Below are 230686 nucleotides of genomic sequence, written 5' to 3'. Positions count from 1 at the left end.
TTACGTTTACCAAGAAATGTTGGTAAAACATTAATGGTTATGAATGAATTAAATGTGCTTAGCGCGTTTATGAAGGAGTGGAAAGATTTAATAGGATTTTTTCAGCCTGGTGTTTATCATTGTTATACGGCAGATGAGCATACTTTAATTGCTCTAAATAACCTTGAAAAATTGTCGGGGCAAAATAATGTTCTCGGTAAATTGTTCGATCAGATCAAGGAGAAAGATGTACTTTTTCTCTCGGTTTTGTTTCATGATATTGCAAAACCAATTAGTATTTCAGGTCACGAAATTATTGGCGGTGAAATTGCGAATACCATAATGGAACGGCTTGGCTACGGTTTCGAAGAAATTGAAAAAGTTCAGTTTTTAGTTCACCACCATTTAACAATGGAACAGGTCGCATTTCGCAGAAATCTCAATGATCCTTCTACACTTAATAATTTTGCGTCAATATTTCCCGATTCTAATCACTTAGATCTTTTGTATCTGTTGACCTACTCCGATTTGTCGGCTGTTTCACAAGTAGTATGGACTCAATGGAAGAGCGAGTTATTAAATGAACTCTACCGCAAAACTAAATCGATGCTTGAAGACAGAATAACCGGGCAAGAATTATTATCATCCAATATTCAAGAAATAATCAGCGGTTCAGAAATTTATTCCGAGAATGTTTTTCGCGAGCATATCGAGTCAATTAATGATCTAGGTTATCTTCATCATTTTACACCGGAAGAGATTAACCAGCACATCGATGAGATCGAAAAAGGAACGCCAATCTCAGTATTATTTAAAGAAGATGGCGATTTTACCTCTGTAACAGTTATAACGCGGGATTCTGATGCATTGCTTTCAAAATTGTGCGGCGCTCTAGCAATTAATGATTTGAATATTCATGACGCTAAAATTTTTACACGCAAAGATGGAATAGTAATAGATAGTTTTAATGTAACCGATTTTAGAAGCGGTGGTAATGTTAGCAAAGAAAGATTTGGTAAAATAGAAAGGGATTTAGCATTGGCGGTAGCTAATGAACTGCAGATGATTAATGAGTTTAATAAAATAAAATCTAAATGGTGGCGGCTTGAAAACAAGCTGTTCAAACGTAAAGGTAAAATAAAAATTGTATTTGAGAAACATGAAAAATATACAATTATTGATGTGTACTCACCAGATAGACTCGGGCTTCTCTATCAAGTCACAAAAAAAATGCACGATGTAGGTTTAACAATCTATTTCGCGAAAATTAATACTAAAGCTGATGATGTAGTAGATTCTTTCTACACACTAGATAGAAACGGGAAAAAAATATCCCGAAATGATTTTCAGCTGATCACTCACGAATTAACTCAAACAATTGAAGAAATGTTATAGGTGACAAATTGAATTTTATGAACAAAACAAATCCAATAGGGTTTTTTGATTCCGGAATTGGCGGATTGACTGTTGTAAAATCTTTTTTAAGAACCATGCCGAATGAAAATTTGGTTTATTTTGGAGATACAGCCCGCGTTCCTTACGGTAGTAAATCCAATGATACTGTAATTGAATACTCACTTCAAGCTGCTAATTTTTTATTAAGAAAAAATATTAAACTGCTTGTTGTGGCGTGTAATACAGCTTCCTCTGTTGCTCTAACAGAATTGAGAAAATTTTTAACAATTCCAGTTATTGGCATGATTGAACCGGGGGCCAAATTAGCTCTTATGGAAACGAGGAATAAAAAGATTGGTGTTATTGGTACGAACGCAACAATCAACAACAAAGCATATTCGCATGAATTAAAAAAACTAAATCCAAAATTAAAAGTGTTTGAAAAAGCATGTCCGTTATTTGTACCGCTTGCTGAAGAAGGATGGACAGATCATAAAGCTACAGAACTTATTGCAAAGGAATATTTGTCTGAATTCAAAGAGAAAGATATCGACACACTGATCTTAGGGTGTACCCATTATCCAATACTATCGGATATAATTCAAAAGGTTGTTGGTAAAAAAGTAAATTTAGTTGATAGCGGAACTCCATCAGCCCGGTTAGTAGAAGATTATCTGAACGGGAGAGGAATAAGAAATCAATCAGTGCACCATGGTCAAAGTGAGTTTTATGTAAGTGATATGCCCACAAAATTCCGAGATATAGCGGAAAAGTTTTTAGGAAAAAAGATTTCCCAGCTTCATAAAGTGGAATTAGAAGAATTAACTAACGAGTAAAAGTAAAATCAGTTTCTATCCAAAAATAGAAATCAAGCTTTTACTCATCGTCACTATATGTTTAGCTCTTTATTCAATCTGTAATAATGAATACCGCAGATTGTTTTTGCATCAACAATTTCTCCGGAAAGGATTTTTGCATCAACTTCTTCGAGAGTCATTTCAAATATTTCCATTTCTTCTTCTCCCTCCTCTCTTGCGTGATTACCCGCAATTAAATCTTTCGCGAGATAAATATGAAGCACTTCATCGCAAAAACCAGGTGTGGTAAATATTTTCCCGAGCTTAATAACATTATTGGATGTATATCCGGTTTCCTCTGTCAACTCTCGAGAGGCGCATAAAAGCGGGTCTTCCCCTTTTTCCAATTTACCCGCCGGAAGTTCTATTAAAATTTGATTGTGTGGATATCGGTACTGAGATACAAGTATAATCTTTCCCTCTTTTGTTACCGGAACAACAACAGCTCCACCCGGGTGAAGAGCAACTTGCCTTATAGCTTTGTTACCGGTACCGTTATATTCAATTTCATCAACAATAACATCAAAAACTTTACCGTCGAAAATTTTATTTCTTGTTTTGACTTTAAAATTCATTACTGCCTCAATTATTTGTTTGAATGGATTATTTAAATCCAGTTAGATAAGTGATTTTTTATAGCAACGTCTTCTTTTATGGAGCCGTGATTCGAAGAAACGCCATTGAGCTTGAATTTTCGAATTCTCCTCAAGTTCACGGTTTGTTTCAACGCGGGTAATTTTATTTTTTATAAACACATGATTTATTTCGCAAATAATCATAGCGTTTACACCTTTATTCTGGTATTCCGGACGAACAGCAGTCAAATATAGATCAGCCGCCGGATTATTTTTCATAGCACGTAAAATATGTAGGAACCCTAGCGGGAATAATCGTCCTTTCGCTTTCTGTATTGCCCGCGATATAGAGGGCATCGTTATTCCAAAACCAACTAATTTCTTGTTTTTATCTAAGATGATTGGAACGAATCCCGGTTTTATAAAATCGAAGTATTGTTTTACATATACATCAATTTGCTTGTCCGTGAGTTCAACAAATCCAAACAAATCTTTATATGCCTCATTTATCAAATAAAAAATATCTCTGGCATAAGGAAGCATCTCTTTAGTTTTATTTACACGTAAATAGTGGAGATTGTATCTCTCGGCTACTGTCTTGGCTAATCTCGCAATTTTCTCGGGTACAGTATCATTTAGAGTAACAACATACTCTACCCAATCGGTATCTTTAATAAAATTATTCTTTTCAATATGATACTTATAGTAGGGATAATTATAAATAGAGCCAAATGTAGCTAATTCATCAAAGCCTTCGATGAGCATTCCTTCACCGTCAAAATCTGTAAAACCAAGTGGACCATGAATCTCATTCATGCCGCTTGCTATCCCCCATTCTTGAACTTTAGTTAATAATAATGCTGAGACTTCATTATCATCAATAAAATCGAACCAGCCAAAACGGACTAGTTTTTTTCCCCACTTCTCATTGTATTTATAATTTATTATGCCGGCGATTCTACCTACAATTTTATTCTCCCTATATGCAAGCCAGTATTTTGCATCGCAGAACTCAAAGGCGGGATTTTTTTTTCGCAAAAGAGTATGCAGCTCATCTAATATAAGCGGTGGTACCCAGTTTTCATTTTTACTATACAGCAAAAAAGGAAATTTTATAAAGCTCAATAATTCGGTCCTGGTTACAACTTCTTTTATAATAATATTCATAATTTCCTTTTGGGGTATGCTGAAGCAGCAACATAAACTGCTTTTGAGTAACAGAGAAAGAAAAATAATTAATCGTTACAACCTTGTTTGGTAACTTCCAGTTTGGTCATATCGAAGCCCTTGGAACTGGCATTATCAATCAGCTTTTGAAATAATTTATCATCCATCTTCGGGATTCGAGAAAGAATCCACAAATATTTTCTACTTGGTGTTCCCACCACAGCGTATTGGTAATTTTCTTCATCAAGATCAATAACCCAATAATCTCCTCTAAATGGCCAAAAAAATTGAACGCGCAATTTTGCATTGTTGCTTCCTTCCACTACAAATGCTTTTCCTTCAGCGTCATCAATTTCTCCCTCTTTCAAACACTTGTTAATAACTTTTAATGTGGTTGAATCTATTAACTGATATTCAGCTGATGTGCATTCACAACCGGTTTGCTGTTTGAATGGAAGGCGTGCTATTTCATACCATTTACCGAGATATCTGTTAACATCAACTTTATCCACAACATCCAATGGTGGATAATTTGTTGAAGAACATCCAACAGTTATTAAAATTACCATCAATAATAAATAATTAAGCCGACTCATATTTTTCCTCACTCAATTGGCTCTACATCTCTAACGTAAATCACAAACACTCACTTAATTATCATAATAAGGTGTAAGTTGATTTCCCATAAACTTAATTACGGCCGTAATAACACCGAGATCATCCAAATAACCAATCAATGGTGCAAGATCGGGTACAGCGTCAATTGGACTTATAAAATATACCAATGCCGCTATAACAATAGATTTACGGTACCAAGGTACATATCTATCTTTCATGAATCTAAATAAAGCCTTCGCATCTTTTGCAAACCGGATTTTACTTCCAACTTTTTCCAGTTTTGGCCATAATTTATCTTCAACAAATTTTGAACCTTCCTCAACTTTTTGTTCGGTTCCAAATTGATCTTCTAAATTTTCAAATTCGTAATTCATAATCACCCCATCTATTTTTTAAATTGATCAAACCAATCAAAAATGGTGTTCCACCATAATTTTGCGTTTTGAGGTTTTGTGACAAAATGAGTTTCATCTGGATAGTATAAAAATTTACTAGGTACATTCATTCGTTGTAAAGTGGTAAATAATTCAAATGCCTGCCCTTCTGGTACTCTAAAATCATATGCGCCATGAATAACCAAAGTTGGGGTTTTAAAATTCTTGGCATATCTATGGGGAGAAAATTTTTCATACAATTTTCTATTTTGCCAAGGAGTACCTTTATTCTCCCATTCAGGGAACCATAATTCTTCAGTAGCTCCATACATGCTTTCCAAATTAAAAACTGATGCATGTGCAACTAAAGCATTAAATTTGGTATTGTTGGCAAGAATCCAATTTACCATATAACCACCATATGACCCACCGGCGGCAAATGTATTTTTAGCATCAATAAACTTGTAGGATTTAATTGCATTATCGTAAGTGCTCATTAAATCAACATAAACTTTTCCACCCCAATCACCCGAAATTTCATCTGTGAATTTTTGTCCGAAACCGGTGCTGCCTCGTGGATTTGGAGCAACAACCACATATCCTTTTGATGCGAATAATTGCATATTCCAGCGGTAATGGAATTGATCTGACCAGTTACCCTGAGGACCGCCATGAATTAAAAAAATCATCGGGTATTTCTTAGCAGCATCAAAAAATGGAGGTTTAACTATTATAGATTGAACATTCACTCCCCCTGCACCTTTACTCCAGAAAGTATCGAACTCGCCAAACTGAAGCTGTGCTAATAACTCTGGATTTGTGTTTGTAATTTGGGTTAATCCAGTACCATCATTTTTAATTGAAAAGATTTCTGTGGGTAGAATGGATTGCTGACGTTTGAAGAATATTTTAGTACCATCAGCGTTAATTGTCAATTCTGAGTTATGTCCATCTTTAACGAGTAAAGTGTTCTCACCTGTAGCTAGGTTAAATTTATAAATTGAGTGGAATGATTCTCTATCAGCATCAAAGTAAATAAATTTTGCATCGGGGGACCATAATATTTGTCCTATCGAGATATCTAATTTATTGGTAACATTTTTCAGTTCACCCGTTTCACGATTATATATCATTAACGATTGTTTATCGGCCTCAAATCCTGCTCTAGCCATTGAACAAAAAGCTATATACTTACCGTCTGGCGAATAAACCGGTTGATTATCATTTCCCTTGCTAGTAGAAATTTGTTTGAAATTAGTTTTACCGTTTTTGTTGATGTCTGAAACTCTTAAAATGAAGATATCGTTGTTTGTGCTGGTCGCGAGCATCTTATCAGTATTCATTGTAAAAGCGATCTCTTCCCCATCAGGAGAAAGTGAATAATCATTAGCACTACCGAGAGCGATCGGAGGCACATCAAAATTACTAGTGAGTGTTACATCAAAATATTCTTTTGTTCCATAATTCATCCAATAAAGATGTGATCTTTTATCGCCGCGCCAATCATTCCAATGGCGGTACATTAATTCAGTAAAAATTTTAGCTTTAATTTTTGACTCTTCGGCTTCTTCATCACGCTTTTTATTACATTCTTGAGTTAAACAATCGGGATAAACAGAAGAAATAAATAATAATCCTCTTCCATCTTTAGCCCATGCTATTCCCGAAGCTCCCGTATATAAATCGGTAAGTTTTGATGCGTTATTCCCATTAGGATCAGCAATCCAAATTTGACCTCCGGTTTCATAGGTAATTTTCATTCCATTCGGAGAAAATTTTGGAGATGATTCATTGGCATCACTATTTTTTATTGGTTTTAGATTTTTTCCGTCAGAGTCAATCATCCAGATATCAGAATTACCCTTATTAGATTTCATATCGTAAGTGGAAACAGAAAAAACAATCTTTTTCCCATCGGGAGAAAGATCATATCCCCCAATTCTTTTCATCGACCACATATCTTCAACCGTCATCGCTCTTTTTGTCTGCGCGTTTATCTGCAGAGAGAATGATATAATTATTAAACTTAGAATAAACTTTTTCATTACTACCTCGAATGAATTAATAATTTTGATTCTAAATTATAAAAAGCATTGGGGAAATAAAATAGAATAAAACATGATAGCAGGTGATAATTACAATTTTTAAGACCGCAAACGGGATAATTATCGTAGAGCAAATGTTCTCTAAGCTTGAATTAAATTGAAGCCATCTAACCCAGCAGAGGCCGGTTTATCCATAAGCCAGATTAATTTTCCAATATTGGGATTAATGTATGATGCTGGATATTTTGAATAATCACCGGTTTTGGACAATATATCTGAAACAACTTTTTGTTTTGAAACGCCAGTGACAAGAAAAAGTATCGTCCTACTGTTATTAATCAATTTACCGGTTAGAGTAATTCTTTTTTGCATTGAAATAGGATGTTCGGCAACTTCACAAATTTCCTCTGATTTCAATATACTAATCTGCTCAGGAAAAATAGATGCGGTATGTCCATCCTCCCCTAATCCAAGAAACACTATATCAAATGAAAAAGAATCAACATTATAACTCACATTATCTTTTATAATATTAGAATATCTTTCAGCTTCGTAATAAGGTTCATTCTCCCCAAAAATTCGGAAGATATTTTCTCTCGGTACATTTACTTTCTTGAATAGAAAATCATTAGCAAGTTTATAATTACTCTGATCATCATCTGGGGGGACGCATCTCTCATCAACCCAAAAAAAGTTAATCTTTTCCCAATCGATTTTAGATGAAAAATTTTCAGATAAATAAACAAACATCGACAACGGAGTCGATCCGCCGGAAAGAGCAATATTCAATTTTGATTTGCACGATAACTCTGAGATCACGAGTTGACCAATATATTCTGACAGTTCATTGATACTTTCTTTTATTACTATTTCAGAGTTCACAATAAACTCCATCATCCGACAGATTTTTACATGGGTAACGCCAAGTCATATTTTCCCCATCAATCATATCATCGACATGCTCTGGTCCCCAACTACCTGCGGGATATCCAAAAAGCGGAATTGATTTGTCATTCTTCCATGAATTAATAATCGGTTGTAAAAACTTCCAAGCTGCCAGTACTTCATCAGTTCGTGAAAAAAGAGTTGAATCCCCTCTCATTGAATCATAGATCAACCGCTCATATGCCGATGGAATTCTATGTGTAGTTAAATCTGAGTAATGGAAATCCATATTCACCGAATGAACATCGAAACCTGCACCCGGAATTTTCATACCAAATTTTAATAATATACCTTCATCAGGTTGAATTCTAATGACCAACTGATTGCATGAATTTACAGATTTATCCTTGCTGAAAAGAAAATGGGGAGTTTGTTTAAAATGAATTACAATTTCCGAAACCCGGGTCGGGAGTCTCTTGCCTGTTCTAACATAAAAAGGAATTCCACCCCACCGCCAATTATCGATATAAAATTTAATCGCGGCAAAGGTTTCTGTTGTTGAATTACTAGCTACTCCCTTTTCCTCACGGTAACCCGATACACTTTCTCCTTTTATTTTTGAGGATATGTATTGACCTCGAATAGCGAAATGTTTCACCTCTTCCTCTTTTATTTCTCTAAATGACTGAAATACTTTAAGAATTTCATTTCTAATAGAAATTGGTTCAAGAGATGATGGTGGCTCCATCGCTACGAGTCCCACAACTTGAAGCAAATGATTCTGAACCATATCTCGAAGAGCGCCTGAGGAATCATAGTAACCGCCACGGTCTTCAACACCAATACTTTCGGCGGATGTAATTTCAATATGATGAATATAATTTCTATTCCAGAGTGGTTCAAAAATTCCATTTGAAAAGCGGGTAACCAATAAGTTTTGAACCGTTTCCTTTCCAAGATAGTGATCTATCCTAAAAATCTGTTCTTCCTCCCAACTTTGTTTTAAATCATTTTTGAGTTTGAGTGCTGATTCATAATCATAACCAAAAGGTTTTTCGATGATCAATCTTTTCCATCCATTTACATTTTTGTTGAGACCATATTGAGCAAGATTATTAGGGATAATCGAATAAAGATTTGGAGGTGTTGACAAGTAATAAATAATATTTCCACTAAGTTGTTTTTCTTTATCCAATTCTTGAATTCTTTTTTTAAGAATGCCAAAATCATCGGCATTTTCCGAATCAATAGGTTGATAGAATAGAAGTTCAAGGAAACTATCTATAAATGATAAATCATCAATCTCTTTAAAGTGGGTTAATGATACTCTCATTTTATCTCTAAATTCATGATCCGAAAAAGAACTTCTTGAAACCCCAAGCAGCGCAAATTTTTCTGGCAATAGTTTTTGAACATAGAGGGAGTAGAGAGCGGGCACAAGCTTTCGTCTTGTTAAATCGCCTGATGCACCGAAAATCATGAATAGATGGTTTTCTGGTTTTATCATTATAACACTAAATTTTTAATTTAACTGTATACAATTTATAAATGATTTCATTAGTAAAATAGTTCATCTCACTAATTATCAGGAACCATAATCGATTACATTGTGTTTCGAACGAAAAAAGAGGATAAAATGGTTAGTGAGTTAGTATCGATTGAAGAATTGGATAATATCAAAAAAGCGGCTACAGAAAATCCGGTACACGAAATTATAAGTAAACGATGGAGCCCAAGAGCATTTAACGGCCAATCAATTCCAGAGAAAGATTTACACACAATTTTTGAATCTGCCTCGTGGGCATTCAGTTCAATGAATTACCAGCCGTGGCGTTATGTGTATGCCCAAAAAAGTGATGAAAATAATTTTAATTTATTGCTTGATTGTCTTGTTCCATTTAACCAAGAGTGGGCTAAAAATGCATCGGTTATAATTTTAAGTCTGGCAAAAAAGAAATATGATGACGGTAAATTAAATTTTTATGCACTTCATGATGTTGGTGCGGCAAATGCTACTCTCGCTCTGCAAGCTCAATCAATGGGAATTTATTCCCACTTAATGGGCGGTTTCGATAAGAACAAAACCATACAAAATTTAAATATTGATAGTGAAGAATATGAACCTGTTGTTCTTATAGCCCTTGGATATGTCGATTCTCCCGAAAAATTAACTGAAAGTTTAGCAAAAAGAGAAATTGCACCAAGAAAGAGGAAAGCGGTTTCTGAAATTACTAGAGAGTTGTAATACGGGATTAATTTTTTAGAGAAAATAGATACCTAATTAAAATGCCGGATATATCCGGCATTTTACATAATTGTAATCATATCTAATAATTTATTTAATCATTCCCTATGAACAACCATAGCACTAGCTTGTTTTGCAGCAAGTAGCGTTATCTCTGAAACATTTACATGAGGTGGACGCGATGCGCAGTAAATTACTGAGTCAGCAATATCATCCCCTGTTAATGGTTCAATTCCCTTATAAACATTTTTAGCTTTTTCGGTATCACCACTAAATCTAATATTACTAAAATTAGTTTCCACCAAACCGGGATCAATAGTGCTGACTTTTATATTTTTATCAATCGTATCCATTCTAAGCGATCGTGTGATTGCATCAACAGCATGTTTTGTAGCACAATAAACGGCACCTTTAGGATATGCCTCATGTCCTGCAATTGATCCGATATTAATTATATGTCCTCCTCCATTCTCAATCATTAAAGGAAGAATTGCATGGGTAACATAGAGGAGCCCCTTAACATTAGTATTAATCATCTGCTCCCAATTTGATGGATCATCTTCATAAAACTTATTTAACCCTATCGCTAATCCAGCATTATTAATTAAAATATCGATCTTCCTCCATTCGGCTGGAAGTGCGTTAGTGGATGAAATTATTTCTTCATGATTTCGCACATCTAATTTATACCCATACACTTTGATTCCGAATTGCTTTTTTAAGTCCTCTGCAATTTCATTCACCAATTCTATTCTACGGGCGCTTATTATTAGATTTGCACCCTCCTTTGCAAAAGCATAAGCGCATGATTTTCCAATTCCTGAAGTAGCTCCGGTAATAAACACAGTTTTATTTTTCAAGCGTGACATAAATTCCTCAAATTTTTATGGCAAAAGTTAATCAGTAAATATGTAACGACAAACTTTTCATTGAAAAAGATATTAGACAAAGCATCCGGATTTTTATATTTTAAGTCATTAAAAAATTAACCCTCACCAAATTCGAATATACTTGGAAAGGATAGAAGAACTCGAGAAAAAAACAGAATCTAAAATTATCTGTTATCATTGCGGTGAAGAATGCATTGATAACTCCTTTCATATTAATGAAAAAATTTTCTGCTGCAACGGATGCAGAACTGTTTATGAAATTCTTGATGACAGTGGATTATGCAACTATTACAGCCTCGAAGAAACCCCCGGTAAAACTCAGAAACATCAACTCGTAAAAAATTATGATTATTTAGATGATCCAGAGCTAATAAATAGACTGATTGATTTTTCAGATGGGAAAACAGTGAGGGTAACATTAGATATTCCGCATATGCACTGCAGTTCATGCATCTGGATATTGGAAAATTTACATAAACTCAATCATGGGATTATTTCTTCAAAAGTTAATTTCTTACAAAAGAAAATATTTGTAATATTTTCTGTGAGGGATACATCATTAAAAGATATAATCCGGCTGCTCGACTCGATTGGTTATGAGCCGACATTAAACCTGGACGAAAGAAAAGAATCAACCTCAAAAAGTGAGTTAAAGAATCTTTACTACAAAATAGGTATTGCAGGTTTTTGTTTTGGCAATATTATGCTGCTAAGTTTTCCGGAGTATCTATCAATTAACTCTGAGGAACATGAACGGCTGAAAAGTATCTTCGCCTATCTAAATATTATTCTATCACTTCCGGTATTTTTTTACAGCGCTCAAGATTACTTTATTTCTTCATGGAAGGGATTGAAAAAAAAGATCATCAATATTGATGTGCCTCTAGCACTTGGTATTCTTGTCCTTTTTATTCGAAGCTTAGTTGAAATTATATTTTTTGGAGGTGCCGGCTATTTAGATTCACTAGCCGGATTAGTTTTTTTTCTGCTGATTGGAAAGGTCTTCCAAACCAAAACCTACGATACGCTAAATTTTGAGAGGGATTATAAATCATACTTCCCAATTTCAGTTACAATTAATACGGTTAACGGCGAGACCACTATTCCGATTGAGAAGCTCAAAGTTGGTCAACGAATAATTGTTAGGAATAATGAATTAATCCCGGCTGATTCCGTTTTGATCAAGGGGAGTGGAAATATTGATTACAGTTTTGTTACTGGTGAATCAACCCCCGATATAAAAAATAATGGGGATATTATATTTGCCGGAGGAAAACAAATTGGGGGCGTAATTGAATTAGAAACTATTAAAGAGGTATCTCAAAGTTATCTTACCCAATTGTGGAATAACAATTCATTAGATAAAGATCATAATTCTAAAATTGTTGGATTTGCAAATTCGATTAGTAAATATTTCACATTCGCGATTATTTCTATTGCAGTAATTGGCGGGATAATGTGGTATCCGGATTTACTTATGTCATTCAATGTATTTACGGCTGTTTTAATAGTTGCATGTCCATGCGCGTTTGCTCTCTCTACTCCATTTACCTTAGGCAATGCTATGAGGATTTTCGGTAAAAATAATTTTTACATAAAAAAAACAAATGTGCTCGAAGAACTTGCGGCAATTAACACAATTGTATTCGACAAAACAGGCACCATTACCGAGACAGGAAAATCTTTAACTTCTTTTATTGGAGATGAGTTAACCGAATTGGAAGAAGGAATTATTAAATCCACAGTGCGAAATTCTTCTCACCCGCTTAGTCTGGCTATCTATCATTCAATTCATCAAAATAAAAATTATGTTCCCGACTTATTTTTAGAGGAAGCCGGGAAAGGATTATCTGCAAAATTTGGTGAGAACTCAATTAAAATTGGCTCCTCTGATTTTGTAGGTATTTCAGATAAAATTGATAATCCCCATACACATGTTTTTGTTTCAATCAATAATCAAGTAAAGGGATTATTTCAGATCAACAATAAATATCGAGATGGATTGAAAGAAATTATTAATGAATTAAATACCAAATATCAGATTCATCTACTTTCGGGGGATAATTCAAATGAACTCGAAAAATTAAAAGGTATATTTAGTGATAATAACCAAATATATTTTAGGCAATCCCCATTTGACAAACTTAAGTTCATTAATAATCTCAGAAATAAAGGGAAAAAAGTATTAATGATTGGTGATGGGTTAAATGATGCCGGAGCTCTCAATGAGGCAGATGTTGGAATCTCTATTTCCGACAATACCAATAACTTTTCCCCGGCATGCGATGGAATACTCGACTCTAAAAATTTTAATAAACTTAGCCGATTTATTGAGTTCTCGAGAATCAGTAAAAAGATTATTATCGCAAGTTTTGTTTTTTCTACCATTTATAATTTAATTGGTTTATTTTTTGCTCTCAGCGGAGTGTTGACTCCCTTAATTGCGGCAGTGCTTATGCCGGTCAGTTCCATCTCAGTAGTAGTGTTCACAACAGTTTTAACAAACTATTTCGGATATAAAAAGGGTTTCATTAAATGAGTGTCGTTGTCATATTAATTGGAGCAAGTTTGCTGGTTGCCCTTGGTTTTTTGGCTGCCTATTTATGGGCTGTAAAAAGTGGACAGTATGATGACAAATATACTCCTTCGGTGAGAATTTTATTTGATGATTTGAATCCGGATGATAAAAATAAAGATGATAAATCGAATTAATTTTTTAATTTATTAAACAATAAACCAAACTATAGGAGCTGCCTGAATGCACCTTGAGAAATTTAGTTATGATAACCAAATTGTAAAGCAGTTTGCGATTGCCACAGTAGTATTTGGTATTGTAGGAATGCTAGTTGGACTGCTGATTGCGATTCAACTTTACATTCCAGCTTTGAATCTGGGAATTCCCTACACAACTTTTGGAAGAATCCGTCCTCTGCACACAAATGCCGTAATTTTTGCATTTGTTGGTAACATGATTTTTGCCGGCGTATACTATTCATTGCAGAGAGTATGCAAAGCTAGAATGTGGAATGACTTTTTAAGTCAATTTCATTTTTGGGGATGGCAGACAATTATAGTCCTTGCGGCTGTAACTCTTCCTTTAGGAATTACTACATCAAAAGAATATGCCGAGCTTGAATGGCCAATTGATTTGATGATAGCGGTAGTTTGGTTATCATTCGGTGCAAATATGTTTGGCACAATAATTAAACGACGTGAAAAACATATGTATGTTGCCATCTGGTTTTATATCGCAACTTTTGTCACAGTTACTGTCCTACATGTCGTTAATTCGATCGAGATACCTGTCTCTCTTATTAAAAGTTATCCAATTTATGCCGGTGTTCAGGACGCACTTGTGCAATGGTGGTATGGTCACAATGCGGTCGCGTTTTTTCTCACAACCCCCTATTTGGGAATGATGTATTATTTTCTCCCGAAAGCTGCAAACCGGCCAGTTTATTCCTACAGATTATCAATACTTCATTTTTGGTCATTAATATTTTTATATATCTGGGCAGGTCCCCATCATCTTCTATATTCAGCTCTGCCAGATTGGGCGCAATCTCTCGGAACAGTTTTCTCAATTATGTTAATTGCTCCTTCGTGGGGAGGAATGATAAACGGATTATTAACATTACGAGGAGCTTGGGATAGAGTCCGGGATAATCCCGTATTAAAATTTATGGTTGTTGGGGTTACGGCTTATGGAATGGCTACATTCGAAGGCCCCATGTTATCACTTAAAAGTGTAAATGCAATTTCTCATTTTACCGATTGGACTATTGCTCACGTACATGTTGGCGCCCTTGGATGGAATGGGATGATGTCATTCGGAATTTTGTATTGGCTAATTCCCAAAATGTGGGGGACTGAATTATATTCCAGAAAAATGGCAAATGTCCATTTTTGGTTAACAACTTTGGGTATCGTTTTTTATGCCGTTCCGATGTACTGGGCAGGAATAGCTCAGGCATTAATGTGGAAACAATTTACAGATTTAGGCGTGCTTCAATATCCCAATTTTCTCGAAACTACAATTCAAATAATTCCGATGTATATCATCCGCTCAATTGGTGGATTGATCTATTTTGCCGGATTATTCTTGCTTGTGTATAATTTAATGATGACCTCAAAAATGGGTAAGTTCATTAAAAATGAAGATGCCGAAGCCGCACCACTTCAATATGAAAAAGATTCATTAAAACCGGGAATGATTCATAGGTGGCTTGAGAAACGTCCCGTAAAATTTGCTATACTTTCTACTATTGCCATTTTGATTGGTGGATTAATAGAAATAATTCCTACTTATTTAGTAAAATCTAATATACCAACAATTTCAAGTGTAAAACCCTACTCCCCACTCGAATTGGAAGGACGTGATATTTATATTCGTGAGGGATGTGTTTCTTGTCATTCACAACTCGTTCGTCCATTCAGATCAGAAACCGAAAGGTATGGGGAATATTCCAAAGCGGGTGAATTTGTTTATGATCATCCATTTTTGTGGGGTTCAAAAAGAACCGGTCCCGATTTAATGCGTATTGGAGGCAAATATTCTAATATGTGGCACTATCTTCATATGGAAGACCCAACTACTATGTCCCCCGGTTCAATTATGCCAAAGTATCCTTGGTTAATTTCCAATAAGCTAAATACGAATGACACAGAGACAAAAATTAGTGTTATGAGAACTCTTGGTGTACCGTATGATGAAGGTTATGAAAAATATGCCTTAGCTGATTTAAATAAGCAAGCTGGCGAGATTGCAAATGATCTGATTAATAATGGTATTCCTGCTGATGCTGATACTGAAATAATTGCGTTAATTGCTTATTTGCAGAGAATGGGTACCGATATAAAGGGAAAAGTGACGGAAGGTAAATAATATGATCAGAGATAATTTAAGCAATATTGAAGGAGTTTCGGTTTTCCCGATTATTGCCCTAATTCTATTTGTACTAATCTTTACTTTAGCAATAATTTGGGTTTTTCGTTTGGATAAAAAATACATCAAGCAGATGGAGATAATACCGCTTGATTCAAATAATGAGATTCAAAATAATATCGAGATAAAAAATGAAATCAATTAATAAATTATTATTTGGTTCTTTCATGGTAATACTTACTGGGCTAAATCTCTTCTTTTTTTATTCGGGAGTGAGTGAAGGACACGATCTTGAAAAAATACTTAGAACAATGCTAATTGTTACATTAGTTTTGATAACTTTTATAATGTGGCTTGCTTTTATTTATTCTGAAAAAGAAGATAATAATGGTGAACTATTTACAGCACCTTTTAAAAAATTGCTGCAAAAAATATCTAATTCAGTCCCACTTGAAAAGGAACAGGAGATACTTTTACATCACGATTACGATGGAATAAAAGAACTTGATAATCGAATTCCACCCTGGTTTAATTTTCTATTTTATGGAACTATCGCATGGGGAATTATTTATATGATGGTTTTTCATGTCTTTGATAATGGTCAAGTTCAAGCTAATGAATACAACTCTGAAATGCAGCAAGCCGCTATTGAAAGACAAATATTATTAAAATCGGGGGCATTAATTAGTGAAGAAACTGTGGCAGTAATGACTGATGCGGCAACTTTATCCGAGGGAAAAGATATTTATGTAAAAAATTGTGTTTCGTGCCATGGTTCTGGGGGAGAAGGATTGGTGGGCCCAAATCTTACAGATGATTATTGGATACACGGCGGAGGAATTAAAAATATCTTTAAAGTAATAAAATTTGGCGTTCCCGCAAAAGGTATGATTAGCTGGCAAACACAATTAGACCCTAGTAAGATGCAGGCAGTATCAAATTATATATTAACATTGCATGGAACAAACCCTGCTAATGGTAAAGTACCGGAGGGTGAAAAGTGGGTTGAGCAAACTAACGCGCAAGTTGAGTAATATTTGAATGGATAATACACAAAAGAATGTTGATGAATCATTTCGGGATTCCCTTGCAACTGTAACAGCCGATGGAAAAAGGAAATGGATTTTTCCAAAAAGACCAAGTGGTTTTTTTTATAAAGCTCGAACTGTAGTTAGTGTGTTATTGTTGGTATTTCTTTTTGGTGCCCCATTTATCAAAATTGATGGACATCCTTTTATACTGCTTAATATTTTTGATAGAAACTTTATCATTTTCGGTATTCCATTCGGTCCGCACGATTTGCATCTGTTCGCTCTAACGATGATTGCTGTAATAGTTTCTATTTTCCTTTTTACTGTTATCTATGGGAGACTCTTCTGCGGGTGGGTTTGTCCACAAACAGTATTCATGGAAATGGTATTCCGAAAAATTGAGTATTGGATTGAGGGGGATTGGAAAAAACAAATCGCGTTAAAAAATGCACCATGGACTGGCGAGAAAATATTTAAAAAATCATTGAAGCAAATTTTCTTTTTTTCAATTTCATTTCTTATTGGTAATACATTTTTAGCTTATATAATCGGTGTAGATGAAGTATTTAGATACATTAAGGATACACCTACTCAGCATTTTTCAACTTTTATAGCTGTGTTGATATTCAGTGGAATTTTTTATTTCATATTCTCATACTTCCGGGAACAAGCATGCATAATATTGTGCCCGTACGGCAGACTCCAAGGAGTATTACTCGATCCAAACTCGATTGTAATACATTACGATTATAAAAGAGGCGAACCACGAGGTAAAATTAAAAAAGATGAAATTACTAATAATGGGGATTGTATCGACTGCCATTTATGCGTTGATGTCTGTCCTACTGGGATAGATATTAGAAACGGTACACAATTAGAATGTGTAAACTGCACCGCATGTATTGATGTTTGCGATTCTGTAATGGCGAAAGTTTATCGCCCCCAAAAACTAATAAAGTATGCCTCAAAAAATGAAATTGAGACAGGCAAAAGATCAATATTGACGGCTAGGGCAATCGGGTATTCGATTGTTTTGATTCTGCTTACCGCATTAATCTCTTATTTATTAGCAACCCGATCTGACGTGGAATTGACTATTCTACGCACTCCAGGAATGTTGTATCAAGAACAACCAGACAATAAAATCAGTAATTTTTATGATGTAAAAATCATCAATAAAACATTTAACTCTTTGCCGGTTTCTTTATCTTTGGAAAATATTGAAGGAGAAATTAGACTAATTGGTAGCGACGAGTTGGTTGCGGCTCCTCAAAAGTTGGCTGAGGCAAAGTTTTTAATAATTTTATCGAAAGACGATATTAAAGAATTGAGAACAAGAATTTTAGTTGCGGTGAAATCAAACGGAAGTATTATTGATGTGATCGAGACTTCATTTATCGGAAGGACAAATTGATATGAAACTTAACTGGGGCAAGGGTATAGCTTTAGTTTATACACTTTTCATGATTGGAGTTTTAATCATGGTCTATATTTTTATGAATCAGGATGTGAGTCTGGTAACCGACGATTACTATAGCAAGACTTTAACTTATCAGAAAGAGATAGACAAAATTAACAGAACAAATTTATTACCTGAAAACTTATTGATTAAACAAAATCAAGATTCAATTCTTTTCACATTCCCAAAAATGTTTGCATCTTCTTCAATATCGGGATTGATATTTTTCTACCGGCCATCAGACCAATCTAAAGATTTTGTATTAAAAATAAATCCGGATAGTAGAAATACTCATACAGTTCCTACTAAACAACTTTCAAATGGGTTATGGAAAATAAAGGTTGAGTGGAGTGCATCAGACACTTCATATTACAATGAAAAAGTTATAATGGTTAATTAATGGAAATTTGGACCGGTTTTGTAGTGGGGCTACTTGGCAGTTTACATTGCATTGGAATGTGCGGACCAATTGCTCTGGCCCTTCCCGCTTTTGGGGATTCAAAGATTAAAATTTGGGTGGGAAGAGCCTTGTATAATATTGGCAGAATTGTAACCTATACAATTATGGGAGCACTTTTTGGTTTATTCGGAAGCAGATTAATTTTATTCGGACTTCAACAAGATCTTTCAATTTTTTTAGGTGTAGCAATTATTATTTATTTGTTAACCCCAAGGAAAATAAAAGCCGGTTTCACAAACACTTTTATTTACCGGTACATTACCGATTTTATAAAACAGAACTACCGCTCACTAACATCAAAAAAATCAATTTATTCTTTATTTGTAATTGGACTTCTCAACGGGTTGCTTCCTTGTGGATTTGTATATGTTGGTATTGCGGGCGCGTTATCGATAGGGACATGGATCGATGGAGCAATTTATATGTTTTTGTTTGGAGCGGGTACTTTTCCTGTGATGTATTTAACCGCTACATTCGGTAAAATTATAAATACTAATTTCAGAACAAGGATTAATAAACTAATTCCGGCATTAACTGTTGTTATCGCATTATTATTTATCCTGCGAGGATTAAATCTAGGTATTCCTTTTATCTCACCAAAATTTAACCCTCCTGGAATTAACAGTGAGCAACAAATTCCAGACTGTTGCCATTAATCACAATAATAAAACAATTATACTTTATCACTTATTATTTTTTTAAGTTTAAATGTAAAATTTTGGATCGCAATGCATAAGTCAATTCTTCAACAAACAGAAGAATATGTAAGCTCAATTCTGATGACAAAAACCCCCTCATCAAGAACATATCATAATTTTGCTCACACTAAAAATGTATTGAATTCAGCAATCGAAATTGGAATTGGTGAAAACCTAAATCCCGAAGATATGGAGCTAATCCAAATTGCGGCTTGGTTTCATGATCTTGGATATATTGAACGAACTGAAGGGCATGAAGAAATAAGCGCTATGTTTGCCAGTCAATTCTTGAATGAAATTCATTTCCCTCATGATAAGACTGATATAATTATTGGATGTGTACTTGCAACTAAGGTACCTCAATCTCCCAAAACAAAATTAGAAATGATTATGTGCGATGCGGATTTAAATCATATCGGGAGAGAAGTATTTTTTGAACAGAATGACCTATACCGGTCGGAACTGGAAAATACGTTAAAAAGAAAGCTTACTGAAAGTGAATGGCTGGTGCAGACAATTGATTTTCTTAATCGCCATAGATTTTTTACCGATTATGCGTTAAAAAATTTTTCAATCAATAAAGAATCAGTAATTAAAAAGCTTCAATTACAACTCGATGCTCTCAACACTAAATAAAGTATATATTCGATGAAACATCTTTATCTCGTTCGGCATGCAAAATCTAGCTGGGATAATCCTTCTCACTCCGATTTTGAAAGGCCATTAAACAAAAGAGGATTACGAGATGCACCCTTTATGGCTAAGCTTTTAAATGACAAAATCGGTCGAATCGATCTTTTGGTTTCGAGTCCTGCATCCAGGGCTATTTCCACCGCTAAAGAGTTCGCTTCTTTTTTCAATTTTAAAGAAAGTGAGATTTTGAGGGATGAAAGAATATATGAGGCCAGTTTAACTGATTTATATTGTGTCGTAAAAGAATTAAGTGATAATTATAATTCAACAATCTTATTTGGTCATAACCCAACTATTTCAATGTTTGCGGATAATTTAACAAAAGAATTTAGGTGGAATATGCCTACATGCGGTATTGTTGGTATTGAATTATGGATCAATTCGTGGGCTGAGATTAGTAAAGATATTGGTAAAGTTTTGTTTTTTGAGTTTCCTAAAAAGTATTTTGATAAAGATTAACTTTTCTTATCCCCCATCTTATTTAACAATTCCTCAACTTTTTTATTAATCTCTTCATCCGGATTAGTCTTTTGTCCTCTTATTAAATCGATGATCATCATAATTACCTCAAATCTGTATATTAAATATGCGACCGCTGAAAGTATTATTATGATTCTGATTATAAGATAAGGGTTATCTAACATTACTTAACAAGTTTGGAAATGATTTTGAATTGATCTGTTCCGCATACATTCAACATCTCAAACAAGATTGATTCAGTCACAGAAATTTCGGCGCCCTGTTTTTCCATTCTACTTAATGCTATTATTTTGTTGTACTCTAAGCGGGATGAAACCGCGTCAGCGGCTACAAATACATTAAAATCGTTGGCGAGTAGATCAAGTACTGTCTGGATTACACAAACGTGGGTTTCAACTCCACACACAACAATGGTATTAATATTATTCTCTTTAAATTGATTAAATAACCCAACAGCACCGGAACAGCTAAAAGTCATTTTATCATAATAATTAGCATTTATTAATTCTTCTTTTAATTTCGGTTCAGTTGGACCTAATCCCTTTGGGTACTGTTCGGTATAATAAATTGGGAGATTCAATACTTTAAAACCTTTAACGAGTTTAAGAGAATTTTGTATAACAGCCTCTGCTTGATTAATAACCGGAAGAATTTTTTCTTGAATGTCGATAACTAGAAGTGCTGTATTCTCTTTCCCCAATATTTTATTATGTCTTTTCATACCTCTAAACTCTTAGTTCTCAGTTAGTAAATAGGATTCATACCATATTTTCCGCACGCATACATCATTAATAAAGAGGAGACATCAATACAAGCTCTTTTTTCCTCATCTATCGGGATAATTAAATCATACACATCAGCAATAAACTTCATGTTGCTTAAAATTTTCTTCAGCTCCGAATAGGTAGGTTCGCCATGCCAGCTCGAAATTCTTTTTATTAGATTATTTTCATTTCGCCTTAAAAATTCTGAAAATGTAATGATGTTCGAACTTAATTTTGTTCTCGGATTGCAGATAGTAGTTAAGTCATTTGTGTACTGATCCCACTTGCGAGCGAGGTCTTCATTTTTATCATACATAACATACTTTGCTTTTTCGGGAGTAAATTTGGCTCTGGTATGCGTTTTGAATTTTGGAATTATTGCATAGCCATCATAGCTTTTAATTCCGGTTTCTTTTTCCAGGTATCTCCACATCCTCAATAATTGCGAGGATGTTTGTACCTCAATAACTTTATCATGCTCGCTGTCGATAACAACAAATTTTCCTTTTTGATAGCTTACAACTGTATTCCAATGTTCCCAATTTTTAACACTTAGAATGCAAGGATGCCCCTTCTTCAATTCGTTGATAAGCATTCTTCTGGCATCGTCGGGATTACTGGATTGAAAATGTTTTAGTTTACAATTTGCTCTTCGTGCGGCGCGAGCTAATCCAATTTCATCTGTACCTGCCCACCAAGTGGATCCGGCAATTATTCCAATCTGATTTTCTTCTTTAAATATTCCAAGCATCACTAATGCATGCTTTAACGCAAAAGGTCCGCACTGATATTTGTTGGGTTGTGGATAGAAGCTCATTTTCTCTTATGCTGGTCTGCGCAAAAATAGTAAACTTTTTGAATTACCAAACTATTTTCTTTACTTTGTAAAAAAAAATATGAGAATTGATGAAAGTTGCTATAGTTTATAATGAATCTGCCCCGGAATTGTACACCCCATCATCAGGAAAAAAGGTTACTGATCTTGAGTTTGAACCCTATTTTGGACTGGACGGAGTGGATCCCATACTCGAATATGAGTACATGGCCGAATCGCTCCGGAAAATCGGTTATTCAGCATATACCTTGAATATAAAGGACAATGTTGATGTATTTCTCGAGGATCTGAAAAATAACAAGCCTGATGTAATATTTAATTTAGTAGAATTATATAAGGATATTCCCCGTCTCGAAGCGACATTTACCGATCTATTGGAGCTTCTGGAAATTCCATATACTGGTGCCACTCCCTCAGCCTTGAGTACAAGTCAAAATAAAACCTTAACTAAGAGAATAATTAGCGCAAGTGGAATTAGAACCCCAAAATTCAAATTTATTAGAAGTTTAGAAAAAAACTTTAGGATTGGTCTGAATTATCCCTTAATAGTAAAACCGGCATTTGAGGATGCGAGTGTTGGTATAGATAACAATTCAATAGTTGGTAATTCAAGAAAATTAAGAGAGAGAATTGAATACGTCTTTAGAATGTTTGAACAACCCGCTCTTGTGGAAGAATTTATTGTGGGGCGCGAATTAAATGTTGCGGTCTTTGGGGATAAAAGAAAACGTGTTCTCCCAATTAGTGAAATTGATTTTTCTTCAATGCCCAAACATCTCCACCCAATTGTTAGTTTTCAGGCCAAGTGGGATCCGCATCATGAAGCATATCATAAAACGCTGCCAATTTGCCCGGCACCACTTACAAATACCCAGCGATTGGAAGCTGAGAAAATGGCTATTGGCGCTGTAAATTTGGTTGGTACACGAGATTATACCCGCGTGGATATGAGACTCTCGAAGAAAGATAAAAAGTTATATGTGTTGGAAGTTAATCCAAATCCCGATCTACAAGAGGATGCCGGATTTATGAGATCCGCTAAATATGCCGGTTTTTCTTACAGAAAAACATTAAAGAGAATAGTTGACTTTGCTTATGCCCGCAGAAAAAAGAAGTAATTAACAATCAATTCCTTTTCTTGAAACTATCCCTTTCTGATAATAATGCTTTATCTCCTTCATATCGGTAACTAAATCGGCTTTAGCTATTATGGATGAAGGACAATATCTTCCTGTAATTACTAGTTCAACTTCTTTAGGTTTCTTATTGATAAACTGTAGTATTTCTTCTTCCTTTAATATTCCAAAGTAAATAGCAACACATGCTTCATCTAGAATAATCAAATCATATTCTCCACCCAACATTTTAATCTCAGCATTAATTAATGCATTTGCCGCTAATTCTATCTCTTCTCTTGGGGCTGGTTCTTTTCTAAAAACAAAGTCATCTTTTCCAACTTTATCCATTTCAATAAATTCATGAAGCGACTTAAGAATTTTCAATTCACTATAGTCATAATCCTTCATAAACTGAATTATGTATGACTTCAACCCGGCTCCTGCAGCACGCACGGCTAGCCCAATAGCTGCTGTGGATTTTCCTTTTCCATCTCCGGTATATACGTGTACAAATCCTTCTTTTAATTCCACTTACTTAGTAGTCCTACTTTGAAAAGATAATCTCCTTTCTTCAATTTTTTTATATACTAATTCTTTAAACTCTTGTGTGTATGAATGCCATGAAATAATTTCTTCAATTGTACGAAAACAGCTCACGCATAGATTCCTTTCACTATTTAAATGGCATGAGCCATCGCACGGAGAAAATCGAAACACTTTTGCTTCTTGCTGCATTCATATTCCTTTCCTCTTTGTTGTTATAATTTGCCGGTTTCTAATTCTTGAACCAGTCTTTTTGTTTTAAAAATGTGTTTCAACGATTCGACCAATCCCCATGAATCGGTAGATACTGTTCTGTTATTTTGCTTTAGAAAAATAAAATCGCCTGCCAGACTCTCTAAATTTCCATCATGAGCAATTCCAACGACCTCTCTATTAACATTAATTAAAGCGCTTCCGGAGTTACCTCCTACAATATCATTCGATGAGGCAAATCCAATTGGAACTGAAAGATCGAAACCTTCCGGAATTTTTTGCCACTGTGGATGCAGTCCCCACGGATAATTTTTCCGTCCAAAAGAATTCCATCTATCCCATAATCCAAAATATGTTGTTTTACTTGGGGCAACTGTTCCATTATATTCATAACCTTCAACTCGCCCCTCGGAAATTCTAAGAGTACTGGTAGCATCCGGAGGAATTTGATCTCCATATACCATATAAATTACTTCGCCAAGCAGTTGATTTAGTACTGTGATAGTATTTTCTGCCTCCATCATTTTGGGGCGAAGCACACTTAATTTCTCTTTTGAAACCGATAAAAATTTAATAAATGGATCATCGCTGTTTAGTATTTCATCCGGAGATAGTTTGAATAGTTCATTTAATTTTTCTTCAGAAGTTAATTGTGATTTAGTAATTAAATAATCAGCCGCGGCATTATCTATGTTGCCATTATACATCTGTTGAATAAAGGAATTATCGTCGCCTAAAATTGACCTTATATAATTTGCCTGAGCTCGAAGTAGTTTTTTCTGAAAATCCACATCAATCCCTTTAGGGAAAATACTTTGACGTGTAGAGTTAATCTTATCACTTTTATAATCGGGATCTCTATCACTCTCACTCAATTTCATTTGTGAAGCATACTTCATTACTTTTTCAGCAATTTCATAGTAGATCGATCTGCTTCTAGATTGAAGCGAGAATGCTGCCAGATCGTCAATTATTTTTCTCTGCTCGGCAACTGCATTTGCAATCCCCTCCCAAATATGTCCATACTTTTCCTTCATAGATTTATCTGAGAATACTTTTTCTTTTATTTGATTCTCAAAATCTCTTTTTTTGGTCATAATATATTCATCTCGTAATGCCATATATCTTCCGGCAATCGACTTTCTTCCATTTCCGATACTCATAACCATATTTAAAAGTTCCGAATAGCGCTCGGGATACTTTTGAAATAGCTCAAAATAAACATCATATAACCCGTTCATCATCGAGAGATTATATTTATAAGTTTTATCTCTGAAATATTCGAGCTGAGCGACAGATAATTGTCTTTGTGTACTTCCGGGTCTGCCTATTACAAAAACAAGCTCCCCTTCATCCGCGCCTTTTATACTGAACTTAAAATAGTTTTCGGTTTTTACCGGCTTATTATTTTCATAAGCTCTAAAAAACATAAAATCCAATTCATACCTTGGATAAGTAAAATTATCCCAATCCCAGCCTGTGGAAGCAATTTGAAAATCGGGCGCCATAACTAATCTTATATCATTATATCTCTTGTATCCATAAAGCGAAAACTTTCCACCATTATAAAGCTGAACTACCTTGCAGACAAGTTTTGTTTCATTTGAATACTTCGATTCAATTTCTCTTATTTTCAAATCTCTTTTTTCGACCTTTTCCTTGGTAGTTTTACCCAAATTCATGGCGTCTATAATTTCACTCGAAACATCTTGAATCATTATTAGTTGATCAAAATATATGTTTGGAATTTTGGGTTCTTTATCCAAACTTTCGGCATAATAACCATCTCTTAAATAATCCTTACCTTCTGGTGAAAGTGGTTGGAGAACTTGCCGACCGCAATGATGATTGGTGAGTATTAATCCATCCTCCGATACAAAGGAGGCTGAGCACCAATTTGCGAATTGAAGTGCCGATAATCTTACTTTATCAAGCCATTCTTGTGTTGGGCGAAAACCATACTCTTTTTCATAATAATCAATTGGAACGCTGTCGAAAGTCCACATTGTTCCAAATTCCTTTAAAGATGATTTCACTTTTGAAATATCTACAGGCTCATAGATTGATTGAGCATTAATCTGCAGACTTGTTAATGATAAAAATATTATTGAAATAAGGAGAGTATTTCGAGTTTTCATAGTTTTTCCTTATGGTATTTGGGAATGATTTCCGGGAATAAATATATAATTTCTAGATGAACTTTTCGAAATAAAAAAGGGCTGTTTCAAATTGTGATTATTCGAAACAACCCTCTAATTATAATACATTTAAATTATTTTTTTATTTTTCCATCTTTTAATTCTTTGGCTATTCTTTCTGCCTTGTAAACTTTATCAATAGAAGTAACCATTGCACGGGAATCTACGGCAACGCATCGGTTATTATGAGGCATATAAATAAAATTACCTACAATACTATCCATGTTACCGTCGAATGCTAAACCAACAACCTCCGCATTTTTATTGATGATTGCGCTGCCGGAGTTTCCGCCAACTATATCATTTGTAGAAATAAAATTGAATGGAGTGTTTAAATCTAAATCGGCTGGTTTAGATGCGAAATTATCATTCAGATTCCATGGGTATTGTTTATTGAATGAATACCATCTATCATACAATCCATAAAAAGTAGTAAACAGAGGCGCTTTAGTACCATTATAATCAAAGCTGGCGAGAGTTCCATCACTAACTCTCAACGTGAAATTTGCATCGGGTGGAATTGATGTTCCATAAACCTCAAAAATAGCTCTGCCGAGCATATCATCAAATTCCTGCTCGGTATTTGTGACCTCTTTAGATTGTTTTTGCAATTCTGGCAATTGTTCTTTTGCTTCTTTAACGAATAGTAAAACCGGATCTTTAGAGGATAAAATATTATCGGCACCAGATTCAGCTAATTTAATCACTGCTTCACGACTTCGAAAAACAGAATTTTTCAACATAAATTCTGCGGCTTCTTTTCCCTTTTTTCCACCAAATAAATTATTAACCTTATCGCCGCCAAGATTCATGGAAATTAGATCTGCCTGCACTGCAAGTTTTGTGTTTTCGAGTAAAGCATCAAATTTTTCAGGATAGATTGACTTTATAGTTTCAGATAATTTTTCTGCTTTATATTCTGGCAATCTTTCTTCCTCAGATTTTTTTAATTCTTCGGCAAGTGTGAAAAGTTTTTGAGCCATATTAAAGTATTGAGCGCTTAAACGGCCAAATGTATAAGCTGTAATTTTTGGACCATAAATTCTCATTTCCATTCTGGTTTTATCAATGTTCTCCCAAACTTTACCATACTTATCTTTTAGGTTAGGATTATTCCAAACAGCTTCCTGCAATTTTTTCTGAAAATCTTTTTTGCGCGCCATTAAATAGGGATCGGTTAATCCTTTATAAATGGTGGTAATTACTTTTTGGCTGTTGCCAATCTGTACTTTGATTTCTTCAAATTCTGCTGCGCGGGAAGGTTCTGTCTTTTTTAATTCCTCAAGCATATTGTAATAAGTATCTAGCATGTAAGCATTGTTTTTATAAGTTACATCTCTATAATATTCCAGTTGAGAAATGGTTTTTAAACGCTGGGTAGTACCTGGATTACCAACTGTAAATATGGGTTCACCTTCTTGAATTCCAGCAGTAGAAAATTGGAAAAAATTCTCTGATGAATTAACTGGTTGATCATTTTCATAAGCACGCAAGAATGCACAATCGAGATTATAACGAGGATATGTAAAATTATCGAAATCACCGCCGAAGTATGCAATCGGCATATCAGGTACAAACACTAGACGAATATCATTATATCTTTTATATCCATACAGAGAAAATTTTGCGCCGTTAAATAAAGATACAATTTGGCAGGTTAAACCGGTTTCATTTTTATAACTCTCGGTTAACTCTTTAATTTTATCTTCTTTATTTTTTGCTTTTTCTTCAGAAGTAGAGCCTGTAGCGGCAGCCAAAGCAACTTCAGCTGTAACATCCTTAATTAAAACAAGCTGGTCTGCATAATAATTAGGAATTTTTCTTTCATCGGTTAACTCCTTAGCAAAAAATCCATTCTTTACAATATCTTCACCTTCCTGGTTAAGTCTATCTAAAACACCTCTTACGCAATGATGATTTGTCATCATCAATCCATCGGCACTAACAAATGACGAGGTACAGCCAGGAAGTCGTAATGCTGAAAGTCTTACATCATCAAACCAGGATTGATCAGCTTTGAATCCATAAGTTTTTTCTAAATGTTCAATCGGGGGATAATCAAATGACCACATTTTACCCGTATCAAATTTTTCCGACTTTACATCTTCTAATTTTGGCTGGGCGGTTATTTGAAGGGATATGAATATAATTAGTAATAGATATGACAATTTTTTCATCTGTACGCCTTTTATATTGTTAATAGATCGTTTATCTAAAAATATATGAGTTTGGAATTATAACCAAAAATTATATCCGTTTCATTTCCTAATTGTTAAATCGGTTTTGTTAATTATGAGGCAACTAACAATCATATTATAGCATCAATTTTGGGTACAAAAAAGGGGTAATTACTTTTTCCTCTTTCATTTGAGGAGAACATTCATTGCATAAATCAACATAAAAAATTGTGGGAAATTCATTCTCTTCAGTTCCAATGAAATCAATGATGGATTGGCAATTTCGGCACTGGATGGTATGATGTGTTGACTGAGAAATAAAACAAGCTGGGCAGAGAAAACTTGCTGGATCGGAGGCTTCGAGGGCATTATAAATAAATATTTTTCCACACCCTTCAACAGAACATTTTGCTATTTTTTTTGAAACTGTAGAAATTTTAATATAGGCTCCAATTGACGCCCAAAATATAAATCTACCATCAAATTATTTCTATGTAAAAATTATTCCTATTGTATATTAAGCGGTAGAAGAAATAATCGGATTACCATAGAAATTTTTATCTTTGCAATGTAAATAATGGAGCAAAAATGGAAAAAATAGCATCCTTTAAAGCGTATGATATAAGAGGAAAAGTACCCTCGGAATTAAATGTTGAATTAGCATATAAAGTTGGAAGAGCTGTAGTTACATATCTTGGCAGCAAATCTATTGTAATTGGAAGAGATGTTAGGAAATCCTCCCCCGAATTATCTGAAGCACTTGCAAATGGTATAACAGATGCAGGCTGCGATGTTTATGATTTAGGGCTCTGTGGAACTGAAATGATCTATTTTGGGACTCCTTTTTTAAATGCCGACGGCGGGGTAATGATTACGGCCAGTCATAATCCTCCCGAATATAATGGCTTAAAATTCGTTAAGAAAGGTTCAGTTCCTTTCGGTTACGATTCGGGATTGGATGTTATAGAAAAAATGGTCGTTAGTAATGAATTGGGTGTTATTGCGCCACAAAAAGGCAAAGTAATCACAAAAGATATAATGAAGGATTTTATTGATAACCTTAAACAATTTTATGATGCTTCTAAGATAAAACCATATAAAGTAGTAGTGAATGCCGGGAATGGATGCATTGGCCCGGCTTTAGACGCAATTGAGAAATTTCTCCCGATAAAAATGATTAAACTATTCCATGAACCCGATTCTGACTTTCCGAATGGAGTTCCTAACCCGCTCCTTCCCGAAAATCGCCAGCCTACTATCGACGCAATTTTAAAAAACAATGCCGATTTGGGAGTAGCATGGGATGGAGATTACGACCGCTGTTTCTTCTTCGATGAAAAAGGAAATTTTATTGAAGGTTATTATATTGTTGGATTGCTCGCCAAATCTATTTTGAGAACAAACCCGGGTGCCAAAATTGTACACGATCCCCGTCTCACCTGGAATACACTTGAAGTAGTTCAAAAAGCAGGTGGAAACGCGATTGTTTCTAAAAGTGGTCATGCATTCATTAAACAAAAAATGAGAGAAGTAAATTCGGTATATGGTGGGGAAATGTCGGCTCATCATTATTTCAGAGATAATAATTACTCAGACAGCGGAATGATCCCATTTTTATTGACTCTGCAATTAATGTCGGAAGATGGCAAATCATTATCAGATTTAGTTGGCGAAATGGTTGCAACATTTCCCTGTTCAGGAGAGATAAATTCAACAATTAATAATCCAGCGGCTAAAATTGAAGAACTGAGAAAAATCTATTCCGATGGAGAGATAAATGAATTAGATGGTTTAAGTGTTGATTATTCAGATTGGAGATTTAATGTTAGAATGAGTAATACTGAACCGTTGATTAGGTTAAATGTTGAGTCTAAAAAAAATCAAGAATTACTTGAAATAAAAACAAAAGAACTATTGGAAATTATCAGGAAGTAAATTAAATTTGTTTTAGAAATTTTCACCGATCAAATATAATAATGGAACAAAAAACAATAGATGTTGACAAATTGCTGAAGAACAAACTCAAATCTGTGAGTGTAGGTTCTTTAGAAACAGCTATCAGCAAGGTTGTTAGTGATTTGGTTGGAGAAGATTACAAATGCACAATTGGTGAAATTAAGTATACTTTATTCAGCGGTGCAGATTTTCATATAAAGATTGAATTGACTTACAACCCAGAACAATAAATTTTATGGGAGAAGATTAAAGTCGGTGCTTAGGTGCCCCCCCAGCCTAGGTTTCGGCTCTTCTCCCACCTTTTAATTCCCCAAACATTTATTTAGTATCTCTACTACTTTTTCTATCTCCTCTTCATTATTATAAAAATGAGGAGAAAAACGAATTACATTCTCGCGTAGAGCACATTTAACATCCCATTGCTCTAATCCATTAAATATTTCATTTGCTTTATCGTGGTAGAATGAAACAATACCCGATTTTTGGGATGAATCATAATTTGATGAATATGAGGAGATGCCAATTCCTCTTAGCTTCGATTCAAAGAAATTAGTATTCCTTATTATTTTTGATTCTATGTTTTGAATGCCGGCAGAGATAAATAATTCTAATACCGCATCAAATATTGCTATACCGAGTGAGTTCTGTGTTCCATTCTGAAATCTATCAGCCCCACTTTTTAGGGACAAATCATAATCCAGTAAATTCCATGCGTTATTTACTGAAGTCCACCCAACATTCTTCTGATCAATTTTGGATTGTAATTCCTCTGTAATAAAAAAATAGGAAAGTCCTTGACTGCTCATCAGCCATTTTTGCGTACCCCCAGCTAAAAAATCTATTTTACATTTCTCAACATTAATGTCAACTACACCAGCCGATTGTATTGCGTCAACTGAGAAAATAATTCCCTTATCCATGCAATAGTTTCCAATGATTTCTAAATTAGCTCTGTAGCCAGTCAAAAATTGCACATGACTTATAGAAATCAATTTAGTTGATGGAGTCACCAACTTTTCAATTTCTTCAAGATTAACTTTTCCATTTGTGGATTTAGCAAATTTTATTTCCACACCCTGCTTTTGTAGGTTTAAGAATGGATAGACATTTGAGGGGAATTCTAAATCATTTAGAATAATCTCATCCCCCTTCCTCCATTTTATTCCGTTAGCAAGGACATTCAAAGCATTGGAAACATTGTCTATCCAGGCTATCCTTGATGGATTCGCTCCAAGCAAAATCGCGAGTTTATTTTTAGCCCTCTCGCTCCATTTTAATAAATTTTGATAGTTCTCTATTTTCTCACCACTCATCTGCCGGGAATATTCATTAATTCTATCAATCGCTTGAATACACCAGGGTCCAACCGCCGCATGATTAAAATATATCTGATTTGTTTTTAGATGCGGGAAATTTTCTCTAAACTTTTCTAAACTCATTTATATCGTCCAATTTTGATCTGAATCATTTTATTTTTTTAGATTTTATACGATAATAAATTAAGAAAATTTTGGATTATGATTATGAACGTACTAATTGAAATCGCTAAAGCTTTTTATGGAGTTATTATTCCTAAAAGAGTACAAAAATATTTCTGTAAAACAGTAACCAAATACCTTGACGCCCACTATTCAATTGAAACCGCCATTGGAATGGCTCTGAGAGAATTAAAAATTTATTAAAATTGATTTGAATAAAAAAAGTGCCGGTTTTTACCGGCACCTTCATGAATTATAATTTCCTACAATCGCAACTATTAAAACTATTTCTTCAAAATTTCCTCAATCTGATCCATAACACTATTCATTTTAGCCATTGCTAAATCAAACGCTTCGGATGAAAGTGGATCTATTCCCGCCTTTTTAATTAACTCTATTGGATATTCAGAACTGCCGCCATTTAGAATATTGTAAAATTTATCAACTGCGGGCTGTCCATCATCAATAATCTTTTTAGCCAGTGCTGTAGCATAAATTAAAGAAGTTGAGTATTGATAAACATAATAGGTATAATTTACAAAGTGAGGTATATATGCCCATTCATAAGCAATATATTCGGGGACATCACAGACTCCTAAATCATTACCATAATATTTTTTAGTAATATCGTAATATATTTTACTCATATCCTCACCGGTTAGTGGTTCTCCGGACTCTATTTTTTTGTGAACTTCCCATTCAAACTCAGCGAAGGAAGTCTGACGGAATATGGTAGTTCTCATTAAATCCAAGTATGAACCCAATAAAAATAATTTTTCATCATCCGATTTTACATTTTTAAGCATATGGTGATTTAGTAGATTTTCATTTATTGTAGATGCAATTTCCGCGACAAATATCGAGTAATTTGAATTGACAAATGGCTGATTCTTATTTGAGAAATAGCTATGCATTGTATGCCCCAATTCGTGAGCCAAAGTTGAAACCGATTCATAATCATCTGTCCAATTCATTAATATATATGGGTGATAATCGTATGCCGCACCTGAAGAATATGCCCCGCTTCTTTTTCCTTTGCTTGGATAGTAATCAATCCATCTATCAGTAAATGATTTTTGAAGTGTAGTAACATATTCTTTTCCGAGAGGCTCAAAAACTTTTAATAAAAGATTCTGCCCCTCTTCAACTGTAAATTTCATATCAACAGATTTAACAAGAGGAGTATACAAATCAAAATAGCTTAACTTTTCTACTCCAAGCATTTTCTCTTTTAATTTCAGAAATCTATGAAGAGTCGGAAGATTTTTATTTATTTGATTGATCAGATTCTCATAAACGGATACCGGAATATTATCTGAGTTCAGCGAACTTTGAAGTACTGAATTATAATTCCTGTTCTTTGCATAAAAATTATCGGCGTGAAGTTTTGCTACATAATTAGCGCCAATTGTATTTTGAAATTGTTTATAGTTTTCAAAAGTGGATTTCATCACCAATTCCCTATCAGCACGATTAGGCACCGTACGGTATTTAGTGTAAGCCGAAGATGTAAGTTCAACCTCTTCTCCTGTACTCAACTTTACTTTTGAATTTGGCTTTTCAGCATTATCAAAGATGCTATAAACTTCAGATGAAGCGGATGTAATTAAGCCTGCACTCGCGAGAATTTGCTCCTCTCGCTGGGTAAGAGTATGAGGTTTCATTCTTATAATTTCATTAATAAAAACCTTGAACTCGCCAAGCTCACTTTTACTCTTATAAAAAGAATCGAGCTTTTCCTCAGGTATCTTTTGAATTTCCGGATTCAGAAAAGAAAGCGCTTCACTAAACTTAGTTCCTAATGTACTTGCCTGCTGATTTAATGACTGATTGGCGCTTATTCTCAAATCCTCATCGGCTGTTCTAAAAGCATAATCAGATAGTTTATAAAACATTTTGTACGTATCGAAATATAACCGAAGCGCGCTAAATAACTCGTAGGCACTATTACTCAACCGCCCATTATAAGTCTTAAGAATTTCAATATTGGCTTCAATGTTGGATTTATCATTGTTCCATTCATCCAAAGATTTGTAGAGAATGGAATTATCCCATTTATATTTTTCCGGGATGTCGCCTCTATCTAAATTTTGCGAATAACTAAAAGTTGTCATTATAATTACCAGTGTTATTGAATAAAATAGTCTTATTAATTTCATAACAAAAAAATTCCTTAAAATGTTTATTTATCGAATATATTTCAAAAAAGAAGAGTCACATATTTTTGATAAAAATGTGACTCCCAATCATCATCAGAATTAACAATAGATTAAAATATTAATCTTCTTTTTTTGCTCTCATCGAATCCCAAATTGTATAAACACACAATAGCGAGAACATAATAAATGCAAGAATTTCTGCCATATTAGATTCAGCCCATTCAGCATTATACCAATCATATCCTCCCGATTTAATAATTACCGATACTACTCCCATTAATGCGCCACCGGCAATAAATCCCGATGCGATTAAAGTACCTCTCTCCTTACGGGCATTATTTAGTTTTTCATCTTTCGATCTTGTTGAAACATAATGTGAAATTAATCCGCCAACTAATAAAGGGGTATTTAACTCTTGCGGCAGATACATTCCCAGCGCGAAAGCCAAAGGTGAAACATTTACCATTAATAAAATCAATGATATAAAAGCGCCAGCTATGTAAAGGACCCAGGGTGCGGGTTGATTCGACATTAACGGTTGAATTACGGCGGCCATTGCATTTGCTTGTGGCGCCGGTAATCGTGAACCAGAAAATCCATATATTTCATTAAGAAGAGTGATAATCCAAACCACAGTTGCCGCCGATACAATTGTCCCAACAAATTTCCATGTCTCCTGTTTGTATGGTGAAGAACCAATCCAATAACCTACTTTTAGATCGGTTACAAAAGCTCCAGCTACGGACAATGCAGTACAAACCACTCCCCCTATTAATAATGCTGAAACCATTCCGGCCGGACCGGTTAAACCGACTGATACTAAAATTATGGAAGATAATATCAGGGTCATCAAAGTCATTCCAGAAACCGGATTATTGCCTGTAATTGCTATTGCGTTTGCGGCAACAGTAGTAAATAAGAATGAAATTATCATCACAACTAAAAGACCGACAAGCGCGTGCAGTATATTATCAACGACTCCGAATAAGAAAAAGATGAATGTTACTATGGCAACGGCTAGTAAGCCAAAAATAACAATCTTCATCGATAAATCTTTTTGTGTTCTGTCATCGGTATCTGATTTTTCCTTTTTACCCCCAATTTCATTAAATGCGAGCGATACTGCTGATTTAATAATTTTTGATGACCTTATAATCCCAATAAATCCAGCCATCGCAATTCCACCAATACCAATGTGACGAACATAATTTCTAAAAATTTGTTCCGCCGACATATCTTTTAAAAGCGTAGTGGCATTTCCAATCGGCACTAAAATAAACTCACCCAGATAGGCGAATAGCGGAACTAAAGCAAACCAGGATAAAAATGATCCGGCGGCAATAATAAGAGCATATTTTAATCCTATGATATAACCCAATCCCGTAACTGCGGCACCAACATTTAATCGGAACTCAAGTTTAAATTTATCTGCAAGATTACTCCCTACCTCTATTACCTTTGATGTAAATAACTCACTCCAAGTGCCAAATGTTGCTATTATGAAATCATAGATTCCACCAATTACTCCGCTGATTACAAGAACGAATGCTTGATTGCCCCCTTTTTCTCCGGCAACTAATATTTCAGTAGTAGCAGTACCTTCCGGGAATGGCAGTTTTCCATGCATGTCGGCAACAAAATATTTTCTAAACGGGATTAAAAATAAGATTCCAAGATATCCTCCCAACAGAGAAGCAATAAACATTTGCATAAAACTAACTTCTAGCCCAAGTATATACATTGCAGGTAATGTAAAAATTGCTCCCGCAACAACAGAACCCGAGGTTGAACCGATAGATTGAATAATCACGTTTTCGCCAAGACTAAATCTCTTTCTGAATTTAGCTAAACCTACTGCAATAATTGCAATTGGAATTGCAGCTTCAAATACCTGCCCAACTCTTAATCCCAAGTATGCGGCTGCGGCAGAAAAAATTACCGCCATTACTAATCCCCACATCACAGACCATAATGTAACTTCTGGATATATTTTATCTGGATTCATAATCGGGATATATTTCTCTCCCGGTTTTAATTCTGAATAAGCATTGTGCGGCAATCCGCTTTGGTTTGGCATTTCATGAGAGCTCATTCACTATCTCCTTTTGAGAATAATTTTCAAAATTATTTTTGTATCTGCTGCTCGGTTTGCTCTGACTTGCTGTAATCATGTTCGGAGCCAAGAACGCTATGAGGTATAAGATAAACAATGAACATTATTAAGGCGGCCACCAAAATCCATTTTATTGGCTTTGCCGATCTCTTCAACATAAACATTGCTATTAGCCAAGCAATCATTGCAATTAAAGTTTTATTATCAGTTAAATCATAACCAAAAGGGAACCCGGTCCAGAACGCGCCGAATGCATAATATTGCATTATGGGGCCTAGAATAAATCCTCCCACAAATAAAATTCCGATGGTCCAATATGTATAAAACTTTAACCTTGGGGTTTTACTGAAATACTCGAATGCCGCGCGGGAGGCAAATAACATTGATAAAAACATTGCTAGTACATGAGGGATTAATATCCAGGTCGGCACATCCCCCTTAAATCTTATAACTACATCATTCTGTTCGGGGATATTAATAATTTCTCCATTTTTTACAACTTGCACATAATACTCCAATTTCCCTGCCGGCGGCTGCTTGGGTAAAAAAGCCACTAATGTATCTTTACCGCTCATTTTTATTGAATTATACTCAGCATCAAATTTATATCTTCTCCAAAATAGATTAGCGGTTACAGATGTATCTTTTACAACAATTGATACTTTACAATCACTTGTAATACTATGACTTCTTTCGAATTTATAGGGGATTTCATTTTCATCAATTTGAAATTTACCACCCAGCGGATAAGTAGGACCAGTCATTCTTTGATACACAGCGGAAGATATAGTAATTAATAAGGCGAGAAGCCAGAAAAGAAAGCTTTTGGTTTTCGTCATAAATACCTATTTTTTTAAAAATTTTACGCAACATAGGAAATGTTGACCTTTTGAACAATTCCTTTTTATTAAAAGAGAATTGCGGCTACTATCAGATAAAAGTTTTTTATTTTGTACTTATAAAATTTGAGGAAAATATGATTAATAAAGAAAAATTCTTTTCAGATTCGCTAAAAGAAAGTGCCGAAGTTAAAATTTTAATAGAACAAAAATGTAAAGTTGAAACCATGCAGGCTGTAAAAATGCTTTATGACGCTTTCCGATCTTCAAACAAATTACTGCTCTGCGGCAATGGAGGTAGCGCCGCGGATTGTCAACATATTGCCACAGAATTTGTGATAAGATTAAGTCATCACCTACAAAGACCCGCATTGCCGGCGTTGGCATTAACTACAGACACCTCAAATTTAACGGCGGGAGGCAATGATATCGGCTGGGAAAATGTATTTGCCCGTAGCGTTGAAGCTTTCGGAAATAAAGGAGATGTGCTACTAGCAATTTCAACTAGCGGTAACTCCCCAAATGTAATAAAAGCAGTCGAAATGGCTCATAATAAGGGAATGAAAGTTATTGCACTTCTTGGCGGTACAGGGGGTAAACTTAAAGAATTAGCTGATTTAAATATCATTATTCCCTCAACCAACACTCAAAGAATCCAGGAAGGACACATAACTATCGCACACATTATTTGCGAATTAGTTGAAGTTGAGTTGTACGGTTAATTTTATAAATCTTTGATATATATAAAACATTGGCACATTTTCAAGTGGATATTTTCCAATCATTCTACTTGATTTGCACTTCCAAAAATTTCAGGAAATATAATGAACATCCCACTAGTTATTGCAAAAGAATTAAATATTCAGGAAAGACAAGTAAATTCAGTTATAAATTTATTTGAGGAGGGAGCAACAGTCCCATTTATTGCACGCTACCGAAAAGAGCATACCGGCGGTTTAGATGAAGATTTTCTTAGAATTATTGAGGAAAGATTACAATATCTCACAATCCTGCAAGCTAGAAAAGAAACAGTTCTAAAAAGTATTGAGGAACAGGGAAAACTTACGGATGAACTAAAAGAAAAAATTTTAGCCGCGGAAAAACTTCAGGAAGTTGAAGATTTATATCTTCCCTATAAACCAAAAAGAAAAACAAGAGGCACTATCGCTAAAGCAAAAGGACTTGAACCTTTGGCTCTATTCATTATTAATAACCCTAACTTTGATGGAATTTTTGAGGAGGTGCTTCAACAATATATTAATGAAGAATTAGGAGTTTTAACTATTGAAGAAGCGCTAGCGGGTGCTAAAGATATAATTGCTGAAATGATTAGTGAAAGTGCTGAAGTTAGGCAGTTAACTCGTGATTTCCTTTATTACGATGCAATTATTTCATCGGTTAAAGTCGAAACTAAAAAGGAAAAGGAGAAAGATAAAACCAAGAAAGATGTTTATGAAACATATCACAGTTTTTCAGCTCCGGTCAATAAAATTAAAGAGTATCAAACTCTTGCAATAAATAGAGGTGAACTCGAGGGATTCCTTAAAATTAGTTTCAGCTTCGATAAACAATTAGTCTTGCCTAAAATTTATGATGAATATTTTGCTTTCACCGAATCCTTTTTTGATGATATTTTGGAAGATGTAGTTGATGATTCATTTACAAGATTAGTCTTTCTTTCCATTGAACGAGAAATTAGGAATTTACTAACTGAGCAGGCAGATTTGCACGCCATCGAAATTTTTGCTGGGAATCTGCGACAACTATTACTTCAATCTCCAATTAGCAATAAAATAATTTTAGGAATTGATCCGGGATTTGTGTCTGGCTCAAAACTAGCTGTAATCGATTCTACAGGAAAATATGTCGAGGGAAAAACAATTTATCCTCATCCTCCCCAAAATAGAGTTGAAGAGGCCAAAAATGTATTATTGGAGTTAATAAATAAATACAATGTTAATTTAATTGCGATTGGCAACGGCACTGCAAGCAGAGAGACAGAGCTTTTAATTGCCGATCTAATTAAATCGAATAAGCTTAAATGCCATTATTTAATTGTTAGTGAAGCGGGCGCGTCTGTTTATTCCGCTAGCGAAGTTGCCAAATCTGAATTCCCCGATCTGGAGGCAAGCCAAAGAGGAAATATTTCAATTGCGCGAAGAGTATTAGACCCATTAGCTGAACTCGTTAAAATTGATCCCAAATCAATTGGTGTTGGTTTGTATCAACATGATGTTGATCAAAAGTTACTCAATAAAAAATTGGATGATGTGGTGGTTAGCTGCGTTAACTATGTTGGTGTTGATGTAAATACCGCTTCTGCTTCCCTTCTTACTTATGTCTCCGGCTTAAATAAACGAATCGCGAGCAATGTAATTCGTTATAGAGAAAAAATTGGAAAGTTCTCAAATCGAAAGCAACTTATGGAAGTAACCGGAATGGGAGAAAAAGCATTTGAGCAATGCGCGGGTTTTTTGAAAATAAGAGATGGTGAGAATCCTTTAGATAATACATTTATTCATCCCGAATCTTATGATGCTACAGAAAAGCTTTTAAAATTGTGCGACTTGAGCTCTTCCTATATAAACGAAAAAGGTAATCTTGTTGAATTATTTGTTAAAAGTAAAAGTGTAAATAAAGTAGCAAAGGAAATTGGTATTGGTGAACCAACGCTTGAGGATATTCTTGAAAACTTGAAAAAGCCGGGGCGTGATCCTCGTGAAGAGATGCCCAAGCCAATTTTACGAAGTGATGTATTAAAAATTGAAGATTTAACCGAGGGAATGAAATTAAAAGGGACAGTAAGAAATGTAGTTGATTTCGGCGCATTTGTTGACATTGGAGTTAAGCAGGATGGACTTTTGCACATTTCCCAAATCGCGAATAAATTTGTGAAAAATCCCATGGAGATATTGAAAGTCGGTGATATAATTGATGTTACAGTAATAAAGATTGATATCCCCAAACAGCGCATTTCATTAAGTTTGATTATGTAGCAGGGTCGACGTCCCGTCGACCGGATGTGCGATTGTACACCAGTAATATTTGAAAATGTTTTTTGGACGACGTCCCGTCGATCGTAATTACGATTATACACCAGCAATATTTGATAATGTTTTTTCGACGTCCCGTCGACCGGATGTGTGATTGTACAACCAACCATATTTGATGATGTTTAAATGCAGCAGGATCGAGGTTACCTCGACCCTGCTGCATTTATTGAATACGCATTGTTCCGTATATATTTTCTGACGTTATGTAATTCATTTTCATTGCGGATTATATTGTCATGAAATGACCTTTGCCATATTTTTTCCCCTTCACAATGAAATGCTTCGTTAATTTGTTTGGTCGATTGGTATTTGAAATATGCGATAATCTGGCTTAATGTAAAATGCTTGGTTTTTGGAATTTGATTTGTTTTTACATTGGGTTGTGTTTTATCAATCTGTTGTGTTTCATTAATTTTTTGTGTTGTAATAATTGGTTCTGTTTCAACAGTTGGTTGAGGGGATCTCAACCCTGCGGGACCGGTAATTATTATGATTGCATGAAAATGGTTTGGCATTATTATGAATTCATCTAATTCAACATTTGTAAAATGTTCTGTAATATTTATAAAACACTCTTTAACAATTTCTCCTTTCTTATTCAATATTACATTTCCACTTTCTATTTTGCCAAATATTTTTTGTTTATTCAAAACACATATTGTAACAAAATAAAAATTCTGGGATGAATAATCGAAACCTTTGAGACGCATTCTTTTGCGGACTTTCATATCTACCCCCAATTTGTAAATTGAACCTATGTAATTCTATAATATTTTTCAATCAATGTTGCGTAGGGCGAAGTCCCGTCAACCTCTACCCTACATTAAAGGAAAAATCCCTCATTTTTTTTATCTTTGCACACGTAATAATTTATTAGGGATATAAAAATGACAGCAAATTTCGATATGATACAAAAAGTCTATGCAGGACTTATAGATAAAATTAATGAAGCCCGTAAAGTTGTTGGACGACCATTAACCTATACTGAAAAAATTCTATACGCTCACCTTTGGGATCCGGCTAAAAAGGAATTAAGCAGAGGAAAAGATTTCGCCGATTTCGCTCCGGATAGAGTTGCAATGCAGGATGCAACCGCACAAATGGCAATGCTTCAATTTATGCATGCCGGGAGAAAAACTGCCGCCGTGCCGGCAACTGCCCACGCCGACCATTTAATTGTTGCTCAGAGCGGTTCTAAAGAAGATCTCGAAAAAGCAATTGAGGATAATAGAGAAGTTTATGATTTTCTCGAAAGTATTTGCCAGAAATATGGAGTAGGTTTTTGGAAACCGGGCGCCGGAATAATTCACCAGGTTATATTGGAAAATTATGCCTTCCCTGGTGGAATGATGATTGGATCTGATTCTCATACCCCAAACGCGGGTGGACTTGGAATGATTGCCATTGGAGTTGGCGGCGCTGATGTTGTTGATGTTATGGCGGGTATGCCCTGGGAATTAAAATGGCCTAAAGTCATTGGTGTTAAATTAACCGGGAAACTTTCCGGTTGGACTTCCCCAAAAGATGTTATTCTTAAAGTTGCTGGAATTCTTACAGTTAAAGGAGGCACTGGTGCTATTGTTGAATATTTTGGTGAGGGTACTAAATCAATTTCGTGTACAGGTAAAGCAACTATATGTAATATGGGAGCCGAAGTGGGAGCTACTACTTCTCTGTTTCCTTTCGATGAAAAGATGGCCGCATATCTTGAAAAGACCGATAGAGCCGATGTGGCTAAAATAGCTACTGAATTGGCCGGTGTGTTAAAAGCTGATGATGAAGTTTATGCTGATCCGCAAAAATATTATGATCAAATAATAGAAATAAATTTGAATGAGCTTGAACCACATTTGAATGGTCCATTCACCCCCGATTTAGCTCATCCAATTTCTAAAATGAAAGAAGCTGTAGTTGCTAATAATTATCCCGATAAAATCAGTGTAGCGCTAATTGGCAGTTGTACAAATTCAAGCTATGAAGATATTGACCGATCGGCTAATATCGCAAAGCAGGCATTATCAAAAGGATTAAAAGCAAAATCAGAATTTAAAATTACTCCCGGATCAGAGCAGGTTCGTGCAACTATCGAACGTGACGGACAACTTCAAACATTAACAGATTTTGGCGGACAAGTATTGGCTAACGCTTGCGGACCATGTATTGGTATGTGGAAAAGAATGGATATTAAAATTGGTGAAAGAAATACTATTGTAAATTCATTCAACAGAAATTTTGCGAAACGAAATGATAATAATCCCGAAACTCTTTCATTTGTCGCCAGTCCGGAAATTACCACTGCCCTGGCAATTGCGGGAAGTTTATCCTTTAATCCCGAGACTGACTATTTAACAAATGATAAAGGGGAAAAAGTAAAACTTGATTCACCATTTGGAGATGAGCTTCCTCTGCTTGGATTTGAAAAAGACACTAAAGGATTTTTGGCTCCATCGGAAGAGGGATATAAAACTGAAATAAAAATGCCGCCCGCAAGTGATAGATTGCAGTTTATGGAGCAATTTAAAGCATGGGATGGAAAAGATATTATTGACGCTCCCCTACTTTTAAAAGCGAAAGGAAAGTGCACAACAGATCATATTTCTCCTGCAGGCGCATGGTTAAAATTCCGTGGACATCTGGATAATATTTCGAAAAATATGTTCCTCGGGGCTATAAACGCGTTTACTTTAAATGCGGGGGAAGCTAAAAATTTATTTACCGCAGAATACAAGCAAGTGCATGAAGTTGCCCGTGAATATAAAGCGCAAAATATTGGATGGGTTGTTGTGGGTGATGAAAATTATGGAGAAGGTTCATCGCGTGAACACGCCGCAATGGAACCAAGATTCCTTGGCGGTAAAGCTATTATAACAAAATCATTCGCGCGTATTCATGAAACAAATTTAAAAAAACAGGGCATGCTTCCATTAACTTTTGCCAATCCTTCCGATTATGATAAAATATTGGAAGATGATAAATTTTCGATTCTGGGATTGAATGAGTTTGCCCCCGAGAAACCAATTAAAGCGATAATTAAACATAAAGATGGTTCTAGTGATGAAATACTGCTCAATCATTCATTTAACGCAGGACAAATTGAATGGTTCAAAGCAGGCGGCGCGTTAAATTTGATTGCGGCCAGTTAAAAAACTGTTAAAAAGGTTTTTCAATTATAATTGAGCAAGGGTACAAGGGTAGTTAAGAAAGTAATACCAACTGTAAAGGAAAAACAGTATAAGTTAATCTGCCATTTCGAAAAGAGCATAAGTCAATACCCACTGCGAAAAGAAATACTCAACTCACCAAGGAGGGCTGATAAAATATCCGCCTTTCTTCCCTAAACTCATACAAATCATATTTTCATTTTTTGTAGTGCACTCTCCTTTCCGTTGATTTTAAAGAGCTTATTTAAGATTTTAATTATGCAATTATCAATATTTTGATAGTCACATCAATTTTGAAAAATACTGGGGATCATAGATATGTTCAAATCTGCTTTAGCGTTACTAGTATTAATTCCTATCGTTATTCAATCTCAGTGGATTAAACAGTCAAATCATAATGCCGGAATTCATTTCATCGATAAAAATCACGGTTGGGCTAGTTCATCATCTGGAGAATTGTACAAAACAGTTAATGGTGGGATAAACTGGGAAAATATTGTGGTTCCCAAAGGATTATCAAATCTGCATTTCATTGATCAGAATTTTGGTTTCGCCACTTCTCATTACTATGAAGGACCTCCATACAATAGGTATGTTGCCCGAATCTTTAAATCTACAGATGGAGGGTATTCGTGGGTAAAAACGAGGGAAAGTTTATCCTACTCCGGCCAAGTAAAAAGTATAAAAATGATTGATAAAAATACAATTTGGGCATGTTACGATACTTTATTTAAAAGTACTAATGGCGGTTTGACATGGGAGAAAAAATTCTGGAATGACGGTGCTATTAAGGAAGTATATTTTTTAAATATGCAAAAAGGATTTCTTTTAACAAGAACTGGGAATTATTATACTACTTCGGATGGAGGTGAGAATTGGGAATCTCAAAATAGCACGAAGCTTTACTCAATAGATTTTATATCAGAAAAAATTGGTTTTGCTTATTATTATGGAACTACATTAAAAACTATTGATGGGGGAGCAACTTGGGAAAAATTATATTCAACTAACTATGGATGGAGTAAAAAAATCAGATTCTTCAACGAATCTGAAGGATTAATTCAAATAGAGAATTTCTTTTATAAAACTCGAAACGGAGGTAAAGATTGGGTGGAGTTAAAACCTCCTGCAGGAAGTAGCTATCTTGAAATATTTGAAGCTGTGGACATGAACAACATTTGGATTACAACTGCCAATGGAATTTATAAGAAAGATACAACAATCAATTTAAAAATAATATCACCTAACAGAGGCGAAACTCTTTATTCAAATTATCAATATGAGATCCGATGGGGTTATTTAAATTTGGAGGGGCATTATGCAAAATTAGAATACTCAACTGATCAAGGTAATACATGGAACTTAATTTCAGACTCTGTGAAAATTGAAACAGAAAAGTTTTTATGGCAAATTCCTAACATACCTAGCTCCGAAAAGTGTTTGATTAAAATTTCCGAACTCGCAAAGGGATATCAGGATATAAGTGATTCTCTTTTTTCTATTATACAGGATACAAGGAAAATTTCAATAACATCGCCAAAGGCGGGGGAGGTTTATAGGAATAATTTACCAATCAAAATTACCTGGGATTCCAATTATGAACCAGGAAGATTGTACTTAAAGTTTACCTATCCTGGGGCACTTACTTATATAGTAACTGACTCAAGTAGATTTATAGAAATGCTACCAGATGAATCCTTTGATGTAACCACTCAAGTAAATATCTGGGATCCCAAATCTCCTCATATTTATGCCTTTTCAGACGAATTCAGAATTAAATGGCCGCCTAGATTATATACATCAACTTCTCTTGCATATAGAATATTGGCCACTGGAAGTACTTTCCCAATAAAAATTCTATCTACAAATGTTGAAAAGATAAAAATGGATTATTCAATAGATGGAGGGACAAAATGGTTTTTAGTTGACAATCAAATTAAAGCTGATTCTAATAAGCAATTATATATCGACTTTAATTGGATAGTACCAAATACACCTTCAAAAAATTGTCGTATAAAACTATCAAGTGTTGATGATTCTACTGTCTCTTTTATTTCAGCTATTTTTGAAATTACAGGCAATGAAACAATCGGAAAGTTTCCTTTAGAAATTGGAAACAAGTGGTTTTACAAATATTGGTACTCTCAAAGCGAAACTGAACGATTAGAGGGAATTCAAGCTATATGGGAGGTAATTGACACAGTAAAATTAGATGATAATAAAAATTATGCGTTAGTTATAATTAGACGTCGGGCTGATCAAAATTCATTCTTGTTTTCTACTGTTGATACTTGCTACATAAGACAAGAAAATAGTAATGTTACAATTCGCAACCCTGATCCTAGTATATTTTCTCCCTCAATGAATTTTAATTTCAGCTTTTTTGATTTTACAAGTACAAATGGCCAAAAATCCTTTAGGATCGGTGACGATTACTCAGCACATACCGTAATGGATAGTATAGGATTTACAACATATAATTGGCGGCGATCAAGACATGGTTACGGAGGCTTTGCTAGTAACTTGTCAGGTTATATTTTTAATGGAAAGATTTATGGTGAAATTTTAACAAATTATATTGTTGGAGTTGAACAAGATATTGAATTGCCAACAAAATATTCTCTTTCCCAAAACTACCCCAATCCTTTTAATCCAACGACAACAATTAAATATTCCATTCCCATTGTAGAGACGCGCTATGGCGCGTCTCCAATTGTTTTGTTAAAAATTTACGATGTGCTGGGCAGAGAAATTGCCACACTTGTGAACGAAGAAAAAGCCCCGGGTAATTATGAAGTGGTTTTTAATGGAGCCAATTTGCCGAGCGGGATTTATTTTTACAAAATGAGTTGCGGTAATTTCTCAGAAACAAAAAAGCTGGTTTTGATGAAATGAATTAATTGTCATGCTTCGATCCGTTAGCTAACGGACTTAGCATGACGGGGTGGATTTAGTTTTACAAATTCCAAGTCAGGTTTTTAATATAAGGGTTAACAATGAAAACTATTCTTTATTCAGTATTACTACTGAGTGCAATTATTTCAAACTTGAATGCCCAAAACGATAGCATCGTGTTATGGACAAAGATAATATTTCCAACAACTTCTCCGTTGACTAAGGTTTTTTTCGACCCAAATGGCGGGCTCATTGCTTCCACAGAGTATGCTCACTATCGATCAACAAACGGAGGTAAGAACTGGGTGTTTATGAATAATGAATGGAAAGGTAGTTTTTTATTCATCACCCCAAATAACGAAATTATATCTTATGGTGAATCACATGGTTTCGATGGTAGGGATTTATTTTACTCAAAGGATTATGGGCACACGTGGAATTCCATGAATTATCATAAATCATATGGATCTGAAATAGAAAGTATTTTTTATAATCATAATAATAACGGTATCTACATAAATTGGTATAATTATTACTCCAATAATTATTGGACTAATTTAACTACCAACCTTGGATTAAGCTGGACAACATTAGAACGTTATGCCGGTGATATGTTATTAGTCTCAGATAACTTAATACTGAACGATAGATTTGAATTTTCATCAGATAATGCACTGACTTGGATTAAAAAAACTAATCCATTTGATAATTCGGAAATTTACATGCTTGATTGGGCTATTGATAGAAATAAAAATATTTACATAGCTGCTTCGACGGGTGTTTACAAGGCAAATTATGAGCTGTGGGATTGGAGTATTATCTGGCAGACTGATGGATTAACTAATATAGCCATAAGAAATGATCAAGTTTATGTAGGATTCTACGATAATGAAAAGTTTTCTAAACGTGGCGTTTATAAACTTGATAATGATTCAAACGAATGGATAAATGTGAATGAAGGTCTTGATGATTTCAAAATTGAAAAATTATTTTTTGACGCCTATGGTTATTTATATTTAAAAACACATACTCAACTATTCAGAAAAGGAGATATAAGTTCTCTCCTAATCCCAGAATCGTTTTCTCTTTCCCAAAACTATCCTAATCCGTTTAATCCAACGACAACAATTAAATATTCAATCCCCTTTGTAGAGACGCGCTATAGCGCGTCTCCAATTGTTTTGTTAAAAATTTACGATGTGCTAGGCAGCGAAATTGCAACACTTGTGAACGAAGAAAAAGCCCCGGGTAATTATGAAGTGGTTTTTAATGGAGCCAATTTGCCGAGCGGGATTTATTTTTACAAAATGAGTTGCGGTAATTTCTCAGAAACAAAAAAGCTGGTTTTGATGAAATGAATTAATTGTCATGCTTCGATCCGTTAGCTAACGGACTCAGCATGACGGAGTGGATTTACAGATTATTAGTGTCATGTTGAGTTTATCGAAACATGACACTTACTTCTAACCTCTTGCTTTTTACATCTCGCAGTTATTTTAATCCCAATTCTTTACACATACGGTAAAAATTAGAGGGTGCCAAGCCAAGTTTTTCCGCGGCATTGGAGTCCGAAGAGGAAATACTTCTCACATACTTAAAATATTTTACACGGAACACCTTCTCCATCTCTTTAAGCGGTAATACCTGTCCCATAAACGATTCCTCAAAATTTGTTTCATCCTTCATTACAACATGATTTCTCAAAATCATTGGATTACTGATATCTTTTGCGGTTATAATTCCGGAACAATTTAAAACTAATCTCTGCGCAACATTTCTTAATTCCCTAACATTTCCGGGCCATTTATAATGAAGAAGAATTTCTTTTGCCTCATCATCAACCTCCGGTATATTCATGCCCATATCTTGACTGAAGAAATCCAGGAAGTGGTTAAATAATAAAATAATATCATCTCCACGCTGGCGGAGCGGTACTAAATCCATAGGAACTACATTCAACCGATAGTACAAATCTTCACGGAACAATCCTTCACTAACATGATTCGCAAGATTTTTATTTGTCGCGGCAAGAATTCTAACATTAACATTAATTTTTTCCGTTCTACCTATTTTTTCAATTTCCCCTTCCTGAATAACGCGAAGTAGTTTAACCTGAGCGGCTAATGGTAGTTCAGCAACCTCATCAAGAAATAAAGTTCCATTATGCGCAACTTCAAACAATCCCGCCTTTTTTGTATTTGCCCCGGTGAAAGCTCCCTTTTCATAACCAAACAATTCGCTCTCAATTAATTCCCCGGGAATACTGCCGCAGTTGATCGGAACAAAATTTTCGTAACGGCGCTTACTTTTTAAATGAATATTCCAAGCGACTAATTCCTTTCCGGTGCCGGAGGGTCCATTAATTAAAATATTCACATCACTTTTAGCGTAGCGTTCAATACTCTCTTTTAATATTTCCATTGGCTTGGATTCACCAATGATCCTTTTCGATTCAAGAATATTTTCAATATTCTGTTTTAATTTTTTATCGGATCGGAGTTTAAGTTTTTCGAGCTTCTTTTTTTGATTGGCATTAAAAATAGAAAGTATAAAATCGGTCGGTTGATAGATATATTCCTCAATATTTCCCGGGTATTTTGTGCAGTACCAGAATGCCCCCGCTTTGAGAAGATTATTAGCGAAATTATAATCGGTTATGTTTATAGTCATTTTAGTAATTACAATAATCTGCAGGAAAGGGTCGGAATCTTTAATTTTTCCAATTAATTCTTCACCTCGCAACCCGCCCGAAATTTGATAATCTAAAATTACTACATCATACTTATCAGGATGTTTTTGCACCAGTTCCAGTGCGGCTCTGCCATTCGAAACTATATCTCCAATCTTTATTCTTTTATCGTAATAAGAGATAGTATTCTTCACTCTTCTTACATCAAAATCTTCATCTTCAACCAGCAGGATATTGATAAATTCATCTTTCAAAGTAATTCCTCAACGATTTTTTATTGTAATTGTAAATTTACAGCCTCCCTCTTCGGGATTTTCAGCATCCAAAATCCAGCCGCATCTTCCAACAGCCATCTGATATGCAATATAACAACCATATCCCGAATGAATACCATACTGCTTTGCGGTCGATTCACTTTCAAGAAATATTTTTTTGATTTTATTCTCATTAAATTCAAGCAATCCGGGACTAATACCCACGCCATTATCAGAAATAAATATATATGAAGTGTTTGAAGCCTTATCATATCTGGTTTGTATCTTAATATTCAACGAACTTTTCTGACCATGATCAATACTGTTTTGTATCAACGGCTCAAGAATTTCCCATATTACAAATTCATTAACATTTACGAATGGAAGCGACTCATCTAAATCCATCCGGAATTCAAACATTTCATTCTTGCTTGATATCCTGAGAAAAATATTATCAATCACAAATCCAATCACTTTGTTAATATCGGTACGGAACATAGGATTAATAATTGTATTAATTGCCTGATCGTACCATTTCATATCATAAATTATTCGTGATATAAAATTAGAATATGTAATAACCCTATTTTTAATCTCATCTAAATTATCACTCGTCATTTTCCTCACATCTTCCTTTATGAATCCCATAATTTTTTCTGCTTTGTGATGAGTATGATAAATTCTTTTGGTAAATAGTGATTCCTTTTCGAGCTGAATTTCCTTTTTTAAGTTTTCTTCATGTTCCGAATATAATTTCTTTTGGGCTTCATCTCTATCTTTAACAGCTTGAAGCGAAACTAAAAATATTCCCAATAAACCAAAGAACATAAGTGTAATATAAATGAGTGATATTTTATCAAAATTAGAACCAACTTCTTCGGTTAGAGATTTGAAGTCGGGTGTAATTCGCATGTACAATACACCCAGATACTCACCGTCTGGCACAAAAGGAACAAGAATATTGAAAGTTCTCTGATTCTCAAATTCACTTTGAATTACTTCATCGGATCTAATTATATCTTTAACAGAAGTAAATAATTGTATAATCTCGGAATTATTTTCTCCATTTGGATCGGCAGGATTAAGTTCATTCGCAAAATAATCGTACATCTCCTGCCCTGTTTTGATTATGTAGATTTTATTCTTTCTCATTAAGATAAGTCTGATATCCTCAACACTTTTTTGGAGAAGCTGTTGACGGAACAACACATTAAAAGAATTAATAATGTTGCGGCTGTCGAGCTGGTGGTTGGATCGATCCATAAATAAATTTTGAAAGAGAAGTTCCATACTGGTTGAGGTTAATATCGCCACACGCTCGGCACTATCTTTTTTATACCATTCTTGCGTTTCAAATAGGAAATCGGTAACAATTGATTTTTGCACAAGTGCCAGCACAATTTGAAATATGATAAGTATAGTGATGAATATGGCAATATGCTTAATCTCAAAACGGTAATCCGAAATCTTTTTTTTTATACGATGTGTTTTCACATTAATTCATTTTAAAAATTGGGACTCATTAATTGATCGAGCTGAATGTCGTCCGTGCATCTTTTCAATGCTACTTCTACACTCAATTCTTTACGCAAAGCTCTTGATAGATATGACGAAATTATTTTTGAATATCTAGTATAATCAACATGAAGAGGACGGTGAACTATATTAGGCATATATTTTTTCGCTTCCGCAAGATCGGGATATTTTTTAAGGTAAACAGAATCCTCAAAAAAAGTATTTACTACAGGCAGATAGCCGCTTTCTTTATAAAAGAGTTCTTGCGACTCATCTGAAAGAAGATACTTTAGAAAGTCAACAATATATTCTTTCTTATTAGAGAATTTGGAGATCATTACATGCCATCCACCTTGAACATAGGCGGCTTTTCCATTATCGTATCTGGGCAATGCTGTTTTTCTCAATTGTTTTTCTTTTGTCAAATCAACGGGAGAGTCTGTAAAATCTTTATCATAACTGGGCCAGCCCCTTAAAAAATATCCATCATTTTTAATAAAATATTGATATGATGGTACCTCAGTAAATTCCAAAACTTCTGCGGGAATAACATTGTGGGTATAAATTAAATCCACCATCATCTTAACTGCTTTTTTTGCTACCGGTGTGTTAAAGTTAAAACCATGCAATTCAAAATAACCAGGTTCAATACCGAGTAAAATTTCCACAAACGCGCAAATTAATCCTTCATAATCGGCAGCAGTAATTACGTAATAAGGAGATTGTGGATTGATAGTTTTTCTAAGTCTAATAAAATCTGACCAGGTAATTCCGTTGCTGAGTTTATTAATTATCTCAGTACCATTAGGGAGCGCCGAGACAAGATCATGCCGGTAATACATAATTCCGAAAACCATATCGAGCGGTACAGCAACAAGTTCACCTTCATTGTAACATGATTCTAATATTTCCGGGACAAAACGTTCTATTTCTTCCTGCGTAAAATATTTATCCAGCGGCTCGCACCATTTCGCGAACCGTTGCGCCCAAATAACATCTACGGCAAACAGATCAATACTATCCCCTCTTCCCCGCAATGATCTTGCTAATATTTCCTTTCTCTCGTTGGTGCTAAAATCAAAATTTGGGAAATCAATAGGAATTACTTTTACTTTACCTTCCATTTTTTTATTGTATGAGTCAATAATCACTTTATGAGCCGCAGTAACCCGGTCGGCAAAGTATATCTCCACAACTTCGGGTATAACTTCTTTTTGCCTTGAGAAGTAAAAAATTATATATACAATAATCAGAACCCCAAATAAAATTCCAACCCATCTTTGCTTAGTGTTTATCATATTTTAACTATTATGTGAATTAATAATTGTCTATCTCTGTGTCAAAAAATAAGAAAATTTTAAGCCGGATTTGTAAGAATTATTTGTCTTTCTCTTAATTTAGAAGTGCACCCAGAATTTAAATATCGCCTTTAATTATTGCATGAACAGATGATCAGCGACGATTCTCCCTCAATCATATTTTCATGAAATAGAGCATAAAAAAGCCTAAATTGAAAATGAATAAATTAAACAAGAAAATTAATTAACCACTCTATTCAAGGTATAAAATGAAAAGAAGAGACTTCATTAAAACGGGGGGATTAATTACTGCGGTAGGTCTTTCCGGGTTTTCATATGACAACCTTAAAAAAAAATCCTTCAAAAATGTTCGCAATAACAACTTCGCGAATTATAAAGGATTTAATTTAACAGAAAAAACCGGGGGCAATTTAAGAAAAAAGTTTAATGAACAAGATTTTGAGATAATGACGGAGCTGGGATTTAACTTCGCACGCATTCCAATGTCTTACTGGAATTGGTCAACAAAGGAGGATTGGTTTTCTATTGATGAAGAAGTTATTAAAGATATAGACGAAGTAATTGAATTTGGTAAGCAGTACAAGATTCATATCAATCTTAATTTTCATAGAATACCCGGTTATTGCATTAATGGAAGAAATTTGGAGCCATTTGATTTATTCGACGATACGCCGGATAATATGCAGAAAGCATTAAACGGGGCGGTTTACCATTGGAAGTATTTTGCGCGGCGCTATCAAGGAATCTCAAACGATATACTCACATTCGATTTAATAAATGAACCTCCGCCAATGAAAGATGAAACTCGTTATATCGAAATAATTAAAGCTCTCGTAGAAAATATTAGAGAGGAAGATCCCGAAAGATTGATTGTAGTTGATGGAAAAGATATTGGCAGAAATCCTGTTTTAGGAATTGCGGATATGGGATTAGTACAAAGTACCCGCGGCTACGATCCGATGAGTGTCAGTCATTTCACCGCAACATGGGTTCCGAAGCATGAATTTGAGACTTTTAATTTTCCTACCTGGCCATTAAAAGCAGATAATGGCAAATTGTGGGATAAAGAAGCATTGAGAGAAAAACTAATTAAATCGTGGCAACCGGTAGTTGAGCAGGGCATTCAAGTGCATGTTGGTGAATGGGGATGCTATAATAAAACACCTCATCATGTTGCGCTGCAATGGATGAGGGATTTATTATCACTTTGGAAAGAAGCTAATTGGGGATATTCTATGTGGAATTTAAAGGGTGATTTCGGAATTCTGAACAGCGGTCGCGCAGATGTTGCATATGAAGATTATAAAGGACATAAACTTGATAGACAGATGTTAGAATTATTACGGGAATTCCACTAGTAAAATTGAATAAGAGCGGTTGTTTTGTGTTTAATATGGAAGATAAAAACGTTAAGTTCAGATAAAGTTTATTAAGCACATAATTGAATGTTACAGATTAATGACAATTGTACCGATAGCGAATTAATTACCGCAATCTCCATTGATAACCGGGAGGCATACCGCATTTTATTCAAAAGATATTATAAACAATTGGTTCATTTTGCACTGCTTCATACAAATTCAATAGATATATCCCGCGATCTTGTTCAGGACGCGTTTTATAAAGTCTGGTTGGTTAGAACAAAATTGGATGCTGACAAATCCATAAAGGCATATCTATACAGAATTACTACCAATTCAATAATTAATTTTTATAGGAGCTGGAGTTTCAAAAATTTTTCAATTCATGAAACCCAATCAGATTATCTTCACGCAAAAGATGAACAGACAGAATTAAAGCTTGATATTAAAACAGCTATAAATAAACTCCCCGTTAAGCTAAAATCAGTAATTATCCTATCTAAATTTGAAGGATATAAGTACGACGAAATTGCCGGGATATGCCAAATCTCGGTTAAAGCGGTCGAAAAAAGAATATCTAAAGCTTTCTCCCTTCTAAAAAATTATTTGAAATAAATTTCCTCTTGCGGTAGGGTATTCCCCTTCTCACTTGTAATATATAATAGAAAATGAGAGAATAATGAACAATAACTACTTTGATATTTTGTGCTGCAAATACCTGAGCGAAAACATTTCGGATTCCGAAAAAGAGAATTTTGAGAAATTATTGGTGAAATCGGAAGAACTCCGCAAAAGATTTTACGAAAGTAAATTGGTATGGGAGTCACTTAATAAGCAGAATCCGAAACAAGATTTAAATTTAGATTTTGAATGGCAGAGGTTTACCGCCAATTATGAGCTTCATGCTCCGGTTAAAAATTACAATAGATTTATTGATAGAGTTACTTATTATTATAGCCACAAAGGGAGATTGATAAAACCAGCTTTAATTCTTGCCACATTAATTATTTTATTCTTCGCTACTCCTAATATTTTAAATGATAATTCAAACGAGGATAGTGTTGTTTCAAGCATACATGTAATTAACACCCAAACTAAAAATATTACTCTGCCCGATGGCTCTGAAGTAATACTTAATAGTGGAACAACATTAGAGTTTCCCAAATTATTTAATAGTAAAATAAGAGAAATATCACTTGATGGAGAAGCTTTCTTTAAAGTAAAAAAAGATACCAGACCGTTTATTATATCAACGTCAAATTCTAAAACTACAGTACTGGGTACAACTTTCAATGTTTGGGCACGTAAAAATAAAACCAGGGTTACGGTAATTGAGGGTAAAGTAAATGTTGGGCAAACTTTATCAAATGAATCGGTAATATTAGTTCAGAACCAGCAGACTGTTATAGAAAAATATTCCCCTCCTACAATGCCGCAAAATGTTGATGCCCTGAATCTATCTTCTTGGGTACATGGAAAACTTGTATTTAGCAGTACACCACTTCATGAGGTTGTTGATGAATTATACCGGCATTATGGTGTAAAAATAAGATTAGAGCAAGAACCTCTTAACTCACTAATCCTCACTGGTTCTTTTAATCAAAATAAAGTTAGTGATGTGGTCGAAATGATTTGTTTGACCTTTAATTTGAATTTTAAATTAAACGGAGATGAATTTATTATTAGTAACTGATAAGCGAATTGAATTTACTTAATATAAATTATCAACTAGCCTAGTGAGGTTAATATGAAACGCGCAAGTATAATAGCATTATTGATAATATTGACATGGGGATGTTCACGCATCGAATCTACAAGAGATCCTAACTACAGTCCTCCCAAGGTTAAAACACAACCGCGGCTAATGTATCCAAAGATTGCTCAAGAAAATTCCTACTCCGGAAAAACAAAATTAGTTATTTATGTTAACGACAAAGGAGTGGTTGACCGGGTTGTAACATTAAACAGCTCAGGGCACAAAATTCTTGACGAAGCGGCTCTTAATTATTGTAAACAGTTAACATTTAAGCCGGCAGAGTTAAACAACGAGCCGGTGAAATCAAGAGTTGAGTGGGAAGTAAAATTCAATATCTCTCAGCAAAATTTGGATCCACTCGGTTACTTGCAAAACATACAGAGTCTCTACAATAAACTATCAAGCAACAATAGCATTGATCGTCAAGATATTTTGAATCAGATTTTAGCAGAGCACAAGGAATTTATTCAGAATATGGGGGATGTAGTTAATTTTAATACTGTAGTAGGAAAAGTGATCTCTTCCGATTTAGCATCTCAATGGAAAAGTGATTGGGATTCATGGCCGGTCTCATTTTTATTGTATCATGATTTTATGAAACGTTACCCCGATTTTGACAGTATGGATATTGTAAAAGATTTATTTATAAAATCGCTTAAATTCGATTTGGCTTACATAGTTAATACTCCCTCAAATCAACTTTCTAAAAAATGGGAGAAGGATAGAATCCTCAATAAAATTAAGGCTTTTGTTACCATCAATTATCCGGAGATAAATATTAATGAATTACCGACGAGTAATTTAATTTCGACTAAAAGCGCAATATAGAATTACTTCGATGTTAAGAAGAATAATACATATTAACACCTTGTACTTTTGTTTTTCCATTACATTATTCTGCCAAACAAATTTAAAAAGCTTTAACGGAGAGGTAAGATTTGAAAAAACACCTCTCCGTGAAGCTTTAGAAGAGATAAGTAAGCTAAGCGGTATTCAAATAATTTTTGATGATAATCTCACAAAAGATAAAACTACAGAATCGGTAGTAAGTCCTTCCAGAATCCAACAGGCATTAAAAACTATACTTACTCCCCACTCATTAGATTTTAAAGAATTTAACAATTCTCAATTTGTTATTTATAAAAAGGATATTACTGCCCGGAAGTACCGATCGGCAATGAAAGAGAGAGGATATCATTCTGCAGATAGTAATTTTGCATTAGATAAACCAATTCTGCTTTCTAAAATTGATCCTATATATCCTAAGTATGCAATTGATAAAAAAATTGAGGGACAAGTAGTACTAAAAATGCTTGTCAATCGTGAAGGTACTGTACAGAAAAGTAAGATTGATTCATCATCAGGATATTCGATACTAGATTCTGCCGCTATTAATTATGCTCATCAATTAAAATTTTTACCCGCTCAATATAAAAACAAACCCAAAACTGTTTGGGTTGTTATGGTATTTAAATATTTTTTTCTTCCAAACTGATTTAGTTTTAATCTCCAAACTCTAATAAAATTTTCTTGTATAATCTGAACTATTTGCACTCATTGAATAAAAAAAAGGCAGAAGCATATTCTGCCTCTGCCTTTTAGTAATTCTAAAGATGAAATTACTTCAACAGCATCATCTTCTTTGTTTGAACAAAATCACCAGCAATAATTCTATAGATATAAACACCGCTTGCAAGTTTAGATGCATTGAATGTAATATCATATTTACCGGCGTTTTGTTTAGCGTCCATCAATGTCATTACTTCTCTTCCAAGTACGTCATAAATCTTCAATGATACTTGAGATTCTTTTGGAATAGAATATTTAATTGTAGTTGTTGGGTTGAAAGGATTAGGATAATTCTGATCTAATGCATATCCGGCAGGAATTTCTTCACCCTCAACACTTGTAACAACAGTTTCGAGTAATAGTGTTGCATAATCTACATTAATACCGGAAGCAACTAATTGAATTGAAGCTTTACCAGCAGGTAATTGGAAACTAGGTGATAATTTTGTTAATCCAGTTGAATCTGCTTTTCCTTCAAAATCAAGTGATGCAACAGCAGTAGTACCATTTACCTTAATTGAACCATTCTGTTTAGAACCGCCATTTTGGTAACCATATTGAATTCTGTAAGTACCTTGTTTCGCAACATCAAAATCAAGTGTCAAAGTACCATTGGTTCCCATCGCAACACTCTTGAGAGCACTTGGAGTCCATTTTGCTCCTTCAACAATAATTTTAACAAGATCACTGCTAGTTAAATCCGGAATTCTTAATTCCTTCACAACAGCACCGCCAAGTTTTAGATCAAACCCGGCAAAATTCTGCCATCCCCATGATGCCTCAACTCTAATTTTATTTTTACCAGCTGGAAGAGTTAATGCGCCAGCTTCAAGGATTTGTGATTGTTTAATCAAAGTCCAGGTCCAAGCGTCCTTAGGCATACTTTCCCATATGTTACCGCTGCCACCCCAAATATATTCTCCCCAACCCATAGGATCGTGGATGCTAACACCATTAACAATTATTCTTTGACCTCTTTGACCATTATTACGCATATGAGTCCAAACGTTCAACTCATATTCACCAGCTGTAGCTAAATTAAATTCCCATTCAAAGAATCCACCGCCATCCATTTGAACATATGAAAAACCGGAAACTGCTTTTACGGCTGCGCCAGCACCAACTACTCCAGTTTCAGCTTCTTTTGTTTCAACTATTGTATATTCAACTTTTGATCCAGCCATATCTTCAATCTTCTTGATATTGGCTGCTCTTGATGCTAGGTAATCCTGTTTCTTTGCTGGGAACCAGTTAAGATCGCCCAAAGGAAGACCGTCAGACCCGGCAGTTAATAATGAAGCATCTGTGTAAGAAAAATCTTCTGGTAGAGGCCAGCTAGGTAAGAGTGGATCTACTGGTGGTTGCCAGAAGTATGGAGTAGCAGGAGTGATGCCTCTGCGTAAATCATTAATATTTGCAATCATTTTATCAATAATATCGGATGTATAGGTTTTTATTGCTGGTTGAGCGGTTAACCATGTTGTATCTTTTATAACCATGGCGCTGTACTTATCAATAAAGTCTTCGCGAGCAACTTGATTAATAAAATATTGAGCGCGGATTGTGTCTCCATAATATGTTTTGAATTTTGGATCACGATAAGCGGCAGCGTTTGTGAACACAACACGTCTTCCCTCTTCTGGACCATATTTGGAAGGAAGTGTACCAATACTAAAGAATCCAGAAGTTTTAGCTCTCGGGTCACGAGATGGATTTCTTACTAAATCATAATCAGCGAATCCTTCGCCGTGGAAGAAAATATTAATCAATAAATTATTTGCGAAGTAAGCTTCTCTCCACCAAGCACCTGTATTAATTGTACGGCCAACGTTTACTAATGTATTATGATTAAACAATACATAACTTGCAGCTCCGCCTTCAATTTGTAGTGCAGTCATTCCCAGATTAAAAAATGTATTATTTTCGATTATAACAGAATCTTGATCTGCCCACATGGAAATTGCTCGGCCTTCCCATTGTTGTGTGCTTGGCTGGCCAATTAAATTTCTGAATTTACAGTTAGTAATTACAAAATCGTTATTCTTTCCGGTTACTGCAATCATTGCAAAGTTAGAACGTTCAAAAACGCATCCATCAAAATGAAAACGTGAATCGCTCGCATCAATTTGGAATGGTTGATAATAAGTTTGAACACCATTATTATCAGCGCCAACAATGTATAAATTTTTGAGAGTTATATGGCTTTTACCTGTAATCAAACGGCCATTTACAGAACCATCGGCTCTGGTAACCATTTGTAAAACTGCAGGATTTTCAACATCAGCCTTGCCCGGATTTTCACCAACAATTCTTAAATGGAAACCATCATTTTCAATGGTTTCTGTCATCCAGTAGAAGCCCCCTTTTTCAAGCTTATAAACGCGACCTGCTGGTCTATTTGCGTCATTTACAATAGCATCTCTTAACGCATCTGCTTTTACAGTACCATCAGGATTTTGCCACTTAACCAGTAACGTATCACTAGCTTGAGCTAATGACTGACTGGCTGGCCACACCATCAATACTGTAAATAGAGCCAACAGCATCAGTTTGTAATTAAACCTCATATGAATCCTCCTATTATTTGTTTGTTGTTTAGTAAGTGCTGATTTACTCACTAGTTTAATTTATAATTTAACACGTACTCCTAGATCCATTGTGAATCCATAGTACTCAATATATGTCGGGTTTGTTAATGCTGAACCTCTAAAATTCTTATCGGGTCGAGCATTTAGATTATTAAGATTAGCAAAAATTTGAATTCCGTAATCTAGTTTTTGTTGGAATGTTAAATCCCAACGAGCATAAGTTCCGGAAAATTGATCTAGTATCGGTTCACGATCGATATAGGTTGTTCTGTCTGTTTGATATAAGTATGAAACACGTGCTGAAAAATCTTTGTAGTCATATCCTAATGTTAAATTAAGAATATGAGTAGGTTGGTCAGGCATACGAGCAGTTCTAGAACTATCAATCAATAGATTTTCTCTGCGAGGAGGACGTGAGCCTGGAATTATGTTGCCCTGTTTATTATAAAACAATCTTTTTTCAATTTCAGATTTGATATTAGTATAGTTGATATTAAAAACAACTCCATTTAACGGCTCAGGCAGATACCAGAAGCTAGTTTGCCAATCCAATTCAAATCCTTTATATGTAGCTGTGCCAGGATTGTTATAATAAGCATCAACTTGCGGTGCGGCATTTTTTAACCAATTCTCAGGAATGTTTAACCCTTCAAATACTGGAATGCCTGATTGCTGAATATAACTCGACTGAAAAATTAAGTCTTGAATTTTCTTTTGAAATCCTGAAATAGTAAATAAACCAATATGGTTTTCGAATAAAGAAATTGCCGCATCAAGGTTAATCGATTTAGATGGCTTCAATGTAGAATTAGCCGCGCGAATATAATTTTGATATGAATTAATTCTTGTAATTGGCGCATACTGAACAAAATCGGGGCGGGTTAATGTCTCCGTTCTTGCAAGTCTAATCTTCATCCATTCAAGAGGGTTTGAGATAATGTGAAACATCGGTAAAAAATATTCATTATTTCTTTCAGTTTCTAAGTAAGTTAAATCGGCAGGTGGACCTTGCACATTATTTAAAGTAACTTCTCTGAATCGTTGTCCGTGATAAATAGATTTATCTTTTTCCCACCTAAAACCGGGAATCACAGTTAAATATTTTGTAAAATTAATCTCTGCCATTAAATATGCGGCTTGATATCTTTCAATACCATCATAATCATTTCCTAAAGAACCAATTGAATAATTTCTATTTTGACCGGTGGCGAAAAGAGCATCCATCAACTGATTCATTTTTTCTTGATCTAACGCAAATCCAAGAGGGTATTCGTTATTCAGGAAATTATCGCGTGTGTAATTGGAAAGTACACGACTCACTGGAAATACACCAGCTTTTCTGACGAGTAATGAATCATCTTTCCAATTCCATTCATCAGGATTATTTTGGGATAACCATTTAAGCATAGATGCTAACTGTGCATTTACTCCGCCGCTACTTCCATACTCTAAACCATTTCTTCCATCCTGCTCCTGATCATAATAACGATTCAGCCATCGAAGTTTTCCACCGGTCTTTATATGACCATTAATCTGATCATCTAATCTGAAAGGTAGTTGAACGTTCAATTGAAGAGTTGATTCATTTTCAGTAAGCTTTGTTTTATAAACATATATTTCAGCTAAACCTGTTGATAATGTATCGATAGTTTCAATTGTTGGAATAAATGTTGGTGGTGTTTCGGGAGTAATTGAGACAGCTTTATAAGAAGCATTTTCTTGTTTAAACTGCCATTGTCTGTTGTTTGGGCTATTATTTCGAGAAGCCGTTCTGGAAACACCGATATCAAATTTTATCCAGTTATAATCCTGCTCTAATCCAAAAGAACCGGTAAACATTGAAGTTGTACCGCCACCATCTTCCAAGAAATAATAATGCCTGTTTGCTACTAAATCACCTTGATTTACTCGAATCAAATAATCGGATTTAAGTCTATTAAAAAATGAGTTGAGAGTTACCTTACCGAAAGGAATTCTATAGTCAATGTAAGCACTGGCTCCTGTTCTAGCTCTATCAACTTTTTCTTCTCGAAGGTTAATTCCAGAAACTAAAATTTCGGTCTCTTTAGTTGTAACATTTGTAGATTGACGCCAATTTCCGGAAAATTTATCAGCACTTCTATCATAATCATCAACATTAATACTAGCAATAACTCCCAAATCACCATCAAAAAATCTGTTGCTGAAACTTCCCATAAAGTTATAATTACCATAGTGATTCTGAAGTTTATTGTATCCCCCCTGAAGTGAAAAGTTAAGAGCCATTTTTTCTGGAGCTTCTTTTAGTTTCAGATCTACTGTTCCACCGAGAGCATCGGCATCCATATCGGGAGTATTTGCTTTTTTAAGAGTAATACCATCTAGCATTGAGGAGGAGATTAGTGAGAGGTCAACACTTCTATCATCGCCACCGGTGGCTGGTAAACGCACACCATTAACAGTGATTGCATTATATTTTGGCGATAATCCGCGGATAGCAACTTTTGTAGCTTCACCTCCGTAACGTTGAATTGAAACACCGGGCAATCTTCCAATAGATTCAGCAGCATTCACATCTGGAAGTTCTTCGATTCTAGCCTTTGATACAATATTCGCGATTGTATTGGAAGTTAACTGCTGATTGATAGCAGAAAGCTGCCCTTCTGCCTGGGCTGTAATAACAACTGTTTCACCAGATAATGTTTTAGCTTCTAATGTTACATCGAGTTCAAGTGTTTTTCCAGCCTGTACATTTACATCAAGAGTAACTGTATTATAACCGATGTATGAAATCGTAAGGTTGTACTTTCCCTCAGGTACACTTCTAATAAAATACTTGCCATCAAAATCGGAAGCCGAACCTAAACTTGTACCCTGAAGCCAAACATTCGCTCCAAAAACCGGTTCACCTGCTTGCTTATCAAATATGCGTCCTCTAATACTTCCGGTTTGAGCATCAATGGATTGGAAAAAAACGAATAAAAGCATTATTGAAATGATAATTGTGCTCTTATTGTTAGAGATTGTAGATTTTAACATATTCCCTTCTCCCAGGAATTACTGAATTTGTTAGTTAGCTTAATTTCTGATTGCCCACTTTCTGAATTATTTTTGTATGAATTTCTGATTCTATAATGCTAATACTCTAATTCGAACTATCAATTTTTCAAAAATGATGCCACCTACTAACCCATTATTTCACCCGAAAACCAATTTTTTTTGAGTTCTAATAATGGCTCAATTATTATTTTAATAAACATTTATGTTAATAATAAAACCTTCTTTTGCCTCTATAAATCTCTCTGCTTTCACAAGTAATTATCTAAACCATTAGAGTTTTGTATTTACAGCTTAATTTTCACATTTAATCGTTTATAAAAAAAAATCCAAGATGAAAACAATTCTAAATTGGGTGTGTAGATAATATGTTGAGAATTAGTTCGTGGGGTACGCAACTCATTTTTAATAAACATAAAAAATCTTTCGATATTTTTTTGTTGCCAACTTTTACTTGAGTAAAAGCTTCGAAAATAATGGGGCGTAATTAAAACTAAACTTAATTTATCTTTTACACTCTCTGCTCTAAACAATTTGTCGAAAAAAAATAAAAGTACCAAGTGAAAAATTGGGTACAATTTATATCTAGATATCTGTTATGTGTGCTGGATTTTATTTCTCCAAATAACGGATACAATTAATTAGTGCCCTTGATGAGTGATAGTTTACCTTCCAGATAGTACCTTTTGCACCCTTAATATTTTCATCTTCAACATCAATTCCTCCCCAAAACGATCCCCTGTGCTCGTGATCAATAATATAGCTTTTAATGTAATCCCACTGCTTTACAAAAAGATCATAATAATGTTCTGATTTTTGGGAATTGAGTTGCGACATCATCAGAAAAGAATTTAGCCCCTCATACTGTGCCCACCATTCCTTCGATTTTTTAATTATTTCCGGTTCTGTTTTATTCATAAAATAATAACCCCGGTCAAAAATGCCCCCCCTCTTCTTATCAAACCCATATTTAATTGAATGATCTACAAGTTGATTCGCGATCCGAAGAGTTGAAGTATCATTTTTGATTCCTAATATATGGGAGGTTTCCAGCATTAGATATGCAATTTCAACATCATGCCCAAATGAAACATGATCAAGATCAAACTGGTAGGGTTTTATATCCCTGCCTAAATCTTTGAAAGAAATATGATTCATCTGCCGATTAAAGAATAAATTCATGTAGCCGGTTTTATTTACAACAACATCTCTGATTAAATAAAGAAGTGAGGTAAGTCTCTGCTTTAATAATTCATCATGCCATACTTTATAAAGTTCAGTAAAGGCCTCCAGAATATGAATCATTGAATTCTGGTCCTTTGGTGGTGTTCCTTGAAATCCATCTTTAAAAGGTTTTCCAACTTCAGATATAAATTGAAAATACCCACCAAATTCGGGATCATAACTGTATTGTTCGAACCATTCAAATGTTTTTACAGCAAGATTTAATGCTGAAGTATCGTGTGAAACTCGATAATAAGCCGCTAGTCCATATAGCGCAAAAGCGTTCCCGTAAGCTTTTTTAACTACTTGCCCATCAGTCTTTATTACATTGCCCTCTCTATCAACCAGATCATAAAAACCGGAGTATTTTTTATCCCACATTACATCCCTTAAAAATTCAAAACCGTGTTGGGCATATTCCAAATATTTTTTATCATTATAATATTCATACGCATTTGATAGGGACCAGATATGCCTTGCCTGCTGCACAATCATCTTATTTTGTCTGCCGCTCAATTCCCATTTATAATTAACATCGCTGAAATATCCTCCATATTCATTATCAATCACTAATGGATACCACAAATTAATATCGTCGTATAAAATAGTTTTTAACTCTGTAAGAATTGAATCCCTATCCTCAAGTAAGATTTTCGTGTGATTTTTATTTTCCGTTCTATTAGATGAAGAGACTGAAAACAAAATTAGTAGTACTAAAAAAGTTATTTTTTTCATGGCTATTTCACAGTTTTATCTAATGGTCGTTCTAACTGCTCATAAAGATTTTTTCTTCCAGCTTTATCTTTATTCAAAATTTGGCGGGCAAACTCCGCAACCTGGGGCGCAACATTTCTTGGGACAACAATAACACCATCGCCATCGGCTACTACAACATCACCGGGGCAAACTAAAACACCTCCAATTGTTACCGGTCTGTTAACCGATTCAATTTCATTTCTGCCAGGGCGTATTCCTCTCCCCTTTTTTCTTAAATATAATGGGATTTTTTGAAGCGCAATTTCATCTGTATCTCGTGATGAAGCATCTGTTACAACTCCAACTGCTCCTCTTTTAAACCAATCTAAAATATTATATGACCCGATAGAACCAATATCTTTATCTTCCACATCATCGATTATTACCGCAGTACCAGGTTTTATTAATTCAGCAAAAGCCTCATGAGAATAAGCATTATAGAAATTACCTTCCCACTCTTGAAACTTTTGACCGGGGGCAGGCCTATCCGGTTTTTGTGTTGGAACATAACGCACTGTGATCGCGATTCCTCTAAATTGATGACTCATCTCTTTAGTGTCCACCCAATCTGGATAAATATCAGTACTTACTAAACCGGTATTAGCTAAACCAACCATATCCATACCATCGGATACATCCGCGACCCGCAAACCCTCATAAAGCTTAAGCAGATCTGAATCTTCCTGTTCTGAATAAATCTTTGTAGTTATATAGTTATAGCCTTTTTGCAACTCCACTTTTGATACTTGGGCCGATACATAATTTCCTAAGAGAATAAAAGTCACAATAATCATTAAATAGTTTTTCATTTCATTCTCCAAATTTTTTCAAAATTACATTATAGAATAAATCAACATTCTCAACTTTCTTGCCAAGAAAACGAATAATATATCGCACAAATTATAAATAACTGCAAAACCGAATTTATCATATCAATAAAAACTTATTGTGATAATAAAGTCAGGAGCAAAATAGCAATTGGATTTGTATTTTATGATAAATTAAAATCATAATAATGTGAGCTAAGATGGATCAAGTTAATTGGGGAATTATTGGATGCGGGGATGTTACAGAAATTAAGAGTGGTCCGGCTTTTAATAAAGTGAACGGATCAAAACTGATTGCTGTGATGAGAAGGAATAAAACTCTTGCGCAGGATTATGCCAACCGTCATAATGTGCCCAAATGGTATGCTGATGCCAATGAATTAATTAATGATCCAGAGATAAATGCTATTTATATAGCAACTCCACCAGCTAATCATAAGGAATATACTATAATGGCTGCTGAGGCAGGTAAACCGGTTTATGTTGAAAAACCAATGGCTCTGAATGTTAATGAATGCGAGGAAATGATTTCAATCTGTAAAACTAGAGGAGTGAAACTTTTTGTTGCCTACTACAGGCGAGCACTCGATCGATTCTTAAAAATAAAGGAATTGATAGAAACCAATGTGATAGGAAATGTTCGGCTAGTAAGTATAAAATTTTATGATACTCTAAAAGAAAGTCCTAATAATCTACCTTGGCGTGTTGATCCAAAAATTGCGGGAGGCGGTCATTTTATTGATTTGGCTTCTCACATGCTCGACTTTCTAGATTTTCTTTTTGGTCCCATCACCACTGTAAAAGGAATTGCATCAAATCAGGCGGGATTATATGAGGCAGAGGATATTGTTTCGGGTACATTTAAATTTGAAAATGGCATTCATTGTTGCGGCAACTGGTGTTTTTCTGCTTTCGAAAGAGTTGACCGCACTGAAATAATTGGCGATAAAGGGAAAATAGTTTATTCAACTTTTGACGCTGAGCCAATAAAGTTAATTACAAAAAATGATATTCATGAATTTAAAATTGATTATCCTAAAAATATTCAACACTCATTAATCAAAATGGTAGTTGATGATATTCTTGGAATTGGACACTGCCCGAGTACTGGAGATACAGCTATTCGTACAACTTATGTAATGGAAGAAATGATAAGGAATTATTATAGCACAAAATAGATTTTTGAAGCTGGTTGACATATCAGAGTTAGATTTCAATAATAGCTTTAACAACGCCATCAACATAGTTTTCAACTATATCAAACGCGGTTTTAGTTTTCTCTAAAGTAAAATTGTGAGTAATCATAAAATCGATACTAAAGTTTTTATCGGCAATCATCTTTAAGGATTCTTCAACTTTTTCATTCTGCCGCCTCACATTTTGAATATTGATCTCTTTCCTCCTCAAAAGATGAGGATTAAAGCTTATCATTTCCATTTCTGGAATTCCTACTAAAATTAGTTTACCCCCCGGTTTCAATATTTGAATTGCTTGATCGAGAGCTTCCTGTTTACCGCAACAATCAAAAACCGCATCTATTCCTTCAGGTTCTAACTCCAGTATAGTTTTAAGCGTGCCTGGTAAATTTGGATTGCCCGAATATACTGCGCCTATTTCGCAAGCAAGACCGTTCCTGTAATCGAGTAAGTCAGTGGAATAGATTTTACTAATACCTTTATATTTTGCCGCCGCGATGACCGAAAGCCCAATGGGTCCGGTGCCAAGAACCGCAATGGTTTTATCAGTTCCCGAAATAAAATTTAAGGCATGCAGAGCTACAGAAAGTGGTTCTGAAAGTACTGCTTGATGATAAGTTATTGAATCGGGAATTTTATAACAGCACTTTTCTGGCAGAACCATGTATTCGGCAAGCGCGCCGGCAAATTGTCCGGGACAGCCTAAAAATCTTTGATTTAAACAAGTATGATATCTTCCCGATAAACATTGTGAACATTTTCCGCAATAAATCAATGGGTCTATTGCAACTCTATCTCCGGGTTTTACATTCACAACATTTGTATTAATCTCCTCAACTATTCCCGCGCATTCGTGTCCAATCCTGAAAGGATATTTGATAATCTGATCACCAATTTTCCCCTGTGTGTAATAATGAATATCGGAGCCACAGACTCCAACAGATTTAATTCTAATCAGCACATCATCCGGATTTATAATTTCGGGCTTTTTTTCTTCAACTATTTCAAGCTGATGATGGTCTGTTAAATAAATACTTTTCATTTATTTTTAATTTCCAATAAAACAACCGACTTTGAAGGAATTGAGGCAGTTATTTTATTATCAGTTAGTTTAAAATCAGAAAAACTTTTTATTTGAACTTCATTCGATTTTTCAAAAGTGTTAAATGAATTTATTGCGGAGGCGGTTATAAATTTTCCTTTAATTGAAGCTGCCTGCGATCCTCTAATCTCACAATTCAGATTTACGGCCTTATCCGGGTTTAAATTCACAATTGTAATATTAATATTTCCATCTGCACTTCTTGAAGAAGAAACACTTAATTCAGAAATTTTATTGTTCCCCATTTCATAATCACCGCACTTCAAGTCAACTGGAAGAAGTGTAGAACTATGGTGTACTTTAAACATATCATAAACATGATAAGTTGGTGTGAGTAGCATTTTGGAACCGTCGGTTAAAATAAGTGCCTGCAGAACATTCACCAATTGAGCAATGTTTGCCATCTGAACTCTATCGGCATTATTATTAAAAGTATTTAGATTAATCGCACAAGTTATGGCATCTCTCAAAGTACTTTGCTGAAATAAAAATCCAGGATTTGTACCCGGCTCAACATTAAACCAATTGCCCCATTCATCAACCATTAGCCCAACTTTTTTCTGTGGATCGTACCTATCCATAATCGAACTATAATTTTTAATCAAGGTTTCCATTTCTAATGCTTTTTGTAGCGTAACAAAATATTCTTGCTCATCAAAAACGGTGGCTGATCCTTTATCTGTCCAGTTACGAGGTACTGTGTAATAATGAAGCGATAATCCTTGCATTAATGAAGGACTAATATTCTTCATCAAGGTTTCAATCCAATTATAATCATCAGGTAATCCTCCGCCGGCAATTTTAAATAATTTATTATTTCCATAATCGCGGCTATATGTTGCGTAGCGTTTAAATTGATTGGCATAAAATTCTGCGGTCATATTTCCGCCGCAGCCCCAGTTTTCATTACCAACTCCCCAATATTTAATTTTCCATGGTTTCTCTCTTCCATTTTTTTTGCGAAGATTTGCCATTGGACTTTCCCCATCAAACGTTAAGTACTCTACCCATTTCGACATTTCCTCGACAGTGCCGCTTCCGACATTACCGCTGATATAAGGTTCGGCTCCAATCAATTCACAGAAATCGAGAAATTCATGTGTACCAAAACTATTATCCTCAACTACGCCTCCCCAATGGGTATTAATCATTTTCGGTCTTTGATCTCTCGGACCAATTCCGTCCATCCAATGATATTCATCAGCGAAACAACCACCGGGCCATCTTAATAATGGAATATTAATTTTCCTCAAAGCATCAATCACATCATTTCTCATTCCTCTGGTATTTGGAATCGTAGAATTTTCTCCGACCCAAATTCCTTCGTAGATACACTTACCGAGATGTTCGGAAAAATGACCGTAAATATTTTTGTTGATAGTATGCTTGCCTAAATCGGCATTTATAATCAGCGTAGCGTTTGATACGCTCTGCGAATTAATTTTGATAGCCGAAAAAAGTATTATTGCGGCTAAAATTATCGATAGCTTTCTCAAGTTACCTCTCCATTAAATTATTATTATCTTCAAAACTATTAAGTCATTAACTATATTTTCTCACATCAATTATCATCATTCCCGCATTAACTGCGGCTTCGATGCCCAAATCACCATCCTCAAAAACTACACAATCCCGAGCATCAACATTTAATGCCTTTGCCGCGTGATAAAACAGATCCGGATTGGGCTTGGCTTTAAAAGGATCATCCGCTGTTAAAATAATTTCGAAAAGTTCCTTGATATTAAGGTGATCCAATTCAGCTTTGATAATATCCTTTACACCGCCGCTTACAACCGCCATTGGAAGATTATTTTTATACTGATGAACAATTTCAAGAACCGGAAGAATTGGCTGCAGCATTTCAATATTCTTCATGAAATAATTGTGTTTGTATTTTATCAGCTCTTCAGATGAAATTTTTAATTCATATTTTTTATTAACAAGCTCAACTATATCTTTTTCTTTCATCCCTCTCGATGAATAAACCAGTTCATAATCGAACGGTGAATCAAAATAACTAAATGCCTCTTTCCAAGCTTCAAGATGCAGAGGCATCGAATCTATTAATGTTCCGTCACAATCGAATATTAATGCTTTCGCATTATCCGGAATCTCAATCATTTGACCTAAAATGGGTTTTCCGAGTTATAATAAACACCCTTTGGTTTATTGAAGTAAACATCTTCAACCCCGAGCATTTTGCATGCACTAAATAGTGCTTTACCTGAGTGATTAAATGCTATTGCGGTATGGTGAGGAAATCTTTTTTCTAAAAGTACATGACGGTAAAAACGTCCCATCTCCTTAATTCCAAAAACACCAATACATCCAAATGATTTAGGATTAATATTTAGTACTTCTCCATTTGCTACATATGCTTGAATCTCCGCTGTTGGGGTCGATTGAATTCTAAAAATAGAAATCGGTCCCGATTTAATCTGTCCTTCAATTGTCCCGCGAGTTATATCCGGTTCCTTACCGGGTTCCATTAATCTGTGCATAATCAATTGATGCTGCATCACCGGCTGCACAATACATCCTGTAGAAGTATTACCGCAATGAAATCCCATCCATAAATCACTTAACGAATAATCACCGATCTCAGCTTTACTTTCCAAATACATATCTTTTGGAACCGAGTTATTGATGTCAAGAATTGCAGGAGGTACTAAAGTAGCACAGACCGACATATATTCACTTAAAGCGCCATAAATATCAGCTTCGCAAGCTACAGGAATTCCACGTGCGGCTAGTCTTGAATTAAGATAGCAGGGAACGTGACCAAAATATTTTTCGAATGCAGGCCAGCATTTATTAGCGAATGCTCCATATTCAGATGCGCCGAGATTTGTGTTCATAAATTTTTCTAGCGCTAATTCATATTGAGCTAATTTCTCTAGCAATTCTGGATATGTATTTCCCTTACCAAGCTCGGAAGCCATTTCTTTCGCGACAATTTTAATTTGTGGATTATCTTTTTCGGCTTGCACAATATCATAAAGATCAAGCTCACTGTTTTCCATTATCTCAACGCCTAAATCATACAATGGTTGAATTGGCGCATGGCACGTAATAAAATCGTGTGGACGAGGACCAAATGAAAATATTTTTAAATTAATCACTCCGAGAACTATTCTAGCTACTGGAATAAATTCTTCAATCATTTTTGCGGTATCCTCAGCATCTCCGATTGGGTATTCAGGAATATATGGGTCAAGCCCGCGCAACCCAAAATTGTATGAGGCACTAAGCAAGCCGCAATAAGCATCACCACGACCATTAATTAAATCTTTGCCAGAATCTTCTGCCGCGGCGGTAACCATTGTAGGACCGCCAAATCTATCGGCCAATAATGTTGTTGGCCCTTCAGGTCCAAAATTTCCAAGATAAAGATGAATTGCGTTTACATCTTTTTCATCAAGCTCATCAAGCGCTTTTAAAACGTCATTTTCATTTTCAATTATGGTTTCAATTTCAACTACAGGTATTTTCCTTTTTTTACATTCAGCAACAACAGCTTTTCTTCTTTTACGAGATAATTCAATTGGGAAACAATCGCGGCTTACCGCAACAATACCTAATCTCACTTCCGGAACGTTTTGCATTTTTAAACTCCGATTTATTTATTTATTTTTTTGTCCATAGTAGGCGTTAGGCCCATGCTTCCGCTGATAATGTTTTTCAGAAATATAATTAGGCAATATTGCTGAATTAAAAGTACCGGAAGATTGGTTTATTAATAAAGTACCATATGCCATTTCGGCTACACGTTCTATTATAAATGCATTTCGTACTGATGTTAATGCGTCTTTGCCAAATGCAAATGGAGCGTGCCCAGCTACTAAAACTCCAGGTGTAGCTAACGGATTTAGTTTTTCAAATCTTTCAACAATAACTTTACCTGTATTTAACTCATAGGCGGCTTCAACTTCTTCTTTTGTTAAAAAACGGGTCAATGGTATTGCTCCATAAAAATGATCGGCGTGAGTTGTTCCGTAACAGGGGATCTCTCTGCAAGCTTGAGAAAACATTGTAGCAAAATTACTATGAGTATGTGTTATTCCTCCGATTTCGGGAAACGACTTATATATTTCAATATGTGTTGGTGTATCGGAAGAGGGGCGGTTATTCCCTTCAACTACTTTACCTTCAAAATTTACAACTACCATACTTTCAGTAGTCAGTTTATCGTAATCAACACCGCTCGGTTTTATCACTATTAAATTTTGCGATCTATCAATCCCACTTACGTTTCCCCAGGTTAATACTACAAGTCCATGTTTTACTAAATCAAGATTGGCTTGCAGAACTTCTTCTTTAAGTTGTTCAAGCATTTTTGCTGCTCCTAACTTCATCACGAATATTTAGTAAATCCTTCATAACATTAAACATATTCCCGTTCCATTCCTTTGTTCCAAACGCATCATGAAGTTGTTGGTAGAGAGAATATAATCTTTTATAAACCAAATGATTTTCATTTATTGGTGTAAATTCTTTATTTGTTCCGGTCATTACTTTTTGTGCTTCCTCAACTGAATCAAATCCGCCATTTTTTTTGCCCGCAGCAATTGCCGAAAATAGAGCGGCACCGAGAGCAGGGGTTTGATCACTGCGAGAAATTTTCATCGGGCGATTAGTGATATCAGCATAAATCTGCATCAACATTGGATTTTTACTGGCTAATCCACCGCAGTTTACAACTTCATTAATCTTAACTCCATACTCTTCAATCCTGTCAATAATCGCGAGTGCGCCAAAAGCGGTCGCTTCAATTAATGCGCGGTAAATTTCATGTGGTTTAGTATGAAGGGTTTGACCTAATATTAATCCGGCTAATCGAACATCAACCAAAATTGTTCTATTACCGTTATTCCAGTCGAGAGCTAACAATCCGCTCTCACCTGGTTTTAATTCAGATGCGGCTTTTTCCAAATTTATAAATTTTTCATCTTGAGTTTTGCCATAACTTTCCGGCACTAAATTATTCACGAACCATAGAAAAATATCTCCAACAGCTGATTGACCAGCTTCAATTCCAAAATAACCATCCATTACGGAGCCATTTACAATTCCGCATACACCCGGAATATCATTTAATTTTTTATGTGATGGCGCAATCATAACATCGCATGTACTTGTGCCTAAAATTTTAACAAGTGTACCCTCTTTTACTCCGGCACCCACAGCGCCCATGTGAGCGTCAAACGCTCCTACCGCAACCGCAACATTAGTTGATAAACCTAATTTTTCTGCCCATTCTTTTGATAAATAACCAGCAAGATTTTCGGATGTAAATGCCGAATTGAATAATCTATTCCTCAATTCACCTAAGCCGGGTGAGAGTTCATTTAGAAATTCTTCATCGGGCATTCCATCCCACGATGAATTAAACATTGCTTTATGACCAGCAGCACAAATACTTCTTTTTATTTTATGAGGATTTAATTCACCAATTAAATTTGCCGGTATCCAATCGCAAATTTCAACCCAGCTATAAGCCGCATCATAAATTTCGGGAGAGCTATTTTTACAATGAAGAATTTTACTCCACCACCATTCCGATGAATAAACTCCTCCGATTTTAGAAAGATAGTGAGGACGAATTTTTCCGGCTAACTCAGTAATCTGCTCTGCTTCTTTATAACTTGTGTGGTCTTTCCATAACCAAACATAAGATGCATTATTGCTTTTGTATTTTTCATCGAAGGATAATGCATTTCCATCTTTATCCACCGGCATTGGACTACTGCCTGTCGTATCAACACCTATTCCGATAATATTGGTTGGATCAAAATCTTTAACCACTTCTTTTGCTTTTATTATCGCATTAGTAATGGTTGTTTCTATTCCGGTTAAATAATCGGCGGGATTTTGCCTCGCTAAATTGGGATCATTCGAATCAATAATCACACCCATTTCACCTGATGGATATTGAAAAATATGTGATGCAATTTCACCTCCATCCGATAAATCAACTATTAAAGCACGACATGAATTGGTTCCGAAGTCAAGTCCAACGGCATATTTGCTCATTTATACACCTTTGATTAGAATAGAAAAGCGGCTAAAATAAATAGCCGCTTCAATTAATGATTATCCTGAAAAGTAGATATACGCAATTAGAATAAGTACAACAACTAAAGCAGAAGTAAACACATCAAGAGCAGTCCAGCTTTCTCGAGTCTTCTTCATTTGTTCTTCAGTTCTTGTTCCGAAGGTTAGTCCGCTTAACTTAGCGTAATCAGGTGCTTCTGTCATATAGCTAACTATGTACATAACAGCAAGACTTATAATAAAAATCAGTAATCCGTAATACTGAAAGAAAATGTTATTAATTATCCAAAGGAAGGAACCTTGAGTATATGCAAAACCAGTGCTTAGTTTAACAGGAGTATCAATTGCTAAACGTATTAATCCTAGTGCGAATCCGGTATAAAGAGCGGCAAGTGCGCCTTTAGCATTTAATCGTTTGTCAAAAATTCCAGCAAAGAATACAACGAAGATTGGGGGTGCCAAATAAGCCTGAACACCCTGGAGATAATCATACAATCCTTTTCCACCTTGAATAACAGGAAGCCACGCTAAACCTATTAGAACCATTACTGCGGTTGCAACACGTCCAACCCAAACTAATTTTTCTTGCGAAACATTAGGCTTTAATCGTGAATAGAAATCGATTGTAAATAAAGTTGAACAAGCGTTAAATACACCGGCAAGCGAGCTCATTAATGCTGCCAATAATCCGGCCACTACCATTCCTCTGATTCCAACCGGTAAAACATGTGCTACCATTAAAGGAAAAGCTTGTTGAGCATTTTCACGAATAATTTGACCATCTGCGCCAATAAGTTGAGATTGCAATGCGGGCATTTTACCGCTAACAGCAAGAGCATAACAAATTATTCCGGGAATGATGAATATAAAGACCGGTAACAGTTTAAAGAAAGCTGCGGCAATAGAACCTCTTCTTGCTTGTGTTTCGCCATTAGCAGATAATACTCTTTGAACTATATATTGATCGGTTGTCCAATACCATAAACCAATAATTGGAGCGGCGAACAACATTCCAATCCAGGGATAATTATCGTTGAAATACCAAGCCATTTTTCCGGCTTCTTTAACCGGGGCCCAGGTGCCTTCAACTCCGGCAGGTACCAATGGCTTCCATAAATTGAACATTTCGGTACCAACAACATCTTTTAATTGTGCCCAACCGCCTAATGCATCCAATCCAAAATATGTTACAAGGGCTGATCCAATAATTAAAATTATTGTTTGAAGTGCTTCTGTATAAGCAACTGCAGCCATTCCACCCAAAATTGTATAAAGACCTGTAATTAGAATTACTAATATTGATCCAATCCAGAAACTGTCCATTCCCATAAAATTAATTTCAGGTAATAAAACTGAAAAAACTATACCCCCGGCAAAAACTCCTACTGCTATCTTTGTTAATACGTATGCAACCAAAGAAATAGCTGATAATACAGTTCTCGCTTGAGGATTAAATCTTTTTTCTAAAAACTCAGGCATTGTAAATACTTTTGAACGCATATAAAATGGAACCATTACCCACCCGAGTACTAACAAACACCAGGCGTGCAATTCATAATGAGCCATTGCAACACCATCAGTTGCTCCCGAACCTGCTAATCCAACTAAATGCTCAGATCCTATATTGGAAGCAAATATTGATGCTCCAACAATAAACCATCCTAAATGTCTGCCCGCTAAAAAATAATCAGTTGAGGTTTTTTGTTGTTTTCTTATTACCCACCATGCTAATCCCAAGATTATTGCGAAATAGCCGGCTATTACAACCCAGTCAAGAGTTTCTAAAACTGCCATAATTTATTCCTCACTTTTTATTTGACTGAAAATTTATATATGGTTACCTGCTTGTATTGTTCACCGGGATTTAATCTAACACTTGGGAAATTTGGTTTATTTGGAGAATCGGGATGATGCTGGGCTTCGAGGCACAAACCTGTTCTATAATTATATACAACTCCCCCTTTGCCAACCGCTGAACCATTTAGAAAATTTCCCGAATAGAATTGAAGCCCAGGTTGATCACTAATTACTTCCATTAATCTGCCACTTGCCGGTTCATACAATTCTGCAACCTTTTTTACAGAACCATCCCAATTATTAATTACCCAATTATGATCGTAACCTTTGCCAAACACAAGTTGCTCAAATTTATCATTAATCTTCGCACCGATATTTGTTAGCACTCTAAAATCCATGGGATTACCTGCAACGGATGCAAATTCTCCAGTTGTTATCAATCCATTATCTACCGGAGTATAGGTCTCGGCATCAATCATTAATTGGTGATCCAAAATCGGTTTTGTAAAATCTCCAGTTAAATTAAAATATGAATGATGTGTTGGATTCATAATTGTAGGTTTATCAGTAGTGGCCGAATAATATAAGGCGAGTTCATTTTTATCATTCAAAGTATAAGTAACCGAGATTTCAACTTTACCCGGGTAACCTTCTTCACCATCTTCACTAATGTAGGTTAATTTTAATGATTGTGATGAATCACCCATTATTGGTTCAGCTTTCCAAACTCTCTTATTAAATCCTTTGAAACCGCCATGCAGACTATTTTTTCCATCATTCACTGAAACTTGATACTCTTTTCCATCAAGAGTGAATTTTCCCTCACCAATTCTATTTCCATATCGGCCTACAATCACCCCAAAGTAAGATTGACATTTTTCGTAACTGGCTGCCTCGTCATAACCAAGCACAATATCTTTCAATTCTCCATTTTTATCGGGAGCAGTTAGTGAAACAACCGCCGCTCCATAATTTGTTATTTCGGCAATTATTCCATTTTTATTTTTGAGGGTATAAAGAAAAGTTTCAGTACCATCAGAAATTTTACCGAATGTTTTTTTCTCAATCATTTCAGTTTCCTTTTGATTATTTGAACACGAAATAAGAATTGTTACAAGAAGAAGGGAAAGCAACAGAGATTTGTTTTTCATGATATTCTCTCATCTATTTATTTATTCAATTCGGCTACGAAATATTGATTTATGAATCAAATAATAAAAGCCTGTTTACGCATTTAATTCACCATTTTACGCCCGAGTAAAATAAAAGAAATAAATCTGAAAATCTTTCAACGAAAATAAAAAAGTGTATAATTAACATTTTTTCTTAGACTGAAACAACTTACCAAAGTTCACTTCAGGATTGTTTTAAAATTATGAAGATAGCGATGGTTTTTCATTTTTGATTTCCATCCCCTATTCATAATATCTCAATTAGTTACAATAATCTCTCTTTCAATAAGCCATTTTTCAAGAAGAAACAGCCATTGCTCATCGAGATTTTTTTTCTTCATTGCAAATCCGTGCCCTCCTTTTTCAAAGATATGCAAGGTTACCGGAACACCCTTGCGCATACAAGAATCATAATATCTTAAACTGTTCTCTACAACTACAGTTTTATCATCGGTAGCGTGAATAATAAAGGTGGGTGGTGTATTGCCGGTTACATTCAATTCATTTGAAAAACGACTAATCATTTCTTGTGAAGGATTTTCACCAATCAAATTATTCCGAGATCCGGTATGTGTAATTTCTTCATTCATTGAAATTACCGGATAGCCAAGAATTGAAAAGTCGGGACGCAGATTTGTCTTTTCATCATTAGGGATAACCTCATTCATAAATAAAGTTGAGGCAGTTGCGGCTAAATGTCCACCCGCAGAAAAACCAATTATCCCTATTCTGTCTTTCTTTATTCCATATTTTTCAGAATTATCTCGAAGGTATTTTATTGCTTTTTGCGCATCACTCAAAGGAACAATTTCTTTATTCGTCATGAATTTATCATTCGGGAGCCTGTACTTTAGAATAAAAGCGGATATTCCTTTATCGGCAAACCATTTAGCTACTGCTTCTCCTTCAAATTGATATGCTAATCTTAAATATCCTCCACCAGGGCATACAATAACAGCGCTCCCATTTGCTTTTTGCGGTTTAACAAATTCTAAAGTTGGGATTGTTACATCAGAATAACGGTAAACACCAACATTATCAAATTCTTTGCGCTCATGATCTTTTTCGGTTTTAGAATATTCCGGGGTTAACTCCCATATTTTTGTAATTTGATTTTGCTGGGCGGTGATAGAAATAAAGGAAAACAGAAATACAATTACTACAAATCTTTTCATGTAAGAATTTCCGGTTATTCAAAAATTATTGTTTTTTTACCTATTGCTGAGATTTGATTATTCACATGATATTTTACTGCTCTGGCAAGTACCGATCTCTCAAGTTCTCTCCCTTTTGAAATCAAAGTTTTCAATGAATCTTTGTGTGATATCCTCGCTACTGCCTGCTCAATAATTGGACCTTGATCCAATTCTTCGGTTACATAATGACTTGTAGCGCCAATAATTTTGACTCCCTTTTCATAAGCTTGTTTATATGGATTAGCGCCTATAAACGCCGGAAGAAACGAATGATGAATGTTTATAATTTTATTTGGAAATCTTTTTACAAAAGCTGGAGAAAGAATTTGCATGTAACGCGCAAGCACAATTGTGTCAACTTTGTTTTCCTCTATTAATTTTATCTCTTCAGTTTCCAACTGTGGCTTGTTTGATTGATCAACCGGGAAGAGATAAAATGGAATATTGTACTGCTTTGCTAAATATTCGAGGTCATTATGATTAGAAATTATGAGCGGAATCTCGGCGTTTAATTCACCAATACTTTGCAACCATAACAATTCCTGTATACAATGCTCATATTTAGAAACAAGAATCGCAATGCGATGCCTTTTATTACTGTAGTGCATTTTCCAATCGGCTGATATTTCCTGAGCTAAGACAGAAAATGCTAATTCAAATTGGTCTGCAGATAGATTCATATCCTCGGTATCAAACTCAATTCTTATAAAAAACATATTCTCTTCTCTATCAACATGCTCATCAAGGTTGAGAATATTACCCTGTTGTTGAAATATGAATTGAGACAATCTCGCCACCAATCCTTTTTGATCGGGACACGACAAAACAAGTGTTGCTATTATTGAATTATTTTTTGTCATAGTAAAAATTATTTTTAATTGAGATAGATTTCTCTTTCAGTATCTAATACTTCAACTTGAGAAAATTAGACTCATTTATAATTTGCTTAGTAATCTGATTAATCAGCGATCCATTAATTCAATTAAAATGTTTTTCAATCTTTCCAGTCATCAGTTCTAAATGTTGGGGCAGGTAAACCAGCCTTGTTGAACAATGTAGCTTCATCAGTTTCTGACCAAGCATATCTTACCGCAACCGGATTCGAAATCTCTTGATTAAATAACTTTAACCTTTTCCCCTCAACAACAACTATTGCTTTCTTAAAAACTCTATCCTCACCGGCGATAAGAAAATTATTTTCTCCATTCAATAATTTTAATTCCAGTCCCCCGGCGTGGTGCTCAAACTCTAATGTAATTTTTCCAAACTCACTTTTCATTGATTTATAAAGAGGACCCGAATAAACAATTTTTTTACCATAATTTTTAGCGAGTGCCCAAAGAGCAAGTCGTTTACCAACATCTTGTTTATTGGCAGGGTGAATATTTCCAGGATCACCAATATCTAATGTAACTGCCAATCCGGTATTTTTATTTTTGAGAGATAAAAACTGCGCTTCACGTAATAACTGACTATTAGTTCCAGCCCCATATTTGTAGGGTGCTATTTGAACGTAGTAAAATGGGAAATCACCAACATTAAATCTGTCTCTCCAATTTTTGAGAAGAGCGGTCTTCAATAATTTATATTCTTCAGCTCGTCCACAATTGGATTCCCCTTGATACCAAATAGCTCCTTTAATTGTGAATGGTACAAGTGGAGCGATCATTCCATTGTATAATGCGGTCGCGCTATGCGAACTGATTGATAATGTAATCTTGGGTTTGGTAAAATATAATTGATCATCCGAACCAAATAGATAAAAGTTATCATTCATAAATAATGCTACGGGCAGATATTTCCATTCGCCAACTAACGAGATGGAAGCAGTTTGGCTGTCATCTTTAATATAAATTTTTAACTTATCGGGACTTCCATAAATTCCGCCGCCACCTCTAAAATCGAGAACACGAACCGCGATTGTAATCGAGGAATTTTTTATTAGTTCTTTTGCTACTGTATATGTTCTTTCAGATTGATAATGTCCATCTTCTTCAAATCCGCCGACTTTAGTACCATTAACAAATGTAACATCGCAATCATCAATTGGTCCGAGATTTAGAACCAAATCTTTTCCTAAAAATTCTTCCGGTACTTCAATATTTTTTCGGAACCAAACTGCGCCATCAAATTCCCCAATTTCACTTCTTTCAAATGTGCCGGGTAAGTTCATCTTACCCCATTTAGAATCATCATAAAGCGGTTGTGAACATTTTGAATCATTAAAATCGAGATTAGTCCAATCTTCAACTCCATTAACTCTTTTTACCGGCATTTTTGAGAATTGAGATAACCATTCATAAAAAATTGCAAGCTTTTGTTCTGCGCCATCGAACGATTCAATTGTTTTTTGGTACTGAGGAAAATCAGCTAAATATTTTGCTTCAATCCATGATTCAATTGGAGTTCCTCCCCAGCTTGAATGTATTATTCCAATTGGAATATTTAATTTTTCATAAAGATTTTTTGCGAAAAAATATGCGGTTGCACTAAACGAGGGTGCGGTTATTGGATTTAATTTTTGCCATGATCCAACAACGTTAAACTGAGGTGAGGGGGATGTAGTTTTTAGAGCTGTGAACATTCTTATTTTAGGATTATTCGCATTCTTTATTTCTTCCTCAGAATTCATTATAACATCGATAGCGCCGAATCCTCTTAGTGGCATTTCCATGTTCGATTGTCCACTCGCCAACCAAACTTCACCAATCAAAATATCATTGAATTCAATCTTCGATTTTTTATCGGCAACAGTTAAAGTATAAGGACCTCCTGCTTTTGGTGTTTTAATTTTAGTAATCCAGTTTCCCTTTTCATCGGCTTTAACTTTTGATTTTGCGCCCCATGAAGCCGTTACTAAAATTTCATTATTTGGTTCTGAAATTCCCCACACGGCACAATTAGTTTTTTGCTGGAATACCATTTCATCAGCGAAGATTGATGCTAAAGTAAGAGTTGATTTTTCTTGTGCCATAATGTTTAGAGATAACGCAATCATAATGAGAAATATTTTATTCATGTTATTTATCCGTTAATTAATTTGGTCAAATTTAATTGAAATACTCATCAATTACGTTTATATATTATTTTTGATCTGCAAAGTTGAACATCTTCATCGGCTGTAATTTTAATAAACCTCGCGTCTTCAGGAAATTGATTCACCACAAAGCGTTCACCGGTAAAAAATCCATAATCATTAAATAGATTCTGATAAGTGGTTTTTTCAAAACTTACCGGCTTCAAAGAATTTGGATCAACACCGGCATATATATTTAATAATGAATCATCATCCAGTTTGAAGAGATCTAAAGTAAGCTCACTAATATTGCCATCAATAAAATATGTAATTGATTCATCAGATTTTAGTAACAGTCTGGATTTATCTTCTTTAGCCTTACGAATATCTTTCATTATCAAAATTTTTGCTGAATCTGGATATTCATACAACTTAAGAACATTTTCAAATTCATCAATCATAACTGAATACTCTACATGAACGGGACCTATTTCATTGGATGGAATAGATTGCCCCGCTTCATTGATAGCTGTTACTCTATAGAAATATTCCTTTCCCTCTACAACGCTTGTGTCAGAAAATAAGGGCCTGTATCCAATATCCGCATCAGTAACCGAATCTAAAATTACCACCCAATCATTTTGAATCGCATCTTTTCTCTCAACACTATAATAATCCGCTCCGGCACTTCCTCTCCAAGAAATTTCAGAAGGGTGTGAAATTGAAATTAACTCAGGCCTAATTGGCTTTTCGACTAAACTAACGAAGCCATTAATCTTATCTGCCTTTTGTTTGAATAGGTTTAATACTTTTCTCTCATTATAAAAATCGCCGGAAGAAAAACCGGGCCACCGATAGGGTTGATTGTCACCATTCGGTTCGGTATGGTAATAAAATCCACCATCATGATTTCTGAATCTCAAACTCCACCCAAGCGCTCCAGTTATACCATTATTTATCACTGTATCTAAAACCATCTCCATCTGGTCAACCGGCATAAAACCAAATTCCCCCACAAAATAAGGTTTCTTTCCTTTTGTAATTTCAAGTGTTTTCATAATTACTTCAACACTTTTAGGTCCCGGTGAATAATGATGAGTAGTAATCATATCAATTATGGGGTTATCTATTGATTTAGGCATAACGCGGAATGCGCCGTCAAACACAAGTTGATTTGGGGCCAGTGATTTAATGTACTCCGCGATATTTGCAGTCCATTCATAATGTGGTTCTAATTCATTTCCGGTTTCCCATGCGAGTATTGCTTTATCTTCATTATAAGGAATTCCGGTAAAAGTATTTATTCGATTGATCGTAAACTTAATTGTTGTTTTAAAATCAGAAATAATTTCTTCGTCACGCCAAAAGTCACTTCGATTTTTACCTCTGAAAGCCGCGTATTCAGTAACTCCTCCCATCCAATGCCAATTATCAACCAAAGGAATAATTAATCTTATTCCTAGCTCATTTGCTATCTGTAAAGCCTTATCCATCGCAATAAACAAATCTTCATTAAACTGTCCAGGTCTATCAATGTGTCGTGGATAACTATAATGATCAACATCTCTTCGCACCGAAAGTACATATGAGCGTGCGACTTTTCCTCCCATTTGTTTTACTGCTAATAGAGCATCCCTAATCTCAAACTCTGTTGGTATACGCCACTGATTAATTTCATCAAATGGAACATTATCTTCAATCAATAATAGGTTAGGAATATTAAATGAGATGAAGCGGAATTCACTCACACCATCAAAAAGTTTATCCCCGCTTCTTGTAATAAAATTTGAGAATTGCGCTTTAGAATCATTTGTTGTGATAATTAAAATAATTAGGCTGAAAAGAATATATCTGAGCATTGATTTCCCAAGTAATATGATAGATAACCACTTCTATTTTTATGCCGCAAAAAGATAGTTTATTTACTGATATTAATCATGTATTTAATACACTAATTATTATTTTAATAAAAGTATATCATTTTTTGAAAATTAAAGATAGTAAAACGTTGAAATTTTAGACAAAACCAATTAGCACAATATTTGTTCTACATATTCTAAAATTTGGATCGGTTAATATGAATAAGGTTGCTGAAACCGGATTAATATCTAATAATACCGCAATTGCAAGCGAGATGCTGGAATTTTTGCAGCATAAAATTCTTGAAAAGTGGTACCCACTTGTTATAGATAAAGAATGCGGCGGGTACTTTACAAATATTTCACATGACTGGAAAATTGAACCTGATCAGGAGAAAATGATTGTTTCGCAGGCAAGACATATATGGACCACTTCAAAAGTTGCAAACTTTTTGGATAATGATAAATATCTTTATTATGCAATCCACGGTTATGAATTTTTGAAGAATAAAATGTGGGATGAAGAATTTGGCGGTTTTTTCCAGATGAGAAGCAGAGAAGGAGAACTTTCGGATGTTCGAGGTTACTTAGATGAAAAAAGAACATACGGAAATGCCTTTTCAGTTTACGCGTTGGCATCTTTATATGAATTAACAAAAAGAAAAGATATACTAATTTTTGCGTTATTAGTTTTTGATTGGATAGAAAAACATACTTTCGATAAAAAGCTGGGAGGGTATCATCAATTTATAACACGAGAAGGAGAAATTTTTGGAAAAGGTTATGATACAAATGCATCAGATATAGATGAAGTAGGTTATAAAGATCAAAATTCATCTATTCATCTTCTTGAGGCATACACAGAGCTTTATAATGTGCACAAAGATGAGAAAGTTCAGAAACAATTGACGAGGTTGTTGAATTTGATTAGAGATGTGATGACCAACCCTAAAGGTTATCTTCATCTATTTTTTGAGAATGATTTAACTCCAGTTTCATTTGCGGGTTCTTCCGAGGAGATCAGAAAAAAGAATTATGGATTGGATCATGTATCTTTTGGTCATGATTATGAAACCGCCTTTTTAATGCTTGAAGCGTCATACGTATTAGGATTGCAAAATGATTTTAAAACATTATCAGTTGCAAAAAGAATGCTCGACCATGCAATTGAAAATGGTTTTGATAATTCTATAGGCGGCTTTTATGATGGCGGCTACTACTTTGCGGGTTCAGATAAATGCTCAATAGTAAAAGACACTAAAAACTGGTGGGCACAGGCAGAAGCATTAAATGCTCTTCTCATATTCTCAAAAATCTTTCCTGAAAATGATATTTATGTTGAAGTATTTTTGAAACAATGGGAATATGTTAAAAACTATATTATGGATTATGAGAATGGCGATTGGTTTGAGGGGGGCATTGATAAAGAACCTCATTTCAAATTTGGGCCCCGTTCCCATATGTGGAAGTGTACATATCATACCGGTAGAGCAATGATGAATTGTATAAAAATGCTCACAGATTCTGACTTTGAGATGTATTCAGTTAATCCAAGATTCAAACATCAAAAAGATGATTTCGACAAATTTATTGGACATTGGAGAACTACCGCTCAGAGCTTGTGAACTTTTATTCTATGATAGTTTTTAGTAATGAAGGAGCAACGCATTTCTTCAATTCCCATAACTATCTAAAACTAAATTTCTTACCTCATTGAAGTTATTATTAATTTAAAATAAGAATGCCGGATTTTTCAAACAGTTATCAATCCGGCATTCTTGAGGCACCATGAAATTAACTTATAATTTGAGCGATTTCATCACTTCTAAATTTTTCTTAATTAATTCATTTCTTGTTTGAACGCTTGCTGCGCTCCTAAGTCCATCTTCAGGAGAATTAATACAATAATCAATTAATTTATCTACGGATGTTAATGCAACATGCATTCTTGTATCTGATGAAGCATAGTAAATTAAAATTTCACCGTTTTCTTTTTTGATCCAGCCATTGCTAAAGACTACATTAGAAACATCACCCACTCTTTCATCTCCCTCGGGAGCTATAAAAAATCCGGCAGGTTTATGTGTAACTTTACTCGGATTCTTTAGATCGGTGAGAAAAACATAAAGTACATATCTTAATCCAGCGGCTGTATTCCGAACTCCGTGTGCTAATTGCAGCCATCCTTTTTCAGTTTTTATAGGAGCCGGACCCAATCCATTTTTTACTTCATAGATAGTATGATAAACCTTTTTATCCATTATTATTTCTTCTTTAACTTCAGCTTTTTCCATTGAATCCGTGTATCCAAAACCTATTCCTCCGCCGCTTCCCGTATCAATAAATCCATCTTGTGGACGGGTATATAGAGCATATTTTCCATTAATAAATTCGGGATGAAGTACCACATTTCTCTGCTGACCCGAATATGAAATCAGATCGGGCAATCTTTCCCAATTAATTAAATCCTTTGTGCGGGCAATTCCACATGCAGCTACTGCCGCAGATGTATCATCTGGTCTAGAATCATCATGCCTTTCGGTACAAAATAATCCGTAAATCCATCCATCTTCATGCTGAACGAGACGCATATCATAAACATTTGTATCTGGGTTTTGAGTCTCAGGTAAAGTTATCGGATAATCCCAAAATTTGAAATTATCAATTCCATTTTCACTTTCGGCAATTGCGAAAAATGATTTTCTATCAGTCCCTTCAACTCTAACCGCAAGTACAATTTTTCCATTAAAAATCATAGCTCCCGAGTTGAATGCGCAATTAACGCCTATCCTTTCCATTAAAAAGGGATTTGAGACATGATTCAAATCGTAGCGCCAAAAAATTGGAGTGTGTTGGGCAGTTAATATCGGATATTTAAAACGAACATAAACACCATTATCTGCATCAATCGGTTCGTTTTTTCTTTCAATCAGAAATCTATGTTGATCAAATAAATTTTTTAATTTTTTATGAAACTCTTCCTTTAACATCAACTAACTCCTTAAAATTATTCAGATTCCTCAACCGGGATATAATCTTTATCCATCTCATGAAGTTTATCCCACCAGGTTTTCTTCAAGACAATGCTTAAGGCGATACAAATTATAGTTGTAATTCCAGCATACATGAATTGATGAAACACAATAAACATGGGCAAAGCAACTAGAGAAGTTTGCCAAATAGTGCCCATTAATACATTCATCATATCTCTCTTGAAATTTTTATTTTTTTCAAAGCTGGGATTTTCAGTTATAACTTTATCATGTATCGGCTTCCAAAATCCCCACGGTTTTACCTGTTTATAGAATTGTTTTAGTGTTGCTTCATCAGTTGGTTTGGTAAGATATGTGGCGGCAATACAGCCAATTAAAGAGATCCCAACAATTATTGGGAAGTAATATAATATTCTTATGTCTGCAGCTAAATCAGGGAATAGCGCAGGTAGTAATCCAGAAAAAATCATAGGTAATCCGGCAACAATAATACCCGACAACATCCCCCAGAAAAATCCTTGAGCATTAAACCGCCACCAATACCATTTCAATATGTTAGCGGCAGTATATCCTCCCCAAAGGGCCGATACTAATAACTGCAAAACTTGATTAACGTTTTTTGCTTGAATACCAAGAAGGATACTAACAACAACCACAATAATACCAACTGAATAATTTGCTGTTTTTATTGAAGTTTTTGAAGCATCCGGTTTAATATATTTTAAGTAGATATCATTTGTAACATAAGCCTGAGCTGCATTCAAAGTTCCAGCAAATGTTGACATAAAAGCGGCAAGCAATCCTGCGAGAAGCAGACCCAATAATCCAGTAGGTACAAATTGATTTATTGTGGATGGAAGTATTTGTTCAAAATCTAATACCCCCGCAGTATACAAATGAAGCTGATCGTAATATATTATTCCAAGCGCGGCAAATCCTGCAATCATAAAATAACGGATTGGCATTAATATTAAAGAAACAAATCCACTCATTTTTGCCGCTTCAGATGGCGATTTGGTTGCGAGAATTTTTTGCATATCATAGTTTGGTGCCGGACCCGCGATACTAATTAGAACTCCTTTAAATAACATCATCATAAACATTGCGGAAAAAAGAGAGTATCCATCAGCGGCAATTTTTGAATTTACATCCGATATATAATTTGTCCAATCAAGCCCCAAATTCTTTCCAAAAAATGGGTTCATCCATCCGTCGGGTACATTTAATCCTTCACTTCCAACGGCGTTAAAAGCAATTATGGCAATTGCAATTGAAGCGAAAGTCATAATTGTATATTGAAGCACATCTGCCCATACAATACTTGTCATACCTCCAAGCACTGTATAAAAAACAGCAAACAATGTAAAAGCAACGCCATAAAGATGAGGTACATATTCAAGAGGGATATTAAGATTGAGATATGAATTAACAATATTCCATGGAATAAAGATTTCCATGAATTTGCCAAGACCAATAAAACCATAAGCCAAGAAACCAAGACCGCTTATAAGTGCAAATACCACTACAATTCCATGAGGTAGATAACTCACTTTACCTTTACCAAAGCGAGTCTCAATCCATTGAGCTCCGGTTGTCACATTTGATCTGCGTAGCCAAGCCGAAAGAAATACCATTAAAAAGATTTGATTAAATACCGGCCAAAGCCAGGGGATCCAAATACTTTTTAATCCATAAACAAAAGCTAAAGTAACAAGCCACATTGTTCCAGAAATATCGAACATGCCTGATGCGTTCGACAGCCCTAACATATACCAGGGAAGTTTATTGCCTCCCAAAAAATAACTTTCTTTACTCTTTGAAGCTCTCTTTGAAAGGATTGCACCAATTAATATAGTTGAAGCGAGATAGATAATAATGATAAAAATATCGATAAAGTGGAGTTTCATATATTCACGAAATTATTGTTCAATTTTCATAATGGAATAATTGCCATTATGTGCATAAATAATGCCAAAAAATTAGAATTATAAAAACGATTCAGATGTGAGTAATTATTACCCTGGGAAAGTGAACCCTTTATTATAATAATAAAGAGTTATGAAATTAATAAATGGGTTTTTGAGTAGATAATGCGACTCGATAAAAACAATTATTTCATTGTCGCTTTTAACATAGAATTAATTTGCTTGGCTAGGGCTTGAACAAATAAAAGAATAATTAATAGGTCAGTATAACCGCTATTATAGTGACTATTATTCAGATAGATCGATCATTTTTTTCTTTTTAATCTCCTCGATAAAATTTTCATGAAGTGGTGAGGTAAACAAATCGGGTAAATGTTTTTCAAATAGGATTTTTTCTTTTTTGAAGAACTCAACAAAATTTGGAACGCTAGGATGACCAGGAAAAGGAGCATAGTGATGCCCTTTGTGTGCGTTTCGCCAAACCATGGCGTATGCAATTTTTACACTGTCATCTTGCATCACTTTAAAAAATTTATCGGTCCACCAAGTAGAATCTGGTATTTTTTCTGACCCGGTTTCTGTAAAAGCCGCAACTTTATTTTTTTTGTTAGCTAACTCTGTTATAATTTTTAATTTTCTGGTAATCCATTCCAAGCCAGCTCCATCTGGCGTAAAATCCCAATAATTATCCATACCAATAATATCAACATATTCATCACCAGGGTATCTATCTAAAAATTCAGCTTCCGAAAAAAACATCCTATCAGGTGAAAATGCATAAATAAAATTTCGAACTCCCTTTTTATCTCGCAAATAAGTAACGGTTGTCTGCCATAACTCTATAAACTCTTCCCTGCTGCAAAATCTTTTCCCCCACCAAAACCAGCTTCCATCAAACTCATGGAATGGGCGGAAAATTATTGGTATCAAATTTCCTTTAGAATCTTTCATCGTATTGGCAAATTCAGCCATGTAATCGAGCATTCGTAGATATTTAAGGTAGAGGTCACCACCAGGTAAGATTTTTCTTACTACGATGGTTGTATCATAAAATGAATTATCTGTGGCTGGATTATTCAGATGCCAGCAAAAAGTATTTACTCCTCCTCTTTCATGTGCTTCTATTGATAGCTTTCTAATATTAGCTTCATCCTTATCAACAATTCTATCCGGTTGAATAAACATAAAATCCCAGCCATATAATCCAGGATGAGTACCAACCACATCCTTGATATCCGAACGGTTTTCTTCTCCCTGCCATCCAATTCCGTATGCGGTAGCGTCATGATGACCAAATATTATTTTGTGTTCCGACAGTTTTTTTAAATTGTAATACAGATTCACAGTATTTTCTGTGGCAAAAGAATCGGATAAATTGATTCCTAAATTAGCTTGATATTCTTTACTGTTAATCATCTTATTTTGAGCCGAACATGCCGATATTATTATTGATAATGTAACGAATAATATGATTTTAATTTTCATTGTTTACCATTTTGTTGATAGATTTTTTTCATTTAACAAATTCCTTAATTGCTGAGAATGCTCTCTAATAATTTTTAGGGTGGATTCATCCGAATCAAAAACTGAATTTAATCCTTGCGGTTCTTGAGCGGGATCTCCTGTATAGGGGTCTCCTGGCTTCCAAATAAAATCATCTTTACCTCTTCCCTCACCACCCCATGCCCAAAAATTTGTACCAGCTATTGGTTCACCTTTAACCGCTGAATCATATAAGAATGAAAATATGTTTTTAAAATATTTATCCCTTGCTGTTGTTGGAGTGCCTGCCTCATATTTTTCAAAATCTCTTGGTATTCCAAATTCTTCTAAAGTGAATGGTTTATTTAATTTTTTGCAGAGCGCAAAATGTTTTTCGATATACTCAATTGCATTTTTTTCAGTCTGAGGATATGTTTCTTCTATCTGATCAGCTTTAAACCACCCCCAGTTTTTTGGCCAAAGATGAACTGTTGCGTAATCAATATATTTACTGGAATGCATTTTAAGAAAAATATCTTCGCTCGTTAAACTTCCATGGAGACCTTCATTTCCTGTTGTAACTAAATGATTAGGATCAAGATCATGAATGAATTCCGCAGTCTGATCAACCCATTCAAAAAAATAGTTTACTATTTCTTCGTCAAATATTCTGCCTGGTCTCGGCTCATTAGCCAATTGCCAAGCCATTATTGCCGTATCTTCGAAATAATATTTCCCGGTAATACTATTGCGTCGGGTGACAATCATCTTCACATATTTTTTAAATTCTTTTTTAGCCTCATTGTTTTTATAAAACTGAGCTGAGAAATCCATAAATGGAGCATAACCTACATTCGGATCATCAGGATCCGGAACTTCACCCCCTCCAAACCATGAATTGTATTGTGCCATTCCTCCAGACCACTGCCAATAATTATTTAGAAAAAGAACCGCATGCATCCCACGTTTACTCATCTCTGCAAGGAGAAAATCCAAACCGAGCAATAATTCATCATCATACACTCCTGGCGATTTTGTGAATGCCGGTTTTGTGGAGCGCTCCATTATTGATTCCTCAGATGCAGCACAAATTCTCAAATTTGTTATTCCGTTGGCAGCTAAATTGTCGAGTTCTCTAAGTAATCTTTCTCTATCCCCGGTTATTCCAGGTGATCCCAGATATGCACCATACCATAAATTGGTACCAACAAAATAATAGGGCTTTCCCTGGTAATAGAATTGAGAATCTTTAACATTGACAAAGTTGCTCTCGTCTATTGTTTTTGCTCCAGGAGTGCATGCAATTATAATAAGTGGAAGCAACAGGATTAAGAGATATAAATTGTTTTTCATTTTCTTGTTATAGTTTTTGTAAAGATAGCTTTATTATCAGAATTTATGCCACTAATTAAGTTAAAAACTATGATCAAATTAGATGATATTGCAATAGGTCACGACATTTATTTATAAGGATAATAAAAGATTATCATTTTAATAAGTTGGGGAGATTATATTTTTTAAACGCAGAGAACGCTAAACATTTTAATTTTAATTAGTGAACGATACAACTCTTTCTTTAATTGTTGCATTCGTTCCGGTTAGTTTACCATTAATCAATGAAAGATTTTTAATCTGTCTCATTGTGATTGAAGAATCACTTTCAAAAATAATTGTATCAGTCCCACCACCCGATGAATAATATAACTTATTGCCCGAGTCTGAAACCAAAATTGGTTTATCTATCACCGTTATTTTTTCATCAAAAAAAAGTTTTAATAATTTTCCATAAACCTCAATTCTTGCCGGATAAATTGGAGCGATATTTTCTGGATCCCATTTATTATCAAAAGTCCACTTGGCATCAATTTGATCTATGGAAACGCCCGCAGATTCAATATTATTTTCTAACCATTCAAACTGATCTCCTTTTTTTTGGGAATTAAAAAAGTAATTGCGTTTACCCCAATTATAAGGACGGTTGCGGGTAGTGTCTTCGTAAGTTACACGATAGATTGGTTTGCTACTCATATTTTCGGAATAGGAGCAATCGATTAGAAAAAACTGTGCTTCGTAATGATGCCTCCCCAACTCAAAACCCTTAACGCCATCGAACGAAGAATTGACGATCACAAATTTTTGGTTTCTATCAAATCCTCCAGCATGCCATAGGGCAGCTGTTTGTTTATGCTGATAAAATTGAGAATCGCGGATAAAACACCAACCGCGTGGACAAACAAAATCAACACTTCCGGTAAAACTACAATTTGCGTGATAATACATTCCGGTTTTATAATCCCAAAGAGAAACTGTATCAGCACCTTTACTATATACATTACAATATTGAATTATTATTCTAGTGCCGAATCCATAAATAGTAAATGCATGTGGACCAATTAGGGGCTGTGTATTTTCAATCGTCATATTTTCGATTATAATATCATTTCCTTCAACATTAATAACTCCGGGCCCAAGTGAGTCTTTATTATTATTCCAGTCTTCTCTCAGTATGCTGTATCTTATAATTGTATTTTCTCTATTTTCTCCTCTCAGTGTAATATAATCCTGATCAATTCTAAACTTCTCCTCATAGATACCATTTTTGATAAAAATTATAGTTCGCTCGTAATTAAACATTGGGAGAGAATTAATGGCTTCGGTGATGGTTAAGAAATCACCGCTGCCATCTTGAGCAACGGTGATTAATCTTTTTTCCTGAGCATCTAAATTGAGTTGGAACAAGAGAATAATAAAAAGAATTATTTTCTTCATTTTATAATTTTTATTGAATTTTGAGAAACACCGGTTCCAAACTTTACTCTTGAACCCAGTTTCTCAGCTCCGACTCCTTTTATTATAATTTCTGAAGATTTACTTCCTTCGATAGCAAAATAGGTTTCATTATCCCCGCTTTCTACATTATCAAAAAAAACATTATTACTATTGGTAATATTGAATGGAATTCCACTGCTTGAAATTATTTTTGTGTTTTCGATTTTTATATTTTCGGCATCATAAATTGAAACACCGGTATTTGCAGTAATTATACTGTTTTTCAATTCGATTCCTTTAATGCTCATTTCGGGCAAACCTTGAAGTATTAATCCATTTTCTGCTCCGATGCAAAGAATTTGATTCATAAATATATTTTTAAATTGAGGAGTTTCCTCGCTGACTGGAACAGTATGAGCCGATTTAGAATTATCATCGGCAGATTTATCCTCTTTAGGAGCAAAACCTCCATAAAACATATTAAAACCAATAGCTTCGGTAGAAATATCTTTCATAAAAATATTATCGATATATATATTCTCTACAATCCCACCACGTCCACGGGTACTTTTAAAACGCAGGCCTATATCTGTACCAATAAATTGACAATTAGAAACTTTAATATTTCTAACCCCGCCGCTCATTTCGCTGCCAATTACGAATCCGCCATGACCATGATATACAATACAATCGGCTATAATTATATTTTCTGTGGGGATGCCTCTTGCTCTCCCTTCCTCATTTTTCCCGCTCTTCATACAGAGAGCATCATCACCAACATCAAATCTTGAATTGTAAACAATAACATTTTTGCACGACTCCAAATCTATTCCATCACCATTTTGAGAATACCAAGGATTTCGAACAGTGATATTTCTTACAATTAAATTTTCGCACATCACCGGATGAATATTCCATGCAGGAGAATTTTGAAAAGTTGGACCGTCGAGTAAAATATTTTTTGAAGAAATAAAATTTACCATTACAGGGCGAAGATACTCGGGAGAATTTCTTACTAACTCATAATCTGGCTTCTGATTTTTCTTAGTCATCTCATCAATATAAATTGAAGCATCGAGAGCTGATTGAGAGGGCCACCAATTATTACCTGATTTGTCAACAACTCCCCCCGATTCAATTAATGCTTTCCATTGTAATGCGGTTAATTTAAATTTCTTTACATATCTCCATGCATCTCCGCCGCCATCAATTACTCCATCACCGGTAATTGCTATATTATTAGCATTTCTTGAACTGATTGGAGATTGAGCTCTCAACTGCATCGTTCCCTCGTAAATGGCATCAATTACAGGGTAATCATTAAAATCTTTACTGAATTGCAGTAACGCGCCCAGTTCAAGATGAAGATTAACATTATCTTTTAAAACTATTGGACCGGTAATCCAAATACCCCTTGGAATTACAACTCTTCCGCCGCCAGCATTTGTGCAGGCATCAACTGCATTCTGAATTGCGATTGTATTTTTGAAAACTCCATCACCAACCGCCCCATAATTAGTAACAAGAAAATCTTTATCTGGAAATTTTGGAACTTGTAATAGTGGCATTTCGAATGGAAGATCAACATAATATTTACTGAAATCATCTTTCCCATCAGCTAATTGCGAATATGTACAATTAGTCAAAATAATTAGAGAGAGTATTAATCCCTTGGCTGCTAATTTAATCATCATCGATTTCTCATTTAATTGATAAAGTAAACGCTAATTTAACAAAAAAAGAGGAATTCACAAGTCATTTCGTATATCCGGACACTCCTTTCATAAAGTCCTCTCGAATAGGTGAAAATACATCTATCAATATTCCTTCCTCAAGACAAAGCGCTTCATGTTCTACATTCGGCGGTGCATAAAATCCATCACCCGCTTCAAGTAGTTGTTTATTTTCACCAATAGTAATTTGAAATTTTCCACTCACTACATAAGTGGTTTGGCTGTGAAAATGTTTATGACGAGCACCAATCGCATCTTTTTCAAAATGAACCTGTACCATCATTATATTATCGTCGTAGCCCATAAATCTTCTTTTCATTCCGGGCGTCACTTTTTCCCATTCTTTATTTTGCATCAGATTAAATATTTCACTTTCGTATTTCATTGGTTCTCCAATTGTTTTTCAATTTTATTTATTCTTCGCATTTAACATTCTCTCTGCGTGTTCCTCGGCAAATCTAAGATGCTGCATCATTGCATCATGCGCTTCTTTCGATTCGTTATTTACTACAGCACTGAGTATCTTTATGTGCCATTTAACTGCGTACTCCTTTGCTTCTCTTACCGTTTGGTACACTGATGATTTAACATCTGGAATTAAATTATAAATTGGCTCAAGAAGTAAAGGTACAATTACATTTTGAGATGCTTTTGCCAGATTGATATGAAAACTCATATCTAACTTTGCAAGTGCTTTATAATCTCCATCATGATTCTCCATTTCGTCAATATTATTTTGAAGTCGTTCAATATCTTCTCCAGTATGATTAATTGCCGCCTGGGCTGCCACATTAGGCTCAAGCATTTGTCGAGCGTGAACAATATCCATCACAAAATTGCGTGAAAGATTTTGTTTCAGGTATTTTTGAATTGGATCAGAAACCGATTGAGTGCTCAGTTCATTAACAAATATCCCCTTTCCCTTATTTATTGAAACCAACCCTTGAGCAGCTAAACTTTGAATTGCTTCTCTTACTGAAGTTCTGCTCACACCAAAAAATGAACATAATTCTGATTCGGAGGGAAGTTTTGACCCAGGCAAATATTGTTTTGATATAATTGCGTCTTCAATCTGATGAGCAATAATTTTGCTTACTTTATCCCGATTGCCGAGCGATTGAAAAATATTACTAGTATTATTTATTACAGACATAGTTTACCTTTATTAGTTATCGTTCTACTCTGCCTGAACCATCACCCTTGTATAGTTTTTCAACTTCACTGATTGATACGTGGTTTAAATCCCCCGGAATTGTTTGCTTCAAACATGATGCAGCCACAGCAAATTCAAGGGCTTCTTTAGAAGATTGTTTTATTAATAAACCATAAATCAGTCCGCTTGCAAAAGCGTCACCGCCACCTACTCTGTCAACAATTTGAATATCATATTTTTTTGAGCGATAAGGTTCAACACAATCTTTTGAATCGTGGAGTAGAGCACTCCATCCGTTTCTGGAAGCTGAGTGACTTTCACGCAAAGTAATTGCAACGGCCTCAAAATTGAATTTTGTTTTTAAGGATTTCGCCAGTTCAAAATAACCCGATTCATCAAGTTCTGCCTTATGAATGTCAGTATCCTTTGCTTTCATACCCAAACTTTTTTCTGCGTCCTCCTCATTTGCGATGCATACATCAACATAATTCATCAGAGGAACCATTACAGTTTGTGCTTCTTTTTCTGTCCACAATTTTGCTCTAAAATTTAAATCACAACTTATTTTAATCCCTTTAGATTTAGCTGCTTTACAAGCAGCTTCTAAAACTTCTTGTGCATTTTTTCCGAGTGCTGGAGTGATACCTGTGAAGTGAAACCAATCTGTTCCTTCAAATACTTTTTCCCAATCAATATCATTAATCGCAATATTACTTATGGAGGAGTTTGATCTATCATATACTACTTTCGAAGCTCGCTGGCTTGCGCCGGTTTCAAGAAAATAAATTCCAACTCTTTCGCCGCCTCGAGCTATAAATTCTGTATTAACTCCATATCTTCTTAAATGATTTATTGCCGCTTGCCCAATTTCATGTTTTGGTAATTTTGTTACGAAAAAACTATTCAACCCGTAATTAGAAAGTGACGCCGCAACGTTTGCCTCGCCTCCGCCATAGGTAACATCAAAACTTTGTGATTGAACGAACCGTTCGAATCCTGGCGTGCTTAATCTCAGCATTATTTCACCGAATGTAACTACTTTTTTCATTTCTATCTCCTACTTTGAATTTCTATAATTATTAATTGAGGACATCAACACTTTAGCATTTTCTGTAATAACAGCAAAGTTATTTTCAGCAATTGCTTTTGAATCGAGTAATGCACCGCCGACACCAACCGCACATGCACCAACTTTAAGCCAATCGCCAGCATTTGTAAGAGTAACTCCTCCCGAAGGCATCATCTTTAAATGTGGTAACGGGGCAAGAACAGCTTTAAAGAAATTCATTCCAGCAACCTCTGCCGGAAATACTTTTATTATATCGGCTCCCATTTCCCATGCAATTTGTGCCTCGGTGGGAGTAAAGCAGCCGGGCATCACCGGTACATTATTTTTATGGGAAGTCTCAATAATTTCTTTTTTTAAGATTGGACTGACCACATATTTAGCCCCCGAATCAATTGCTTTCTGTGCTTGTTCAGAATTTATAACGGTCCCCACACCAATCAACATTTTATCACCAAATTCCTTCGAGGCCTGTTCAATTAGTGAATAAGCGTTTGGGACAGATAGAGTAATCTCAAAACTTTTTAATCCACCTGCATAAATTGCCTCGGCAAGCTTCATTAATTTTGCCGGATCTTTTAAACGAACAACCGCGACGGCTCCATTTTCCTCAACAATCTTAGTAATTTCTGCTCTTTCCATCATTTTCCTCAATTTATAATTTTTAAATAAACTTGTATGACAACAGACGTAAGTTAGGATTTGAATTTAATTAATGCAATAAAAATTTTGTGCAGAATACAATAAATAACAGACAATGACCATTAATGATTATGAATGACTACTAATAACCATGAATGACCCCTAATAACCACGAATGACTCTTTTCAACCATTGAAGAAAGAAATATCATTTAAATAACACCTCGCTCATCGCATAATAAATTGCCATCAAAGCCGAAAATATTGCGCTTGCTGTAAACCGCCATTTTAGTTTTACTCTGTTTTGAATCAGATAATTCATGATAAAGGATATTGGTACATTCAGTAGAAATGAATACAACCCTATTACAAGTAAGTACAAATTTATTGCGGAGAGATCTCCCTTGAAAACATTTATAAAGAGTAAATGCCGGGCAATCCAGATAGGATTAAAATATAATAAAGCAAGCAGGGTACGTTTTAATGATTTTGAAGTGGTGTTCTCATCTCCCACTTTTTTATCAATCCAGGAAAAATAATTTGGAATTTCAAATGCGTAAAAGGTGGCTCCAATTAAAATTATCCCAATTACTCTAATAATTGAAAACTCATTTAGAATTAATGCCGCAATAGTATCACCCGAACTATAAATTAGCGCGCCACGCAGTATGTCACTTCTTCGATAGAATAAGTTCATAGAAAAATATTTTTACTCCTCTGAATAAAGAGCCATTAAAACTCTCTCGTTTGTCATAGGAGCAATAAAATTGAATTCCCTGTTTGGTGAAAAACTTTTCAGCGCATTTCTAATCGCGAAAAAAGCTCCAATTCCATACATCAATGGAGGCTCTCCAACAGCTTTCGATTTGAAAGGACCATAAGGATTTGGCGAGTTTTCAAGAAAGTGAATTTCAATTTCGGGGGAGAAATTTATATCGGGGACTTTATATGTTGAAAGCGCATCTGAAATAAGTTTACCGGATTCATCATAAACTACTTCTTCCAAAGTCATCCAGCCGATTCCTTGAACTATTCCCCCTTCAACTTGTCCCTTATCGATTAGAGGATAGATGCTTTCACCGAAATCATGAACAACTTTCACAGATTCAACTTTGCATGTTCCTCGCAAACAATCAACAATTGCAGTTATTAATGCCGAACCATAAACGTGGTACGCAAATGGTTTCCCTTTCTCTTTTGTTTTATCAAAATAAATATCCGGGGTTGAATGATGGGCCTGAGCAGATAAACTTACTCTCTTGAAAAACGCTAATTGAATAATCTTATTCCAGGTAATATCTGTCGGCTGGTTAGAAACATGTACAATTTCATTTTTTATACTGATGCAATCAGAAGTTGCTTTTAATTCATCAGCGGCAACTTTTTTTAATCTTTCAATAATAATTTTTGAAGCGGAGATAGAAGCGAATCCATTTAAATCGGCGCCTTTACTAGCGGCAGTTGGAGAAGTGTTTGCAACACGAGTTGTATTTGTAGTCTCAATTTTAATTCTTGAAGATTCCACGCCGAACTCCCGAGCTACCATTTCAGTTATTTTAGCATTAACACCTTGCCCCATTTCCACCGCCGCTGTACTAACGCTGATACTCCCATCGTTAAAAACATGAATTAATGCGCTTGCCTGATTCATAAATGTTGAGGTGAATGATATGCCAAAACAAACCGGCATCGTATAAATTCCCTTCTTTATAAATTTGTTTTGAGTATTAAATTGATTGATCTTACTTATTTCTTCCTTGTATTGAAATTTTGATTTAGCTAAATCATAACAAGTAATTGCGTGGCAGTTTTCAGTTTTTTGACCAAATGGAAATTGATCTCCTTCGCAAAGTAAATTTTTTCTTTGAATCTCTGACGCATCAATTCCCATCACTTCTGCCGCTTTATTAATTGCCGATTCAATTACAAACATTCCCTGCGGTCCGCCAAATCCTCTAAATGCAGTTGCAGGAGGAAGATTGGTTTTACAACTATATGCTGTTGCCTTTACATTCGGTATATAGTAACTATTCGTACAATGAAACAAAGTTCTTTCTAAAATTGCTGGAGATAAATCAGCGGCAGCCCCGCCATTCTGATAAAATGAAACTTCGTAAGCAAGAATTTTTCCCTCAGCACTTAACCCAATCTTAAAGTCTGAAGAGTATTTGTGACGCTTGCCTGTCATTCTCAAATCTTCTTGTCGTGGCAGAATTAATTTTACAGGAAGTTTTAATTTATGGGCAGCCAAAGCACACATCACGGCCCATGGAGTTGCTTGATCCTCCTTTCCACCAAACCCGCCACCGAGTCTAGGTACATCAACCTCTATTCTATTCATTGGAATATTTAATACACGTGAGCATATTTTTTGAACCTGTGTAGGTCCTTGAGTTGATGAATAAATTTTCACACCACCGGATTCAGTCGGAAGAGCAAATGCGCCTTGAGTTTCAAGATATAGATGTTCCTGAGCTCCCGATTCAGCTATCCCTTCAATTACAAAATCACATTCTGCCCAAATATCATCAACACTTCCAAGTGTAAAAACTCTCGGTGGAGATAGAAACATACCATTCTCAAAAGCATCCCGCGCATCAAAAACAGCGGGCAGTTTCTTATATTCAACAGAAATTTTTTGTGCGGCTTTGTGGGCCTTAATTTTATTTTCAGCAACAACGAATGCTATTGGCTGCCCGATATAATGTACCTGTGAATCAGCGAGTAATTCTTCGTCTGGTATAATTCCCCCAATCTGATTTTGCCCGGGAATATCATCAGCTGTTAAAACAGCTTTTACGCCATCACTTTTTAAAGCCTCTTTGATATCAAGATCAATTATTTCCCCGTGCGCAATTGATGAGTAATAAACATAACCGTATAGTGTTCCCTCGGTAATAGGTAAATCATCAACAAATTTTGAAGCACCTTTTACATGTTGAATTGAATCGTAACTTTTCATTGAGTCACCTCTTCATTCAATAAATGCGGAAATAATTTATAGAAGTGTGCCAATATAAGTTGACGAAGTAATATTGTTTTATATTCTGCTGATCCGCGTACATCACTAATTGGTGAGATCTCAGTTTTAACAACTTTGAAAGCATCTAAAATATTTTTTAGGGATAATTCTTTCCCAATTAAAAACAGAGAAGTCGCTTCAAGATATTTTGGGATTGGCGCAACTCCTCCAGCAGATAAATGAACATTAGTGATAATATTTTTTTTAGTTTGAATCATCATGGAGCTGTTCACGCTTGCAATGTCGAGATATTCACGCCGCGATACTTTTTCACAACTGAAAAAATATTTTCCTTCTGGAATTGAAATTGCGATCGATTCAACAATTTCTCCTTTTTTCAGACCTAACTTTTTATATCCAAGGTATAGTTTGTTGAGCTTAACAATTCTTACTTTTTTTCCATTCACTATTTTAACAGTTGAAGCAAGCGCCAAAAGTATGTTAGTTATATCCGCTATTGGGGAACCATTAACTATATTTCCTCCAACTGTAGCCCGGTTACGAATAGGCAATGATCCAAACCACTTCAATGAATTTTTAATTTGCGGGAAATACTTATGTATAATTTTCGAGTTTGTGAATTCTTCAATAGTTGCCGAAGCCTGAACTATTATTTCATCTCCTCTTTTTTCTATCGGGTTCTCCCGCGAAGAGATAAAGTTTAATTCTTGATCAATTAATTCTTCCCCATTTTTAACATACAAATCTGTTCCTCCGGCAACTATAAGTTTAGTACTTATTATCTTTTCCGGTTTTTTATCATTTATAGTATTATTGATAGCAATTAATTGTTGGGACACTTTTGAAAAATAGTTGGGAATTATTCCTGATTGAATCAGTCTATCAATTTTATTTTTTGAAGAGCTTTCGGCTGTTACATTGATAACTTTTTCAACCGCTCTTTTTATTCCGGAATATCCGGTACAACGACAGATATTGCCATCGAGATAATTTAATGCGGAATTGTAGTTGTAATTTTTAGCTTCAAGAAAGTAGCAAGTAAGTGAAATAATAAATCCGGGAGTGCAAAACCCGCATTGTGTTCCCCCTTCGGTAACCATTGCATCCTGAATGAGATTTAATTCAGCTAAATTTAATCCCTCAATAGTAACCAAATGTTTTCCATTAATTGAAATAAGCGGTAACAGACATGAATTAACGCTTTTGTAGTTGACTTTATTTTTAACTAATGTACCAATTAAAACTGTGCAAGCTCCGCAATCCCCCTCTCTGCATCCCTCTTTTGTTCCGTTAAGTTTTTTTGAATTGCGCAAATAATCCAACACTGTGATTGCCGGATTAATATTTTCTTCAACCACGGTATCATTAAGAATAAATTTTAATTCACTATCCATTTTCATCCATACTTGTAAAAGGATAATTCTAATTATTTGTGTTCCAAACTCTGTATCAACTTAGTTTATTACACAATTAAAATCATCAGTTATTTTTTTCGGAATCGTGATGTGAAATAATCTTTTCTTTCTGTTGGATAAGATTTTCTGAATTAATTTAAATAGAAATGTTTATTTGTGGCTGCTACTCAAATCTGAACCATTCAAAATCGGCATAACCGTTAGAATCACTGATTGATGAAGCAAACAATCCAACTTTTGCGCCAACCCAGCGCCCCTCTTTAGCAATAAATTCTTTACCGATCGGTAAATATTTTTCACCATCAATACTATAACTAAACTTGCAAATTACTTTTGGGATTATTTCTGAATCATCCTCAGGTTTTACACTCATCCGTAAATGAATTTGCGAGCTTTTAATTTCAATACTCTCACTTCTCAGTTCAGGTGATTTTTTATTGGCATCATTACAGATAATTTGAGTCAAATGAAATCCATCCTTATGTCTCTCTACTCCGATGAATGAATAATCAAACCCAAAAACTATTAATCCTGCTCTATCGCCAACATCTAAATTTTCAAACTCAATTTTTGTGGAAACTGAAAACTTTTTTGCCGGGAATTTCTGCATTAGCAAGAAGGGGGCGTTGTACAAATTATTATCATCGTTGGATATTTTTTGAGGTAGTAATCTTAAAGATCCTTCTCTTTGCCTTAATGAATACCAGCTCGAATCAAAATTAGCCTGCCATTGCCATTGCAATCCAAGTCGATCCGAATTAAAATCATCAGATGTTTGAGGGACTTCCACAGAATAGTTTTTACCAGTATAAGGTTTTCTATAATTTGATACAGGTTCTCCAATTCCATTGCCGTCGTAGTCATTTCCCATTACAGGCCAATCATTTTCCCATCTCATCGGCTGAAGATGAACAATTCTGCCATAAGCATATCTATCTTGAAAATGAATAAACCAATCCTCACCTGATTGAGTTGTTACCCAGCCCCCTTGATGAGGACCATTTATTTTTGTGCTTCCCAGTTCGAGTACAATTTTATCTTCGTAAGGACCATAAATATTTTTAGACCGAAGAATAGTTTGCCAGCCTGGCTTCACTCCACCGGCGGGGGCAAAAATGTAATAGTATCCATTTCTCTTATAAAGTTTAGGACCTTCAATTGTTGGATGGATCAGCGAATCTGAAAAAACATTAACTCCATTATCAAGTAATGTTTTTCCATCACTACTCATTTTATGAATTGTAAGGATGTGTTTGATGCCAGAGCGACTTCGAGCCCATGCTCGAACTAAATATGCTTTACCATCATCATCCCAAAATGGTGAGGGATCAATCCATCCTTTAGCTTCCTTAACTAAGTACAGCGGTTCCCATGGACCTTCAGCATTTTTACTTTTCGTCATAAAGATTCCATTGTCGGGATCACCAAAATAAATATAGAATTCATTATTATGATAGCGAATACTGGGAGCCCAGATTCCACCACCATGTTGTGGTTTAGCAAATGCTTTTACTGGGTAATTAATTACCGCGTGCGAAATTAGTTTCCAGTTTACTAAATCCTTTGAATGAAGAATCGGCAATCCGGGGAAATGAGAAAAACTTGATGAGGTCATGTAATAATCATCACCTACTCTACAAATATCGGGATCGGAATAATCGGAATGAATTATTGGATTAAGATAAGAAGTATCATCAATATTCGGATTCCAAACCGTTGATTTATTTTGCGCTAAAATATCCGAGGTGTTAAGACAAATTACAACACTAATAATTAATAGAAGTTTTCTCATAATTCATTCGATTTAATTTATAATACTTATTAATCTAGATCTTTGACTGTACATTATTCTACTTGAGTTAATTATTTAAGAAGCACAAGTTTTTTTACAGCTCTATATTTTTGAGTTTTCAATTCGTAAAAATATATTCCGCTTGAATACTCATCGTTTTTCGTTATAAACTCAACACTATACTCCCCCGGTTGCTTCACCTCATTGACAAGTGTTGTTACCTCTCTGCCCAATAGATCATAAACTTTTAATGTAACATCGCTAAGCTCTGAAATCTGATATTTTATTAATGTAGTTGGATTAAAGGGATTTGGATAGTTCTGCTCCAATGAAAATTTGGCTGGTATCTCTGAATTCAATTTACCTTTATTCTCAACGCTAGTTGTAATTTCGGGCATCCAGTCAAATCCAAATTCGGGACCTGTGCTCATAGAAAAAATATTTGTAATAGTATATTCTTTTGCTTCATCATCAGTCAGTTGACGAGATATTGAAGTTAATCTTTGAGAATAATCGGAACCGGGGCCGTAGCATTTATATTCGGCGTAAAGGGCAGGAATAACATTCCATTCCGCCCATCCAACAGGATTTAAACTCGCGGGTTGTTCGCATCTTATAAAAACTGTTCGTGGTGAATTTTGCCAGGGTCTTCCCAATAAAAATCTTGAGATTGTAGCCCCATCATATCCAATTGAATCGTTAGTAATTTTGCAATCTAGAAAAACATATCCAAATTTATATCCATCTTTAGTAGCCGCGGCTGTCAGAGTACCGGTATTCCTTTTAATGTGAATGTTACAGTTATCGAAGACCGCAACACCATGACCAAATATAAAATCAACTGTGCCCGAAATTTTTGAATTGATATTATAAACTCTTCCCGAATTCCAAGTATAGTATGTATCCTGATATCCATCGATGTGGCAGTTGTTCACAATTATTCTATCACCGGTAATATTTAGGGCAACAGCTTGAGCTTGTGTGGCTGTGTTTTGAACGGTGATATTCTCCAGCGTTACATCATTAGCCTGAATTGCCAATGTTTCTGAAGTTGATGTTCCAATACTGGTTCCCGGTTTTCCACTATAGTCATCGTAAGTTAAAATTGTATTGTCCCGGCTTTCCCCTCTTATCACAACATTAACTTTACCCGAGGTAAGTTTTAATTTTTCTTTGTATGTACCATTTTTAATGAAGATAATATATTTACCTGTGTAGTTAGCGGGCACTGCATCGAATGCGGATTGCACTGTTGTGTAATCTCCGCTTCCATCCAATGAAACTGTTTTTGTTATTGCCACAGCCGGCGATTGTGTTGTAAATGATACTTCATCGCCGTAACCAACGCCAACCGAATTTTCAGCGTAAGCTCTCAAATAATATTTTGTATTTTCCTTCAAGTTTCCAATTACAGTTGAGAATGAACCGATATCGGAACCATTAATAGTTTTGAAATTATTGACGGTTGGATTTGAATTTTCGCTATAACAAACTCCACGCACAAAAACTGAATCACCTCCCCAGGCTGTTACTGATCCACCTGCCTGGGCGGTTTTCACAAGTATATTTGTGACAGAATTTGTGGTTAATTGAGGCACAATTTTTTGGTTTAGTGTAGTAAATGAAATTTCATCACCGTATGATGTACCGGCAGAATTAACCGCATATGCACGAATATAATATTTAGTTGCCGGTAATAAATTTTGCATTAATACTTTAAATGAACCAACACCACTTCCAGCAATTTTCTTATCATCTGAAGTTGAAGGATTTCCTATTGTATTCCAGCAAATTCCTCTTTCAGAAATTAAACCGCCTCCATCATTAATAATATTTCCTCCCGAAGTTGCGAATGTCGTTGAAATATATGATGCCGATGATGTTGAGACAGCCGCTAAATTTGCTTCAACATTTCCAATTGTTGTTCCGGAGATTTCAACATTTTGAAGTGTCATATACTTACCCGATTGAATGGCGCTATATTCATTCCAGGGGAAAATTCTTAAATAAAAAGTCTCATCTTCATTTATTGTTACATTTATTTCCGCGTTAACTGTTGACTGCCCGCCGCTGATCAAAAAGTTACTTAATGATCCGGTGCTGTAATTTATTTCAGTTGGATTGCTGAAATCTGATTTTTCGGAATAAAATATTCTTGCCTTCATATAATTTGTACTTGCGGCGCCAATCAGCATACTTATCTTTTTTATTTCGAATGTAATTCCCTTTTTGGGGGATACCGAAAACTGAACATAAACTGTGTCGATTTTATCATTTAAATTTGCCGGCCAGGTGTTGTTCGTTCCAGCCATTCTAATTCTTTGACTGTTATTAGCACCGGTGTATTGATTTATTTCTGTTCCTTTTAATAACTCATTAGCCGCATTAATTAATCCGGAAACATTTGGATTGAAACCTGTACCACCAGAAGATGGATTTGATAATGGCCAAATTGCCGATGCTGTTTGTGCTGAAACAAGTGTAGTAATTGTGAAAATTAATATTGGTATAAGAATCTTTGATTTTATTAACATTTGATTCGACCTAAATATGTGTGACTTTTTCATGAATTAATTCATTGATGACTTTATCGGTAACTAAATTGGGGAAAAACTTGTAATAATTCAAGTAGAGGAAAAAGATAGAGACAAAAGATTAAACGCAGAGATCGCAGAGTGTCAGCGGAGTGCCGCTGAGAGAATTACATTTAAAATAGAAATGCCGGAATTAATCCGGCATCAATACACTCAATACTCTTCAGCCGCCGAAGGCGGCCAAGCTCAATACTCATCACTCTCTACTCTACACTATTTTGCCAGTACCATTTTTTTTGTCTGCGTGAAGTTACCGGCATTAATTTTATAGAAATAGATTCCGCTCGAAACTAAATTGCCATTATCGTCAGTACCGTTCCAATTGGTTTTATAACTTCCGGCTTCTCTCTCCTGATTAACAAGAGTTCTAATTTCTTTGCCGAGCGCGTCATAAATTTTAACGCTTACAAATTGCGGCGCGGCTAGTGTATAACTGATCGCAGTTTCGGGATTAAAAGGATTTGGATAATTTTGAGCTAATGCATAAGTGCCCGGTAGTAATTCATACTCTTCTTTTACACCTGAGACTGTCGAACTTACGTAGGCTCTAATTAAATATAATGATACTGTCCCTCGTTCTGAATTTACAATATAATACCAGCCGGGAGGACTAGTTTCGCTGCTTGGATTATTCAAGTAAGTCCAGCTGTTCATTGGTGTTGAACCGGTTAACTCACTGTGCATAACACGATTAAATGGTGATGCGGAATTTTCATATACACCATTTATTACAAATGCCGCTGAAAATGCTGTACTTGCGTCAATATTTGCTGATCTCAAATCAACCTTGACCCAATTGTTATATGGGATAGGATAGCTTTGTGTTGCTGAATTGTAAACTGGTGTAGTAATTCCTGCTACCGTGAAAGGACCAGCTAATCTTTGACCGGTAACAACAGGAGCAGAGTTTCTCAGTCTCCATATTCCACCCTGCATTTGAGCTGTGTTCCGCAATGCAACTTTAATGGAGTCTAGCTTCATTCCGGCTTTTCCCTCAAAAGCAACCGCGACAGTATCTCCGACAGAAAGAACATAAACACCAACCGGTTCCGATTTATCATATGCAATTTCTACAGGTCCGGTGGGAACTGCGGCTCCTTTTGCTGTTGAGCTATATGTAAAACTCCAATTTGTAGTTGATGGAAATACATTTTGATCAATCACATAAATAACAAAAGTAACTTCTGTAAATGTTGAACCAAAATCGGGGACAGAATAGGTAACACCTGATGAAACATTTTCAACAGCTTTTTGGGATGCTCCAATTTTTATTGCCTTTGCCTGTATAAATGTATTGCCCTGATTATTAAATGTAAATTTTAAGTCTTCCCCTTTATTATAAGTTATATACTGGGCGGCATATTTATAAACACCATTAGCGGTTGTATTTACATTTCCATTTTCGTGAATGGTAGAACTAACTTTTAACGCCCTTGGATTGGTGTAACCGTAACGGCTGTCTACATTTCTATCATTTAAGTAGTTGGCTATAAACCAGTCCTCAAGTATTGAAATAAAATTTCTTGAAGTTGGCGGTGAGACAGAATTTATTCCGGCATTAATACCATTTATTCCATTGAATGAAGATTGAACGATTCCCTTTAAAATTTGAGGTCCAAATTGTTCATATAAATAGAGTGAGTACCTTGCCGCTCGTGAATAATCAATCAATACTTTGGGATCATCATTACCCCGCCAATTAAATAAAGAATAGTTAGTTTCGAAGTTATAGCCGCTTGAACCAATTTGACTTCTTAAAGGATAACCATTTACAACTTCCGCTACCATCGACATACTCTCATTCACAAAAGATTCTTCATCAGCATCATAATTATAATGAATCATGTGTTGAAACTCGTGAGCTGTAATTGATATTGCTGTTGCAAGTCCATCACTATTATTGAGTGGTAATGGATTCGCGTCCATATAATAAATTTCAGATTTATTACTATTGGTATGGTTTATTTGATTTAAAGAATGAAAATATCCAGCGACATATCCTCCTGAACCTGAATAGCCATCAAGGATATCTAAAATTAAAATTATGATTCTTGGATCATTATCTATATCCGGTGGATTTCCAAAAGCTTCAACATTATTCTGGTAAACACCCTTATTTGGATTTGCCGGGGTGCTCTGATCAAAAGCTTTTCTGACTGCCTCAACACCTTCGGCTGTAACTCTATTTCCCCACATATCATCAGCCACAAAAATATAACAATTTGTTCCTACTGCTCTGCAAGTTGAAGGAACTTGATAAAAAGTGTTGTCGGTAAATTTGGAAGCCCACCAGCTTTTTGTAGATCCAACATTAAAATTCCATGCGGTTTGCTTTTTTAGCATAGGAATTTCAGATAGTTTTTTAATGTCAATTCCATTTACTTCATTAAATTTTTGTAAAAGATCATGCGCGTCAATTACATAACTGTCTTCATTCAACTTAGGCTCTAATGCCATTGGAATTGATATTGATTTATTTTGCGCTGATAGTGTATAGGCAAATATTGTTAATAAGGTAAATACAATTTTTATTTTTTTCATGATTGATTCTCTATTCTACTTTTTGATGGGCATTACTTTTTCAACAACTAGTACATCTCTTTCTTCCACAACTTTTAAATCAGAAAAATTGATAAGGTAAAAATCACCCTGCTTGTTCCAGAGTTCTTTTTTTAACTCTTCACTGCATTCTAAAACATAAACTTTTTCATCATCAGTCTGAATGGCTAGTTTTGTGAATGGCTCATTGCCAATAATAATAATTTTACCGGCTACAGCGCTTCCTTCAGCAATATTTTTACCGCAATTACAGCATCCATAAGTTAGTACGGTTAATGCCAAAAGCAGGAATGTTAAAACAATTTTTTGCCCTTTTTTCATTCGGTTTTCCAATTCAATTAATAAAATTAACGCCTAAAGATAAACTTTGATGCAGTCAATAAGCAATACTTTTATATAGTATCATGATTTTAATCAATTGTAAGTAATACACGCATATCTAATTATATTCTCGAGTGACCTCACTTTGCGCCCTTTGCGTGGAACTCTGTGTTCTCTGTGTTAAATCTTTAAAACTTTTAACCGCAGAGGACGCAGAGCGCTCAGAGAAATTATCAATTATAAATTCTCAATTATCAATTACTGTAACGCCCGAATTACCAAATAACTCAAATAGATTATTCTCAGTGCCAAGCAAATCTTGCAAAGTCATATTTGCCAGCACCCCTTCAATCGCATCCTGAATAATCCGCCACAATGAACGCACCGAGCAATCAATAGAGTTTGTGCACAAATCAACCGCGCCTGTATGAGTTTTGCAGAAATCATCATCATACAATTTACCGCCGAGTGAAAAAAGGACATTCTTAATTTTAATTTCAACCGGAGGTTTGGAAAGGGTATAACCCCCTGCATTACCTCTTTCGGCAACTAAAAATCCGCCCAGTCGTAACGCGCGTAAAATTTTCCCGGCGTTATGTTCGCTAATTCCCTCAGCTCGACTTATTTCCGGAATAGTAAGGGATTTACCAACGTGGTAAAATTTTCCCACACGTATCAAACATCGTAATCCATATTCTTCGGTTGTGCTAAATTTCATTTGATTATGATTGAATGCCGGGTTTAATTATTTAAAGGGATTTTACTTCCGCATGCTTTAGCGTGAATCAGTTCTTTATACTTTTCAGTGGAAATCGAAGGACCTTGATTAGTACAATTTTCATTAAACACTTTTTTGAGTTCATCAGCAATCTCTTCGGCATATCTTCCCTCAATTCTGTGGCGTGGGAGTATGTGAATAGGTTCACCATTTTTAAATAAAGCTATAAATGGTGATGAAGGAGGAATATTCTTTAAATAATTTTCACGAAGATGATCAACTGCTTCTCTATCCTGACCGGCAAAAACAGTGATTAAACGGTTAGGAATTATATCATTTTGAAGTGCGTCTGTTACCCCCGGCCGCGCGCTTCCCGCTGAACAACCGCAGACTGAGTTAATAACCACTAAGACTGTCTCATCATTTTTTTGTCCGAGTGATTCATCTATTTGCTGAGGAGTAATAGTTTCTTGAAATCCTACAAAAGTGAGTTCATCCCTCATAGGTTGAACCGCAACGGGATCGTAAATTGGAGCTTTATGATTTATAGAGAACATCGTTGTATCCTTTCTGTTATTTAATTTTAATTACAGCAGTAAATCTCAACACAATTTTACGTTTGATTAAGTCAGATTTTCGCAAGTATGGACTTATAAAAAACCCAATTCAAGTTTAGCTTCCTCGCTCATCATCTGCATAGTCCACGAAGGCTCAAATACAAGATCGAGGTAAACATCATTTACACCCTTAACACTTTTAACTTTTTCTTTTACCTCTGCGGGTAAACTACCGGCTACGGGACAGTTCGGCGAAGTGAGAGTCATTTTAACATAAGTATTTGCGTCGTCATCAATTCTAATTTCATAAATCAATCCAAGCTCATAAATATCAACCGGGATTTCTGGATCGTAGCAAGTTTTTAATTTCGCGATTATATCCTGCTCTAATTTTCCCTTGTCAATCATAATTTCTCCAACTTCGATTTACACTCAACCTACTTTTTAATAGAAAGATCATGAGAACATTTTTTTTACTTTCTGAATACCCAAAACCAGTTTATCAATTTCTTCCATAGTATTATAGAATGAAAAAGAAGCACGGGCAGTTGCCGAGACATTAAACCGCTTCATTAATGGCTGAGTGCAGTGATGCCCCGTTCTAATAGCAATTCCATCTGTATCTATTATAGTACCAATATCATATGGGTGAATTCCATCAATTACAAATGAAACCACCGAAGCTTTTTCCTTCGCGGTTCCAATAATTTTGAGCCCATCAATTTCTAACAATCGATTTGTTGCGTAATTTAAAATAATCTGTTCATAATTAGTTAATTCTTCACGGTCAAATTGACTTAAATAATCTATAGCCGCTCCCAGCGCAATACCACCGGCAATATTGGGTGTTCCCGCTTCAAATTTATGAGGGATATCATCAAAAGTGGATTCCTCAAATGTAACTGTACGAATCATATCGCCACCCCCTTGGTAAGGAGGCATCATTTCTAAATATCTAGTTTTGCCATAAAGAACACCTATACCGGTTGGTCCAAAAACTTTATGACCGGAGAATGCATAAAAATCGGCATCCAATTCCTGAACATCAATTTTAAGATGAGGAGCCGCCTGCGCGCCATCAATCATTACCGGAATATTTTTAGAATGAGCAATTTCAATTATTTTTTTTACCGGATTAACTGTGCCAAGCGCATTTGAAATGTGAACAACACTTACAAGTTTTGTTTTTGGATTAAGCATTTTTTCAAAGGTTTCAATATCAAGTTCACCGGCATCACTGATTGGGATAACACTTAATTTTATTTTTTTTCTGTCAGCCATTAACTGCCATGGAACAATATTAGCATGATGTTCCATATTGCTTACAATTACCTCATCCCCCTCTTTAAATATTTTAGCGCGGCACAATGTAGCTGCAACCAAATTTATAGCTTCTGTAGTTCCTCTAACAAAAATAATTTCGGAAGCGCTAAGCGCGTTAATAAATTCTTTGGCTTTCAATCGCGCGTTTTCATACTGCTCAGTAGCAAGCTCACTTAAAAAATAAAGTCCGCGGTGAATATTGGCATTATCAAATGTGTAGTAATTTGTAAGTGCGTCAATTACAGCTTGTGGCTTTTGAGTAGTGGCCGCATTGTCGAGATAAACTAACGGTTTTCCATTAACCAATCTTTTGAGAATTGGAAAATCACTTCTGATCTCATGAACATCAAATTTTTTCTTCACTTCCTTAATAGCTGTTATCAATTTTCAACCATCCTGAATGCCTAGATCACGAAGCATTCTTAATATGCGGTATATCCGCCAATTATATATTTAGTTAACAGACTCCTCAGAATTAGTAATCTCACTACGGTGTAGATGTTCAAAAATCATGTGATTAATCTGTTCACGTAGAGGTTCAATTTTAATTTTTTCTACAACATCATTTGCAAAAGCGCGAATCAACATTGACTTTGCCAGCTCTTGCGGCACGCCACGCGAACGAATATAAAATTCACTCACTTCATCCAAATGCCCAACTGTTGCGCCATGAGAACATTTCACATCATCTGCAAAAATTTCAAGTTGAGGTTTTGTATCTATCGTTGCGTTCTTTGACAAAAGAATGGTTTTGTTCTGCTGGTATGCGTTCGTCTTTTGTGCATCTTTTCTTACTATAATTTTACCGTTAAACACGCCTCTGGAATTATCATCCAATATTCCCTTGTACAATTCATTGCTCATACAATTTGGTTTTGCGTGATCAACAAAAGTATGATTATCAACATGCTGCTTATCATTAGCTAAATATAGGCCGTAATAGTGCGTTTCAATATTTTCATCATCCAATACAGAATTAATATCATTGCGAACAATTGCTCCGCCAAGATTAATATTATAATGATTGAATACACTATTCTTCTGCTGTTGTGCTTGCACCTTTTCAATATGAAAGGATGAATCGCTCTCATTCTGAATTTTATATAAGTCAACTATTCCAGATTCATCAACAAAAACTTCAGTTACAGTATTCGACAAATATTTATGATCAATTTTACCTCTGATATTAAAGATTACAGAAGCTTGAGAATTTTTACCTACAGCAATTAAATTACGCGGTACTGAGAGAAGATTAGAATCATCGCTTTGATTTAGATATAGAACCTGAATAGGTTTTTCCAGCACTTTCCCGTCTGGAACAACTAATACCAATCCATCAGTTGCGTAAACCGTATTAAGAGCATTAAAAGCGTTATCAATTTTGCTGAATTTATTGTAATACTTATTTATTAGTTCAGGATTCTGTTTGGAAATTTTATTTAGACTCCCGATCACAATTCCTTTAGGAATTTCTCCAATTGAACTCAACTCTTCAGAATACAGTCCATTTACAAAAACAAGCAGATGGAAATCAAACTCATTAAATAATAATTGATTTACTTCACCATTGGTAATAGTTGGGAAATCAAGATTTATAGCATGAACATAATTTTGTTTTGTAATTGGAGAAACATTTGTGTATTTCCATTCTTCATCGCGGGTAGTAGGAAAATTAATTGAGGCTAATTTATTTAAAGCCTCTTTGCGTATATCATGCAAAAATGTTTTCGACTGCCCATTAAGCTTTTCCTCAAACGCAGTAAAAGCCGAGATGTAAAATTCTTTTGGATTTTTATTTTCACTCATTATTTTCTCCGATCACACTTTTTCTGTTTCTTCAATTTCTTCTTTAATCCAGTCATAACCTTTTTCTTCTAGTTCGAGTGCTAATTCTTTGCCACCCGATTTGATTATTCTTCCCTTTGATAAAACGTGGACAAAATCGGGAACGATATAATTGAGCAATCTTTGATAGTGAGTGATTACCAAAAATGCAGTATTTGGATTTTTATAAATATTTACACCATTCGATACAATTTTAAGGGCGTCAATATCTAAGCCGGAGTCGGTTTCATCCAGCAACACAAATTTTGGCTGAAGCATCAGCATTTGTAAAATTTCATTTCTCTTCTTCTCGCCACCAGAAAATCCAACATTTACATAGCGGGAAATCATCGAGTCATCCATTCCCAATAACTTTGCTTTTTCCTTAATCAAGTCTAAAAATTCCTTTGGTGTCAATTCATCTTTACCATGATATTTTCTTATTTCATTTATCGCTGTTTTTAGAAATGTCGCGTTGCTCACTCCCGGAATTTCAATCGGATATTGAAATGCCAAAAACATTCCTTCGCGCGCTCTTGTTTCGGGATCCATATCTAATAAATCTTTGCCTTCAAACAATACTTGTCCGCCGGTAACTTCATAACTTTGATTTCCAGTTAAAACATTTGCTAATGTACTTTTGCCCGAACCATTTGGACCCATTATTGCATGAATTTCCCCCGGTTTCAATTCGAGATTTATTCCTTTCAATATTTCTTTATCATCAACATTAGCAGTTAAATTTTTAATCGATAACATTTTTACTCCTTTATTTTATCTGTCAGCTTTCGGCTGTCCATTCTCAATTATTAAAAATTATTTCATTACTCAATACTCTACACTCTTTACTTTCTAGCCAACGCTTCCTTCGAGAGAAATAGCGAGAAGTTTTTGGGCTTCGACTGCAAACTCCATCGGGAGTTCATTAAATACCTCTTTACAAAATCCATTAACAATCATGTTAACGGCATCCTCGGTGGAAATGCCTCTTTGGTTTAGGTAGAAAATTTGATCTTCGCCAACTTTAGAAGTTGTTGCTTCGTGCTCAACTTTGGCGGAATCATTTTCCACTTCTATATAAGGGAAAGTGTGCGCGCCACATTTATCTCCCATTAACATTGAATCGCACTGAGTATAATTTCTGGCGCCTGTAGCATTTTTACCAACCTTTACTAAACCACGGTATGAGTTTTGGCTGAATCCTGCTGAGATTCCTTTTGAAACAATTGTGCTTCTTGTATTTTTTCCTATGTGGATCATTTTTGTGCCGGTATCTGCCTGCTGCATATTATTAGTTACTGCAACAGAATAAAATTCTCCAACAGAATTATCACCTTGAAGAATGCAGCTCGGATATTTCCAGGTAATAGCGGAGCCGGTTTCAACTTGAGTCCATGAAATCTTGGAATTCTTTCCTCTGCACGCGCCCCGCTTAGTTACAAAATTATAAATTCCCCCTTTGCCATCTTTATCACCGGGATACCAGTTTTGTACTGTTGAATATTTTATTTCAGCATTATCTAATGTAATCAATTCCACTACAGCGGCGTGCAACTGGTTTGTATCTCTGATTGGAGCTGTGCATCCTTCGAGATAACTTACGTATGAACCCTCATCAGCTATAATTAAAGTTCTCTCAAATTGCCCGGTCTCTTGTGAATTAATTCTAAAATAAGTTGATAGTTCCATTGGGCAGCGAACCCCTTTTGGAATGTAAACGAATGAGCCATCACTAAATACAGCGCAGTTTAATGCCGAATAATAATTATCGGTATAAGGAACAACAGAACCGAGATATTGCTTTACTAATTCGGGATGTTCTTTTATTGCTTCGGATATGGAGCAAAAAATTACTCCTTTTTCCATTAATGCAGCTCTAAAAGTCGTTGCTACCGAAACCGAATCAAACACAGCATCCACGGCAACTCCTGAGAGTAATTTCTGCTCCTCGAGAGGAATGCCTAACTTTTCAAATGTTTTTAATAATTCCGGATCTACTTCATCGAGCGAGTTTAATTGTGGTTTTTGCTTAGGAGCCGAATAGTAACTAATATCCTGAAAATCAATCTGTGGATAATTAACATTAGGCCATTTAGGTTCTTCCATTTTCTGCCAATATCGAAATGCTTTCAAACGCCATTCTGTCATCCATTCGGGTTCCCCCTTTTTAGAGGAAATCATTCTAACTACATCCTCGTTTAATCCTTTGGCGGCAGTCTCCGATTCAATATCTGTAATAAAGCCCCATTTATATTCGGAGCTAATCTGCTCATCTAAAACTTTCATATCCTCAGAAAGCTCATCAGCAGTTTTTTCATTTATTTCACTCATTTTAGCCCTTTTTCAAAATTTTAAGTTCAAACTTATCTAATCTGGAAAAAATAGTCAAGATTAATAATAGTAACGGAAATATGAGATTATTTGTTCCTTTTGTGATAAAAATAATTTGGGTGAATTTATACAGAGATTGAAGAGGGTAAATTACCTTATTTGTTGCTCCATAATCATTATTGATCAATATAGTTATTGATGGCAAAAAGTAAGCAGGCTGCCCAGGGCAAAACTTTAACATCTCCATTTTTTAAAGCATTTTTTACTTTTTCAATATCAAGAAAAATTATGTCCGGTTCTTCCAAATCAATTTCTGTCGGTTCACCGGTTTTTACCGCATTCTTTGCCAGAAACAAATGCCCTTTTCCACACCCTTTATTAGAATCGGCATAGAAAGAACCGAAGGAAATCCACTCACTTGCCTCATAACCAGTTTCCTCAAATAATTCTCTCTTTGCCGCCACGAAGGGATCTTCCTCCGGCTCAATATATCCTCCAACGGGAGCGATACTAAAACCCTCAAAAGCATATTTTTGTTGTTTCAGCAAAAGAAATTTTCCTTCACATGTAATAGCCGTAACGCTTATAAAATCGGGGGAGATTATCCAGGACCAATCTTTTACTACCATTCCATTTGGAAATTCAACTTCATGATTTTCTACTTTTAAATATTTGCCATGGTCGAGCAGCAGTCTTTTGGCAACTGTTTTTATTTTTTTCATTTATTATGAATCCCAAAAATGGTTGATCAAAGTATAATTTATAAACACCATCACTTATCATGTTCGGGGTAATAAACCCCAATCTGATTTCTAATTTCATCCATTATCTTGATCAAATTAATACTATCATCAAAGCTCATTAATTTACTTTCTGTTTCACCGTTTAAAATACAATTAACAACTTCTTGGGCTTCGTAATTATAACCGTTACCAATAAAATTAAAATCATGAACTGTCTCTTCCCCATTATGTAAAACTACTTTCACGTTACCCGGACAAAAATAGACATGCTCCAAAATTATTTTTCCCTTCTCACCATGAATTTCGGCAACAATTGGAGCGGCGGCTCGGAATGATGAATACATAACTGAAATCAGATCATCATCATACTTAAATGTAATATTCAAATTAGTGTCAACGCCGGTTTCGCCAATACCTGCAACAGAATTAATACTATTAGGTCTTCCTAGCAAAAATAAAGATAGAAATACATTGTAAATTCCGATATCTAGTAAAGTACCTCCACCAAGTTGTTTATTATAATGGCGATGCTCATTTCCATTTTTAGAGAGAATACAAAACGAGGCATTCAATAATTTTACTTTACCAATAACTCCATTCTCAATTAATTCTTTGGTCTTAATAATATTTGGAAGAAAACGGGACCAGAGTGCTTCCATTAAAAACAGATTTTTTTCCCTCGCCTTATTAATCATTATTGAAACTTCATTATAATTAATGGCAAAAGGTTTTTCGCATAGCACATGTTTGCCATGCTCAATTGCGTCAATTGTGTTTTGGAAATGGAGATTGTGAGGGGTACCAATATATACTACATCAATATGAGGATCTTTCATCAATTCATGATAACTAGAATAGGCTTTCGGAACTTCAAATTCATTAGCGAATATTTGGGCAGATTCTTGATTACGTGAAGCAACCGCATACAATTCAGAATTTTGGACAAATTTTAGAGCTTCGGCGAATTTTTTAGCAATTCTTCCGGTACTTATTATTCCCCATTTTATTTTTCTTTTTTCCATAATCACAATTACAAATTTCGGGAACGGTTAATTTCAAAAAGTAGAACACCTGTTGAGACAGAAACATTCAACGAATCTATTTTACCTTTCATTGGAATCTTAATTAGGAAATCGCAACTTTCAGATACTAATTTTCTAATTCCTTTCTCCTCATTTCCCATAACCAGAGCAACAGGCATTTTATAATCAAGCTCTGAATAATCTTTATTACCTGTTAGGTGAGTACCCACGATCCAGTATCCTTCTTTTTTCAGCTGCTCGATAGCTCTAACAATATTATTCACTTTACATATTTTTAAATGAGAAAGTGCTCCGGCGGAAATTTTTTCAACTGTATCATTTACAGGCGCGCTATTTTGAGTAGTGATTATAACCCCGTCAACTCCGGCGCATTCTGCTGTTCTAAATATAGCGCCAAGATTGTGAGTATCCTGAATTGAGTCGAGCAAAAGTATTAATGGAAGTGTATTTTTTTTTGAGGCCGCAATTATATCTTCAAACTCCCAAAACTTATGTGACGGTTTTATGGCAATTACACCTTGCGAGTTGAGATCCCCTTCAAGCTGTTGAAATTTTTGATGCGAGACTTGCGATATTTTAACACCCCTTCTTTTTGCCGCCGAAAAAATCTTACTAATAACATCACCCTGCTGTCCATAGGACATATATATTACATCAATTTCGCTATCGGAATTGAGGGCTTCAAGGACTGGTTTTCTGCCTGCTATTTTAATCATATTTTTTCTGGGATAAGGAATGTAAAAGTTATCCGGGAAAGGAAAATTCATCTACTGCTACACTAAATACGCAGAAGAGTCGGTTATTTTTTTTCTTTGGTTTATACTGTTCCTTCAAAACAATTTCTTTTTTATAGATATTAAAATAGAATTCGCCCGTATTAACAGCGCCATCCTGTTTTACTACATTTACTGTGAAATCACCAATCAAATCCTCAAACAGAACTTCATTTCTGGCGGGTTGTATTTCGGGTACAATATTGGTTCTTGCGGTTAATCCCATTATTATAAGATTAATTACATTTCTTTCTTTTATTACGTCAACTGAGATTTCATAGGCGAAACTTGTAAATTCGACGGCTGTTTCTATGGCAAAAGCACAATACTGTTTTTTTGAAGGTATATCATATTTATAGAAAGCTTTACAGAGATACTCAATTTTATCTGGTTTTTTCGTGGGAATTGCAGTGAGCGCATTTTCAGGTTTCTTTTTGCGTGTCTTTGGTATTTTAGGAATTCCTTCCGGTTTTCGGAGAGGCATTTAATTCTCCTTAATCTTCTTTATAATTTGATCAAAATCTTCAGTATTGAAAATTACCTGCTCACCAGTAAGCATATTTTTTAGAACAAGTTCATTTCTGCTAAATTCTTCACCACCAATAAATAGGGTGTAGCTGGCATTTAATTTATTTGCCTCTCTCATTTGAGCTTTGATACTTCTGGATTGATAGTCCAGCTCAGCCGAAATACCTATTCTTCTAAGCTCAATTAATTTATTGAACGCGAATTCCTTCAATTCTTTTTCAATTAGAATTAAATACACATCCAAATTTTTATTTGTGATATCGAGAGAGTTTTCATTTTCACAGGCAAGCAGAACTCTTTCCATACCTGAAGCAAATCCAACACCCGGTAATTCTGGTCCGCCCAACTCTTTGATTAATCCATTATATCTTCCCCCGCCGCACAACGCGCTTTGAGAGCCAACGCTTCCGCTTATAACTTCAAAAGTAGTGTGCGTGTAATAATCGAGTCCTCGAACCAATTTAGGATCTATTTCAAATGGTATATTTGAGTTAGCTAAAACCTTCTGCACATAATTAAAATGATTTTTGCTTTCCTCATCCAAGAAATCGAGAAGTACCGGAGCGTCTGTAACTATTGATTGATCTCTCTCATCTTTACTATCTAAGACTCTTAAAATATTTGTGTCGAATCTTTTTTTACTTTCGGCAGAAAGCTCATTAAAATGTGGAGCAATAAAATTTTTTAGTTCTTTTCTATATTCTTCCCGGCATTCGGGGATTCCAAGTGAATTTATTTTGACAACTAAATTTTTTAATCCAAGCTTACTAAAAATATCGTATGCCATAATAATCATTTCAGCATCGAGAGATGGGTCGTGACTTCCGAGTGCCTCAGCGCCAAATTGATGAAATTGTCTAAATCTTCCCGCTTGAGGACGTTCTTGCCTAAACATTGCTCCAACATAATAGAGTTTATTAACACTCATTTTCTTTTCGAGTGAATGTTCAATAAACGCGCGCACTACAGAGGCTGTCATCTCAGGCCGAAGGGTTAAGCTCTCCCCGCTTCTATCGTTAAAAGTATACATCTCTTTACTTACGATATCGGTACCTTCACCGATCCCACGAGAAAATAAATTAGTAGATTCAAAAATAGGAGTACGAATTTCTTTGTAATTGTGATGGGAAAATACATCTCTAATCTGATCTTCTAAAAAATGCCACTTTTGAATATCGGAGGGTAAAATGTCATTAGTGCCTGTAACAGATTTTATCATAATTACTGGCCTTCGAAGTTCTGTTTTTCTTCATCATCAAAAAGTTTAAAAATTTCTTCGGCAGTTACGGCTTTTGCAAGATTCTCTCTAAACTCATCTTGATTCATCATGCGTGTAATTCTACTCAATAATTTAATATGCGCGCCAACTAAATTTTCTTTACCAATTAGCAGGAATACAAGATTGACCGGTTTGCCATCTAATGCATCGAAGTTGGCTGGGTGGTCTATTTTACCAAATACAGCAATTATATCGGTTACATTGTTTGTTTTTGCATGTGGTATAGCAAAACCTTTACCAACTCCTGTGGACATTATACGTTCCCGCTCATGAACAGCTGCTCGTGTTTCTTCTAAATCAATAACTCTCTCATCATCCTTCAATAAATCGATGAGTTCATTCAAAATTTCTTCTTTAGTTTTCCCCTGCACTGAAGGAATAATCTTGTCAACAGTTAATATTTCGCAGATTCTCATAATTGCCACATTTGTTTATTTAATGAATGCAAATTTATAAAAGGTTTACCGTAATAGAAAATTAAGAATCGTCATTTAAAATCTATTTTTCTTGCGGAGTATATCCCTATAATCTAATTTTCTCACAAATATTATTTAATAATAGGTTTGAGGAAGTAATGGATATTAAGAACAAAACGGTACTGGTTTTAGGCGGCTGGGGTTTAGTGGGTTATGCAGTAATTAGAAAGCTAATCCCGGAAATGCCAAAATCGATTGTGGTCACATCATTAAGAAAAGAAGAAGCTTTAGATGCAGTGGAAAGATTAAAATTAGAATTTACTAATCTACCCGAAGATTATTTTAAACCTTGGTGGGGGAATATCTTTATTCGTAATGAATTTAAGGATATGGATAGAATTCAACTGCTTAACGATAAGGCTAGCAGACAGATAATTATGCGGGATACGATGGAGGAACTTTCGGATGAAATACTGCACAATTCGGCGATCTATAACTTACTTCATGATTATAAGCCGGATATAATTATTGACTGCGTAAATACAGCTACAGGTATTGCTTACCAGGATGTGTATACAACATACCATCGAATTAAAAAAACTATAGAAAGGGATGCATCGAAAGAGGAAATTATTGAAGAGACAGAAAAACTATTATGCACCGAATATATCCCCCAATTAATTCGGCATGTACAAATTCTCTATAATTCCATGAATGAAATTGGAACCAACACTTATGTAAAAATTGGCACGAGTGGTACCGGTGGAATGGGATTAAATATTCCCTATACTCATAGTGAAGAAAAACCATCAAGAGTTTTGTTGAGTAAATCTTCCGTTGCCGGTGCTCATACACTTCTACTCTTTTTAATGGGTAGAACTCCCGATGCTCCAATAACAAAAGAAATTAAACCTACAGCTGCTATTGCCTGGAAAAGAATTGAGTTTGGTGAAATTAAAAAAGGGGGAAAACCAATTCAATTATTAAATATCTCAATGGACGATGCAATTAAATTAGAATCAAAATTAAAACTAAAGCTTGATAAACCATTTAAATCTTCGGGCGATACTTTAAAATCGGTATTCATTGATACCGGCGAGAATGGTACATTTTCGAGAGGTGAATTTGAGGCGATAACAGCGCAAGGACAAATGGAATATGTGACTCCGGAAGAAATTGCTGTTGATGCAATCTACGAAATATTAGGTGGTAATACCGGGCATGATATTATCAACGCATTAGATAATGCAACGCTGGAGCCAACTTATCGCGCCGGCTTTATGCAGCATGCGGCTGTTGATAAACTTGCCGAGCTTGAAAGCATTCATAATGTTGATAGTGTTGCATTTGAACTATTGGGGCCTCCCCGTCTCTCAAAACTTTTACATGAAATTAATTTGCTGAAATTATCTTTCGGTTCAATTAAAAATATAGTTCAAAAAAGCGATGAAGAACTTTCCGAAAAAATTTCTATAGAAATCTCAAAGAATGATAAGTTAAGGAATGAAATCCTATCGATTGGAATTCCAATCCTTCTTTCGGATGGTAAAACTTTATTGCGCGGGAATGATATTAAAATTCCTCCATTTAGAGGGGAAAACGAGTTAGAATTGAGTGAGTTCAACATAAACCTTTGGGCAAAAGATGGATGGATAGATTTAAGAAATTCCAACATGGCAACCTGGAAAGCAAGGTTAAATTTAATAATTAAGGATACTGAAACCATTGCCCATAATGACACAAGTTCGATGCATGTTAGAACAAAAAGATATTGGAATAACTTTGAGACAATTGATATTGGTAAAGTTGCGGCATGGATTTTCATTAAGGAAGAAAAAGGGGAAAGAATGAAAGCTTAATCTTTTAAGGAGTTCTCTTTCTGTTGCCCTCACAAGCAGAATTGAGAACTCCGAATCTTTTATGCCGTGGTATAATTGGGATAAAAGAAAAGATTAGTTTCAGAAATTATAGATGAAATTTCGTTATGATAAGGATTTGATGCGGCTAAAGATTCGTAGATATCTTTAAAAGAGTTATTAAATGTTTCAGTGCAATCGTTTCTTGAATCTAGAAACGAATTTGCAATTGATATATCAGAAGATTTGATTCCTAAACATTTCACAAGTGTATCGATCATATAGCCTAATCTTACCTTGTTAACAGGAATTTCTTCTTCTAAAACGCTCATGTATAAATAAGCGCCGCAAAAGAAAGAAAACTCAAAGAGCAGTCCATCCCCCCCTTGAACCTTTGAAGAGATGAAACTGAAAAGTTTTTCAGAGTAATTTGCCAGCCCGTTTGAGTCTTCGATCTCCGAAGGAATTTCTTCATTAAAAATTCTAAAATACAGTGCGTTTGATAATTTTAGAACTCTCTTGCGGTTTATTTCTTCATATATATCATCATTAATAAAAGAACTATTACTGTCTGAATTTAATGTTACTTTCAAAAACGAGAGAAAGTATCCTAATACAAATGCAGAATTATTTTTTCCTGCAAGATTTTCCGATACTATTGGAAACACATTATTCTATTTTTTTTAGGACAAATATAATTGTGGATAAGCTCGTGGGATTAGTAATAATACTAAAGATAATTTTTTTTTGAGAAATGAACTTCAGAGGATTTAGTACATGTACTAATATGAGAGAAGTCTATTTAATTAAGATTTTACCTATTGGTCTTGCAATTAATAGGATTTTCTCAATAACTCTGCATCACTTTTGAGTCATCAGAAAAACTTGCGTTATCGTTTATAATAGTGTAGCGAAATCCGTTTCCTGTACTCTTTTTGGCGCTTTTTAAATTTTCTGTATTTAATTCAGAATGAGAAAAGTCCTTATTAAAAGTTTGTTTGCGAACAACATTTACCTGTTTGGGCTTGTACTGATCTAAAGGAAATATTTTAGGGTAATGTGTTGAATTTGTTTTTGCTGATTGCCTGTTATAAATATGTTTTACAGCGGTATTTTCAGCAATTGTATTTTTATCATTCACCAGCTTATCTGATGTTCCATTTTTAATTTTAGAGGCTTGATTACCCCCTCGATTTAAATCACTTTTTCGGGAAAGAAGGTAGGAGGATGCGATTACAATAATTAACAACCCTACACCGAAGATTAATACATTATAGATAATATCTATCAGTTCCATAATTATTCATTCATAATATTATTTCAAAGAGAAAGGCAAGCATTATGCCAATCGTAAATCATGTTTAGAGCTTCTTATCATTATATAATTACTAACCTGGCGTATCATTTTAAGATTGTAATTCATTTTAAGACATTGGGACACAACTAGAACTGCTATTTACATTCTTAAAATAATTATTCTTATTTTAAGTTGTACTTAAAGATTCAGTAATTTTATGAGCAGTGATAAAAAGCACAAAAAGTATTTCCTTAATAGCGATGAAATAATTGGGACTGTTCTATTTCATCATGAATTTTACAGCTTCAACCTCAAAAATGAAAGAGATATAATTGTTTGGTTGCCCCCCTCCTATTATAATTCAGTGAAAAGATTTCCTGTTATATATATTAATGACGGGCAAAACCTATTTAGTCCACATACTTCGTTTTCTGGTTACGATTGGAAAATTGATGAAGTACTCACAAACCTCATTAGTTCAGGATTAATTGAGGAAGTGATGGTTGTTGGGATCTTTAATACAAAAGATAGATTAGATGAGTACAATTATTTTACCGAATCTGGTAAACTCTACGCAAAATTTATTTTGAATGAGTTAAAAATCTATATTGACGAGACCTATCGAACTAAACCAGATCGTAATAATTCAGCTATTATGGGATCATCGATGGGTGGATTGTTTTCATTCCAATTAATTTGGAACCACCCTCAATTTATTGGAAAAGCGGCATGTATGTCTAATTCATTCTGGGTTAATGATGGAAGAGTATTTGATGAAATTAAAAAGAGTAGTGATATACCAAAGAATATTAAAATATATTTAGATTGCGGCTGTGAAGAAAAAGCGTTGATAAAAGATAATAAAAAAATGTGCTCCATTTTAAGTTCACTCAGAAATTCGAATGAAATAGATGTTCATTGCTATTTTGATAAACTTGGTAAGCATACAGAAGTTGATTGGGCAGCAAGAGTACATAAACCATTTTTATTTTTATTTGGGAAATAATATGAAAGCAGAAGCCATAATTAAAAAGTTAAATTTAATTGCTCACCCGGAAGGTGGATATTATAGTGAGACATACCGTTCGGAAGAATTTTACAATCCCGAATCACTACCTCACCGTTATCAGGGTGTCAGAACTTTTTCCACTTTAATTTATTTTTTATTGCGTGAAGATCAAGTTTCACTATTCCATCGATTGTTGAGTGATGAAGTATGGCATTTTTATTTGGGTTCACCTATCATACTTCACACAATTGATGAGAATGGAGTATATAATCAAAAAAATATCGGCTCAAAAGTACTAGAAGATGAATCACCTCAAGTTATAATTAAGAGAAATACCTGGTTTGCCGCCGAGCTTAAAGATAAGTCGCAATTTAGTTTGGTGGGATGTACAGTGGCACCTGGATTTGAATACAGAGATTTTGAGTTAGGAAGAAGGGATGATTTAATTAAAATTTATCCCCAGCATTCCGGGTTGATATCTAAATTTTCAAAATAAAAGTTACCTTAAAAATAAAATTGCGATACCAATAACAGTTACAAAAGCGCCAACTATTGAGAAGATTGATAATTTTTCTTTATAGTAAAAGTATACTATCGGTAGCATAATAACCGGTACCGAAGCCATTATTGTAGAAGCAATTCCCACTTTTGTATTTTCAATCGCGATCATACTAAATGTAATTCCTAAAAAGGGTCCAAAGATTGCCCCAATTGTAGTATATATCATTGTTTTTTTATCTTCTAAAAATACCTTTATTGGATTTTTATAACGGCGACTCATAACCGCTAATGGAAAAAGAATTATAAATGCTGTAGTAATTCTTACAAAACCTACAAAGAAACCGTTTAACTCTCCCTCATCAAAAGCCCTTTTGGCGAGAATTAATCCTGCCGCTTGACCCACCGCCCCTAAAAACGCGTAAAATATTCCCATCTTGTCAATCTTGTAGTTTGAGGTAGGAACTTCGTTTCTTTGTAGAATTACCATAGCAATTCCACTTACTGTTATGGTAATCCCGAGAAGTGCTACAAAAGAAATACTTTCGCCCAAGAACATGAAAGCAAGGAAAGCAGAAATAGGAGGAACAAGTGACATTACAAGCATACTTAATCTAGCGCCAATAAATTGAAATGCTTTGAAAAGATAGGTGTCACCAAATACCAGTCCAACAACTCCACTGAGTGCTAAATAAAAAAACTGGTTAAGTGAAATGCTAATACTAATACCGGCTAATGGAATTGTAATGGCGAGAAAAATAATTGCGAAAATCAAACGTGTAACATTAACGAATAAAGAACCTGCTCGCTTTGATGCTTCAGTAAATGCAATAGATGATATTGCCCACAGCATAGCCGTAACAAGTGAAGCAATTTCTCCAAGAAATGGTATTGGTGTATTCATATAAAAAAAGCGCCTCGAAGAGAGGCGCTTATAATAAATTAATTATTCCGCTGAATAATTTATTGCAGCGAGTCCGGGGAAAATAGCAGTTGTGTCCAATTCTTCTTCAATTCTTAGAAGCTGATTATATTTTGCGATTCTGTCAGTTCTGCTTGCGCTTCCGGTTTTAATTTGCCCTGCATTTGTTGCAACAGCAATATCAGCAATAGTAGTATCTTCGGTTTCACCGGAACGATGAGAAATTACGGAAGTATATCCGGCTCTTTTTGCCATTTCGATAGCATCTAAAGTTTCTGTTAATGTACCAATCTGGTTTACTTTAATTAATATTGAATTTGCAATGCCTTTTTCAATACCGGTTGCTAATCTTTCAGTATTAGTTACAAATAGATCATCACCAACTAATTGGATTTTTGAACCTATTGCTTCGGTCAATTTTTTCCAGCCTTCCCAATCATTTTCATCCAAACCATCCTCAATTGAGATGATCGGATATTTATTTACAAGATTGGAATAAATCTCAATCATTTGTTCAGAAGTTTTGGTTGATTTATCAGATTTAAAGAATTCATACAAACCAGACTCTCTTCTGTACATTTCACTTGAGGCAACATCCAGAGCTAAAGAAATTTGCTCACCTGGTTTGTAACCTGCTTTCTCAATAGCTTCTAGAATAGTTTCAAGAGTTTCTTCATTAGATCTTAGGTTTGGAGCAAATCCTCCTTCATCACCAACTGAAGTATTCAACCCTTTCTTTTTCAATACCGATTTTAATGCATGAAATGTTTCTGTTCCCATTCTTAACGCTTCAGCAAAGCTTGTAGCTCCATGCGGCATCACCATAAATTCTTGAAAGTCAACTGTATTATCTGCGTGACTTCCACCATTAATAATATTCATCATTGGTACAGGTAAAGTCTTTGCATTAGTACCACCAATATATTTATAAAGGGGAAGACCGAATGATTCAGCTGCGGCTTTTGCGCAGGCAAGAGAAACGCCTAAAATTGCATTTGCTCCTAATTCGGCTTTATTCGGGGTTCCATCAAGTTCAATTAAAAGGTTATCGATTGCAACTTGTTCTGTGGCATCAAAGTCAATAAGTTGATCAGCTATTTTATTGTTTACATTATCAACAGCTTTTTGTACTCCTTTCCCTAAATATCTAGCTTTGTCACCATCTCTAAGTTCAACTGCTTCATGCTCACCGGTAGAAGCACCGCTTGGTACTGCTGCTCTTCCAATAACTCCACTTTCTAGCAAAACTTCTACTTCAACTGTCGGATTTCCACGAGAGTCAAGGACTTCCCTTCCCCATACATCAACTATTGTAGTCATGTTATATTCCCTTTTTTAGTGTCTTAAACGGTCGCAAAGTTATTAAAAAGGACATTGAAATTCCAATTAAGCGGATTTATGACAACCGCTATCATAATTAAACTATTAAACTTTATTCATTTTAGTTCGATAATAACTTATAACTAAAGGAGTTTCCATGGAAAGAGTATTATTTACGCAGTATTCTGGAAAGAAAATTCTTCACCTCGATTTTGCAAACTGCCGCGAACCGAAAAAGTTATTTGAATCTATCAAAAACGCAAAACTGGAAGTTTCAAAACATCCCCCAAAATCTTTGCTAGTTGTTACCGATGTGTCCGACTCAATATTTCCAAAAGAATTGGTTGAAGCTATGAAAGAATTAGCTAAATCAAATGCTCCATACGTAAAAGCCAGCGCAATTGTTGGAATTACAGGTCTAAAGAAATACATTTTCAATACTGTAATTCAATTGACCGGTCGAAAAATTAGCGCTTTTGATGATCTAATTACTGCAAAAAGTTGGCTGGTAAATCAAAACTAAGTACTGATTAATTGAGTTAGCTTGATCGAATTTTTGTATCGACGGTGATTCTTTAATCACCGTCATCATTTCAGAGTTACTAATTGAATATCGCCTGCCATTATTAATTCTATTTATTATATTTACAACCATTAAGTTGTTCTTTGCAAAATAGAGCCGCCCCGTAGTTCAGTATGGACACCTGTCTGCCGACAAGGCTGGGAGCAGAAGTTTCCTGAAGAAATGTGTTATTATGTTTATATATTAAAAAGTGTCTCAGTCAATAAAACTTATGTGGGACATACAAACAATCTGGAAAGACGACTGGCAGAACATAATTCCGGTAAATCACAATTTACTAAGGCTTACAAACCATGGAGAATAATTTATTCGGAAAAATTTAATACTTGTATTGAAGCCATTGAAAGAGAAAAATATTTTAAAAGTAGTTCTGGTCGAGCATTTGTAAAATCTATTTTTAATTAACTGCCCCCGTAGCTCAGTATGGACAGAGCAGAAGTTTCCTAAACTTTTGGTCGGAGGTTCGAATCCTCTCGGGGGTACTTTTCAATTGAAATCCAACATTACGTAACAAATCAGTACTTTAGCAATTAATTTGATTATTATCACATAAAATAAATTGATTGAACTTTCCAGAATTTCAAGTCGTTATATTTAAGTAACTAAAAATAAAGACTAATTATTCGAACAAACACAAGGAGTGTATAATGCTTAAGAAACACATTTTTTTAATACTTACAATTTCTCTACTATTAATTTCGACGACACAAGCTCAATTTAAAGAATTTGGTTTGAAAGGGGGAGTTCAACTAAATGGTGTTGTTCCAGCAACTGAATTTGAAGATGATAATGGATTTGCACTTTCATCGTTTTTAGTTAGAGGATTACTTCGATTTGAATTATCACGCGACTGGAATGCAGAACTAGGTCTTGGCTTCGGCAAGCTAAATGGAGATGATTTTAACTACGTTACAAATACTAAAGGTGCCGGAGAATACAGTACATCACTAATCCCTATTGATGCGAGAATTCTTTACACCCCATTCGAACTAGAGAGCTGGAATCCTTATGTATATGCTGGTATTGGCGTTATGAATTATTCTGTTAGCACAAAACCTTCAGTAGTTTCACCTTTAGCTGTTGAAGATAAAGGTTGGACCGCGTTAATTCCTTTCGGAATTGGAACTGAAGTTAAATTAAGCGACGAAGTTTTACTCGACATTAGTGCCGGCGTAAATTATTCATTAACCGAGAATTTGAACTTCTATAAAATAGATGATCTAAATGATGGTTATATAAATCTTGGTTTGGGACTTACATTCACTGGCGAAAGCATGTACTCAGATAAAGATGGTGATGGACTTATAAAGAAGGAAGAATTAGAATTAGGTACCGATCCAAATAATCCAGATACAGATGGTGATGGCTTAAAAGATGGAGCAGAAGTAAAACAATATCAAACAGATCCTCGTAATCCAGATACAGATGGCGATACTTTGAAAGATGGTGAAGAAGTATTAAATCATAAAACTAATCCATTAAAAGCTGATACTGATGATGACGGCTTAAAGGATAATCTAGAATTAAACAAATACAAAACCAGTCCATTAAATCCAGATACAGATGGTGATGGTTTAAAAGATGGTGAAGAGGTAGAAACTTATAAAACCGATCCATTAAAAGCTGATACGGACAATGATGGTTTAAAAGATGGCGAAGAAGTATTAAAACATAAAACCAATCCTTTGAATCCCGATACTGACGGCGGTACTGTTAATGATGGCGTTGAAGTAAATAGAGGAACAAATCCATTAGATCCAAGTGACGATGTTCCACCAGCAATCGTTGAAAAAGAATATTCATTAGAAAATGTATTATTTGGTATCAACAGCTCACGCTTAACTTCAAAAGCTAAAAAACAGCTTGATGACGCTGTTAAAACAATCACCGAATTAAATGAAGCTAAACTAAACCTAGGCGGACATGCATGTTCATTAGGTCCAGATACTCATAATCAAAAACTTTCTCAAAAAAGAGTTGATGCCGTTAAGAAATACTTGGTTGAAAAAGGTTTGAGAGCCGATATTATTAGTGCTGAAGCTTTTGGTGAATCAAAGCCGGCAGTATCGAATGATACAGAGAGCAATAGAAAACTAAACAGAAGAGTTGAAATAAAAGCTGTTTATAAAGAAAAGAAATAGTAGTTATTAATATTCAAAAAGGCATTCTCATTAATTGAGAATGCCTTTTTTTTGTAAATAAGATTAAGTATTACAATACTTATTTATCAAATAATTATCTGAGAAGTATCATTTTTCTGCTCTGCGTAAATTCTTTAGTCCTTATTGTATAGAAATAGATTCCACTAGCTAACCCATTAGCATCAAATGTTACTTCATAACTACCCGAATTCTTTTCCTCATTTACAAGAATTGCAATTTCTTTTCCAAGAATATCATACACACTTATTTTTACAAAACTGGATTTTGGTAAATCATACCTGATCTTTGAAGAGGGATTAAATGGATTCGGATAGTTTTGCTGAAGCTGATAATCCTGAGGTATAGCATTTCCAGTACTTCCTTCATCAATGGATGTTGTTTTAGGTTTGCATTTACCCGCTTCACCTGCGGCAAATATTCTAAAGATTGTGGAATCCGCCAATGCCCGGTTAAATATTTCTACTTCATCAATTTCCCCTTTAAAAGGAATCGCGAAGGAAATATTCCGCTGACCGATAAAAAATTTGGCCTGATTGGTTATTGATCCGGCAACAGCTGTCGGGTCAAAGGTTAATACAACCGATCCATCAACATAAAGTTTACCGCCGAATTTATTATTTCTTTCAATTGAGACAGCAACAAAATGCCAGTTTCCATCGGCAACCGGAGAAGTTGTGGCTGAATAATTAATTGATGATGATCCATCTCCCATCTGAAATCCAATCTTGCCTCCGGAAATATAGAAACTATAACCGAGCGGAAGGACCTCAGTACCCGCTCTTTTATCAACTAAAAATAATACGCCGCGGTTATCAGTGGTTCTAACCCATGCGTCAATTGTGAGATTTCCTGTTCCGAAGTTTAATGCGGGATTATCCTGAACAACTATAAATTCGGGAAGTATCATATCCGGGGACATGCTGAATGCCTTATCAACTTTACCATTTGCGTAGGCGATAGAACTGAATAATGTTCCATGATTATTGAAGCCGGAAATGTCATTGGCATTATTATCCCCCGGCCACCAACCCATCATTCCAGACGGAGGAGGCGTACAATCCTCTTTGCCTCCACAGATTGGTACAGTTATACACATGGTATCACTGTGACAGCAGTAATTATATGCCGTCTGCCCCGGAACAACTGTAAAAACCGCTGTTTGGAAACAGAGATTTTGCCCCGCTCCAATGCCCGCAATAATTATAGTGGTAACTGGCGAGACTTGTCCCGGCATAATACTGGTATTAAAAATTGTTTGAGAGAATGTTACTCCCGGAGTTGTTGGATAAATTCCATAACCTGTTGACATTATACTAGAATTATTCTGTACCCGGAACTCATATTTATATGTTCCGTTTGGCAAGCAGGTAAGTGTGCCGTTAATAGCTTGTGAACAGCTGTCAATCTTCGGCTCGAGCGGAGCGCATTCAAATTTTAATGTGTCAGTACAGATTACTTGTCCATCTTTAATCCACCTAACAGCAACTACCTGATTTGGAGATGTATATTGCCGGATACACATATCAAGTACATCACTGTAATTTCCAGTTGCAATACCGCTAGTTAAAGGAAATTTCACAAGTTTAATTACATTATTTGGGAAAACATTTGTGAATCCCCACCCCGGCGCGGAGGTAGTTGATACAGTACTGAACATTCCGCCTGAGAGTAATTCAAATTCCACATTTGAAAATTTAGTTGAACTATTATTTGTTAACGAAATTGAATAACAGCAATCCTCCGGATTTCCCTTTGCTTGAACACTTAATGAATCACATACCGTATTACAATTTGGGATTGTTACTGATATTGTTTCATAACACCAACAGCAACCATCGGGACTATTAAACTTTACTAATATGTTTACAATATCTCCGGGTACTGCGCCGGATATTAAAATATTTTGAAGTCCTGAATTTGCACCGGGTTGTACCATTGATGATAATTGTGCGGCTAATGGTGCAATCGATATATTTCCTGAACCTTGCAGTGTGTACTCAACATTGGAAACACTATATGTTGCGTTATTGGTAAATGAATAGGATAAATTATAATGGCTGCCAACACACTCAACCGAATCAATTTCAATAGTGGAGCATGGAATCTCGCAATTCAATCGTAGTGTATCCGAACATACTGCTGTTCCAGATTCATTAAGCCAATTTACAACCACCACCTGAGGCGATGTTACATAGCTTAAATTAATAGTGAAAAAATTATTAAGATTTCCTCCAGTAACAGTACCGGAAGGTGAAGTATAGGTATTAGTTCCGGTTGTAAACCAGTTTTGAAAATTTACGCCTAGCCCCGTTCCGGTAGTAAATTGATTTGGAGCGAGTGACATAATTTGGATTGAACTTACTCCCGTAAGTATTGCAGGCTGAGTTAAACTTAAACTCCAGCTGCAATCGTCCGGTGAAGTTTTTACTGCTGTTGCGCTTAATGAAATGCACGGATCGGAAGAAACCAGATTTCCGAAATTAATATTATTGACTGCCTGATTAGCCCCGACTGCAACAGAATGCTGATCTCCCGTAACACCGGCTACCCAACCCGACTGAGCAGTTTCTGAAATAGTATAAGTACCGGCGGATAATCCTGTAAATAAATAATTTCCGTTTACATCAGTCGTAGAAGTTTGAGTAATATTGTTGCCGGATAAGTTTATTATCCAGCCCGATAAAAACGATTCAGAGGGATCCTTTATTCCGTCATTATCGGTATCCTCAAATTTATAGCCGGATATTGAAGAGCCCGGAGGATTACAGCACAATGAGTTTATTAACGTACTTGAAGAACCGGTTACAGTTCCCTGCAGATTAACTCCCATCGCGGTATTAACGTGATCGTTTCGCAATTCAATTAGCAAATAATAAGTGCCCGGGGTAATATTTTGCAATGTTTGATTTACATTGGTAGCTGCAGTAAAGTTTGCCGTTGAAGAGGAACTGAACGAAACAAGTGTCGAGATTACGGTTCCATTCGCGTCAACAAATTTTACTTCCGCGCGGTTATCAACAAGAATCTTAAAATTGAAAATCAGATCAGTCAATTCCCCCACGCATATTTTTTTGCTGAACACATAAGGAGTATCGGTCGCTTCGCCGTTAGCTAGATTAGAGCCGTAAGTCTGAAAAGCTGAAATATACTGGCTTCCGGTTCCCGGCTGAGCCCATGCGGGATGTTTATCTATCACCCATGCCGGCCCGTTTAGATTTACCGGACCGTTGCTCATCGGCGCGTTTATTAATGTCCAAAACACATCCTGATCAGTTCCGGGATTTGCATAAGCGCTGCTCGTATTATAATTCCAGCCTGTATTTAGAATAACAGAATTTGTCTCACACGTATCACTTTCCGCTGCTGATGTAGTTCCTTCAATCAATACATCTTTATGAGTGGCGAATGAGGGAGTCATCGCTAAACCGCCATTAAGAGTGTATGGATAAATTCTGAGAGAAAACGTTTTTCCATTTGGAACAAGTACATTTAAGCTTTTTGAGAATGTTTGTACTGAAGTATTTAAATAATTTAACGCGGTTGTATGTAATTGAGTTTTGCTGTTCCAGTTATCAATTGAATACCACACTTCCCCTTTAATTATATTGAAATCGGTACCTAACGGATTATCGCTATATCTAAATGAGAGAAATTGAACCGTGAAATCATTCCCTGTAGTCGGACTCGCATCAAATTGAATAAATCTTGTGTAATCAGGAAGTCCCGCAATCCATCCGGTTCCCTGATTACCGGTCCATAATCTTTGACCATTTGCGACATATGGGTTATAAATAGATAAGAGATAAGAACCCGAACCGGTTCCAATTGTCTGCTGAGATGCCTGGATATTTCCAATAGGATTATCTGGATTTTGATCACTTGTTAAGGGCCATTTTACATATGCCGTTTGTGAATATATATTTATTACGGAGCTTAGGAAAAAAGCAACCGCTATTATTCTATGCAGGTTTTTCATTTTAACCTCTTTCATTTTCATTTAATTATTTCGCCATTCCTAATTGTGATCGATTTTTTGTTTTTAAGTTTTTTAAGTGATTCTTTGAGTTCCTTTATTTTATCTGAGGGAACATTTGGATCTCTCTCGAGATCATCAATCGCTTCATCAATTGATTTATATTCCTTACCAATTTCATCTGTACCCCCCTTTTTAATGATTAGTAGAGGCGGGGAAACCGATTTTTTGCTGAATAATTCGATCAACTTTTTTATGCTTTTCAATTTTTTCCGTTTGAATTTTGTACGAAACTATAAATCAAGGCTTCATGCGGCAACTGCGAATCAGTTATCGGAAGATTTTAATAAGTAAACGGTATGATTATATAAATAAACGGCTGGCAAAAACGGGGAATATTAACTACTAACTTATTTTATAAAGAGGTGGAGGAAGAGAAATGATTATTTCTGTTCCATGTAAATTACTGTTCACAGAGTTTAAATCCTCAAACATTATTGGCTTTGGAATTTCCATTCTAGCGCTCAGCAGCCTTAAACGCTCTTCGATAATCTGTATTCCTTTTGAAATATGATCTTCCTTCTTGCTCTTTTTAGCTTCATTTATCCCCACTCCATTGTCTGTTACTCTTATTACAAGTGATTTATATATAGCTGAATCAATATCCACTTCCTCAAATTGAAAAGAGATTTTCAATAATCCCTCAATACCCGAATTTATTATCCCATGCCAAAGAGAGTTTTCAACAAAGGGCTGGATTATCATATTGGGTATCATTAAAGAATTTGTATCTATATCATCCCCGATGAAAATCTCATAGATAAATTTATCTTGAAATCGGAGCTTTTCTAAATCAAGATAGAGTTTTAGTCTGCTAATCTCTTCTGATAAAAGAATAAAAGCATCACCGGCTGTTTCAAGATTTTTCCTTATCAGCTTCGCCATCACCGCTATATAATCATTCGCTTCCTCATTTCTTTTGCTGTTGATCAGATACTGAACAGAATTAAGCGAATTGAATATAAAGTGGGGATTCATCATTGCCGAAAGCGCTTGGTGCTTGAGTTCGTTAATTCTTTCGGCTAGTTCAAGTTCTTTCTTAATTTTTTTTCTATTCAATCTGATGCGCCAGTAAATAAACATGAGATGAAAACAGATCAGAAGCGCAAACAGCAGTGCATAAAACCAAATAGTTTCATAGAAGTGAGGAAGAATCCGGAATGTAATTATATAAGGTTTACTCCAGCCGGAATTTTGAGTTTTGGCAAAAATTTCCAGTTGATAATCACCATTCTCCAACGAAGCATAATTTATTTTATTATTTCCGGTCTCGGTAATAATATTATTTAACTTGTATCGGTATTTGATTGTTGATGGGGAAGAGTAGTTTATAGCCGAAATATCAACGGCTATATTATTCTGATCTCTTTCAAACTCTAGATTATTTTTATCAGTGAACTTTAAATTACCAGCGGTAAAATTATTGAGATGAAGTGCTGGGGACATCTGTTTATAATTTTCAAATAAACTTAAACTCAGTTCAGATAATCCATTGCTCGTTCCTATATACATTTTATCGTTCCGGTTATCGTATTCTATAGAAAGTACCTCATTTGAAGGAAGTCCTGTTTGACTATTGAGATACTTTACTGAATCTCCATGAATTATATAAACTCCTTTCATATTTCCGATCCAGATTCTCCCCCTTTTATCCATAGCTATTGAGTTTGAAGAAGTAAGATCATGCCCTGAGAAGTTTATAAAATGTTTGATAGAATTGTCAATAGAATTATATCGCGCAACTCCGTTTAATCCGGCGAACCAGACATTTCCCTCATTATCTTCATAAACAGAATTAATCTTGGCCCCTAATACCGGATCATTTATATAATAAGTTTTTTTCCACCCGCCAATTTCTTTTCCAATCCAATCTGTGATTCTGCAAAGCCCTAAACCTGTTCCTACCCAGATATTTTTTTTTGAATCTTCCTTGATAATATTTATTCTATTAAGCTGAGCTTTCAGATCGAACAGATAATTCCATTCGGGATACTTATTATTTTTAAACTCCTTCTGAACTACAATATTGTTGCCGATGCCTCCGAACAAAAATAATCCGTTGGAGGTTTCGCAGATCGATTGAAGCCTTGAAATCTGCAGCTTCAAATCTTTATAAAATACTTCTATGGATTCTGACTCATTTGAGGTAAGTGAAACATAAATATTGTTATCCTTCTTTATAAGATTATTTATGTATCCGTTGATTGCCCGCCCGGAATTGTACAGTAGCTGATTGATTGAACCGTTTTCTAAAATACTAATTCCGTTTATGGTGCCGATTAGCAATCTGCCCGATGATACTTTAAGTACAGAATTAACATAATTATTTACGAGCCCATCATCCTCCGAATAATTCAGCAAATAAATATTAGTAAGGCAATACACTCCTTTGCCGAACGTGGCTATCCATATATTGCCCTCGTTATCTTCAATAAATTTGGTTATCTGCGTGGTTTTAAGATCAAGCTTGGAACCGATATTTATAATTTCATCCGATCCTGCCGGAATAGTATAAAATCCTTTTCCTGAAATAGAAAACCAAATACCGCCCCGTGAATCAACAATTAAATTGGAAACATTATTTTCAGAAAAAAGATTAATGGAATAAGTAGCGATTACTTTTTTATCATTGATTCGGTAGATCGCTCCCTCGGTACCGATTAGAATATTCCCATCTTTATCAGCCGCCCCGCAATTTAAATTTTTCTCCTCTAAGCCGGGAATATTATATTTTGAAATAGTGCTGCCATCAAACCCGAATAATCCTTTGGATGTTAACAGAAGCAGCTGTTCTTCGCCGGTTTTAATTATTCTGTTGAGATTAGGATTAGCTGCCTGCGTCCTGGGATTAAAGAAATCATCAGTTTTAGCAATTCCCTTCTTCGCTATTTTTACAATATTCGTAAATGGGCCATAGGCATAAATATGTTCCTTCGTGTCAGTCAGATAAGTAGTCCGGAATTCAGCGTCTTTAACTTTGGTTCTATAGCTTTCAATTCTGCCTTTATATAAAACATTAATTCCGCTTTCATAATTGCCGATATAAAGCTCACCATTATTTCCTTCCATGAGCGAGGTTATTGAATTAGAATTAAGTCCATCAGTTTTCTGGTAAGTTAAAAATCTGCTTCCATCAAAGCGGTTCAAACCATTTAATGTTGCTATCCAGATAAAACCATTACTGTCCTGAATGATATCATAAACTGTCGATGACGCAAGTCCTACTGAAGGGGTGTAATGATAATAGGGGGGCGTTTGAGAATAAACCAATTGATAGGTTAAAATAAAAATTATGATCAGTGAATAAATGAAGCTTCTCATATTTAAACAGATTTTAACACTGATTTAATTTTTGCGATAAACTCATTTGTCCTTCTGCGTGATATTTCAACCTTGCTACCGTCGGTCATTGTAACCTGACCGCCGCTCAGTTTTGAATAATCTTTTATTAGGCTCAAATTAACTATGTGCGATTTATGAATTCTGAAGAATTTATTTTGGGGAAGAATTTCTTCAAAGTCTTTAAGTATTCTTGATACAATTACACTCTTTCCATTTTGACTTATAACTTTAGTATAGCACCCCTCGGCTTCAAGTCTGATTATCTCATCAATAATAAAAACATTAAAACCGTGAGCCGAAGGGATTACAAGTTTATTGGTTTCATTAATCTGCGCCGGCACGCCGATTTTATTTTTTATTGATAATAGTTTTTTTACGGTTAGTTTCAGTTCTTTGATATTTACCGGTTTCAGAATATAATCCACTGCGCCGGCTTTTAGAGCTTTGATTCCATACTCTTCATAGGCGCTAACAAAGACTACCATAAAATCCCGTTCATCAAAATCATCCAGAAAATCAAAACCATCAAGAACGGGCATATTGATATCAAGGAATACTACATCGGGGTGATGCAGCTTTACCTGATTCTTTCCATCAACTACTGAGTTGGCTATACCGAGAACATTAACCTCATGACAATATTTATCAATTATCATCTTGAGATTTTCTCTTCCATGAAGCTCATCATCCACAATTATTGCTGTAAGCTTATCAATTTCTTGAGGCAAGTTTAAACTATCTTTCTGTTACGAAGTAACATTTAAAGATTGAAAAAGTGAGTAAAGAAGGAAATATAATTAAGTTATTCAAAAAATTAAGCTGTAAGATTTTGAACCTGTTCACACATTAACTATTCAAAATATTAAACATGGTTAATACGGGAATTAATATACGGTAAGATTTTCAATGATGCTTCACATTTTACTTTTTCAGAACTCATCCCCCAGCTCCCCTTCTCTTTTTAAGAGAAGGAGTTTGAGCTACTTTACTTTTTTCTATTTCTCCTCTGCCGCACCGCCCGATTTGGATTTAGATATGATCATAAATATGGAAATTCCTCTCTTTTCCCAAAATTTTAATTACAAATTAGGTTTTGACTATTTTCGATGCAAGAAGAGGGATACATGATAGTGTTGAAAACTGATTATAGAAAATGGGTAGAGACCCGATAGATCGCGTTTCTTTTGTTTTTGAGACATCAATGTTAGGAGTTGAATCATTTTTATTCACCGTTGATGCGTTTGGTTTTTACATTGAGACGGAGATATTATCTATTGCGAACTTGTGATTTAACATTGAGGCTACTGCATTTACCATTGAGAGGGTTATATTATCCTTTTCTTAGTTGTAATTCTCTATTGATGCATCTGCATTTGACTTTTCGACACGGATATTTTCAATTTTATAGTTGTGATTCATTATTGATCCGTCAGCATCTTCCGCAACCGGTTTTTTTCTCGTAGAGACGCCATATATGGCGTCTCTACAATAATGGTTGAGGAATTGCTCCTGTCCCGGGACAATAATGATTTTATCCGCTCGGATAATTGGAAGCGAGTGAAGGACCTATCGGCAGTATCTGGAGGTTGAGCAAAACAGTTCGTTAGATTTTAATTACATGTCAGAAAGTGGTAATGTAAAAAAGAAAGTACTTCCTTCATTAACTCGGCTTTTAACCCAAATTTTACCTCCATGTCTTTCGATCATTTCTTTGCATAGAAGTAATCCAAGCCCTGTTCCCTTTTCATTTGCAGTTCCATCAGTGCTTGTACTCTTATCAATTTTGAATAGTGTTTCAAGTTTTTCCGGTTTGATGCCAACGCCAGTATCTTTCACTGCTATTTCAACGTAATCCCCTTTTATCGATGAATTTAGAGTTACCTTTCCCCCTTGATTGGTAAACTTAATTGAATTGGCAACAAGGTTTCTTACAATTGAAGAAACCATATTCACATCGGCGAATACAGATACATTTTTATCAATTGAGTATGTAAACTCTATTTTTTTATTTTGGGATGTCTGTTTCAATAATGAGAAAGTGGGATAAAGTTCAAGCAGTAAGTCAAATTTTTCTGGTATAAAATTCATTTTGCCCGTTTGCAGCCTAGCCCATTCAAGCAGATTTTCTAATAACTTGTATGTGCTATTGCTTAACTGCTCAATATTTCCAATAAACGATATTTTTTCCGCTTCAGTCAATGTTGCATATTCAGTTGATAGCAGTTGCGAATATCCCAGCAAACCTTGATAAGGACTCTTTAAATCATGCGCAATTATTGAGAAGAATTTATCTTTAGCTGCGTTGGTTTCTTTGAGTTGTTCGTTCAATAGCTGAAGTGCTTCCTTTTGCATCGTAATCTTACTATTATTTTCAATCAGTATATCATTAGTTTTTCTTTTGGATCTATATGCTCTTACAACAAAAGCAACTATTACTGTGAGCATCAAAGTTATTATCAATAAAGAATTTCTAAAATAGGTTTGTATTGTATTCTCTTTTTGCAGCAATAAAATTTTCTGATCCCTTTTCTCTCTTTCATATTTTTCCTGAAGTTCGGCTATTGTTTTTAACTTTTGTTCATTCATCAATGAGTCGTTTTCATTCTTCGCAATCTTTAAATATTGATATGCGTTTTTGAAATCATTCATTTTAAAATAGGTATTTGCCAGCCTGTTAGAAGATGCCACAATTCCCCTTTTATCGTTTGACGCTTTCCTAATTTCATAAGCCTGGAGAAGATGGCTCAGACTTTTTTCATACTCACCCATCTCATAATATGTTATTCCAATACCCGCAAGAGACGCGGCGATGCTCCTCTTGCTGTTTAGTTCCTTTCTTATAATAAGAGATTCATTAAAATATTTCAGCGATTCATCAAATCTTTTTAAATCCCTGTAGATAAGTCCCAAATTTCCATATGCTCCCCCTAATCCAATTCGGTCATTAGCTTTTTTTCTAAGTTCAATAGTACTTTCCACATGATAGAGGGCTTTATCGTAATCTTTTAGCTTGATGTAAATAATCCCGAGATGTTCATGTGAAGTAGCGTGAATCATATCATCTTTGACAAGTTCACTAAAGCTCAAAGCTTTATATGACTGCTCTTTAGCTTTTTCTATATCTCCGGTTATATAATAAATTATGCCAAGACTATTATAAGCCCTGGCTAATGCTTTAGGGTCATTTTCCTTTTCAAGGATATTAATGGCTTGCAAGCAAATCTCGGTGGCTTTCTCATATTCTCCCCTCACTTCACAAATCATTGCGTATCTATTTAAGTATTCTCCAATGCCAACATTATCATTAATCTTTTTACGAATCGCGTATGAGGAATCATAATATTTTAGTGCTGTGTTATAATCGCTCTGGGAATGAAAGCTCAGTCCAATTAAATAATAAATATCCCCTTCAGCTTTTAAATCATTTAATTTTCTCGCAAGCCCAAGTGCTTTATTCCCATATTCAATTGATTTAGCTGGTTGAACCCGGTTGTTGATGCCGAGTAGTTCGATATAGGTTTTTAGATTTTCCCGCGGATTAGCTGTATTTAATTTAGTAAGAAGTGAATCTATCTTTTTAAGATTTACATAAGGAAGTATTACATCATTGAATGCACCGGAAAACAATAGAATAACGACAAGTAAGATTTTGTGCATGTTCAATTTTTTATTCATTATATATTCTCAAAAGACATTTTTTCGATAATTATCCAGGTTATTATCGAATGAAATGAATAAAAATTAAATCTGCAGACCCAAATTGCGGTTATTTCCAGTTCACTCTAATTCTGACATTGAAACCAAAACAAGAAAAGCCATCTACAGATGGCTTTTCTAACTTTAAATCACTTCATGCCCCCATTGATTTGCTAATTTCATAATCAACCGGTAATCATCAACTCAATATCATAGTGTAAAATACATTTTGAATTCGAACGGATGCGGCATAGTACCAATTGAATGAATTTCCTCATTTTTAATTTTTATCCACTGATCAAGCAATTCTTCAGTAAAAATATTTCCTCGTTTCAAGAACTCATTATCGGCGTTTAATGCGTCAATTGCCTCCTCTAGATTTCTAGGAAGCATTTTTATTTTGCTCCGTATTTCATCATCTTCCAAAAAGTTTTTATCAATAGGCCCAAAACCTTCAGCTATTGGATCGATCTTATTAACAACTCCGTCAATCCCCGCTAAAAGCATTGCGGTTAAACATAAATATGGATTCGCTGTCGCATCCGGTGGTCTATATTCAAATCTTGTCTCATCTTCATTGTTCACATATTTGGGTATTCGTATTGCTGAAGCTCTATTTCCCATTCCATACGTGAGTGCTACTGGAGCCTCAAAACCGGGGACCAACCTTTTATATGAATTAGTTGAAGGATTAGTGAATGCCGAAAGTGCTGGTGCGTGTTTCAGCATACCGCCAATAAAATATCTTCCAAGCTGATTCATATTTCCATATTCACCCTTTTTATAGAAAGCATTCTTCCCTTTTTTTGTTAAATAAAGATGAAGATGCATTCCATTACCCGCCTGCTGGTACATTGGTTTAGGCATAAATGTAATGAATAAATCTCTCTGCCGGGCAAAGTTGAACAATATATATTTAGCAGTAACAATATTATCCGCGGTGGATAATAGGTCGGAAAAATAAGTTTCAATTTCCTGCTGGCCTCTTTCACCTACTTCATGATGGTGATACTTAACTTTAATTCCATATTTAGAAAGCAGCTTGCACGCTTCATCTCTAAAATCATCATAGATATCGAATGGATTTGCGGCATGATACGCCTTCTTATAAAATTCCTCGGCATGTTCAATTTGGTAATAGGAAGTTGAAGTCCTTGTATCATATTCAACTTTTGAAAAAATATAAAATTCGAATTCCGGTCCCCACCACGATTTATCGCAACCGGTAATTTCCTTTAACAACTTTTCAGCCTGCTGTGCTAAAAATCTGCCATCCTGAGAAAAGCGGGAACGTTTCTCATCTGTTAAAACAATGTTTGCATAAAAACTAAGCGTAGGAGCATCTCTAAATAAATCAATTACTGCGGTATCAAGATCAGGGATGAGAATCATATCACTGTTTTCAACTTTACGGAATCCGTAACTGGAACCATCAAACCCCACTCCTTCATGAACTAATTTTTCCATTATCTTTTCATGAACCGGCAGAGTGATATGATGTAGCCTCCCGGGGAGGTCTATCGCCTTTAAATCAATAAACTCAATTTTGTTTTTTTTAATTAATGAATTAATACTCTGAATATTGTGTGCCATTGATTCCTCAAGAATATTTTGAATTTAATATAGTTGTGATCTACTTAATAAATAAGCTTTGGTAAATTGGGGGAAAGTTGGCTGAAGTTCAAGTGAAAGGCGTAATGATTCACTAAAGAATATAGATGGTGAAATTAAGAAACCCTTGCTATACCAAGGATTTCTTAATGATTTTAATGATAAAAAAAATTAAAAGCTTTTAGCTGCCTCTTCAACAGTCTTGTACTGTTCAAAAATATTGTTAAGTTTTGTAATTGAGAGCAGTCCATCAATTTTATCAAGAACACCCGCTAATTTCATTTTCCCACCTGCATCATTTACAGTACTAAACCCCCTAACAATATTGCCGAGTCCCGAACTATTAACGAATTTAACATCGCTTAATTCAACAATTATGTTCTTCTTTCCCTGCTTTAAGTAACTATCAAGGGTATTGTGGAATTCCTGCGCTTCAGGTCCACCCATTAATTTTCCTTTAAAAGAAAATACTACCGCGTTATATACTTCATTTGTTGTGAAATTCATATTAACTCCTATTTATTACAGCTTCATTAATTAATACACTAGCGACTTTATAATTGAGATTTAAAATCATTTTATTTTTGTGACGATAAAAGTTACATCATCAACCGGATCAACTTGATTTGTCCAATTCAAGGCACTCCTTTTGAAATTTTCAATAATTTCCTCCTTTGTACTTGAAGCCTTGCTTAAAAATTCTGTTTGTACCTGCTTGTAACCATAATATTCATTTTCAGAATTGAATAATTCTGGAAGCCCATCACTTAGTATTAATATTGCATCTCCTGAATTTATCTCAAACTCCGTCACTTTAAAGTTCAGGTCCAACATTGCACCCAGGGGCATAAAATGATCTTCAAACTCCACAATTTTATTATCATCTTTTTTATATAAAAAGATTGGAGGCATACCCGCATTTATAAATTGTACACGGTTATTTTTAATATTGAGCATGGTGAATGCCATCATCATTCGCCCAAGATTTAATGATTTTATTGCTCTATTTGCAAGCTTGAAAAAATCTTCAAGATCATGGTGAGTGGAATTAGTAATAAATAGAGTCTTCATTATCGAAACCATTATCCCCGCTTTCATTCCATGTCCTGTAGCATCTCCAATTGCGAGATTAAAAGAACCGTCATTTTTTTCGGAGAAATCATAATAGTCACCACCAACTTCGCTGGCGGTTTCCATATAAACTCCTATATCAAATTTATTGTTTTGCGGGATTTCTTTGGGAAGCATCGAAAGTTGGAGGGTTCTTGCTTCTTCAAACTCTTTTCTCACTACTATTAATTCTTCCCTAGATTTTAATGCGGTTTTAAAAGTTTCTAAATTATCCAACGCTTTTTTGATCGTAATTTCCAGATCGGTTAAATCGATAGGTTTCACTATAAAATCGAAAGCCCCGCCATTCATTGCCGAGCGAATATTAAAAATATCGCCATACGCCGAAACAATTACCGAATGAAGCAGTGGATTGTTCATCTCCTTGATTTTAGCCAGCAGAGTCAATCCATCCATCTCGGGCATATTAATATCTGTCAAAACCAGCTCAATAAGTTTATCTTCATTAAGTTTTTTGAGTGCTTCAATACCATTACAAGCGAACTTAAAATTATATTTTTGATTTTTTATTTCCTTTCTGAATTTTTGTTTAATCAATAATTCAAGATCGGGTTCGTCATCTACGACAAGTATTGTCGGTGTAAATTCGTTCATAATAATTTAGTTCTTTAAGTTTTTTGGTAATCTGATTATAAATTCAGTGTATTTTCCCTCTTCACTTTCGAACAGCAATTCCCCCTGATGTTCCCTTGCTACAATATCATAACTAATTGATAATCCGAGTCCTGTACCTTTTCCGGTTGGTTTTGTTGTGAAGAAAGGAGTAAACAAATCCCCTCTAATCTTTTCTGGAATGCCATTGCCGTTATCGCGAATTTTAATTTCAATATGCTTATCAGTTTCAACCGTTTTTACTCTAATTTCTGCGGGTACCTCGGTTTTTAATTCCAGCTTCTTTCGATGAGCCTCATAACATCCATTTGTTAAGACATTTAGAAATACTCTGCTAATATCTTGCGGGATTACATTAATCTTACTGATTCTTGAATCGTATTCTCTTTCAATCTTGATATTAAATGTAGCATCCTGCGCGCGCATTCCATGAAAAACAAGATTGAGATCCTCATCAAGCATTGCGTTTATATCAGTCAATTGCTTCTCTCCAGTTTTGCCGCGTGAATGTTGAAGCATACTGTGAACAATGCTGTCAGCCCGTTTTCCATGCTCTTTAATTTTTTCGGAATTTTGTTTTAGTGAATCAAGAATATCATTTATTTCTTCCAAATCCTTACCAGCTAAAGTTTCTCTCAGGTTGTCAAACTCATCGCGCAAATCATCTACGAGCCCAATTGATAATTCAGAAAAATTATTCACAAAGTTTAACGGATTTTTAATTTCGTGCGCTATGCCCGCTGTAAGTTGACCGAGAGATGCAAGTTTTTCTTGTGCAATTAACTGATCTTGCGTTGCCTGTAAATTTTCTAAAGTTCTATTTAATTCTTTGTATGCGTTTGCATTATTTATCGCAATACCTACATGCGCGGCAATTGTACCAAGAAGTCTCATATCATCTTCATTAAACACATTTTCATTTTCAATACTCTGCACACTGAGAACACCAATAATTTCATCCCCAACAGGAATAGGAACGCCGAGATAGGATGCCGATGGAACTCCAATTCTTTGAACACCTAACTGCTCAGCCTTCTTATCTACCTCAGTATTTAACAGCAGCGGCACTTTTTGAAGAATGATTTTTGAAGTTAATCCGCTCCCCAATTCCAAATCCGGGAAGTCTTCTCCATATCCATAAGGAAATTCAATCATGCTGCTTTCTTTATTGAGCAGTGCCAAGTATACAATATTAGCTTTGAACAAATCCCTTACTTTATCACCTACAAGATTTATTAATTTATCGATTTCGAGGTGTCCAACAATAGCCTGGCTGATACTATTAACCGTACTCAATTCCGCGGCACGTTTTTTACTTTCCTCGAGCAACCGTAAAGTTTCGTCGAATAATCTTGCATTTTCGAGTGCAACAATCATGCTGTTTGTAACTGTAGTTAGCAATCTCACATCAGAATCGCTGAAAGCGTTTTCCTTATCAACATTTTGTAAACTTATGGAGCCAAGCACAAGATCACCTGCTATCATTGGAACAAACACTGCCGATTTAGGGGGCTTACCTTTAGATACTCCCGATCCACCATATTTTTTTGCAGTTGCTACATAGTTTTCACGAATATCAAGCGATTGTTTAGTTTCAATCAATATTTTATTTGCCCAGTTAAATGGACGTGGTTCAACATCAAGCCGTTCTCCCTTTTCAACAGCGTACTGCCAAATTTCAAGAGCTTTTTCATGATCAAACGTTCTAATTACAAGAGTTTGTAAATCGAATAATTTACAAAGTCTATCCCCCACAAGATTATAGATACTCTTCATATCTAATTCTTTTGCGAGTCCCTCCTGTACGCTATTAATAACTGCTAATTCTGCGGTACGCTGTTCGGTTTCTTTTAATAACCGGTTTGTCTCATCAAACAAACGTGCATTCTCAAGCGCAACACTCATACTATTTGCAACAGTTGTGAGCAGGCGGATATCTGACTCATTAAACGCATCTTCTTTTTCATAATTTTCTATTAATATCAATCCTTTAGCATCGCTGCCAAGAAGAATAGGCACCATAATCAGCGACTTGCTAATATCGGTTCCTGGAATTGTTGTTTTGCCGAAGATTCCAAGTTTCTCCTTCTCCTCGTTTGTATTTTTCTTAAGAAGAAGCATTTTACCGGAATCCAGAACATATTTAGAAAGAGGTGTTGGTTCCATTGAATCGATTTGTAATTTTTCCCCATGCTCATACTCGTAAGGGAAATGTAAAATATTTTTCTCTTTATCATAGATTCTGATACCCAGGTCCAGGAATCCCAATGCCTCTCTGAATTTATCTCCGACAAGATTAATAATAGAGTTAAAATTCATCTCCATCACTAATCCTTCTTGAATAGCATTTAAAATGGCAAGTTCAACATTTCTTTGCTGAGTTTCATTTAACAATCTTTTTGTTTCCTCAAATAATCTAGCATTCTCGAGAGCCACACCCATGTTCGAGGCAAGTGTGAGAAGGAGCTGTCCATCTTTTTCAGAATAAAGATTTTTTCTATCGAGATCTTGTATTGTAATAATTCCTGTAGTTGTTTGGTTATGAATAATTGGAACGCCTAAAAATGATTCGGGCATTTCTCCTTCAAGCACTTGTTCCCCGCTGTGCTCAATAATTTCCTGACTTGACCCGAATATTAAAGGTTTTTTGGTTTCAACTATTTCCTTTCTATCGGGATCAATTCCAATAGGATGATCGAAATAATAGCGTTCCTCTTTTTCAACTACATATCTATGGTGAATGGTATCATCATTGGCGTTATAAGTTGAAATTGATACAACTTGCGCATTAAACACCTCCCTAATTTTTTCACCAACCAAATCAACAATTGCCTGAAAATCCAGCTGTTTAGCTAAGCCTTCTCCAACACTATTAATAATACCCAGCTCAATTGCCTGTTGTTTGGATTCTTCTAAAAGTTTATTTGTACTATCAAACAATCTGGCATTCTGAAGAGCAATTCCCATATTTGCCGAAAGTGTTGAAAGAAGTCTCACATTATTTTCATTGTAAGCGTTTTGCTGGTAACTCTGGATGCTAACTACACCAAGCACTTTCTCAGCGAATAAAATCGGTACTCCCATATAAGATTCGGTTTTATCTTCATCACTTTGGATTATTGCGCCTTGCTTAATTTGATCTTCAATATTATTGAGCAACAATGGTTTTCGTGAGTTAATTATTTTTGATGTTAATCCTTCCCCTAATTGAAATGGCTGAAAAGTTCGATAACCATTGTAGTATGAATATGGTATTTCAATAATTCCTTTTTCATGATCCAATAGTAATATTTCTGTTACTTCAGTGTGAAATATTTCACGTACCTTATCGCCGACAATTTTGGTAACCGTATTGATATCAAGTTCTTTCGACATCGCATCACCAACACTATTTATAATTGCCAATTCTGCGGTACGCTGTTCCGTTTCGGTTAACAGTCTTTTAGTTTCTTCAAAAAGTTTTGCGTTTTGTAAAGTTACTCCCATGTTTGTTGAGAGCGTGGAAAGGAGACGAACATCATTTTCATTATAGGCATTTCTCTGATAACTCTGGATGCTGACTACCCCAAGAATTTTATCGTTAAATAGTATAGGAACACCCAAATAAGATTCTGTTTCATCAGCCTCGCCAACATTAGCATCGGTAATTGCGCCGGCTTCGTTCTGATCAACCAAATTTGAGAACATGAGAGGTTTGCGGGAATTAATTACTTTAGATGTTAGACCGGCACCAAGTTCAAATGGCTCCACAACTTGATAACCATTATAAAAGGAGTAAGGGACATGAATCATGTTAGAGGTTTCATCTAACAATAGAATTTCTGTCACCTCGGAACGGAATATTTCTTTTACTTTATCACCTACTATTTTTGTTACTGTAGTAACATCCAGCTGCTTTGACATTGCCTCGCCCACGCTGTTAATAATTGCAAGCTCAGCAGATCGCTGTTCAGTTTCATTTAGTAATCTTTTGGTTTCATCAAACAGTGTAGCGTTCTGTAAAGCAACACCCATATTTGTTGCAATAATTGTAAGTAAGCGGACTTTTTCTTCATTATAGTCATTTTTCTTATAACTCTGGATGCTCACCACACCAATTACTTTATCACCCGCGATGATCGGAACACCAATGTATGTTTCGGTTTTTTCCTCTTCTGATTGTACAAGAACTCCCAACTGTAGACTCTCTTGAAAAGTACCGAGGACTAATGGTTTTGCGGATTTAATAATTTTAGATGTAAGTCCTTCTCCAAGCTGGAACGACTCTGCTTCCTGATAATCACGATAGAAAGAATATGGAACATGAATAGTATTTGCAGATTCATCCAATAGAAGGATTTCGGTAACCTCAGCTTTAAAGATATCTCTAACTTTATCACCGATAATTTTGATTATTGTATCAATACTAAGTTGTTTTGAAATTGCTTCACTTACACTGCTTATTATCGCCAGTTCTGCTTCGCGTTGTGCTAACTGTTTTTCTATTGAATCTTTTTTAACCTTTGGCGATTTAGCAATTGCTATTTTTTTTGCCATCCTATTCCTGAGATTTTGTTTTTATTAGATTTAGGGTAAGACCTTGACCTTCAATTGTTCGAAATCAATAGGCTTCGTCATATAGTCATCGCAACCATATTCTTTTGCCTGCCGATAATTATTTTCATCACCGTAAGCCGTAATCATTGCAACTTTCAATTCGGGATAATTACTTTTTATCCATTTTAAAAGTTCTAATCCGTTCATGCCAGGCATATTTATATCCGAAAGGATCTGATTTACTTCCGTCGTGCCATTAGTAGTAAGGTAATCTTGGGCTTCCTCTCCCGAAAAAGCAAACATAAATGCTAATTGCCCAGATTTTATTTCTTTACGAAACCGCTGTTCAAATAACAGTTTCATATCATGCTCGTCATCCACAACCATAATTCTCATACTATTATCCTTTCTATGATTAATAATAAGGTTTTATCATTTTGCTTTTATTACAATAAAAGTAATATCATCATTCTGTTCTCTATTCTCTTTCCAGTTATTACATTCCTCCTTAAGAACTGAAATAATTTCACCGGAGTTTTTATTTCCGTTTTCAGTAAATATTTTTTTAAGTCTTTCGTAACCGTACATTTCATTATCTTTATTCTGGAGCTCAGGTAATCCGTCACTAAGTAATAAAATAGTATCTCCTTCATTCAATTCAGTTGAATAAATCCTATAATCAGTATTTCTCATAGCCCCTATGGGTAAACCGTGTAAAGCTATTTCTTCTACATATTTATTTTCTTTCCTGTAAATGAAAACAGGAGGAATACCGGCATTGGCAATTTTTATCTGCTGACCCCAGATATTGACCATTGCAAAGGCGATCATCATTCTGTCTAAAGACATTTTCTTCAAAGTTTCATTTGAGGAAGTAAAAAATTTTTTTATATCGAGTCTTACGGAATCAGCTATAAATAGGGATTTCATTATTGAAACTACTGTACCGGCTTTGAGACCATGACCAGTTGCATCTCCAATACAGATATTCAACGAACCATTATCTTTGAATGAAAAATCATAATAATCTCCTCCTACTTCTGTGGCTGTCTGCATATGAACTGAAATATCCAGCTTCGATAGTTTCGGCAATTCTTTTGGAAGCATGGCAAGCTGAAGTTTACGCGCTTCTTCAAGTTCCATGGATTTACGTTCGTTCTCGGCTTGGATTATTTTCTTTTGTGTTTCGGCTTTTTGTAGGTCGAGAAACCTTGTATAAGTCTGATTAAAAACCTTAGTAAACCTTTCCACTATATCCGCATGTGCGTCCGACAATGGAGAAAGACTGCTTGCAATAAGGCAGCCAAAATCATCTGAAGAAATTGTCAGGTGAATAGCCTCTACTGCAGACATATCTAATTTTATAAAATCCGGTAAATGTGCAAGACCGGTTTGAGTGAACCCGAAGGAATCCCATTTTTTTTTCTCATCTCCCGCTAAATAATAATCCCACTTTTTACGTTTCTTACGCCAACCTTCCAGATATGCTTGGTGGGAAGGGTGAGCATTATTATTTACAAGAAATCCATTGTTTGATAGTAGTCCTTCTTTACCGGAGAGATACCAGTTAATATCCAGAGTCTTAGGATCAACTATCATAATAATACATCTGTCAAGCTGGGCATCAAGCTTTATCAATTCAATAAACATTTCGAATACTACCACGCTCAAATCTGCCGAAGTATACATCGCCATGCTTTTACTTCTCACTCTTTCCAATGCCGCTTCAATTTGCGCTTCTCTAGCCTGTGCTTCAGCTTTTTCAATATCCAGATACCTTTGATATGACAGTTCAAATACTTTAAGGAATCTTTTGAATAAAATTATTTCATCTTCCGTCAGAGGCTGATAAGTTGAAATCCCTAAAGCAACCGGTCCGAGTGAAAACCAATAATAGTTTAGCGATGAGGCGGTTTCAAGGTAGTTATCAATAAAAACATTTGTCGTTTTCTGATAAGCAATCCAATCTATAACTTCTTCCCCTATAATATGAGTAATGAAAAATTCTCCCTTGCCTTTTATCATTTTCTCGGCAAATTCCTGATGCAGCTCATTATTTGTATACGTAGTTTCTGTAATAAAGGTTTTATAGTGCTTAGAATAATATTCGTAATTTGTGTAAGAACCTCTCTCCTGGTAAAAGATTGCGGTTTGCACATTGCGGATTTCGGCAACGCCTAAAAACTCAAGTTGAAGAGAAATTGTTTTACAAACCTCAAGCATATCATCCGGTTTCCTCATCGCCATAGCTACTGTTCGGACTTTCTCGAGAGATTTTTCAATTTCCAGTTCGCGGTTTTGCGCTTCAACTGCTTTTCTTTTTTGCTCCAGCTCTTCAATTGTTTCTTCAAGAAGAATGGAAGTTGTTTTCTTAATTTTTTCCGTTCTATCAAGTTTGAAAGCAGTTATCTCTAATTCCTTATTAATATCCTGCAAAGCATTAACTGTATAGTTTTTCTCTTCATCTGTAATGTTTTGATTACTCTGAATTAGCTTAATAATATTTTCAATTTTCTGATTCATTTATTTTTCTTTTAATGCAACCCAGCAGCAAGTCATGTTATGAAATTCATTATTGCCGCCAGTTGCTCTGCCATACTCGCCATAAGTAAAAAATCCGGCCATCGGAACTTGAAATGCGTTTCTAATCCCATTTACTTCATCTGATGTAAGAGGACCAAAAACATCCAGTCTTCCAATACATGAAAACATAAGAAGTGCATCGGCTTCGGGTATTTCTGCTGATTGAATTTTCTTTGCATCCGCGCTTACTTCTTCAATCACTTCAAAATCAGGCGGCAGCGTTAAGCGTATTTTATCGCCTACATTTACTCTGCCGGAGACCGCCATTCCTTTATTATCCCAATTTAATCCCATTGAAGAACGGATTAACGGTTCCCCTTTTTCCTTTGAAAGACTGAGTATTACAGTACCGATATTAAACTCTTTATACTTTTCTTCAGTTAAGTTTAAGCCGAGAAATTTCGGCATAAATTCCGCTGCCGGCTGATTATCAATCTCCAGAATCCAGTTATCCTCAACTTTAGTAATTGTCTTTTGAGTGCCAACCGGTTTTTGACCAGTAGCAGCTCTGCCTTTTACAATAACATTATCATTATCAAATACAAGAAGGAGAATTCCATTATTCGTTTCTCTATTATTTGTGAATGTAAAAGTTTCCTTAAATCTAAGGTCATCACCCGCACCTCCGCCCCAAATTACGGCATCTTTACCGGCTACCTCCGAGATACTATAAAGAATTTTTTCGCCGACAGCCATTTCTGTAATGTTAGCAACACTATTTGAGAGAATGAATGCCGGATTCTCATAAAGCTTCATTGCATTGCCGGTCATGGTTTTTGCTAATTCAACCGGATCTGCATTTCCATATTCTTCCAGCATGATCTTAAAGTTTGCTCTCCTCATATCCATTAGAAGAATCGAAATACTCTCATGCAGAACTTCACTATCGCATATTTCACCGCTAGAAGTAACCCCGAATATCTGGATACCATGATTATCCAGTATATTTATCAACTCATCCCGCTCATGTCGGATAGATATAAATACAAAAGCCAGCGTTGGCTTAAATCCATCCAATAAGCTTTTTTCCAACGCACTTTTAACTTCCGGAATGGAACTTCCCTTAATTGATTTTGATTTCAAATTACACTTCTCACATATTAAAATAATTTTAGTATTAACTTTATTTCAATTAATAAAACTTCATACTCTCTTCAGTTGATCAGCATAATTTAATTTTTATAATTACCAACGTCACATTATCTTCAGTATTTGTGGCACTACTATTTCAATTACATAATGAACATGATCTTTATTGTTATGTTTAACTTGTTTCAGCGTCGAAAATCTCATGGAATGAAATCCCCAAACATGTTCTGGGTTACTCAATGTAATCGATAAAAAGAACTTAAAATTTGGCACAATTATTTTTTTTATTTTACCTTTATTACTACAAACGTTACATCATCTGCAGGGTCTTTACCGCCTGTCCAACGTTTTCCCTCTTCTTTTAAATAATTCACTATTGCTTCCGGATCATTTTTCGCTACTTCTTCAAAACCATTGCGGGCTCTCTTATAACCAAAAAATTCATGATTCTCATTTATTAATTCCGCAAATCCGTCACTCATTAATAATAATGTATCACCTCTTTCAATAATTATTTCTTTCACTTCATATTCAATTCCTTTCATTGCACCAAGCGGCATATTATTTATAACGACTTCTTCAACTGATTGCGAATTTTTTCTATAAATATAAAGTGGAGGCATCCCGGCATTCGCAGTAACAATTCTATTATTGTTAATCTGCACACAAGTTAGCGCCATCATTAATCTTCCAAGCTGCATGTCTTTTATTGAAGCGCTTGCGTTCTCAAAAAATGGTTTTAATGATTTATTTGTTCGATCTGACATAAATAGTGATTTCATAATTGAAACCATCATACCCGACATCATTCCATGACCGGTTGCATCTCCTAGAATAACTGTTAGTGTTCCATCCGGGTGAATATGAAAATCGTAATAATCACCTCCTACTTCAGTAGCAGTCTTCATGTAAACAGCTATATCGAGATGAGGAAGTTGTGGCAATTCTTTTGGTAGCATTGAATATTGTAATTGTCGTGCTTCTTCTAATTCCCTACTCTTTCTCTCATTCTCAGCTTCGAGCAATCTTTTATTCTCTCTCTCTTTTCTTCTATCCAATTCATACTTTCTAACACCGCCTAAAATTCCAACAAAGCCTATAAAATAAGCCCCATATGCCCACCAAGTTAGCCACCACGGTGAATTAATCGTAAACGAATAATTGGCTTCATTTGTCTTCATTCCATTCGAAGTTGTTCCGCGAACTCTAAAATTGTAATTGCCGGGAGGTAGATTTTGATATTCAACAAATGGAAGATTAGATGGACGTGACCATTCTTTATCAAATCCTTCCAAAAGATGTTCATAAGAAGTTTGCCGAGGATCTCTATAATTTAATGCCGCGTAATTAAATAAGAAAGAATTTTGAGAGTGATTATAATCAGTGGGGTAATGATAGTAATGATATTTTTTATTTACTACCACAGAGGAGATTTTTAATGGATAACTTTTTGTTTCACTCTTGTTGATATACAGTCCTACACCGTTATAATACTGAACTAGATTTCCATCTCCATCCATAATACTGCCATATGGTCCTCCGGTTACTACATTCTCATCGTCATAATAAGTTTGAAATTTATCGCCACGGATTTGAAGAGTACCTGAAGGGAATTGAAAAAATATATTTCCTTTATGATCTACAGCCGGATTATGAATATTTGTTGAAGGAAGTCCCTCCTTCTTTGTGTAAAAATTTAGATTAGTGCCATCAAAAATTACTAACCCTCTATTTCTCAATCTTATATATAATCGCTCGCCAGATTGTATATTAGTTTGAGTACCGGCAACACTCGCTTCTTTTAATATTCTGAAATCAGCGGTGGGGGTAACGGTATCACTTAGATTAATAAATTTTTTACCATTAAATAGATAGAATCCACCAACGGTTAAAAAGTACATACCACTTTTTAAAGTGCCAACGTAATGCAACTGCTCACCGGGGACATTCCACTCTTTAGGGGGACGTGCCCATCTTTTTCCATCATATATCATAATCCTACTGGTTATTGAGGTAAGTTCTTTTATGTTATCTGAGAATAAGCCCATGAACCAGAGGCGCCCTTCATTATCTTCCCGAAGTTCGAACAACTGGTATTTCTGATTATTATCTATTTCACTAAAGGGAGATTTGAATTCAATAAATTTTTCACCATCATACTTCCCCAAATAAAAATCGGCGCCTATTAAACCACCTCCCTCAGGTCTAACATAATTTTGCCAGGCATAAATATCACCACCTTTAGTTTCCAAAATGTTTGTAGTGTTATAAATTTTTCGAGAATTTGATTCCACATTTCGAAATTTTAGTATCTGTTCACCATCACTATTTTTAATCTCAAGGGCCGATGTTAATCCTTTAGAAGTAGGGATCCATACCCTCATCTTACTATCTTGATAAGTATTAAATGTGTAATTACTCAGCAACCCATCTTTTTCAGTGTAGCTTCTTAATTTTTTACCATCCCAAATATTTAATCCGGTATTAAATGTTTGAGCGTATGCTGGGAGAGCAGAATAAGAGTAGGATATCCAAACAATACCGTTTCTATCGCAATAAAAATTTGGGATACCCCCAAGCGGCTGCAATAATCCATCTTTTTGGGTTAACATTTTTGAATAATTCGGTAAATACATTCCAAATCCTTTTGCGGTCCCAACTATAAAACCATCGGTGGATTCGCGTATTGGGAATGCGGTATATGCATCAAACTTTTCCCAATTCCCATTATTATTCGCGAATATTTGATCGGAGTATTTAGAACTCTGCATTGCTTGTATAGTTTGAAATACTAACAATTCAGGAAATAATTTATTTTTTTTAATGAACAGTGTGTTTCCATAACTAAAATCAGTTATTAATTTGCCAGATTTTAAATCCGTTAGACTTTTTATCTGACTGAAAATAGTTGAAGGTTTCCACTTCCCATTGTCAAACTCAAATATTGATTTATTATTTGCGGATAATAATTCATTCTTTGAAGAGGTTAAAGTTGAAGTACCCAGATAAATTTTATCCATTATTTTACTATAGTATACTTGAACCGGAATGTTTTCCTTATTTAATTCACTTATAAAATCGGAGTATTGATGAAACTTACTGCCATCGTACATTAGTACACCGGCACTGTTTTTATTTATTGATGATGTTGTAAAAATACCTGCAAACGCAAGCCATGTATTGCCCTCTTTATCTATTGGACTGGTGAGATTTTTTGGAAATAAGAAAGTGTTCTGCAGAGTAATACCGGAAGACTCATCAATTTTTTTAAATACGCCATTTTTGAACAAAGCAATATATGAACCTTCCAAAGTTTGAGTATTTCTCCCTGCGGAAGTGAAGATTAAATCGTTATATGGAGTTTCAATAAATCCGGTTGAGTTATCGAGAGGATAATTCGTTGAGTCGTAAACAGTAAATTTGTTTTCACTAAATTGTGTTAAGCCACCATTAAATTTTTTATCAACGTAAGGAGTGATTGATCCAATCCATATTCTGCCGTTGCTGTCTTTATCAATAAATGAAACAACCTGCCCTAATAAACCATTTAGTCGAAATCCCTCCTTCTCGGAATAGGATTTGAATTCTTTTCCATCAAAGATTATAAACTTTTTTGGGGAAGCGAAGTAGAGAATGTTACTGGTTGAATCGTAATACATACTTTGCATTTTAGGAAGGCCAATTTCTTGACCAACTTCCTCAAATTCGTAACCATTAAAGCGGTAAGTTCCCTCAACTCCTGAAAGCCAAATGTACCCATCCTTGGTTTGAACAATATTCGAAATATTAGTGGTGGGCAATCCCTCTTTATTGGTATATTCAACTATATCAGAGTTGGCTTCGGTTTTAGTTCTTTGTTGAGAATAAAGAATAGATGTTGTTAAATACATAATAACGAGTAATGAACTTTTTAAAATATTTGACTGCATTAATCCTCCATAAGAGAAATCATTTCAATAATTTCTTTTTACTGCAACTATTTTCAATTAATAATTAATTGAGACTTGAATACCACTTTGTTTTTTGCATTATTGCTTGAAATTACACGATCTTCTCAATCGTACTTTTATCGAAAATATCCTTGACCAAGAAAATATTATCACTTACAAATCATTATGATACACAAAGTCTTATTATTGCTAAAAATTTTTTAATTCTTTCTTATAAGGTACAGTGCTGTGATATCATCACTTTGGGGAGTAAGTTTTGTATGCTTTTTTATATCGTTCATTAACTCATTTATAAATTCATCTGCGGAGGAGTAATTACCATTTACAAAAAATAATTCAAGTCTTTCATCAGAATATTCCTCATTAAATTCATTCATTGCCTCAGTAATTCCATCAGTATAAAAAAGAATTTTTTGCCCCGGCTCCAACTTAATTACTGCACTTTCGTAAGGTAGTCCAAAATCGAGCATGCCAAATGCCAATCCACCTTTATCGAGTTTTATTATTTTTTCATTAGAAAAATAAAAGATAGGGTTATGACCAGCGTTGATATACTCAATATTTCCAGTATCAGGGTCAAGCAGAGCAATGAACGCAGTAATATATTTTTCTGGAGTGGAAGCTTTATAAATAATTTTATTCAACCGGTTAGCTACTTCAATCAAATCAAAATCATTTTCGACATATACATTAAGAGAGGCATTGAGTGTATTCACAAGTAATCCCGAGGCTACTCCTTTTCCGGCAACATCTGCAATTATAAATAAATATCTGCCATCATTTAATTTAGTAACATCATAATAATCGCCTCCTATTTCGAGTGAAGGAACATTGATTCCCGCAAGTTCATAACCATCCAATGAGGGTAGATACTGCGGAATAATTCTCCTTTGAATTGCGGCGGCAGTTTCAATTTCTTGATGCATCCTCTCTTTATCAAGAGCCTCATTATGCAGATGTTCATTCTCAATTGATGCTAAAACCTGTCTTGCAAATGCTGCAAGCAGAATTTCATCAGTTTCATCGAAATTAATAATTCCTTTTCTGCTCTCTTTTTCTGATAAGGTGTAGCGATATTTGACTTCATTAAATTCTATTTCTGTAGATATTTTTTGCGGAGAATTTTCTACTTGCAAAACATTTGAATTTTGAGGGAATACAATTTGAGATATATTTTTATTTCCAGAATTTATTTGGAGGAGTCCAAATGAAGCATTTGTAAGTGATACCGCTCGTTCCAATGATAATTCAAGAAGTGACGAAGAGTCATTATGCAATTTCGAAATTTCTATTCCGGTATCTATCAAACTGTTGAGTTGAACAACTCTATGATTTAGTGAAAAGTTTAATTGTTTTTCTCTTTTTTGATTGAGATATGATTGATAAGCATTGTCCAACAGCTGAATAAACATTTGAAATGTTATTTTGTCAAGTTCTGTTATGTCGGTATTATTTACCTTGTTGCCTATAATTAATCCTAAATAAGAACCGTCGTTCAATGGCAATGTTGATATGATACTAAATTCGCTATCATTATAATATTCAATCTCAACATTTTCAGATATTTTTAATTTTGGGATTTCTTTTAGACATTTCTCGTTATACTGTTTAATTGATTGCCAATTTTCTGTGTTAGAGTTTTTATAAAATATATTTACATCGCTTATTAAGAATGAGCCTCTTAAAATGTGACAAAAGTTTGTACCAAGCTCTTGAATACTATTTGATTTAGTAAGTATAGCAAATCCTTCTTGAAAGGATTTTACCTGATAAGAGAGTCTTTCTATTATGTTATTATAATCATCTGCTTTCATAAAGAAAATTTGTATTTCACCTTATAAGCATAACATTTAATTAATTTCAGTAAAGCAGTTTTAATGCTTCATCTAAATTTTCAGCTTTCTTCGCGAATTGAAATAAGCCCATAATTGTGAATGTTTTTTCAATTGCTGGATCAAGATTTGTGAATATCAACATTCCCTTTGACTGGTTCAGTTCCTCAATAATTTCAATTAGAAATGAAATACCTATAGAGTTCACAACGTTTGAGTGAGCCAGGTTAAGTATTACGTTATTAATTCCATTTTCATTGTGCCTGTAAAATTCTTCAACAATCTTTTGTCCACCAATATTATTAATATAGCCGGTAGTATTAATTACAACACAATTCTCTTTTGTTTCAGTTAATAAATTAAACTCGGATGACATTTTAGTAACTCCTAAAGTAAATTTTTAATTATTGTAATTTTTGTGCCGGTATCGTCTGATTCGATTATTAGATCATCTGACATTGACTTCATGAGCTTAAGCCCCCAACCCCTTTTATTATTACTAGATAATTTTTTGCTGATCTCGGGTTCCTCAACTTCTTCGGGATGAAATCCATGACCAAAATCTGTAACTAATATTATTAATCGTTCTTTGGTCATTGTGAATTCAACATTTACATATGGATTCTCTAATCCGGAATGCTCTAGTCCATTAATAATTGCCTCAGTAACAATTATCTTTGCTTCTCCAATTTTTTCATTCGGAATTCCTAAATAACCGCCCATGAGCTGCAATCCTTCGAGAGCCACCAATTCAATGTCGGGTACTTTTGGAATTTTAATTTCTAGTTTGATATTGTCATTCATAATTGCTCTTATTTATTTTAATAAATGAAAAAACTTATTTATTGCGACTATTTGTCTTGTTTAATATAGCGATATCGCACTCAATGTCCACATTTTATTTTACCTAATTTAATTGGGGTATTGGATGCTAATATCGGGTGATTGTTACAGATGAGTTAAAAACTATTTTGATTTATTTGAGGGTGATTTGGTTTAGCAGCAATTTGGAAATGTGAGTTATTCTACTCGAGTGTTACAATTATAGTATCTGAATAGTTGGGAGATAAAAATTATCTGTTGGGCTAAGAACGACTTTTAATAAAAAGTTTTCAATATCTCGCAAATAATTTATCTGCGAGATATTCTAATTATTTTGATTATTTAAAACTTCTCTCAAACAATTCTTTAATTGCTTTTTTTCCATTTTCCTCTAAGAATCTTGTTCCTGTTCCTACAAAATGAACATGTTGAATGACCGGTTCTTCACCTTTTTTGCAGGGGACCCAATCTAACTGATTCCAGGTAAACCATCCATCACGCTTCTGATCAAAAACGAATATAGGTTTATTGCACAACTTTGCGAATTCAGCACCCCAGCCGGTTCCCCCTTTTACTGTGTTATTCTCAAGAATTTCTCCAATAACATAAATTTCTTGTCCATTATTAATCTGATACCAGATGCTCTGCAGAATTTTTCTAAATGATGGTGTTTCCGGGTATTTGCGGTTCATTAATTTAGAGATATACTCAAGACTTACATCACCATTCTTAAGTTCATCATGGTTTAATACTCTAATTCCACGCTTACGTTTAATAGCATGTCCTTCAAAAGTAAAATTTACTTCTTCAATTCCAAATTGCTCGGCAACGGCTCCAAATTCGGTTTCGGCTCCATCTATTCCGCCACTAAATAATATGCAATCTTCTTTATTCATTTTTTCCCTTTCATTATTTTTAATTAATTGTGTTTTAACTCAATGGTAAAAATTTTATTTCAATACTAGAGAAGTTAAAAATTGAGGAATATTATAAAAACTTTGAGGTAAAGATACGGACACTTATTCAATAAAACATCCGTAATCTACCGGTTTTATTCTACAGCTCCAGATGAGTATACTAAAAAGTATTCTTCAATTATATTTGTTTTTTTGATGATTGATTTTTCTAATTTCAAGCGGTATGCTAATTCTTCATTTCCCTTTTAACTGTGGGAATAAATTCTTCTGGTCTTCCAATTTTTGGTAATCCAAGAATTTCTCGTGCTCGATCTAGTGCGTCATCAATATTACCATATATATTCTCCTCACCATATATATCCAATAAACCTGCTTGAGTCATCGCAAATAAGGGCTGTGTATGCACACCAGAAAGGATTAAATGAGTATTAAACTTTTTACCGTCATTGTAAAAATCTTTTAAAGTTTGCAGACCTGTTGCATCAACCGCCGGTACATTTCTCATACGAATGATTCTAACTTTTGGCGGATTTTCAATTGCCAGCATTTGGTCTCTAAATTTTTTAGCCGCACCGAAAAAGAATGGTCCATTAATTTCAAATACTTCTACTCCATCAGGAATCTGTTTTTTATCAATTGAGTTTGGATCAAGTTTTTCTTCTTCATCTTCTAGTTCTCTTGTAATTACGCTTACATTTGAAACCTCAGCCATACGCTTCATAAATAGGAGAACGGCTAAGATCATTCCAATTTCTATCGCGATTGTTAAATCAAATATCACAGTTAGAGAAAAGGTGGTAAGAAGTACTACAACATCACTCTTTGGACTTTTCAACAAAGATTTAAATGATCGCCATTCAGACATATTATACGCAACAACCATTAAAATTGCAGCTAATGTGGCCATTGGGATAAGTTTAGCATAACTTCCAAAAAAGAGCATTATTAGCAGCAGAGTGATAGCATGGATTATTCCTGCTACCGGTGTTCTTCCACCATTTTTAATATTTGTTGCGGTTCTTGCAATTGCTCCTGTTGCGGGAATCCCACCAAATATTGGAGTAACTATATTAGCTATTCCTTGAGCAATTAATTCCATATTACTTCGATGCCTACCACCGATCATACCGTCTGCCACAACAGCAGAGAGCAGCGATTCAATTGCCGCGAGTAATGCTATTACTGTGGCGGGACCAATCAAATTTTTAATAACATTAAAATTTATTTCAAATAAACTTGGTGATGGAATATTTGCTGATATTTCTCCAAATCGACTTCCAATTGTATCTACTGGCAATTTTAAGAGAAGAACAAGAACTGTTGTTACAATTATCGCAATTAATGAACCTGGAATTCTGTGAGTCACTTTTGGCCACAAAATCATTATTAAAATGGCAAGCAAAGCTATTCCAAAAACATAATAGTTAATAGAATAAAAATTCTGAAAATAAATTATCCACTTTTCATGAAATTCTGCTGGGACCTTATGAATATTTAGTCCAAAAAAATCTTTTATCTGAGTTGAAAAAATTAATAATGCAATACCGCTGGTAAATCCAACCACTACTGGATAAGGGATAAATTTAATTAAGGAACCAAATTTTACCAAGCCCATTATCACTAAAATTATTCCTGCCATTATAGTTGCTATGGCAAGTCCCGTTGTTCCATAATTCTGAACAATGCCATACACGATAATTATAAATGCACCAGTTGGGCCACCTATCTGCACACGGCTACCGCCGAATGCTGAAATAATAAAACCTGCTATTATTGCCGTAATCAATCCCTTTTCAGGAGTAACACCACTAGCTATACCAAACGCAATGGCTAGTGGGAGTGCAACGATACCAACAATTACACCTGCTGTGGCATCAGCATAAAACTGCTCTTTTGTGTAAGTCTTAAGTGTTGTAAATAATTTTGGCTTTATATGAGACATCTCTAGTTCTATACCATAAATATTTTTCTAAATAACTGATGTAAATTTAACAAAATTGTGGTTTCGATTTATCAACAGATGTAAGAAATATAGATCTAGATATATTGCCAATTGAATTTGAGGTTAATTTATGATTATCAATAGAATTCTATTGATACAAAAAAGCTTTTATAAACTGCTCATAACTAAGATAGTAAATCTCTATTTTTAGATTGTTTCAAAAATCATTAAAAACTTTTAAGGTGAATACATGACTTACCTTACACATTTAGAATGTGGCTTATGCGATGAGAAATATGACGCTGATAAAATCTGGAATCTATCACCATGTTGCAGCAAGCCATTATTAGCTCGTTATGATATAAATAAGGCCAGACAAAATTTTTCAAAAGATAAACTTACCGGCAGAGTAAATTCATTGTGGCGGTATAAAGAAATGCTACCAATAGAATTCGATTCAAATATTCTTACACTTGGAGAAGGATTTACCCCACTTATAAGGGCAAAAAGATTAGGAGATTCATTGGGGCATGATAGTCTATTTATAAAAGATGAAAGCTTGAACCCAACCACATCATTTAAAGCTAGAGGGTTGTGTGTCGCAATTTCAAAAGCTAAAGAGTTAGGAGTAAAGGAAGTTTCAATTCCATCTGCAGGAAATGCTGCAGGCGCAATGTGCGCTTATGCCTCTTTAGCTGGAATGAAATCTTATGTTTTTATGCCCAAAGATGTACCCACCCCATTTATTGCTGAGTGTAAAGCATTTGGTGCTGAAATAAATTTAATAGAGGGATTAATAACCGATTGCGGAAGAACTGCTGCAGAACTTGTAAAAAAATATAACCGTTTTGATGTCTCAACATTAAAAGAGCCATATCGACTTGAAGGAAAAAAAACAATGGGATATGAAATTGCCGAGCAGTTAAATTGGACACTGCCCGATGTAATTATTTATCCAACCGGCGGAGGAACAGGTTTAGTTGGAATGTGGAAAGCCTTTGAAGAAATGGAAAATCTAGGATGGATAAATTCTAAGCGTCCTAGAATGGTTTCTGTACAGTCAACCGGCTGCGCTCCGATTTTAAAAGCATTCAACGAGAAAAAAGAATTTGCCGATCATTGGGAAAACGCTTCAACAATTGCCGATGGCTTGAGAGTCCCCGCCGCTGTTGGAGATTTTTTAATTCTCAGAGCAATATATGAGAGTGAAGGAATAGCTATAGCTGTTGATGATAAGGATATTATGACATGTTCAAACAATATAGCGCAGTATGAAGGTATATTTGCGGCACCCGAAGGTGGCGCGTCACTAGCGGCATTTAAGGTGTTATTTAAAAGTAATTGGATTAAAGAAAACGAATCTGTAGTTATCTTCAATACAGGAAGCGGTCATAAATACATGAATCTTTGGCTTAAAGATTAGCAATAAAAATTGCCGTTATAACAATAACATTTTAAGTAGTTGTGTTTAACAAAGAAGCTATTTGCTCAAGTTACTTTTTACTTTTTCTTTGAAATATCCATTCTCGATATAACGGTACAAGTTTTTACCGGGACAATCGGTGATAGATGAATAATCTTTATGAGCGCGTATTGAATCGATTGGAACATTATATTTTATTGCCAGCCAGGTCATTGTGTTTATAACTGCCTCAAGCTGATATTGGTTTGGCTCCACTTCTTCAAAATTACCAACCACTTCAATCAACGCATGACCCACCGGGTTATATTCAGTGTTTGTATCTCCCGCATAAATTATATCTCTACCCTCGAATACTTTTCCTTTTAAATCAATTATATAATGGTAAGGTATATCAATCCATTTTTTTTCGGCACGTGACCAGGTCTGCAATGCTTGTAAATACTTTACCGGATCTCTGCCTTCTGGAAATGATTCACCTTGATGATGGAGTGTAATATATGAGATTGTATGTTTCTTCTGAGGCGAATCAACAGCAGGAGTTCCACCCCATTGTGCGGCAGAAATAATATTACTCTCAAATTCTTTATAAGAAAATTGACTAGCCGACGAACATCCAATAAGAAAATTTATTCCCGCTAATAAAACAAATGAGATGCCTATAATTTTTTCATTTTTTTTCACAATTCAACTCCACTAAAAATTAAGAATAACCATCATCCTCGATAGGAAAAGTAAATAAAATCATGCTTGGATAAAACAATATTATAATTTCCCTATGCTGTTATTCTTCCATTTTAATTTCAATATTTCTGAAAATAATCTCTGTAGCTTCGGCTTGTAGACAAACTCTACCTTTTGTTAAAGATTTTTCCAGTTCAGGATTCTCCGGTGCTATAAATCGAATATTCCAAAGTTTAGCGGAGAGTTTATTATTAATATAAAATTCGGCGCTGTTATTTTTAACTACTATTTCAACTTTATTCCAGCCTTCAGAATTATCAAGCCGTTTCAGATTCATTAATCGCATACTCGTTTGCTTTCCCCCATAATCTAGCTGGCTTCCACTCTCCGAATAACGGGGAAATGATTTTTTAGATTGGGGATCAATCACAAATGAATCTACCGTGGTAGTAAACCATGCATAATTTTGTGCGTATATGTCACCCGAGCTTCCTTCCATAATTTGGCATTCTGTACTTGTAGGCCAAAACTCGAATGGCTGCTGAACATGAAAAAGTAAACCTGAGTTTTTATTTTTATTTTTTCTTTGGGCAAACTTTTTATCACCCCATTTGTATTCAAGTCTGAGCCGATAATTTGCATACTCCTCATTAGTAAATAAATAACCCTCTTGAACTACCGAATCCTCGTCATGATTTTTATATAGATGCAGATTTCCATCTATGATTTGAAATACATTGTTTGGGTCTTCATTTATTAAATATGGTTTTTCTTTATGATGTGATCCAAGAAATGTACTCCATCCATCCAGGTTTATTCCATTAAATAACTTTTGCCAAGCAGTGTCTTTTTGTTGCCCTTCTGAAACTGAGGTGCTTCCAAAAAGAAAAGTTATAAATGCTGCTGTAACTAGTAATCTTCTAAATTCAAATATTTTTCTTTTCATACTATTTGTTGAGTTTGTTCTTGTACATTTCACTTTCATTTACAATTAAGCCTAAGCCTGGAATTGTTGGTGTTGTAAGAAATCCACTATTAAACTCCAGCTGGTTTTCAAATAAATTTGATAATCCCATCTCGGGACGCGCACCCGCGTATTCCTGAACTCTAGCCGCATTTGGGATTGAAGAAACAAGTTGTAAGCTCATAGCGGTTGCAAGTGTAGGTCTAGTATTGTGTGTCATAATAAATTTATTAAAGGCGTGCGCCATATAAGCTACTTTTCTGCATTCTGAAAAACCTCCTCCTTTAATAACATCGGCATTTATAAAATCAGCCTTGCCTATCGTCATCAAGTCTCTCATTTGAAACCGATTAAACTCATGCTCACCGGCCAATACCGGAATATCAATTGCTTCCACAACATCTCTCAATCCCAAATAATCATGATAAGAAACCGGTTCCTCGATAGCAGAAATATTAAAATGTTCAATCAACTTTTTTGTGAGTGCAATTGCTTTTGCGGGTGTGTATCCATTATTGTAATCAACAAATATTTCAATTTCATCTCCAACGGCTTTTCTTATGGCTTTGATTACTTCAAACGTGTCATCAAAGTCGGGGTCCACATTTAATTGACGGATCTGCATTCTGGCTTTGATTGTCTTGTATCCTTGAGATATGAATTCCATTGCAGTGGCAGCCATCTTCTCAGGACCCTTTCTAGTTTTAGGATTATCTCCCCTTCCAAAGCTACCGTACACTCTAACTTTATCTTTATAAAATCCTCCCGATAATTTATAAACAGGTAAGTTTAATAATTTTCCTTTCAAATCCCAGAGAGCGTTATCAACACCGGCAATCGCTCCGGGAAGAAGCCCGGTATTACCTGCATCTTCTCCTTTAAAATACATTTGATGCCATAAGTACTCAGAATTGAATGGGTCTTGACCAATTAGTATTGGTTTACATATCTCTTCAATAACGGCGGAAGTCAGTTTGGGGTAATCATGATCAGCTTCACCCCATCCGCTGATTCCTTCGCTACTCGTAATTTTAACAAATGTAGCGTTTTTAAAAACAAATGTTTCTAATGCTGTAATAGTTGTTCCAGAGGGCTGAGTACGTTGTTCTTCAATCGAATTTCCTGCCAGTATTGATCCAGGAAATGCAATCGCAGCAATAGAACCTAATGATATTTTTTTAAAAAAATCCTTACGTTCCACATAATCTCCTTATGATTTATTTATTCTCAATTAAGTGTTCATCTTAATTCAAGGGGAACATGATATTGACATCAAATATTTCAAAGAATATTACAACAAAGAGAACCACAACAATTATTGAAACTAATTTGACAATCCATCCATATTTTATCATATCCGCAACTTTAATTCTTCCACTGCCAAATATTACTGCGTTCGGCGGTGTTCCAATTGGCATTAAAAATGCCATACCACTTATTAGTGTTGCCGGGAGCATTAATACAAGCGGGTGAATACCTTGCGAAATTGCATAGGCAGAAATAACGGGAAGAAACATTTGAACAGTTGCGATATTTGATACCAGCTCTGTAACAAAAGATACAAAAAGAGTAACAAGTATGATCGAAATGATGATATTAAAACTCCCCATCGCTACGAACTGATTGGCAAAATATTTCGTTAATCCGCTGCTGGTGAATCCATCGGCAATAGCGAATCCACCGCCGAATAATAATATCGCGTCCCATGGTAAATTTTTAATTGCTCTTGCATCAAGGATGTGAGAGCTGTTCTCGGCTTTAGAGGGAATTGCAAACAAAACTATCGCCGCCAATACTGCAACTGTTGAATCATCAACGTTGCCTAAGTAACTTGAAATAGTACTCCAACCTGGAATTGAGAAAATCCCAATGTTGATATCTTTTCTAAATATCCAAAGCAATGCTGTCATGCTGCCTACAATAATTACAATTTTTTCCTGATAAGTAACCTTGCCTAATGCTTTGAGCTCAGATTTAATTATGTCTGAATTAAATTGAGTTGATTTTCCCACTTTAATAAAAACTTTAACGAGAAAGAACCATGACAGTAATAGCATCATCAATGAAATTGGAACACCAAATACAATCCACTGACTAAAAGTAAAGGGGGCTGCATTTGGAAATCCAGAAGAATATTGTTTAATGAAAACTAGATTTGTAGGAGAGCCAATTAAGGTTCCAATTCCCCCGATCGAAGCTCCATATGCGATTCCCAATAGAAGCGCAATTGTAATTTTTCGGGCAGCAGCTTCTTCAAATTCTTCTTCAATTTTTTTTATTAGCGCAATACCTATTGGCAGCATCATTACAGCAGTAGCTGTATTTGATATCCACATCGAGAGTAATGTAGTGGCTGTCATGAAACCAAGAATCAGTTTCTGCGGGTCAGTACCTATTTTATCAATGATTAGTAATGAAATTCTTTTATGCAGATTCCATTTTTCCATTGCAACAGCAATAAAGCACCCACCAATATACAAGAATATGACCGAGTTCATATATGCGCTTGCGGTTGTTTCGGAGGACTGAATTCCCCATAATGGAAAAAGTACCATTGGAATAAATGAAGTTACAGCCAACGGCAAAGCTTCTGAAATCCACCACACTGCCATTAAAACTACTATAGCGGCTACTCTGCCTAATGCTGGATTTGAAGGATCGGGATTAAAAAAAATCAATACAATAACAAAGAGGAACAATCCTAAAAATAGACCAAGAGTTTGACTAAGTGCGCGGTTTTTCAATTATCCTCTCATGAAAATTAATTAGTTGGTCACTTCTACAGACTGCTTTAAAAAATCGGGGTCAATCTCAATCCCCAATCCTGGTCCGGTGGGAACGGTCATTTTTCCATTTACAGCTTTGAGAGTTGAAGTTGGACAAACGAATGGGACTTTATCATCACCCCCCTTAAATTCTTGATGCGCCCCGCAATTATGAATGAATGACGCAAAGTGGAGTACATACAAATATCCCAAGCCATTGCCCGACATATGAGGTGTGCAATTAATTCCCGCAGCTTGTGCCATTCGAGCAACTTTAACTGATCTGATCAAACCTCCAAAGTATAGCAGATCCGGTTGCACCGTTTGAACAACATCATGCTCAATCATCCATTTAAACATTCGTAAACTCGATTCTTCCTCTCCACCTGCAATCTTAATATCCAGATTATCGGCAATTTCTTTTGTCTCCTCATAATAATCGAATGGACATGGTTCTTCAAAAAAACCATATTTATGTTCCTCCATCATTCTTCCTATTTTTATTGACATAGGAATATCGTATGATCCATTAGCATCGGCATAAATTGTAAAATCATCTCCGAATGTTTTTCTAACAAGTGGAATTAATTCAACATCTCTCTTTGTAGATTGTTCATCAAATCGCATTCTTGCTCCAAGCCTGAATTTTAAAGCTTTGGCACCAATTGGTTCTGTGATTCTTTTCAAATATGATATTTCATCTTCCGGTTTATTCCCTCTCTTTTCGCTGGCCCGATAAACATCTATCTCAGTTCTATATATTCCCCCAAAAAAATCTCCCACAGATCGATTGGCAACTTTCCCGAGCAGATCAAGAATCGCGAATTCTAAACATGCAACTGGAACCCAAAACAGTAAACCTTGTTTTTTATAATTACTATCAAACAGATAAACATCATTTAACAAGTTTTCAATATCTCGAGCATCTTTGCCAATAAATGGAGGTTTTACATATAAATTAAAAACTGGCCAGAGCGCTTCCATAAATTTGGGATGTGAAACAGCATATCCTTCTGCTCCATCTTTCGACCGCACAACAACAATAAATACTTTTCCATTCTTGATTAACTTTATTGAATCGATAATAACCGGATCTTTTAAAAAAGATTTATCAAAAACATTTTGATAAACACTATCATCAATTTGAATTTTCTTTTTACTTTTACTTTGAATTCCCAATACAATATTTGGAACCGTAGAAATTATCCCCGCTATCGCCGAGTTTCGTATAAATTTTCTTCTATCCATAATAATCCTTTATTTGATGTTGCCATATTCTACAATCTTGTTCTTACTTTTATTTTCTATAATTTTTTTAATTCCTGACAAGACATTATTGTGCACATAAATATTCTTACTCTGATTTCCTTTCACTTCAAGAAATAGTTTGGCGGCAGTATAAATTGAGGAAGATTGCACAGTTCCATGTGATACATTATTAAATGCGATTAAACTATTTGCATCAATATTAGAATTAAAATTTAATCCGGTAATTGTTAAGTTTTGGATATCGTCACACACAATGGCGGGGCGGCTATCTAGTTTATTTAATCTTAGTTCAATATTGTTCAGACTAACATTTTCTGCATGTCTTAAATAAAATCCAAACGCGGGCAAATTTCCCCATTTTGTACTTTCGGGATAATGATCTTCAAGCTCTGGCAAAATTTTATTTGCGTCTTCAGATGTTCCACCGCCTGGAAATTCTATTCTTATATTATTTAAAGTGATATTTTGAATTTTATATCCCGGGATTCCGGTAATTGAACAACCAATTGGCGATTGCACATTTGTAGCAACTACATCACTAATCATTACATCCTTAAAAATTCCTACACCGGGCTCCGGTTGCTCATCATAAAATTTACGAGCGCGGTTACCAAGCCTCATATATATTGGAACATGTGTTCCTTCTATTCTAATATTAGAAATCGTAACTCCTTCAAGAATTCCTCCATCAACCATACCAAGTGTTATACCGCTAATTCCCTTTTTGTGTCCATAAATTGGAATTGTATCAATAGAAGGTTTTACAACCATGTTCGAAATTGAAATATTTCTGAAACCTCCGTGCGATTCCGTCCCAAATTTTATTGCGTTGCAATGACTGCTTATTACGCAATTAGTAATAACAACATTTTCAGTAACAGCAAACGAAGTACTTTTAAGTGTAATACCGTCATCATCCGTATCACCAATACAGTTTGCGATTATAACATTTTTGCAGCCGTCTATATCCATCATATCATTATTTTGATTGGCGTGATTGTACACTCGAATACCGGTTATAAACAAATCTTCACAAGCGAGATATTGCTGCATCCACATTGCCGAGTTTTGCATAGTAATGTTCTCGATTCGAATATTTTTACATTCGACAAATCTTATTACATATGGACGGTTTTTATAGCGGGCTGGTTTTTCTCGTGTTGTTACTTTGTATGAACTACCTTGACCATCAATTGTTCCTTCTCCTCTTATCGAAATATTTTCTACATTCTCAGCATAGAAGATAGAATGCTTAAGAAATGCGTCATTGAATGATTTCATTTTGGGAATGAACTCTTTGTAATCTTGAATATTTGTACTCCCAAGAATTACAGCTCCAGCAGATATATATATATCCACGTTGCTTTTTAACTCTAGAGAACCAGTCAGATATTTCCCTTGAGGCAGATAAACAGTACCTCCATTGGCACTGCAATAATCAATAGCTTTTTGAATTGCGCTCGTCTCAAGTGTTACACCGTCACCAACTGCCCCATAATCTTTAACATTATGATAGTTGGATTGAGCTGATAAAATTGTTGTCGCAATTATAAAAATTGAAAGACATTTAATTTTTTTCATGATGTATTTATCTGTTTAATGACTCTGTTTTAAATAATTTTTTTGTAATTAAATATAAAACTCGAAATAATGCTAATATTAGATAGAGTACAAATGCAATAAGTATTACATAATGCAGTTGAGTTATAATTTCAAGCCATGACCCATCATAAATAATTATTGCCACTACATTGAGGACAAAGGATAATGCAAATAGTGTTATTATTATTCTTATTTCATGAAGAATAAATTCCTTTTTTATTGTAATATCTTTCATATTCTATATCCATTTGGTAGGGTTACGCGATTTCCAGTTTTAATAGCCTGCTCGGCTAGGAGACTCCACAGTGAAGAATAATAACCATGCTTTGTTAAAATCTCTGGTGCTTTATTCTCTCTAATGTACTTGACGAAGGCCTCGAGTTGTAGCTTAGTTTCATCCATTTTATAGTTGTCAGAAATATACTCTCCTTTATATTGACCCGCTGTTTCCGGTATCCAGCTTGCTCCACCAATTGGAATTGTATCGAACACCCCCTTCTCAATCTCATTTATCAATTTGAGAATTGCGGGAGGGTTAGGCGGGGTTTCCGAATAAATTTTATTGACTTCAAATTCGACAGTACCTTTATCCCCCATAATTTGCTCTTCTAATCCATAATGTTTATTACTTGTCACAGAATCGTAAACCATTTGAGTTCCATCTTCATAACTAAAAATGCAAGCAATATTATCAAATACTTCCCGGCCATCTTTCCAGTAATTAATTGATCCTGTACCCATAACCGAAATTGGTTCAGAATTTTTAACCCAATTTGCAACCTGAATTTGATGTGAGGCCAGTTCCGTTAAAAGTCCGGCTGAAAGATCATCATACAACCGCCAATTAATTTTACGCTCAAGCTCAGGTTTATCTTTTGGAACTAACCGCCTCCAATTATTATTTCGATGCCAGAAAGCTCGCATGTGTGTTATTTGCCCAATTTCCCCTTTATGTATTTTCTCAATTCCTTCCAAATAAATAGGATTGAACATTCTCTGTAGTCCAATTTGCAAAATGCGATTGGTATTTATATGCGCATCATACATCAGTTTTACATCTTCGATAGTTCTGGCCATAGCTTTTTCGCAAAACACGTGCAAACCACTATCCAACGCATCGATGGTCAACTTAGCATGTTCGGTTAGAGGAGTTGCAATAACAACTCCATCCAATTCCTTCATTTCTAGCATCTTGCGGTAATCAACAAATCCCTTCGATTTTCCTTCAGTGAGATTCAATGCCCTCAAATAATTTGGTTCATAATCATCACAAACAGCCGCAATCTCAACATTCATTGAATTCATGAAAGATTTGATATTAAGAAGTAGTGCGCTTCCTCTATCACCAACTCCAATAATTCCCAACCTTACTTTATCGGAGGCTGATTTCCCTAAGGATTTGGAATCAGCAAAAATTTTTAACCAGGGCATTGTTGTTACAGCTAATGATGAACCAGCTAGAATAGAAATCCGTTCCAAAAATTCTCGTCTGTTTTGCATAAAATATTGTCCGACTTTAATCCATTATAAATTAAATAAATTGACAATTGGTTTATCCGAATTATATAGAATTTCAACAACTGAAGCGCTATCGTACTGATTTAGAGTTAATTTAATTTTTTCTTTTTCCATTATTAAGAACGCAGTAGATAATATCTCGGATAGAGTTGGCGATTCTGATGCTACACTTATAGCTTTGAATACTTTTTCCGGATAACCAGTTTTAGGATTGATAATATTGATATTTTCTTTCAATCCTCCATCATCGCACAATGTAAAATTGCTGGACGTTGAAACTGAACCATCAATTATTTCGAACGAATGGATTGATTGACCCGGCGATAAATAATTATTAATTCCAACTTTCCAATAATCACCGTTGGGATGTTTTCCTAAGGCAAGTATTGAACTCTCACCGAAGCTGATAAATGCGCATTCAATTTCATACTCTTCTAAAATATCTTTAACCTTCTCCAAAGCATATCCTTTCCCAACTCCGCCAAAGTCTAATTCACTATCAAAATCCTCAAATGATACTGTGTAATTATCTTTATTAAGAAATACTTTCTGGAATCCAACAGACTTCTTCACTTCGGTTAACATTTCTTGATCAATAAGCTCGGAATTTTGTTGTTTCCAAAAATTAACCAAAGGTCTCATTGTTATATCAAATGCCCCGCCGGTTAAATCATAAAATCGTTTACAAATTTCAAGAAGACTAAACAATTCAACATTGACATCGACATTTTCATTTTTTGTTCTATTATTAATTTTAAAAACATCGCTTTCTTTATTAAAATAACTCAAAAGTAATTCAACGCGATAGACTTCATCTCGTAACTTTTGGAATATGATATCCTCTAATTCCATGTCGAGTGAAGGAAAAACCGCATTGAATCGGGTGCCCATCGCAAAGAAACTAAAATCTACGATTCCTCTCATCTCAATATTGAAATATTTTTCCGTCAGCTAATACTTCCTGGTTCACCTTATCAAATGTTACAAACTTTTTTGTCCTTAATGCGGCGGTTACCATAATATTTGCGACCGAATGATCATAACCAGCTTCAACGGGACCATTTGGTTCGTTGCGGGAACGAATACACTCCATCCAGTTGAGCATATGTAGTGAGGTCATAACATCAGCGCCTGTATTAGCAGAAGTTTCGACTTTTATATCTGTAGCTGATAAATCAATATCGGGTAGTAAGTTTGGCTGCATTTTCATTGCCTTCGCAAATTGCTCTGTCAATCCTCCTGTAGCAGTAACTTTATTAGTATCTAAATTTAACTCGCCACCATTGGAATAATAAATTTCTTTTACTCCACCGGCTGAGTTAAACATTCTTGATGAATACAATACTTGGAAACCATTATTCATATCATCTTCGGAACCATAATCGAAAACGGCAGTCATCGCGTCGAAATTTTTTCTTCCATCATTCCACATATAAATTCCACCATTGGCTGTAACGCTGCGTGGAAATCTTAATCCACTAAACCAATGAACTGTATCTATTTGGTGTGACATCCACTGCCCCGGTATTCCAGATGAATAGGGCCAGAACAATCTATACTCAACATACTTTCTTGGATCCCAACTTTCATGAGGACGATTCATTATGTATCTCTTCCAGTCTGTATCATTTTCCTTTATAGTAGAAACTAAATCGGGGCGGCGCCATCTTCCCGGTTGATTTACATTCCAGGTCATCTCTACCATTTTTATGTCACCAAATTTTCCCGACTTAATAAAATTTAATGCGTTATGATAATTGGGTCCACTTCTTCTCTGCGAACCGATTTGACAAATTATTCCCGATTCCTTTACAGCTTTTAATGCTAGCCGATTATCTTCCATAGTTTCTGCGAATGGTTTCTCAACGTAGGCATCTTTTTTATTCTTAGCCGCTTCAATAGCATGAAGAGCATGTTGAAAATCTGCAGTAGAGATTATCACAGCATCAATATCTTTATCGTTATACAGTTCATCGTTATTTAAGTATGTAACTACATTTTTCTCATATTCTTTTTTGAAAAATTCGACACTTTCATTTCTTCTTCGATTCCAAATATCAGAAACACCTTTTATCTCAAAATTCATTTTTTCTGAATAATTCATGAAAGCAGGAACGAGGGATTGCCGTGCACGATCTGAAAAACCTACCAGACCAACTATAACCCTATCATTTGCTCCAATAATTCTCGAATAACTTTTAGCAGAAATTCCAATTGACCCCACAGCGGCTCCGGCAACAGCTAGCGCAGATTTTTTAATAAAGTCTCTTCTTGTATTTCCCATTTTAAATTCTCCATTAATTAATTTCTTTTATCTTAATATTCATGAACGAAACCTGGTCTCCATGATCTTGTAGTAAAATGTGTCCTTCTTTAAATTCTCCAAAGTTTGGCCAAACGCTGTATTTACTATAGGCCACCAGTGCCCGCCACATTTGTGAACTCCTAACATATTCAACAACTTTAAATCCATTAAGCCAATGTTCAACATTATTATCTTTTACAATAATTCTTGCGCGGTTCCATTGTCCAATTCCATTAACTCTTTTATTTATCGGGGCTATTAAATCATAAAGAGCTCCTAAAGTTCTATTACCAGCAACTCCAAGTTTGGCATCGGGATGCTTTGCGTCATCCAATATTTGAAATTCACATCCAATAGCGGAGCCATCTCCTTTATTTAATTCGGCATCAACGAAATATTTAATTCCACTGTTGGCACCTTCTGTAATTTTGAAATCAACTATCAACTCGAAATTTTTATATTTTTTTGTAGTTATGATATCTCCGCCATTACGTGATTCTGCTCCACCAGATGAGAGCACACTTAAAACTCCATCTTTGATTTCCCATCCATATTCTGGAAATGTTGCTTGTTTTGCCCCACGCCAGCCATTTGTTGTTTTTCCATCCCACAACAATTTCCAGCCTTGAGTTTTCTCATATTCACTTATAGAATTCTGAATGTAGTTATACTGAGGAATATTTCCCGATGGTGATTTATATTGTTCTAGATTATCAGTCATTATTCTAATATTTCGCCATTTTGCCTTAATACCATTTTTAGTGGGATCATTTTTTATATCATGAACCTGAAGTCCAATAAATCCTTTTGGAGTAGTGTTATCAATTATATCCGAGCAGGCAATTCCATTTATCCAGGTTCGAATTGAATTTCCAATCGCTTCAATTCGTACTTTATTCCACTCACCATTTTTATATGCTTTTCTTCCATCCGGATTTTCTTCAAGTGTATAAATCCATCCTCTTCTAGCTTCATCATAAATTCCGCCGCTCCAAGCTCTATCAGTCGGATCTATTTCCAATTGATAGCCATGAACTCTTCCATTCATATAATCATTTTTGCTTTCACTCCTAAATTGCACTCCACTATTTAGCTGAGAATCTGTAGTTGCTTCGAACTCCAAAATAAAATCATCATATTTTTCTTTTGTACACAGAAATGAATTTGGCGAGCCAATTACGGCTTCACCAACCAGAACTCCATCCTGCGCGTAATATTTTGCGAAACCGTTAATTGGTTCCCATCCAGTAAGATCTTTTCCGTTGAATAAGTTTTTCCAATTCTCTTGAGCATTTATAGTTAATGAACTGATTAAAATTAATATCAGAAGTAAACTATGTTTTGTTTTCATCGTCGTACACCTATTTATTTTTATTTAAGTTAATTTTTACAGTATAAACCTGAGGAAGGCCGGTTTTATCAGTTCCAAATAAAACATATTTGCCATTAGGACTAAAATGAGGATGTGGATGCCCGGGCTGTCCCTCCCAACTTGAATTGTGGCGAAATAATTTTTCCTCTTTTAAAATCTTATCCCTCTCAAAAGTCCACATAGTTAGAATCATTCCATCATTTTGATCTGCAACCCAATGCTTATTATCATTAAACACTTGGGAATGTGCTGGTCCAACGGGGACTTCAAACATAAAATTATCGGTACCATTATAATTGCAGGAACCTAAATATTGTTTTCCTTTATTGGGTCCAAACATATATCGAGCAGAATAACCTATTCGCGAGCCGTCATACAGCCAAAATTCATGTGTACGATGTATTCCAAATTCTTGAGGCACAACCGGTCCACCATTCATCTCATTAATATTAAGCCACCAAATTCTAATTGGTGTATTTCCAACTATTCCCGCACTTCCTTCTCTATATTGATGCTGCCAAGCATAGGTAATAATCTGTGGATCCGTTGGTGATGCTTGCAAATGATTTATTGTAAATCCATAGTCGGGTGATATCTGCACATCCTCCTTCGATTCAATATCGAGACGCATAATTGCAAAAGGACCAGTACTATTTTCACTGCTCCATCCTGGATTTTTATTAATCGAATACACAATAAACTTTGCGTCGCACGTAACAGTGAATGATCTGATTTTAGTTTTCGAAGAAGAAAAAACGACTATATCTTCCATTGTTTCATAATTTAATTCATGGATGGAATTATCTATTTCGTACCATATTTTTTTCTTTAGCGGAAGATGCCACACTGAGCCGACACTACCATTATGATTAGTTAGTTGAGTGATCGATCCGTCACTCAAATCAAGTCTAAATAAATTTATACCGCCGGCTCGTGTTGAATAGATGATGATATTGTCTTCATCGATAAATGACTCAATATTAAAATAGAGTGGCCAGCTTTCATATTCTTCCGATGTCCATTTACTAATCTCGTAACCATATTCGGGATCGATCCAGGTTTCCTTTTCGCTTTCCCATTTAGTCCCAATTGGTGAACTTGAATAGTGATTCACATTTGAGCCAGTAGTACATGAAAGTATTCCGTTAATAATAATTATTATTAAAAGAAACTTTCTTAACAAGACTAAAAACCTAAAACTGCTCATAATTAATCCTTGGCTGAAGCGCTTGTAATTTCAACAATAATTAACTGACCGGGTGGAATTGTTAAATCTAATTTTTGTCCAACACTGTTAATCATTATCTTTTTATTGTGAAGTGCCTTACCAGCGGCATTTTTATAAATTAAATTGTACTCACCTTTATTTAATCGCCAAACTCTTGCTGTAAGATTTATCTCAATATTTTCAAATGAGAATAGTTCAATGCACAATCTATCATTATTGGAATGAGTGACAAGCGAAGCGAGGTTATCATTACGATTTTCCCATGATACAGAATAATATGGAGAACTTCCTTCGGGAGTTCCATCACCGGTCAGCATTGCTTTCAATAAATCAGCACCCGGCGTTCTAACTCTATCTGTGTGTAACGCAAGCGTTGTTCTCAAAGGAGTATTGTATCGAATTGCTTCTAATGACTCGTTCAACCCTTCAATTAAATATTTCTGATCTCCTGTAATTTGATATTTCGTAAACTCATTCCCATGCTTAATTATAATTGAATCATAATCTGCATTATTAGTGGTTACTCTCCATTTACCTATAACATTCCAAAAACCATTATTACTAACCAGTTTTTGAGCGGCCCATACTTCACTTCCTTCTTTAACTTTTTCAAATAAGTGGTTATAATTTTTTTTAATCATTTCAAGAGACATATTAATTGGTTCTAATAATTTTATATTTCCATTTAAAGTATATGTGAAGAAAAGTTGATCCATAATCATTGAGCCGACGGAATGCTCCCAATCGAAATATGTCCATAACATATCTGCATTATACCAATTTGTGCCATCGCCATTAATTGCCTCATCATAATATCTAATTGAGGACGGTATAATACCTCTTGGTTTTCCTTTTTCAGTCATGAGTGCAATGTGCAGCCAAGCCTCTGACCATTCGTTAAGTAAATTTATCATGCGAGGATTTCTTGATGACCATGCAGTGTAACGAAGTGGTTTTAACGCCCTTGTATTATAATCAACGTCTCTATTGCGAGGAATTCTTTCATCGACCTCTGTTGAACTAAACCAAGCTGATTTAAAGAATCGTCTGCCATATTTATTTTTAACCGACCAGAGATTTTCAAAATAATCGGCAGTATATAATAGTCGTTTGAAATAAGTAGAATCTTCATCAACAAATAAAAGTTCAGGAGTAGAATCCGAAATAAATTCTGCCGCATGCTCAACATCAATCGGTAATTTTGAATATCCTAAATGTACTTTAGGACTTTGCCATACTTCGTCTGCTAATTTTTTCCATCCCAATATTGCATACTTATTTCCCGATAGAAGAAAAGGAGTCCACCATCTTAACAGTTCAACATCATCACCAATTTTTCCACCAAACTCTCCATTTGGAGCTTGTCTCTCAGTAACCCACCATTTAATCTCACGGCTTAATCTACAAATCAATTCTCTTTGTAGTGTTGCCCATTTAGGGGCACTATTATTTGCATTTAAACAATCGCAATAATCGGTTTGGTTTATCACTACACCGTTATACATTGCGAGATTTTCATCATCTGGATAGAGTTCATATAGTTCTGCTAAATCTCGTTTTGCCATTTCCTTTTCATGTTGTCCACCGCGTTGAAGATTAAGATCGTATCCAAGTTTACCACGCATCCAGAGTGCCCTTTCTCGATATGGATTTTTAAATTCATAATCATGTTCGATCTGAGCATCAAGTAGGCAAATGGTTTGATGAAGTCTATCGAATATTCCTAATCCGGTTAATTGCGAAGCCCACTCCCAGCCCATCATATTATTAAGCCTATCGGCTTCCATAAAAAGTGATGATTGTTGTAATAGATAATAAATGTAAGAATCAACGGGATAGAGTTTATTTTGTTCCAAAAGGTATTTATGGAGATCTGCTAATGATACTTTTGATTTATACCTCCCGGCTTGTTTTACAATCCTTGAAATTTTTTGATGTAAATCGGAAACCGGAACTTCATACGGAATAAGTGACAATCCTAAAATACGAACAGAATCTTTACCACCTTTTATATTTACTACTAAACCTGCATTATCTACTTCAATTAAAGAGTTATAAACTCTGTATAGATTAAGATGCTCCGATTCGCCCCCTTCCCCTGCTTTGATCCTAAACCAATTTATCTCATGATTTTTGTCATTAATTTTTAATAACGATGAGTTAGTGTAATCATTTCCGGCTTCCATCCAATATGTAAACCACCATTTCCCACTTGGTATATTTACCTTAAATTCAATTTCTTTTCCGGTCACACCATCATTAGTGAGATTATTTCGGAGAGTGGTACCATTAAATTTAATTCTCTCAAATGAATTTAAAGGTAGGATGCTCCATCCAAATCCTAAACTTTTTTCATACTTAAAATTTTCATCAACAACAACTGAGTTTAAATATTGCGCTGAACCGGTCTTACCAAAATCAAATGTGATTGGTGCTCTCTCCAACCTATTTACTTGAGTGTACAAATCAGAAAATACAAAAAGCAAAGACACGAGTGTAATAATTAAAAAATATTTTGTGCTTATCATAACATACTCGCTGAATCTTTATCAAGATATAGAATTGCGTTTTGATGTGTACGCAAAATTGAAGCTGGGCATTCAGTTGAGATTTTATTATAGAGACATCTTTTTACCGCATCAGCTTTTCTTGTTCCCGGCACTGCTATCGACAGATGACTTCCGCTCATAAGGGCTGGGACAGTGAGTGTAACGGCAAACTTTGGAACTTGTTCAAGACTACTAAAACACCCGTCATTTACTTGCTGCTGACGACATGGCATGTCTAACTCAACAATTTTCACAAACTTTTTATCATTAAAATCGGCTACTGGAGGATCATTGAATGCTATGTGTCCATTTTCACCTATACCCAGACACACAATATCGATAATATTTTCGCGTAGAAGAATTTCATAACGCTCACATTCTGCTTCAATTCTTTCCGCTTGTGAATTTATAACAATTATATCCTTCAAATTAACTTTTGAAAAAAGGTGATCGTTCAAATATCTGCCAAATAATTGCTCTGCATTTTTGGGAAGTCCAATGTACTCATCCATATGAAACGCAATTATTTTTGACCAGTCAATGTCTGGAGTCTTGACAAGTTCAGCTAAAAATTCATTTTGTGATGGTGCCGCTGCAAAAACCATTCTGATCTCATCTTTTATTTCCAGAAGGTTACTAATAAGTTTTCCTATATTCGCAGCAGCACTCTTACCTAACTCGATTCTGTTTTCACAAATCACAATATTTAGTAGATCGAGATTCATAATTTTCATTTAACAATATTCCTTTGATGATTACAATTTTTTCAATATTTATTATTACCGTCTACTGTCAAAGTACTTTTGCATTTCAACCGCGGCTGTAATTACGGCACCCAGCCCTCTCGGATCGTTATCAAATCTTTCTCTATTAAAATAAAATTCTAGATCGTAACCAATCCCGGTTCCTCTAGTAATATCTTTCACTATTCCATCCTCAGATACTCTTTGTTTCAATGCATTCCATGCCATTAAAAGATTTTTTTCATAGGATTTACTGATCCAACTATTTTTAATACCCCTAGCAATTCCGATAATGAACATTGCAGTACAAGAAGTTTCTTCAAATGAGTCATTCCGGTCGAGAACTTGATGCCACATTCCATCTCTATTCTGCATTTTTATTATCCCTTCGATGTGGTTTGCAAATATTTTTTCAACAGTTTTATACTTTTTATGTTTTTTCGGCAAGTTCAATAATGCTTCTGTTTCTCCCCATATAACCCAACCATTAGCTCTTCCCCAGTAAGCAACCGATTTTTCTTTGGAGAAATCGAACCAGGCGTGCTTATATAGCTTCTTTTCTTTATCAAATAAGTATTTGTTAAAATTTATTATTTGAAGTGCGGCATCATCATAATATTTATTTTCATCGTAATGTTGTGCCGCCCGGACAAGGTAAGGGACTGACATAAAAAGATCATCTGCCCACACAGTCATTCTTCGCGGTTCTGGTCTGCTGAATGTCCCATCGGTTAACCTATATTGATGCAGAGATACAAACTCAGTAACCTTGTCAACAATTTTTTTGAACTTTTTATCTTTATTATTGAGCAATCGCTCTATAAACGGAAGAGCCGGCGCAGATGCGTCATCAAGCATACTCATCCGGAATAGTCTATGGTTTGAAGATCGGATCCCATTCTTTTTGAAATACTGATATTCGAACAAATCATAGTTTGCCAAAGTAAAATCACAAACTTTTTCAACATAACTTGAGTATGAATTATCCCCCAAATAATTAGCGAGTAAATCAATGCCGAAAAGGACTGTTCCATTCGGATACATCCACTCTGCATACGATTCACGTTTGTAAACTGCGTCATCTTTAATTATTAAATCGTATAAAATATTATCTGCAGGAATACGCCATGAATAAATTTGATTTATATATATATAATACTGTTCGAATAATTTTTCCGGTGGAAAGGAGTAATTAAAAATATCCTCGCTTGCCGAATTATAGTTCCCGGTGAATAACCACTTGCCCGGAATTTCTTTCAATGGATTATTGAATTTGTACTTTGTGGTTTCTTCCGGTTCAGTCAATTCACGGAGATAAATCTTACTTGATGTGTCTCTAATAACACTTTTTATCAATATTTTATTGATTCCTTTATTCAAGTTCACTTCAATGGTATCTTGAAAATGAAAAAGATTGTAGGCTATCTCTTTAAAGTAAAAATTGTGATTGTTCTTCTCTTCAAATACTAAATTATCGTTCACCCATATTTTAATAGGCGTTGAATAGCTTACTCCATAACTAGTTTTTGTTTGTGTATCAGATTTAATTGTAGATTGTGCATAAGCAGAACCTTCTGATTTTTCGCCGAACACACTGCTAAAATCAAGCACCTGTATATCAAGTATTGGTTTTTGAATTGTTGGCTTCAGTTCAAACAAAGTTTCATTAATAACTCTGTTTGCGATTGATTTCGCCACCTCTATAGGTGTTCTATTGTCTTGTGCATTATTGGTAATAGCAATAAGTATAAATATTCCAGCACTAAATATTTTGGTTATCATTGTGCACCATTTGAAAGAATTCTGTATCGGTTCTTACTGTTCCTAACTTCAGAGTCAGGCAGTCGAAATGTAAAACTCCAATCCCCTACCGTCTGAGAAATTTTCAACATTAAGTTATTTCGTCCTTTTGTCAATGGGAGTTCAAATGTGAATTCAGGATGCTTTTCATTTTCATCGATCACATTTTTATAAACTGATTTACCATTTATTATAACTTCAATTCCATCATCACAGCTCACAAGGGCTTTAACTATCATTTCATTCTCTGTATTGATATTTGCAAATGCGTATGTAACTACATTTTTATTATTATCTGGGAATATTTCATCAAGTTTTACAACATCAGGATTTTCAGTTACCACTCTCCTCCATCTATATCTAGCTGAATTGAAATAGAATTCTTCTGCTACTTTGGGTTGTGCATCCAGCTCTCCTCCCATTTCTTTTAGATAATCTACACCGGAAAGTTTTTGTCCATCCTGGTTAGGAATTGGATTAACCATCATCCATTCTCTAAAGTATTTACCCGGAAGTTTCGTGATAGCTAGTCTGGTTGCATCAGCTGAAAATGGCTGTTTACCGCTATCTATATTTTTAAGTGAGAGGAATAGTTTGCTTTTGATATCGGTATAATCATCAATCTTTTTTTGATATTGATCGCCAATTACATGTAATGAATAAGTATGATTTTCCCACAGCCATAATTTTTCATAATCGGATTTAATTACAAATATTTGTCGAATTAAACTTTCAATAATATTAAGAGATTCGAGTATTAGCGATCTTGATTTGATCGGATCGGATATATTTATTTCTAACGCTTCAGAGTATATTTCTGCAACACGGAGTGTTAAAAATCTTTCGTTAGCGAGTACTCTATATAGATCAATCACAAATTGAAGATAATCTAAATCTTTTTCATAAAAATTGGGGCGAGATTTTTGAAGTTCTTTTTCTGTTTCATTTATGATTGTTACAACATTATCCCAATCGACCAATGATATTTTTGTTTTTTTACCGGCTTCGGGAATCAATTTATTAAAAAGTATTTTATCAGTCATTCCATCGGTTGATTCAAGAGGCGACATATCATTCAATTTCCAAATGGCTTTAGTAAAAGAATTATTTTTGGCCGCATAAATTGATTTATTAAATCGTGTATCAAAACTTAAATCGTGACTTTGGTGATTCCAGCTTTTTTCTGCACCGTAAGAAACGCCAAACCAGTCATTTGTAAATAAAGCTGTCCCGCCATCATCCCAAACACAATTTAGAACACCGAAAGCTCCATTAGCTTTCCCCTCACTTACAAAGTTTTTAATATTACCAAAAGTTGATTTATAGTTGGGGAATATTTTATTTGAATTAAGAACACCGGGTGTAACGAAAAATTCGAGTTCGGCTTCCTTAAAAGGCTTTATATACTTTTCAAATGATTCAAGATCGTCATAAGTCCATGTACCAATTATTATATCTTTTGGAAGTTTCTTAATCATTTCAGGATATTCCAGGAGGATATCTCCCCATATTGCCATACGAACACCATGCGATTTAACTATTTCATATAATTTCATAATGTGTTGCAAATAAACGCCGCTGTAACCAATGCTATCTACTAATCTTTTTGATTCGGCTTTGCCCAAATCAAAAGTTTCATCGCAATTAACATTAAAAAACGAAGCGTCAAACGCGGGGATCATCTCATCATAAATATCTTTGAGAAACTTATAACTTTCCGGTTTTACTGGAGATATCAGCGTTCCACTTTCACCAAGATGGGCGTATTCAGGATTACTCAAAATACTTTGGAAGTGACCGAAAGATTGGAAACTACCCACGACTGTTATAAAATATTTTTTAGCATAATCTGAAATTTCTCTCCACTCCTCAATTGTGAGAGAGCCATCATCCGGGGCAATGGTTGGATGTTTTTTAGTCTTAACAACATGTTCGACATAATGTGTGAATGCGTTTATTTTTAGTTCCGCCAAACGACGGATTTGATATTTCATAAACTCTAATGTTGGAATTGGTCCCCGACTAATATCATCCATCACCGCACGAAACTTGAATGAAGGATAATCTTTTATTCTAATATTTGGAATAGTATTGCTCTCTATTGATCCTCTAATTAGCTGTTTCAGAGTTTGAATTCCATAGAATAACCCTTGGACTGCGTTTGCCGAAACAATTACTTTATTTTTATTTACTAGAAATAAATAGCCTTCATCCCCAATCTCTTTAGTGGGTGTGAGATTTAGTGATTCACAAAGTTTCTCAAACTCATTATTTTGGGAAGGGAGACCAATAACAAGTTCATACTCGCCACCATTGGAGAAGAATTCTTTATCATAAAGTTTTGAATAAATTTCTTTGGTTTCCCTTAATGCAATTGTGATCGATTCATTCTCATTCAAATAATTTTTTAGGATGAACTGATTTTGGCCTAAATCAATTGAGCCGCCTGTTAATTCGTAATTCTGCGGTTGAGGCACAATTGTTAATAGTTCACTCTGAGAATAAGTAGTATTAATCAAAAAGAATAATACACCAATAATTCGCAAGCCACAGTTTAATTTTACTTTTTCCATTTTTCCTCGATAAAGTTTGCCGCTGAGAGATAAGCAAGATTAAGTTTTTTTACGCCGGATTCTTCTCCCCCAATATCAATCCCAAAATATCCATCGTATTTTGTTTTATTAATTACATCGAAAAATTTATCCCAATCAATTAATCCATTTCCAATTTTCAGATGCTCAACTTTTTGTCCTCTGTTATCGGAGATGTGTATGTAACTCACATAATCTTTAACTTTCAAATAAGCGAGGGGGAGATTTTCCTTTACCGCAAAAAGATTGGCTGTATCAAAATTAAATTTGAGATTATCTTTTTTTACTGAATCGGCTAAAAGCAAGAAACCATCAGTTGAAGAAGATAGCACTCCCACAGCAGGATGAACTTGATACTCAAGTTTGTAGTTTGAAGCAATATCACAGATTGTCTTGTAGGTATCTACTAATTGATCCCAAAATTTCTTCCATGAAAAATTATCCGGTAAAAAGGCAAGACGCATAGAATCTTCACCATAATGCCTAACTACAGGTATTTCATTTGGGAATTGGAATGGAGGCAACGGTCCATTATCTAAAATCCCCCTTGATCCCAAGTAAGATGCAATCTCGCATCCTCGTTCAAATAATTCCAGATTTTTATTTCGTTCTTTTTCATCGACTGACGATAAACCTGGTAGTACGGTACAAAAATAGGGCATCGAAATATTCAGCTCTTCAAATTTATTTTTGATTTCCACACGCATGTCATAAACAGTGTTTAGGTGCAACTCACGAATACCCTCAAGTTCGATCGATGAAAATCCAAGCGAATACATTTCTTCAATATATTTTATTGTTCCTTCAGCCCGAGGAGGATAACCATATTTTGTTATTGGAAGTAGATAGCAGCATACAATTTTCGGATTTATAATTTTCATTTTGCCTCTTTAGAATAATTCAATAAGTGAAACAGCGCCGACCCCCGACATAATAACTGAGAAGATGAAAATAATTCCTAATACAACATTCATCGCTTTCGATACTCTATATTCCCCCATCAGTGATTTCTTATTTAATAGAATCAGCATTAAAATTATAATTATGGGAGTAACAACGAGAGTGAATGCTTGTGAAGCAATCATTACAAGTACGGGCCTGCCACCAAAAATAGGAACGATTAAACCGAGTGAGGCATAAAAAATTACAATAAGTCTATTACGCCATTTCTTAAAATCCAATTCTTCGTTTTTATAATCGGCTAGCAACAATGGGACAAGCATATAATGAGGATATAATGAAGACAATCCGGCGCAGACAATTCCGGCAACAAAAACTGAGATCGCAAATCTGCCTGCCAATGGTTCAAGTAACCGTATCATGTCAATCGCGTTTTCGATGTGAAGCCCCTTTGGATATAATGTACCGGCGGCACTGGCCATTACAGCAATACTTAAAACAAACATTAAACCCGATGAAATCAGTGCATCCCTTCGCTCATATTTAAGATCTTCAATTGCCCAATTTTTCTGTTTTACAGTAACAGACCGTACAACATATAACACTCCACCCATAGTTGTTCCTATCATTCCGGTAACAATCAATGAAGCATTAGTATCTTTTGGAATATTTGGAATCAAGCCGCTGATTACTGATGTCGCATCGGGTATAACCATAAATGATGTGAGGATAAAACTTAATCCCATCATAGTTACAAATACTGTTAATACTTTTTCGATCAAACTGTACTTGCCGTTCAACAATGTAAACACCATTACTGAACCGAGCAACAATGCCAATACAACAGTATTAAATCCATCACCGGAAGTTGTGAGTGGGCGGGACCATTCTTTAATCACATCGGTTACTATTGACATTACCCCTATACTTGAGACCATCTCCGTAAATACTATAATTGCTAAAACAAAAATCGAAACTCCTTTGCCAAAGTTTTCCCTAAAACTTTCAAGAGCAGTTTTTCCTGTTACTATAGTAAATTTTCCAAAGGCTACAATAAGGAAATATGTAAATACGCACGAAAGCAAGACCGCCCAAGTAAGCATCATACCATGTGATGCCCCGGCCGATGCCATCGTTGTAACGCTTCCTGTACCAATATTATAACCGACTAAAAAAAGGCCAGGACCAATTGACGATATAAATACCAATAATTTTTTCTTCATTTTATTCTATTTAATTGTTCAGTTAAATTTATAATTATAGTAATCGCATAAGAATCTTAGTCCGAATGAAGTGCCCACATCTCTCTGAGTAAGCCATACTCTACCTTTTCTATTTCTGGTTCTCGTATCAATTACAGAACCGCGTAAATTTAAATCGGGATGATCTGCAGAGAATCTGTTTAGCAATATCCATTTTGCCGATCTCTCAATACTTTCTTTAAATTCCTCATAACCATTTTTAACCAGGCTTATAGCTAACATTCCGCAAAAGGCTGTGGCAGATCCGGTTATAGAATTTTCATTATTTCTTCCATCCAAATAATTAACATAGAAGAATGTTCCATCCTTACGCATAGCTTTAAGGTAAGTACGCAACGTTTTTGCTGCTGCATCCAAGTATTTTCTATTTCCGGTTAAATCAAACCCTTCAATTAAAGACTCGGCATACCAAAGATTAAATCGTGGATGATATGTTCCGGCATCTTTGTTATTTGGTGTGAAATCCATCCACAATCCCATTCCATCCTGCTTCTCAACTAAACTTTCACATAATTCAATAAATACTTTTTTGTACTCTTCCTTCCCTGTAAACTCATACATATCTTTAAATAAAGATCCCTCGTTATTTGGTCTTGCAACATCATATAAAGTTTGATTCTTTTTATCGGGCCAAAACGGGCTACTCTCTTTCATCACTTCACCGGTATTCGGATTTACAACATCATAAAAGACTCCATGTTCAGGAACATACATATTCTCGAGCATCCATTGTCCAGCACTTGTAGCCACTTCTGCATACTTTTTATCACCTGTAATTTTATAGAGATTAAATAATCCGGGAGTACCATCCGAGATTGTGGCAAATACTATATTATCGTTGCCATCACCATGAATGGCGTTCAGCATACCTTTTAACTTAGGATGATCAGTAATCTGCAAACCTATCCACCAATTCCCGGCACGAACAGCTTCCTTTAAATAAGAAGTATTGTTAGTAATTTTATATGATTCAACTAATGCGTTAATAACTTGGCCGGTATGCCAAGGCGGTTCATACTCATACCATTTTCCCTCGGTAATATTATAATCACATCGCGACTTGCCATATTCATCTAGCAGTATAAATGCCGCAAAATCTGATACATCCTTTATTGCTTTTAAAACACTTTCCTTTTGGTCTTGCATACTTTGAGCATATTTTAAGCTCGAACACAATAGTATAATTAAAAAAATTGTTGATGATAGTTTTTTACCAAATTGCATTATTACTCCATAAAATATCTTATTGAATTTTTTGAAAATCCGGGAGTGGAATCATAATTGATTTTATTCTTTCATAGTTCTTCGAATCAATCTGTAACACTTTATTCAGAATATCTTTTCTTTTCTGATCGAGCGCCATACAATGTTTTACAAAGTCATCTTTCCCCAAAGGTTCTGGGACCGAATTTTTTAATTGAAGCCTGAGACCTTTCATTCTAGTATAATTCAAATGATATGAAAATGGATTTTTTTCAGTGATGAATCTTATTTTTCTTATTACAGACCAAAGGGTATCAGCTTCGAACCATAGTTTTCTTTCGCCAATAGTTTTTCTCAAACCCAATTCAACATCCTTAAATTCAATGAGAAGCTCTACTAATTTTTTCCCGTAATTTCTTTCCATTGCTATCTTTAGTGACTGATTAGGGATGTAACCGCTTGTATTCCACAAGAAATCATTTACAGTTATCATTGCCACCCTTGAATCTTCGGCACCAGCATCTCCATTAACAAACATTCCGTTTCCAGCTGTTTGATTTGCGAAATCAATAGGAAAATTATTTTCATAAGCGGTAAACAAAGGTGTTGATGTAAATGGGTGATGACTATAAATTGTATTATCCCATAAAAATGGAACGCGACCTTTTAAGTTATTGGTCCAATCATTCAAGTCCTCAAGAGATATTTTTCTACTGCGCACGTAAGGTCCACACCAAATTACATAAACATCTTGAGGTAAATTTTGACCAAGATAGTTCAGATCATGGTGTAAAGGTTGATATGCGTCATTCTCCCAAACTGTATCATCGAATAATTCCATATCACCATAGTGCATATCTTCATAAGTATAAAATGGGGGGACGTAATAAACTTCCGAGTTGTAGGATTTCTCTTTCATCCATACTTTCAAATCCTTTAACAAATAAGTGTGCGCTTCAGCCATACTTTTAAATTGTTTTTTATCATTTTCATTGGTTAATACATAACCTTCGCCAAATATAAATGGGGGTGTATCATCGGCAAGTATCATTAATTTTGCGGCGCCATGTTGTATTCCAAATTCGATTACTTTTTTAAGTTTGATTATATCGGTTGGATTTGAGATTACAATCTGTTTCTGATCGTAAATATTATGTGATTGCATAATTTCTGGTCCGCCAAATCTATCTCTCCAATTCTTTATTTTTTCTAATATTACTTTATACTCTTCATCAAGTTGAAACCATGAATAATTTCTGCTCGCTATAGCTACAGTTTCCATTTTATTTATTAGAGCGTAATTCAGAAGTTCTTCGACATTATCTGATTTTAATACAGTTGAAAAAATTCTGCGACTGTAATCGGGATAATCCTCAACATTAAACAGATTTAATTTTAGTTGACCATCTTCCTTTTGAATAAAACTCATAAAAGTTACAACGCCAAATAGTAAACCTAATTGCCCTGATGAGGTAATTGATATTTCTTTAATGCGCATCTCACACTTGATAGAATAATGCTGATCATTAACATTAAGATTACCCTTCTCTTTCAACTCTATTTTTATCCTCCACTTTTCAGCATCATAATTATCATCTGTAATAATCGCATCACTAAATTGACTCTTTAATAAATGACTTAAATAATTTGAAGCTTTTTTCTCTTCCTCTTTTTCAGCAATGATTTGTAAAAATTTATTTGCCCCCTCAATAATCATATACTTATTTAGTGAGGTTACCGATTTAGGATTGGGCTGTACACTCAGTGAATTTTTATCGCTATCAATAATTTTCTGTGCAAAAAGGTTTGTAATTAAAAATAGTAATATCAAAGTCATTTTAAATATCTTCATAATTCGCTCTCTTATATAAGTTTCGCTGAGTCACTAAATAATCTACTTAATTTTAATTCTATAAATTATTTCTTTACTAATTTCATCATTAGCCGGCTTTACATTAATAATGATTGGATAACCTTTAAGTGCAGGAAATGGTTGATTATACTTTTCGTTATTGTTTCCAAGTTCTATTACGCCTTCACCATTAACTAGTTCAAAAACAAATTCTTTACTGCCGCCCAATATTTCAATGGTTCTCTCATCAATTTTATTAAATCTGGTTGTTGGATTTTGTATGATCGGCTCCACTATACTTATAACCGGCATTTGACCATGGTAACGGAGCTTTATACTTTTTTCAATATAATCATCTGAAAATTTATGGATCAATGTATATGCAACTCCTCCTTCCCATCGGTTTCTATCTTTCAATTCACCAAATGTTTTGACAATGTACTCTCCGTTTGCCTCCTTTAATTCCATATATGAATCGAATTCATACAGATTAGTGTAATATCCATTTGAATCAGTAAATTCAATCCGCGGTGTAAGGGTCAAGCTATTTTTAACATCAGGGTAATTGAATTCCCATTTTGAATATTCAGTTTGACTGGAGGCTTGAAGATATCCGTAATCCTGAACCCATAAATTGGTTATTGAACCACCCGAAGGCCTGTGCATGTACTTAAAATCGGCACCACGTCTAATATCTTTGTAACGATAGGCAGTTACAGTAGCCATTAAATTTTTTGTTCGAATCAATGAGACATCTATTGTATTAAAATATTTTGCCCAGCCTATTTTTTGAGTTGGGATTGATGGAGTTGGTCCACTTTCTTGATCGCCATAAATAATTGCCATCGCAAGATTTTTTGCCCTTGCAAAAGTTGGGTAGATACATGGCTGCCCGGCAAACATTTCATTATGATGCGGACCATATGTCAGCAGACCATTCTTTCTCATCGTCATAAAATAATTCATGTTGATTAAAGCAGCTGTTCTATAGACAGAATTTTCATGTGCAAAAAGAGAGAATAATATTTGTGAACCATCCGCGGTAAAACTTCCGTAGGTTGTCCACTTGCTTGATCTTACACCCCACGATCCATCTGTTGAGCCATCCGGATAAATAAAATAAATGATTCTTTGCAATGCTTTCCTAACAACCTCTGTAACATTTTCATTATGTGTGAGTTTTGCGTATAAGCCTAATCCCCACAATGACATGTCCATGTTGTAACCCAGGTCAATACCATATTTAGTTCCTCTAACTCTATTACCCTCACCAGTCAGAAAATAATCTTCATCATGCTTTGAAACGATAAGTTTAGCGAGTTCATCCGCCTTATTTAAATAAGCGGGGTCAGAAATTACCTTATAAACTACAGCCATCGTTGCTGTGGAAGTCGCGCAATAATTAATACTCGCAAATTCATGGTTCATATTCTTCACTATCCAATCTGCTGCTTTCTTAATAGTTGATTTCCATTTAATGAATTGTTTATTCGTTAAATTATTTTTTAAAATTGGTAGTGACGCTGCCAACATGAGCAGTTGATCAGTTGTTGTGCCAGTCCATTCATCCGGAGTTTCGAACCATGAACCATCTTCCTTCTGCTGAGCAATTAACCATTCTCCGGTAGATATTGCGGCATGCAAATATTTATTATCCCCGGTTTCTTTAAACGCTACCGCCATTGGTAATACTGCTTCAGAAGCTCTTGTATGATAATCCTTGCATGCTTTACAATAAAATGCCCCATAGTTTGTGCTCTCCTTAACCCTATTTTGAATATTAATCAGGTCGTCTGCGAGAATTAACAAATTCGCTTTAAATTTTTCTTTAAGTGAGATCTTTTCTGAAGCATTTAGTGAAATGTTAATAAATAGAAACAATAGTAAAGTGTAGTATTTGAGTAATTGCGGTATGTGTATTTTTGTTCTCATTAATTTTAATTGTAGTTAAAACTTCGGCATTGATGTTTTTCATTATTTCAGAACATTCTTTTATTCAACTCAAAATTACGGTTAATTGACTCAGCGTTTACCCAAGATTAGAAGTAACGATACCAAACAACAGTATCGCAATAACAAAAAGAATGGCAAACCCGAATCCATAAATATCGATTTTGTATTTCTTTAAACTAAATTTCGATTTCAACGAAAGTATATCCACAATAAGTAAACCTTGACCATTATCCTCTAACGATTCTCCCTCTTTATATGATTTATGCGCGATGCTTTCCCCCTCGAGCATCATCTCAATTCCCTTTTCTTTCAATTTACTCTCTTCACCAACGGGGGTATGAAGCAATGTGTAAAAATCATCTAATTTATTTTTCGGTTCACTTTTGGTAACGAGACTTACAACAAATAAAGTGATAAACCCGGCAGGAAGATAAATCGCTATTTGATATTCATATCCTAGTCCCATACTCCATGGAGTGTAGTTACCAGCAAATAATGATACCCCAATTGTTACTGCTAAACTTGCCCATACACCGTAGCGGTTGGCGCCTTTCCAAATTATTGCCATCCAAAATGCAATTCCAAAAAATGCGGTTATTTGCCAAATGTATTTTAATCCCACTACTACACTTGGAATCGTTAATGCAACGGTCACACCACCAACAACTACAACCAGAGATGATATTCGGGCAACCTTAAGTTTATGCTCTTCACTTACATCTTGATTTAGAAATCTTTTATAAAAATTTCTGGTGAAAAGTGCTGAACCACCAACCATATAGTTATGACATGCGGCTAAAACCGTTGCGATCATCGCAGCAATCATTACTCCAATCAATCCAACGGGCAGGAGATTAGTGATTGCCATACCAAATGCAAATTCTCTATTGTCTGATGTTAATCCAGGGAAAAGTGCCGCGGCAAATACACCAACAAACGCCCACCCGAGTGTTGCGAATCTTTTAGTGAAATTTCCGTAAGTCCACCCGGTTCTACAATTCATCTCCGATTTACCTGAACCATTTATTGCCATGTGATGAGGTATAACAACAGTACCAACCAATGCGTTAATTACCAGCATAACAATAAAAAATAATGTTACCTCTTCAGGTGCAATAAAACTAAACATATGCTCCGGTAATTTTGCTTTGATTGCCGTTATTCCCCCTCCGGCATATAATGCGAATGGAATTATTAGAAACGAAAGCATCACAATTAATACACCCTGCAAAAGATTAATTATTAATGCCGAGGTCAATCCACCCATAACGCTATAAGTCAAAAAGAAAATGGTAAGTACGATGACAATAACTTCAGCGGAAATTGCTCCTCCCGAAATTGCTTCGAGTGAAACACTTGTAGCTTTAAGAATTAAACCTACCTCACTTGTAAAATAGACTAATCCCATCACAGAATAAGCGGCGGCTAATTTGGCACCATATCTTTCATGAAAGAAATCGCCAATAGTTATGTAGCGCAACCGTCTGTAAATTGGCGCAAGCAACCAATAAAATGGAGTAGAAAATAAATAAAGCCACTGGTACCAAATCCCTGCTAATCCTAATTGATAAGTAGCTCCCGAAACTGCGATAGCCTGTGCGGTGTGGGTACCGGCGCCAAGCGCATTAGCAATCTGCATAATTTTACTGCCGCGCCTACCGCCCATAAAATAATCGCCGGAGGAGGAAACTTTTTTTTTCGCTCTCCATCCAAGCCAGATAACAATGAGCGCGTAGAGAATTATTACGAGCAGATCTATTATTGAGATTCCGAACATTGATTACTTTTTATTTTTTGATGAATTCTGCCATATTTTTTTAAGCACAAAAGCCGCCGATTTTGGTTCACGGTTACGCGTGAATACCCCTTTAAGATTCAGCACAACTCTTCTAAAATGCTGGGGTGTTCTGAAGTCTGCAAAATTCCAGACATGTTCGCCTATCATATATTTTTTGGAACGGAATAATTTTGTGTACTCCTCTAAAAATTGTTGTTGATACTCTTCCGTAAACATTTGTGGTGATATTGAATGAAATCCTGGAACGGTATCAACTCCAAATTCAGTAAAGAGAATTGGTTTTTTATATTTTTTATTAATGAAATCCATTTCAGCGCCAAGTATACTAGTAGCTTCTTTTAAGTTACCGGGGTACTCATACCAGCCATAATAACGGTTGAGGGATAATACATCTGAAAACTCAAATACAGGATCATTCACCCCGGCACGAGCACAATTTGGAACAGTGATTGGGCGCTTTGAATCGAGCGATCGCGTAAATGAAAAAATTTCTTTCCAGTATTTCCTCGCCGATCCATTATAATAATTTTGGTCACCAACCAAATTGGGTTCATTACCAACAGCCCATATAATTACTGAAGGGTGATTGTAATCTCTCTCAACTAATCTTTTTATATGTTCTTTGTGGGTTTTGAGAGTATTCTCATTTACAACTCTAAAATCCAAACTCACCGCGGGTACTTCATCAATAACTAAGTAGCCCTTTTTATCGGCATAGTACATCATCTCTTCTGAATATGGATAATGTGAAGTACGGAAGGAATTTGCATTGATCCATTTCATCAACTCAAAATCCTTTACTATTAAGGGAAGACAAAGTCCTTTGCCTATTACATAAAAGTCCTCATGCTTGCCAAACCCTTTCAAGTAAATTTCTTTTCCATTTAGAAGGAGCTTATTTCCCGATATCTTTATTTCCCTAACACCAATTGGTAAGAGGTATTCATCAATCTGAATGTCATTATTATATAGTTGAATTTTAAGATCATACAGGAACGGATTTTGCGGTGACCATAATTTGCAGTTTTTGATCTTTAAAACAACGGTTCCTTCATCGCCGGCCAGCTGAGATTTTTCAATTACAATATTTCTCCCGTCCATTATCTGAGCGGTGATAGACAAATTCCCCTTGTTATTTGAAAATATCTGCGCGGTTACAATTCCTTCTTTATCATTGGATATTTTTGTATCAACTATAATTTTTTTTATATGAATTTTGGGAGTTGAAACTACTTGAGCTGTTCGATGAATACCGCCGAATGGAGAAAAATCAAATCGAGTAGGAGGATTCGTCTCCTCTCTAAATCTATTCTCACTTCTAAAACGCTGAGCGGTAATGCCTTGTGGAATTGATTCATTACTAAGTTCATTATTAACCATTACCACTAGCAGAACTTCTTCACCGGGATTAACAAAGTCATTTATTTCTAATTCAAAGGGAAGAAAGCCAATATTATTTTCACCAACAAATTTTCCATTAATCCAAAACTTGGAATTGTAATCAATAGAACCGAATCGCAGTACCATTCTTTTGGATTTATATTCAAGAGGTATAAAGATTTTTTTAGAGTACCATACTGATCCCACATAATTAAGCAGACCAATTTCTTCGAGCTGTTCGTTCCAGCTTCCCGGCACCGCTATTGAAATATCAGTTTTAAAACCTTTAAACCAATTACTTTTTTCGCCAATCTTTTTAGGATCAGTCTTAAAATTCCAAATCCCCGAAAGATCGAATATGCTTCTGTAAGAATTTACTATTGGGTATAACATCTTCCTTCTCTTAGATCAATAGTTAATAATTTTGTTAACCAACTTGTGACCCATTTGCCGAATAAAGTTTCTTTGCACCGCATGAATCTCTTATTACAAGAGTTGGTTTTAGAATTGTTCTATTACCGATATCATTGCCTTCAATTCTTTTTTGGATGATCTCAACAGCAAGTCTGCCAATCTTTTCAACCGGTTGATGTACTGTAGTTATTGGAACCGACGCAAGCATTGAAGCTTCAATTCCGTCAAATCCTACTATTGCAATATCCTCGGGAATTTGAATTCCCTCTTCCAATAATCCATTTTCAAAACCAACCGCCATCAAATCACTATAGACAAAAATTGCATCCGGTTTGGGATTTAGTGATTTAAAGTTTTTACCGAAATGATAGCCTTGTAAAAACCGGTCATTATTAAAATCATTTTGTTCGTTAACTGAATAATAAATCAGCTTAGAATCGTATGGCATATTATATTCTAATAAAGCCCGGTAATAACCGTTCTTTCTAACTTCACTTAATAAATTTCCCTTTCCTACATGCATAAATCCTATTTTTTTGTAACCCAGTTTTATAAGATGTTCGGTAGCAATGTAACCCCCATATTCATTGTCGGAGCCTACATACCAATATTCGGGATCGTGCATATAGGAAACCATAATGTATGGGAAATTTTCATCGTGTAATTTTTTGATATACCTAGTAGCTCGATACTGAAGTGATAAAGAGGCAATAATAATTCCATCAACTCCCAGCCCCCTTAATCTGTTTATTTGCGCTTCCTCCTTCTCCATATTATTGGAAGAACTAGCTAGAAGCAGGTTAAAACCTAATTCATTAGCCCGCAACTCAATATGATGAACTACATATGAGAAATATGGATGAGTAATATCTCTTAATACTAAACCGATAGTTTTATGGGCAGAGGGATTGATCTTCTTTAATGATGGATCGGCAACATAAGTACCCTTGCCAACTCTCGTGTATAAGACATTTTCATTAACAAGATTATATAAAGCTTTTTTAATAGTTATAAGACTTACTTTATACTTTCTAGCAAGATCATTCTGCGATTCTATTTGTTGACCAGGTAAAAGTTCTTTGTTCTGAATTTTCTTTTTTAAATCTTGCTCAACCTGTTCATACAAAGGAGTAGGATCTAGCTGATTAATCCCTTTGCCCATAAATCACCTATTATTTTATTAATACCATCTTTTTTGATGAAATAAAATTGTTCGCATTTAATTTGTAGATATAAATACCGGATGATAATTTTTGACCACTCATGTCTGTTCCGTTCCAAACGATATTATGAGTTCCTGATTCCTGGTATTGATTAACTAGTGTGTTTACCAATTGTCCTAACGAATTATATATCTCAACTTTCACATTTCCGGCAGTAGGAATTGAGTAGCGAATGTTTGTGCTTGGATTAAATGGATTCGGGTAATTTGAATAAAGATGAAAATCATTAGCCAATATTTCATCATTGCTCACGCTTACTGGAATTCCAAAATAATTTAAGTCACCAAGAGGTTGAGCTCCTGTTCCGGCAGTATAAAGTGAAGAAGTTGTAGGATATGAGAAATTAAAAGTCATTTGGTTTTGACCGAAATCAGGAGAAGCCCCGCCTTTATCCATATCTGTCTTAACTGTAACAGCAGAATTGAAATAATCTTGCATTACAGTAAGTGGAACTTGAGGACCTTTATTAAAAGCAACATTCTCGCTAGTAATAGTAGCTCCCCATCCGCCGGCAGTAACCGCGGCTTGTGCGTGTTCATTTAATACCGGAGTTGCTGTTCTATCAGAAGGTAAAGCGTTTGTAATTTCGGGACTCGTATAAAAATTATTATTGTGAATTTTTAATGTTTGTTTTATTCCCTGATCAATATATGATTGCGCTAAAGGAGCGGCATCAAACTTAAACCAAGCTTGTGTGGCACTTCTACCAATAAATCCCGTATTTATAAACAAATTATTTCTGAAATGTCCTTCAATAACCGGTCCGATTGAACAACCCCACTGAGCAACATTAACTACTGTATTATGGTTAATCCAACAATATTTTATAATTCCACCACCATCTCTCAAAATTCTACTCGTGAGATTAAAGAAAGTGTTATTCTCGTAAATTAAAGTATCAATATCATTTCCGCGATCATCAACGCCTCTGCCGTTATCCGGGCTTTGCATTGAACCAATGTTACTGATAATAGAATTTTTAATAATCACTTTTTGATTTTTAGCGTCGCATCTAATTGCAGCTTGAAGATCTCTATCAAGATGAGAATTTAGTATTGTTAATTTTACGTTGTCAGCACTTAACCTAATTATGTTTTGGATTAACGCGTTTTGTTCATCAAGATTAGTAACATAGATTCCTTCGAGAGTGAGATCAGCTCTTGCTTGAAATGGTCGTGCAGATGAACCGCCACCGGCAACACCGGGTCTTATAATAGGTCTTTTTCCACTACCTGAGCCGGCTCTAATATGTAAATGATAGTTTCTGTTTTCCAAAGATCCGAGAGTAATGTAATATCCTCCCTTCTGTAACTCGTAAATTGTATTTGGATCAACTCTTGCCCCCGTAGAAGTTGTATCACCCCCAATAACTGTGTTCAATGTACCTACACCTTGTGGTACCTGAACAACTCTTTGAGCTTCTATTAAACTAACTGAAGAGAATAATAAAATACTCATTACGATAAAGGAATTGAAAATACTGATACTGCTTTTCTTCATAGCCGCCTCACTTTATTTATGTGTGATAGTTAACTTCTTTTTTAATTAATGGATTATAAATCGAATCTAATTCCTAGATCTGCGGTCCAGCCAAAATATTCCTCCCTAGTTGAAAAAGTTTGACTCCCCAGGAAAGCCTTCTCAGGCAAATTGGAGAGATTATTCATATTAAATGTCAGTGCAATCTTTGGGATAAGTTTATACTGTAATGCTAAATCCCATCTCACAAAATCATCAGTGAATCCATCCAATTCATAACGGGTACCAATTGTTTGAAGTGCGTTGCCCTGATATACCATAGAAATTCTTCCAGAAAATTTTCCTTTTTCATATCCCAATGTGAAGTTAGCTAAGTGATTAGCCTGCCCAGGCATTCTCGCATCCCTTGCGGTATCAATAAATGTAAAATTAAATGGGGGAAGTGGATTTCTTGGACCAACTTTTAAAAATGGGAAATATGTTTTTGAATGTATGTATGAATAATTTGCCGAAAGCACTATACCATCAAATGGACTTGGTAAAAACCGCAAGTTAGTCTGAGCTTCGAATTCAATTCCATACACTTCGGTTTCATACTTTGAATTCTCTGGTTTAGTAAGAATAAAACCAAGTGTTGAACCGGGCTCAGTTACTCTGCTTACTCTAATATATTCGATGTCGGTTAGTTTTTTGTAGTAACCGCCCAGAGTAAATAATCCATAATTTCCATAAAAGGAGAAGAAGATATCATAGTTCCAAACTTTTGTATGTTTTAAGTAGGGTTCTCCTCTTTCAACAGTTCCATCGAAATAACTTATTCTTTCCCATGGCACAAGATTAAAATAATCGGGTCTCGCTAATGATTTCGTAATCGCGATTCTTGTATCAAACCAGTCGGTGAATTTGTATCGAACATGAATCATGGGAAGAAGTTCATTGTATGAAACAGTTCCAACAGTATCGGTTGCACCTTCTAGAGTTACTATACCTCTTTCATCAACCCTGGCTTGACCAAATTGACTTTTGTAATCGGTAGTAGTTCTTTCAAACCGAAATCCGGGAAGAATCATTAATTGAGGGCCCAAATTTATTTCAGTCATTGCATATAATGCAGCAATAGCTTCGCCAGCAGAATAATCCTCTAAATCCCTTCCAAAGTTTCGGGTGTAATCTGCCCAATAAGTATTCATAAAATTATCAAGCTTCTCACGGCTTAAAGCTTTGCCCGGACCAAAAACATATTTTCCGTTTAAGAATTCACCAATATCATAATCGGGATCGTAGAAATTATTTATTTTGATATAACCTTCGTTTGTTAAATTGAATTGATTTGGGTTGTTCTTACCAATTTGATCAATTTTAAAAGCGAGCGTCATATATTCTTCTTTATCAAGACTTCTATTTTTATCTCTATACTTCGCGCCAACTTTAATATTACCGCTTATATCGTTAGAAAGAGCATACGGAATGGTAGCGTCAACTTGAGCTGTAAAATCTCTATCTCTTGTTTTTTCTTTATTAAAGAAATCCTGGTAAAATCTGGTTTGGTCTAGATTGTTTTTTGCACCAAGCGGAATAATTTCTGGGCCTTTATCTGTAACGAGCGTACCAAAAAAAGCGCCTGCTTCTCTGAACTGCGAATCATGCATGTACGGCATATTATATTGGGAGGAAGAATAAGATCCCTGCCATTCCAATTTCATGAAACTGAGGTTATGTTTTCCACTAAGTGAATTTGTGAACAGGTCAATATTAATCTCTCTTCCTCTAAGCCAATATTCAACATAAGCGGCATCAACACGATATCTTTTTCTATTTCTTAATTCATCTCTTTCAGTTCTGCCATATAAACTGCTAAATAGAATTTCACCGTTACCAAGATCATAATCTAAAACAACGCTGGCACCATATCTGTCTCTCGTTTCAACTCTATCACCCAAGTTCAGATTTTCGACAGTAATGCGTGCACTTTTTTCTCCAGGCAGTGCTTCTCTGGCAAATAGATAAGAAGCGTCCAATAAATCGGAACCGCGATTAGCTCTCTGTACACTGCCGGTAGCAACTACTCCAAGTTTATTATCAAAATATCTATTGCTTAAGGTCGTGCTTCCTCTATAGTTTGCGTAGTCATTTTCCTGGTTATTATAGGTACCCTGGAGTCGAATATTCGTATTAAAACCAGCTGGTGCTTTTTTAATTTCAAAATTTACTTTGCCGCCAACAGCATCACCATCTTGATCCGGGGTTAAAGCTTTAAATACCTCAATACCCGCCAGCATATCAGAAGATATCATACTCAAATCAACTGATCTGTTTTGAGGATCCGTTGATGGAATTCTTTGTCCATTAACGGTTACAGAATTAAATTTGGCGGCTAATCCTCTAACTATAACTTTTGTGCCTTCACCGGCATCCCTTTCAACCGAAATTCCAGGAAGTCGTCCAACCGACTCAGCCGCATTTTGATCCGGTAATTCCTGAATCTTATCCTTCGAAACAACATTGATAATTGTGTTAGATGATATTTGTTGATTAATCGCCGCCGCCTGTCCTTGAAGCTGTCCGGTAACTACAACTTCTTGACCTACAATTACCTTTGGACTTAGTTTCACATCTACAGATACGGTTCTGCCAGAAATAATATTTACCCAAACGCTATCAGTTTCATATCCAATGTACATGTAGAGGATCAGATTCCTACCTTCGGGAAGTTTAATCAATCTATATTTTCCTTCCCTATCGGTTGTAGTTCCAATCGAGGTTCCGCCAACAATTATATTGGCACCTAAAAGTGGTGAGCCATCGGTTGCATCGGAAATTACTCCGGCCACGTTTCCCGATTGTGCAAATGACTTATTAGTTAATAGAATCGTGAGGAGAATTATTATAAAGAATGATAGAAGTGATTTACTGTGTTTCATTAAATCCTCCAAAATAAAAGCAGTTAAAAGAGACGTTGTGTATTGATTATTTAAATCATAATTGTTTAATTTAGCATACTTGGTATACCATCTGACTGCAACCTAAGGCAATTTATTTTTGAAGTCAAGAAGAATCGGGTTACAGAAATAATATTTGTAACAAGAAAAAATTTTTATTCTCTTTTTATTTATTCATTTTAGAACTCAAATTCGGAGGAAAGTATGAAATCATTAAAAAAACTAAGAATATGGCATGTTGGTAATTGGTGTGTGCATACAGGACAGCGCTACGTTGAATCCCCTTTTCAAGCACCATCAAAGGGAGTAGAAATTCTAAATTACGCCAAGCCCTTAATTGACGCATTGAGAGAAATCGAAAATGCTGAAGTGATTTCTGAGCCATCATGGGAATTATATAACATGTCTCCCGAACAATTTAATGAAAGATTAGATTGGGCAACATCAATTATACTTGCCGATGTGGAAACAAAATGTTTGATGCTGCACCCCGATTTTTTTACAAGAGCAAAGTGGGGAGAAAAACCTGTTACATTTCCGGACCGCTTTGATCTATTGAAAAAATGGATTGCCAAAGGAGGACATTTTCATATGAATGGTGGTTGGTACAGTTTTACAGGAGAACTTGGAAAAGGGGGATGGAGAAGAAGTAGATTACATGATGTCTTTCCGGTAGAATGTTTAGAGTATGATGATCTGATTGAATCAACCGATGGTTATGAAGTTAGATGTAATGTTCCAGAACATCCAATTGTACAAGGAATTGATTGGTCAACAATTCCACCACTTTTAGGATTTAACGAGACAAAATTTCGTGATGATGCTGTAAGTTTAGTAGATGTTAGAAATGGAAATAGTTGGCATCCCCTCTTAGCAATGCGCAATTTTGAAAATGGAATTATGAGTGCTTGGATGACCGGAGCTAGTCCACACTGGGGAATAAATTTTATGAAGTGGAAATATTATAGCCAATTCTGGAAGCAGGTATTTACTCAAATAAATAAGAAATAAACGAAGTTACTAGAGAGATAACATGCAACTACAAAATGTGGACTGGTTTTTTATAATTGGCTTTTTTGTCATTACGACTATTGTTGGAGTATGGGTTACAAAACGGGCGGGGCAAAATTCTACCGAATTTTTTCTTTCTGGGAGAAATATGCCCTGGTACTTGCTGGGCTTTTCGATGGTGGCAACCACCTTCTCAATCGATACTCCAAATCTGGTAACAGATATTGTTCGGCAAAATGGAATTTCAGGCAATTGGGTATGGTGGTCATTTTTATTAACCGGGTTGCTCACCGTTTTTGTCTACGCTAAACTTTGGCGCCGGTCAAATGTATTAACCGATGTGGAATTTTATGAAATACGATATAGCGGTAAATCTGCTGCATTCCTTCGTGGATTTAGAGCACTTTACCTGGGAGTTTTTTTTAATGTAGCTATAATGGCGTCTGTTACTTTAGCGGCTGTGAAAGTTGGAACTGTAATGCTCAATATGACACCCCTTGAAATTATTTTAATAGCGGGGACTGTTACTGTAATATATAGTTCACTTGGTGGATTTCTTGGTGTACTTTTAACGGATTTTGTGCTATTCATTGCGGCTCTCACCGGTTCAATAATTGCGGCTTATGTTGCGGTAAATCTTCCACAAATTGGGGGCTTATCAAAACTACTCTCAGATCCGAATGTTGCAGACAAGTTATCACTTCTCCCAAATTTTAATAATTATGAAACTGCGCTAATAGTATTCATTATTCCACTCACTGTTCAATGGTGGAGTGTTTGGTATCCCGGTTCTGAGCCCGGAGGAGGCGGATATATTGCTCAAAGAATGCTAGCGGCAAAAAATGAAAAACATGCAATGGGGGCAACACTATTTTTTAATTTTGCTCATTACGCAATTAGACCCTGGCCATGGATTATTGTCGCGCTTTCTTCAATAATTGCTTTCCCATCATTAGAATCAATTCAACATGCATTTCCAAATGTTGACCCAAATATTATTCGTCATGATATGGCATATCCGGCAATGCTTACCTTCCTACCAACCGGTGTTCTCGGTTTTGTGATTGCTTCATTAATCGCGGCTTATATGTCAACAATGTCAACCAGCCTTAATTGGGGATCTTCTTATGTAGTTAATGATTTTTATAAACGATTTGTTAAACCTGATTCAACTGAAAAACATCTGGTTTTGATCGGAAGACTTTCTACTGTATTAATGATGGTGCTTGCAAGTATTTTTGCATTATATATGCAGAGCGCGTTAAGTGCTTTCAATATTCTGCTTCAGATTGGTGCGGGAACAGGACTACTATTTATTCTTCGATGGTTCTGGTGGAGAATAAATGCTTTCAGCGAAATAACCGCAATGATTGTTTCCTTTTTGGTAGCTATATTTTTCCTAATTCTTTCTAGTTATCATAATTCTCAAATTGAATTATTGATTGCATCCGGATTAGATCGCGCCGATGCCATTCAAAAAATTGGTCCACTTAAATCCTATGAAGAATTAATTATCGGTGTAAGTATCACCACCATCTCATGGATAATTGCTACATTATTAACAAAACCAACTAGCACCGAAAAATTAATTAGTTTTTACAAGCTTGTGCACCCCGGCGGAAAAGGATGGGATAAAATAACTTCAATAATGAAAGAGGAAGATAAAAATTACAACTCATCATTTAGCAAATCATATATTTCAGAAGGAATTCTTGGAATGGTTGTGGGATGCATAGGAATTTACAGCTTATTGTTTGCTATTGGTAATTGGCTCTACTCGCAATATATCCTTGCAACAGTCTTAAGTATTGTTGCGGTGGTATGTTCATTTTTAATATTCAAAATCTGGAGTAAGCTTCACACTGAATAAACATTATTTCTATCTATAGGAATTATTATTTATTATGACATCAAAAGAAAGAATTAAAGCGGCAATGGATTTAATGCCTGTTGATAAAACTCCACTGATGTGCCAATTCAGTATTGGGCATATGCTGTTGCAATTAAAAGTATCGCCTGCCGAGTTTTGGTTTGATCCGAATGTATTTGGTGATGGACTAATTAAAATGCGTGAGATGTATGATTTTGATGGAATACTTGTAAGTCTTCATGGTCATAATCCAATTTGGAAAAATGAAGTCTCAAAAATTTATTCTACTAACGACGGTGAAATTGTGGAATGGAAAAATGGAGATAAGACCCTCTGCCCCTATAACGATCTTCCCTATTACCAATATTTGGAACCGAAAGAAAAATTAGATATCGATAATCTTAATATGGAAAGTTTGCCCACTGAATTGTGTTATATCCCAGTATCTCAAAATCTCCATTTTAACATTATGAAGGAAGATAAATTTCTCTCCATTGAAAGAGTTGTGCAAAAAGTTGGAAATGATTATTCCATTCATGGTGAAATCACCTCCCCGTTTGATTACTTTCTTGATTTAATTGGAACGCAGGAAGGATTAATGGCTCTTCTGGTAAATCCCGATAATTGTAAATTAGTTTTATCTCACTACACTCAATTAATAAAAAAATTAGCTGTTGAAATGTGCTCAACTGGAATTGATGCAATTAAAATTTCATCCCCATTCGCCGGGTCAAGTTTTATTTCACCATCCGATTATGAAGAGTTTGTTTTGCCTTATGAAAAGGAAATTGCTGAAGCAATTAGAGGTAAAGGCATTCATGTTTATACTCATACTTGCGGTTCAATTAATGACCGGCTGGAATTGATGTTTGATGCCGGGATTAGCGGGATTGAATGTTTAGACCCACCTCCTATTGGAAATGTTGAACTCGAAGACGCAATATCAAGAATAAAACACAAAGGTTTCATTAAAGGAAATATTGATTCAGTGAATTTATTATTGAGAGGAAGTAAAGAAGAAATTATCATTGATGCGGAAAAACGAATTAGACTTGGGGCAGAATCGGGCGGTTTTATATTAAGTACCGCGTGTTCAATTGCTCCAGAAGTAAGCCGTGAAAATATTTTGTTATTAAGAGAAGTTGTTGATAAAGTTCATTCATAAATTAAATGTGAATGAGTTTTGTGAATTCTCTTATAGCTAAATAAATCAACCAGTCCTTTCAAAAAGAATTGGGTTTAATGGAGAATTAATAATTTCTCCAACAACCGCTCCCGGACACCAGGTTTCCCAATCCAACTTTTGCGCATCATATTCCGGTTCTTTCAATAACATATTCTTATCCATATAGATAATTGTCATAACCTTTCTTGTTTGATTGCTGCTATTGGCGCCGGCTCTATGAAACACCCATCCCGAATGATAACTTACCTCACCAATATCAAAGGGTTCAATGATATGGGGAAAATTATTAATTCTGAGTTTTTCTTTTAAACTAATTTCACTTTCATCGCTTATCGATAATTCGCGGCCTGAGAGTAATTTGTGACTTCCTGCGCTAAACTCGAGAGGACCCAAATTTAAAGGTGTATTTTGAAGAGGAATCCATGCGGTTATTGTTCTATCAGTTTCTAAAGGCCAGTAATGTTGATCGGCATGCCATGGAGTAATACCGCCGCCTGCTTCTTTGAACAATGCCTGATCATGATATAATCTAACCCCATCAACCTCCATTAGTTCAGTTGCTATTTGAGCTAGTCTTCTGCTGAAGATGAGTTCTTTAATTTGTTCATCTTCACACCATAGATTTGCTAACTGCAGAAATGCCTTTCCATAAGTATCCCGCTGAGCCAAAGGTATATCTATTTTTTTAAGAGCATCTACTCTCATCGAAATAATTTTATTATAATATTCGATCACTTCTACCGACAGCACTTCTTTCAATTTTATGAATGAATTTTCTCTATAGAAATCAATTTGCTTTTGAGTAAGTGGATAAGTTTTTTCAAGAATACTGCTTTGCATTTCAAAATCCTTTCGATTATCGATAATTATTTTTTGAATAATAATTAAATTAATTGTGACATGCACTCTTATTTAGATAAAGAGTAACAAAAATTTTCATGACAAGAAATTATTTGACTTGTTGGCTATGAAAGTATAGACAAAAACGCAATTATTAAATAAAGATAAGTGAGAGGAGAAAGATTACCAATTGCGCCGTTAGTCCAAGGATAAATGTTGATGATGAAAATACTTTTAAACTCTTATTCACCTCAATATTCGAAAATTTGGTAACCACCCAAAAATAGCTGTCGTTTGTGTGTGAAAATATCATTGAACCGGCACCCATTGAGAGTACTACAAAAATTAATCCCATCTCGGAAGCAAGTTGAAGTTCGGCAAGCATCGGCAGCACAATTGATGAGGTAGTAATAATGGAAACTGTTGAAGAGCCCTGCGCGGTCTTGAGTCCCGCCGCAATTAAAAATGGAATAAATATTCCCAAATTAGAAAATGACAAGTATTCTCCTATTACTGATCCGATACCGGTAGTTTTAAGAACTGAACCGAAAGCACCTCCGGCGGCTGTAATAAGTAATATTACTCCTGCAGTTTTTATTGCATCTTCAATTACTGAATGGATTGAGGAAATTTTAAATTTTGGATTGACAAATAGACAAGTAAAAAGTCCAATCAAAAGAGCAATAGAAGGATCACCAATAAAAAGGAATAGATCTGTAAATAATCCAGATGATTTTGGATTGTACATAGTTAAGACAGATTTAATTGCAATAAGCATTATTGGAAGAATCACAGGTAATAATGATAAGAATGGATTCGGCAATTCCTTCGCGTCGTATATTTGAGCATCACTATCACTAGCATTTTCCGTCTCATTAATATTTTTCCCAATAAACTTAACCCAGAAATATGTAACTGTAAGAGTTATAGCGGCAATTCCCAATCCAATAAGCATAAGCTTTCCGATCGAAGCGCCAATTATTCCCGCTGCCGCTGTCGCACCGGGATGAGGTGGGATTAAACAATGCACGGAATATAAACTTACGCCGAGCAGTGAGCCCATTATTGTCATAGATTTTTTTGTTCTTTGTGCAACCGATTTATTTAGTGAACTCAATACAATAAATCCCGAATCGCAAAAAATTGGAATTCCAAAAACAAACCCCGTAATAGTCATCGCGAGCGGTGCGTTTTTATCTCCAACTTTTCGTAAAATAAATTCAGCAATACTGTAAGCTGCGCCAGTTTTTTCAAGCATAATTCCTAATGTTGTACCGAAAACAATTACCAACCCAATTGAAGCTAAAGTGTTTCCAAATCCTTCTTTAATTGATTGAATGACTTTTTCGGTTGGGAGTCCGGCAATAATACCAACTCCAATTGCGGTTAATATTAAAACAAAAAATGCGTTAACCTTAAGCTTAGCGGTAAAAAATATTATAGCGGCAATGCTTAAAATAAAAACTGCTATTAGAATCATATCATTGTTCATAAGTTATGTACCGGACAAAAAGTGTTGAAGAATTATTTTTAATAATTGAATATAATTAAGCATCACTGTATTTCACCATTTTTTTGTGAAAAATAATATTGTATTGGAAAAAAGATAGAACCAACGGTGCAGATATTATAAACTCACCAGGCTTTCTGTCATCAATTTCTTTGATAATACTCTTCTATTTTCAATAATTTAGTTGTAATAATTTGCCGGGTAAATAATGAATCGCATAATTCAGGTAGCGGGAATAATTGACGCCGAAGAAGCTCTAATGCTTATGGGCCTCGGGATTGAATATCTTGGATTTCCATTAAGACTCCCGGTCAATAAGGAAGATCTCTCCGAGGAAGAAGCCGTTGAAGTTATTAAAGAAATCAAATCCCCTCACAAAGCTGTGCTAATTACCTACTTAAATAATGCCGATGAAATAATTGCATTCTGTAATAAATTAAATGTGGAAGTTGTCCAGCTTCATGGAATGATTGAAAGAGTGGAATTGCAAAAATTAAAATCAGTCCGACCCGATATCGAAGTGATTAAAAGCCTTATAGTAAAACAAAATAATTTTTCAGAACTGGAAGAGATTGTTACAACATTATCCCCTTGGATTGATATGTACATCACAGATACTTTTGATCCATCAACCGGAGCTTCAGGTGCAACAGGAAAAACACACGATTGGAAGATCAGCAGACAGTTGATTCAATTATCACCGAAACCCGTAATTCTTGCCGGGGGATTAAATCCTGCAAATGTAAAGCGGGCAATTCTTGAGACTAATCCGGCAGGAGTTGATGTGCACACCGGAATTGAGGGAGAGGATGGGAGAAAAGATTTGGAGCGCACGAAGAAATTTATCGCAGAATGTAATGAAGCATTCAATCAATTATAATAATAAATAAAAAAACTTCGAGCAGAAATTATTATTCCGCTCGAAGTTCAATATTCAAAAAGAAAATTCCTCAACAACTATTCAACAATCTTAGCGTTTTCCATTTCTTGGGCAATTCTTGGTACTTTTAGAATATGTTTTACAATTAAGTGAATTGCCTGCGAAGATAGGGCTACCGATCTGCTCTTCTCTGTTGTATTTATAAAGTCATTAGATAATCCTTCCATATTTCCGTCATGAATAATTCCAACATATTCAGATTTAGAATTTACAATCGGGCTTCCCGAACTTCCTCCCGCGGTATCAAATGTACCAACAAAATTATTTTGAGCAGAAAGATCAATTTCCTTGTAAGCATCAACCCATCTTTTCGGTAAATCCCATGGCCATTGTTTCTGATGTGAGAAATATCTGTCATACAAACCAAAAAATGTTGTAACCGGAGGAGCAATTGTTCCGTTGTATTCATATCCAGATAGCACAGCGTCAGTAATTCTCAAAGTACCTGTTGCATCGGGAGCTAAAGTGGTTCCAAACAAATCAAAAATTGCTAATCCAAGTTGATCATCCAAAACAGTTTCAGTATTTGCAATCTCTTCCGCTTCACTTTGATATTTTAACCGTAGATCTCTTGTTTCCAAATAATAGTTTATGAAATCATCTTTGTAATTAAGAATTTCCTCTGGATTACCTTTGGCGAGAGAAACCACAAAATTTTTATCGGCTAACTTGCTACCGGCAATTAATTTATCAGCCGCACTATCACTGCTTAATTCACCAAAATATTTTTTAACCAATTCATGTTCCTTTCCAAGGTTTAGAATTATAAAATCGATTAGCATTGATAATTTTTTCAACTCAAGAGGAATATCAACCGATTCAGGTAAATTAGTTAATGATTGATTTAACCGGTCACCTCTCATTTCTGCCGGTCTATTTTCCTCGGGTAATTTTGCCGCATATGCTAATTCAATTAAATCATACGCTCGTGAGAAGAATATTGAGTTATTAAGTCTGGCAAAAGCCGCTCTTTCTCCTGCATTCTTAGCCAATTCTCTTCTGGATTCGGTTATTGCATTCCAAATATGTCCATACTTTTTTTGTTTCACCGGATCTTTTGCAACTAACGATTTTATATGCTCTTCAAATGATTTTTTTCTTGCCATTAAATAGGGATCAGATAAATTTTCGATAAATCCGGTTAATCGTTTACCACTATTGGCGGGACCAAATTGCAATCCTCTATAAATATCTGCCTTCTCCGGATAAAGTTTCATCATCTCATTATAAATTTTTATCAACGCATTATTTTGAAATGTACTGTTTCGGTAAACAATATCGCGGTTGTATTCTAATTGTGAAATTGTCTTTAATCGGTTTGTTCTTCCGGGATAACCAAGGGCGAACAATACCTCATTAATTTCAGGACCATTTAAATCCATTTTAAAATAGTTTTTTGTTTTCAATGGTTTTCCATTGTCATCATAAACTCGCAGAACAGCAAAGTCAGAATTATATCTTGGATAAGTGTAATTATCGGGATCACCTCCATACAAGCCAACAATACGTTCAACAAAAATTACAGCTCGAACATCTGTAAATCTTTTATAGCCATATAACGAATACTTCCCTCCGTTAAAAAGAGAAGTTACCTGGCAAGTTAAGCCGGTTTCTTTATTGTACTTATCGGTTATCTCTTTAATTTTTGCGTTTTTTAATTCAACTTTTTCTTTATCAGATTTTCCTTGAGCAACTGCATCCACTATTTCATCAGTGACATCAACAATAAGTTGAAGTTGAGAGACAAACAAGTTTGGTACTTTTCTCTCCTCTTCCATAGTCATTGCCTGGAAACCATCGCGAGGAATATTTTCCCCTTCTCTTTGAATGCGGGAAGCAATAAAGTCAACACAGTGATGATTGGTGAGCAATAGCCCATCTTCCGAGATGAATCCGGACGAACATCCATTTCCGAAACGGGGAGAACCTAACCGCGCGTTTTCCAGCCATTCGCCGCTTGGTTTAAAGTTATAAGTTTTTTCAAAATAGTCTAACGGTGCAAATTCGAATGTCCACATTTTCCCCAAATCATACTGCTGAAATTTTACTGTATCCGGATCGAACTTATTCTGAGCATAAAGTTGAACACTTGAAATTACTATCAGCAGAATAAAGAGGGAGAGAATTTTTTTGTAGTTTTGATATAGCATGATTCACCTTAATTTTTATTAGTAATTATAAAAAGTTTTTACTGACCTATTAATTATTTACTCAACTCAAATGAGTCGAATAGTTTTCCGGTTACAGTGTAAGATTTATATTCCAACTTGTCATTTTTAATTGTAATTATCTGATATAACTGGATTTTCTCCCCTTTAATTTTCATTAAGTCAAGATGTTTAGAATTAAGGTCATAATATTTTGAACCGCTCACCGAATTAACATATACTGTTCCTTTTTCCTCATCCTTCACAATTTGATTATTATATAATTTATAACTCCTCCCATAATTGTGATCGTGCCCCTGAAGTACAAGATCGACCGAATATTTATCGATCAAACTTAAAAACGCATTTCTATTTTTCTCTCCATCTCTCTCAAGCCCCGTAGAATAAAGCGGCTGATGAATTGCCACGATTGTCCATCTATTAGGATTATTTGCTAAAATACTATCCATCCAAGTTGACTGCTCATTCAATTTTTCATTTCCATTCAGCATTATAAACCTGGTTCCCTGATAATCAAAATAAAACGATGTCTCTTCTAAACCTGCGGGGCCATTTTCTGGTAATGTAAAATGAGACCTCCAAAACGGAGTAAGTTCTCTTTTGGTGATATCACCAATTTTTGTTGCGGGATATTCATGATTACCGGGGAGCATTGTAAATGGAATTGTTGTAGGGATAAATCCTAAAGCATAATAATATTCATACCAAAGGCTATCATATTTTGGAGATGTAATTAAATCCCCTACAAAAAGCCAAAAATCGGCATTTGGGGATTTCTTAAATGCTTCACGAAAAATGCGAGAACAAAAAGTTTTTAAATCATTTTGAGGATCCCCCAAATAGACAAATGTGAATGGTGCCTCCTCCCCTTTTGCGGTTTTAAATTGTGCCCACTCACTCCAGATTGAATCATGCCCAACAGAATAATTATAAGTTGTATTTGGTAGAAGATTATTGATCACCGCCGAATAATGGAAAACATAATTAGAATTATCGAGCTGAACCTTTTCAATGCGTGGTTTAATTGAAGTAATAGCTTCCTTAAAACTAACTCCATCTTCAGCAATAACATACTTCACTTCAGAATTGGAGTACTCATTAATTGTTCTCCAGGTTACAGCTATACTAGTGGCAGGAGAATCAGTAACATTAAGAATAATTCTTTGAGGTACTTTATCAATACCATAATGCTGTGCTACCGACAAACTAACAACAAAAAACATAAAAAGAATAAAAGTGATTTTCTTCATCGCAATTCCATTTATACTTGTTAAAAAGAAAATGTAATTAAAATCTTGTATGATCCTAAAAAAAATAACATATTTTTTCTGAGTTATAAAAAGAAGAAACCCCAATTAAACATTCAGCTTAATTAGGGTTCAACCTAAAAGTAATTCATGGTGAAATTATTTTAATTCTTTAACTAATATATTTTTAAAACTTACTTTTGCGTCACTATCATGATTTTGTAACCCTATAAAACCTTCTTGCGCGAACTCTTTTATTTTACCTCTCGGCTCGGCCTTCCAATTAGTAACTTTCTCCCCATTCAATTCAACCGAAATTACGTCTCCAATAAAAGAAATTTTATAATGATTCCACTCTCCGGTTGGTTTGAATGCGTCTTTTTGTGATGCTTCGGCGTCATAAACAGATGCGGTACGATGAACGCCCTTCGATTTGTCATCAATCTGAATTTCGAAGGTATTGTAGATATAATCATTACTGATTACAAAATTAGGAACACGGATAAATATTCCGGAATTAGTGTTTGGGGCGTGGCACATATAATCAAGTTCAAGAATAAAATTTTTATATTTTTTTGCGCTGTACCAGAATAAACCCATTCCCCCATTCGAAGTTAACACTCCGGTTTTTTCATCAAGCTCAAAATAACCTGGACCGTAATGATTCCATCCATGTTTATTATAGTTTCTTCCATCGAAACCGAGAATTTCTTCATATCCCTTGTAGTACATAATACTGTTCAAATAATCTAAACCCTTTTTTATTGAGGGAGATGGATTTTCCGCCTCAGAATTTTTTTCATGTTCAACTACTAGATAGCCGCGGTAATTTTGAACTGTTAGTTCAGCAAGAATGTCATGAATATTCGCTACTCCTGATCCAAATGGTACATCTTCTGCTTCCTTTTTACCAAATGCGTCAAGATCTTTTAGATGAATATTTATAACTCTGCCAGTTAATAATTTTAATGCATCGATGGGGTTAACACCAGTTCTCAACCAATGCCCGGTATCTCCGGCGGCACCAATTCTTATATCCAAGTCTTTAATATTCTTAAGTACAGTTTCAGGCCGTGCATATTTTGAAGGTTCCGGATGATTATGAATTGCGACTTTAATTCCATATTCCTTAACCATTTTTTGAATATTAGAATAATCATCATAACCCGGTTCGGTTACTATTGTCTCGATCCCCATTTTTTTTGCAAACTCAAAAACTTTTTTAGTTGCTTCTGGAGAGTTTTCAAAACCCACCACTCCAAAATTTACCAGTTTGATATTATGTTTTTTGAGTGCTGCTTTAACAAGCGCAATGTTTTCATCACTCATATTGTAATTAAACACTGCTTCGGGGTCATCAGCGCCAAGTTTTTGTCCGGGATAAGCTTCGAGATATTTAACGCCAAGTTCCTCTACTTTCTTTAATGTCTCCATGAATGTAAATTTTCTGAAGGTCCAGCATTGAACAGCTACTTTAAATTCCCGAATCTTTACATCTTTATAATCACTTTTTTCCTGCGCGAAATTGTTTCCAGATAAAAGAAACATTAATACTACTGGGACAAAAAATAATTTTACTCTTCGCATACTATCCTCAATCTCAATTAATAAATTATTTATTTCTATTATTCCATTCTCCTTTGGCAACTTTCGGTACAAATGTATCCAAATCCGGTGGAGGGAATATAATAGTTTTCTCCTGTTCTGCACTCATATATCCAGTCATTAATAATTCGGTAACATTTAAGCCATCCTCAAAATTTTCTTGAGGACGTTTATTTTCTAGAAAAGATTGAACCATATGCCGGTTTTCCATATCGTAGCCATAAGTATTTTCTTCATTACCAACAACGGGCATCAATCCCATTTCGGCATTTTGTTTCTCAACTAAATCTTCTCCAGTATTTCCTTTTACTTCACGACTGAAAAATACTTTTAGGTCAGTATCGAGGGTGTTTATCCCCATAGAATATTCGGGACCTAATAATTCCATACTCAGTCTCAATCCGGCACCAACATAGCACCATGAAGTAGTTGCTTCAACAATTACTTTCTCCCCTTTTTCATCTTTATATTCAACAACAGCGCGCGCGTAATCTTCCGCCGGTCTATTTATATAATCCAAACTTCCATTTGAATTTTGTTTCAATAAATCAGCGTAGTGAGGTCTCTGCCATTTTAGATTTTCTGCATGAGCAGTAACCTTTACGGGGGTCAAAGAATTTCTCGGTTTTCCCGGCTCGGTTAAAAGAAATCGCGCAACTTCAACTGAATGACACATCATATCATTCATAACTCCGCCACCTTGCAAAGTACCTTCCCAGAACCATGGGCTATGTGGACCACCATGTTCTTCGGCTGCACGGGCAAGATATGGTCTTCCTGTAATTAAGGCTCCTCTACTCCATATAATATCCTTCCCTCGTTGAACAGTCGGCTCAAATAATTGATTTTCTAAATAGCCATCCAATAGTCCAACTTTTTTAACAAGCTCCACCATTTTTTTAGCTTCGGCAACATTTCTACCGAGCGGTTTTTCGCAGCAGACACCCTTCAAAGTTCCTTTTCCCGATTCGATAGCAGAAACAATTTCTTCCATAGTTTCAATTCGCGCAAAATTAGGAGAACAAATCCATATGGCGTCAATATCCGGATCCGCTACCATTTCTGTTACTGAATTATAAGTTTTAGGATTTCCTACTTTTAATACCCGTGCCAGTTGAGCGGCTTCTTCTGCTCTTTCTTTACTTTTATCGAAGATACCGTTTATATCGGCATCGCGAACAGAAATCCACGCACGAATATGAAATTTTGCGTTAAATCCTGCTCCTACAAATCCAACACCTAAGCTTTTTTTATTCATTAGTTATTTCCTTTAATTGTGTCAACTTGTTTGTCTTTAAACATTACCGCAAAAAATATCATCACTACTGCAGCCAATGCAGCGGGAATATACCAGAATTTCTGCCATTGCATAAATGCGTCGGGAGATGTTAAATCAACCATTCCATTAAATAAATATCCTGCTGCTTGGGCACCGATCAACATCCCTAAACCATAAGTAGCTAGGACTACAAAACCTTGTGCTTGGGCTCTAATTTCTTTTACCGCTTTTTTATCAACATAAATAAAGCCGGCAACAAAGAAGAAATCGTAACAAACTCCATGAAGAATAACACCCATTAAAATCATCCAAATTGTTTGATCGGGAGCGCCAATTGCAAACAATACATATCTTAACACCCAGGCAAACATACCAGTTAACAGCATTTTCTTAAATCCTAAAATCGGGAATAACAATGGCATAATTAAAATGAAGAGAGCTTCCGACATTTGTCCGAATGACATTACAAATCCTGGATTCTCAATCCCTGAAGCATTAACAAAGACCGGAGCGTAAGCATAATATACAGATAATGGGATGCACAACAAGAACGCGCTTATTATAAAGATGTAAAAAGATCTGCTCTTTATTTTATTTAGTGCGTCAATACCAACAATTTTTCTGAAAGAAATTTTTTCTCCAACAGCAGGAGGTGGTGTATGTGGCAAAGCAAAACTGTATAATCCCAATATAACTCCTAATATTCCTGCGGTTTGTAATGGTATTGCGGTTTCATCGGCGCCGAGAATTTTACTTACAAAGATTCCCGCTACTATCCAGCCGAATGTTCCGAATGAGCGGATGATCGGAAATTGTTTTTCCTGATTAGTAAGATGATTAAATGCCAATGAGTTTGTTAATCCCACAGTAGGCATATAGCATAACATATTTACCAATAATAATAGAATAAAAAGTGTTGGCGATGCGTTTGGTCCTTCAGCAACAAATGGTGATAAAAAGATTGCTATACCTCCAACTATATGAAGATATGCCAATATTTTTTCAGTAGAGAAAAATCTGTCGGCAATCATCCCTAAAAAGAATGGTGAAACAATTGAAGCAATTGGGCTTACAGTAAACGCCCAATAAATTTCAGATTGCATTCCTATTTTAGTCATATAGTTTCCCACAGTAACATACCATGCACCCCACACCGCATACTGCAGGAACATCATAACAGATAAACGAACTTGTACACTCATTTATGCTCCTTTATTAGAATTGATCATTTTATTCTTTTTTATGTACAGTTAAATTTAAGATGAATTTATCTTTGATAAAAAAGTTTTTTTCAATATTTTTTTGCTCAACCAAATACAAATAAACTGTGAGATTGTAATGCAAAAAGATGCTGATGAAAAAATGGATAACTTCGGCGGAATTTCACGTCGAAAATTTATAACCAACACCGGGATGGCTGCCGCTGCATTTACAATTCTTCCCAGTCATCTTTGGGGCGCTAATAAAAAAATTCCAAGCGATACGTTAAACATTGCTGTTGTAGGCATTGGCGGTAAAGGCGCTACAGATGCGGCTGGAGTTAGCTCTGAAAATATTGTTGCCCTATGTGATGTCGATGATACGATGGGAATGGAAGTGAGAAAAACATATCCTAAAGCAACCCAGTACCGCGATTATAGGTTAATGCTTGAAAAGGAAAAGAATTTGGACGCAGTGGTTATTAGTACCCCTGATCATACCCACGCTACAATTGCTATGGCGGCCATGAAAATGGGAAAGCATGTTTTTGTTCAGAAGCCTTTATCCCATACAGTTTATGAGGCAAAGAGACTTGCAGAAGTTGCTAAAGAAAAAAATCTTGTTACTCAAATGGGTAACCAAGGGCATGCTGGAGAAGAAGCGCGTTTATTGAATGAATGGATTTGGGCCGGAGCTATTGGCGATGTTACAGAAGTTCACATTTGGACTAACAGACCAATTTGGCCGCAAGGCAATATTAATGCTCCAACCGAAATACCAACATGCCCCGATACTTTAGATTGGAATTTATTTTTAGGACCGGCACCTCACAGACCTTACCATCCAGCGTACCATCCATTTACTTGGAGAGGATTATGGGATTTCGGAACCGGTGCTTTGGGTGATATGGGAGCTCATTTTATAGATCAACCATTCTGGGCATTAGATCTTGGTTATCCAACCTCAGTACAGGCATCATCAACAAAATACAATAAAGATTATTATCCGCTCGCCTCTATAGTTACATATCAATTCCCTGAAAGAAACGGGAAACCTCCTGTAAAACTGGTTTGGTATGATGGAGGGTTAACTCCTCCGAGACCGGCTGATCTTGAACCGGGAAGAAAAATGGGAGACAGTGGCGGTGGTGTTCTTTATTATGGTACAAAAGGAACCATTATGCATGGAACCTATGGTACCGGTGTTAGAATTATTCCTGAACCGAAAATGCAAGAATTTGTCCGCCCAGAAAAAACTATCCCTCGATCACCAGGTATTCATCAGGAATGGATTCAAGCTATTAAAGAAGGTAACAAAAGTTCAACTGATTTTTCTTATTCTGGAAAATTAACTGAAGTAATGTTACTTGGAAATATTGCCATTAGATTAGCAGAAAAAAACACGGTACTCAATTGGGATGGCGATAAATTTATGTTTACTAATTTGCCCGAAGCAAACGACTATTTAACTAAAGAATATAGTCCCGGCTATTCTCTTGAATAATCTGATAAGGAATTTTTGATGTCGGAGTTTAATAATATTGATAGAAGAGATTTTATCAAAGCATCATCAATATTAGGAGCAGGAATGGTTTTAGCTCCTAACATAATTAGCGGTGACAAAAAAAGTATTAAAGATATTAACGTTGCTTTAATAGGAGCAGGCGCTCAAGGGCAAGTATTAGTCAATGCCTGCTTAAAAATTCCTAATATAAAGTTTGTTGCTGTATGCGATATATGGGAGTCTTATAACCTTCAGCGTGTTTCGAATCTTCTTAAAAAATATGGGCATCAGCTGCGCTCATATGTGAACCATAAAGATATGCTCGCCAAAGAAAAAAATCTTGACGCGGTAATTGTAGCTACTCCAGATTTCTGGCATGCCGATCACGCGGTGGATTGTATGGAAGCAGGACTTCATGTTTATTGCGAAAAAGAAATGTCCAACACATTAGAAGGTGCAAAAAAAATTGTTAATGCCGCACGTCGAACAAAAAGATTGGTACAAATTGGACATCAACGGAGGAGCAACCCATATTATCTACACAGTTATAATAAGATAATTAAAGAGGCAAATCTTTTAGGAAAGATTACAACTATATATGGTCAATGGAACAGAGCTGTTCAGCCGGATAATGGCTGGCCCCAAGGAAAGGAAATTCCTAAATCTATTCTTGAGCAGTATGGTTTTTCAAATATGAATCAACACCGAAATTGGCGATGGTATCGAAATCTGGGTGGCGGACCAATTGTAGATCTTGGGTCACATCAAATTGATATTTATAATTGGTTTTTAGATGCTCACCCGGTTTCAGTGATGGCTAGCGGCGGCACAGATTATTATGATAAAAAAACTCATGAGTGGTATGATACTGTTCTCGCTACATATAAGTATAAAACAAAATTCGGTTTTGTAAGAGCATTTTATCAAACAATAACTACCAACAGCAGTCAAGGTTATTTTGAAAATTTCATGGGAGATCAGGCATCACTGACTATCTCAGAATCTGCCGGTCGTGTTGGAATTTATAAAGAGCCGAGTTCTCCAAATTGGGATGAGTGGATTAAAAAGAAAATTATTGAGACTCCAACGGAACCTGCACCGTCGGCTTCAGCTACATCTGTTCTTGATGTTAGAGAAACAATTGCTCCACCCAAACATTCGCTTCCAATCAAGTTTAATGATCCTTACCATAAGCCGCACCTTGAAAACTTCTTTAATGCAATCAGAGGTAAAGAGAAACTCAACTGTCCAGTTGAAATTGGTTATGAAACTGCCGTTACTGTATTAAAAGTTAATGATGCGGTAAAAGCTCAAAGAGAGTTACGCTTTAATCCTTCAGACTTTACGATATAAAAATGAAAATTTCAGTTAACAGTTCCCTTCAACCGATTTTAATATTACTACTCATCATTTCAACCATAGAGGTATTGCCTCAGAAAATCGGTGATCTCAGAGATGGCAGTAAATCAACTGCCGTTCACTTAATAAAATTATTTGACGCAGATAGTATTAGAATCTTAAAAAGCGATAATCCACTTTTGCCATTTTCAACAAAATATTCTTGCGGGGAATGTCATTCTTACAACAAGATAAATAATGGATTGCACTTTAATTCACACGATAAAAAGAGTGTTTCGGGGAGAAAGGGAGAACCGTCTATTTATGTAGATTGGCGACATCTTACAATTTTACCACTCTCTTACAGAAATTGGAAAGGCACCTACAATCCATCAAAACTTGGTATTACAACTATGAGATATCTCGATTTGTTTGGTTCTCATTTTACCGGCGGTGGAATTGGGGAAGTTGATTCAACACAGCATCCTGATGATTTTTTTAGATGGGAGATTTCTGGTAAACTCGAAATTAATTGTCTTGCTTGCCACAATGCACATCCCGAATATGATCCAGCGGAATACGCCGCACAAGTTCAAAAACAAAATTACAAATGGGCAGTTGCCGGTGCCAGCGAAATTGCGGAAGCATCTGGCAATGCAGGAAAAATGCCGGTTAATTTTAACAGATTTACTCCAACTACTTTTGCGGATATTGATGTGAGAGCAACAGCTCCTCCTTCAGTAACTTATAATACATCAAAGTTCAATTCGAACAATATGGTTTTCTTCAATATAAAAAGTAAAGCCGGAAATGATAGATGTTATTTTTGTCATTCTTCAATTTATGCCGATAAAAATTATCAGAATCAGTGGAATGAAGAAGAAGATGTTCATTTATCGAAAGGAATGAGTTGTGCAGACTGTCATAAAAATGGATTAGATCATAACATGGTGAGAGGTTATAGAAATGAGTTTGCTGATTATAAAAGAGAAGAATTGAAGTCATTCACATGCGAAGGATGTCATCTTGGAAAATTAACCGGGGAAATTAAACCGGGGAAACTCGGAGCTCCGGTTCCTGAACATAAAGGAATACCTCTCATTCATTTTGAAAAATTGGAATGCACTGTATGTCATTCCGGTAAATTACCTGAAGAAGGAACGAGTCTTATTAAAACTTCTCGCGCTCATAAACTTGGACTCCACAAATCATATAAAGAAGCCGACTTATTCCCACACATTCAATCTCCGGTTTATGTTAGAAATAATTTTGGAAAGTTGGAACCTCATAACCTAATTTATCCTTCATTCTGGGGGATTAAAAAGGGAGATATAGTTGAACCTGCTTCTCCAAATATTTTCGATGAGAATTTTACAAGCCTAATAAAACTTGATACTTTGCTAAACTACGGGAAATGGCATCAGATTAGCGATAGTACATTAATATCAGCATTAAATTATCTTAATAAATCCGCCGACGAGAAAGAGTCATTTGTCTTTGTTACCGGAGGAAAAGTTTATGAATTAATTAATGGTAGGTTAGAAAATGAAGAACATGAATCTGCTTCTTATTATTCATGGGCAATTGGGCACAACGTAAAACCAGCTTCTCAATCTTTAGGTGTGAATGGTTGCGACGACTGCCATTCATTCAGTTCTAACTTTTTCTTTGGAGATGTATTTATTGAATCTTCTCTTAAATCAGATAAAGATTCACTTGTAACCATGGCAAATTTTCAAGAACTGAATTCTCTATATCAAAAGGCTTTTTCCTTAACTTTTTATTTTAGACCATGGCTTAAAATTGTAATGATATTTCTTACCTCAATAATGTTTTTTGTTTTTGTTATTTATATGTCTAAAGGATTGATGATTCAAACATCGAGACGATCTTTCGTTGAAGATGAAGGGAATAAGGAGTTATAATGTTCCGGTATTTTGTAATAATAGTTTTCGCTCTGGCTTTTATTTATCTCAACAATGTTTTAAAGAAGAATAATTCATCATATTCAAGACTATACAAAGGATTCACCGAGGAACTGAAAAGAGTATTTGGCGAGATTTACACCAAAAAACAGAATACTTCATTTGCCGAAATAAGGAAATTTCTCCTCTTCGTTAATATTTTTTTAGTAATCCTATTAATCTTAACCAGCTTTATTCCCGTTGTAATATTTAATGTTCACATGACCGGATTACTTCTACTTATCCATGTTAAGAGCGCATTATTATTTTTAATAGCGCTAACAGGTTATGTTTTAATGTCTGCACACGCAAATCGTTTTATTGAAAATGAAATAAGTAGAAGTAAAATAGTGTTTTGGCTTCTGGTGTTTTTCTCCTTTCCTGTGATAATATCAATATTATTAATGCTCTTTCCATTATTTGGTTCTGATGGTATTGATTTTCTTCTAGATACGCACCGCTACTCAACAACAATGTTCACCATCGCATTACTGTTTCATATTTATTATGTTATTAGTGTTAAAAGAAAAAATTATGAGGATATAGAAGAATGAAAAGAATTTCTGGTTTACTTTTAGTAATAATTATACTGGCGGGCAATTTTATTTTCACTAGCGCGCAAAACAAAAAGGATCAAGATCTGGCTCCAATAAAATTGGATCTACCCAAAGCAATGTTCGTTGGTACGCCGACAAATTTAGCGGTTCCTAATCTTGAAAAACCACTTGGAAAACCACGACCTCCATTTCTCGCCCCCAAAGGAACTCAAAACGTAGCATTAAATAAACCCGTTACTAGTTCTGATGAATACCCAATTATTGGCGAATTAAAATATATAACCGATGGGAAGAAAGAAGCTACAGAAGGATATTTTGTTGAGCTTGGACCTTTCACACAACATGTTACAATCGATCTTCAGAAGGAGTTTTCAATTTACGCTGTAGTTGTTTGGCATTATCATATGCAAGCCCGAGTATATTATGATGTAATTGTACAGACAGCCGATGATGCTAAATTCACTAAGAATGTTACTACAATTTTTAATAATGATATTGATAATTCGAGTGGTCTGGGTAAAGGTAAAGATATGCATTATGTTGAAACAGCCGAAGGAAAGCTAATTGACGCAAAGGGAGTTAAAGGAAGATATGTACGATTGTTCAGCAAAGGTAGTAATAGCGATGACCTAAATCATTATGTCGAAGTTGCAGTCTACGGCAAATAAAGCATTTAAAAGTTATTTAAGAGTAAAACCACTTGGTTTTACTCTTATTATTCTCGTTGCAATCCTTGTAAGATTTTACTCACTTGATTCACGCCCCATGCATGTAGATGAAGCCGTTCATGCCGTGAAATTTGGTGAACTGCTACAAAATGGATTTTACAAATACGATCCGGTAGAATATCATGGCCCATCTTTAAATTATTTAACACTAATCACCTCATGGTTCCGTGGCGAAAAATCATATTCAGATATTTCCGAAACAACTCTTCGCTTAATACCTTCAATGGTATCGCTAATACCCTTCTTATTATTGATTGTTTTTCGCCAAGTTTTTGAGAAAAAACATGTAATGATATTTATGATTCTCGTTTCAGTTTCTGCTCCAATAGTTTTTTATGAACGCTATTACATTCAAGAATCTCTGCTCGTTAATTTTTTCTTCTCTTTTATGATCAGCCTGTATCATTACTTCAAAGCAAAGAAAAGTTATTCACTTATTCTTTCCGCAATATTTTTAGGACTCGCGGTTTCTTCAAAGGAGACTGTCATCATTTCTATCGGCTCATTTCTGCTAGCTTTATTTTTAAGCGGTGTTAAAGGGAATAATATTTGGAGAGTGATTGTACATAACAAATTGAGTTTGTTTTCCTCTTTATTATTATTTGGCGTCGTGGTTGCTTCTTTCTATTCATCTTTTTTTTCAAACCCAGTTGGGATAAGAGATTTTTTCTTTTCTTTCTCCAATTATGTTGAGAAGGCATCTCAATTTCACGATCATATCTATCCTTGGTATTATTATCTTCAACTAATATCTTTTAGGAATATTGAAGGATTCTATTTTACTGAACTACCGATGATGTTGCTCTTTTTATCAGCTGCATATTTTCTATTTTCAAAAGCAACCAGTAGATTTATAAAACTGCTTCTCTTTTTCTCTGTTATAAGTTTCATTATCTACTCAGCTCTTCCATATAAAACACCCTGGTTAATCTTAACTTCATGGCAGAGCATATTATTTGTCTCTGCCTTTGGTTTGGCAAGAATATCGGAGAAGATGAGCACGAGTTATTTTTCAGGATTATTTTTAATTTTTACTTTGTATTCGTTTTTTCAACTATATAATGTTGTATTCAAGTACTCCTTTCACCCACAGAATCCCTTCGTTTATGCACATTCTACTAATGATATTTTTACGATTGAAAAGTTAACCAAGCCGATTATCGATAAAATCCCAAACGGGGAATATTTGCCAGTTTATGTTGCGGCATCCAAAAATGATTACTGGCCTCTTCCTTGGACGCTCAGAAAATTCAAGAACATCTCTTTTAATAATCATATTGGAAAAGATGCATATATGTATTCATTGATTTTCTCGTCCTCTGCTTTAGAAAATGATTTGATTTACAACTTATATAACGAGCCTGCGCCTGGCGAAATGAACTTATATATTCCTCTTTTTGAGGAATCGATATTTCTAAGACCAAAAGTTGAAATCCGGGGATATATTCGGAAGGATCTTTTGGATTTGTTAAACCAGTAAAAACAATATTATGTCAGCGAAATGCAATTTTAGAGATGGGATTCATCACTTCTCAACATATTCAATGGGAACAATATTCGATCTTTTTATTTTGCATGATGATGAAAGATATGCTGAGCAGGTTTCAACAGCTTTATTTATTGAGTTGAGCAGAATCGAGGAAGAACTTAGCAAATACAAACCGAATAGCGATATTTCTAGAATTAATAATATGATGCCCGGTGAAAGGATTACACTTGGATTGGATTCATTTCATTGCATTAAGGAATCGATTAGACTTCACAATTTTACAAAGGGTGCTTTTAATATTGCATGCGGCGCATTATACAATTGCTGGTTAAATAATGATAAATCACTTCGTTATGCTTCGGAAGAAGAGATTTCCAAAGCATTGAATTACTCCAATCTCAACAATATTCTGCTTCATGATGATTATACTATTGAGGTAAAAACAGAAGGAATGATGCTTGATTTAGGTGGATACGGAAAAGGTTATGCTGTTGATAAATGTGTTGAAACTCTAAAAGACTGGAATATTAAAGATGCATTAATTAGTTCAGGAAGAAGTTCTGTTAGAGCAATCAATTCGGTTAAAGATTATTGGGAAATTTCCATCTCCAATCCCAATAAGCCGGATCAAGTATTAAAAATCTTACAGTTAAAAAATATATCTGTCGGGAGTTCCGGTTTACAAAAAGGTGCTCACATCATTGATACTATTGAGGGAAAGCCAATTTCTGGTAACAGAGCAAGCTGGGTATTCTCCGATTCTGCGGCACTTTCAGATGCCCTCTCTACTGCGGTACTGATTTTAGGAAAAGAATTCGCTGAAGAAATAATTTTCAACTTTGAAAGAGCAGGAGTTATTATAGTAGAAAATAAACCGGAATTGGAAGTTGAAGATATTTTCACAGCGGGAATAATACCGGATGCGAGTAGTTAATCAACAAATTCTTTTTTAATCAATCTTTTTAAACCTAGTGCCTCCTTTAAAACATTAAATGGGGTTGATGAATAGTTAATTCTGCTATCACGGTCACATCTCCACTCAACCGGGAATTCCTTAATTACAAAATTTTCTTTGAGAGCTCTATTTATAATTTCAAGCTCAAATAAAAAACCAATAGTCATGAGTTTTGAAAAAAGATTTCTGGCGATATTTCCCTTATATAACTTGAAACCGCACTGTGTATCTGTTAGATAATTTGGAATATTTAAATAAACTCTAGCCATCCATGTAAATAATAAAGATGTAACCCTCCTATCAATTTGTTTTTGTACCACAATTTTCGATTGCCTCATATTTCTAGAGCCGAATGCAATATCGCACTCACCCGTCTCAATCATCTTCAACCCGGAGAATAAATTATTAAATGGAATTGTAAGTCCCGAATCGGTATAAAGAACAAACTCCCCTTTGGAAGCCATCACACCTTTTTTTACAGCACTCCCCTTCCCAATATTGATATCATTAATCAATAAAGTGATAGGGCTAACTACTTTTTTTTTTGAATTACCAATGACTTTAACCGAATCATCATCAGATCCATCATCAACAATTATGATTTCACCATCTAATTCATTTTCTCTTAAAAAATTATCTGCCGCCAGAATATCCTGCGCAATTTTTCTTTCCTCATTATAAATTGGAATTACAATTGAGAGTTTCATAATGGATTTCTTTTCCTTGACAATTATAAAATGAATCACACAATGACTACTTGTAAAATAAGAGAAAATGCAACAACATTTATACCCTATTTATCAATCGTTTAAAAACTTTACTCAGAACAATTAGGACTTTTTATAGCAATGATTATTTACTCTTTTGTTTAATCAACAATTCTGGATATTTTTTAACAGATGAATTTACAAACTGATGGAATGGTGAATGAAAGGCTCCGTGCTAGATTATTCAATTATTGGCTTATATCTAATTGGTATCGCGATCTTTGGGATTATTTCGGGAGGGAAGCAAAAAAATGTTAAAGATTATTTTTTAGGTTCAAAAAATGTTCCCTGGTGGGCTGTATGTTTTTCTATTGTTGCCGCAGAAACAAGTACACTCACTTTTATTTCTATTCCTGGATTAGCCTACATCTCAAACTTAAATTTTTTACAAGTTACAATTGGTTATCTCATTGGAAGAATTATTGTAGCTTTTGTTTTTTTACCCGCATATGCTAAAGGTGAATTAAAAACAGCATATAATTATTTGGAGATAAGATTCGGCGGAAAAACCAGGTCATTTGCATCGGTAGTATTTTTATTTACACGAATTGCCGCTGATGGTGTTCGGTTATTCGCTACAGCCATCCCGTTAAAATTAATGATTGACATAAGCTATCCACAAGCAATAATCCTTGTTGCAGTTGTAGCGCTTATTTATACATACACAGGAGGAGTTAAAGGAATAATTTGGGTTGATGTTGTTCAAATGGTAACATATTTAGGTGGCGCAATTATAGCGGCAATATTCCTCTTGAATTTAATTCCCGGTGGCTGGAACTCAGTAGTTGATACAGCTAATTTGAGTGGCAAATTTTCAATAATTAATTTTGGTTTTGAGAATGGTATCTCAGGATTTTTCAATCAACCATACACATTAATTGGTGGATTACTGGGCGGTGCATTCCTATCGATGGCATCACATGGTACTGACCAGTTAATTGTTCAACGATTATTAACGGTTAAAGATTTGAAATCAGGACAGAAAGCGATAATTGGAAGTGGCATAATTGTAATTATTCAGTTTGCGCTATTTATGCTGGTTGGAATAATGCTTTATACTTATTATGGTGTGCTTGAAGTTAAATCAGATACAATTTTCCCAATGTTCATAATTGAGGTAATGCCCAGTGGAATATTTGGAATAATTATCGCGGGATTATTTGCGGCTTCATTATCTACCGTAGCAGGTTCAATTAGTTCACTCTCATCTTCAACTATGATGGATCTATTTTTGCCATTATTTAGGAAAGAGTTAGATGAAGTGTCGAAATTGAAGATTAGCAGAATATTTAGTGTGATGTGGACATTGCTATTGATATTTACAGCGCTTTTCTTCTTGAATACTTCGCAGACAGTTGTTGAATTAGCCCTGAGCATCGCTTCATTTACATATGGAGGATTGCTGGGAACATTTTTACTTGGAATATTAGTAAAACGGGCTCGACAAGAGGATGCGCTTGCAGGATTTGTGGCCGGCATTTTTATCATGATTACAGTGATTTCTCTAAAGTTTGTCGCGTGGACTTGGTTTACTTTCATTGGCGTTTGTGCTACACTTTTAATTGGTGGATTCCTTAGTTTACTATCGAAATCCGAAAATAATACTTAGTTAATGGTACCGCTTTAGTCAGATGTGCTCGTATATTTTAATTAATAAGGAATTACAATTGTGAAGCAATTATTTATAACTGATTTTGATATGAAAAGATTTGAATGGCTAGTTTCAAATTCCGACAAGTTCGATGAAGAGTATAAATGTCATCTCTCTAATTTGGGTAATGAATTGAAAAATGCTATTGTTATTGAGCAGACTGCCATTCCCTCAGATGTGATAACAATGCGATCAAGATTTAAAATTAGAAACATTGATACAAATGAGGTTCAAACTTACACACTAGCATTTCCATTCGATGCAATAGAAGAAAAAAATATTATTTCCATACTATCATCATTCGGAACAGCGGTAATTGGATGCAAAATAGGCAGCATTTTTGATGTGAATACTTCATCCGGTAAACAAAAGATGAGGATTGAGGAAATCATTTATCAGCCTGAATCAGCGGGACATTACTATATATAGTTCTCTACACAGTTTTGAAGAGATTAACTCTGCTTTCGTGGATACCCGGCTCCATTTCTTCACTTCTTCGAAAACGAATATTGGCAATCAATATTGTAGTTGCGGAATAATATATTTATTTTGAAACCCGTTGATAATAATACATTCAGTCCTTTGTACGTAATTAAATAATTTGCTCTTGTACATTCCCTACACAAAAAAATTTTCAGCACAAAGAATAAATAACACAAAAGGAGTAATCATGAAAAATATATTTAGAACAGCAATGCTTTTTGTTGTGGCTTTCATTTTCATTTCCGAAGCACAAGCACAGCAACCCAAAAAGCCTCGCGCAAGTTTAAACGCATCAGTCTCTCAAACTATTGGAATTGATACGGAAATATCTATTAATTATAGCCGTCCCGGAGTTAAAGGAAGAAAAATTTGGGGTGATATTGTTCCATTTGGATATTCTCCGGGCAATAAATACTCCAATGAAAAGCCGTTTCCATGGAGAGGTGGTGCAAACGAAAACACTACTATCAGCTTTAGTAAAGATGTACTTGTAGAAGGAAATAAAGTACCTGCAGGTAAATATTCACTTCATTTCATTCCGTCAGAAAACGATTGGGTTGTAATAATAAATAAGAACAATACTCTTTGGGGAAGCTATTTAGTAAATCCGGATGAAGATGCATTAAGAGTTACTGTTAAAACGTCAAAAGCACATTTTCAAGAGTGGTTATTGTATGGGTTTGATAATCTTTCGGCAACCTCTGCAACCGCTTTTCTTCATTGGGAAGAGTTAAAAGTTCCATTCAATATTTCGGTAGTAGAATAAGTTTATATGAGAATAATTCTATTCCATAATAAGAAATAAAAAGATTTTTGATGTATCAATCGCTTCAAGAATATTCGTAAACTTTTAGGTATCTGAAGTGATTGATACATTATTTTTATGATGATGATGATAAGATTTTCTAATAACCTAATTCAACTAATCCGGCATCGGGGAAATAATGTGTAAATTTACAATAAGATTGTTCTTTCTTTTATTCGTACTGTATTCTTCTACATGTTCGGTGTTGAGCTCCAATCTACCCCGTACACTAAATTCTTCCGAGATAAAACTGGCTTTAGAAAAATTAAATGTGCTTGGAAGTGTTCTTTACATAGCGGCTCATCCAGACGACGAGAATACTGGTCTGCTTGCATATCTTTCAAAAGGTAAAAAATATAGAACGGCTTATCTATCATTAACAAGGGGAGATGGTGGACAAAACTTAATTGGCTCAGAAAAAGGAAGCGAGATTGGTATAATCCGCACCCAGGAATTATTGCAGGCAAGAAGTATTGATGGAGCTGAACAACATTTCACCCGCGCTATTGATTTTGGATTTTCTAAATCACCGGAAGAATCACTCGACATTTGGGGTAAAGAAAATATTCTAGCCGATATTGTTTGGGTAATTCGATTTTTTAAGCCCGACATAATTATTACTCGATTTCCGGTTGGAAGCAGTGGAGGACATGGACATCATACTGCTTCTGCTTTATTGGCTAAAGATGCTTTTACGGCCGCGGCTGATCCCAATATGTTTACCGAACAATTAAAATATGTTGAACCGTGGCAGACAAAAAGAATATTCTGGAATAGCTGGCGCCCAAGTGCTGAAGAAGTTGGTAAATTATTAAAATTAGATACCGGTGAATATAATTTTCTTCTTGGTAAATCTTACACAGAAATTGCCGCTCAAAGTAGATCGATGCATAAGAGCCAAGGATTCGGTGTAACTGCAACCCGAGCACCGCGACTAGAGTATTTTCAGTTGGTTGCCGGCGAAGAAGCAAAAGATGATATAATGAGCGGGGTTAATACTTCCTGGCAAAGAATTCAAAACGGTAAATCGATTGAAGAAAGAATTAATTCTATAATTGATACTTATGATTTTCAAGATCCATCAAAATCTTTAAATAAACTAATAGAACTCTACTCCATATTCAACAAACTTGAAAGTAATTATTGGATAGAAATAAAAAAGAATGAGATTCTACAGATAATTCAATCGTGCGCTGGATTGTGGATGGAATCTATTGCATCAGATTATTCAGCCGCACCCGGTGATGAATTAAATATTAAAACTACACTTGTGAACAGATCCTCAAACAATTTCCAAATAGAAAAAATTGAATTTCCAACAATTCCATCTAGCTCAGTCATTAGCAGCAAACTTGAAGATAATCAACCATTCATACTTGAAAGTAAAATTCGAATTCCAGAATCCTATCCCATCTCTCAACCTTATTGGCTTGTTGAAGATGCATCAAAAGGATTATTTAAAGTTACAGATCAAATACTGATTGGTAGTGCGGAGAATAATTTTACTCTACCAGTTAAAATTTTTATCAGCAGTTATGGTGAAATATTAGAATATACAATTCCCCTTCTATTTAGATGGAACGACAGAGTTGACGGAGAACTTTTCCGCCCATTTGAAGTCCGCCCACCTGTAGTGGCGAATCTAACTGAAAAGGTAGCGGTATTTCCTGATGATGGTGTTAAAGAGATTAAGGTTAAGATAAAAAACATAACTCCAAACGCGGCGGGTGAAATACATCTGCACACTAGTGATAATTGGGTAATAACTCCCTCAACAATTCCCTTCTCATTAAAAAATAAATATGATGAGAAAACTATTTCGTTCCGAATATTACCGCCAAAAAATAAATCTACCTCAAAACTTTTTGTTGAGATAGATATTAATGGGAAGGTTTATAGCAAATCATTGACAGAAATCATTCATCCACACATTACCACGCAAGTATATTTTCCCGAAAGTACAATTGATCTTGTGAAACTAGATATCAAAAAAACTAATGGAAGTATTGGCTATATTATGGGATCGGGAGACGATGTTCCTGATTGCCTTCGCGGTTTAGGTTATGATATTATATTATTGGATGATGATCAACTGGAACAGGCTGATCTATCAACATTCGATGCAATTATATCTGGAATTAGAGCCTACAATACTCGTGAGAGACTACGATACATTCAGCCCCGTTTAATGGAGTATGTGCAAAATGGGGGCACTTATATAGTTCAGTATAATGTCTCATTCGGTTTGCAAGCAGATAATTTAGGCCCTCACCCATTCAAAATTGGTAATAGCCGCATAACAGTTGAAGAAGCACCATTGCGGTTTATCAATAAGGAACATCAAATATTTAACTATCCCAATAAAATTTTAGAAGTAGATTTCGAGAACTGGGTTCAGGAGAGAGGTTTATATTTTGCTGAACAATGGGATGAAAAATATGAAACAATTCTTGGCGGCAACGATCCAAACGAAAAAGAATTATTGGGAAGCACATTGTATATAAAATATGGAAAAGGTGTTTTTATCTACACTGGACTATCATGGTTTCGTCAGTTGCCGGCAGGTGTTCCAGGCGCTTACAGAATTTTTGTAAATATGATTTCAGCTGGGATGCTAAATGGAAGATAGACAAATAATAACAGAAGAAAATATTGAAGAGAAACCTCCCTTTTTGTCCTCATGGAGCAGAATATATTTTATTGTTTTTCTAAATCTGGTATTACTAATAATACTGTTTTACCTCTTCACAATATTTTTCGAATAAATTAATGCGGTGTAAATTTTAAGCGGATTAATAAATGGCATTGCTTGATTGGGTTGTTCTCTGTGGATTTTTGGCATTCGTGGTTATTTATGGAATGTGGAAAACCAGAGGGCAAAAAAATATTAATGATTATCTCCTAGCGAATAAATCAACGCCCTGGTATGTGGTAACACTTTCAATTATGGCAACCCAAGCAAGCGCGATCACATTTCTATCCACTCCCGGGCAAGCGTACGTTGACGGGATGCGCTTTCTCCAGTTTTATCTTGGTCTTCCAATTGCTATGATCATCTTATCAGTAACTGCAGTCCCTCTATTTCACAAATTAAAAGTTTTTACCGCATATGAATTTCTTGAACAAAGATTTGATTTAAAAAATAGAGT

The 230686-nt window shown here is 35.2% G+C and carries 176 protein-coding genes and 1 tRNA gene (2 of these 177 cut by a window edge); 53 read left to right on the top strand and 124 right to left on the bottom strand.

What is annotated here, in order from left to right; translation table 11 throughout:
- Positions 1-1374, top strand: partial view of an HD domain-containing protein gene (locus tag KF816_04540; protein ID MBX3007281.1) — the 3' portion only. 1188 nt of this gene lie to the left of the window's left edge; the window shows 1374 of its 2562 coding nt (coding positions 1189-2562); its start codon lies off the left edge, out of view; the stop codon is at positions 1372-1374.
- A gap of 8 nt (positions 1375-1382) precedes the next feature.
- Positions 1383-2210 carry a glutamate racemase gene (locus KF816_04535; protein MBX3007280.1) on the top strand — a complete coding sequence of 276 codons (828 nt, stop codon included), beginning with the start codon at positions 1383-1385 and terminating at the stop codon, positions 2208-2210.
- Between the two features lie 53 nt (positions 2211-2263).
- On the opposite strand, the gene KF816_04530 is transcribed toward KF816_04535, so the two are convergent.
- The 7 genes from KF816_04530 to KF816_04500 all read right to left on the bottom strand — a co-directional run bounded on the left by KF816_04530 (position 2264) and on the right by KF816_04500 (position 9402).
- Complete coding sequence (locus KF816_04530; protein ID MBX3007279.1) at positions 2264-2806, bottom strand: NUDIX hydrolase; 543 nt, start codon at positions 2804-2806, stop codon at positions 2264-2266.
- A gap of 42 nt (positions 2807-2848) precedes the next feature.
- Entirely contained in the window at positions 2849-3973 is a 1125-nt protein-coding gene (locus tag KF816_04525; GenBank protein MBX3007278.1) for an N-acetyltransferase, read from the bottom strand.
- A gap of 68 nt (positions 3974-4041) precedes the next feature.
- A complete protein-coding gene (locus KF816_04520) occupies positions 4042-4569 on the bottom strand; it encodes a lipocalin family protein (protein MBX3007277.1) in 528 nt (175 codons plus the stop codon).
- A gap of 54 nt (positions 4570-4623) precedes the next feature.
- The gene (locus KF816_04515) at positions 4624-4965 is read right to left on the bottom strand and encodes a DUF1232 domain-containing protein (protein ID MBX3007276.1); all 342 of its coding nucleotides are present in this window, start codon (positions 4963-4965) and stop codon (positions 4624-4626) included.
- Positions 4966-4976: 11 nt separating this feature from the next.
- On the bottom strand, positions 4977-7010 hold the full coding sequence (locus KF816_04510; protein ID MBX3007275.1) for a S9 family peptidase: 2034 nt from the start codon (positions 7008-7010) through the stop codon (positions 4977-4979).
- Between the two features lie 141 nt (positions 7011-7151).
- Positions 7152-7907: a 6-phosphogluconolactonase gene (pgl, locus tag KF816_04505; GenBank protein MBX3007274.1), complete on the bottom strand. Its 756-nt coding sequence runs from the start codon at positions 7905-7907 to the stop codon at positions 7152-7154.
- The gene (locus KF816_04500) at positions 7882-9402 is read right to left on the bottom strand and encodes a glucose-6-phosphate dehydrogenase (protein ID MBX3007273.1); all 1521 of its coding nucleotides are present in this window, start codon (positions 9400-9402) and stop codon (positions 7882-7884) included. Before KF816_04500 ends, pgl begins: the two co-directional genes overlap by 26 nt.
- A 129-nt stretch (positions 9403-9531) precedes the next feature.
- On the opposite strand from KF816_04500, the gene KF816_04495 reads away from it, so the two are divergent.
- The gene (locus tag KF816_04495; protein MBX3007272.1) at positions 9532-10140 is read left to right on the top strand and encodes a nitroreductase family protein; all 609 of its coding nucleotides are present in this window, start codon (positions 9532-9534) and stop codon (positions 10138-10140) included.
- Between the two features lie 98 nt (positions 10141-10238).
- Here KF816_04495 and KF816_04490 read toward each other — a convergent pair whose 3' ends face one another.
- The gene (locus tag KF816_04490; GenBank protein ID MBX3007271.1) at positions 10239-11009 is read right to left on the bottom strand and encodes an SDR family NAD(P)-dependent oxidoreductase; all 771 of its coding nucleotides are present in this window, start codon (positions 11007-11009) and stop codon (positions 10239-10241) included.
- 151 nt (positions 11010-11160) lie between these two features.
- Here KF816_04490 and KF816_04485 point away from each other — a divergent pair, with 151 nt between their 5' ends.
- The 10 genes from KF816_04485 to KF816_04440 all read left to right on the top strand — a co-directional run bounded on the left by KF816_04485 (position 11161) and on the right by KF816_04440 (position 20715).
- The gene (locus KF816_04485) at positions 11161-13569 is read left to right on the top strand and encodes a heavy metal translocating P-type ATPase metal-binding domain-containing protein (GenBank protein ID MBX3007270.1); all 2409 of its coding nucleotides are present in this window, start codon (positions 11161-11163) and stop codon (positions 13567-13569) included.
- On the top strand, positions 13566-13742 hold the full coding sequence (gene ccoS / locus KF816_04480; GenBank protein ID MBX3007269.1) for a cbb3-type cytochrome oxidase assembly protein CcoS: 177 nt from the start codon (positions 13566-13568) through the stop codon (positions 13740-13742). The genes KF816_04485 and ccoS overlap by 4 nt, the downstream gene beginning before the upstream one ends.
- A gap of 46 nt (positions 13743-13788) precedes the next feature.
- Positions 13789-15915, top strand: coding sequence for a cytochrome-c oxidase, cbb3-type subunit I (gene ccoN / locus KF816_04475; protein ID MBX3007268.1), 2127 nt, complete (start codon positions 13789-13791; stop codon positions 15913-15915).
- A gap of 1 nt (position 15916) precedes the next feature.
- A complete protein-coding gene (locus KF816_04470; protein MBX3007267.1) occupies positions 15917-16120 on the top strand; it encodes a cbb3-type cytochrome c oxidase subunit 3 in 204 nt (67 codons plus the stop codon).
- A 22-nt stretch (positions 16121-16142) separates the two neighbouring features.
- Positions 16143-16949: a c-type cytochrome gene (locus KF816_04465; protein MBX3007266.1), complete on the top strand. Its 807-nt coding sequence runs from the start codon at positions 16143-16145 to the stop codon at positions 16947-16949.
- Positions 16950-16956: 7 nt separating this feature from the next.
- Positions 16957-18360 (top strand): cytochrome c oxidase accessory protein CcoG, encoded by a 1404-nt coding sequence (gene ccoG / locus KF816_04460; protein ID MBX3007265.1) that lies wholly within the window; start codon positions 16957-16959, stop codon positions 18358-18360.
- Between the two features lies 1 nt (position 18361).
- Positions 18362-18805, top strand: coding sequence for a FixH family protein (locus KF816_04455; GenBank protein MBX3007264.1), 444 nt, complete (start codon positions 18362-18364; stop codon positions 18803-18805).
- Positions 18805-19521 (top strand): sulfite exporter TauE/SafE family protein, encoded by a 717-nt coding sequence (locus tag KF816_04450; GenBank protein ID MBX3007263.1) that lies wholly within the window; start codon positions 18805-18807, stop codon positions 19519-19521. The genes KF816_04455 and KF816_04450 overlap by 1 nt, the downstream gene beginning before the upstream one ends.
- 72 nt (positions 19522-19593) lie before the next feature.
- A complete protein-coding gene (locus KF816_04445; GenBank protein ID MBX3007262.1) occupies positions 19594-20199 on the top strand; it encodes an HD domain-containing protein in 606 nt (201 codons plus the stop codon).
- Between the two features lie 12 nt (positions 20200-20211).
- Entirely contained in the window at positions 20212-20715 is a 504-nt protein-coding gene (locus KF816_04440) for a histidine phosphatase family protein (protein ID MBX3007261.1), read from the top strand.
- Positions 20716-20899: 184 nt separating this feature from the next.
- Here KF816_04440 and KF816_04435 read toward each other — a convergent pair whose 3' ends face one another.
- Together KF816_04435 and KF816_04430 are read right to left on the bottom strand one after the other, a co-directional pair.
- The gene (locus KF816_04435; protein ID MBX3007260.1) at positions 20900-21457 is read right to left on the bottom strand and encodes an isochorismatase family protein; all 558 of its coding nucleotides are present in this window, start codon (positions 21455-21457) and stop codon (positions 20900-20902) included.
- Positions 21458-21480: 23 nt separating this feature from the next.
- The gene (locus KF816_04430) at positions 21481-22317 is read right to left on the bottom strand and encodes a hypothetical protein (protein ID MBX3007259.1); all 837 of its coding nucleotides are present in this window, start codon (positions 22315-22317) and stop codon (positions 21481-21483) included.
- 89 nt (positions 22318-22406) lie between these two features.
- On the opposite strand from KF816_04430, the gene KF816_04425 reads away from it, so the two are divergent.
- On the top strand, positions 22407-23453 hold the full coding sequence (locus tag KF816_04425) for an ATP-grasp domain-containing protein (GenBank protein MBX3007258.1): 1047 nt from the start codon (positions 22407-22409) through the stop codon (positions 23451-23453).
- On the opposite strand, the gene KF816_04420 is transcribed toward KF816_04425, so the two are convergent.
- From KF816_04420 to KF816_04405, 4 genes are all read right to left on the bottom strand, one after another.
- On the bottom strand, positions 23454-23984 hold the full coding sequence (locus KF816_04420) for a cob(I)yrinic acid a,c-diamide adenosyltransferase (protein ID MBX3007257.1): 531 nt from the start codon (positions 23982-23984) through the stop codon (positions 23454-23456).
- Entirely contained in the window at positions 23985-24188 is a 204-nt protein-coding gene (locus KF816_04415; protein MBX3007256.1) for a DUF1289 domain-containing protein, read from the bottom strand.
- Positions 24189-24211: 23 nt separating this feature from the next.
- Positions 24212-26347: a S46 family peptidase gene (locus tag KF816_04410; protein ID MBX3007255.1), complete on the bottom strand. Its 2136-nt coding sequence runs from the start codon at positions 26345-26347 to the stop codon at positions 24212-24214.
- 134 nt (positions 26348-26481) lie between these two features.
- Complete coding sequence (locus KF816_04405) at positions 26482-28584, bottom strand: S46 family peptidase (protein MBX3007254.1); 2103 nt, start codon at positions 28582-28584, stop codon at positions 26482-26484.
- 588 nt (positions 28585-29172) lie between these two features.
- Here KF816_04405 and KF816_04400 point away from each other — a divergent pair.
- Both KF816_04400 and KF816_04395 read left to right on the top strand, forming a co-directional pair.
- Positions 29173-30519: a phosphomannomutase gene (locus KF816_04400; protein MBX3007253.1), complete on the top strand. Its 1347-nt coding sequence runs from the start codon at positions 29173-29175 to the stop codon at positions 30517-30519.
- Positions 30520-30560: 41 nt separating this feature from the next.
- The gene (locus KF816_04395) at positions 30561-30770 is read left to right on the top strand and encodes a hypothetical protein (GenBank protein MBX3007252.1); all 210 of its coding nucleotides are present in this window, start codon (positions 30561-30563) and stop codon (positions 30768-30770) included.
- A 72-nt stretch (positions 30771-30842) separates the two neighbouring features.
- On the opposite strand, the gene KF816_04390 is transcribed toward KF816_04395, so the two are convergent.
- A complete protein-coding gene (locus tag KF816_04390; protein ID MBX3007251.1) occupies positions 30843-31979 on the bottom strand; it encodes an aminotransferase class V-fold PLP-dependent enzyme in 1137 nt (378 codons plus the stop codon).
- Between the two features lie 84 nt (positions 31980-32063).
- Here KF816_04390 and KF816_04385 point away from each other — a divergent pair, with 84 nt between their 5' ends.
- Positions 32064-32222 (top strand): hypothetical protein, encoded by a 159-nt coding sequence (locus KF816_04385; protein ID MBX3007250.1) that lies wholly within the window; start codon positions 32064-32066, stop codon positions 32220-32222.
- 80 nt (positions 32223-32302) lie between these two features.
- Here KF816_04385 and pepF read toward each other — a convergent pair whose 3' ends face one another.
- From pepF to KF816_04370, 3 genes are all read right to left on the bottom strand, one after another.
- Positions 32303-34177, bottom strand: coding sequence for an oligoendopeptidase F (pepF, locus tag KF816_04380; GenBank protein ID MBX3007249.1), 1875 nt, complete (start codon positions 34175-34177; stop codon positions 32303-32305).
- A 118-nt stretch (positions 34178-34295) separates the two neighbouring features.
- Positions 34296-36254, bottom strand: a complete 1959-nt coding sequence (locus tag KF816_04375) for an oligopeptide transporter, OPT family (GenBank protein ID MBX3007248.1) — start codon at positions 36252-36254, stop codon at positions 34296-34298.
- 47 nt (positions 36255-36301) lie between these two features.
- Entirely contained in the window at positions 36302-37129 is an 828-nt protein-coding gene (locus KF816_04370) for a hypothetical protein (GenBank protein MBX3007247.1), read from the bottom strand.
- A 137-nt stretch (positions 37130-37266) separates the two neighbouring features.
- Between KF816_04370 and KF816_04365 the strand changes: the two genes are divergently transcribed.
- Positions 37267-37851, top strand: coding sequence for a D-sedoheptulose 7-phosphate isomerase (locus KF816_04365; GenBank protein MBX3007246.1), 585 nt, complete (start codon positions 37267-37269; stop codon positions 37849-37851).
- Positions 37852-37950: 99 nt separating this feature from the next.
- The gene (locus KF816_04360; protein ID MBX3007245.1) at positions 37951-40125 is read left to right on the top strand and encodes an RNA-binding transcriptional accessory protein; all 2175 of its coding nucleotides are present in this window, start codon (positions 37951-37953) and stop codon (positions 40123-40125) included.
- 200 nt (positions 40126-40325) lie between these two features.
- Here KF816_04360 and KF816_04355 read toward each other — a convergent pair whose 3' ends face one another.
- Positions 40326-40910 (bottom strand): transposase, encoded by a 585-nt coding sequence (locus tag KF816_04355; GenBank protein ID MBX3007244.1) that lies wholly within the window; start codon positions 40908-40910, stop codon positions 40326-40328.
- A gap of 159 nt (positions 40911-41069) precedes the next feature.
- Between KF816_04355 and KF816_04350 the strand changes: the two genes are divergently transcribed.
- From KF816_04350 to KF816_04340, 3 genes are all read left to right on the top strand, one after another.
- Positions 41070-43325, top strand: coding sequence for an aconitate hydratase (locus KF816_04350; protein MBX3007243.1), 2256 nt, complete (start codon positions 41070-41072; stop codon positions 43323-43325).
- A 2379-nt stretch (positions 43326-45704) separates the two neighbouring features.
- A complete protein-coding gene (locus KF816_04345) occupies positions 45705-46238 on the top strand; it encodes a T9SS type A sorting domain-containing protein (GenBank protein MBX3007242.1) in 534 nt (177 codons plus the stop codon).
- A 722-nt stretch (positions 46239-46960) separates the two neighbouring features.
- Complete coding sequence (locus KF816_04340) at positions 46961-47596, top strand: T9SS type A sorting domain-containing protein (protein ID MBX3007241.1); 636 nt, start codon at positions 46961-46963, stop codon at positions 47594-47596.
- Positions 47597-47729: 133 nt separating this feature from the next.
- Here the strand turns inward: KF816_04340 and KF816_04335 are convergent, their stop codons facing one another.
- Genes KF816_04335 through KF816_04325 form a run of 3 tightly spaced genes read right to left on the bottom strand, consistent with a single transcriptional unit; the run spans position 47730 to position 51994 of the window.
- Positions 47730-49187 carry a sigma-54-dependent Fis family transcriptional regulator gene (locus KF816_04335; GenBank protein ID MBX3007240.1) on the bottom strand — a complete coding sequence of 486 codons (1458 nt, stop codon included), beginning with the start codon at positions 49185-49187 and terminating at the stop codon, positions 47730-47732.
- 3 nt (positions 49188-49190) lie between these two features.
- A complete protein-coding gene (locus tag KF816_04330) occupies positions 49191-50675 on the bottom strand; it encodes an ATP-binding protein (protein MBX3007239.1) in 1485 nt (494 codons plus the stop codon).
- 11 nt (positions 50676-50686) lie between these two features.
- Positions 50687-51994, bottom strand: coding sequence for an extracellular solute-binding protein (locus tag KF816_04325; protein MBX3007238.1), 1308 nt, complete (start codon positions 51992-51994; stop codon positions 50687-50689).
- A 269-nt stretch (positions 51995-52263) separates the two neighbouring features.
- Here KF816_04325 and KF816_04320 point away from each other — a divergent pair, with 269 nt between their 5' ends.
- The 5 genes from KF816_04320 (at position 52264) to KF816_04300 (ending at position 56627) form a co-directional block, all read left to right on the top strand.
- Positions 52264-53373, top strand: a complete 1110-nt coding sequence (locus tag KF816_04320; protein MBX3007237.1) for a cellulase family glycosylhydrolase — start codon at positions 52264-52266, stop codon at positions 53371-53373.
- A gap of 87 nt (positions 53374-53460) precedes the next feature.
- Positions 53461-53991 (top strand): RNA polymerase sigma factor, encoded by a 531-nt coding sequence (locus KF816_04315; protein ID MBX3007236.1) that lies wholly within the window; start codon positions 53461-53463, stop codon positions 53989-53991.
- Positions 53992-54055: 64 nt separating this feature from the next.
- Complete coding sequence (locus KF816_04310; GenBank protein MBX3007235.1) at positions 54056-55069, top strand: FecR domain-containing protein; 1014 nt, start codon at positions 54056-54058, stop codon at positions 55067-55069.
- 54 nt (positions 55070-55123) lie between these two features.
- Complete coding sequence (locus KF816_04305; protein ID MBX3007234.1) at positions 55124-55960, top strand: energy transducer TonB; 837 nt, start codon at positions 55124-55126, stop codon at positions 55958-55960.
- A gap of 10 nt (positions 55961-55970) precedes the next feature.
- Positions 55971-56627 (top strand): TonB family protein, encoded by a 657-nt coding sequence (locus KF816_04300; protein MBX3007233.1) that lies wholly within the window; start codon positions 55971-55973, stop codon positions 56625-56627.
- A gap of 124 nt (positions 56628-56751) precedes the next feature.
- On the opposite strand, the gene KF816_04295 is transcribed toward KF816_04300, so the two are convergent.
- The 4 genes from KF816_04295 to KF816_04280 form a co-directional block, all read right to left on the bottom strand.
- Positions 56752-59268 carry a T9SS type A sorting domain-containing protein gene (locus KF816_04295; protein ID MBX3007232.1) on the bottom strand — a complete coding sequence of 839 codons (2517 nt, stop codon included), beginning with the start codon at positions 59266-59268 and terminating at the stop codon, positions 56752-56754.
- 60 nt (positions 59269-59328) lie between these two features.
- The gene (locus tag KF816_04290; GenBank protein MBX3007231.1) at positions 59329-62307 is read right to left on the bottom strand and encodes a TonB-dependent receptor; all 2979 of its coding nucleotides are present in this window, start codon (positions 62305-62307) and stop codon (positions 59329-59331) included.
- A 630-nt stretch (positions 62308-62937) separates the two neighbouring features.
- Positions 62938-64284: an AGE family epimerase/isomerase gene (locus KF816_04285; GenBank protein ID MBX3007230.1), complete on the bottom strand. Its 1347-nt coding sequence runs from the start codon at positions 64282-64284 to the stop codon at positions 62938-62940.
- A 2-nt stretch (positions 64285-64286) separates the two neighbouring features.
- Positions 64287-65114: an RraA family protein gene (locus KF816_04280; protein MBX3007229.1), complete on the bottom strand. Its 828-nt coding sequence runs from the start codon at positions 65112-65114 to the stop codon at positions 64287-64289.
- A gap of 218 nt (positions 65115-65332) precedes the next feature.
- Here KF816_04280 and KF816_04275 point away from each other — a divergent pair, with 218 nt between their 5' ends.
- A complete protein-coding gene (locus KF816_04275) occupies positions 65333-66310 on the top strand; it encodes a Gfo/Idh/MocA family oxidoreductase (protein MBX3007228.1) in 978 nt (325 codons plus the stop codon).
- Positions 66311-66338: 28 nt separating this feature from the next.
- Here the strand turns inward: KF816_04275 and KF816_04270 are convergent, their stop codons facing one another.
- From KF816_04270 to KF816_04215, 12 genes are all read right to left on the bottom strand, one after another.
- On the bottom strand, positions 66339-67370 hold the full coding sequence (locus tag KF816_04270) for an alcohol dehydrogenase catalytic domain-containing protein (protein ID MBX3007227.1): 1032 nt from the start codon (positions 67368-67370) through the stop codon (positions 66339-66341).
- Entirely contained in the window at positions 67367-68842 is a 1476-nt protein-coding gene (locus tag KF816_04265) for an alpha-N-arabinofuranosidase (GenBank protein ID MBX3007226.1), read from the bottom strand. Before KF816_04265 ends, KF816_04270 begins: the two co-directional genes overlap by 4 nt.
- Positions 68843-68972: 130 nt before the next feature.
- Entirely contained in the window at positions 68973-69551 is a 579-nt protein-coding gene (locus tag KF816_04260) for an HAD family phosphatase (protein MBX3007225.1), read from the bottom strand.
- Between the two features lie 5 nt (positions 69552-69556).
- Positions 69557-71035 (bottom strand): hypothetical protein, encoded by a 1479-nt coding sequence (locus KF816_04255; protein MBX3007224.1) that lies wholly within the window; start codon positions 71033-71035, stop codon positions 69557-69559.
- Positions 71036-71053: 18 nt separating this feature from the next.
- Positions 71054-71764 (bottom strand): L-ribulose-5-phosphate 4-epimerase, encoded by a 711-nt coding sequence (locus KF816_04250; protein ID MBX3007223.1) that lies wholly within the window; start codon positions 71762-71764, stop codon positions 71054-71056.
- Positions 71757-73463: a ribulokinase gene (locus tag KF816_04245; protein MBX3007222.1), complete on the bottom strand. Its 1707-nt coding sequence runs from the start codon at positions 73461-73463 to the stop codon at positions 71757-71759. Before KF816_04245 ends, KF816_04250 begins: the two co-directional genes overlap by 8 nt.
- Before the next feature lie 60 nt (positions 73464-73523).
- Positions 73524-75278 carry a sodium:solute symporter gene (locus KF816_04240; protein MBX3007221.1) on the bottom strand — a complete coding sequence of 585 codons (1755 nt, stop codon included), beginning with the start codon at positions 75276-75278 and terminating at the stop codon, positions 73524-73526.
- Between the two features lie 17 nt (positions 75279-75295).
- A complete protein-coding gene (locus KF816_04235; protein ID MBX3007220.1) occupies positions 75296-76351 on the bottom strand; it encodes a galactose mutarotase in 1056 nt (351 codons plus the stop codon).
- Positions 76352-76710: 359 nt separating this feature from the next.
- Positions 76711-77628: an alpha/beta hydrolase gene (locus KF816_04230; protein MBX3007219.1), complete on the bottom strand. Its 918-nt coding sequence runs from the start codon at positions 77626-77628 to the stop codon at positions 76711-76713.
- A 14-nt stretch (positions 77629-77642) separates the two neighbouring features.
- Complete coding sequence (gene purU / locus KF816_04225) at positions 77643-78509, bottom strand: formyltetrahydrofolate deformylase (protein MBX3007218.1); 867 nt, start codon at positions 78507-78509, stop codon at positions 77643-77645.
- Between the two features lie 134 nt (positions 78510-78643).
- Positions 78644-80668 carry a glycosyl hydrolase family 2 gene (locus KF816_04220; GenBank protein MBX3007217.1) on the bottom strand — a complete coding sequence of 675 codons (2025 nt, stop codon included), beginning with the start codon at positions 80666-80668 and terminating at the stop codon, positions 78644-78646.
- Between the two features lie 47 nt (positions 80669-80715).
- Positions 80716-82524 (bottom strand): hypothetical protein, encoded by a 1809-nt coding sequence (locus KF816_04215; GenBank protein ID MBX3007216.1) that lies wholly within the window; start codon positions 82522-82524, stop codon positions 80716-80718.
- Positions 82525-82742: 218 nt separating this feature from the next.
- On the opposite strand from KF816_04215, the gene KF816_04210 reads away from it, so the two are divergent.
- Positions 82743-84149, top strand: coding sequence for an AGE family epimerase/isomerase (locus KF816_04210; GenBank protein MBX3007215.1), 1407 nt, complete (start codon positions 82743-82745; stop codon positions 84147-84149).
- A 174-nt stretch (positions 84150-84323) separates the two neighbouring features.
- Here the strand turns inward: KF816_04210 and KF816_04205 are convergent, their stop codons facing one another.
- From KF816_04205 to KF816_04060, 30 genes are all read right to left on the bottom strand, one after another.
- Complete coding sequence (locus KF816_04205) at positions 84324-85514, bottom strand: glycosidase (GenBank protein ID MBX3007214.1); 1191 nt, start codon at positions 85512-85514, stop codon at positions 84324-84326.
- 17 nt (positions 85515-85531) lie between these two features.
- Positions 85532-87403 (bottom strand): Na+:solute symporter, encoded by a 1872-nt coding sequence (locus tag KF816_04200; protein ID MBX3007213.1) that lies wholly within the window; start codon positions 87401-87403, stop codon positions 85532-85534.
- A 327-nt stretch (positions 87404-87730) separates the two neighbouring features.
- Positions 87731-88927: a beta-mannosidase gene (locus tag KF816_04195; GenBank protein ID MBX3007212.1), complete on the bottom strand. Its 1197-nt coding sequence runs from the start codon at positions 88925-88927 to the stop codon at positions 87731-87733.
- A gap of 3 nt (positions 88928-88930) precedes the next feature.
- On the bottom strand, positions 88931-90277 hold the full coding sequence (locus tag KF816_04190; protein MBX3007211.1) for a mannanase: 1347 nt from the start codon (positions 90275-90277) through the stop codon (positions 88931-88933).
- A gap of 195 nt (positions 90278-90472) precedes the next feature.
- Positions 90473-91693 carry a hypothetical protein gene (locus KF816_04185; protein ID MBX3007210.1) on the bottom strand — a complete coding sequence of 407 codons (1221 nt, stop codon included), beginning with the start codon at positions 91691-91693 and terminating at the stop codon, positions 90473-90475.
- The gene (locus tag KF816_04180) at positions 91690-93261 is read right to left on the bottom strand and encodes a glycoside hydrolase family 28 protein (protein ID MBX3007209.1); all 1572 of its coding nucleotides are present in this window, start codon (positions 93259-93261) and stop codon (positions 91690-91692) included. The genes KF816_04185 and KF816_04180 overlap by 4 nt, the downstream gene beginning before the upstream one ends.
- Before the next feature lie 187 nt (positions 93262-93448).
- Positions 93449-93811, bottom strand: coding sequence for a cupin domain-containing protein (locus KF816_04175; protein ID MBX3007208.1), 363 nt, complete (start codon positions 93809-93811; stop codon positions 93449-93451).
- 24 nt (positions 93812-93835) lie between these two features.
- Positions 93836-94579: a FadR family transcriptional regulator gene (locus KF816_04170; GenBank protein ID MBX3007207.1), complete on the bottom strand. Its 744-nt coding sequence runs from the start codon at positions 94577-94579 to the stop codon at positions 93836-93838.
- Positions 94580-94595: 16 nt separating this feature from the next.
- The gene (locus KF816_04165) at positions 94596-95627 is read right to left on the bottom strand and encodes a sugar kinase (GenBank protein ID MBX3007206.1); all 1032 of its coding nucleotides are present in this window, start codon (positions 95625-95627) and stop codon (positions 94596-94598) included.
- Between the two features lie 9 nt (positions 95628-95636).
- Entirely contained in the window at positions 95637-96287 is a 651-nt protein-coding gene (locus KF816_04160; protein ID MBX3007205.1) for a bifunctional 4-hydroxy-2-oxoglutarate aldolase/2-dehydro-3-deoxy-phosphogluconate aldolase, read from the bottom strand.
- Positions 96288-96494: 207 nt separating this feature from the next.
- On the bottom strand, positions 96495-96983 hold the full coding sequence (locus KF816_04155) for a hypothetical protein (protein ID MBX3007204.1): 489 nt from the start codon (positions 96981-96983) through the stop codon (positions 96495-96497).
- A gap of 12 nt (positions 96984-96995) precedes the next feature.
- Entirely contained in the window at positions 96996-99248 is a 2253-nt protein-coding gene (locus KF816_04150; protein ID MBX3007203.1) for a molybdopterin-dependent oxidoreductase, read from the bottom strand.
- Positions 99245-100663 carry an FAD binding domain-containing protein gene (locus KF816_04145; protein MBX3007202.1) on the bottom strand — a complete coding sequence of 473 codons (1419 nt, stop codon included), beginning with the start codon at positions 100661-100663 and terminating at the stop codon, positions 99245-99247. The genes KF816_04150 and KF816_04145 overlap by 4 nt, the downstream gene beginning before the upstream one ends.
- 184 nt (positions 100664-100847) lie before the next feature.
- Complete coding sequence (locus tag KF816_04140; protein ID MBX3007201.1) at positions 100848-102476, bottom strand: glycoside hydrolase 43 family protein; 1629 nt, start codon at positions 102474-102476, stop codon at positions 100848-100850.
- A gap of 71 nt (positions 102477-102547) precedes the next feature.
- Entirely contained in the window at positions 102548-105010 is a 2463-nt protein-coding gene (locus KF816_04135; protein ID MBX3007200.1) for a T9SS type A sorting domain-containing protein, read from the bottom strand.
- 273 nt (positions 105011-105283) lie between these two features.
- Complete coding sequence (locus KF816_04130; protein ID MBX3007199.1) at positions 105284-107611, bottom strand: T9SS type A sorting domain-containing protein; 2328 nt, start codon at positions 107609-107611, stop codon at positions 105284-105286.
- A gap of 15 nt (positions 107612-107626) precedes the next feature.
- Positions 107627-107950 (bottom strand): hypothetical protein, encoded by a 324-nt coding sequence (locus KF816_04125; GenBank protein MBX3007198.1) that lies wholly within the window; start codon positions 107948-107950, stop codon positions 107627-107629.
- 247 nt (positions 107951-108197) lie between these two features.
- Positions 108198-108668 (bottom strand): Rrf2 family transcriptional regulator, encoded by a 471-nt coding sequence (locus tag KF816_04120; GenBank protein ID MBX3007197.1) that lies wholly within the window; start codon positions 108666-108668, stop codon positions 108198-108200.
- Between the two features lie 23 nt (positions 108669-108691).
- Complete coding sequence (locus KF816_04115) at positions 108692-109225, bottom strand: BrxA/BrxB family bacilliredoxin (protein ID MBX3007196.1); 534 nt, start codon at positions 109223-109225, stop codon at positions 108692-108694.
- A 93-nt stretch (positions 109226-109318) separates the two neighbouring features.
- Positions 109319-109633, bottom strand: coding sequence for an SUF system Fe-S cluster assembly protein (locus tag KF816_04110; GenBank protein ID MBX3007195.1), 315 nt, complete (start codon positions 109631-109633; stop codon positions 109319-109321).
- A gap of 48 nt (positions 109634-109681) precedes the next feature.
- Positions 109682-110911 carry a cysteine desulfurase gene (locus KF816_04105; protein ID MBX3007194.1) on the bottom strand — a complete coding sequence of 410 codons (1230 nt, stop codon included), beginning with the start codon at positions 110909-110911 and terminating at the stop codon, positions 109682-109684.
- 90 nt (positions 110912-111001) lie between these two features.
- A complete protein-coding gene (gene sufD, locus KF816_04100; GenBank protein ID MBX3007193.1) occupies positions 111002-112354 on the bottom strand; it encodes a Fe-S cluster assembly protein SufD in 1353 nt (450 codons plus the stop codon).
- Positions 112355-112366: 12 nt separating this feature from the next.
- On the bottom strand, positions 112367-113131 hold the full coding sequence (gene sufC / locus KF816_04095) for a Fe-S cluster assembly ATPase SufC (protein MBX3007192.1): 765 nt from the start codon (positions 113129-113131) through the stop codon (positions 112367-112369).
- Positions 113132-113224: 93 nt separating this feature from the next.
- Positions 113225-114703: a Fe-S cluster assembly protein SufB gene (gene sufB / locus KF816_04090; protein ID MBX3007191.1), complete on the bottom strand. Its 1479-nt coding sequence runs from the start codon at positions 114701-114703 to the stop codon at positions 113225-113227.
- Between the two features lie 176 nt (positions 114704-114879).
- Positions 114880-115425, bottom strand: coding sequence for an NUDIX hydrolase (locus KF816_04085; protein ID MBX3007190.1), 546 nt, complete (start codon positions 115423-115425; stop codon positions 114880-114882).
- A gap of 50 nt (positions 115426-115475) precedes the next feature.
- The gene (locus KF816_04080; protein ID MBX3007189.1) at positions 115476-116468 is read right to left on the bottom strand and encodes a Gfo/Idh/MocA family oxidoreductase; all 993 of its coding nucleotides are present in this window, start codon (positions 116466-116468) and stop codon (positions 115476-115478) included.
- Positions 116469-116476: 8 nt separating this feature from the next.
- Complete coding sequence (gene rlmB, locus KF816_04075; GenBank protein ID MBX3007188.1) at positions 116477-117205, bottom strand: 23S rRNA (guanosine(2251)-2'-O)-methyltransferase RlmB; 729 nt, start codon at positions 117203-117205, stop codon at positions 116477-116479.
- 28 nt (positions 117206-117233) lie between these two features.
- The gene (locus KF816_04070; GenBank protein ID MBX3007187.1) at positions 117234-117746 is read right to left on the bottom strand and encodes a hypothetical protein; all 513 of its coding nucleotides are present in this window, start codon (positions 117744-117746) and stop codon (positions 117234-117236) included.
- Positions 117747-119009 carry a histidine--tRNA ligase gene (gene hisS, locus KF816_04065; GenBank protein ID MBX3007186.1) on the bottom strand — a complete coding sequence of 421 codons (1263 nt, stop codon included), beginning with the start codon at positions 119007-119009 and terminating at the stop codon, positions 117747-117749.
- 2 nt (positions 119010-119011) lie between these two features.
- Entirely contained in the window at positions 119012-119485 is a 474-nt protein-coding gene (locus tag KF816_04060; GenBank protein ID MBX3007185.1) for a PTS sugar transporter subunit IIA, read from the bottom strand.
- A gap of 158 nt (positions 119486-119643) precedes the next feature.
- Between KF816_04060 and KF816_04055 the strand changes: the two genes are divergently transcribed.
- Positions 119644-121344, top strand: coding sequence for a short-chain dehydrogenase (locus KF816_04055; protein MBX3007184.1), 1701 nt, complete (start codon positions 119644-119646; stop codon positions 121342-121344).
- A 59-nt stretch (positions 121345-121403) separates the two neighbouring features.
- On the opposite strand, the gene KF816_04050 is transcribed toward KF816_04055, so the two are convergent.
- Complete coding sequence (locus KF816_04050; GenBank protein ID MBX3007183.1) at positions 121404-122009, bottom strand: hypothetical protein; 606 nt, start codon at positions 122007-122009, stop codon at positions 121404-121406.
- Between the two features lie 179 nt (positions 122010-122188).
- Positions 122189-122638: a hypothetical protein gene (locus KF816_04045; protein MBX3007182.1), complete on the bottom strand. Its 450-nt coding sequence runs from the start codon at positions 122636-122638 to the stop codon at positions 122189-122191.
- Positions 122639-122855: 217 nt separating this feature from the next.
- On the opposite strand from KF816_04045, the gene KF816_04040 reads away from it, so the two are divergent.
- Positions 122856-123644 carry an alpha/beta hydrolase gene (locus KF816_04040; protein ID MBX3007181.1) on the top strand — a complete coding sequence of 263 codons (789 nt, stop codon included), beginning with the start codon at positions 122856-122858 and terminating at the stop codon, positions 123642-123644.
- A 1-nt stretch (position 123645) separates the two neighbouring features.
- Complete coding sequence (locus KF816_04035; GenBank protein ID MBX3007180.1) at positions 123646-124143, top strand: cupin domain-containing protein; 498 nt, start codon at positions 123646-123648, stop codon at positions 124141-124143.
- A gap of 3 nt (positions 124144-124146) precedes the next feature.
- Here KF816_04035 and KF816_04030 read toward each other — a convergent pair whose 3' ends face one another.
- Both KF816_04030 and eno read right to left on the bottom strand, forming a co-directional pair.
- Positions 124147-125049 (bottom strand): DMT family transporter, encoded by a 903-nt coding sequence (locus tag KF816_04030; GenBank protein ID MBX3007179.1) that lies wholly within the window; start codon positions 125047-125049, stop codon positions 124147-124149.
- 42 nt (positions 125050-125091) lie between these two features.
- The gene (gene eno, locus KF816_04025; protein MBX3007178.1) at positions 125092-126387 is read right to left on the bottom strand and encodes a phosphopyruvate hydratase; all 1296 of its coding nucleotides are present in this window, start codon (positions 126385-126387) and stop codon (positions 125092-125094) included.
- 157 nt (positions 126388-126544) lie between these two features.
- Here eno and KF816_04020 point away from each other — a divergent pair, with 157 nt between their 5' ends.
- From KF816_04020 to KF816_04005, 4 genes are all read left to right on the top strand, one after another.
- Complete coding sequence (locus KF816_04020) at positions 126545-126910, top strand: hypothetical protein (GenBank protein ID MBX3007177.1); 366 nt, start codon at positions 126545-126547, stop codon at positions 126908-126910.
- A 222-nt stretch (positions 126911-127132) separates the two neighbouring features.
- The gene (locus KF816_04015) at positions 127133-127375 is read left to right on the top strand and encodes a GIY-YIG nuclease family protein (protein ID MBX3007176.1); all 243 of its coding nucleotides are present in this window, start codon (positions 127133-127135) and stop codon (positions 127373-127375) included.
- A 2-nt stretch (positions 127376-127377) separates the two neighbouring features.
- A tRNA-Arg gene (locus tag KF816_04010) sits at positions 127378-127452 on the top strand.
- A 165-nt stretch (positions 127453-127617) separates the two neighbouring features.
- Positions 127618-129111 carry an OmpA family protein gene (locus KF816_04005; protein ID MBX3007175.1) on the top strand — a complete coding sequence of 498 codons (1494 nt, stop codon included), beginning with the start codon at positions 127618-127620 and terminating at the stop codon, positions 129109-129111.
- Positions 129112-129205: 94 nt separating this feature from the next.
- On the opposite strand, the gene KF816_04000 is transcribed toward KF816_04005, so the two are convergent.
- The 18 genes from KF816_04000 to sulP all read right to left on the bottom strand — a co-directional run bounded on the left by KF816_04000 (position 129206) and on the right by sulP (position 161228).
- A complete protein-coding gene (locus KF816_04000) occupies positions 129206-133108 on the bottom strand; it encodes a T9SS type A sorting domain-containing protein (GenBank protein ID MBX3007174.1) in 3903 nt (1300 codons plus the stop codon).
- Positions 133109-133125: 17 nt separating this feature from the next.
- On the bottom strand, positions 133126-133371 hold the full coding sequence (locus tag KF816_03995; protein ID MBX3007173.1) for a hypothetical protein: 246 nt from the start codon (positions 133369-133371) through the stop codon (positions 133126-133128).
- Between the two features lie 139 nt (positions 133372-133510).
- Positions 133511-136486, bottom strand: coding sequence for a histidine kinase (locus tag KF816_03990; protein MBX3007172.1), 2976 nt, complete (start codon positions 136484-136486; stop codon positions 133511-133513).
- A gap of 2 nt (positions 136487-136488) precedes the next feature.
- Complete coding sequence (locus tag KF816_03985) at positions 136489-137235, bottom strand: response regulator transcription factor (GenBank protein ID MBX3007171.1); 747 nt, start codon at positions 137233-137235, stop codon at positions 136489-136491.
- 886 nt (positions 137236-138121) lie between these two features.
- The gene (locus KF816_03980; GenBank protein ID MBX3007170.1) at positions 138122-140182 is read right to left on the bottom strand and encodes a tetratricopeptide repeat-containing sensor histidine kinase; all 2061 of its coding nucleotides are present in this window, start codon (positions 140180-140182) and stop codon (positions 138122-138124) included.
- A 231-nt stretch (positions 140183-140413) separates the two neighbouring features.
- Entirely contained in the window at positions 140414-141796 is a 1383-nt protein-coding gene (gene glnA / locus KF816_03975; protein ID MBX3007169.1) for a type I glutamate--ammonia ligase, read from the bottom strand.
- 189 nt (positions 141797-141985) lie between these two features.
- Positions 141986-142321: an STAS domain-containing protein gene (locus tag KF816_03970; protein ID MBX3007168.1), complete on the bottom strand. Its 336-nt coding sequence runs from the start codon at positions 142319-142321 to the stop codon at positions 141986-141988.
- Positions 142322-142387: 66 nt separating this feature from the next.
- A complete protein-coding gene (locus KF816_03965; GenBank protein ID MBX3007167.1) occupies positions 142388-143539 on the bottom strand; it encodes a SpoIIE family protein phosphatase in 1152 nt (383 codons plus the stop codon).
- Between the two features lie 6 nt (positions 143540-143545).
- A complete protein-coding gene (locus tag KF816_03960) occupies positions 143546-148093 on the bottom strand; it encodes a GAF domain-containing protein (GenBank protein ID MBX3007166.1) in 4548 nt (1515 codons plus the stop codon).
- A gap of 30 nt (positions 148094-148123) precedes the next feature.
- Complete coding sequence (locus KF816_03955) at positions 148124-148489, bottom strand: response regulator (GenBank protein ID MBX3007165.1); 366 nt, start codon at positions 148487-148489, stop codon at positions 148124-148126.
- A 36-nt stretch (positions 148490-148525) separates the two neighbouring features.
- On the bottom strand, positions 148526-150616 hold the full coding sequence (locus tag KF816_03950; GenBank protein ID MBX3007164.1) for a PP2C family protein-serine/threonine phosphatase: 2091 nt from the start codon (positions 150614-150616) through the stop codon (positions 148526-148528).
- Positions 150617-151759: an FIST C-terminal domain-containing protein gene (locus tag KF816_03945; GenBank protein ID MBX3007163.1), complete on the bottom strand. Its 1143-nt coding sequence runs from the start codon at positions 151757-151759 to the stop codon at positions 150617-150619.
- 290 nt (positions 151760-152049) lie between these two features.
- Positions 152050-155694 (bottom strand): SpoIIE family protein phosphatase, encoded by a 3645-nt coding sequence (locus tag KF816_03940; protein MBX3007162.1) that lies wholly within the window; start codon positions 155692-155694, stop codon positions 152050-152052.
- Positions 155695-155915: 221 nt separating this feature from the next.
- Entirely contained in the window at positions 155916-157529 is a 1614-nt protein-coding gene (locus KF816_03935) for a PP2C family protein-serine/threonine phosphatase (GenBank protein MBX3007161.1), read from the bottom strand.
- Positions 157530-157575: 46 nt separating this feature from the next.
- Positions 157576-157923 carry an STAS domain-containing protein gene (locus KF816_03930; GenBank protein ID MBX3007160.1) on the bottom strand — a complete coding sequence of 116 codons (348 nt, stop codon included), beginning with the start codon at positions 157921-157923 and terminating at the stop codon, positions 157576-157578.
- A gap of 11 nt (positions 157924-157934) precedes the next feature.
- Entirely contained in the window at positions 157935-158351 is a 417-nt protein-coding gene (locus tag KF816_03925) for an ATP-binding protein (GenBank protein ID MBX3007159.1), read from the bottom strand.
- Between the two features lie 356 nt (positions 158352-158707).
- Positions 158708-159265, bottom strand: a complete 558-nt coding sequence (locus KF816_03920; protein ID MBX3007158.1) for a hypothetical protein — start codon at positions 159263-159265, stop codon at positions 158708-158710.
- 247 nt (positions 159266-159512) lie between these two features.
- Positions 159513-161228, bottom strand: a complete 1716-nt coding sequence (sulP, locus tag KF816_03915) for a sulfate permease (GenBank protein MBX3007157.1) — start codon at positions 161226-161228, stop codon at positions 159513-159515.
- A 250-nt stretch (positions 161229-161478) separates the two neighbouring features.
- Between sulP and KF816_03910 the strand changes: the two genes are divergently transcribed.
- Positions 161479-162651 (top strand): threonine synthase, encoded by a 1173-nt coding sequence (locus KF816_03910; protein MBX3007156.1) that lies wholly within the window; start codon positions 161479-161481, stop codon positions 162649-162651.
- 57 nt (positions 162652-162708) lie between these two features.
- On the opposite strand, the gene KF816_03905 is transcribed toward KF816_03910, so the two are convergent.
- From KF816_03905 to KF816_03780, 26 genes are all read right to left on the bottom strand, one after another.
- Positions 162709-163332, bottom strand: a complete 624-nt coding sequence (locus KF816_03905) for an N-acetylmuramoyl-L-alanine amidase (GenBank protein ID MBX3007155.1) — start codon at positions 163330-163332, stop codon at positions 162709-162711.
- Positions 163333-163432: 100 nt separating this feature from the next.
- Positions 163433-164278, bottom strand: coding sequence for a DUF1080 domain-containing protein (locus KF816_03900; protein ID MBX3007154.1), 846 nt, complete (start codon positions 164276-164278; stop codon positions 163433-163435).
- A gap of 1 nt (position 164279) precedes the next feature.
- A complete protein-coding gene (locus tag KF816_03895) occupies positions 164280-165497 on the bottom strand; it encodes a mandelate racemase/muconate lactonizing enzyme family protein (protein MBX3007153.1) in 1218 nt (405 codons plus the stop codon).
- 43 nt (positions 165498-165540) lie between these two features.
- Positions 165541-167040, bottom strand: coding sequence for an SLC13/DASS family transporter (locus KF816_03890; protein ID MBX3007152.1), 1500 nt, complete (start codon positions 167038-167040; stop codon positions 165541-165543).
- Positions 167041-167061: 21 nt separating this feature from the next.
- Complete coding sequence (locus KF816_03885; protein ID MBX3007151.1) at positions 167062-168309, bottom strand: mandelate racemase/muconate lactonizing enzyme family protein; 1248 nt, start codon at positions 168307-168309, stop codon at positions 167062-167064.
- A gap of 9 nt (positions 168310-168318) precedes the next feature.
- The gene (locus tag KF816_03880; protein ID MBX3007150.1) at positions 168319-169911 is read right to left on the bottom strand and encodes a hypothetical protein; all 1593 of its coding nucleotides are present in this window, start codon (positions 169909-169911) and stop codon (positions 168319-168321) included.
- Positions 169912-169918: 7 nt separating this feature from the next.
- Positions 169919-170167: a hypothetical protein gene (locus KF816_03875; GenBank protein MBX3007149.1), complete on the bottom strand. Its 249-nt coding sequence runs from the start codon at positions 170165-170167 to the stop codon at positions 169919-169921.
- Positions 170164-171432, bottom strand: a complete 1269-nt coding sequence (locus KF816_03870; GenBank protein MBX3007148.1) for a Gfo/Idh/MocA family oxidoreductase — start codon at positions 171430-171432, stop codon at positions 170164-170166. The genes KF816_03875 and KF816_03870 overlap by 4 nt, the downstream gene beginning before the upstream one ends.
- A 24-nt stretch (positions 171433-171456) precedes the next feature.
- Positions 171457-172374, bottom strand: coding sequence for an FAD:protein FMN transferase (locus tag KF816_03865; protein ID MBX3007147.1), 918 nt, complete (start codon positions 172372-172374; stop codon positions 171457-171459).
- A gap of 1 nt (position 172375) precedes the next feature.
- Positions 172376-173734 (bottom strand): Gfo/Idh/MocA family oxidoreductase, encoded by a 1359-nt coding sequence (locus tag KF816_03860; GenBank protein ID MBX3007146.1) that lies wholly within the window; start codon positions 173732-173734, stop codon positions 172376-172378.
- A 13-nt stretch (positions 173735-173747) separates the two neighbouring features.
- Positions 173748-175106 (bottom strand): DUF1080 domain-containing protein, encoded by a 1359-nt coding sequence (locus tag KF816_03855; GenBank protein MBX3007145.1) that lies wholly within the window; start codon positions 175104-175106, stop codon positions 173748-173750.
- A 10-nt stretch (positions 175107-175116) separates the two neighbouring features.
- Positions 175117-176334 carry a hypothetical protein gene (locus tag KF816_03850; protein ID MBX3007144.1) on the bottom strand — a complete coding sequence of 406 codons (1218 nt, stop codon included), beginning with the start codon at positions 176332-176334 and terminating at the stop codon, positions 175117-175119.
- Positions 176335-176336: 2 nt separating this feature from the next.
- Complete coding sequence (locus KF816_03845) at positions 176337-178883, bottom strand: hypothetical protein (GenBank protein MBX3007143.1); 2547 nt, start codon at positions 178881-178883, stop codon at positions 176337-176339.
- Positions 178880-179638, bottom strand: coding sequence for a glucosamine-6-phosphate deaminase (locus KF816_03840; protein ID MBX3007142.1), 759 nt, complete (start codon positions 179636-179638; stop codon positions 178880-178882). Before KF816_03840 ends, KF816_03845 begins: the two co-directional genes overlap by 4 nt.
- Positions 179639-179683: 45 nt before the next feature.
- Positions 179684-181429, bottom strand: a complete 1746-nt coding sequence (locus KF816_03835) for a glycoside hydrolase family 88 protein (GenBank protein MBX3007141.1) — start codon at positions 181427-181429, stop codon at positions 179684-179686.
- Positions 181426-184020 (bottom strand): family 20 glycosylhydrolase, encoded by a 2595-nt coding sequence (locus KF816_03830; GenBank protein ID MBX3007140.1) that lies wholly within the window; start codon positions 184018-184020, stop codon positions 181426-181428. The genes KF816_03835 and KF816_03830 overlap by 4 nt, the downstream gene beginning before the upstream one ends.
- The gene (locus KF816_03825) at positions 184008-184919 is read right to left on the bottom strand and encodes a sugar phosphate isomerase/epimerase (GenBank protein ID MBX3007139.1); all 912 of its coding nucleotides are present in this window, start codon (positions 184917-184919) and stop codon (positions 184008-184010) included. The genes KF816_03830 and KF816_03825 overlap by 13 nt, the downstream gene beginning before the upstream one ends.
- A gap of 9 nt (positions 184920-184928) precedes the next feature.
- Positions 184929-186161, bottom strand: a complete 1233-nt coding sequence (locus KF816_03820) for an Nramp family divalent metal transporter (protein MBX3007138.1) — start codon at positions 186159-186161, stop codon at positions 184929-184931.
- An 18-nt stretch (positions 186162-186179) separates the two neighbouring features.
- Positions 186180-187424, bottom strand: coding sequence for a hypothetical protein (locus tag KF816_03815; protein MBX3007137.1), 1245 nt, complete (start codon positions 187422-187424; stop codon positions 186180-186182).
- Positions 187425-187443: 19 nt separating this feature from the next.
- A complete protein-coding gene (locus KF816_03810) occupies positions 187444-189255 on the bottom strand; it encodes a beta-N-acetylglucosaminidase domain-containing protein (GenBank protein MBX3007136.1) in 1812 nt (603 codons plus the stop codon).
- A gap of 42 nt (positions 189256-189297) precedes the next feature.
- Complete coding sequence (locus KF816_03805; protein ID MBX3007135.1) at positions 189298-191187, bottom strand: hypothetical protein; 1890 nt, start codon at positions 191185-191187, stop codon at positions 189298-189300.
- Positions 191188-191284: 97 nt separating this feature from the next.
- Complete coding sequence (locus tag KF816_03800; GenBank protein MBX3007134.1) at positions 191285-192985, bottom strand: sodium:solute symporter family protein; 1701 nt, start codon at positions 192983-192985, stop codon at positions 191285-191287.
- 3 nt (positions 192986-192988) lie between these two features.
- Entirely contained in the window at positions 192989-194779 is a 1791-nt protein-coding gene (gene uidA, locus KF816_03795) for a beta-glucuronidase (protein MBX3007133.1), read from the bottom strand.
- A 34-nt stretch (positions 194780-194813) separates the two neighbouring features.
- Positions 194814-195962 carry a GntR family transcriptional regulator gene (locus KF816_03790; GenBank protein MBX3007132.1) on the bottom strand — a complete coding sequence of 383 codons (1149 nt, stop codon included), beginning with the start codon at positions 195960-195962 and terminating at the stop codon, positions 194814-194816.
- 10 nt (positions 195963-195972) lie between these two features.
- Positions 195973-197523, bottom strand: a complete 1551-nt coding sequence (locus KF816_03785; GenBank protein ID MBX3007131.1) for a T9SS type A sorting domain-containing protein — start codon at positions 197521-197523, stop codon at positions 195973-195975.
- Between the two features lie 53 nt (positions 197524-197576).
- The gene (locus tag KF816_03780; GenBank protein MBX3007130.1) at positions 197577-200423 is read right to left on the bottom strand and encodes a TonB-dependent receptor; all 2847 of its coding nucleotides are present in this window, start codon (positions 200421-200423) and stop codon (positions 197577-197579) included.
- Between the two features lie 222 nt (positions 200424-200645).
- Between KF816_03780 and KF816_03775 the strand changes: the two genes are divergently transcribed.
- The 3 genes from KF816_03775 to KF816_03765 are packed head-to-tail and all read left to right on the top strand — an operon-like array spanning position 200646 to position 204487.
- A complete protein-coding gene (locus KF816_03775; GenBank protein ID MBX3007129.1) occupies positions 200646-201452 on the top strand; it encodes a hypothetical protein in 807 nt (268 codons plus the stop codon).
- A gap of 22 nt (positions 201453-201474) precedes the next feature.
- Positions 201475-203322, top strand: coding sequence for a Na+:solute symporter (locus KF816_03770; protein ID MBX3007128.1), 1848 nt, complete (start codon positions 201475-201477; stop codon positions 203320-203322).
- Positions 203323-203356: 34 nt separating this feature from the next.
- On the top strand, positions 203357-204487 hold the full coding sequence (locus tag KF816_03765; GenBank protein ID MBX3007127.1) for a hypothetical protein: 1131 nt from the start codon (positions 203357-203359) through the stop codon (positions 204485-204487).
- Positions 204488-204532: 45 nt separating this feature from the next.
- Here KF816_03765 and KF816_03760 read toward each other — a convergent pair whose 3' ends face one another.
- Together KF816_03760 and KF816_03755 are read right to left on the bottom strand one after the other, a co-directional pair.
- The gene (locus KF816_03760) at positions 204533-205348 is read right to left on the bottom strand and encodes a phytanoyl-CoA dioxygenase family protein (protein ID MBX3007126.1); all 816 of its coding nucleotides are present in this window, start codon (positions 205346-205348) and stop codon (positions 204533-204535) included.
- Positions 205349-205502: 154 nt separating this feature from the next.
- Positions 205503-206840: a GntP family permease gene (locus tag KF816_03755; protein MBX3007125.1), complete on the bottom strand. Its 1338-nt coding sequence runs from the start codon at positions 206838-206840 to the stop codon at positions 205503-205505.
- A 226-nt stretch (positions 206841-207066) separates the two neighbouring features.
- On the opposite strand from KF816_03755, the gene KF816_03750 reads away from it, so the two are divergent.
- The gene (locus KF816_03750) at positions 207067-207738 is read left to right on the top strand and encodes a phosphoribosylanthranilate isomerase (protein MBX3007124.1); all 672 of its coding nucleotides are present in this window, start codon (positions 207067-207069) and stop codon (positions 207736-207738) included.
- Between the two features lie 77 nt (positions 207739-207815).
- On the opposite strand, the gene KF816_03745 is transcribed toward KF816_03750, so the two are convergent.
- The 5 genes from KF816_03745 to KF816_03725 all read right to left on the bottom strand — a co-directional run bounded on the left by KF816_03745 (position 207816) and on the right by KF816_03725 (position 215299).
- On the bottom strand, positions 207816-209948 hold the full coding sequence (locus tag KF816_03745) for a S46 family peptidase (protein MBX3007123.1): 2133 nt from the start codon (positions 209946-209948) through the stop codon (positions 207816-207818).
- Between the two features lie 53 nt (positions 209949-210001).
- Positions 210002-211216 carry a metallophosphoesterase family protein gene (locus tag KF816_03740; protein ID MBX3007122.1) on the bottom strand — a complete coding sequence of 405 codons (1215 nt, stop codon included), beginning with the start codon at positions 211214-211216 and terminating at the stop codon, positions 210002-210004.
- Between the two features lie 156 nt (positions 211217-211372).
- Positions 211373-212800: a DUF1080 domain-containing protein gene (locus KF816_03735; GenBank protein MBX3007121.1), complete on the bottom strand. Its 1428-nt coding sequence runs from the start codon at positions 212798-212800 to the stop codon at positions 211373-211375.
- 25 nt (positions 212801-212825) lie between these two features.
- Positions 212826-214076, bottom strand: coding sequence for a Gfo/Idh/MocA family oxidoreductase (locus tag KF816_03730; protein MBX3007120.1), 1251 nt, complete (start codon positions 214074-214076; stop codon positions 212826-212828).
- Positions 214076-215299, bottom strand: a complete 1224-nt coding sequence (locus KF816_03725) for an MFS transporter (protein ID MBX3007119.1) — start codon at positions 215297-215299, stop codon at positions 214076-214078. Before KF816_03725 ends, KF816_03730 begins: the two co-directional genes overlap by 1 nt.
- Before the next feature lie 136 nt (positions 215300-215435).
- Between KF816_03725 and KF816_03720 the strand changes: the two genes are divergently transcribed.
- Genes KF816_03720 through KF816_03690 form a run of 7 tightly spaced genes read left to right on the top strand, consistent with a single transcriptional unit; the run spans position 215436 to position 223810 of the window.
- The gene (locus tag KF816_03720; protein MBX3007118.1) at positions 215436-216800 is read left to right on the top strand and encodes a Gfo/Idh/MocA family oxidoreductase; all 1365 of its coding nucleotides are present in this window, start codon (positions 215436-215438) and stop codon (positions 216798-216800) included.
- A gap of 18 nt (positions 216801-216818) precedes the next feature.
- Positions 216819-218153 carry a Gfo/Idh/MocA family oxidoreductase gene (locus KF816_03715; protein ID MBX3007117.1) on the top strand — a complete coding sequence of 445 codons (1335 nt, stop codon included), beginning with the start codon at positions 216819-216821 and terminating at the stop codon, positions 218151-218153.
- Between the two features lie 2 nt (positions 218154-218155).
- Positions 218156-220063, top strand: a complete 1908-nt coding sequence (locus KF816_03710) for a hypothetical protein (GenBank protein ID MBX3007116.1) — start codon at positions 218156-218158, stop codon at positions 220061-220063.
- Positions 220063-220656, top strand: a complete 594-nt coding sequence (locus tag KF816_03705; protein MBX3007115.1) for a hypothetical protein — start codon at positions 220063-220065, stop codon at positions 220654-220656. The genes KF816_03710 and KF816_03705 overlap by 1 nt, the downstream gene beginning before the upstream one ends.
- A complete protein-coding gene (locus tag KF816_03700; protein MBX3007114.1) occupies positions 220653-221327 on the top strand; it encodes a hypothetical protein in 675 nt (224 codons plus the stop codon). The genes KF816_03705 and KF816_03700 overlap by 4 nt, the downstream gene beginning before the upstream one ends.
- Positions 221299-222867 (top strand): TIGR03663 family protein, encoded by a 1569-nt coding sequence (locus KF816_03695; GenBank protein MBX3007113.1) that lies wholly within the window; start codon positions 221299-221301, stop codon positions 222865-222867. Before KF816_03700 ends, KF816_03695 begins: the two co-directional genes overlap by 29 nt.
- 10 nt (positions 222868-222877) lie before the next feature.
- Positions 222878-223810 (top strand): FAD:protein FMN transferase, encoded by a 933-nt coding sequence (locus KF816_03690; protein MBX3007112.1) that lies wholly within the window; start codon positions 222878-222880, stop codon positions 223808-223810.
- Here KF816_03690 and KF816_03685 read toward each other — a convergent pair.
- Entirely contained in the window at positions 223807-224538 is a 732-nt protein-coding gene (locus KF816_03685; GenBank protein ID MBX3007111.1) for a glycosyltransferase, read from the bottom strand. The genes KF816_03690 and KF816_03685 overlap by 4 nt on opposite strands.
- 220 nt (positions 224539-224758) lie before the next feature.
- On the opposite strand from KF816_03685, the gene KF816_03680 reads away from it, so the two are divergent.
- The 5 genes from KF816_03680 to KF816_03660 all read left to right on the top strand — a co-directional run.
- On the top strand, positions 224759-226207 hold the full coding sequence (locus KF816_03680; GenBank protein ID MBX3007110.1) for a sodium:solute symporter: 1449 nt from the start codon (positions 224759-224761) through the stop codon (positions 226205-226207).
- A 90-nt stretch (positions 226208-226297) separates the two neighbouring features.
- The gene (locus KF816_03675) at positions 226298-226678 is read left to right on the top strand and encodes a GreA/GreB family elongation factor (protein MBX3007109.1); all 381 of its coding nucleotides are present in this window, start codon (positions 226298-226300) and stop codon (positions 226676-226678) included.
- A 241-nt stretch (positions 226679-226919) separates the two neighbouring features.
- Complete coding sequence (locus KF816_03670; protein MBX3007108.1) at positions 226920-227498, top strand: DUF2911 domain-containing protein; 579 nt, start codon at positions 226920-226922, stop codon at positions 227496-227498.
- Positions 227499-227676: 178 nt separating this feature from the next.
- Positions 227677-230166 (top strand): PIG-L family deacetylase, encoded by a 2490-nt coding sequence (locus KF816_03665; protein MBX3007107.1) that lies wholly within the window; start codon positions 227677-227679, stop codon positions 230164-230166.
- Between the two features lie 170 nt (positions 230167-230336).
- Positions 230337-230686, top strand: the beginning of a protein-coding gene (locus KF816_03660) for a sodium:solute symporter (protein MBX3007106.1). It continues 1366 nt past the right edge of the window; 350 of the gene's 1716 nt are visible here — the first part of the coding sequence; its start codon is at positions 230337-230339; the stop codon falls past the right edge of the window.

The organism is Melioribacteraceae bacterium, assembly GCA_019638015.1.
In the GTDB taxonomy this organism is placed as follows: domain Bacteria; phylum Bacteroidota; class Ignavibacteria; order Ignavibacteriales; family Melioribacteraceae; genus JAHBUP01.
This window is presented reverse-complemented; position numbering and strand designations above follow the sequence as displayed.

Excerpts from the sequence above, each read along its gene's own strand:
- hisS (MBX3007186.1), bottom strand. The coding sequence starts at position 119,009 with ATGATAAAATCTGTTACAGGCACTAATGACATTTTACCCTCCGATATT.
- KF816_04290 (MBX3007231.1), bottom strand. The coding sequence starts at position 62,307 with ATGTTAAAATCTACAATCTCTAACAATAAGAGCACAATTATCATTTCA.
- KF816_04230 (MBX3007219.1), bottom strand. The coding sequence starts at position 77,628 with ATGAAAAGATTTGTAGTAATTGTATTTCTGTTTTCCTTTATTTCTATC.
- KF816_03705 (MBX3007115.1), top strand. The coding sequence starts at position 220,063 with ATGTTCCGGTATTTTGTAATAATAGTTTTCGCTCTGGCTTTTATTTAT.
- KF816_03720 (MBX3007118.1), top strand. The coding sequence starts at position 215,436 with ATGCAAAAAGATGCTGATGAAAAAATGGATAACTTCGGCGGAATTTCA.
- KF816_04015 (MBX3007176.1), top strand. The coding sequence starts at position 127,133 with ATGTGTTATTATGTTTATATATTAAAAAGTGTCTCAGTCAATAAAACT.
- KF816_04035 (MBX3007180.1), top strand. The coding sequence starts at position 123,646 with ATGAAAGCAGAAGCCATAATTAAAAAGTTAAATTTAATTGCTCACCCG.
- KF816_04285 (MBX3007230.1), bottom strand. The coding sequence starts at position 64,284 with ATGAAAAAAATAACTTTTTTAGTACTACTAATTTTGTTTTCAGTCTCT.
- KF816_03745 (MBX3007123.1), bottom strand. The coding sequence starts at position 209,948 with ATGCTATATCAAAACTACAAAAAAATTCTCTCCCTCTTTATTCTGCTG.
- KF816_04260 (MBX3007225.1), bottom strand. The coding sequence starts at position 69,551 with ATGATTGAGATTCCGGATAATGCGAAAGCATTAATATTCGATTGTGAC.
- KF816_04080 (MBX3007189.1), bottom strand. The coding sequence starts at position 116,468 with ATGGAAAAAAGAAAAATAAAATGGGGAATAATAAGTACCGGAAGAATT.
- pepF (MBX3007249.1), bottom strand. The coding sequence starts at position 34,177 with ATGAAATTAATAAGACTATTTTATTCAATAACACTGGTAATTATAATG.
- KF816_03735 (MBX3007121.1), bottom strand. The coding sequence starts at position 212,800 with ATGCGAAGAGTAAAATTATTTTTTGTCCCAGTAGTATTAATGTTTCTT.
- KF816_04370 (MBX3007247.1), bottom strand. The coding sequence starts at position 37,129 with ATGACGAAAACCAAAAGCTTTCTTTTCTGGCTTCTCGCCTTATTAATT.
- KF816_04525 (MBX3007278.1), bottom strand. The coding sequence starts at position 3,973 with ATGAATATTATTATAAAAGAAGTTGTAACCAGGACCGAATTATTGAGC.
- KF816_03865 (MBX3007147.1), bottom strand. The coding sequence starts at position 172,374 with ATGAGAGGAATCGTAGATTTTAGTTTCTTTGCGATGGGCACCCGATTC.
- KF816_04520 (MBX3007277.1), bottom strand. The coding sequence starts at position 4,569 with ATGAGTCGGCTTAATTATTTATTATTGATGGTAATTTTAATAACTGTT.
- KF816_04120 (MBX3007197.1), bottom strand. The coding sequence starts at position 108,668 with ATGAAATTTAGCACAACCGAAGAATATGGATTACGATGTTTGATACGT.
- rlmB (MBX3007188.1), bottom strand. The coding sequence starts at position 117,205 with ATGATTAAAATAGCAGGCAGAAAACCAGTCCTTGAAGCCCTCAATTCC.
- ccoG (MBX3007265.1), top strand. The coding sequence starts at position 16,957 with ATGGATAATACACAAAAGAATGTTGATGAATCATTTCGGGATTCCCTT.
- KF816_03785 (MBX3007131.1), bottom strand. The coding sequence starts at position 197,523 with ATGAAGAAAAGCAGTATCAGTATTTTCAATTCCTTTATCGTAATGAGT.
- KF816_03825 (MBX3007139.1), bottom strand. The coding sequence starts at position 184,919 with ATGAAAATTATAAATCCGAAAATTGTATGCTGCTATCTACTTCCAATA.
- KF816_04145 (MBX3007202.1), bottom strand. The coding sequence starts at position 100,663 with ATGGATAGTGAATTAAAATTTATTCTTAATGATACCGTGGTTGAAGAA.
- KF816_03970 (MBX3007168.1), bottom strand. The coding sequence starts at position 142,321 with ATGAATTTCACAACAAATGAAGTATATAACGCGGTAGTATTTTCTTTT.
- KF816_04445 (MBX3007262.1), top strand. The coding sequence starts at position 19,594 with ATGCATAAGTCAATTCTTCAACAAACAGAAGAATATGTAAGCTCAATT.
- KF816_04400 (MBX3007253.1), top strand. The coding sequence starts at position 29,173 with ATGGAAAAAATAGCATCCTTTAAAGCGTATGATATAAGAGGAAAAGTA.
- KF816_03695 (MBX3007113.1), top strand. The coding sequence starts at position 221,299 with ATGTCGAAGTTGCAGTCTACGGCAAATAAAGCATTTAAAAGTTATTTA.
- KF816_03940 (MBX3007162.1), bottom strand. The coding sequence starts at position 155,694 with ATGCAGTCAAATATTTTAAAAAGTTCATTACTCGTTATTATGTATTTA.
- KF816_03715 (MBX3007117.1), top strand. The coding sequence starts at position 216,819 with ATGTCGGAGTTTAATAATATTGATAGAAGAGATTTTATCAAAGCATCA.
- KF816_03680 (MBX3007110.1), top strand. The coding sequence starts at position 224,759 with ATGAAAGGCTCCGTGCTAGATTATTCAATTATTGGCTTATATCTAATT.
- KF816_04365 (MBX3007246.1), top strand. The coding sequence starts at position 37,267 with ATGATTAATAAAGAAAAATTCTTTTCAGATTCGCTAAAAGAAAGTGCC.
- KF816_04210 (MBX3007215.1), top strand. The coding sequence starts at position 82,743 with ATGAATAAGGTTGCTGAAACCGGATTAATATCTAATAATACCGCAATT.
- KF816_04470 (MBX3007267.1), top strand. The coding sequence starts at position 15,917 with ATGATCAGAGATAATTTAAGCAATATTGAAGGAGTTTCGGTTTTCCCG.
- glnA (MBX3007169.1), bottom strand. The coding sequence starts at position 141,796 with ATGGCACACAATATTCAGAGTATTAATTCATTAATTAAAAAAAACAAA.
- KF816_04405 (MBX3007254.1), bottom strand. The coding sequence starts at position 28,584 with ATGAAAAAATTGTCATATCTATTACTAATTATATTCATATCCCTTCAA.
- KF816_03920 (MBX3007158.1), bottom strand. The coding sequence starts at position 159,265 with ATGAATAAAGAAGATTGCATATTATTTAGTGGCGGAATAGATGGAGCC.
- KF816_03925 (MBX3007159.1), bottom strand. The coding sequence starts at position 158,351 with ATGAATGACAATATCAAACTAGAAATTAAAATTCCAAAAGTACCCGAC.
- KF816_03780 (MBX3007130.1), bottom strand. The coding sequence starts at position 200,423 with ATGAAACACAGTAAATCACTTCTATCATTCTTTATAATAATTCTCCTC.
- KF816_04495 (MBX3007272.1), top strand. The coding sequence starts at position 9,532 with ATGGTTAGTGAGTTAGTATCGATTGAAGAATTGGATAATATCAAAAAA.
- KF816_03700 (MBX3007114.1), top strand. The coding sequence starts at position 220,653 with ATGAAAAGAATTTCTGGTTTACTTTTAGTAATAATTATACTGGCGGGC.
- KF816_04250 (MBX3007223.1), bottom strand. The coding sequence starts at position 71,764 with ATGCTTGAACAACTTAAAGAAGAAGTTCTGCAAGCCAATCTTGATTTA.
- KF816_04455 (MBX3007264.1), top strand. The coding sequence starts at position 18,362 with ATGAAACTTAACTGGGGCAAGGGTATAGCTTTAGTTTATACACTTTTC.
- KF816_03690 (MBX3007112.1), top strand. The coding sequence starts at position 222,878 with ATGTCAGCGAAATGCAATTTTAGAGATGGGATTCATCACTTCTCAACA.
- ccoS (MBX3007269.1), top strand. The coding sequence starts at position 13,566 with ATGAGTGTCGTTGTCATATTAATTGGAGCAAGTTTGCTGGTTGCCCTT.
- KF816_04060 (MBX3007185.1), bottom strand. The coding sequence starts at position 119,485 with ATGAGAATCTGCGAAATATTAACTGTTGACAAGATTATTCCTTCAGTG.
- KF816_04085 (MBX3007190.1), bottom strand. The coding sequence starts at position 115,425 with ATGAAAAAAATAAAAACAGTTGCCAAAAGACTGCTGCTCGACCATGGC.
- KF816_04450 (MBX3007263.1), top strand. The coding sequence starts at position 18,805 with ATGGAAATTTGGACCGGTTTTGTAGTGGGGCTACTTGGCAGTTTACAT.
- KF816_04375 (MBX3007248.1), bottom strand. The coding sequence starts at position 36,254 with ATGCCAAACCAAAGCGGATTGCCGCACAATGCTTATTCAGAATTAAAA.
- KF816_04500 (MBX3007273.1), bottom strand. The coding sequence starts at position 9,402 with ATGATAAAACCAGAAAACCATCTATTCATGATTTTCGGTGCATCAGGC.
- KF816_04170 (MBX3007207.1), bottom strand. The coding sequence starts at position 94,579 with ATGTCTGTAATAAATAATACTAGTAATATTTTTCAATCGCTCGGCAAT.
- KF816_03875 (MBX3007149.1), bottom strand. The coding sequence starts at position 170,167 with ATGAAAGATATTACAATAAAAAAGGAATTTATTCTTCATGAAATAAGA.
- KF816_03910 (MBX3007156.1), top strand. The coding sequence starts at position 161,479 with ATGACTTACCTTACACATTTAGAATGTGGCTTATGCGATGAGAAATAT.
- KF816_04150 (MBX3007203.1), bottom strand. The coding sequence starts at position 99,248 with ATGAAAAGTTACGATTCAATTCAACATGTAAAAGGTGCTTCAAAATTT.
- KF816_04155 (MBX3007204.1), bottom strand. The coding sequence starts at position 96,983 with ATGAACTTATTCTATCGAAGAAGTGACATACTGCGTGGCGCGCTAATT.
- KF816_04390 (MBX3007251.1), bottom strand. The coding sequence starts at position 31,979 with ATGAGTTTAGAAAAGTTTAGAGAAAATTTCCCGCATCTAAAAACAAAT.
- KF816_04185 (MBX3007210.1), bottom strand. The coding sequence starts at position 91,693 with ATGAAGAAAATAATTCTTTTTATTATTCTCTTGTTCCAACTCAATTTA.
- KF816_04140 (MBX3007201.1), bottom strand. The coding sequence starts at position 102,476 with ATGAGAAAACTTCTATTAATTATTAGTGTTGTAATTTGTCTTAACACC.
- KF816_03935 (MBX3007161.1), bottom strand. The coding sequence starts at position 157,529 with ATGAAAGCAGATGATTATAATAACATAATAGAAAGACTCTCTTATCAG.
- KF816_03810 (MBX3007136.1), bottom strand. The coding sequence starts at position 189,255 with ATGAAGATATTTAAAATGACTTTGATATTACTATTTTTAATTACAAAC.
- KF816_03805 (MBX3007135.1), bottom strand. The coding sequence starts at position 191,187 with ATGAGAACAAAAATACACATACCGCAATTACTCAAATACTACACTTTA.
- KF816_04005 (MBX3007175.1), top strand. The coding sequence starts at position 127,618 with ATGCTTAAGAAACACATTTTTTTAATACTTACAATTTCTCTACTATTA.
- KF816_03930 (MBX3007160.1), bottom strand. The coding sequence starts at position 157,923 with ATGTCATCCGAGTTTAATTTATTAACTGAAACAAAAGAGAATTGTGTT.
- KF816_03815 (MBX3007137.1), bottom strand. The coding sequence starts at position 187,424 with ATGCAATTTGGTAAAAAACTATCATCAACAATTTTTTTAATTATACTA.
- KF816_03675 (MBX3007109.1), top strand. The coding sequence starts at position 226,298 with ATGAAAAGATTTGAATGGCTAGTTTCAAATTCCGACAAGTTCGATGAA.
- KF816_04130 (MBX3007199.1), bottom strand. The coding sequence starts at position 107,611 with ATGAAAAAAATAAAAATTGTATTTACCTTATTAACAATATTTGCCTAT.
- KF816_03665 (MBX3007107.1), top strand. The coding sequence starts at position 227,677 with ATGTGTAAATTTACAATAAGATTGTTCTTTCTTTTATTCGTACTGTAT.
- KF816_03790 (MBX3007132.1), bottom strand. The coding sequence starts at position 195,962 with ATGGGCAAAGGGATTAATCAGCTAGATCCTACTCCTTTGTATGAACAG.
- KF816_03990 (MBX3007172.1), bottom strand. The coding sequence starts at position 136,486 with ATGAGAAGCTTCATTTATTCACTGATCATAATTTTTATTTTAACCTAT.
- KF816_03870 (MBX3007148.1), bottom strand. The coding sequence starts at position 171,432 with ATGCAAAACAGACGAGAATTTTTGGAACGGATTTCTATTCTAGCTGGT.
- KF816_03710 (MBX3007116.1), top strand. The coding sequence starts at position 218,156 with ATGAAAATTTCAGTTAACAGTTCCCTTCAACCGATTTTAATATTACTA.
- sufB (MBX3007191.1), bottom strand. The coding sequence starts at position 114,703 with ATGAGTGAAATAAATGAAAAAACTGCTGATGAGCTTTCTGAGGATATG.
- KF816_04325 (MBX3007238.1), bottom strand. The coding sequence starts at position 51,994 with ATGATAAACACTAAGCAAAGATGGGTTGGAATTTTATTTGGGGTTCTG.
- KF816_04000 (MBX3007174.1), bottom strand. The coding sequence starts at position 133,108 with ATGAAAAACCTGCATAGAATAATAGCGGTTGCTTTTTTCCTAAGCTCC.
- KF816_03960 (MBX3007166.1), bottom strand. The coding sequence starts at position 148,093 with ATGGCAAAAAAAATAGCAATTGCTAAATCGCCAAAGGTTAAAAAAGAT.
- KF816_04215 (MBX3007216.1), bottom strand. The coding sequence starts at position 82,524 with ATGCTCAGATATATTCTTTTCAGCCTAATTATTTTAATTATCACAACA.
- KF816_04160 (MBX3007205.1), bottom strand. The coding sequence starts at position 96,287 with ATGGAAAGAGCAGAAATTACTAAGATTGTTGAGGAAAATGGAGCCGTC.
- KF816_04510 (MBX3007275.1), bottom strand. The coding sequence starts at position 7,010 with ATGAAAAAGTTTATTCTAAGTTTAATAATTATATCATTCTCTCTGCAG.
- KF816_03750 (MBX3007124.1), top strand. The coding sequence starts at position 207,067 with ATGAATCGCATAATTCAGGTAGCGGGAATAATTGACGCCGAAGAAGCT.
- KF816_04320 (MBX3007237.1), top strand. The coding sequence starts at position 52,264 with ATGAAAAGAAGAGACTTCATTAAAACGGGGGGATTAATTACTGCGGTA.
- KF816_04275 (MBX3007228.1), top strand. The coding sequence starts at position 65,333 with ATGGATCAAGTTAATTGGGGAATTATTGGATGCGGGGATGTTACAGAA.
- KF816_04115 (MBX3007196.1), bottom strand. The coding sequence starts at position 109,225 with ATGTTCTCTATAAATCATAAAGCTCCAATTTACGATCCCGTTGCGGTT.
- KF816_03950 (MBX3007164.1), bottom strand. The coding sequence starts at position 150,616 with ATGAATCAGAAAATTGAAAATATTATTAAGCTAATTCAGAGTAATCAA.
- KF816_03800 (MBX3007134.1), bottom strand. The coding sequence starts at position 192,985 with ATGTTCGGAATCTCAATAATAGATCTGCTCGTAATAATTCTCTACGCG.
- KF816_03760 (MBX3007126.1), bottom strand. The coding sequence starts at position 205,348 with ATGCAAAGCAGTATTCTTGAAAAAACTTATCCACTTACTCAAAAGCAA.
- KF816_04515 (MBX3007276.1), bottom strand. The coding sequence starts at position 4,965 with ATGAATTACGAATTTGAAAATTTAGAAGATCAATTTGGAACCGAACAA.
- KF816_04240 (MBX3007221.1), bottom strand. The coding sequence starts at position 75,278 with ATGGCAGTTTTAGAAACTCTTGACTGGGTTGTAATAGCCGGCTATTTC.
- KF816_03775 (MBX3007129.1), top strand. The coding sequence starts at position 200,646 with ATGAAATCATTAAAAAAACTAAGAATATGGCATGTTGGTAATTGGTGT.
- KF816_03830 (MBX3007140.1), bottom strand. The coding sequence starts at position 184,020 with ATGGAAAAAGTAAAATTAAACTGTGGCTTGCGAATTATTGGTGTATTA.
- KF816_04440 (MBX3007261.1), top strand. The coding sequence starts at position 20,212 with ATGAAACATCTTTATCTCGTTCGGCATGCAAAATCTAGCTGGGATAAT.
- KF816_04490 (MBX3007271.1), bottom strand. The coding sequence starts at position 11,009 with ATGTCACGCTTGAAAAATAAAACTGTGTTTATTACCGGAGCTACTTCA.
- KF816_04340 (MBX3007241.1), top strand. The coding sequence starts at position 46,961 with ATGCTTGATTGGGCTATTGATAGAAATAAAAATATTTACATAGCTGCT.
- KF816_04310 (MBX3007235.1), top strand. The coding sequence starts at position 54,056 with ATGAACAATAACTACTTTGATATTTTGTGCTGCAAATACCTGAGCGAA.
- KF816_04190 (MBX3007211.1), bottom strand. The coding sequence starts at position 90,277 with ATGAAAAACAATTTATATCTCTTAATCCTGTTGCTTCCACTTATTATA.
- KF816_04220 (MBX3007217.1), bottom strand. The coding sequence starts at position 80,668 with ATGAATAAAATATTTCTCATTATGATTGCGTTATCTCTAAACATTATG.
- KF816_04305 (MBX3007234.1), top strand. The coding sequence starts at position 55,124 with ATGAAACGCGCAAGTATAATAGCATTATTGATAATATTGACATGGGGA.
- uidA (MBX3007133.1), bottom strand. The coding sequence starts at position 194,779 with ATGTTATACCCAATAGTAAATTCTTACAGAAGCATATTCGATCTTTCG.
- sufC (MBX3007192.1), bottom strand. The coding sequence starts at position 113,131 with ATGTTATCGATTAAAAATTTAACTGCTAATGTTGATGATAAAGAAATA.
- KF816_04465 (MBX3007266.1), top strand. The coding sequence starts at position 16,143 with ATGGTAATACTTACTGGGCTAAATCTCTTCTTTTTTTATTCGGGAGTG.
- KF816_03820 (MBX3007138.1), bottom strand. The coding sequence starts at position 186,161 with ATGAAGAAAAAATTATTGGTATTTATATCGTCAATTGGTCCTGGCCTT.
- KF816_04030 (MBX3007179.1), bottom strand. The coding sequence starts at position 125,049 with ATGAATACACCAATACCATTTCTTGGAGAAATTGCTTCACTTGTTACG.
- KF816_04180 (MBX3007209.1), bottom strand. The coding sequence starts at position 93,261 with ATGCCACTATTACAAGTTCCAAAATTTCCAGATAAAGATTTTCTTGTT.
- KF816_04530 (MBX3007279.1), bottom strand. The coding sequence starts at position 2,806 with ATGAATTTTAAAGTCAAAACAAGAAATAAAATTTTCGACGGTAAAGTT.
- KF816_03755 (MBX3007125.1), bottom strand. The coding sequence starts at position 206,840 with ATGAACAATGATATGATTCTAATAGCAGTTTTTATTTTAAGCATTGCC.
- KF816_04175 (MBX3007208.1), bottom strand. The coding sequence starts at position 93,811 with ATGAAATACGAAAGTGAAATATTTAATCTGATGCAAAATAAAGAATGG.
- KF816_03850 (MBX3007144.1), bottom strand. The coding sequence starts at position 176,334 with ATGAGCAGTTTTAGGTTTTTAGTCTTGTTAAGAAAGTTTCTTTTAATA.
- KF816_04280 (MBX3007229.1), bottom strand. The coding sequence starts at position 65,114 with ATGAAAAACTATTTAATGATTATTGTGACTTTTATTCTCTTAGGAAAT.
- KF816_03765 (MBX3007127.1), top strand. The coding sequence starts at position 203,357 with ATGACATCAAAAGAAAGAATTAAAGCGGCAATGGATTTAATGCCTGTT.
- KF816_03860 (MBX3007146.1), bottom strand. The coding sequence starts at position 173,734 with ATGGGAAATACAAGAAGAGACTTTATTAAAAAATCTGCGCTAGCTGTT.
- KF816_04430 (MBX3007259.1), bottom strand. The coding sequence starts at position 22,317 with ATGAGCTTCTATCCACAACCCAACAAATATCAGTGCGGACCTTTTGCG.
- sulP (MBX3007157.1), bottom strand. The coding sequence starts at position 161,228 with ATGTCTCATATAAAGCCAAAATTATTTACAACACTTAAGACTTACACA.
- ccoN (MBX3007268.1), top strand. The coding sequence starts at position 13,789 with ATGCACCTTGAGAAATTTAGTTATGATAACCAAATTGTAAAGCAGTTT.
- KF816_03880 (MBX3007150.1), bottom strand. The coding sequence starts at position 169,911 with ATGAAAAAAATTAAATGTCTTTCAATTTTTATAATTGCGACAACAATT.
- KF816_04110 (MBX3007195.1), bottom strand. The coding sequence starts at position 109,633 with ATGATTGACAAGGGAAAATTAGAGCAGGATATAATCGCGAAATTAAAA.
- KF816_04235 (MBX3007220.1), bottom strand. The coding sequence starts at position 76,351 with ATGATTGAGAAAAAAACATTCGGTAAAATTTCTGATGGTACTGAAACT.
- sufD (MBX3007193.1), bottom strand. The coding sequence starts at position 112,354 with ATGAGTGAAAATAAAAATCCAAAAGAATTTTACATCTCGGCTTTTACT.
- KF816_03670 (MBX3007108.1), top strand. The coding sequence starts at position 226,920 with ATGAAAAATATATTTAGAACAGCAATGCTTTTTGTTGTGGCTTTCATT.
- KF816_03840 (MBX3007142.1), bottom strand. The coding sequence starts at position 179,638 with ATGAAAATTATGAATCTCGATCTACTAAATATTGTGATTTGTGAAAAC.
- KF816_04345 (MBX3007242.1), top strand. The coding sequence starts at position 45,705 with ATGAATTTTAATTTCAGCTTTTTTGATTTTACAAGTACAAATGGCCAA.
- KF816_04255 (MBX3007224.1), bottom strand. The coding sequence starts at position 71,035 with ATGCAAAACGTTCCGGAAGTGAGATTAGGTATTGTTGCGGTAAGCCGC.
- KF816_04135 (MBX3007200.1), bottom strand. The coding sequence starts at position 105,010 with ATGTTAATAAAATCAAAGATTCTTATACCAATATTAATTTTCACAATT.
- KF816_04020 (MBX3007177.1), top strand. The coding sequence starts at position 126,545 with ATGGAAAGAGTATTATTTACGCAGTATTCTGGAAAGAAAATTCTTCAC.
- KF816_03955 (MBX3007165.1), bottom strand. The coding sequence starts at position 148,489 with ATGAGAATTATGGTTGTGGATGACGAGCATGATATGAAACTGTTATTT.
- KF816_03855 (MBX3007145.1), bottom strand. The coding sequence starts at position 175,106 with ATGAAAACAAAACATAGTTTACTTCTGATATTAATTTTAATCAGTTCA.
- KF816_04295 (MBX3007232.1), bottom strand. The coding sequence starts at position 59,268 with ATGAGGTTTAATTACAAACTGATGCTGTTGGCTCTATTTACAGTATTG.
- KF816_04410 (MBX3007255.1), bottom strand. The coding sequence starts at position 26,347 with ATGAAAACTCGAAATACTCTCCTTATTTCAATAATATTTTTATCATTA.
- eno (MBX3007178.1), bottom strand. The coding sequence starts at position 126,387 with ATGACTACAATAGTTGATGTATGGGGAAGGGAAGTCCTTGACTCTCGT.
- KF816_03770 (MBX3007128.1), top strand. The coding sequence starts at position 201,475 with ATGCAACTACAAAATGTGGACTGGTTTTTTATAATTGGCTTTTTTGTC.
- KF816_03900 (MBX3007154.1), bottom strand. The coding sequence starts at position 164,278 with ATGAAAAGAAAAATATTTGAATTTAGAAGATTACTAGTTACAGCAGCA.
- KF816_04270 (MBX3007227.1), bottom strand. The coding sequence starts at position 67,370 with ATGAAAAGTATTTATTTAACAGACCATCATCAGCTTGAAATAGTTGAA.
- KF816_03980 (MBX3007170.1), bottom strand. The coding sequence starts at position 140,182 with ATGAATAAAAAATTGAACATGCACAAAATCTTACTTGTCGTTATTCTA.
- pgl (MBX3007274.1), bottom strand. The coding sequence starts at position 7,907 with ATGATGGAGTTTATTGTGAACTCTGAAATAGTAATAAAAGAAAGTATC.
- KF816_04055 (MBX3007184.1), top strand. The coding sequence starts at position 119,644 with ATGGATATTAAGAACAAAACGGTACTGGTTTTAGGCGGCTGGGGTTTA.
- KF816_04165 (MBX3007206.1), bottom strand. The coding sequence starts at position 95,627 with ATGAAAAAAGTAGTTACATTCGGTGAAATAATGCTGAGATTAAGCACG.
- KF816_04435 (MBX3007260.1), bottom strand. The coding sequence starts at position 21,457 with ATGAAAAGACATAATAAAATATTGGGGAAAGAGAATACAGCACTTCTA.
- KF816_03740 (MBX3007122.1), bottom strand. The coding sequence starts at position 211,216 with ATGAAGAAAATCACTTTTATTCTTTTTATGTTTTTTGTTGTTAGTTTG.
- KF816_03730 (MBX3007120.1), bottom strand. The coding sequence starts at position 214,076 with ATGAATAAAAAAAGCTTAGGTGTTGGATTTGTAGGAGCAGGATTTAAC.
- KF816_03725 (MBX3007119.1), bottom strand. The coding sequence starts at position 215,299 with ATGAGTGTACAAGTTCGTTTATCTGTTATGATGTTCCTGCAGTATGCG.
- KF816_04315 (MBX3007236.1), top strand. The coding sequence starts at position 53,461 with ATGTTACAGATTAATGACAATTGTACCGATAGCGAATTAATTACCGCA.
- KF816_04195 (MBX3007212.1), bottom strand. The coding sequence starts at position 88,927 with ATGAAAATTAAAATCATATTATTCGTTACATTATCAATAATAATATCG.
- KF816_04300 (MBX3007233.1), top strand. The coding sequence starts at position 55,971 with ATGTTAAGAAGAATAATACATATTAACACCTTGTACTTTTGTTTTTCC.
- KF816_04045 (MBX3007182.1), bottom strand. The coding sequence starts at position 122,638 with ATGGAACTGATAGATATTATCTATAATGTATTAATCTTCGGTGTAGGG.
- KF816_04415 (MBX3007256.1), bottom strand. The coding sequence starts at position 24,188 with ATGCAGCAAGAAGCAAAAGTGTTTCGATTTTCTCCGTGCGATGGCTCA.
- KF816_04350 (MBX3007243.1), top strand. The coding sequence starts at position 41,070 with ATGACAGCAAATTTCGATATGATACAAAAAGTCTATGCAGGACTTATA.
- KF816_04355 (MBX3007244.1), bottom strand. The coding sequence starts at position 40,910 with ATGAAAGTCCGCAAAAGAATGCGTCTCAAAGGTTTCGATTATTCATCC.
- KF816_03965 (MBX3007167.1), bottom strand. The coding sequence starts at position 143,539 with ATGAACGAATTTACACCGACAATACTTGTCGTAGATGACGAACCCGAT.
- KF816_03885 (MBX3007151.1), bottom strand. The coding sequence starts at position 168,309 with ATGGATAGAAGAAAATTTATACGAAACTCGGCGATAGCGGGGATAATT.
- KF816_04245 (MBX3007222.1), bottom strand. The coding sequence starts at position 73,463 with ATGAGCAAATATGCCGTTGGACTTGACTTCGGAACCAATTCATGTCGT.
- KF816_04395 (MBX3007252.1), top strand. The coding sequence starts at position 30,561 with ATGGAACAAAAAACAATAGATGTTGACAAATTGCTGAAGAACAAACTC.
- KF816_03685 (MBX3007111.1), bottom strand. The coding sequence starts at position 224,538 with ATGAAACTCTCAATTGTAATTCCAATTTATAATGAGGAAAGAAAAATT.
- KF816_03835 (MBX3007141.1), bottom strand. The coding sequence starts at position 181,429 with ATGATAACCAAAATATTTAGTGCTGGAATATTTATACTTATTGCTATT.
- KF816_04125 (MBX3007198.1), bottom strand. The coding sequence starts at position 107,950 with ATGAAAAAAGGGCAAAAAATTGTTTTAACATTCCTGCTTTTGGCATTA.
- KF816_03845 (MBX3007143.1), bottom strand. The coding sequence starts at position 178,883 with ATGATAAGCACAAAATATTTTTTAATTATTACACTCGTGTCTTTGCTT.
- KF816_04040 (MBX3007181.1), top strand. The coding sequence starts at position 122,856 with ATGAGCAGTGATAAAAAGCACAAAAAGTATTTCCTTAATAGCGATGAA.
- purU (MBX3007218.1), bottom strand. The coding sequence starts at position 78,509 with ATGACAAAAAATAATTCAATAATAGCAACACTTGTTTTGTCGTGTCCC.
- KF816_04425 (MBX3007258.1), top strand. The coding sequence starts at position 22,407 with ATGAAAGTTGCTATAGTTTATAATGAATCTGCCCCGGAATTGTACACC.
- KF816_04385 (MBX3007250.1), top strand. The coding sequence starts at position 32,064 with ATGAACGTACTAATTGAAATCGCTAAAGCTTTTTATGGAGTTATTATT.
- KF816_04205 (MBX3007214.1), bottom strand. The coding sequence starts at position 85,514 with ATGTTAAAGGAAGAGTTTCATAAAAAATTAAAAAATTTATTTGATCAA.
- KF816_04070 (MBX3007187.1), bottom strand. The coding sequence starts at position 117,746 with ATGCCTCTCCGAAAACCGGAAGGAATTCCTAAAATACCAAAGACACGC.